The 226,929-nt window shown below is 72.0% G+C and carries 210 protein-coding genes, 5 tRNA genes, 3 pseudogenes and 1 riboswitch (2 of these 219 cut by a window edge); of the genes and pseudogenes, 120 read left to right on the top strand and 98 right to left on the bottom strand.

What is annotated here, in order from left to right; all coding sequences use genetic code 11:
• From ACH4XV_RS15375 to ACH4XV_RS15365, 3 genes are all read left to right on the top strand, one after another.
• Positions 1-1,528, top strand: partial view of a DEAD/DEAH box helicase gene (locus ACH4XV_RS15375; RefSeq protein WP_380035823.1) — the 3' portion only. The gene continues 254 nt to the left of window position 1, outside the view; the window shows 1,528 of its 1,782 coding nt (coding positions 255-1,782); its start codon lies beyond the left edge, outside the window; its stop codon occupies positions 1,526-1,528.
• Between the two features lie 835 nt (positions 1,529-2,363).
• Entirely contained in the window at positions 2,364-3,035 is a 672-nt protein-coding gene (locus ACH4XV_RS15370) for an IclR family transcriptional regulator (RefSeq protein ID WP_078979460.1), read from the top strand.
• Positions 3,036-3,163: 128 nt separating this feature from the next.
• Positions 3,164-3,934, top strand: a complete 771-nt coding sequence (locus tag ACH4XV_RS15365) for a PDZ domain-containing protein (protein ID WP_380002713.1) — start codon at positions 3,164-3,166, stop codon at positions 3,932-3,934.
• A 166-nt stretch (positions 3,935-4,100) separates the two neighbouring features.
• Here ACH4XV_RS15365 and ACH4XV_RS15360 read toward each other — a convergent pair whose 3' ends face one another.
• The 5 genes and pseudogenes from ACH4XV_RS15360 to ACH4XV_RS15340 form a co-directional block, all read right to left on the bottom strand.
• The gene (locus tag ACH4XV_RS15360; RefSeq protein WP_395789877.1) at positions 4,101-4,337 is read right to left on the bottom strand and encodes a glycine betaine ABC transporter substrate-binding protein; all 237 of its coding nucleotides are present in this window, start codon (positions 4,335-4,337) and stop codon (positions 4,101-4,103) included.
• On the bottom strand, positions 4,334-4,693 hold the full coding sequence (locus tag ACH4XV_RS15355) for a hypothetical protein (RefSeq protein WP_395789875.1): 360 nt from the start codon (positions 4,691-4,693) through the stop codon (positions 4,334-4,336). Before ACH4XV_RS15355 ends, ACH4XV_RS15360 begins: the two co-directional genes overlap by 4 nt.
• Before the next feature lie 102 nt (positions 4,694-4,795).
• Positions 4,796-5,584: a hypothetical protein gene (locus tag ACH4XV_RS15350; protein ID WP_395789873.1), complete on the bottom strand. Its 789-nt coding sequence runs from the start codon at positions 5,582-5,584 to the stop codon at positions 4,796-4,798.
• Positions 5,581-6,227 (bottom strand): annotated as a pseudogene (locus ACH4XV_RS15345) (ABC transporter permease). Before ACH4XV_RS15345 ends, ACH4XV_RS15350 begins: the two are co-directional and overlap by 4 nt.
• A 137-nt stretch (positions 6,228-6,364) precedes the next feature.
• Entirely contained in the window at positions 6,365-6,835 is a 471-nt protein-coding gene (locus ACH4XV_RS15340; RefSeq protein WP_395789871.1) for an Lrp/AsnC family transcriptional regulator, read from the bottom strand.
• Between the two features lie 72 nt (positions 6,836-6,907).
• On the opposite strand from ACH4XV_RS15340, the gene ACH4XV_RS15335 reads away from it, so the two are divergent.
• Complete coding sequence (locus ACH4XV_RS15335; RefSeq protein WP_395789869.1) at positions 6,908-8,275, top strand: FAD-binding oxidoreductase; 1,368 nt, start codon at positions 6,908-6,910, stop codon at positions 8,273-8,275.
• A 406-nt stretch (positions 8,276-8,681) separates the two neighbouring features.
• Here ACH4XV_RS15335 and ACH4XV_RS15330 read toward each other — a convergent pair whose 3' ends face one another.
• A complete protein-coding gene (locus ACH4XV_RS15330; RefSeq protein ID WP_395789867.1) occupies positions 8,682-9,563 on the bottom strand; it encodes an NAD-dependent epimerase/dehydratase family protein in 882 nt (293 codons plus the stop codon).
• Positions 9,564-9,760: 197 nt separating this feature from the next.
• Here ACH4XV_RS15330 and ACH4XV_RS15325 point away from each other — a divergent pair, with 197 nt between their 5' ends.
• A complete protein-coding gene (locus tag ACH4XV_RS15325) occupies positions 9,761-10,618 on the top strand; it encodes a helix-turn-helix domain-containing protein (protein WP_395789865.1) in 858 nt (285 codons plus the stop codon).
• Between the two features lie 373 nt (positions 10,619-10,991).
• Here the strand turns inward: ACH4XV_RS15325 and alaS are convergent, their stop codons facing one another.
• A complete protein-coding gene (gene alaS / locus ACH4XV_RS15320; RefSeq protein ID WP_395789863.1) occupies positions 10,992-12,302 on the bottom strand; it encodes an alanine--tRNA ligase in 1,311 nt (436 codons plus the stop codon).
• Positions 12,303-12,589: 287 nt separating this feature from the next.
• Here alaS and ACH4XV_RS15315 point away from each other — a divergent pair, with 287 nt between their 5' ends.
• From ACH4XV_RS15315 to ACH4XV_RS15300, 4 genes are all read left to right on the top strand, one after another.
• Positions 12,590-12,952, top strand: coding sequence for a hypothetical protein (locus ACH4XV_RS15315; protein ID WP_395789861.1), 363 nt, complete (start codon positions 12,590-12,592; stop codon positions 12,950-12,952).
• Between the two features lie 94 nt (positions 12,953-13,046).
• The gene (locus ACH4XV_RS15310; RefSeq protein ID WP_395789859.1) at positions 13,047-13,853 is read left to right on the top strand and encodes an SDR family NAD(P)-dependent oxidoreductase; all 807 of its coding nucleotides are present in this window, start codon (positions 13,047-13,049) and stop codon (positions 13,851-13,853) included.
• 109 nt (positions 13,854-13,962) lie between these two features.
• The gene (locus ACH4XV_RS15305; RefSeq protein ID WP_395789857.1) at positions 13,963-15,267 is read left to right on the top strand and encodes a nicotinate phosphoribosyltransferase; all 1,305 of its coding nucleotides are present in this window, start codon (positions 13,963-13,965) and stop codon (positions 15,265-15,267) included.
• Positions 15,268-15,320: 53 nt separating this feature from the next.
• Positions 15,321-15,944, top strand: a complete 624-nt coding sequence (locus tag ACH4XV_RS15300) for an isochorismatase family protein (RefSeq protein WP_395789855.1) — start codon at positions 15,321-15,323, stop codon at positions 15,942-15,944.
• Between the two features lie 340 nt (positions 15,945-16,284).
• Here the strand turns inward: ACH4XV_RS15300 and ACH4XV_RS15295 are convergent, their stop codons facing one another.
• Complete coding sequence (locus tag ACH4XV_RS15295; protein ID WP_395789853.1) at positions 16,285-18,081, bottom strand: immune inhibitor A domain-containing protein; 1,797 nt, start codon at positions 18,079-18,081, stop codon at positions 16,285-16,287.
• Between the two features lie 182 nt (positions 18,082-18,263).
• Here ACH4XV_RS15295 and ACH4XV_RS15290 point away from each other — a divergent pair, with 182 nt between their 5' ends.
• On the top strand, positions 18,264-18,467 hold the full coding sequence (locus tag ACH4XV_RS15290) for a hypothetical protein (RefSeq protein WP_395789851.1): 204 nt from the start codon (positions 18,264-18,266) through the stop codon (positions 18,465-18,467).
• Here ACH4XV_RS15290 and ACH4XV_RS15285 read toward each other — a convergent pair.
• Together ACH4XV_RS15285 and ACH4XV_RS15280 are read right to left on the bottom strand one after the other, a co-directional pair.
• On the bottom strand, positions 18,451-19,164 hold the full coding sequence (locus ACH4XV_RS15285) for an RDD family protein (protein WP_395789849.1): 714 nt from the start codon (positions 19,162-19,164) through the stop codon (positions 18,451-18,453). The two genes, ACH4XV_RS15290 and ACH4XV_RS15285, sit on opposite strands and share 17 nt — an antisense overlap.
• 195 nt (positions 19,165-19,359) lie before the next feature.
• Entirely contained in the window at positions 19,360-20,316 is a 957-nt protein-coding gene (locus tag ACH4XV_RS15280) for an RDD family protein (protein ID WP_395789847.1), read from the bottom strand.
• A gap of 115 nt (positions 20,317-20,431) precedes the next feature.
• On the opposite strand from ACH4XV_RS15280, the gene clpS reads away from it, so the two are divergent.
• The 7 genes from clpS to ACH4XV_RS15245 all read left to right on the top strand — a co-directional run bounded on the left by clpS (position 20,432) and on the right by ACH4XV_RS15245 (position 25,083).
• Positions 20,432-20,722 carry an ATP-dependent Clp protease adapter ClpS gene (gene clpS / locus ACH4XV_RS15275; RefSeq protein ID WP_174861535.1) on the top strand — a complete coding sequence of 97 codons (291 nt, stop codon included), beginning with the start codon at positions 20,432-20,434 and terminating at the stop codon, positions 20,720-20,722.
• 88 nt (positions 20,723-20,810) lie between these two features.
• Positions 20,811-21,407, top strand: coding sequence for a DUF2017 domain-containing protein (locus tag ACH4XV_RS15270; RefSeq protein WP_395789845.1), 597 nt, complete (start codon positions 20,811-20,813; stop codon positions 21,405-21,407).
• 130 nt (positions 21,408-21,537) lie between these two features.
• Positions 21,538-22,947: an amino acid permease gene (locus tag ACH4XV_RS15265; protein WP_395789843.1), complete on the top strand. Its 1,410-nt coding sequence runs from the start codon at positions 21,538-21,540 to the stop codon at positions 22,945-22,947.
• Between the two features lie 69 nt (positions 22,948-23,016).
• Positions 23,017-23,430, top strand: coding sequence for a Mov34/MPN/PAD-1 family protein (locus ACH4XV_RS15260; RefSeq protein WP_395789841.1), 414 nt, complete (start codon positions 23,017-23,019; stop codon positions 23,428-23,430).
• A 153-nt stretch (positions 23,431-23,583) separates the two neighbouring features.
• A complete protein-coding gene (locus ACH4XV_RS15255) occupies positions 23,584-23,682 on the top strand; it encodes a putative leader peptide (RefSeq protein ID WP_360307782.1) in 99 nt (32 codons plus the stop codon).
• A 169-nt stretch (positions 23,683-23,851) separates the two neighbouring features.
• The gene (locus ACH4XV_RS15250; protein ID WP_078977063.1) at positions 23,852-24,133 is read left to right on the top strand and encodes a MoaD/ThiS family protein; all 282 of its coding nucleotides are present in this window, start codon (positions 23,852-23,854) and stop codon (positions 24,131-24,133) included.
• The gene (locus tag ACH4XV_RS15245; RefSeq protein ID WP_380035772.1) at positions 24,133-25,083 is read left to right on the top strand and encodes a PLP-dependent cysteine synthase family protein; all 951 of its coding nucleotides are present in this window, start codon (positions 24,133-24,135) and stop codon (positions 25,081-25,083) included. Before ACH4XV_RS15250 ends, ACH4XV_RS15245 begins: the two co-directional genes overlap by 1 nt.
• A gap of 112 nt (positions 25,084-25,195) precedes the next feature.
• On the opposite strand, the gene ACH4XV_RS15240 is transcribed toward ACH4XV_RS15245, so the two are convergent.
• Entirely contained in the window at positions 25,196-25,813 is a 618-nt protein-coding gene (locus ACH4XV_RS15240) for a TetR/AcrR family transcriptional regulator (protein WP_395789839.1), read from the bottom strand.
• A 143-nt stretch (positions 25,814-25,956) separates the two neighbouring features.
• Between ACH4XV_RS15240 and ACH4XV_RS15235 the strand changes: the two genes are divergently transcribed.
• The 11 genes from ACH4XV_RS15235 to ACH4XV_RS15185 all read left to right on the top strand — a co-directional run bounded on the left by ACH4XV_RS15235 (position 25,957) and on the right by ACH4XV_RS15185 (position 39,808).
• On the top strand, positions 25,957-26,931 hold the full coding sequence (locus ACH4XV_RS15235; protein ID WP_395789837.1) for a zinc-binding alcohol dehydrogenase family protein: 975 nt from the start codon (positions 25,957-25,959) through the stop codon (positions 26,929-26,931).
• Between the two features lie 131 nt (positions 26,932-27,062).
• Positions 27,063-27,227 (top strand): hypothetical protein, encoded by a 165-nt coding sequence (locus tag ACH4XV_RS15230; RefSeq protein WP_395789835.1) that lies wholly within the window; start codon positions 27,063-27,065, stop codon positions 27,225-27,227.
• Positions 27,224-27,979, top strand: a complete 756-nt coding sequence (locus ACH4XV_RS15225) for an MBL fold metallo-hydrolase (RefSeq protein ID WP_395789833.1) — start codon at positions 27,224-27,226, stop codon at positions 27,977-27,979. The genes ACH4XV_RS15230 and ACH4XV_RS15225 overlap by 4 nt, the downstream gene beginning before the upstream one ends.
• Before the next feature lie 52 nt (positions 27,980-28,031).
• Positions 28,032-28,757: a ribonuclease PH gene (rph, locus tag ACH4XV_RS15220; protein ID WP_395789831.1), complete on the top strand. Its 726-nt coding sequence runs from the start codon at positions 28,032-28,034 to the stop codon at positions 28,755-28,757.
• A gap of 471 nt (positions 28,758-29,228) precedes the next feature.
• Positions 29,229-29,627, top strand: a complete 399-nt coding sequence (locus ACH4XV_RS15215) for a hypothetical protein (RefSeq protein WP_395789829.1) — start codon at positions 29,229-29,231, stop codon at positions 29,625-29,627.
• A 79-nt stretch (positions 29,628-29,706) separates the two neighbouring features.
• Positions 29,707-30,057 carry a cupin domain-containing protein gene (locus tag ACH4XV_RS15210; protein WP_395789827.1) on the top strand — a complete coding sequence of 117 codons (351 nt, stop codon included), beginning with the start codon at positions 29,707-29,709 and terminating at the stop codon, positions 30,055-30,057.
• 103 nt (positions 30,058-30,160) lie between these two features.
• A complete protein-coding gene (gene rdgB / locus ACH4XV_RS15205) occupies positions 30,161-30,763 on the top strand; it encodes an RdgB/HAM1 family non-canonical purine NTP pyrophosphatase (protein WP_395789825.1) in 603 nt (200 codons plus the stop codon).
• A 123-nt stretch (positions 30,764-30,886) separates the two neighbouring features.
• Positions 30,887-31,996, top strand: coding sequence for a PucR family transcriptional regulator (locus ACH4XV_RS15200; RefSeq protein ID WP_395789823.1), 1,110 nt, complete (start codon positions 30,887-30,889; stop codon positions 31,994-31,996).
• Between the two features lie 126 nt (positions 31,997-32,122).
• A complete protein-coding gene (locus tag ACH4XV_RS15195) occupies positions 32,123-32,767 on the top strand; it encodes a hypothetical protein (RefSeq protein WP_395789821.1) in 645 nt (214 codons plus the stop codon).
• A gap of 134 nt (positions 32,768-32,901) precedes the next feature.
• A complete protein-coding gene (locus ACH4XV_RS15190) occupies positions 32,902-34,932 on the top strand; it encodes a flotillin family protein (protein WP_395789819.1) in 2,031 nt (676 codons plus the stop codon).
• Positions 34,933-34,978: 46 nt separating this feature from the next.
• Positions 34,979-39,808 carry a DNA repair ATPase gene (locus tag ACH4XV_RS15185; protein ID WP_395789817.1) on the top strand — a complete coding sequence of 1,610 codons (4,830 nt, stop codon included), beginning with the start codon at positions 34,979-34,981 and terminating at the stop codon, positions 39,806-39,808.
• Here ACH4XV_RS15185 and ACH4XV_RS15180 read toward each other — a convergent pair.
• The gene (locus ACH4XV_RS15180; protein WP_395789815.1) at positions 39,787-40,500 is read right to left on the bottom strand and encodes a GNAT family N-acetyltransferase; all 714 of its coding nucleotides are present in this window, start codon (positions 40,498-40,500) and stop codon (positions 39,787-39,789) included. The two genes, ACH4XV_RS15185 and ACH4XV_RS15180, sit on opposite strands and share 22 nt — an antisense overlap.
• 188 nt (positions 40,501-40,688) lie before the next feature.
• Between ACH4XV_RS15180 and ACH4XV_RS15175 the strand changes: the two genes are divergently transcribed.
• Positions 40,689-42,251, top strand: a complete 1,563-nt coding sequence (locus ACH4XV_RS15175) for a molybdopterin-dependent oxidoreductase (RefSeq protein WP_395789813.1) — start codon at positions 40,689-40,691, stop codon at positions 42,249-42,251.
• Positions 42,252-42,362: 111 nt separating this feature from the next.
• Here the strand turns inward: ACH4XV_RS15175 and ACH4XV_RS15170 are convergent, their stop codons facing one another.
• Positions 42,363-43,412: an LLM class flavin-dependent oxidoreductase gene (locus ACH4XV_RS15170; protein ID WP_395789811.1), complete on the bottom strand. Its 1,050-nt coding sequence runs from the start codon at positions 43,410-43,412 to the stop codon at positions 42,363-42,365.
• Between the two features lie 238 nt (positions 43,413-43,650).
• On the opposite strand from ACH4XV_RS15170, the gene ACH4XV_RS15165 reads away from it, so the two are divergent.
• Positions 43,651-45,102, top strand: a complete 1,452-nt coding sequence (locus ACH4XV_RS15165; RefSeq protein ID WP_395789809.1) for a catalase — start codon at positions 43,651-43,653, stop codon at positions 45,100-45,102.
• 31 nt (positions 45,103-45,133) lie between these two features.
• Here ACH4XV_RS15165 and ACH4XV_RS15160 read toward each other — a convergent pair whose 3' ends face one another.
• The 6 genes and pseudogenes from ACH4XV_RS15160 to ACH4XV_RS15135 form a co-directional block, all read right to left on the bottom strand.
• A complete protein-coding gene (locus ACH4XV_RS15160) occupies positions 45,134-45,796 on the bottom strand; it encodes an RICIN domain-containing protein (RefSeq protein ID WP_395789807.1) in 663 nt (220 codons plus the stop codon).
• 177 nt (positions 45,797-45,973) lie between these two features.
• Positions 45,974-46,276 (bottom strand): co-chaperone GroES, encoded by a 303-nt coding sequence (locus ACH4XV_RS15155; protein ID WP_052173837.1) that lies wholly within the window; start codon positions 46,274-46,276, stop codon positions 45,974-45,976.
• Positions 46,277-46,527: 251 nt separating this feature from the next.
• Positions 46,528-46,902: a DUF3618 domain-containing protein gene (locus tag ACH4XV_RS15150; RefSeq protein WP_395789805.1), complete on the bottom strand. Its 375-nt coding sequence runs from the start codon at positions 46,900-46,902 to the stop codon at positions 46,528-46,530.
• Positions 46,903-47,119: 217 nt separating this feature from the next.
• Positions 47,120-47,875: an energy-coupling factor ABC transporter ATP-binding protein gene (locus ACH4XV_RS15145; protein WP_395789803.1), complete on the bottom strand. Its 756-nt coding sequence runs from the start codon at positions 47,873-47,875 to the stop codon at positions 47,120-47,122.
• A 66-nt stretch (positions 47,876-47,941) separates the two neighbouring features.
• Positions 47,942-48,703, bottom strand: coding sequence for a cobalt ECF transporter T component CbiQ (cbiQ, locus tag ACH4XV_RS15140; RefSeq protein ID WP_395789801.1), 762 nt, complete (start codon positions 48,701-48,703; stop codon positions 47,942-47,944).
• A 1-nt stretch (position 48,704) separates the two neighbouring features.
• Positions 48,705-49,744: pseudogene (locus ACH4XV_RS15135) on the bottom strand (energy-coupling factor ABC transporter permease).
• A gap of 252 nt (positions 49,745-49,996) precedes the next feature.
• On the opposite strand from ACH4XV_RS15135, the gene bcp reads away from it, so the two are divergent.
• Entirely contained in the window at positions 49,997-50,473 is a 477-nt protein-coding gene (gene bcp / locus ACH4XV_RS15130; protein WP_395789799.1) for a thioredoxin-dependent thiol peroxidase, read from the top strand.
• A 518-nt stretch (positions 50,474-50,991) separates the two neighbouring features.
• Here the strand turns inward: bcp and ACH4XV_RS15125 are convergent.
• Together ACH4XV_RS15125 and ACH4XV_RS15120 are read right to left on the bottom strand one after the other, a co-directional pair.
• Positions 50,992-52,635, bottom strand: a complete 1,644-nt coding sequence (locus ACH4XV_RS15125) for an amidohydrolase (RefSeq protein ID WP_395789797.1) — start codon at positions 52,633-52,635, stop codon at positions 50,992-50,994.
• A 42-nt stretch (positions 52,636-52,677) separates the two neighbouring features.
• Positions 52,678-54,144 carry a purine-cytosine permease family protein gene (locus tag ACH4XV_RS15120; protein ID WP_395789795.1) on the bottom strand — a complete coding sequence of 489 codons (1,467 nt, stop codon included), beginning with the start codon at positions 54,142-54,144 and terminating at the stop codon, positions 52,678-52,680.
• 237 nt (positions 54,145-54,381) lie between these two features.
• On the opposite strand from ACH4XV_RS15120, the gene ACH4XV_RS15115 reads away from it, so the two are divergent.
• From ACH4XV_RS15115 to ACH4XV_RS15105, 3 genes are all read left to right on the top strand, one after another.
• Positions 54,382-54,975, top strand: coding sequence for a TetR/AcrR family transcriptional regulator (locus ACH4XV_RS15115; protein ID WP_395789793.1), 594 nt, complete (start codon positions 54,382-54,384; stop codon positions 54,973-54,975).
• A 181-nt stretch (positions 54,976-55,156) separates the two neighbouring features.
• Positions 55,157-55,240: transfer RNA gene (locus tag ACH4XV_RS15110), tRNA-Leu, on the top strand.
• Positions 55,241-55,437: 197 nt separating this feature from the next.
• A complete protein-coding gene (locus ACH4XV_RS15105; protein WP_395789791.1) occupies positions 55,438-55,995 on the top strand; it encodes a hypothetical protein in 558 nt (185 codons plus the stop codon).
• A 52-nt stretch (positions 55,996-56,047) separates the two neighbouring features.
• Here ACH4XV_RS15105 and gndA read toward each other — a convergent pair whose 3' ends face one another.
• Complete coding sequence (gene gndA / locus ACH4XV_RS15100) at positions 56,048-57,484, bottom strand: NADP-dependent phosphogluconate dehydrogenase (RefSeq protein WP_395789789.1); 1,437 nt, start codon at positions 57,482-57,484, stop codon at positions 56,048-56,050.
• Between the two features lie 180 nt (positions 57,485-57,664).
• Here gndA and ACH4XV_RS15095 point away from each other — a divergent pair, with 180 nt between their 5' ends.
• On the top strand, positions 57,665-58,864 hold the full coding sequence (locus ACH4XV_RS15095) for an MFS transporter (protein ID WP_395789787.1): 1,200 nt from the start codon (positions 57,665-57,667) through the stop codon (positions 58,862-58,864).
• A 55-nt stretch (positions 58,865-58,919) separates the two neighbouring features.
• On the top strand, positions 58,920-59,573 hold the full coding sequence (locus ACH4XV_RS15090) for a hypothetical protein (protein ID WP_395789785.1): 654 nt from the start codon (positions 58,920-58,922) through the stop codon (positions 59,571-59,573).
• 15 nt (positions 59,574-59,588) lie between these two features.
• Here the strand turns inward: ACH4XV_RS15090 and ACH4XV_RS15085 are convergent, their stop codons facing one another.
• Both ACH4XV_RS15085 and ACH4XV_RS15080 read right to left on the bottom strand, forming a co-directional pair.
• Positions 59,589-59,795, bottom strand: coding sequence for a DUF397 domain-containing protein (locus tag ACH4XV_RS15085; RefSeq protein WP_380002758.1), 207 nt, complete (start codon positions 59,793-59,795; stop codon positions 59,589-59,591).
• A complete protein-coding gene (locus tag ACH4XV_RS15080; RefSeq protein ID WP_395789783.1) occupies positions 59,792-60,637 on the bottom strand; it encodes a helix-turn-helix domain-containing protein in 846 nt (281 codons plus the stop codon). Before ACH4XV_RS15080 ends, ACH4XV_RS15085 begins: the two co-directional genes overlap by 4 nt.
• A gap of 139 nt (positions 60,638-60,776) precedes the next feature.
• Between ACH4XV_RS15080 and ACH4XV_RS15075 the strand changes: the two genes are divergently transcribed.
• From ACH4XV_RS15075 to ACH4XV_RS15065, 3 genes are read left to right on the top strand one after another with little or no spacing between them, the layout of a single operon-like run.
• The gene (locus ACH4XV_RS15075; protein WP_395789781.1) at positions 60,777-60,998 is read left to right on the top strand and encodes a hypothetical protein; all 222 of its coding nucleotides are present in this window, start codon (positions 60,777-60,779) and stop codon (positions 60,996-60,998) included.
• On the top strand, positions 60,995-61,246 hold the full coding sequence (locus tag ACH4XV_RS15070) for a hypothetical protein (protein ID WP_395789779.1): 252 nt from the start codon (positions 60,995-60,997) through the stop codon (positions 61,244-61,246). The genes ACH4XV_RS15075 and ACH4XV_RS15070 overlap by 4 nt, the downstream gene beginning before the upstream one ends.
• A 15-nt stretch (positions 61,247-61,261) precedes the next feature.
• Positions 61,262-61,630 (top strand): hypothetical protein, encoded by a 369-nt coding sequence (locus tag ACH4XV_RS15065; protein ID WP_395789777.1) that lies wholly within the window; start codon positions 61,262-61,264, stop codon positions 61,628-61,630.
• A 111-nt stretch (positions 61,631-61,741) separates the two neighbouring features.
• On the opposite strand, the gene ACH4XV_RS15060 is transcribed toward ACH4XV_RS15065, so the two are convergent.
• From ACH4XV_RS15060 to ACH4XV_RS15050, 3 genes are all read right to left on the bottom strand, one after another.
• On the bottom strand, positions 61,742-62,467 hold the full coding sequence (locus tag ACH4XV_RS15060) for a HEAT repeat domain-containing protein (RefSeq protein ID WP_395789775.1): 726 nt from the start codon (positions 62,465-62,467) through the stop codon (positions 61,742-61,744).
• Between the two features lie 82 nt (positions 62,468-62,549).
• Positions 62,550-62,993: a PPOX class F420-dependent oxidoreductase gene (locus tag ACH4XV_RS15055; protein ID WP_395789773.1), complete on the bottom strand. Its 444-nt coding sequence runs from the start codon at positions 62,991-62,993 to the stop codon at positions 62,550-62,552.
• Between the two features lie 36 nt (positions 62,994-63,029).
• Entirely contained in the window at positions 63,030-63,623 is a 594-nt protein-coding gene (locus ACH4XV_RS15050; RefSeq protein ID WP_395789771.1) for a TetR/AcrR family transcriptional regulator, read from the bottom strand.
• Between the two features lie 88 nt (positions 63,624-63,711).
• Here ACH4XV_RS15050 and ACH4XV_RS15045 point away from each other — a divergent pair, with 88 nt between their 5' ends.
• A complete protein-coding gene (locus tag ACH4XV_RS15045) occupies positions 63,712-64,038 on the top strand; it encodes a rhodanese-like domain-containing protein (RefSeq protein ID WP_395789769.1) in 327 nt (108 codons plus the stop codon).
• Between the two features lie 74 nt (positions 64,039-64,112).
• On the opposite strand, the gene ACH4XV_RS15040 is transcribed toward ACH4XV_RS15045, so the two are convergent.
• From ACH4XV_RS15040 to ACH4XV_RS15025, 4 genes are all read right to left on the bottom strand, one after another.
• The gene (locus tag ACH4XV_RS15040) at positions 64,113-64,580 is read right to left on the bottom strand and encodes a hypothetical protein (protein WP_395789767.1); all 468 of its coding nucleotides are present in this window, start codon (positions 64,578-64,580) and stop codon (positions 64,113-64,115) included.
• A gap of 127 nt (positions 64,581-64,707) precedes the next feature.
• Complete coding sequence (locus ACH4XV_RS15035) at positions 64,708-65,148, bottom strand: DUF6325 family protein (RefSeq protein ID WP_380002766.1); 441 nt, start codon at positions 65,146-65,148, stop codon at positions 64,708-64,710.
• A 378-nt stretch (positions 65,149-65,526) separates the two neighbouring features.
• Positions 65,527-65,994, bottom strand: a complete 468-nt coding sequence (locus tag ACH4XV_RS15030; RefSeq protein ID WP_395789765.1) for a hypothetical protein — start codon at positions 65,992-65,994, stop codon at positions 65,527-65,529.
• Positions 65,995-66,058: 64 nt separating this feature from the next.
• The gene (locus tag ACH4XV_RS15025; protein WP_395789763.1) at positions 66,059-66,805 is read right to left on the bottom strand and encodes a hypothetical protein; all 747 of its coding nucleotides are present in this window, start codon (positions 66,803-66,805) and stop codon (positions 66,059-66,061) included.
• A gap of 368 nt (positions 66,806-67,173) precedes the next feature.
• On the opposite strand from ACH4XV_RS15025, the gene ACH4XV_RS15020 reads away from it, so the two are divergent.
• A complete protein-coding gene (locus tag ACH4XV_RS15020) occupies positions 67,174-67,704 on the top strand; it encodes a cell division protein SepF (RefSeq protein ID WP_380002769.1) in 531 nt (176 codons plus the stop codon).
• 123 nt (positions 67,705-67,827) lie between these two features.
• Here ACH4XV_RS15020 and ACH4XV_RS15015 read toward each other — a convergent pair whose 3' ends face one another.
• The 4 genes from ACH4XV_RS15015 to ACH4XV_RS15000 are packed head-to-tail and all read right to left on the bottom strand — an operon-like array spanning position 67,828 to position 70,953.
• The gene (locus ACH4XV_RS15015; RefSeq protein ID WP_395789761.1) at positions 67,828-68,436 is read right to left on the bottom strand and encodes an NTP transferase domain-containing protein; all 609 of its coding nucleotides are present in this window, start codon (positions 68,434-68,436) and stop codon (positions 67,828-67,830) included.
• 47 nt (positions 68,437-68,483) lie between these two features.
• Complete coding sequence (locus ACH4XV_RS15010) at positions 68,484-69,698, bottom strand: sensor histidine kinase (protein ID WP_395789759.1); 1,215 nt, start codon at positions 69,696-69,698, stop codon at positions 68,484-68,486.
• Positions 69,695-70,384: a two-component system response regulator CseB gene (gene cseB / locus ACH4XV_RS15005; RefSeq protein ID WP_078977097.1), complete on the bottom strand. Its 690-nt coding sequence runs from the start codon at positions 70,382-70,384 to the stop codon at positions 69,695-69,697. Before cseB ends, ACH4XV_RS15010 begins: the two co-directional genes overlap by 4 nt.
• Entirely contained in the window at positions 70,381-70,953 is a 573-nt protein-coding gene (locus ACH4XV_RS15000; RefSeq protein WP_395789757.1) for a hypothetical protein, read from the bottom strand. Before ACH4XV_RS15000 ends, cseB begins: the two co-directional genes overlap by 4 nt.
• 110 nt (positions 70,954-71,063) lie before the next feature.
• Between ACH4XV_RS15000 and ACH4XV_RS14995 the strand changes: the two genes are divergently transcribed.
• Positions 71,064-71,921, top strand: coding sequence for a polysaccharide deacetylase family protein (locus ACH4XV_RS14995; protein WP_395789755.1), 858 nt, complete (start codon positions 71,064-71,066; stop codon positions 71,919-71,921).
• A gap of 140 nt (positions 71,922-72,061) precedes the next feature.
• On the opposite strand, the gene ACH4XV_RS14990 is transcribed toward ACH4XV_RS14995, so the two are convergent.
• A tRNA-Lys gene (locus tag ACH4XV_RS14990) sits at positions 72,062-72,135 on the bottom strand.
• A 218-nt stretch (positions 72,136-72,353) separates the two neighbouring features.
• Between ACH4XV_RS14990 and ACH4XV_RS14985 the strand changes: the two genes are divergently transcribed.
• From ACH4XV_RS14985 to ACH4XV_RS14955, 7 genes are all read left to right on the top strand, one after another.
• The gene (locus ACH4XV_RS14985; RefSeq protein ID WP_395789753.1) at positions 72,354-73,733 is read left to right on the top strand and encodes a hypothetical protein; all 1,380 of its coding nucleotides are present in this window, start codon (positions 72,354-72,356) and stop codon (positions 73,731-73,733) included.
• Positions 73,734-73,778: 45 nt separating this feature from the next.
• Positions 73,779-75,767, top strand: a complete 1,989-nt coding sequence (locus ACH4XV_RS14980; RefSeq protein WP_395789751.1) for an AAA family ATPase — start codon at positions 73,779-73,781, stop codon at positions 75,765-75,767.
• Positions 75,760-77,034, top strand: coding sequence for a hypothetical protein (locus tag ACH4XV_RS14975; protein WP_395789749.1), 1,275 nt, complete (start codon positions 75,760-75,762; stop codon positions 77,032-77,034). The genes ACH4XV_RS14980 and ACH4XV_RS14975 overlap by 8 nt, the downstream gene beginning before the upstream one ends.
• A 6-nt stretch (positions 77,035-77,040) precedes the next feature.
• Complete coding sequence (locus ACH4XV_RS14970) at positions 77,041-77,502, top strand: hypothetical protein (protein WP_395789747.1); 462 nt, start codon at positions 77,041-77,043, stop codon at positions 77,500-77,502.
• Positions 77,503-77,693: 191 nt separating this feature from the next.
• On the top strand, positions 77,694-78,269 hold the full coding sequence (locus ACH4XV_RS14965) for a hypothetical protein (protein WP_395789745.1): 576 nt from the start codon (positions 77,694-77,696) through the stop codon (positions 78,267-78,269).
• A complete protein-coding gene (locus tag ACH4XV_RS14960; protein WP_395789743.1) occupies positions 78,266-80,833 on the top strand; it encodes an Hsp70 family protein in 2,568 nt (855 codons plus the stop codon). The genes ACH4XV_RS14965 and ACH4XV_RS14960 overlap by 4 nt, the downstream gene beginning before the upstream one ends.
• Position 80,834: 1 nt before the next feature.
• Positions 80,835-81,245 carry a hypothetical protein gene (locus ACH4XV_RS14955; RefSeq protein ID WP_395789741.1) on the top strand — a complete coding sequence of 137 codons (411 nt, stop codon included), beginning with the start codon at positions 80,835-80,837 and terminating at the stop codon, positions 81,243-81,245.
• A 208-nt stretch (positions 81,246-81,453) separates the two neighbouring features.
• Here ACH4XV_RS14955 and ACH4XV_RS14950 read toward each other — a convergent pair whose 3' ends face one another.
• A complete protein-coding gene (locus ACH4XV_RS14950; protein WP_395789739.1) occupies positions 81,454-82,332 on the bottom strand; it encodes a TauD/TfdA dioxygenase family protein in 879 nt (292 codons plus the stop codon).
• A 372-nt stretch (positions 82,333-82,704) separates the two neighbouring features.
• Between ACH4XV_RS14950 and ACH4XV_RS14945 the strand changes: the two genes are divergently transcribed.
• The gene (locus ACH4XV_RS14945; RefSeq protein WP_395789737.1) at positions 82,705-83,268 is read left to right on the top strand and encodes a Uma2 family endonuclease; all 564 of its coding nucleotides are present in this window, start codon (positions 82,705-82,707) and stop codon (positions 83,266-83,268) included.
• Here ACH4XV_RS14945 and ACH4XV_RS14940 read toward each other — a convergent pair.
• The 3 genes from ACH4XV_RS14940 to ACH4XV_RS14930 all read right to left on the bottom strand — a co-directional run bounded on the left by ACH4XV_RS14940 (position 83,265) and on the right by ACH4XV_RS14930 (position 84,997).
• Positions 83,265-83,648 (bottom strand): BlaI/MecI/CopY family transcriptional regulator, encoded by a 384-nt coding sequence (locus tag ACH4XV_RS14940; RefSeq protein ID WP_201260864.1) that lies wholly within the window; start codon positions 83,646-83,648, stop codon positions 83,265-83,267. The two genes, ACH4XV_RS14945 and ACH4XV_RS14940, sit on opposite strands and share 4 nt — an antisense overlap.
• A gap of 92 nt (positions 83,649-83,740) precedes the next feature.
• Positions 83,741-84,244, bottom strand: coding sequence for a hypothetical protein (locus ACH4XV_RS14935; RefSeq protein ID WP_395789735.1), 504 nt, complete (start codon positions 84,242-84,244; stop codon positions 83,741-83,743).
• A 135-nt stretch (positions 84,245-84,379) separates the two neighbouring features.
• On the bottom strand, positions 84,380-84,997 hold the full coding sequence (locus ACH4XV_RS14930) for a hypothetical protein (protein ID WP_395789733.1): 618 nt from the start codon (positions 84,995-84,997) through the stop codon (positions 84,380-84,382).
• Between the two features lie 115 nt (positions 84,998-85,112).
• Between ACH4XV_RS14930 and nfi the strand changes: the two genes are divergently transcribed.
• Positions 85,113-85,823: a deoxyribonuclease V gene (gene nfi / locus ACH4XV_RS14925; protein WP_395789731.1), complete on the top strand. Its 711-nt coding sequence runs from the start codon at positions 85,113-85,115 to the stop codon at positions 85,821-85,823.
• A gap of 133 nt (positions 85,824-85,956) precedes the next feature.
• On the opposite strand, the gene ACH4XV_RS14920 is transcribed toward nfi, so the two are convergent.
• The 3 genes from ACH4XV_RS14920 to ACH4XV_RS14910 all read right to left on the bottom strand — a co-directional run bounded on the left by ACH4XV_RS14920 (position 85,957) and on the right by ACH4XV_RS14910 (position 90,626).
• A complete protein-coding gene (locus tag ACH4XV_RS14920; RefSeq protein WP_395789729.1) occupies positions 85,957-88,521 on the bottom strand; it encodes an ABC transporter permease in 2,565 nt (854 codons plus the stop codon).
• Positions 88,522-88,543: 22 nt separating this feature from the next.
• On the bottom strand, positions 88,544-89,302 hold the full coding sequence (locus tag ACH4XV_RS14915; protein ID WP_395790004.1) for an ABC transporter ATP-binding protein: 759 nt from the start codon (positions 89,300-89,302) through the stop codon (positions 88,544-88,546).
• Positions 89,303-89,633: 331 nt separating this feature from the next.
• Positions 89,634-90,626: a helix-turn-helix transcriptional regulator gene (locus ACH4XV_RS14910; RefSeq protein WP_395789727.1), complete on the bottom strand. Its 993-nt coding sequence runs from the start codon at positions 90,624-90,626 to the stop codon at positions 89,634-89,636.
• 64 nt (positions 90,627-90,690) lie between these two features.
• Here ACH4XV_RS14910 and ACH4XV_RS14905 point away from each other — a divergent pair, with 64 nt between their 5' ends.
• A complete protein-coding gene (locus tag ACH4XV_RS14905) occupies positions 90,691-91,188 on the top strand; it encodes a pyridoxamine 5'-phosphate oxidase family protein (RefSeq protein ID WP_395789725.1) in 498 nt (165 codons plus the stop codon).
• Positions 91,189-91,221: 33 nt separating this feature from the next.
• On the opposite strand, the gene ACH4XV_RS14900 is transcribed toward ACH4XV_RS14905, so the two are convergent.
• Positions 91,222-92,889, bottom strand: coding sequence for an ABC-F family ATP-binding cassette domain-containing protein (locus ACH4XV_RS14900; RefSeq protein ID WP_395789723.1), 1,668 nt, complete (start codon positions 92,887-92,889; stop codon positions 91,222-91,224).
• Positions 92,890-93,147: 258 nt separating this feature from the next.
• Positions 93,148-93,888, bottom strand: coding sequence for a YoaK family protein (locus tag ACH4XV_RS14895; protein WP_395789721.1), 741 nt, complete (start codon positions 93,886-93,888; stop codon positions 93,148-93,150).
• A gap of 295 nt (positions 93,889-94,183) precedes the next feature.
• Here ACH4XV_RS14895 and ACH4XV_RS14890 point away from each other — a divergent pair, with 295 nt between their 5' ends.
• Positions 94,184-95,455, top strand: coding sequence for a hypothetical protein (locus ACH4XV_RS14890; RefSeq protein WP_395789719.1), 1,272 nt, complete (start codon positions 94,184-94,186; stop codon positions 95,453-95,455).
• A 66-nt stretch (positions 95,456-95,521) separates the two neighbouring features.
• Here ACH4XV_RS14890 and soxR read toward each other — a convergent pair whose 3' ends face one another.
• The gene (gene soxR / locus ACH4XV_RS14885; RefSeq protein WP_395789717.1) at positions 95,522-95,998 is read right to left on the bottom strand and encodes a redox-sensitive transcriptional activator SoxR; all 477 of its coding nucleotides are present in this window, start codon (positions 95,996-95,998) and stop codon (positions 95,522-95,524) included.
• 134 nt (positions 95,999-96,132) lie between these two features.
• On the opposite strand from soxR, the gene ACH4XV_RS14880 reads away from it, so the two are divergent.
• Positions 96,133-96,840, top strand: coding sequence for an SDR family NAD(P)-dependent oxidoreductase (locus tag ACH4XV_RS14880; RefSeq protein ID WP_395789715.1), 708 nt, complete (start codon positions 96,133-96,135; stop codon positions 96,838-96,840).
• Positions 96,837-97,853 (top strand): S-adenosylmethionine:tRNA ribosyltransferase-isomerase, encoded by a 1,017-nt coding sequence (locus tag ACH4XV_RS14875; RefSeq protein ID WP_395789713.1) that lies wholly within the window; start codon positions 96,837-96,839, stop codon positions 97,851-97,853. The genes ACH4XV_RS14880 and ACH4XV_RS14875 overlap by 4 nt, the downstream gene beginning before the upstream one ends.
• A 36-nt stretch (positions 97,854-97,889) precedes the next feature.
• On the opposite strand, the gene ACH4XV_RS14870 is transcribed toward ACH4XV_RS14875, so the two are convergent.
• From ACH4XV_RS14870 to ACH4XV_RS14860, 3 genes are all read right to left on the bottom strand, one after another.
• Complete coding sequence (locus ACH4XV_RS14870) at positions 97,890-98,585, bottom strand: DUF6629 family protein (RefSeq protein ID WP_395789711.1); 696 nt, start codon at positions 98,583-98,585, stop codon at positions 97,890-97,892.
• 250 nt (positions 98,586-98,835) lie between these two features.
• Positions 98,836-100,020 carry an Ig-like domain-containing protein gene (locus ACH4XV_RS14865; RefSeq protein WP_395789709.1) on the bottom strand — a complete coding sequence of 395 codons (1,185 nt, stop codon included), beginning with the start codon at positions 100,018-100,020 and terminating at the stop codon, positions 98,836-98,838.
• Positions 100,021-100,152: 132 nt separating this feature from the next.
• On the bottom strand, positions 100,153-101,409 hold the full coding sequence (locus tag ACH4XV_RS14860; RefSeq protein ID WP_395789707.1) for an Ig-like domain-containing protein: 1,257 nt from the start codon (positions 101,407-101,409) through the stop codon (positions 100,153-100,155).
• 824 nt (positions 101,410-102,233) lie between these two features.
• Here ACH4XV_RS14860 and ACH4XV_RS14855 point away from each other — a divergent pair.
• The 5 genes from ACH4XV_RS14855 to ACH4XV_RS14835 all read left to right on the top strand — a co-directional run bounded on the left by ACH4XV_RS14855 (position 102,234) and on the right by ACH4XV_RS14835 (position 106,488).
• The gene (locus ACH4XV_RS14855; RefSeq protein WP_395789705.1) at positions 102,234-103,688 is read left to right on the top strand and encodes an ATP-binding protein; all 1,455 of its coding nucleotides are present in this window, start codon (positions 102,234-102,236) and stop codon (positions 103,686-103,688) included.
• An 80-nt stretch (positions 103,689-103,768) separates the two neighbouring features.
• Entirely contained in the window at positions 103,769-104,233 is a 465-nt protein-coding gene (locus ACH4XV_RS14850; protein ID WP_395789703.1) for a roadblock/LC7 domain-containing protein, read from the top strand.
• On the top strand, positions 104,230-104,589 hold the full coding sequence (locus ACH4XV_RS14845; RefSeq protein WP_078977125.1) for a DUF742 domain-containing protein: 360 nt from the start codon (positions 104,230-104,232) through the stop codon (positions 104,587-104,589). Before ACH4XV_RS14850 ends, ACH4XV_RS14845 begins: the two co-directional genes overlap by 4 nt.
• Positions 104,570-105,193 (top strand): GTP-binding protein, encoded by a 624-nt coding sequence (locus ACH4XV_RS14840; protein WP_395789701.1) that lies wholly within the window; start codon positions 104,570-104,572, stop codon positions 105,191-105,193. The genes ACH4XV_RS14845 and ACH4XV_RS14840 overlap by 20 nt, the downstream gene beginning before the upstream one ends.
• On the top strand, positions 105,190-106,488 hold the full coding sequence (locus tag ACH4XV_RS14835; RefSeq protein ID WP_380002802.1) for a cytochrome P450: 1,299 nt from the start codon (positions 105,190-105,192) through the stop codon (positions 106,486-106,488). Before ACH4XV_RS14840 ends, ACH4XV_RS14835 begins: the two co-directional genes overlap by 4 nt.
• Positions 106,489-106,566: 78 nt before the next feature.
• Here ACH4XV_RS14835 and ACH4XV_RS14830 read toward each other — a convergent pair whose 3' ends face one another.
• From ACH4XV_RS14830 to ACH4XV_RS14820, 3 genes are all read right to left on the bottom strand, one after another.
• Entirely contained in the window at positions 106,567-107,781 is a 1,215-nt protein-coding gene (locus ACH4XV_RS14830; RefSeq protein WP_395789699.1) for a cytochrome P450, read from the bottom strand.
• Positions 107,782-107,886: 105 nt separating this feature from the next.
• Positions 107,887-110,364, bottom strand: a complete 2,478-nt coding sequence (locus ACH4XV_RS14825) for a helicase-associated domain-containing protein (RefSeq protein WP_395789697.1) — start codon at positions 110,362-110,364, stop codon at positions 107,887-107,889.
• Between the two features lie 99 nt (positions 110,365-110,463).
• Positions 110,464-111,471 (bottom strand): transcriptional regulator, encoded by a 1,008-nt coding sequence (locus ACH4XV_RS14820; RefSeq protein WP_395789695.1) that lies wholly within the window; start codon positions 111,469-111,471, stop codon positions 110,464-110,466.
• A 344-nt stretch (positions 111,472-111,815) separates the two neighbouring features.
• Here ACH4XV_RS14820 and ACH4XV_RS14815 point away from each other — a divergent pair, with 344 nt between their 5' ends.
• Both ACH4XV_RS14815 and ACH4XV_RS14810 read left to right on the top strand, forming a co-directional pair.
• A complete protein-coding gene (locus tag ACH4XV_RS14815; RefSeq protein ID WP_395789693.1) occupies positions 111,816-112,265 on the top strand; it encodes a hypothetical protein in 450 nt (149 codons plus the stop codon).
• 613 nt (positions 112,266-112,878) lie between these two features.
• Entirely contained in the window at positions 112,879-113,214 is a 336-nt protein-coding gene (locus ACH4XV_RS14810; protein ID WP_395789691.1) for a hypothetical protein, read from the top strand.
• Positions 113,215-113,302: 88 nt separating this feature from the next.
• Here the strand turns inward: ACH4XV_RS14810 and ACH4XV_RS14805 are convergent, their stop codons facing one another.
• From ACH4XV_RS14805 to ACH4XV_RS14790, 4 genes are all read right to left on the bottom strand, one after another.
• Complete coding sequence (locus ACH4XV_RS14805; RefSeq protein WP_395789689.1) at positions 113,303-114,646, bottom strand: helicase; 1,344 nt, start codon at positions 114,644-114,646, stop codon at positions 113,303-113,305.
• Positions 114,643-116,187: a hypothetical protein gene (locus tag ACH4XV_RS14800; protein WP_395789687.1), complete on the bottom strand. Its 1,545-nt coding sequence runs from the start codon at positions 116,185-116,187 to the stop codon at positions 114,643-114,645. Before ACH4XV_RS14800 ends, ACH4XV_RS14805 begins: the two co-directional genes overlap by 4 nt.
• Positions 116,184-117,317: a hypothetical protein gene (locus tag ACH4XV_RS14795; RefSeq protein ID WP_395789685.1), complete on the bottom strand. Its 1,134-nt coding sequence runs from the start codon at positions 117,315-117,317 to the stop codon at positions 116,184-116,186. Before ACH4XV_RS14795 ends, ACH4XV_RS14800 begins: the two co-directional genes overlap by 4 nt.
• A 101-nt stretch (positions 117,318-117,418) precedes the next feature.
• A complete protein-coding gene (locus tag ACH4XV_RS14790) occupies positions 117,419-119,344 on the bottom strand; it encodes a hypothetical protein (protein WP_395789683.1) in 1,926 nt (641 codons plus the stop codon).
• Positions 119,345-119,600: 256 nt separating this feature from the next.
• Between ACH4XV_RS14790 and ACH4XV_RS14785 the strand changes: the two genes are divergently transcribed.
• A tRNA-Lys gene (locus ACH4XV_RS14785) sits at positions 119,601-119,674 on the top strand.
• A 613-nt stretch (positions 119,675-120,287) separates the two neighbouring features.
• On the opposite strand, the gene ACH4XV_RS14780 is transcribed toward ACH4XV_RS14785, so the two are convergent.
• Positions 120,288-120,644, bottom strand: a complete 357-nt coding sequence (locus ACH4XV_RS14780; protein WP_395789681.1) for a hypothetical protein — start codon at positions 120,642-120,644, stop codon at positions 120,288-120,290.
• A gap of 120 nt (positions 120,645-120,764) precedes the next feature.
• Here ACH4XV_RS14780 and ACH4XV_RS14775 point away from each other — a divergent pair, with 120 nt between their 5' ends.
• Together ACH4XV_RS14775 and ACH4XV_RS14770 are read left to right on the top strand one after the other, a co-directional pair.
• The gene (locus ACH4XV_RS14775) at positions 120,765-121,184 is read left to right on the top strand and encodes a helix-turn-helix domain-containing protein (RefSeq protein ID WP_395789679.1); all 420 of its coding nucleotides are present in this window, start codon (positions 120,765-120,767) and stop codon (positions 121,182-121,184) included.
• Positions 121,109-121,651: a DUF5753 domain-containing protein gene (locus tag ACH4XV_RS14770; RefSeq protein ID WP_395789677.1), complete on the top strand. Its 543-nt coding sequence runs from the start codon at positions 121,109-121,111 to the stop codon at positions 121,649-121,651. The genes ACH4XV_RS14775 and ACH4XV_RS14770 overlap by 76 nt, the downstream gene beginning before the upstream one ends.
• On the opposite strand, the gene ACH4XV_RS14765 is transcribed toward ACH4XV_RS14770, so the two are convergent.
• Together ACH4XV_RS14765 and ACH4XV_RS14760 are read right to left on the bottom strand one after the other, a co-directional pair.
• Entirely contained in the window at positions 121,629-122,294 is a 666-nt protein-coding gene (locus tag ACH4XV_RS14765; RefSeq protein WP_395789675.1) for an HAD family hydrolase, read from the bottom strand. The two genes, ACH4XV_RS14770 and ACH4XV_RS14765, sit on opposite strands and share 23 nt — an antisense overlap.
• A gap of 286 nt (positions 122,295-122,580) precedes the next feature.
• Positions 122,581-123,393 carry a phosphatase PAP2 family protein gene (locus ACH4XV_RS14760; protein ID WP_395789673.1) on the bottom strand — a complete coding sequence of 271 codons (813 nt, stop codon included), beginning with the start codon at positions 123,391-123,393 and terminating at the stop codon, positions 122,581-122,583.
• Positions 123,394-123,691: 298 nt separating this feature from the next.
• Between ACH4XV_RS14760 and ACH4XV_RS14755 the strand changes: the two genes are divergently transcribed.
• A complete protein-coding gene (locus ACH4XV_RS14755) occupies positions 123,692-124,828 on the top strand; it encodes a phosphotransferase family protein (RefSeq protein WP_395789671.1) in 1,137 nt (378 codons plus the stop codon).
• Between the two features lie 243 nt (positions 124,829-125,071).
• Entirely contained in the window at positions 125,072-127,342 is a 2,271-nt protein-coding gene (locus ACH4XV_RS14750) for a RelA/SpoT family protein (protein WP_395789669.1), read from the top strand.
• Here the strand turns inward: ACH4XV_RS14750 and ACH4XV_RS14745 are convergent.
• Positions 127,339-127,872 (bottom strand): MarR family winged helix-turn-helix transcriptional regulator, encoded by a 534-nt coding sequence (locus ACH4XV_RS14745; protein WP_395789667.1) that lies wholly within the window; start codon positions 127,870-127,872, stop codon positions 127,339-127,341. The genes ACH4XV_RS14750 and ACH4XV_RS14745 overlap by 4 nt on opposite strands.
• Positions 127,873-129,018: 1,146 nt before the next feature.
• On the opposite strand from ACH4XV_RS14745, the gene ACH4XV_RS14740 reads away from it, so the two are divergent.
• Positions 129,019-130,734, top strand: coding sequence for a class I adenylate-forming enzyme family protein (locus ACH4XV_RS14740; RefSeq protein WP_395789665.1), 1,716 nt, complete (start codon positions 129,019-129,021; stop codon positions 130,732-130,734).
• A gap of 61 nt (positions 130,735-130,795) precedes the next feature.
• Here the strand turns inward: ACH4XV_RS14740 and ACH4XV_RS14735 are convergent, their stop codons facing one another.
• Positions 130,796-132,505: a protein kinase gene (locus ACH4XV_RS14735; RefSeq protein WP_395789663.1), complete on the bottom strand. Its 1,710-nt coding sequence runs from the start codon at positions 132,503-132,505 to the stop codon at positions 130,796-130,798.
• A gap of 189 nt (positions 132,506-132,694) precedes the next feature.
• On the opposite strand from ACH4XV_RS14735, the gene ACH4XV_RS14730 reads away from it, so the two are divergent.
• Positions 132,695-133,855 (top strand): nucleoside 2-deoxyribosyltransferase domain-containing protein, encoded by a 1,161-nt coding sequence (locus tag ACH4XV_RS14730; protein WP_395789661.1) that lies wholly within the window; start codon positions 132,695-132,697, stop codon positions 133,853-133,855.
• Here the strand turns inward: ACH4XV_RS14730 and ACH4XV_RS14725 are convergent.
• Positions 133,846-134,052 carry a hypothetical protein gene (locus tag ACH4XV_RS14725; RefSeq protein WP_126642557.1) on the bottom strand — a complete coding sequence of 69 codons (207 nt, stop codon included), beginning with the start codon at positions 134,050-134,052 and terminating at the stop codon, positions 133,846-133,848. The genes ACH4XV_RS14730 and ACH4XV_RS14725 overlap by 10 nt on opposite strands.
• Positions 134,053-134,184: 132 nt before the next feature.
• On the opposite strand from ACH4XV_RS14725, the gene ACH4XV_RS14720 reads away from it, so the two are divergent.
• Positions 134,185-134,409, top strand: coding sequence for a hypothetical protein (locus tag ACH4XV_RS14720; protein ID WP_395789659.1), 225 nt, complete (start codon positions 134,185-134,187; stop codon positions 134,407-134,409).
• A 33-nt stretch (positions 134,410-134,442) separates the two neighbouring features.
• Here ACH4XV_RS14720 and ACH4XV_RS14715 read toward each other — a convergent pair whose 3' ends face one another.
• Positions 134,443-134,991, bottom strand: coding sequence for a hypothetical protein (locus ACH4XV_RS14715; RefSeq protein ID WP_380028952.1), 549 nt, complete (start codon positions 134,989-134,991; stop codon positions 134,443-134,445).
• Positions 134,992-135,272: 281 nt separating this feature from the next.
• On the opposite strand from ACH4XV_RS14715, the gene ACH4XV_RS14710 reads away from it, so the two are divergent.
• The gene (locus ACH4XV_RS14710) at positions 135,273-135,749 is read left to right on the top strand and encodes a hypothetical protein (RefSeq protein WP_395789657.1); all 477 of its coding nucleotides are present in this window, start codon (positions 135,273-135,275) and stop codon (positions 135,747-135,749) included.
• A gap of 54 nt (positions 135,750-135,803) precedes the next feature.
• On the opposite strand, the gene hemC is transcribed toward ACH4XV_RS14710, so the two are convergent.
• Complete coding sequence (hemC, locus tag ACH4XV_RS14705; protein WP_395789655.1) at positions 135,804-136,703, bottom strand: hydroxymethylbilane synthase; 900 nt, start codon at positions 136,701-136,703, stop codon at positions 135,804-135,806.
• Between the two features lie 366 nt (positions 136,704-137,069).
• On the opposite strand from hemC, the gene ACH4XV_RS14700 reads away from it, so the two are divergent.
• A complete protein-coding gene (locus ACH4XV_RS14700; protein ID WP_380002839.1) occupies positions 137,070-137,273 on the top strand; it encodes a hypothetical protein in 204 nt (67 codons plus the stop codon).
• 78 nt (positions 137,274-137,351) lie between these two features.
• Here ACH4XV_RS14700 and ACH4XV_RS14695 read toward each other — a convergent pair whose 3' ends face one another.
• Positions 137,352-139,808: a beta-glucosidase gene (locus ACH4XV_RS14695; RefSeq protein ID WP_395789653.1), complete on the bottom strand. Its 2,457-nt coding sequence runs from the start codon at positions 139,806-139,808 to the stop codon at positions 137,352-137,354.
• A gap of 167 nt (positions 139,809-139,975) precedes the next feature.
• On the opposite strand from ACH4XV_RS14695, the gene ACH4XV_RS14690 reads away from it, so the two are divergent.
• On the top strand, positions 139,976-140,635 hold the full coding sequence (locus ACH4XV_RS14690) for a TetR/AcrR family transcriptional regulator (RefSeq protein WP_395789651.1): 660 nt from the start codon (positions 139,976-139,978) through the stop codon (positions 140,633-140,635).
• A gap of 9 nt (positions 140,636-140,644) precedes the next feature.
• Here the strand turns inward: ACH4XV_RS14690 and ACH4XV_RS14685 are convergent, their stop codons facing one another.
• From ACH4XV_RS14685 to ACH4XV_RS14675, 3 genes are all read right to left on the bottom strand, one after another.
• The gene (locus tag ACH4XV_RS14685) at positions 140,645-141,847 is read right to left on the bottom strand and encodes a MerR family transcriptional regulator (RefSeq protein WP_395789649.1); all 1,203 of its coding nucleotides are present in this window, start codon (positions 141,845-141,847) and stop codon (positions 140,645-140,647) included.
• A gap of 167 nt (positions 141,848-142,014) precedes the next feature.
• Positions 142,015-142,512: a universal stress protein gene (locus ACH4XV_RS14680; protein WP_126642565.1), complete on the bottom strand. Its 498-nt coding sequence runs from the start codon at positions 142,510-142,512 to the stop codon at positions 142,015-142,017.
• A gap of 591 nt (positions 142,513-143,103) precedes the next feature.
• On the bottom strand, positions 143,104-144,216 hold the full coding sequence (locus tag ACH4XV_RS14675; RefSeq protein ID WP_395789647.1) for a YeiH family protein: 1,113 nt from the start codon (positions 144,214-144,216) through the stop codon (positions 143,104-143,106).
• Between the two features lie 11 nt (positions 144,217-144,227).
• On the opposite strand from ACH4XV_RS14675, the gene ACH4XV_RS14670 reads away from it, so the two are divergent.
• From ACH4XV_RS14670 to ppgK, 12 genes are all read left to right on the top strand, one after another.
• A complete protein-coding gene (locus ACH4XV_RS14670) occupies positions 144,228-145,154 on the top strand; it encodes a LysR substrate-binding domain-containing protein (protein ID WP_395789645.1) in 927 nt (308 codons plus the stop codon).
• A 237-nt stretch (positions 145,155-145,391) separates the two neighbouring features.
• Entirely contained in the window at positions 145,392-146,705 is a 1,314-nt protein-coding gene (locus tag ACH4XV_RS14665; RefSeq protein ID WP_380002846.1) for a GlxA family transcriptional regulator, read from the top strand.
• A gap of 4 nt (positions 146,706-146,709) precedes the next feature.
• A complete protein-coding gene (gene orn / locus ACH4XV_RS14660) occupies positions 146,710-147,321 on the top strand; it encodes an oligoribonuclease (protein WP_395789643.1) in 612 nt (203 codons plus the stop codon).
• 151 nt (positions 147,322-147,472) lie between these two features.
• Positions 147,473-147,545 (top strand) — tRNA-His (locus ACH4XV_RS14655).
• Positions 147,546-147,711: 166 nt separating this feature from the next.
• Complete coding sequence (locus ACH4XV_RS14650) at positions 147,712-148,014, top strand: DUF397 domain-containing protein (protein WP_126642569.1); 303 nt, start codon at positions 147,712-147,714, stop codon at positions 148,012-148,014.
• A gap of 117 nt (positions 148,015-148,131) precedes the next feature.
• Complete coding sequence (locus ACH4XV_RS14645; RefSeq protein ID WP_395789641.1) at positions 148,132-148,791, top strand: ATP-binding cassette domain-containing protein; 660 nt, start codon at positions 148,132-148,134, stop codon at positions 148,789-148,791.
• Positions 148,791-150,152, top strand: coding sequence for a YhgE/Pip domain-containing protein (locus ACH4XV_RS14640; RefSeq protein WP_395789639.1), 1,362 nt, complete (start codon positions 148,791-148,793; stop codon positions 150,150-150,152). The genes ACH4XV_RS14645 and ACH4XV_RS14640 overlap by 1 nt, the downstream gene beginning before the upstream one ends.
• Positions 150,153-150,297: 145 nt before the next feature.
• Positions 150,298-151,824 (top strand): hypothetical protein, encoded by a 1,527-nt coding sequence (locus ACH4XV_RS14635; protein ID WP_395789637.1) that lies wholly within the window; start codon positions 150,298-150,300, stop codon positions 151,822-151,824.
• 158 nt (positions 151,825-151,982) lie between these two features.
• Positions 151,983-152,651, top strand: coding sequence for an ACT domain-containing protein (locus ACH4XV_RS14630; RefSeq protein WP_395789635.1), 669 nt, complete (start codon positions 151,983-151,985; stop codon positions 152,649-152,651).
• Positions 152,652-152,859: 208 nt separating this feature from the next.
• Positions 152,860-154,140: an LCP family protein gene (locus ACH4XV_RS14625; RefSeq protein WP_395789633.1), complete on the top strand. Its 1,281-nt coding sequence runs from the start codon at positions 152,860-152,862 to the stop codon at positions 154,138-154,140.
• A 170-nt stretch (positions 154,141-154,310) separates the two neighbouring features.
• Positions 154,311-156,959, top strand: coding sequence for a right-handed parallel beta-helix repeat-containing protein (locus ACH4XV_RS14620; RefSeq protein ID WP_395789631.1), 2,649 nt, complete (start codon positions 154,311-154,313; stop codon positions 156,957-156,959).
• A gap of 124 nt (positions 156,960-157,083) precedes the next feature.
• Positions 157,084-157,812: a polyphosphate--glucose phosphotransferase gene (gene ppgK / locus ACH4XV_RS14615; protein ID WP_395790002.1), complete on the top strand. Its 729-nt coding sequence runs from the start codon at positions 157,084-157,086 to the stop codon at positions 157,810-157,812.
• 42 nt (positions 157,813-157,854) lie between these two features.
• Here the strand turns inward: ppgK and ACH4XV_RS14610 are convergent, their stop codons facing one another.
• Positions 157,855-158,463, bottom strand: coding sequence for an exonuclease domain-containing protein (locus tag ACH4XV_RS14610; protein WP_395789629.1), 609 nt, complete (start codon positions 158,461-158,463; stop codon positions 157,855-157,857).
• 99 nt (positions 158,464-158,562) lie between these two features.
• Between ACH4XV_RS14610 and ACH4XV_RS14605 the strand changes: the two genes are divergently transcribed.
• From ACH4XV_RS14605 to ACH4XV_RS14595, 3 genes are all read left to right on the top strand, one after another.
• Positions 158,563-159,330, top strand: coding sequence for an SDR family NAD(P)-dependent oxidoreductase (locus ACH4XV_RS14605; protein ID WP_395789627.1), 768 nt, complete (start codon positions 158,563-158,565; stop codon positions 159,328-159,330).
• 101 nt (positions 159,331-159,431) lie between these two features.
• Positions 159,432-159,605, top strand: a complete 174-nt coding sequence (locus ACH4XV_RS14600) for a hypothetical protein (RefSeq protein ID WP_395789625.1) — start codon at positions 159,432-159,434, stop codon at positions 159,603-159,605.
• A 73-nt stretch (positions 159,606-159,678) separates the two neighbouring features.
• Positions 159,679-160,032, top strand: coding sequence for a Uma2 family endonuclease (locus ACH4XV_RS14595; RefSeq protein WP_395789623.1), 354 nt, complete (start codon positions 159,679-159,681; stop codon positions 160,030-160,032).
• Between the two features lie 12 nt (positions 160,033-160,044).
• Here ACH4XV_RS14595 and ACH4XV_RS14590 read toward each other — a convergent pair whose 3' ends face one another.
• Complete coding sequence (locus ACH4XV_RS14590; RefSeq protein ID WP_395789621.1) at positions 160,045-161,310, bottom strand: metallophosphoesterase; 1,266 nt, start codon at positions 161,308-161,310, stop codon at positions 160,045-160,047.
• Between the two features lie 233 nt (positions 161,311-161,543).
• Between ACH4XV_RS14590 and ACH4XV_RS14585 the strand changes: the two genes are divergently transcribed.
• From ACH4XV_RS14585 to ACH4XV_RS14575, 3 genes are all read left to right on the top strand, one after another.
• The gene (locus ACH4XV_RS14585; protein ID WP_395789619.1) at positions 161,544-163,007 is read left to right on the top strand and encodes a carboxylesterase/lipase family protein; all 1,464 of its coding nucleotides are present in this window, start codon (positions 161,544-161,546) and stop codon (positions 163,005-163,007) included.
• Positions 162,989-164,161 carry a type ISP restriction/modification enzyme gene (locus ACH4XV_RS14580; protein WP_395789617.1) on the top strand — a complete coding sequence of 391 codons (1,173 nt, stop codon included), beginning with the start codon at positions 162,989-162,991 and terminating at the stop codon, positions 164,159-164,161. The genes ACH4XV_RS14585 and ACH4XV_RS14580 overlap by 19 nt, the downstream gene beginning before the upstream one ends.
• 124 nt (positions 164,162-164,285) lie before the next feature.
• Positions 164,286-165,128, top strand: coding sequence for a hypothetical protein (locus tag ACH4XV_RS14575; protein ID WP_395789615.1), 843 nt, complete (start codon positions 164,286-164,288; stop codon positions 165,126-165,128).
• Between the two features lie 13 nt (positions 165,129-165,141).
• Here ACH4XV_RS14575 and ACH4XV_RS14570 read toward each other — a convergent pair whose 3' ends face one another.
• Both ACH4XV_RS14570 and ACH4XV_RS14565 read right to left on the bottom strand, forming a co-directional pair.
• Entirely contained in the window at positions 165,142-166,278 is a 1,137-nt protein-coding gene (locus ACH4XV_RS14570; RefSeq protein WP_395789613.1) for a serine hydrolase domain-containing protein, read from the bottom strand.
• 70 nt (positions 166,279-166,348) lie between these two features.
• Positions 166,349-166,951 carry a TetR/AcrR family transcriptional regulator gene (locus ACH4XV_RS14565; protein ID WP_395789611.1) on the bottom strand — a complete coding sequence of 201 codons (603 nt, stop codon included), beginning with the start codon at positions 166,949-166,951 and terminating at the stop codon, positions 166,349-166,351.
• 961 nt (positions 166,952-167,912) lie between these two features.
• Between ACH4XV_RS14565 and ACH4XV_RS14560 the strand changes: the two genes are divergently transcribed.
• Positions 167,913-168,893, top strand: a complete 981-nt coding sequence (locus ACH4XV_RS14560; protein WP_395789609.1) for an ATP-binding cassette domain-containing protein — start codon at positions 167,913-167,915, stop codon at positions 168,891-168,893.
• A 212-nt stretch (positions 168,894-169,105) separates the two neighbouring features.
• Here the strand turns inward: ACH4XV_RS14560 and ACH4XV_RS14555 are convergent, their stop codons facing one another.
• Entirely contained in the window at positions 169,106-169,456 is a 351-nt protein-coding gene (locus tag ACH4XV_RS14555) for a nucleotide pyrophosphohydrolase (RefSeq protein ID WP_395789607.1), read from the bottom strand.
• Positions 169,457-169,589: 133 nt separating this feature from the next.
• Between ACH4XV_RS14555 and ACH4XV_RS14550 the strand changes: the two genes are divergently transcribed.
• A complete protein-coding gene (locus ACH4XV_RS14550) occupies positions 169,590-170,381 on the top strand; it encodes an exodeoxyribonuclease III (protein ID WP_395789605.1) in 792 nt (263 codons plus the stop codon).
• Between the two features lie 104 nt (positions 170,382-170,485).
• Here the strand turns inward: ACH4XV_RS14550 and ACH4XV_RS14545 are convergent, their stop codons facing one another.
• Positions 170,486-171,643, bottom strand: a complete 1,158-nt coding sequence (locus ACH4XV_RS14545; RefSeq protein ID WP_395790000.1) for a DUF5925 domain-containing protein — start codon at positions 171,641-171,643, stop codon at positions 170,486-170,488.
• 119 nt (positions 171,644-171,762) lie between these two features.
• A complete protein-coding gene (locus ACH4XV_RS14540) occupies positions 171,763-172,131 on the bottom strand; it encodes a GntR family transcriptional regulator (protein WP_395789603.1) in 369 nt (122 codons plus the stop codon).
• 244 nt (positions 172,132-172,375) lie between these two features.
• Between ACH4XV_RS14540 and ACH4XV_RS14535 the strand changes: the two genes are divergently transcribed.
• From ACH4XV_RS14535 to ACH4XV_RS14525, 3 genes are read left to right on the top strand one after another with little or no spacing between them, the layout of a single operon-like run.
• On the top strand, positions 172,376-172,537 hold the full coding sequence (locus ACH4XV_RS14535) for a hypothetical protein (RefSeq protein ID WP_395789601.1): 162 nt from the start codon (positions 172,376-172,378) through the stop codon (positions 172,535-172,537).
• A gap of 1 nt (position 172,538) precedes the next feature.
• Entirely contained in the window at positions 172,539-174,650 is a 2,112-nt protein-coding gene (locus ACH4XV_RS14530; RefSeq protein WP_395789599.1) for a hypothetical protein, read from the top strand.
• Positions 174,647-175,627, top strand: coding sequence for a hypothetical protein (locus tag ACH4XV_RS14525; protein WP_395789597.1), 981 nt, complete (start codon positions 174,647-174,649; stop codon positions 175,625-175,627). Before ACH4XV_RS14530 ends, ACH4XV_RS14525 begins: the two co-directional genes overlap by 4 nt.
• 99 nt (positions 175,628-175,726) lie before the next feature.
• On the opposite strand, the gene rpmG is transcribed toward ACH4XV_RS14525, so the two are convergent.
• On the bottom strand, positions 175,727-175,891 hold the full coding sequence (rpmG, locus tag ACH4XV_RS14520) for a 50S ribosomal protein L33 (protein ID WP_078977190.1): 165 nt from the start codon (positions 175,889-175,891) through the stop codon (positions 175,727-175,729).
• Positions 175,892-176,110: 219 nt separating this feature from the next.
• On the opposite strand from rpmG, the gene ACH4XV_RS14515 reads away from it, so the two are divergent.
• The gene (locus ACH4XV_RS14515; RefSeq protein ID WP_395789595.1) at positions 176,111-176,848 is read left to right on the top strand and encodes a Mut7-C RNAse domain-containing protein; all 738 of its coding nucleotides are present in this window, start codon (positions 176,111-176,113) and stop codon (positions 176,846-176,848) included.
• Positions 176,849-176,946: 98 nt separating this feature from the next.
• Here ACH4XV_RS14515 and ACH4XV_RS14510 read toward each other — a convergent pair whose 3' ends face one another.
• Complete coding sequence (locus ACH4XV_RS14510) at positions 176,947-177,912, bottom strand: pirin family protein (protein ID WP_395789593.1); 966 nt, start codon at positions 177,910-177,912, stop codon at positions 176,947-176,949.
• A 75-nt stretch (positions 177,913-177,987) separates the two neighbouring features.
• On the opposite strand from ACH4XV_RS14510, the gene ACH4XV_RS14505 reads away from it, so the two are divergent.
• Entirely contained in the window at positions 177,988-178,152 is a 165-nt protein-coding gene (locus ACH4XV_RS14505) for a hypothetical protein (protein WP_395789591.1), read from the top strand.
• Positions 178,153-178,307: 155 nt separating this feature from the next.
• Here the strand turns inward: ACH4XV_RS14505 and ACH4XV_RS14500 are convergent, their stop codons facing one another.
• The 6 genes from ACH4XV_RS14500 to ACH4XV_RS14475 form a co-directional block, all read right to left on the bottom strand.
• The gene (locus ACH4XV_RS14500; RefSeq protein ID WP_395789589.1) at positions 178,308-178,604 is read right to left on the bottom strand and encodes a hypothetical protein; all 297 of its coding nucleotides are present in this window, start codon (positions 178,602-178,604) and stop codon (positions 178,308-178,310) included.
• The gene (locus ACH4XV_RS14495) at positions 178,597-179,172 is read right to left on the bottom strand and encodes a hypothetical protein (protein ID WP_380002875.1); all 576 of its coding nucleotides are present in this window, start codon (positions 179,170-179,172) and stop codon (positions 178,597-178,599) included. The genes ACH4XV_RS14500 and ACH4XV_RS14495 overlap by 8 nt, the downstream gene beginning before the upstream one ends.
• Before the next feature lie 99 nt (positions 179,173-179,271).
• Positions 179,272-179,469: a hypothetical protein gene (locus tag ACH4XV_RS14490; protein ID WP_380002876.1), complete on the bottom strand. Its 198-nt coding sequence runs from the start codon at positions 179,467-179,469 to the stop codon at positions 179,272-179,274.
• 106 nt (positions 179,470-179,575) lie between these two features.
• Positions 179,576-180,778, bottom strand: coding sequence for a helix-turn-helix domain-containing protein (locus ACH4XV_RS14485; RefSeq protein ID WP_395789586.1), 1,203 nt, complete (start codon positions 180,776-180,778; stop codon positions 179,576-179,578).
• 270 nt (positions 180,779-181,048) lie between these two features.
• Positions 181,049-181,402: a hypothetical protein gene (locus ACH4XV_RS14480; protein WP_395789584.1), complete on the bottom strand. Its 354-nt coding sequence runs from the start codon at positions 181,400-181,402 to the stop codon at positions 181,049-181,051.
• 157 nt (positions 181,403-181,559) lie between these two features.
• Positions 181,560-182,363, bottom strand: coding sequence for a DeoR/GlpR family DNA-binding transcription regulator (locus ACH4XV_RS14475; protein ID WP_380002879.1), 804 nt, complete (start codon positions 182,361-182,363; stop codon positions 181,560-181,562).
• 135 nt (positions 182,364-182,498) lie between these two features.
• Here ACH4XV_RS14475 and galT point away from each other — a divergent pair, with 135 nt between their 5' ends.
• From galT to galK, 3 genes are read left to right on the top strand one after another with little or no spacing between them, the layout of a single operon-like run.
• Positions 182,499-183,593, top strand: a complete 1,095-nt coding sequence (gene galT, locus ACH4XV_RS14470) for a galactose-1-phosphate uridylyltransferase (protein WP_380029021.1) — start codon at positions 182,499-182,501, stop codon at positions 183,591-183,593.
• Between the two features lie 5 nt (positions 183,594-183,598).
• Positions 183,599-184,564 (top strand): UDP-glucose 4-epimerase GalE, encoded by a 966-nt coding sequence (gene galE / locus ACH4XV_RS14465; RefSeq protein WP_395789998.1) that lies wholly within the window; start codon positions 183,599-183,601, stop codon positions 184,562-184,564.
• Entirely contained in the window at positions 184,561-185,670 is a 1,110-nt protein-coding gene (gene galK, locus ACH4XV_RS14460; RefSeq protein WP_395789581.1) for a galactokinase, read from the top strand. The genes galE and galK overlap by 4 nt, the downstream gene beginning before the upstream one ends.
• A 497-nt stretch (positions 185,671-186,167) precedes the next feature.
• On the opposite strand, the gene ACH4XV_RS14455 is transcribed toward galK, so the two are convergent.
• Positions 186,168-186,240: transfer RNA gene (locus ACH4XV_RS14455), tRNA-Arg, on the bottom strand.
• Positions 186,241-186,400: 160 nt separating this feature from the next.
• Between ACH4XV_RS14455 and ACH4XV_RS14450 the strand changes: the two genes are divergently transcribed.
• The 8 genes from ACH4XV_RS14450 (at position 186,401) to ACH4XV_RS14415 (ending at position 196,996) form a co-directional block, all read left to right on the top strand.
• On the top strand, positions 186,401-187,465 hold the full coding sequence (locus ACH4XV_RS14450) for a Gfo/Idh/MocA family oxidoreductase (RefSeq protein WP_395789579.1): 1,065 nt from the start codon (positions 186,401-186,403) through the stop codon (positions 187,463-187,465).
• Between the two features lie 255 nt (positions 187,466-187,720).
• Entirely contained in the window at positions 187,721-189,100 is a 1,380-nt protein-coding gene (locus ACH4XV_RS14445) for a GTPase (RefSeq protein ID WP_395789577.1), read from the top strand.
• A gap of 88 nt (positions 189,101-189,188) precedes the next feature.
• Positions 189,189-190,853 (top strand): GTPase, encoded by a 1,665-nt coding sequence (locus ACH4XV_RS14440; protein WP_395789575.1) that lies wholly within the window; start codon positions 189,189-189,191, stop codon positions 190,851-190,853.
• A 131-nt stretch (positions 190,854-190,984) separates the two neighbouring features.
• Positions 190,985-191,455 (top strand): single-stranded DNA-binding protein, encoded by a 471-nt coding sequence (gene ssb / locus ACH4XV_RS14435; RefSeq protein WP_395789573.1) that lies wholly within the window; start codon positions 190,985-190,987, stop codon positions 191,453-191,455.
• Positions 191,456-192,000: 545 nt separating this feature from the next.
• The gene (locus ACH4XV_RS14430) at positions 192,001-193,410 is read left to right on the top strand and encodes a Cys-Gln thioester bond-forming surface protein (RefSeq protein ID WP_395789571.1); all 1,410 of its coding nucleotides are present in this window, start codon (positions 192,001-192,003) and stop codon (positions 193,408-193,410) included.
• A 721-nt stretch (positions 193,411-194,131) separates the two neighbouring features.
• Positions 194,132-195,796 (top strand): energy-dependent translational throttle protein EttA, encoded by a 1,665-nt coding sequence (gene ettA, locus ACH4XV_RS14425; protein ID WP_126642605.1) that lies wholly within the window; start codon positions 194,132-194,134, stop codon positions 195,794-195,796.
• A 115-nt stretch (positions 195,797-195,911) separates the two neighbouring features.
• The gene (locus tag ACH4XV_RS14420; protein WP_395789569.1) at positions 195,912-196,352 is read left to right on the top strand and encodes an acyl-CoA thioesterase; all 441 of its coding nucleotides are present in this window, start codon (positions 195,912-195,914) and stop codon (positions 196,350-196,352) included.
• The gene (locus ACH4XV_RS14415) at positions 196,349-196,996 is read left to right on the top strand and encodes a hypothetical protein (protein ID WP_395789567.1); all 648 of its coding nucleotides are present in this window, start codon (positions 196,349-196,351) and stop codon (positions 196,994-196,996) included. Before ACH4XV_RS14420 ends, ACH4XV_RS14415 begins: the two co-directional genes overlap by 4 nt.
• 64 nt (positions 196,997-197,060) lie before the next feature.
• Here ACH4XV_RS14415 and ACH4XV_RS14410 read toward each other — a convergent pair.
• The 5 genes and pseudogenes from ACH4XV_RS14410 to ACH4XV_RS14390 all read right to left on the bottom strand — a co-directional run bounded on the left by ACH4XV_RS14410 (position 197,061) and on the right by ACH4XV_RS14390 (position 204,723).
• Positions 197,061-198,699 (bottom strand): annotated as a pseudogene (locus ACH4XV_RS14410) (alpha-amylase family glycosyl hydrolase).
• Positions 198,700-198,766: 67 nt separating this feature from the next.
• Positions 198,767-199,153, bottom strand: coding sequence for a globin (locus tag ACH4XV_RS14405; protein ID WP_078979477.1), 387 nt, complete (start codon positions 199,151-199,153; stop codon positions 198,767-198,769).
• A 54-nt stretch (positions 199,154-199,207) separates the two neighbouring features.
• Positions 199,208-200,680 (bottom strand): SDR family oxidoreductase, encoded by a 1,473-nt coding sequence (locus tag ACH4XV_RS14400; RefSeq protein ID WP_395789565.1) that lies wholly within the window; start codon positions 200,678-200,680, stop codon positions 199,208-199,210.
• Between the two features lie 629 nt (positions 200,681-201,309).
• Positions 201,310-202,338, bottom strand: coding sequence for a mechanosensitive ion channel family protein (locus ACH4XV_RS14395; RefSeq protein WP_395789563.1), 1,029 nt, complete (start codon positions 202,336-202,338; stop codon positions 201,310-201,312).
• 135 nt (positions 202,339-202,473) lie between these two features.
• Positions 202,474-204,723 carry a prolyl oligopeptidase family protein gene (locus tag ACH4XV_RS14390; RefSeq protein WP_395789561.1) on the bottom strand — a complete coding sequence of 750 codons (2,250 nt, stop codon included), beginning with the start codon at positions 204,721-204,723 and terminating at the stop codon, positions 202,474-202,476.
• A gap of 202 nt (positions 204,724-204,925) precedes the next feature.
• Here ACH4XV_RS14390 and ACH4XV_RS14385 point away from each other — a divergent pair, with 202 nt between their 5' ends.
• Both ACH4XV_RS14385 and malQ read left to right on the top strand, forming a co-directional pair.
• Positions 204,926-205,468, top strand: coding sequence for an HNH endonuclease (locus ACH4XV_RS14385; RefSeq protein ID WP_380002897.1), 543 nt, complete (start codon positions 204,926-204,928; stop codon positions 205,466-205,468).
• A gap of 199 nt (positions 205,469-205,667) precedes the next feature.
• Positions 205,668-207,842 (top strand): 4-alpha-glucanotransferase, encoded by a 2,175-nt coding sequence (malQ, locus tag ACH4XV_RS14380; protein ID WP_395789559.1) that lies wholly within the window; start codon positions 205,668-205,670, stop codon positions 207,840-207,842.
• 91 nt (positions 207,843-207,933) lie between these two features.
• Here malQ and ACH4XV_RS14375 read toward each other — a convergent pair whose 3' ends face one another.
• From ACH4XV_RS14375 to pepN (ACH4XV_RS14365), 3 genes are all read right to left on the bottom strand, one after another.
• Complete coding sequence (locus ACH4XV_RS14375; RefSeq protein ID WP_395789557.1) at positions 207,934-208,161, bottom strand: hypothetical protein; 228 nt, start codon at positions 208,159-208,161, stop codon at positions 207,934-207,936.
• A 313-nt stretch (positions 208,162-208,474) separates the two neighbouring features.
• Positions 208,475-211,021 (bottom strand): aminopeptidase N, encoded by a 2,547-nt coding sequence (gene pepN, locus ACH4XV_RS14370; RefSeq protein WP_395789555.1) that lies wholly within the window; start codon positions 211,019-211,021, stop codon positions 208,475-208,477.
• Positions 211,022-211,110: 89 nt separating this feature from the next.
• Positions 211,111-213,654, bottom strand: a complete 2,544-nt coding sequence (pepN, locus tag ACH4XV_RS14365) for an aminopeptidase N (RefSeq protein ID WP_395789553.1) — start codon at positions 213,652-213,654, stop codon at positions 211,111-211,113.
• A 267-nt stretch (positions 213,655-213,921) separates the two neighbouring features.
• Here pepN (ACH4XV_RS14365) and ACH4XV_RS14360 point away from each other — a divergent pair, with 267 nt between their 5' ends.
• From ACH4XV_RS14360 to ACH4XV_RS14325, 8 genes are all read left to right on the top strand, one after another.
• Positions 213,922-214,551 carry a disulfide bond formation protein DsbA gene (locus ACH4XV_RS14360; RefSeq protein ID WP_380029062.1) on the top strand — a complete coding sequence of 210 codons (630 nt, stop codon included), beginning with the start codon at positions 213,922-213,924 and terminating at the stop codon, positions 214,549-214,551.
• A gap of 125 nt (positions 214,552-214,676) precedes the next feature.
• Entirely contained in the window at positions 214,677-215,363 is a 687-nt protein-coding gene (locus tag ACH4XV_RS14355) for a hypothetical protein (RefSeq protein ID WP_395789551.1), read from the top strand.
• A gap of 131 nt (positions 215,364-215,494) precedes the next feature.
• A complete protein-coding gene (locus ACH4XV_RS14350) occupies positions 215,495-216,892 on the top strand; it encodes an aldehyde dehydrogenase family protein (RefSeq protein WP_395789549.1) in 1,398 nt (465 codons plus the stop codon).
• A 171-nt stretch (positions 216,893-217,063) separates the two neighbouring features.
• A complete protein-coding gene (locus tag ACH4XV_RS14345; RefSeq protein WP_380002908.1) occupies positions 217,064-217,660 on the top strand; it encodes a biotin transporter BioY in 597 nt (198 codons plus the stop codon).
• 119 nt (positions 217,661-217,779) lie between these two features.
• Entirely contained in the window at positions 217,780-218,526 is a 747-nt protein-coding gene (locus tag ACH4XV_RS14340; RefSeq protein WP_395789547.1) for a hypothetical protein, read from the top strand.
• Positions 218,527-218,563: 37 nt separating this feature from the next.
• Positions 218,564-219,031, top strand: coding sequence for a ribose-5-phosphate isomerase (locus ACH4XV_RS14335; RefSeq protein ID WP_126642621.1), 468 nt, complete (start codon positions 218,564-218,566; stop codon positions 219,029-219,031).
• Between the two features lie 138 nt (positions 219,032-219,169).
• On the top strand, positions 219,170-219,997 hold the full coding sequence (locus ACH4XV_RS14330) for an Fpg/Nei family DNA glycosylase (protein WP_395789545.1): 828 nt from the start codon (positions 219,170-219,172) through the stop codon (positions 219,995-219,997).
• A 55-nt stretch (positions 219,998-220,052) separates the two neighbouring features.
• Positions 220,053-221,162: a PP2C family protein-serine/threonine phosphatase gene (locus tag ACH4XV_RS14325; protein WP_395789543.1), complete on the top strand. Its 1,110-nt coding sequence runs from the start codon at positions 220,053-220,055 to the stop codon at positions 221,160-221,162.
• 12 nt (positions 221,163-221,174) lie between these two features.
• Here the strand turns inward: ACH4XV_RS14325 and ACH4XV_RS14320 are convergent, their stop codons facing one another.
• From ACH4XV_RS14320 to ACH4XV_RS14295, 6 genes are all read right to left on the bottom strand, one after another.
• Positions 221,175-222,014, bottom strand: coding sequence for an energy-coupling factor ABC transporter ATP-binding protein (locus tag ACH4XV_RS14320; protein WP_395789541.1), 840 nt, complete (start codon positions 222,012-222,014; stop codon positions 221,175-221,177).
• Positions 222,011-222,754 carry a cobalt ECF transporter T component CbiQ gene (gene cbiQ / locus ACH4XV_RS14315; protein WP_395789540.1) on the bottom strand — a complete coding sequence of 248 codons (744 nt, stop codon included), beginning with the start codon at positions 222,752-222,754 and terminating at the stop codon, positions 222,011-222,013. The genes ACH4XV_RS14320 and cbiQ (ACH4XV_RS14315) overlap by 4 nt, the downstream gene beginning before the upstream one ends.
• Before the next feature lie 3 nt (positions 222,755-222,757).
• Complete coding sequence (locus tag ACH4XV_RS14310) at positions 222,758-223,138, bottom strand: energy-coupling factor ABC transporter substrate-binding protein (RefSeq protein WP_395789538.1); 381 nt, start codon at positions 223,136-223,138, stop codon at positions 222,758-222,760.
• Positions 223,135-223,848 (bottom strand): energy-coupling factor ABC transporter permease, encoded by a 714-nt coding sequence (locus ACH4XV_RS14305; RefSeq protein ID WP_395789536.1) that lies wholly within the window; start codon positions 223,846-223,848, stop codon positions 223,135-223,137. The genes ACH4XV_RS14310 and ACH4XV_RS14305 overlap by 4 nt, the downstream gene beginning before the upstream one ends.
• 27 nt (positions 223,849-223,875) lie before the next feature.
• A riboswitch (cobalamin riboswitch) is annotated at positions 223,876-224,085 on the bottom strand.
• A 187-nt stretch (positions 224,086-224,272) separates the two neighbouring features.
• Entirely contained in the window at positions 224,273-224,818 is a 546-nt protein-coding gene (locus tag ACH4XV_RS14300) for an RDD family protein (protein ID WP_395789534.1), read from the bottom strand.
• Positions 224,819-224,956: 138 nt separating this feature from the next.
• On the bottom strand, positions 224,957-225,817 hold the full coding sequence (locus tag ACH4XV_RS14295) for a class II aldolase/adducin family protein (protein ID WP_395789532.1): 861 nt from the start codon (positions 225,815-225,817) through the stop codon (positions 224,957-224,959).
• Positions 225,818-226,597: 780 nt separating this feature from the next.
• On the opposite strand from ACH4XV_RS14295, the gene ACH4XV_RS14290 reads away from it, so the two are divergent.
• Positions 226,598-226,929, top strand: the 5' portion of a protein-coding gene (locus ACH4XV_RS14290; protein WP_395789530.1) for a hypothetical protein. Its footprint extends 40 nt past the window's final position; only the first 332 of its 372 coding nucleotides appear in the window; the start codon lies at positions 226,598-226,600; its stop codon lies off the right edge, out of view.

Genomic DNA, 226,929 nt, shown 5'->3' with positions numbered 1-226,929 from the left:
GCAGTGGGCCGAGGCCGCCGCGCGGATAGGGCTGCGGATCGATCCGAATTATTCGAGTTCGTCGGGGCCGGTCTCGCGGGAGTATCACGGCATCGCGGTCACCTACGCGGGTGTCGGTGTGCATCCGATGTTGCATCGGCGGCGGGTGGAGAACCGCAAGACGCTGGTGATCCTCGACGAGATCCACCACGCGGGCGACAGCAAGTCGTGGGGCGAGGCGTGCATGGAGGCGTTCGAGCCGGCCACCCGGCGGCTCGCGTTGACCGGTACGCCGTTTCGGTCGGACATCAACCCGATTCCGTTCGTGGCGTACGAGGAGGGCAAGGACGGCATTCGGCGCTCGTCAGCCGACTACACCTACGGGTACGGCCACGCGCTGTCGGACGGCGTGGTGCGGCCGGTGATATTCCTGTCCTACTCCGGCGACCTGCGCTGGCGGACCAAGGCCGGGGACGAGATCGCGGCGTCGCTCGGCGAGCCGATGACCAAGGACGCGATCAGTCAGGCATGGCGTACCGCGCTGGATCCGCAGGGGTCGTGGATGCCGCAGGTGTTGCGGGCCGCCGACAAGCGGTTGGGCGAGGTGCGCAAGGCCATTCCGGACGCGGGTGGTCTGGTGATCGCCACCGACCACGAGTCGGCTCGGGCGTACGCGCGGATGATTCGCGAGATCACCGGTCAGGGCGCGACGCTGGTGCTCTCCGACGACGCCGGCGCGTCGAAGAAGATCGAGGACTTCTCCGCCTCCGAGGAGCGCTGGATGGTCGCGGTGCGGATGGTGTCCGAGGGGGTGGACGTGCCTCGGCTGTCGGTGGGTGTGTTCGCGACGACGATCTCGACGCCGCTGTTCTTCGCGCAGGCCGTGGGGCGTTTCGTTCGGGCCCGCCGGCGTGGTGAGACCGCGTCGGTGTTCCTGCCCTCCGTGCCGACGCTGCTCCAGCATGCGAACGAGATGGAGATCGAGCGCGACCACGTGCTGGACCGCCCGAAGAAGGAGGGCGGGATGTACGACGAGGAGGACGCCCTCCTCGCCCAGGCCAACGCGCAGAAGGACGAGCCGGGACAGCAGGAGGAGTTCGCGTTCGAGGCGCTGGAGAGCGAGGCCCGGTTCGACCGGGTGTTGTTCGACGGTGCGGAGTTCGGGCTTCAGGCGCACGTGGGCAGCGAGGAGGAACAGGAATACCTCGGGTTGCCCGGGCTGCTCGAACCCGACCAGGTGCAGATGTTGTTGCAGTCGCGGCAGGCCAAGCAGGTGGCCAAGAGCCGACGCCGGCCGGACCACGAGGCCGACCTGTCGGAGAAACCGGCCGACCAGCGCCCGGTGGTGACGCATCGTCAGATGACCGCGATGCGCAAGGAGCTCAACACGATGGTGGCCGCGTGGCACCACCGCACCGGGCAGACGCACGGGCAGATCCACAACGAGCTGCGGCGGGTGTGCGGCGGGCCGGCGGTGGCCCAGGCCTCGGCGGGGCAGTTGGAGGCGCGGATCGGGAAGATCCGGGAGTGGGCCACGTCGGGGCGGTGAGTGCGGGGGCGCGGCGGCTCGCCGAGGAGGGTGGTGAGCCCGAGCCCTTGGCCGGGCCGGAGTCGGCCCCTCGCTCGGGCCCCAGGCCCGGCCCTTGCCCCAGCCGGAGTCGGCCCGTGCCCGAGGGCCCGTGCCCGAGCTTCAGCCCGAGTTGCCTGAGCCCTCGCCCGGCCTCCGGGCCCGACCCCAGCCCCTGCTCGGGTTCCAGGCCCAGCCTTCGCTTGGGTTCCAGCCCCAGCTCCCGAGCGGGCTCCAGGCCCGGCCCCCGCTCGGGTTCCAGCCCCGGCCCCCGCTCGGGCTCCAGCGCGGGTTGTCCGAGCCTGAGTTGAGGTTGGTGGATGGGTGGGCGATCCGGGTGGGGCTGTGAATTCGGGTCGATGAGGGCGGTTGGGGGCGTCTTGATTTGGGGGATGGGGCGCGCTCGGGGTCGGGGCGCCGGACTGCTTTGGTCTCAGGGGTTGGGACGCGGTGTCCGGCTGGTGAGTACGGGGCTGCCCGGATACCGCCCTGTGCGCAACGTGGCGAGGATCGCATGTTGTGGATTGGTTTGTTTGTGTCTTATGTCCTGATTCATCTGATATTTTAGCTGTCCGTATCTCGGATATCCGGTGCCAAAGCTTCCCCCTCTGGTTAGCGTGATCCTCTGACGCCTCGCACAGGAGAAACCGTCCTGCGTGGGCGTGGGAATCCGTTCGGCCTGCCCGCCGAATGGTGACGAGTACGTGTCCTGGCCCCATGACCTGGCGCCGCACAGCCTCGCGAATGTGGCGTTCCGTTCGGGGATCGAACGCCGCCGCTGGACGTAATGCAACGTCACGCGAAGGGAGGGGGGCCGGTGGTCGCCGAGACGTCACAGACCCTGGACCGAGGACTCAAGGTTCTCGAACTGCTCGCCGATGCCTCGGACGGTTTGTCGGTGTACGACATCACCGCCGCACTGGGCGTCAACCGCACCGTCGTCTACCGCATTCTCGCCACCCTGGAGCAACACGGCCTGGTCCGCCGCGACGAGAGCGGACGTACGAAGCTCGGCCTCGGTGCGCTGCAACTGGCCCGTCGGGCCCATCCGCTGGTCCGCGACGCGGCGGTGCCGTGTCTGCGTCGGCTCGCCGAGGAGACCGGGGCCACCGCGCACCTGACCATCGTCGACGGCATGGAGGCCCTCGTGGTCGCCGTGGCCGAACCCACCTGGACCGACTATCACGTGGCCTATCGGGTCGGCTCGCGGCACGCGCTGGACGCGGGTGCGGCGGGGTTGGCGATCCTGGCCGCGCGTCGGGTGATGGCCGGGCTGGACGGGCCCAGGTCCTATGTGTACGCCCCGGGCGACGGCCGGAACACGGTGCCGGGGATCGCCGCGGCGGTGCCGGATCTGGCGGCGGTGGAATCGAGCGTCGGGATCGTCTCGCTCGGCAACCTGGACACCGAACGCCTGGGGCGCCGGGTGGCCGAGGCGGCGGCCGAACTGTCCAACGAACTGGGCGGCGTGCGGGTGTCCGCAGCGTAGGGTCGGGGTCGGGGCGGTGCCTGTGGGGCGGCTGCGGGCCGGCTGTGGGACGCCTGGGGCGCGCCTGCGGGGGCGGTGAGGTGAGTCCGGTACGGCGTGGGCTGTCGCGCCGTGTTTAATTGCCAAGCGTGGCCCGAACCAAGCTCACCCTGCCGGTGTCTCTGCTCCTCGTCGCGTGCCTTTTCGGCTTCGCGTTTTTGGTGCCGATGCCGTACGTCCTGATCACGCCGGGCTCGGTCGCCGACACGCTCGGGGACGACGGGGGGCGGCCGGTGGTCGAGATCTCGGGGCCGGCCCCCGTGTACCCGACGACCGGGCACCTGTTGCTGACCACGATCCACGCGAGCGGGCGGAACGAGAAGCATCGGCTCGGGTCGCTGCTTTCCGCGTGGTGGGACGAGGACGAGTCGGTGGTGCCTCGGAAGTCGATCTACCCGGACGGCAAATCGGTCGAGCAGGTCGTCGAGACCAACGTCAAGGACATGGTCAAGTCGCAGGACAGTGCGACGGTCGCGGCGCTTCGGTATCTGGGCAAGTCGCCGGAGGACGTCAAGGTCACGTTGCACCTGTCCGATGTCGGCGGGCCCAGTGCCGGGCTGTTCTTCGCGCTGGGCATCGTGGACAAGATGACCGAGGGGCCGTTGACCGGTGGGCGGACGATTGCCGGTACGGGGGCGATCGATACGAACGGCAAGGTCGGCGAGATCGGTGGGTTGCCGATGAAGCTGTTGGCGGCGAAGCGGGCGGGGGCGACGGTGTTCATCCTGCCGAAGGGTGAATGTGGCGAGGCCGGGCGGGTGGGGGATTCGGGGTTGAAGCTGATTCCGGTGGAGACGCTCTCGGGGGCGGTCGATGCGTTGAACGCGCTGAACGCCGGGGGCAAGGTTCCGTCGTGCTGATGCCTTTGGCCTCAGGCGCGGGGTGGGCCGGCGTGTCGTTTGGCTGACGTCGGGGGTGGGTTGGCTTTGTTGGCCTCAAGCGCCGGCCGGGCTGGAATGTCGTTCGGCCGGCCCCGGGCGTTGGTTGGCTTTCTTGGGCTCATGCGCCGGCCGGGCTGGGTGGGTGTCAGGTGATGAAGCCTTCTTGTTTTAGCCAGGACTTGGCTACGTCTCTTGGTTCTCGGTCCGCTACGTCCACCTCTGCGTTGAGGGTGCGCATGACGTCTGTGGTGAGTTTGGTGGTGATCGGGGTCAGGACGTCTCGGATGGCCGGGTATTTTTTGTAGGCTTTCGCGTTGATCGTTACTGCGGCGTTGCAGTTGGGGAAGAAGTGTTTATCGTCGGTGAGTACCGACAGGTTCATCGCGGCGATGCGGCCGTCGGTGGGGAATACCTCGCCGAGTAGGCACGTACCGCCCCCAGCCACTGGGTGAGCAGTACGAGCAGCCCGATCGCCGGGGTGGCCTGGCCGATGTTGGCCGGCGCGAGGGCGAACGGCACCAGCCGGCGAGCCTGCCGCCGGGTCAGCGCCACGCCCAGCGGGATCGCGTTGGCCGGCACCGACACCGTCGACAGCACGGTCAGTCGGATGTGCTCGACGCTCCGGCGCCGGACGTTGGACCAGGCCGGCGTGATGCGTTCGATCGGGTCCAGGTCCTGGTGTGAGATCCACAACCACAGCGCCGGCAGGACCAGCGCGAGGATGACGGGCATCACCACGAAGTCGGTCCACCGGAACCGCGACGGCAGCGCGACGGGCGTGCCGCGCGCGTCTCGGCCTCCTCGACGGGGGAGGCCGCCCCGCCCCGCCCCGCAGTCCGCTCATCGCGGGTCGCTCTCGGCCGGGTGCGCGCCGTCCTCGTGCCCGGTGCGCCGCTCGTCCTCGAAACGCTGCACCTCGCGCTGCGTCTCCAACTCCTCCAGGTGCTCGCGCGCGGCCTCCTGATCGGCTTCGAGCATCTCCTGGATCGAGGTCATCAACGTCTCGATCGAGACCACCCCGACGTACTCGCCGCGCGCCCCCGTGACCGCGACCTTGCCGCCGCCCTCGGTCAGGATCGCGTCCAGCGCGTCCCGCAGCGTCGCGTCGCGGGTGACCGTGTCGCCCACCTCGTGCGCCGTCACCGCCGACCCCGGGCCGCCGCGCCGGACCTCCTCGCGCCGCAACCAGCGGGTGGGCCACCGCCGTTCGTCGAGCAGCAGCACCCCGTCGGTGCCGTACTCGCGCGCCGAACGCCGAATCGTGGCGATGTCGTCCCGCAACCCCGCCGTGGCGAACGGCACCACCTCCACATCGCGCACCAGCGACAGGGTCAGCCGCTTCAGCGCCGCCCCCGCCCCGACGAACCCGGCCGCGAACTCGTCCGCCGGGTTGGTCAGGATCGCCTCGGGCGTGTCGTACTGCGCGATGTGCGACTGCTCGCGCAACACCACGATCCGGTCGCCGAGCTTGACCGCCTCGTCGAAGTCGTGCGTGACGAACACGATCGTCTTGTGCAACTGGTACTGGATCCGGATCAGTTCGTCCTGGAGGTGGCCGCGCGTGATCGGGTCCACCGCGCCGAACGGCTCGTCCATCAGTCGAATCGTCGCGCCGGTGACGTCAGTCACGGATCCCCCCTGGGAACGGTCAGCCGGCCGAGGAGTACATAGGCCGCGTCGAAGAGCAGGGCCGGCACGACCACGCCGAGGGTGCCCGCGCAGGCCGCGTTGATCGCGTTCCTGCGGCCCAGCCGGGCCAGACCGGTGAAGATCTCGTTGCCCAGGCCGGGGCCGGACACGTAGGCGGCGATCGCCGCGATGCCCATGATCGTCTGGGTGGGCACCCGGATCCCGGTGTGAGCAGCGCCGGCCAGGCCGGCGGCAGCTCGATCCGGAGCAGGAACATCACCCGGTTCATGCCGATCCCGCGCGCGGCGTCCACAAGCTGTGGATCGACCCCCGCCGGCCCGACGATCGCGTTGCGCACGATCGGGAGCAGCGCGTACAACACCAGCGCGACCACGGTCGGCGCGACGCCCAGGCCGAGCAGCGGGATCAGCAGGCCGAGCAGCGCGAACGAGGGGATGGTCAAGATGGTGGCGGTGATACCGATCGCCAGGCGCGAGGCGAACGCGCTGCGATAGGTCGCCACCGCGATGAGCACGCCGATCGCGGTGGCGATCACCATGCACTGGAACACGGCGCCGGCGTGCATCCAGGTTTCGATCCAGAGCTGCTCGCGGCGGCTGGAGACGTAGTCCCAGAAGCTCAAGGCGGCCCTTCCGCGATCGTGGTGCCGACCGCCGGCAGTTACCGCCGCCCGCCGGCCGGGAAACGCCGATAGGCCGAGCGGGCACGATCGTCACCCGAACCGGTGCCCCGTCACCCGCCCGCCACGAGCGCGTGCGCTCACCCCTCCGTCACCGCGCACTCGACCAGCGGCAACACCCGATACGGCACCGGATTCTCCGTCGCGATCGTCGTGGAGGCGCGGACCACCGCGTCCAGCTCGACGATCGCCTCGATCACCTGCTGCAGATGCGCGTTGGAGCGGGCCACGATCCGGCACAGCAGGTCGCCCCGACCGGTGATCGTGTGCACCTCCAGCACCTGCGGCACACACTCCAGGTGTTTGCGCACGTCACGCCCCTGCCCCTGGCGGATCTCCAGGGTCATGAACGCGGTCACCGGGAAGCCGAGCGTGGCCGGGTCCACGTCCGGCCCGAAGCCCCTGATCACACCGCCCTCGCGCAGCCGGTCCAGGCGGGCCTGTACCGTCCCGCGCGCCACGGCGAGCCGGCGCGAACACTCCACGACACCGATCCGCGGCGTGTCCACCAACAACCTGATCAGCGCGGCATCCAACCGGTCGATCTGCACGGTGCCCTCCCTCGGGGTACTCGGTTCCCGGTGCCTACCCTGGGGCCATTCACGGCCACACCGGGAGGCAGCATGACGACCGACCTGATCGCGGCGCTGCGGGAGGATCTACCCGCGCACGTCCTGGTGACGGACGCGGACATCGCCGCATCGTACGCGCGTGACATGGCCGGCCTGTGTGCGGCCGGTAACCCTGCGGTGGTGGTCCTCGCCGAGACCACCGAACAGGTGCGGCACGTGATGCGGGTGGCCACCCGGCTGCGGGTGCCGGTGGTCCCGCAGGGCGCCCGGACCGGGCTTTCGGGCGGGGCCAACGCGGTCGACGGCTGCATCGTGCTGTCACTCGTACGGATGAACCGGATCCTGCGCATCGACCCCGTCGACCGGATCGCCGTAGTCGAGCCCGGTGTGGTCAACGCCGACCTGTCCAAGGCCACCGCCGAATTCGGCCTGGTGTACCCGCCGGACCCCTCCAGCTGGGAGACCTGCACGATCGGCGGCAACATCGGCACCGGCGCGGGCGGGCTGTGCTGCGTCAAGTACGGCGTCACCGCCGAGTACGTGCTCGGCCTGGAGGTCGTCCTGGCCGACGGGCGAGTCCTGCACACCGGGCGGCAGACCGCCAAGGGCGTCGCGGGCTACGACCTGACCCGCCTGTTCGTCGGCGCCGAGGGCACGCTCGGCGTGGTCACCCGGGCCACCCTGGCGTTGCGCCCCACCCCGCCGCCCGCGCTGGTGACGGTGGCCCAGTTCGCCGACACCGCCTCGGCGGCCCGCGCGGTCTCCGCGATCATGGCGGCCGGGCACACGCCCTCGCTGATGGAGCTGATGGACGGCACCACGCTGCGGGCGGTGAACGCGCTGGCCGCCATGGGCCTGCCCGAGCACAGCGCGGCGCTGCTCCTGATCGCCGTGGACACCCCGGAGCCGGCCGCCGAACTGGCCGCGATCGAGGCGATCTGTACCGAGGCGGGCGCGTTCGAGGCGTTCACCGCGGAGGACGCCGAGGACTCGGCGATGTTCATGCAGGCCCGCCGGCTCGCGCTGCCGGCCCTGGAGCGGCTGGGCACGAGCATGATCGACGACGTCGCGGTGCCGCGTTCGCGACTGGGCGACATGCTCGACGGGGTGGCCGCGATCGCCGAGCGGCACGACACGGTGATCGGGGTGTGCGCGCACGCGGGCGACGGGAACACCCACCCGATCGTGATCTTCGACGCGACCGACCCGGCCGCGGTCGAGCGGGCCGGTCTCGCGTTCGACGCGATCATGCGACTCGGCCTGGACCTCGGCGGCACGATCACCGGCGAACACGGCGTGGGCACGCTCAAGCGGGAGTGGCTGGCGGAGGAACTGGGGCCGGTGGGTGTCGAGGTGCAGCGCGGCATCAAGGCCGTGTTCGACCCGCTGGGCATCCTCAACCCGGGCAAGGTGGTCTGAACGAACGCCGACCGGGGGCGCGTCGGAGCAGCCGCTGCTCCCTCGGAGGTCCTGTCGACTGCTCCCGGGGTGGCATGCCCCGGGGGTACGTCGGGGGTCGGGTCGTCCTCGGGTAGTAGGCGTGATCGGCACTCCCGGCCGACGCCCGAATGGGGGTACGACACCTAGGTTTGGATACGTCGCCCCTGCTGGGGCGCACGGTGTCGCCCTCTCGGGGCGGACCGGGGTGCGTTCGGAGGTGGCGGTCGTGGAGAAGCGGGACAGTCGAGAGGTACGAGTCGCGGCGATCGCGCTGCGCCGCCGTCGACAGGCACGCGCGCAGGCCACCGCCCGGCTCGTCACCGCGATCCGCCGAGCCGCCTGACCGGCTCCCCTTGCGATGTACGACCCCGCCGCCGAGGCGGGGTCACAGCGCGCCGGCCTCGGCCGCGGCGCGCACCGTCGGGTGCAGCGGGCGGTAGCCGAGTTCGCGGCGCGCCAGGCCCGTGTCCGGCAGCGCCTCCCAGGGATCCCCGGCGGCGCCGTCCACGCCGCCGGCGGCCGGGCGGTCCAAGCCGTGCAGCGCGGCCAACTCGTGCACGGTGAGCGGCACGTCGTCGCCGACGTTGTACACCGGAGACTGCCCGGGTCCGCCGCGCCCGTCCCGCCCGTCCCCTCCGCCGCGCACCACGCGCACCAGGGCCTGGGCGACGTCCGCGTGATGCACCGTCGGCAGCCGTCGATGCGGCGCCCAACCGGCGATGCGGGGCAGGAAATCGCGCATGTGCGTGTCGCCGTCGCCGTACACGAACGCCAACCGCAGGATCACCACGTCGAGCCCGAGCGCCTCGCGCAGCGCGAGCAGTTCGGCGTCGGCGGCGGCCTTGATCTCCGGGTAGGTCCCGAACCCGCCGCTGGGCTCGGTCGGATCGCCTTCCAGGGCCGGCCGGCCGAGCCCAGCGCCGTAGACCAGGTTCGTACTCGTGTGCACGAAGCGCCGCACACCCGCCGCCGACGCCTCCCGGGCCAGGGCCGTGGCCGCCTCCAGGTTGACCGCGCGGGCGGTCTGGTCCGGGACGCCCCGAAACGCGGCGGCGAGGTTGATCACGACGTCGACGCCCGCGAGTGCCGTCGCCCGGTCGGCGGGGGCGAGCAGGTCGCCGACCACGACCTGGGTACCGGTCGGCGCGCGGTGCGGGTCGCGGACCAGGACGCGTACGGTGTCGCGGGGGTCGAGCGCGGCCCGCAGGCGGGGAACGAAGCGGGTGCCGACCTTGCCGGTGGCGCCGGTGACCAGGATCGTGCGCATGGTGGTGCTCCCGAGTGGGGTGGGGGCCGCATCCGGTGTTCCGGACGCGGTGCACCCAGCCTGGTGGGGTGGGTCCGGTCGCGGGAGAGACCCGTTCGACCGCGGACTCGTCGACCTCGGACGGGTTGTCCGGGCACTGCGGATCCAGGGACACGTGGTCCCTGGATACCGCTCCGGCCAGGGCCGATGCTGGGGGCATGAGCGATCGACGCGAACTTGCCGGCTTCCTGACGCGCAGCCGGGAGCGGTTGTCCCCGGCCGACGTGGGGCTGCCCGACGGCTCCCGGCGGCGGACCGCGGGGCTGCGGCGCGAGGAGGTCGCGCGGCTGGCCGGGATGTCGGTCGACTACTACGCGCGGCTGGAGCAGAACCGGGGCCCCAACCCGTCGTCGCAACTGCTCGCCGCGCTGGCCCGCGCGCTGCGGTTGGACCGGGACGGTCGCGATCACCTCTTCCACCTGGCCGGGCAGGTACCGCCGGGGCGCTCGTCGGGCCGCGACGCGCACGTGCCGCCGGCGATGCTGCTGGTGCTCGATCGGCTGCACGACGTGCCGGCGCAGGTGATCTCGGATCTGGGCGACGTGCTCGCGCAGAACACGATGGCGGTCGCGTTGATGGGGCCGGGGGTCGGACGCAACATCCTGGTGCGGTGGTTCACCGAGCCGGACTCGCGGTCGCGCTTTCGGGCGGAGGACGCCGCCGCCGTGTCCCGGACCCACGTGGCCGATCTGCGGGCCACGGTCGGGCGGCGGGGCGGTGATCCCCGGGCGGCGGCGCTGGTGGCGCAACTGTCGGCGGGGTCGGCGGAGTTCGCGGAGTTGTGGGCCGCGCACGATGTGGCGGTGCGGCGGTCGATGGACAAGACGTTCCGGCATCCGTCGATCGGCGACATCACGGTGCGGTGCCAGGTGCTGGTGGCGGCCGAGGCGGATCAGCGGCTGATCGTGTACACGGCCGAGCCGGGGAGCCGGGCGGCGGAGCAGCTGGCGCTGCTTCGGGTGGTGGGCGTGCAGACCATGACGGCCTCGGCGGAGGCGGGCATGGGGCGGGATTGAGCGGGGCGGGGGCGGGGCGGGGCGGCGTGTTTCGGGGCGGGCCGGCCTCCGGCCCGGGTGTCCTCAAACGCCGGACGGGCTGGGTGGGCTGAGTGGGCTCGGGTTGACCGGCTGCGCTGTGGGTTTCGGGCTGGGGTGGTGCGCGTGCGGTGTGGGCCGGCGTCGGTGTCGGCCGGCCTCCGGCCTGGTTGTCCTCAAACGCCGGACGGGCTGGGTGGGCTGAGTGGGCTCGGGTTGACCGGTTGCGCTCTGGGCTTCGGGTGGGGGTGGCGCGCGTGTGGTGGGCTTGTGGTTCAGTCCGTCCGGCGTTTGAGGACACCCGGGCCGGAGGCCGGCCGCGGGTGGAGTTGCTTTGCTTCGGGGCCGGGGTTCGTTATTGGCCGGGTGGGTTTGGGGGGAGGGTTGGTAGGAGGGTGCGTAGGTGGGGGTGGTCTACCGTCAGGCCGGATTCGCGGGCTGCCTCGATGGCCAGGTCCGGTGGGTAGCCGTGGGAGTCGTAGAGGGTGAAGACGATTTCCGCCGGCAGGTCGGATTCACCTGTTGCCAGGCGGCGGCGGATGGCGCGGTCGACCAGGCGCGTGCCGCGGGTGAGGACTCGGTCGAAGGACTCCTCCTCCCGCGCGGTCACCTCCTCGATCAGGGGCGCCGCGAGGGTGAGTTCGGGCCAGGACGGGCCCAGGTTGCGTACCACGCTCGCGGTGATCGGCGGCAGGATCGCGCCTTCGATGCCGAGCCGGCGGCCGTGCCGGATCGCGCGTCGCATCAGCCGGCGCAGGACGTACCCCGTGCCCTCCTTGTCCGGCCGGATGCCGTCCGCGAGCAGGAACGCGATCGCCCGCGCGTGGTCGGTGACCACCTCGAACGAGACCCGGTCGGGGTCCTCGCGGTCGACGGGGGAGTAGCCCCGACCCGCCGACTCCTCGACCACCGCGAGCGTGGGCCGCAGCAGATCGGTCTCGACCGCGCCGCCCACGTCCTGGAGGATCGCCGCGAGCCGGTCCAGCCCGAGCCCCGTGTCGACGCCGGTGCGCGGCAGTTCACCGAGGACGGGAAAGCTCCCGTCGGGCCCGCTCTCGCCGCGCACGCTGCGCATGAAGACCAGGCTCCACAACTCGACGAAGCGCTCCGAGTCCGCCGCCGGTCCGCCGTCCGGACCGAACGACGCGCCCCGGTCGTAGGTGACGTCCGAGCACGGCCCGCACGGCCCCGGCACGCCCATCGACCAGAAGTTGTCCGCCGCGCCCATCCGTTGGATCCGCGACGACGGCACGCCGACCGCGCGCCAGATCCGCTCCGACTCGTCGTCGTCCTCGTACACGGTGATCCACAACCGGTCGCGGGACAGGCCGAAGTGTTCGGTGAGCAGTTCGTACGCGAACGCGATGGTCTCCGGCTTGAAGTAGTCGCCGAAGGAGAAGTTGCCGAGCATCTCGAAGAAGGTCGAGTGCCGACGGGTGTACCCGATGTTGTCGACGTCGACGGTGCGGACGCACTTCTGGACCGAGGTCGCACGGGGGAACTCGGGCTCGACGTCGCCCAGGAACCAGGGTTTGAACTGGTTCATCCCCGCGTTCGCCACCAGCAGGCTCGGATCGGGTGGCATCAGTGAACCGGACGGTACCGGGTGGTGTCCGTGCGCGGTGAAGAAGTCGAGAAAGGTGGAGCGGATGTGTGGAGAGAGCATGGCGCATCGGCCTTCGCGAGAGCAGCGGGCAGCGGACGGTGCGGGTACACACCGGGGGCACACACGCCGAGCCGGGCCGAGGCGCGCTATCGCGCCCGGTTCGCCGGCCCGACGCCGGTAGCTCGCTGCTCGTGGATCTCCATGTCCCCGACGATAACGGGACGCTTCGCCGGGGTCGACGGGATATCCGGGGCTCGGGCCCCGCGAACCGGTCTCGGGCCCCAAATCCGATGCGGGCCCGGCGAACCGGCTTCTCGCGCCGGTCGGCATGCCCTACCGTGCCGATCATGAGCGAGCAGCCACGCAGCGAGGCCCCGGCCGGCGACGGCGGCGACCTGCGCCCGGACATGGCCGATCGACTGCGCTCCTACTGGGGCTTCTCCGCGCAGCGCGAACGCCAGGCCGCGATCGGCCGCGCCGCGCCGCGCAAGCGGCGGCACGTCGAGGTGCAGTGCGGCAAGTGCGGCTCGACCAAGGTGAGTACGGACATCGTCGGCGACTACGTCTGCGGCTCGTGCGCCGCGCGCTGGCGACCGCCGACCGCCGCGGACGGGCCGACCTGTCCCGAGTGCGGCTCGGGCAAGGTGTCCTCGATGCCGTACGGCGACCGCAAGTGTCGGGACTGCGATCATCAGTGGCGACCCAGCTGACCTGCGGTTTCGCCGGTACGCCCTTGCTTTGTCGCGCGGTTGCCGATACCCACCGAACCCACGAGAGCACAACGATCCACGTGGGAGGCAGCGCATGACAGGACGTCTTTTGGACCACGTCGCGGTGATCACCGGCTCGGGCGCCGGCATCGGGCGCGGGATCGCCCGGCGGCTCGCGGCCGAGGGATGTCGGGTCCTGGTCAACGACATCCGCGCTGAGGCGGCGGAGCGGGTGGCCGCCGAGATCACCGACACGTTCGGCGTCGAGACGCTCGCGGTGGTCGCCGACGTCACGATCAAGGCCGAGGCGGTCGGGCTGGTCGAGGCCGCGCTGTCCCGGTGGGGACGCCTCGACACGCTGGTCAACAACGCGTGGGGCGGCGGCCGGATCAACCGGATCGAGAACAAGACCGACGAACAGTTCCGGCACGGCCTGGACATGGCGATGTGGGCCGGGTGGTGGACGATGCGCGCGGCGTTCGAGCCGATGCGGGACGCGGGCGGCGGCAGCGTGATCAACATCGCCAGCCTGAACGGGGTCAACGCGCACCGCTTCACGGCCGAGTACAACGTCGGCAAGGAGGCGCTGCGCGCGCTGACCCGCTCGGCCGCGCGCGAGTGGGCGCCGCACCAGATTCGGGCCAACGTGATCTGCCCCGGGGCCAGGACCGAGGCGTTCGAGGCGTACGCGAGGGCGAACCCGGAGGCCGCCGCGGCCGCCGAGGCGCTGAATCCGATGGGGCGGATGGGCGACCCGGAGACCGACATCGGCGGCGTCGCGCTGTTCCTGGCGAGCGAGGATTCGCGCTACGTGACCGGCAACACCCTGTTCGTGGGCGGCGGGACGCACATCAACGGGTCGATGTGGGCGCCTACACCGGAGGAGGATCGAATCGAGTAAATGTCATAAATAATGGATGAATATGGGTGGTTGTGACTGAATTTCCATGATGCGCGCCACTCTTGCGAGTAATCGTCAATCTGACGCGTAATCGTGTTATGCTGACGACATGGACACCGCAACCACGGCATTGCTGACGGATCACTACGAGCTGACGATGCTCGAAGCCGCACTGCGCAGCGGTGCGGCGCACCGTCGTACGGTGTTCGAGGCCTTCGCCCGCCGGCTGCCGGACGGGCGCCGCTACGGTGTGACCGCCGGCACCGGGCGACTGCTCGACGCCATCGAGAACTTCCGCTTCGACGACGAGGCGTTGAGCTTCCTCGACGAGGCCGGCGTGGTCGGCCGGGCGACGCTGGACTGGTTGGCCGGCTACCGCTTCACCGGCAATGTGTGGGGCTACGCCGAGGGCGAGTGCTGGTTCCCGGGCTCGCCGCTGGTGGTGGTCGAGGGCACCTTCGCCGAGGCGGTGGTGCTGGAGACGCTGATCCTGTCGATCCTCAACCACGACGCCGCGGTCGCCGCCGCCGCGTCGCGGATGACCTCGGCGGCGGCCGGGCGGCCGTGCATCGAGATGGGCTCGCGCCGCACCCACGAGGAGGCCGCGGTCGCCGCGGCGCGCGCCGCGTACATCAGCGGCTTCGCGAGCACATCCAACCTGCGGGCGGGGCAGCGGTACGGGATTCCGACCCGGGGCACCAGCGCGCACGCCTTCACGCTGCTGCACGACGACGAGCACGAGGCGTTCGCGGCGCAGGTGGCCGCGTTGGGGGCGGACACCACGCTCCTGGTGGACACCTACGACGTGGCGACCGCGGTACGGACGGCGGTCGAGGTGGCCGGGCACGAACTCGGCGCGGTCCGGCTCGACTCGGGCGACCTGCTCCTGCTCGCCCACCGGGTGCGGGCGCAGCTCGACGAACTCGGCGCGGCCAAGACCCGGATCGTGGTCACCAGCGACCTCGACGAATACGCGATCGCCTCGCTGCGGGCGGCCCCGGTGGACGCCTACGGCGTGGGCACGCAGCTGGTCACCGGCTCGGGACACCCGACCGCGTCGCTGGTGTACAAGCTGGTCGCGCGCGCGATGAGCGACGAGCCGGACGCACCGCTGGTGCCGGTGGCCAAGAAGTCGCCGGGCAAGCCCAGCCACGGCGGCCGCAAGAGCGCGGTGCGGCGCTACGACGCGGACGGGGTGGCCGAGGCCGAGGTGCTGCGGCCGTTCCGGGCGGACGCGGAACCGGTGCCGGGGGAGCGGGAACTGCTGGTCCCGCTGGTGCTGGGCGGGGAGATCGTCGGGCGCGAGCCGCTGTCGGCGGCGCGGGCGCGGCACGAGCGTTCGCGTGAGGAACTGCCGCTTTCGGCTACGCAGCTCTCGCGTGGGGAACCGGTACTTCCGACGATTTACGAGTAGGCGCGAGCGGGTTCGTCGGTGGCGGCGGGCCGGTCACGAGGAGGCAGGTGGCGATGACCCGGGCATTGATCGTGGTGGACGTACAGAACGACTTCTGCGAGGGCGGAAGCCTCGCCGTCGCGGGCGGCGCGGCGGTGGCCGAGGCGATCCGCCACCACGTGGCGGCCAACGCGGCCGAGCAGCCGCCGGACCCGGTACACGCGGAGACGCCGGCGTATGCGCACATCGTGGCCACGCGGGACCACCACGTGGACCCCGGGGAGCACTTCTCGGCGACGCCGGACTACGCGCGGTCCTGGCCGGTGCACTGCGTCGCCGGGACGGAAGGGGCGCTCTTCCACCCGGCGTTCGCGTCGGCGGTCGAGTCGGGGCGGGTGGAGGAGGTCTTCTCGAAGGGCGCCCACGCCGCCGCCTACAGCGGCTTCGAGGGCGCAGCCCCCGACGGAACATCCCTCGCCGCGTGGTTGCGGGAGCGGGGGGTCACCCAGGTGGACGTGGTGGGCATCGCCACGGACCACTGCGTCCGGGCCACGGCCCTCGACGCGGTAGGCGAGGGCTTCGCCACACGGGTACTCCTGAGCCTCACGGCGGGGGTGGGCCCGTCGAGCACGGCGACGGCGCTGGCGCAGCTGCGGGGGGCGGGCGTGGAACTGGTGGGCGAGCCGGTCGCGGGGTGAGGGCGGCGGCGGGGCGGGGCGGCCTCAAACGCCGGCCGGGCTGAGTGGCTTGGCTTTGCGGGGTGAGGCGGGGCTTGTGCGTCGGTCGGGCCGGGGGCGGCCGGGCCGGATCAAGCGAATCGGGTCGCGGCGTGGGCCACCGTCGGCGTGCGTGGCTCCGAGACGGGGGTTTTCGCCGACCAACACACCCGCCTCGCCGGAAGCCCGGGTCTTGGAGCCACGCACGCCGGCGGCGGCCCATCACCGACTCTGGCCGGCCCCGGACCGGCCGGCCGCAACCACAAGCGCAACGCAGGCCGCCAACGGCCGACCCACTCGGAAGGCTCCCCCACGGGAGGTGTCATGGCGTGGACTTGGTGATGGTGACTCTTGTGGCGCCGCCCGTCCTGGTGAGGCCTTCCGTGTGGATTTGTACGCCGGTGTGGGGGACCTTTACGCCTGTTGTGGGGGAGGCTGCGGACCAGTACGTGGCTGTGTCGGTGAAGGTTGGGGTGCCTGGGCGGGATGGGAAGGTGCCCAGTCGGCCGAGGGTGATTGCGGAGGTCTGTTCGGATTCTGCGGTCAGGGCCGCGTCGGCGGTTTGGAAGCGGGTGGGCAGGGGTTTGCCGGTGGGGTCGCGGAGGGGGTCCGGGTGGATGTCGATCGGGAGGATCAGGCCTTCGCCCGGGTGGCGGGAGACGTCGTTGTCGGCGAACGCGGTGTCCCACAGCCAGATCAGGACGCCCTCGCCGTAGGGGAAGTGGGTGGCCACACGTTTGCCGGCGGTGAGTTGGTAAGGGCCGTCGACCAGGGCGGTGTCGGCGCCCACGTATTGGCGGTTTTCGACGATGTACCAGCGTTTTGCGCCGTTGGGGCGTGGGGGGAGTGGGATCAGCAGGGCCTGTGGGTCGCCCGTGGACTGGTTGGGGGCCAGTTGCACCACGGTTTTTTGGGTCGGGTCGACGACTCGGACATCCAGCCAGCCGAGTTGGAGCTTGTCCCACGCGGACAGGGCACCCGGCAGGGAGCCCGCGCCGTCCTCGTCGCCGAGGTAGGCGCCGAGGGCCATCAGTGACCAGAAGCCGGGTGGGCCGTCGGTGGAGTCGCCCTGGTCGTACAGGTCCGGCAGGCCCAGATTGTGGCCGAACTCGTGTGCGATCACGCCCAGTCCGCCGTTCTCCGGCTGCATCGTGTAGTCGCCCACCCACATCCCCGAGTCCCCGATCGGCACCCCGCCCGCCCGGTTGTCGGCCGGGCCGGTGCGGCCCACCTGGTCGGCCTCGGCGTACCAGCGGTGCGACCAGATCGCGCCGCGGCCCTGTTCGCCGCCGCCCTGGGCCTTGTCCACGCCGGCGTGCACGATCTCCACGTTGTCGAGGTAGCCGTCGGGCTCGTCGAAGTTGCCGTCGCCGTCGAAGTCGTCCCGGTCCCACCGGTCGAACGAGGCGAGCCGCTCGCGGATCTGCGCGGCGCTCAGCCCCTCCGCGGCCCGCCCGTCGTACCAGACCTTCAGCGCGTCGCGGACCAGCGCCCAGACGTCCCGGCACACGTTCCTGCCGCACGCGTCGTTGCCGTAGCGCGCCTCGTTGTACGGCACCCGCACCCAGTCGGCGACCTCGCCGTCGATCGAGTAGCGCCCCGCCGACTGCCGCAGGTAGTACGACGCCAGGGACGGCGCGACCGTGCCCGGGCCGAAGAACAGGTCCTGGTAGTGGTCGCGTTCGTAAGTCGGCCGCCACATCGTGGTGGTGTCCTGGGCCCGGTCCGGCGCGGGGATCGTGTTGTGCCGGGGGCCGGGGCGCGAGCTGTAGCGCTGCCCGTTCGGTCCGTCGAGGCGATCGCCGAACTCGACCAGGATCACGAACACCCGCGACTCGGCGGGCGGTCGGGTCTCGGCGCTGCCCGCCTCCCCCGCCGGCACGGTGCGCGACGTCAGCCCCGGGTCCTCGGTCATCGCCCGCACCGCCGCGTCGCGCCGCTGTCGGCGCCGCTCGCTGAACGGGTGCGACAGGTCGTGGTCGCGTTCGGCGAAGGCCCCGGAGTCGGCTCCCGCGGCCGGGTCGTCGGGCCTCGGCGCCGCGGGGGTGGGCACGGCGGCGAGGATCAGCAGCGCGGACAGCACGGTGACGAGGGCGGGAGTGACGCGCCTGGGAATCACGAGGAGGCTCCGGGGCTCGGGTGGTCCGAGATCGAGGATCACCACCCCGACCGGTCGCGGGAGGGTGCCCGGGGTCGGGAGCGATAAATCCCGATCGCCATCGAATGCTTACATTGCGCGTCGCGCGCAGTAGCGTGAAACAGGGGGGCGTGCACAAAGGGGTGCAGGGGAGGTGGTGCGTCGTGGCAAGAGGAGATTTCTTCCGACTCGGCTACGGCGTATTCGTCACGATCGTCTTGACGGTCTCACTACTCGCGGCATGGGAACCGCGCACCGTGGCGGGGGCTGCCGTCGCCATGGGCATCGGGGTCGCGCTCGGCACGACGACGGCAGTACTCGGGATCCGCGCCCGGCATCACTCGGCTCGGATCACGTCCCGCGGATGACCGTGGTGCGCGCGGCCTTGTCGTGCAGGCACTGGTGCCAGGGCTGATCCCAGAACTGCCACAGGACGTTGACCAGCCAGAACAACGTGCCCAGACAGGGCACGATGAGCGGAAGGCTGTACACGCCGGCGCGGGTCCACGCCATCGACCCCGCGATGGGCCCGCCGTCGGCCACCCGAACCACCCGGATGCCCATCACCCGCTTGCCGAGGGTGCGGCCGAACCGGTCGAGTTGGAAGCCGTCGTAGAGGAAATAGAGCAGCGAGAAGATCAGTCCCGAGGCGAACTGCGCGCCGAACGACACGTCGTTGTAGTCGTAGTCGCTGCCGGCGATGGGCCAGGAGATCAGGCCGGCGACCACGCCGACGATCAGGCTGTCGATGATCCGCGCGACCAGTCGGCGCAGCGGCCCGCCGAGCGTCGGCCCGCCGCCGTACCCGCCGCCGCCCGCCCCCGCGCCGTAGCTCGGGTCCTGGCCGTACGGCCCGCCCTGGCCGTAGGGGTACTGGCCCGTGGGGTCCTGACCGTACGGCGGCTGCTCGGACGGATCCCGCCCGTAGGGCGGCTGTTGCCCGGTCGGATCCTGTCCGTAGGGAGGCTGGTTGCCGGCCGGCGGTTGTTGTCCGTACGGATTCCCGCGCATCGGGTCGTTGCCGGACGGGTCGGAAGGCGGCGGGGGTGGTGGGCTTCCTGTCATAAAACCGAGTAAAGCGGACAAAAGCCGACGTGAGCGTGACGCCTTCGACCTACCCTGGCGTGTCGCGTCTGTACGGGTGACGTGTGACGGGGGACGGGTGACAGGGGCGGGCGAGTCGGGCGAGTCGGGTGAGTCGGGTGAGTGGGCACATCGGGCCGACCCGCCCGGCCCCCCGCTCGACCCCCGCCCGCCGGGTCAGTCCCGGGCGACGAACGTGCGGGCCGCCTTGTCGTGCAGCCCCTGGCGCCACGGGCGGTCGAACAGCCCCCACAGCGCGCCGAGCACGCCGACCACGAATACGCCCGGGACGTACAGGACCAGCCAGCGCCGTACCGACTGCCACAGCGTGGGGGTGTCGTGGCTGTCCAGGTCGGCCACCCGCAGGCCGAACAGGGTCTTGCCCAGCGAGCGGCCCCACTTCCAGGTGGGCAGCGCCTCGTACAGCAGCGCCGCCGCGAGCACCGTGCCGAGCACGATCGCGAGCGTGGTGCCGGTGGTGCCGTCGAGCAGCCACACCGTGGTGTCGCGACCCTCGTACCGGGCCCGGTCGATCTTGTCCCGGATGTGGTCGACCGCGTCCGGCACGGTCGGGATGGCCACAGCGATGCCGGCCGCGAGCGGCACCAGCGCGTCGGCGATCCGGGCGAGCAGGCGCCGGCCCAGGTGCGCCGGCCGCCGCTCGTTGCTGCCGAACAGATCGGCCTGTACCGGCCGCCACGGCCCCGGCTCCCCGTCGGCGCGCGGCGGCGGCACGGTCTCCCCCGGCGGCGTCGCCCCCCTCGCCCCACCGGTCGGCGCGGTCGGCCCCGAACGCGGCACACCCGCCCCGCCCGGTCCCGGCTCGGCGCTCGGCGGCGCGTACATCCCGGTCGACGACATGTCGTACGGCGCGCCCGTGCTGGTGGACAACACCTCGCCGCGGATCACCCGGCCGCCCTGCCCGATCGCCTCCGGCGCGTTGGCCCGGATCGCGGAGCCACCAGCCGCGCCACCGCCCGCCCCGCCCGCGTCGGCGGTCGAGCCGTCGGCGGGCCGGCCGGGTTCCTCGGCCGGCCGGCTGCTGTCCGGCACCCAGGCACCGCCGTCCCAGTAACGGATGTGGCCGGTGATCTCCGGGTCCGGGTACCAACCCGGTGCGGGCGCAGAGGACATGCGCGGGATTTTGCCGTACCCGAGGGGGGACGGGTACGCCCCGGGTCACATCCGGGCACGCCGGCCCCGTCGAGCCGGTTCGCCCGGGCCCTGGGCTGATGGCAGCATGGGACCCATGAGTGTCGCACCCATCGAGGTCGAGAAGCATCAGCCCGACGAGGATGTCCGGGCCGAGACCCCGTGGGTGTGCATCGTCTGGAACGACCCGATCAACCTGATGTCGTACGTCACCTACGTCTTCCAGTCCTACTTCGGCTATCCGAAGCGCAAGGCCGAGAAGCTGATGCACGACGTGCACAACAAGGGTCGGGCCGTGGTGTCGTCGGGGACGCGCGAGGAGATGGAGCGCGACACCACGGCGATGCACGGGTTCGGGCTGTGGGCGACCATCCAGCACGACAAGTGACGCCCGCGCGGTTCGCACGACCCGGCCGGGCCCTCGGGCGCCCGCCGCACCCTCTCCTCGCCCATATTCTCCGGGAGTTGCACAGCCTGTGAACGGCCTCTTCATGCGCGGACGCTCGGGACGGCCCGAGATCGTCCTGGAAGACATGCACGTGCGAGTGCTGGCCGATCTGTGCGGTCAACTGGTCGAGATGGTCTCGCCCGACGACGAGGCGGTCGATCCGCTGGCCGCCGAACTGGGCCTGACCGGACTCGGCTCGACCGAGGTGCCGGCCACTCCGGACGATCCGGCGCTGGCCCGCCTGTTGCCGGACGCCTACGCCGACGACGTGGAGGCGGCGGCCGAGTTCCGCCGCTACACCGAGACCGACCTGCGGCTGCGCAAGCGGGACAACGCGCGGATCGTGCTCGCCGACCTGGCCGAACTGGTCGACCTGACCGAACCGGCCGAGGACGACAAGGTGATGAGCGGCCGCGAGCACCGGGTGGTGCTGGACGCGGCGGGTGTGCAGGCCTGGCTCGGCACGCTCAACGACCTGCGCCTGGTGATCGGTACACGACTGGAAGTCACCGAGGACATGGAGGAGTTCGAGGCCAAGCTGGCCGACGACGACCCGCGCCGGTGGTTGTTCGCGGTGTTCCACTGGCTGGGCGGCCTCCAGGACTCGCTGCTCGGAGCGTTGTAGGCGCGTACCGGGCGTATACACAGCGAACCTGCCATTCCTGACTAAATGGACACGCCGGAACAATCGGAATACCGGTTTCCGCTCCCCATCGTTGGTAATACGGCCTCCGTACCGACGAACGGGAGCGATCATGACGGAGACCGAATCCGGATCGACCGCCTCGGCGGCCGGGCCCGGTGCGGACGCCGAGGGCTACGAGCGGGGGCTGAACGGCCGGCAGATCCAGATGATCGCCATTGGCGGGGCGATCGGCACCGGGCTGTTCCTCGGTGCGGGCGGGGCGATCGAGAAGGCCGGGCCGTCGTTGATCGCCGCCTACGCGGTGGCCGGCGTAATGATCTTCTTCGTCATGCGCGCGCTGGGCGAGTTGTTGATGTACCGCCCCGTGGCGGGCAGTTTCGCGGAATACGCGCGGGAGTTCTTCGGTCCGTTCGCCGGGTTCGTCACCGGGTGGACGTACTGGATCATGTGGGTGGTCACCGGGATGGCGGAGATCACCGCAGCGGGTGTCTACGTGCAGTACTGGTGGCCGGCGGTGCCGCAGTGGGTGACCGCGCTCGTGGTGCTGCTCGTGTTGTTCGCGGCCAACCTGATCTCGGTCAAGCTGTTCGGCGAGTTCGAATTCTGGTTCTCGATGATCAAGGTGACCGCGATCATCGGGATGATCCTGGTCGGCATCGGGGTGCTGATCTTCGGCTTCGGCGAGGCCGGCGACCAGGCGTCCGTCTCGCACATGTGGTCCGACGGCGGGTTCGCGCCCAACGGTGTCGGACAGACCCTGCTGGTGCTCCAGATCGTGATGTTCGCGTTCCTGGGCGTCGAACTGGTCGGGGTGACCGCGGGCGAGGCGCAGAACCCGGAGAAGGTGCTGCCGCGCGCGATCAACACCATCCCGTTCCGGATCGGGCTGTTCTACATCGGCGCCCTGGTGATCATCCTCTCGCTGGCGCCGTGGACCGACTTCCACGCCAAGGAGAGCCCGTTCGTACTGGTCTTCGACCGGGTGGGCATTCCCGCCGCGGCGGCGATCATCAACTTCGTGGTGCTCACCGCGGCGCTGTCCTCGTGCAACTCGGGGCTGTACTCGACCGGTCGCATGTTGCGCACGCTCGCGGTGGAGGGGCAGGCGCCGCCGCGGGTGAGCGGGCTCAGCTCGCACCGGGTGCCGGCCATGGCGATCACCGTCTCGGCGACCGTGATGGGCCTGGGGGTGCTGGTCAACGCCCTGGTCCCGGACCGGGCGTTCATGTACATCACCTCGGTGGCCACCGTCGGCGCGCTGTGGACGTGGGGCATGATCGTCGGCTGCCAGATGCGCTACCGGCGCGCGGTGGACCGGGGACGGCTGGCCGGGCACGGCTTCCGGATGCCGGGCGCGCCGTACACGGGCTGGGCGGTGATGGCGTTCCTGGCGATGGTGGTGGTCCTGCTCGGCTTCTCGGCGGACACCCGGATCGCGCTGTATGTGGTGCCCATCTGGGTGGTGTTCCTGGTGGTGGCGTACATCCCGGTGCGGCGCGGGCACGGGGCACGGGCCTGAGCGCGGGGGCGGAGCCGGCGCCGGTCGCGCGGGCACACGGGTCGCGCGGGTGCTCAGTACGCTCGGGGCATGCTCACCATCACCGCAGCCCTGCGCGATCGCATCGTCGCCCACGCCCGTGCCGACCACCCCGACGAGGCGTGTGGCGTCGTCGCCGGGCCCGAGGGCAGCGACCGCCCCGAGCGGTTCATCCCGATGCTCAACGCCGCGCGCTCGCCCACGTTCTACGAGTTCGACTCGGCCGACCTGTTCAAGCTCTACCGGGAGATGGACGACCGGGACGAGGAGCCGGTGATCGTCTACCACTCGCACACCGCGACCGAGGCGTACCCGTCGCGCACGGACGTGTCGTACGCGTCCGAGCCGAACGCGCACTACGTGCTCGTGTCCACGCGCGAGGAGGACACCTACGAGTTCCGGTCGTACCGGATCGTCGACGGCGTGATCACCGAGGAGGAGGTCAACGTGGTGGACGCCTACTGACCGGGGAACGGCGGGGGTGTCCCCGCTCTCGTCCCGCCGTCGTCTCACCTGTCGATATGGGATGTTCCGGCATACGAGATCACATCGGAGCGCCCCGGGGGGAATGGCTAGCATGACCATATGCGTTATGCGGGCGTGAATACGACGGAAGCGGTGCCGGGTGGAGCCCCGGGTGCCTTCCTTGTCGCACGCCTGCACGTCGATCTGTGCCGACTCTCCAGCGCCCTCTGTCGCGCTGCGCGCGTGGGCTGATCCCGAGGTCGGATCGGCCCACCAGGCACCCAGGCAGCAGGCACGTCCCGCAGCACCGGCGCATATGAACGACCCCCCCCGCCCCACCGCCTCCGATGGAGCGTCGGGGGTGCGGCCCGCGTCCGGACTGCGTTCTCTCCGTTCGCGTCACAACCAGAGGAGCGCATCCATGGCCATCGAGGTCCGCATCCCGACCATCCTCCGTACCTACACCGACGGCGCCAAGGCCGTGCCCGGCAGCGGCGCCACGCTCGCCGACCTGCTGGTCGACCTGGAGGTCCGGCATCCGGGCGTGCGCGCCCGACTCGTCGAGGAGAACGGCGAACTGCGCCGCTTCGTCAACGTCTACCTCAACGACGAGGACGTGCGCTTCACCGGCGGCCTGACCACCAAGCTGGACGACGGCGACACCGTGACGATTCTTCCGGCGGTCGCCGGCGGCTCGATCTGATGCGTTACGAATCGTTGCTCGATTCGGTGGGCCGGACCCCGCTGGTCGGCCTGCCGACGTTGTCGCCGTCGCCGACCGTGCGGGTGTGGGCCAAGCTGGAGGACCGCAACCCGACCGGTTCGATCAAGGACCGCCCGGCCCTGCACATGATCGAGGCCGCCGAGCGTGACGGGCTGCTCACGCCGGGGTGCACGATCCTGGAGCCGACCTCGGGCAACACCGGCATCGCGCTGGCGATGGCGGCCAAGCTCAAGGGCTACGAGATCGTCTGCGTGATGCCGGAGAACACCTCCGAGGAGCGCCGCGAGCTGCTTCGCATGTGGGGCGCGCGGATCATCGCCTCGCCTGCGGCGGGCGGGTCGAACACCGCGGTGCGGGTGGCCAAGGAGCTGGCGGCCGAGCATCCCGACTGGGTGATGCTGTACCAGTACGGGAACCCGGCCAACCCGGACGCGCACTACGCGACGACCGGCCCCGAACTGCTTGAGGATCTGCCGACTATCACCCACTTCGTGGCGGGTCTGGGTACCACCGGCACGCTGATGGGCGTCGGGCGCTACCTGCGCGAGAAGGTCCCGGGCGTGACGATCGTGGCGGCCGAGCCGCGCTACGACGACGTGGTGTACGGGCTGCGCAACCTCGACGAGGGCTTCGTGCCGGAGCTGTACGACGGCGACGTGCTGACCACGCGCTACTCGGTGGGCTCCGCCGAGGCGGTCGGGCGCACTCGCGAACTGCTGGAGAAGGAAGGCATCTTCGCGGGCATCTCGACCGGCGCGGTGCTGCACGCCGCGCTGGGCATCGCGCGCAAGGCGGTCAAGGCGGGGGAGTCCGCCGACATCGCGTTCGTGATCGCGGACGGCGGGTGGAAGTACCTGTCGACCGGGATCTACACGGCCGAGTCGACCGAGGCCGCGGTGGAGGGGCTGCACGGGCAACTCTGGGCCTGAGGCTCCTGTTCGCTCTTTGTTCTTGTTCTCTGTTCTCGTATCGAGGCCGCTTCCCGCCTCCCGGTTCGCGCCGGGGTGTGGAGGCGGCCTCGACGCGTTGGGGGGTGGGTGTTCAGGCGGCGGTGAGCAGCGCTTCGGCCAGGGTGCGTAGGGCGGCGGCGACCCGTTCGCCCTCGCCCTGTTCGAGCAGGCGCAACACCGATCGGCTCTGCAAACCGGCGAGCAGGAGGTGGGCCTGCGTCTCGGCGTCGAGGTCGGGGCGGCGGGCGGCGAGCAGGTCGGCGATGTGTTCGTGCCAGAACCCGTAGACCGGGTGTGCGGTGCGCGGGTCCTCGGCGGGGTCGGCGGCCGGTTTCGGGGTGGTGCTCGCGGCATGGCCGAGCGCGGCCATCAGGCCCTTGTTGCGGGCGACCACGTCGACGATGGCGTCGAGGAAGGCGAGCAGGCGCTCCCCGGGCGGGGCGTCGGGGCCGAGCGGCGGCGGACCGGTGGTGACCGCCTCGGTCAGGGCGAGTGCGCGCTCCGCCATCAGGGCCTCCATCAGGCCCATCCGGCTGCCGAAGCGGTGGAACACCGTGCCCTTGCCGACGCCCGCCGCCGCGGCGACCTGCTCCATCGAGATCTGCTCCGGGCGGTGCCGGGCCAGCAGCTCCTCGGTGGCGCGCAGGATCGCGCGCCGGTTGCGGGCCGCGTCGGCACGTTCGGGGCGGTCGGTGGGGGCTTCGGGCATCGCGTTCCTCATCACTGGTCGAGGCTGGAGATCGATGGACAACTTGACCGGCGGTCCAGTACGTTCGGAGTCAACTTGACCGGCGGTCCAGTTTGGTGTCGGGTCGGGTATCCACCATGTTCTCCTGTCGCCCGGAGGGTCGAATGCGACGAGTCCGCTATCACGAGTACGGCGATCCGGAAGTCCTCACCGTGGAGGAGGCCGACGTGCCGACGCCCGGACCGGGACAGGTGCTGATCCGGAGCGAGGCGATCGGCGCCAACTTCGTCGACACCCGGTTCCGGCGCGGGCCCGCCGCCGGTCCGCTGTTCCGGCGGCCGTTGCCGGGGGTGCTCACCGGTGACGTGGTGGGCCGGGTCGAAGCGCTCGGCCCGGGGGTGGGCGGGCCGCCGGTCGGCGCGCGGGTGGCCGCGTTGGCGGAGGACGCGTTCGCCGACTTCGTGCTCGCCGACGCCGAGTGGGTGGTGGCGGTGCCCGACGGGCTCGACGCCGGCGCGGCGAGCGCGCTGCCGCTGGCCGCGCCGGTGGCGTTGCGGGCGTTGCGGACCGGGCGACTGACCCCGGGCGAGACGGTGTTGGTGCACGCCGCCGCCGGGGGGATCGGCCACCTCGTCGTGCAACTGGCCAAACTGCTCGGCGCCGGTACGGTCGTCGCCGCCGTCGGGTCGGCCGCCAAGTTCGACTTCGTCCGGGCGTACGGCGCCGACTTCGCCGTCGACTACTCCGCCGCCGACTGGCCGGAGCGGGTGCGGGAGGTCGTGCCCGGCGGCGTGGACGTCGTGCTGGACTCCGTGGGCGGGGACATCCTGCGCCGCGGCTTCGACGTGGTGGCGCCGTTCGGTCGGGTCGTGGTCTACGGCGCCGCGAGCGGCGACGTGTCCGGCATCGCGCTCACCGACCTGTTCGCCCTGCGGTCCGTGGCCGGTTTCTCCCTCCTGGCCTGGCGCGCCGCCGCCCCCGAACGGGCCCGCGAGGAAGTGGCCGAACTCGCCGAACACCTGGCGTCGGGCCGGCTGCGCGTGGCGGTCCACACGACCCTCCCGCTGACCGAGGCGGTACAGGCCCACCGACTGCTGGAAGAACGCGCCCAACTCGGGCGGATCCTGCTCGTCCCCTGACGCTGCCGAAGCGGACGGTCGTCGGCTTTCCCGCCGTCCGTCGATGCGCGGGTGGGGCGGGCGGTATGACGTCGGTTACTCCGGGGGCGTTGTGTGGGGGCGCGTGGGGGGTCTCTGCGTACTCTCGGGGGGTGGTGTTCGTATCCAGCGGCGCGCCGAGCGGGATCGTCGATTCCGGGGTCGGTGGCCCTCCCGTGGCCCGGACCGGGTTCGAGCGGTCGCCGCATGTGGCCGGTCGGCCGCTGCGGGATGTGCTCGGGGTCGCCGGCGTCGAGGTGTTCGGAGCGCTCGCGTGAAACTTACCGTCGTCGGGTGTTCCGGCAGCTTTCCCGGACCGGACAGCCCCTGCTCGTGCTACCTCCTGGAGGCCGACGGGGTGCGGATCCTGGTCGATCTCGGCAACGGCGCGCTCGGCGCCCTCCAGCGCCATGCCACGCTCGGCTCGATCGACGCCGTACTGCTCAGCCACCTGCACGCCGACCACTGCCTCGACCTCGCCTGCTACTTCGTGGCTCGCAAGTACTGCCCGGCGGGGGAGTTGCCCCGGCTGGCGGTCTACGGGCCGGCCGACACGCACGAGCGGATCGCGCGCGCCTACGACGTCGAGGGCGCGATCGACAACGGGCGCATGGCCGAGGTGTTCGACTTCCGCACGGTGGTCACCGGCACCTTCGACGTGGGCCCCTTCCGGATCACCGCCGACCGCATGCCGCACCCCGTCGAGTCCTACGCGTTCCGGATCGAGGCGGGCGGGCGATCGTTGGTCTACTCCGGCGACACCGGGGTCAGCGACGACCTGGTGCGCATCTCGCGCGGCGCCGACCTGCTGCTGTGCGAGGCGTCGTTCGAGCACGGCCGAGAAGACCTGCCGCACGTGCACCTGAACGGCCGGCAGGCCGGCGAGCATGCCGAACGGGCGGGCGTGGGGCGGCTGTTGCTCACCCACATCCCGCCGTGGACCAGTCGCGAGCGCAATCTCGACGACGCCCGCAAGACCTTCAGCGGCGCCGTCGACCTGGCCCTGCCGGATGCCTCGCACACGGTCTGAACCCGGCGCCGGGCGGTCCGGACCGGCACCTGCCACGGCTTAGGCTGGAGGCATGTCACGAGTAGACGGCCGTACCCCCGAGCAGCTCCGCCCGATCGGCTTCCAGCGCAAGTGGCTCGACCACGCCGAGGGCTCGGTCCTCGTCGAGTTCGGCCGTACCCGCGTCCTGGTCGCCGCCAGCGTCACCGAGGGTGTGCCGCGCTGGCGCAAGGGCAGCGGCGAGGGCTGGGTGACCGCCGAATACTCGATGTTGCCGCGCGCCACCCACACCCGCGGCGACCGCGAGTCGGTCAAGGGCCGGATCGGCGGGCGTACCCACGAGATCTCGCGGCTGATCGGCCGCTCGCTGCGTGCGGTGATCGACACCAAGGCGCTCGGCGAGACCACCATCCACCTGGACTGCGACGTGCTCCAGGCGGACGGCGGCACCCGGACCGCGGCGATCACCGGGGCCTATGTCGCGCTCGCCGACGCGGTGGCCTGGGCGCGCGAGCACAAGCTCACCCGCAAGGGCGCCAACCCGCTGATCGGGTCGGTGGCGGCGGTCAGCGTCGGGATCATCGACGGGGTGCCGATGCTCGACCTCCCATACGAGGAGGACGTGCGTGCCGAGACCGACATGAACATCGTCTGCACGGGGGACGGGCGCTTCGTCGAGGTGCAGGGCACCGCGGAGAAGGAGCCTTTCGATCGGGCGCTGCTCAACAATCTGCTGGACCTGGGCGCCCGAGGCTGCGCGGAACTGACGGGGCTTCAGCAGCGCGCCCTGGAGGGCTGAGCGACCGAGCGGCGGAGCCCCCGGGGCCGCTGGGCCCTGTCCGGCGGATCTTGGCGGGTCCGCGCCGCCCGGCATCCGCCCTTCGGGCTCCTCGCTGCGCTCGCCTCGCCGCACCGGAGAAACAGCCGAAGAGAACCACTATGCGGCTGCTTCTCCGGCACGCCGAGGCACGGCGCCGGACGACGCGGCCCGATCCACCAAAATCCGCCGGACAGGACCTGGGCCCAGACCTCGGGTCCCGGGGCCTGCGGGGAGGCAACGGCGGTGCCCCGAGAGGGTGTTCCCGGCATACCGTGGCAAAAGGTGGTCACGCGCCGGTTGCGAGTGTCACGTACACGCAACCGACACGCACCGGGTGTGCGACCGTCGGCCCGGCGCGGCCCCGGACACCAGTACGGTCATGGCACCTGGTCATCCCGATCAGCGGCAGCCACAACCGGGCCCGACGGCCCGTCCCTGACGAGGAGCACCATGTTCCGCGCCACGTACCGTCCGCGCCGGGTCCTGCGCGTTACGATCGCCGCCACCGTCATGGCGGGCGCGTTGTTCGCCACCGCCGCGTGCAGCGAGGCGCAGAAGGCGATCTCGTGCGCCGAACTGGCCATGAACCTCACCAACGATGTCTCCGATCTCGGCAAGGTGCTGAACGACCCGCCCGCCGCCCGCAAGGCGCTCGACAACCTCCAGAAGACCTTGAACGACAAGACCAAGGACCTGGACTCCGACGACGCGAAGAACGCCGCGAACGGCCTGGGCGACGTGATCACCCAGCTCAGCACCAAGGCGGCCAACGGCGGCAACCTCAGCGCGAGCGACGTGCAGCCGCTGATCAACGGCGCGAAGAACCTGACCACGATCTGCGTCAAGTAGCCCGCGCGGCGGCGCGCTCGCGATCGTCCGCGCGGAGGCGCAGGATGGAAGTGGTGACCTCCGAAGGAGATGATCCACCATGCTCGCTGTGCGATCGATCAACGAAGCCGACGAGAGCCGCGACATACCGCACGGTCACCTGGACGTGGTCAGTCTGGAAGGTGTCGATTTCGGCGTTGCCCGATTCGAGCCGGGCTGGCGATGGTCGCAGGACGTCGGGCCCATCGCGGGGACCGACACTTGCCAGTTCCACCACAACGGTTACGTCGCCCAGGGACACATGCACATCCGCATGGACGACGGTGAGGAGAAGGACCTGAAGGCGGGCGACGTCTTCGTCTGCGACCCCGGCCACGACGCGTGGGTCGTCGGCGACGAGACCGCGCTGGTCTTCGACTTCGCCGGCAATATCCACGACTACGCCAAGTAGTCGCGCTCACCGACGAAGCGGCGATCCGGGCGCGCGCGCCCGGACGGGGTGACCCGCACGCCCGGTTCGGCCGGTGGCGAGCGGCGACCCTAGGCTTTGCGCCATGAGCCGTCTCGTACTCGCCACGCGCAATGCCAACAAGGTCGTCGAACTCCGGCAGGTCCTCGCGGACGTCGGACTCGACGTCGAACTCGTCGGGATGGACGCCTACCCCGACGTGCCCGACGTGCCCGAGACGGGGCTCACCTTCGCGGCCAACGCGCTGCTCAAGGCGCACGCCATCGCGCGGGCCACCGGGCTCCCGGCGATCGCCGACGACTCGGGCCTGTGCGTGGCCGCGCTCAACGGGATGCCAGGGATCTTCTCCGCCCGCTGGGCCGGTACGCACGGCGACGACTCGGCCAACCTGCGGCTGCTGCTCGCCCAACTGTCCGACATCGCCGACGAACACCGCGAGGCGTGGTTCGCGTGCGCGGCGGCGCTCGCGCTGCCCGACGGCACCGAGCGGGTGGTCGAGGGCCGGTTCGAGGGCACGCTGACCCGCGAGCCGCGCGGCACCGGCGGCTTCGGCTACGACCCGATCCTTCGGGTGGCCGGTGACACCCGCACCGCCGCCGAGTTGACCGCCGCCGAGAAGAACGCGATCAGCCACCGGGGCAAGGCGTTTCGCGCACTGGCCCCGATCGTGGCCGAGCTGATCGGCTGACCACCGCACCCGGCTGCCCGTGCCCGCATCCGCCCGTCCCTGCCGGGATTCGGCAAGGTTGGTAGCGTCTTCGTGCCGGATTTCCGGCAGCGAAGCGGGGCTACGGGGTACGGGGGAAAAGGCGTGAAGAGCGAAGACGCGATACCCGCCGAGTTCCTGCACGACTGGGCCGAACTGCTCGGCGAGATCTCGACCACCGGGCGGTTGTTGCGGCGCGCCGAGTTGGACGTGCTGGCCGACCTCGGCGAGCGGGCGGCGGAGGCCGGACACCACTGGCGGGCGCTGGTCGACCTGTACCTGCGCGAGACCCGCCGGGTGTGGGCCACGCTGCCGGGCGTCGCCCGCGCGGGCAGCGTGGGCGAGGCGGCCCGGGCGGGCGAGGCGGTACTGACCGCCTCGGAGGCGGCGATCACCGCGCTGGGCGCCGGCCACGAGCGGGCCCAGCGGTTGGCGGTCCGCCAAGAGGAGGCCGCCCGCCGCGAGTTCATCGACGACCTGCTGTACGGCCGCAGCGATCCGGGCCGACTCGCCGAGCGCGCCGAGCGGTTCGGGCTGCGGCTGGCCCGCGCGCACGCGGTCGCGGTGGCGGTGGGCGAGGTGGCGTACGACGAGGCGCACCCGCTGGTCCGCCGGGTCGAGCGCGAGCTGATCGGTCGATTCGGCGAACGCGACGTGCTGCTGACCACCAAGGGCGGCCGACTGGTGTGCATCGCGCCGGACGACGAACGGCCGGTGCTCGCCGCCTTCGCCAAGCACGCGACCTGGTCGGGCGGTGGCCGGGAGAGCGCCGACCGGGTCGCCCTGGGCCGCTCGCACCCGGGCGCGGGCGGGGTCGTGCTGTCCTACGAGGAAGCGCTGGGCGCGCTGGACCTGGCCGAGCGGCTGGACCTGCCGGGCCCGGTGCTCGACGCCGCCGATCTGCTGGTCTTCCCGGTATTGCTGCGCGACCGGGCGGCGATGGCCGATCTGGTGCGCTCCGCGCTCGGCCCGCTGGTGCACGCGCGCGGCGGCGCGGCCCCGCTCCTGGAGACGATCACGGCCTGCGCGGCGGCGGGCTACGTCAACGCCGAGGCCGCCCGCCGGCTGCGGATCAGCGTACGCACGCTCTCCTATCGGCTGGAGCGGATCCGGACGCTGACCGGATACGACCCGGGCGACGCGTTGCAGCGCTACACCCTGGAGACCGCCGCGCTCGGCGCCCGCGTTCTGGGCTGGCCGGGTACCCCCCTTTGACCGGGCTTTCCCCGGGTCGCGGATCGGATGTCAAGGAGCCGTCAACACTGCCGGCTTCCGGCAATGCGCGCGGGTCCGCGGCGGTGCCACCATGACGGCGCACGACAGGCCGAGGGGGGTGGGACGGTGGGGGATTTCGTGCGGGCGGCACTGGCGTTTCCCGCCGTCCTGTTCAGCTTCGCGCTCGTCGTGGTGGCGGCCTACTGGCTGCTGGTGTTGATCGGCGGTGTCGCCGTGGGCCATGGCGGCCCCGGGGGTGGTCATCATGGCGGGCACTGGGCCCACGGGGGTCATGACGGTCACGGGGGCCATGGGGACCACGGCCCGGGCGACACCGCCGGTGTCCCGGTCACGGTGACGATCTCGTTCGCGATCGCCGTGACCTGGTTCTGCTGCCTGGTCGGTACCGCGTTGACCGAGCGGTGGTGGCTGCGCGCCGCGGCGCTCCCCGCGGCGCTCGGTGCCGGATGGTTGGCCGCGCGCCTCGCGCGGGCCCTGGGCCGCCGCTTCCTGAAGCCCGAACGGCCCTCCCTGCGGGCCGACTTCGTCGGTCGTACCTGTCTGATCCGGACCGGTCGGGTGGGCCACGACTTCGGTCAGGCCGAGGTCCGGGCCGAGGACGGCTCGACCGCGCTCCTCCAGGTCCGCACCGACGAGAGTGGGCTGGTCTCCGGCAACACCGCGTTGATCTTCGACTACGACGTCGCCGGCGAGTTCTTCCGGGTCACCCGCTTCGACAGCGCGCTGGACCCGGACCGCGTCACCGGCTGATCCCCTCCGTGTTCCCGTCCGGCCCGAGCCGGTCCACGGGCACGCGCCCGCCCGCCTTCCACTCCGCCCGCCCTCCGCCGCGCGCCTTTGCCCGCGCGGTCACCAACGTCCCGTTCGACCAGGGGATTTCACTGATGGATGCCATCACCGTGGGCATCGGCGTGCTCGTCGCCGTCGTCCTGCTCGTCGTGCTCGTCGTCTTCCTCGCCGTGACCCGGCTCTACCGCAAGGTCTCGCAGGGCCAGGCCCTGATCATCTCCAAGGCCAACACGGTCGACGTCACCTTCACCGGCGCCGTGGTGCTGCCGGTGCTGCATCGGGCCGAGACCATGGACATCTCGGTGAAGACGATCGAGATCCGCCGGACCGGGCGCGAGGGGCTGATCTGTCGGGACAACATTCGGGCGGACATCCACATCTATTTCTTCGTCCGGGTCAACAAGACCGTCGAGGACGTGATCAAGGTGGCCCAGGCGATCGGTGCGGACCGGGCCAGCGACCGGGCGGCGATCCAGGACTTCTTCGCGGCCAAGTTCGCCGAGGCACTCAAGACGGTCGGCAAACAACTCGACTTCGTCGACCTGTACACCAAGCGCGAGGAGTTCCGGGACCGGATCCTCGCGGTGATCGGCACCGACCTCAACGGCTACCACCTCGACGACGCCGCGATCGACTTCCTCGAACAGACCCCGATGAGCCAACTCGACGCCGCGAACATCCTGGACGCCCAGGGCATTCGCAAGATCACCGAGCTGACCACCATCGAGCACGTGCGCACCAACGAGTACCAGCGCACCGAGGAGAAGGAGATGACCCGGCAAAACGTCGAGGCCCGCGAGACGGTGCTCGAACTGGAGCGCCGCCAGGCCGACGCGGAGATCAAGCAGCGCCGCGAGATCGAGATCAGCCGCGCCCGCGAGGAGGCGGAGACCTCCCGGGTGCAGGCCGAGGAGCGGCTGCGCGCGCAGTCGGCGCACATGAAGACCGAGGAAGCGCTCGGGATCCAGAACGAGAACCGCGAGCGCGAGGTCGCCGTCGCGCAGAAGAACCGCGAGCGGGTGATCGCGGTGGAGAACGAGCGGATCGAGAAGGACCGCCTCCTGGAGGTGATCGCCCGCGAGCGGGAGACCCAGCTGCGCCGGATCGCCGGCGACAAGGAAGTCGAGGCGGAGAAGCGCGACATCGCCGAGGTGATCCGCGAGCGGATCGCGGTCGAGCGCACGGTGGCCGCGCAGGAGGAGGAGATCAAGAAGCTGCGGATGGTCGAGGAGGCCGAACGCGAGCGGCAGGCGCAGATCATCCACGCCGAGGCCGAGGCCCAGGGACGGCTGGTCAAGGACATCAAGGCGGCCGAGGCCGCCGAGCAGTCGGCCGGGCACCGCGCGGCCGAGCAGCTCACCATGGCCGAGGCCCGGCGCAAGTCTGCCGAACTGGACACCCAGGCCGCGATCCGCGCCGCCGAGGGCAAGCGGGCCGAGGCCGCCGCGGTGGGCCTGGCCGAGGCCGAGGTGACCGAGCGGATGGCCGAGGCGGTGTCCAAGCGGGGCCATGCCGAGGCCGCGGTGACCCGAGAGAAGGCGCTGGCGAGTGCCGACGGGCTGCGCGAGCGGCTGAAGGGCGAGGCCGAGGGCCTGACCGAGAAGGCCGCCGCGATGGCCGCGCTCGACGAGTCCAGTCGGGTGCACGAGGAGTACCGACTGCGCCTGGAGGCGGAGAAGGAGATCCGGCTCGCCGGTCTGGAGGTGAACCGGCAGATCGCCGAGGCGCAGGCCACCGTGCTGGCCACCGGCCTGGAGAACGCCAAGATCGACATCGTCGGCGGGGACAGCATGTTCTTCGACCGGATCATGGGCGCGATGGCCGCCGGGAAGAGCGTGGACGCCTTCGTCGACCGCTCCGACACCGTGCGCACGATGGCCGCCTCCTGGCTGGACCCGAACGGCTCGACGTTCGTCGACGACCTCGGCGCGCTGGCCGCGGGCCTGGGCTCGGGCGGCGTGCGCGACCTGACCCTCGCGGGCGCGCTCGGCGCGCTGATCGCCGGCGGCGGACCGCAGTCGGCCACCCTCCAGGGCCTGCTGGACGCGGTCCGTGCCGGCGGACTGGGCGAGACCCGGCTCGCCGACCTGACCGCCCCGGCCCGGCTCAACGGCCTGGCCAAGTAGCGGGGGCTGCGCGATCACCGTGCCGGACAGAGGAGTTGACCCGAACGTGAGCGGCCAGGCGGGCGGCCCGGAGGCCGAGCCCGGGACCCATGAGGTGCCGGGCGCCTCGGAGGCCGAGCCCGGGACCTACGAGGTGCTGCGCGACCGACTGCTCGCCGCCGCCCGCGAACTGGGCGCGCGGGCAGATGAGTTGAACGAGCGCCGGGTGCGCACCTACGGCGGCGGCGCGCCGGCGCTGACCGGCACCCACCGACTGCACACCGAACGGGCCGTGGTGGCCCGGGACATCGTCCAGGTCGGCGGTCTGCTCCTGGCCGGTTGGAACACCGACGGCGGGTCGGGCGAGGAGGTGGCGCCCGCCGACGTGTTCGCGCTGTATCGGCGCACCTCGGAGGGCTTCGTGCCCGCCCCGACCGACGCCGTCCCGGGCCTGCTCGACGACGCCCGTTTCCGGCAGGACTTCACCGAGTTGTACCGCTACTTCCGGGACACCCGGCTGCTGCAACTGCGCGACACCGGGACCCACCTGCTCGCGGTCTTCCGGGTCGGCGAACGCCTCACCGACATACGGGTGTTGCGCTGGCGACTGGCCCCCGACGGCACCCCCGCCTACCTCGACGCGCAGGGCGAGCGCGAGCACGTCTTCCCGGACGCGTACGACTTCGCCTGGACCGAGAGCACCCGCGCCGACCACGTCCCGGGCCGGCACCCGCACATCGCGATCGCCGACACGCTGTACCTGGCCACGTCGGGCGGGCGGCTCGTGGTCAAGGTCGAGAACGACACCGAGACCGCCGAGGGCGTCTACGCGGAACCCGTCGACGACCCGCTCCAGTCGTTGGCCGACGCCGAGGTCGCGCACGCCCGGGTCGGACCGCTGCTCCTGGTCCGGGTGCGCCCGTACAACGAGAGCGACCCGCGTCACCTGGTGTACAACACGCGCACCGCCGAGGTGCGCCGCCTCGACGGCATCGCGGCGGCCTGCCGGCGCCTGCCCGACGACCAGGGCATCGTCTTCCCCGGCGGCTATCACCCGAGCACGGGCGGCGCGCGCACCTTCGACATCGACACCACCGACGCCGAGTTCGAGGCGACGGTGCGCTCGCCCAACGGCGAGGACGTGCTGTACGTGTTCCACGCCCGCGCCGAGGGCCGGGTCACGCTGCTGTCCTACAACGTGATCCGCGAGGAGGCCGCCGCGCCGATCGTCGGGCACGGCCGGGCGTTCTTCGCGGACGGCACGATGGCGATCCTGCGGGTCCTCGACCCCGAACCCACCCGCACCCACACCGTCCAGGTGTGGGACACCCCGTACACCTCGGACGCGTACGCGGCGGCGCGCCCGCCGGGCACCGGCCCACTGGCCCGGATCGGCAACCCGGAACTGGTCCGCGGCATCGCCGCCTGCCTCGGGATCGCCGCGATGGCCGAGGAGACGGCGCCCACGACCGCCGTCTTCACCGCGATCACCGCCGCCGCGGCCCGGGTCGAGGACACCCACCACTGGCTCGGCGACCCCGAACTCGGCTCCCTCGCCGCGCCGTTGGCCACCGTTCGTGGTGCCGCGGCGGAGGTCGTCGAGGAGTTCCGCCGGATCCTGGACCTGCGCCGGATCGCCGCCGACACGCTGGCCGAGGCGGTCGCGAGCACCACCGCGCTGACCCGGCGGGTGCGCGGCGAGGTGCCGGACAGCGCCGGCGCCTGTGTCCGGCAGCTCGGCGAACTGCGGCATGCGCAGGGCCGGTTGGCAAGCCTGCGGGACATCCGCTACCTGGACGCGGGCGCGCTCGCCGAGGCGGATGCCGCGCTGGTCGCGGCACTGGCCGAGGCGGGCCGGCGGGCGGTGGCGTTCCTGGCCGACGACGACGCCTTCGTGGCCACCCACCGGACCGTCGACGAGCTGACCGCCGAGGCCGCCGCGCTGACCACCGTGGCCGAGGCCGCCGCGCTGACCGCCCGGATCGAGGAACAGGCCGACGGGCTGCGCGTGGTCACCGAGGTGATCGGCACCCTCGACGGCACCGACGCCGGCGTGCGCACCACGATCCTGACCCGGATCGGCGAGGTCCTGGGCGGGGTCAACCGGGCCCGCGCGACCCTGGACGCACGCCGCCGCGACCTGCTCGACGCCGAGCAGCGCGCCGAGTTCGCCGCCGAGATGGCGCTGTTGGAGCAGACCGTGGTCGGCGCGCTGGCCGCCGCCGAGACGCCCGAGGAGTGCGACGAACACCTGGCCCGGCTGCTGGCCCGGATCGAGGACCTGGAGGCCGGATTCGGCGCGCTCGACGAGCACCTGGCCCGGATCGGCGCCGAACGCGAGCGCATCCACGACGCGTTCACCGCCCGCAAGCAGGCCCGACTCGACGAGCGGGCCCGGCACGGCAGCCGCCTCGCCGACTCCGCACAGCGCGTCCTGACCACCATCGCCCGCCGGATCACCACCCTCGCGAGCATCGACGAGATCAACACCTGGTTCGCCTCCGACGCCCTGGTCGGCAAGGTCCGCTCGACCGCCGGCGAACTGCGCCGCCTCGGCGACCCGGTCCGCGCCGGCGAGTTGGAGGGCCGGCTCACCGCGGCCCGCCAGGAGGCCGTCCGGTCCCTGCGCGACCGGGCCGAGCTGTACGACGCGGCGGGCACCGTACGGCTCGGCCGGCACCGGTTCGCTGTGCACGACCGCCCGATCGAGTTGACCCTGGTCCCGCACGGGGACACCCTCGCGTTCGCGATCACCGGCACCGACTACCGCGAGGTGGTGCGCGAGCCGCTGCCCGCCGCCCATCGGGTCTTCCACGACCAGCCGCTGGGCTCCGAGTCGCCGCAGCTCTACCGGGCCGAATACCTCGCGGCGGTGGTGCTCGCGGAGACCGAGGGCCGCCCGATCGACGCGCTGCCGGCCGACGAACTGCTCGCCGAGGTGCGCCGGATCGCGCTGTCCCGCCCCGGCGAGGGCTACGACCGGGGGGTGCACGACCGGGACGCCGCCGCGCTGCTCGCGGCCGTACTGCGCCTGCGCGCCGGGGCCGGGCTGCTGCGGTTCGCGCCGGAGGTACGGGCCGCGGCCCAGCTGTACTGGGCGCACGGCGTCGCCGCCGACGCCCGGCAACCCTGGATGATTCGGGCCCAGTCGCTCGGCCGGGCCAGGGACACCTTCGGCCCGATCCCCGCCGTCGCCGACCTGGCCGCCGAACTCGGCGAGCGGGCAACCGGGTTCCTGGCCGAGGCGCTGGCCCCGCCCACCGCGCCCGGCACCACGATCGGCGCCTACCTGTTCGAGGAACTCGCCGCCGGCGGCCCGCGCTTCGCCACCGGCGCGGTCGCCCGCACGCTCCTGGCCGGCTTCCGCGCCTCGCTCGGGGGCGACGACGCCCCGGCGGCCAAGGACTTCGCCGAGGACCTGCGCGCCCTCGACGGCGACCTGGCCGCCCGACACCAACTCGTCGGCGCCTGGCTCGGCGCCTACGCCGCCCGCCTCGACACCGACCCGCCCCCGGAGTTGGCCGAGGCGATCGCGGTCGAGGTGTGCGGGGCGGCGCTGGAGCGACACCACGTCGACGCCCCGATCTCCGCCACCGTCACCGGCCTGCTCGGCGCCCACCCGCGGGTGGCGAGCGGCGGCACGCTGGACCTGCGGCTGGACGAATTCCTGGTGCGCACCGACGCGTTCCGCCGCACCCGGGTGCCCGCTTACCGGGCGTACCAGCGTCGGCGCGCCGAACTGCTGGCCGCCGCCCGCGAGCGGCTGCGGCTCGACGCGCACACCCCCCGGGTGATGTCGGCGTTCGTCCGCAACCGGCTGATCGACGAGGTCTACCTGCCGCTGATCGGCGACAACCTGGCCAAACAGCTGGGCGCCGCGGGGCCGGACCGGCGCACGGACAGTCAGGGGCTGCTGCTCCTGCTGTCCCCGCCCGGCTACGGCAAGACCACGCTGATGGAGTACGTCGCCGCCCGACTGGGCCTGCTCTTCGTCCGGATCGACGGTCCCGCGCTCGGCGCGCGCACCACGTCCCTGGACCCGGCCGCCGCACCGGACGCCGCCGCGCGGCGCGAGGTGGAGAAGATCGGGTTCGCCCTGGAACTGGGCGCCAACGTGCTGCTGCACGTGGACGACATCCAGCACGTCTCGCCTGAACTGCTGCAGAAATTCGTCTCGTTGTGCGACGCGCAGCGGCGGATCGAGGGCGTGCGCGACGGCGGGTCGCGCAGCTACGACCTGCGCGGGAAACGTTTCGCGGTGTGCATGGCCGGCAACCCGTACACCGAGTCCGGCGCGCGTTTTCGGATCCCGGACATGCTGGCCAACCGGGCCGACGTGTGGAACCTGGGCGAAGTACTCGGCGGGCGCGAGGAGTTGTTCGCGCTCAGCCACGTCGAGAACGCGCTGACCGCCAACCCGGTCCTGGCCCCGATCGCCGGGCGTGACCGGGCCGATCTGGACCTGCTGATCCGGTTGGCCCGCGGCGATGGCACCGCGCGCCCGGATCGACTCGCGCACCCGTACGACGCGACCGAACTGGACCGCATCCTGGCCGTGTTGCGCCGACTGCTGCATGTGGTGGAGACGGTGCTCGCGGCGAACCGGGCCTACATCGCCTCGGCCGCGCAGTCCGAGGCGGCGCGCACCGAACCGCCGTTCCGGTTGCAGGGCTCGTATCGGGACACCAACAAGCTGGCCGAGCGCATCCTGCCGGTCCTGGACGAGGCGGAGGTGGAACGGCTGTTGGACGACCACTACGCGGCGGAGGCGCAGACGCTGACCACCGACGCGGAGGCCAACCTGCTCAAGCTCGCCGAACTGCGCGGCCGGTCGACCCCCGAGCAGCGGGCGCGGTGGGCGGAGGTGAAGCGGGCCTACCTGGCGGGGCGCGGCTGAGCGGAGGCGGCCTCCGGCGCGGCCTCGGCGGCCTGCGTCGGCTGCTCCGGGATCCACGCGGCGGTGAGCACGCCGTGTTGGGTCCACCCCAACGTGCGGTACAGCTCCCGCCCGGCGGCGGTGGCGACCAGGACGCCGGTCCGGGCGCCGCGCGCGGCGGCGGCGTCGGCGAGCACGGTCATCACCACGCTGCCCAGGCCGCGCCTGCGGTGCGCGGGGTCGGTGTGGATCTGGTCGGCCACCGCTGTGTCCCCGGTGACCCCGATCCGCCCGTGGGCCGCGACCGCGCCGTCGGCGGCGAGCAGCCGGCCGAAGGTGGTTTCGTCCCGGGTCTCGACCTCGATCGTGTAGCCGGCCGGCGCCGCCACCGGTTGCCGGCGCAGCGGTCCGGTCATCGGGTACTCCGGCTCGCCCACGGTCCACGCGGAGGTGAGCGCGGGCCGTACCCGCTCGACGGGCGCGAGGGTCTTGATCCAGGTGCCGGGCTCGGTCCGGGCCCGGACCACCTCGGCGGGACGCTCCGGGTCGAAGAACACGTAGCGCACCCGATGCCCCGGCAGTCCGACGTCGAGCCGGTACCCGCCGTCCACCGCGACCGGCGCCGGCACCGCCCGAGCCACCGCCCACCCACCGACCCAGGCCCGGATCAGCTCTGCGTCGGACATGACCCGTTCCCGATCGGCGGTGCTCACGACAACTCCCCATACGGCGGCGACACGAACCGATCAAGCTTATTGCAATGTGTTTGCAACAAGCCTCGGGTTTCCCGCCGCCGGGTCGCTGACGCTTCGTCACACAACGGTAAGCAGGCGATTCGTCCGCCGGCCGGGTCGGAGCGTCAGGATGAGGGAAGGCGGATTTCGAGCGTGAGGTGGGCGTGGTGCGGCGTGCCGGCGGGATCAGGGCCGCGGTGGTCGGCGTGGTGTCGGCCGCGGTCGCGGTGGGGGTGGCCGAGGCGGTTGCGGCGTTCGTCCGGCCGGAGGCCACGCCGTTCGTGACGATCAGCGGGGCGATCACCGACCGGGCGCCGACCGGGCCGCGCGAGTGGGCGATCCGTACCTTCGGGACCGGCGACAAGGCGTTCCTGCTGACCGTGATCGCCGTGCTGCTCGCGCTGTTCGCGGCCGGCCTCGGGGTGCTCGCCGCCCGTCGGCTCCGCTACGGCGTCGCCGGGGTCCTGGCGCTCGGCGGCTTCGCCGTGTGGACCGCCGCCGACCGTCCCTCGTACCGCGCCGCCGATCTGGCGCCGACGCTGGTCGGCACGCTGTTCGGGGTGCTCGCGCTGGTCCTGCTCACCCGCCCCGACCTGGTCGACCGCCGCCCGCTCGCCCGCCCGCTTCCGGTCGCGCCCGAGGACGACGCGGCCGAACCCGCCCCGGACACCGCGCGCCGCACCGTACTCGTGGTCGGCGCCGCCGCCGCGGCCGCGCTGGCCGGGTTCGGCGGCCGGATGCTCCAGCACGCCCGCTTCAACGCGGAGAAGTCCCGGGCCGGCGTCGCGGGCACGCTGCCCCGGCCGATCAGCGCGGCGGCCCCGGCGGGCCCCGGCTTCGTCGCCCCGGGGCTGACCCCGTACCTGACCCCGAACGCGGACTTCTACCGGATCGACACCGCGTTCACCGTGCCGCAACTGCGCGCCGAGGACTGGGAACTGCGCATCCACGGCATGGTCGACCGGGAGATCCGGCTGAGCTACGAACAACTGCGGGCCCGCTTCCCGATCGAGCGGGACATCACCCTCGCGTGCGTGTCCAACGACGTCGGCGGCGACCTGATCGGCAACGCCCGGTGGCTGGGCACCCCGCTGGCCGACCTGCTGCGCGAGGCGGGCGTGCGGCCCGGCGCCGACCAGATCGTCTCGCGTTCGCCGGACGGGATGACCATCGGCACCCCGCTGCGCGAGGTGATGGACGGGCGCGACGCGATGCTGGCGTACGCGATGAACGGCGAGCCGCTGCCGATCAAGCACGGCTTCCCGGTCCGGATGGTGGTGCCGGGCCTGTACGGGTACGTGTCCGCGTGCAAGTGGATCGTGGACATCGAGGTGACCCGGTTCGCCGCGTTCAGCGCCTACTGGGTCCGGCTCGGCTGGGCCCGCGAGGCCCCGATCAAGACCCAGTCGCGGCTGGACACCCCCCGCGACGCGGCGGTCCTGCGCGCCGGCCCCGTCCCGGTCGCCGGCGTCGCCTGGGCCCAGCACCGGGGCATCACCGCGGTGGAGATCCGGGTCGACGACGGCCCCTGGCAAGCCGCCGAACTCGCCCCGCAGACCACCACCGACACGTGGCGCCAGTACCGGTGGACGTGGGACGCCACTCCGGGCCGGCACACCCTGCGGGTACGCGCCACGGACGGCACCGGCGCGGTCCAGACCGACAAGTCGGCCGACGTGATCCCCGACGGCGCCACCGGCCACCACCACATCGAGGTCACGGTCCGCTGAGCGGTGGACCGAGCCGAGGGCGGGCCGAGCCTCGGGCTCACCGACCCGAGGGCCCGCCGAGCCGAGGCGCACGCCCGGCCCGGCGGCCCCCACCGCCGGGCGGCGCGCCCCTCACTCCTCGATCAGCCCCCAAGCCTTCGCGATCAACTCGTACGACCGGATTCGCGCGTCGTGCCCGTACACGTTGCTGATCACCATCAACTCGTCCACCTGCGTGCGCTCGCGCAACTCCCGCATGCCCGCGCGCACGTCGGCCAGGTCCCCGCTGATGTGCTGCCGCTGGTAGCTCTCCACGAACTCGCGCTCGGCCGGCGTCCACGGGTACGCCTCGGCCTCCTCCGGCGACGGGATGCGCCCGGGGTTGCCGCTGCGCAGCTTCAGCATCGACAACGCCTGGGACAACGCGAGCCGCTTGGCCTGCTCCCGGGTGTCGGCCGCGATCACCCCGGCCGCGATCATGGCGTACGGCTCCTTGAGCGACGCCGACGGCTGGAACGACTCGCGGTACAGCTCCAGCGCGGGCAGCGTGTGCTGTCCGCTGAAGTGGTGCGCGAAGGCGAACGGCAGACCCAGGATCCCGGCCAGCTGCGCGCTGTAACCGCTCGACCCGAGCAGCCACACCGGCGCCTCCGCGGTGGCGAACTCGCCGCCCGCCTCGATTCCGGACGCGGGACCCGGCACCGCGTGCATCCGCGCGTACGGGTGCTCCTCGGCGAAGCGTCCGGTGACGAAGCCGATCAGCTCGCCGAGCGCCTGCGGGAACTCGTCCACCGACTCGGCGCCGCCGCCGCGCCGCAGGGCGCGCATGGTGACCTGGTCGGTGCCCGGGGCCCGGCCGATGCCGATGTCGATCCGGCCCGGGTGCAGCGCCTGGAGGGTGCCGAACTGCTCGGCCACCACGAGCGGCGCGTGGTTGGGCAACATCACCCCGCCCGAACCCAGGCGCAGCGTGGTGGTGTGCGCGGCCAGGTGCGCGAGCAGCACCGGCGGGGACGAACTGGCGATGCCGGGCATGTTGTGGTGTTCCGCCACCCAGAACCGATGGAAGCCCCACTGTTCGGTCCGCTTCGCCAATTCGGTACTCGTCCGTAGCGCCTCGGTCGCCGAATATCCCGTCCCGACCGGTGCCAGGTCCAATACCGACAGCTTTACCGCGTCCACTCCGCGTCCCTCTCTCCGGCCCGCTCTCGGCCGTCACTCGGCCTGTTTCCCGGCCGCATTCCGGCCCGTGTCCCGCTCCGCCCGCCGCTCCGCACGCAGGCGTACTCGTGCTTTGAGGTGCAACCGCCCCACACCCCGTGCTGTTCCGCCGGCCAGGCGTGCCGGGGAGCACATCGGGCATAAGGAGCAATCGGACCCAACCCACGCGCGACCCGAAACCACGAAAGGGATATCGGCGATGACCGAACGCCCCACGACCACGACCGACGCGGGCATCCCCGCCCCGAGCGACGAGTTCTCGCTCTCCGTCGGACCCAACGGTCCGCTGCTGCTCCAGGACCACTACGTCATCCAGAAGATGGCCCAGTTCAATCGAGAGCGGGTGCCGGAGCGGGTGGTGCACGCCAAGGGCGGCGGTGCCCACGGCGTGTTCCGGGTCACCCAGGACGTGAGCCGGTTCACCAAGGCGGATCTGTTCCAGCCGGGTCGCGAGACCCCGATGTTCATCCGCTTCTCCACGGTCGCCGGCGAACTCGGCTTCCCGGACACCGTGCGCGACCCGCGCGGATTCGCGATCAAGTTCTACACCCGGCACGGGAACTACGACCTGGTCGGCAACAACACGCCGATCTTCTTCATCCGGGACCCGAGCAAGTTCTCCGACTTCATCCACTCACAGAAGCGCCGTTCGGACACCCACCTGCACGATCACGACATGCAGTGGGACTTCTGGACGCTCTCACCGGAGTCGGCGCACCAGGTGATGTTCCTGATGTCCGACCGGGGCACCCCCAAGACGTGGCGCAATATGCACGGCTTCGGCAGCCACACCTTCATGTGGGTGAACGCGGGCGGGGAGAAGTTCTGGATCAAGTACCACTTCCTGACCGACCAGGGCATCGAGAACTTCACCGACGCCGAGGCCGCCGCCATGGCCGGCGAGGACCGCGATTTCCACCTGCGCGACCTGCGCGAGGCGATCGCCCGCGGCGACCACCCGTCGTGGACGCTGCACGTGCAGGTGATGCCGTTCGAGGCGGCGGCCGACTACCGCTTCAACCCGTTCGACCTGACCAAGGTGTGGCCGCACGGCGACTACCCGCTGATCGAGGTCGGCCGGATGACGTTGAACCGCAACCCGGCGGACTACTTCGCCGAGGTCGAGCAGGCCTCGTTCGAACCGGCCAACCTGGTCCCGGGCATCGGCGCCAGCCCGGACAAGATGCTCCAGGGCCGGTTGTTCAGCTACCCGGACACGCACCGCTACCGGATCGGGCCGAACTACCTCCAGCTGCCGATCAACCGGCCGATCGTGCCCGTGCACTCCTACAACAAGGACGGCGCGATGCGGTACGAGAACTACGGCGACCCGGTGTACGCGCCGAACAGCCGCGGCGGACCGGTCGCCGACCCGGCGCCGTACGAGGACGAGAACTACGAGGTCGCCGGCGAGATCGTGCGCTCGGCCTACCGGCCGCACGCCGAGGACGACGACTTCGGCCAGCCGGGCACGCTGTACCGCAAGGTGATGTCCGAGACCGACCGGGAGCACCTGGTCGGCAACATCGTCGGTCACATGAAGAGCGACGGTCCGGTGACGGCCGAGGTGTTGCCCCGGGTGATCGAATACTGGACGAAGGTCGACCCGGACCTGGGCGCGCGCGTCGCGAAGAAGTACAACGGCGGTTGACGCACGCCATCGACGGCCCGGCGGCTGCCGCTCAGGCGCCGCTGGGCCGCCACACCGATCCGGAGCCGACCGGGACCAGGCCCAGGCCCTGCTGGCCGCCGACCTGGTCGCCAAGCCCGAGGGCGGCCCCGTTGCGGGCCACCAAGACCACGCCGGAGCCGCTGGGCTGCGGCTTCCACATCTGGTTCTCGGCCCGCCCGCAGTCGTCCTGGTAGGCGCGCGGCTCCCGGCCGCCGGACACCTCCAGGCACTTGCGCGAGAGCGCCGACTCGAGCCGGACGAAGCCGCCGCCCGCGTCGCGGACCACCCACTGCTGGTTGGCCTTGCCCGGTCCCACCGGGTACGCGATCACCGCGGCCCGATCCCGGTCGCTGGCGCCCATCACGTCCATCGCCCGACCGTCCGGCAGCAGCAGCACGTAGCGCCCGCCCGCGGCCAGCGGCGGTTTGGCGGACGCGGTCTTGGACGGCGTCGGCGACGCCGAGGTGGGCGCGGCGGTGGTCGGCGGCGCGGAGCTGATCTGCCCGGCGGTCACCGCCGTCGGCGAGCGCGAGGCGGTCGGCCCCGGCGAGGTCGCCGCGGCATGCGAGGAGCCCCCGTCGCCACCGTCGAACACGCCGACCAGGCCGCCGGCCAGGAAGCCCGCCAAGGCGACCGCGCACAGCGCCGCTATCCAGATCCGACGTCGCGGCATCTGTCCCTCTCCTCGTGGCCGGTCTTCCCGCGGATCGGGACATCCTGGCAGAAGAGTTCACCCCAAGGGGTGAATCGGCCGGTGTGGGCCGCCGGATGGTGAACGGTCTCACCATCCGGCGTGCGGAGGACGCCGTGGTCGATCCGCCGGATCGGTCGGCGTCGGGGCGGACAGGGCCTAGAGGTACAGGCCGGTGGCCTCGCCGGAGACCTCGATGCGTTCGGCGGCGACCGCGTGCAGGTCGCGTTCGCGCAGCAGTACGTACGGGACCCCGCGCACCTCGACCTCGGCGCGCTCCTCGGGGTCGTACAGGACACGATCGCCCGGCTCGACGGTGCGGACGTTCTGGCCGACCGCGACCACCTCGGCCCACGCCAGCCGCTTGCCGACCTGCGCGGTCGCGGGGATCAGGATGCCGCCGCCGGAGCGGCGCTCACCCTCCGCCGCGTCCTGGCGGACCAGGACACGGTCGTGCAGCATGCGGATGGGCAGCTTCTCGCCGAGGTCGTGGGCGGTGTTGTTGCTCGAAGACTGGGACCTGTCGGAACTCACGCTTCGACAAGCTACCCGTCCGAGGCCGAACGTGCGTCACCGGGAGGTGTGATGTCCCGATCCGCTTCGGCCCGGAATCGGTCCCGGAACGGTTTCGACCCGGAAACGGCCCCGAATCGGCCTCGGCCGAGCCGCACGCGGTCGGGCCGGGCGTCGGCCCGACCGGCGTGCCGCGGCGGTCAACGCTTCTTGGCGGCCTTGGCCTTCTTCGCCGCGGCCTTGTCGCGGCCCCGGCTCTTGACCAGGACGACCAGCAGGATGAGCCCGGCCACGCCGCCCGCGAGCGGCACGATGTGCTCCATGCGCGGTGCGCCGGTGTCGCTGTCGATGAACTGCGCCCGTACCTTGTCCTTCGCGCGGGCCGCGACGTTGGCCGGCTTCACCCGGTCGACGATCTCGTCCAGGGTCACCGCCAGGTTGGCCCGGGCCGCCTCGATGTCCCGTTCGATCTGCTGCGGCGTACGCCGGTCGGGGGCACCGTTCACATCGTGGCCGGCGGACTTGCCGTCCCCGTGCCCGGCGTTCGAAACGTCAGCCTTGTGTGCACCGTTCACCGACTCCACCCGACTCCGTTCAGCGTGTGCCGTCACCGGACGGCCCAATGCCGCCCGGCCTTGCCGCTCCAACTCCGCCGGAGACAGTTCCCGCCCGTGGTCGCTCACAACCCGTCCTCCCCGGCTCCTGCGCTCGTATGTCGCCCAAGTCTGTCAGTTACCTCCCCGGCCCCGGGTCAACCGGGTCCCGTGGCGTGCGTCGGCGCGCTGCGGACGGCTACGCCGGGACCGAGGACGGGTCGAAACCGTAGGGCAGTTCGAGTCGGTGGGCGGCCATCAGGTCGCGGTCCAGGAGCAGGTCGCGGGTGTCCCCGTCGGCGACCACCACGCCGCCCGCGAGCACCGCCGAACGTGGACACAGCTCCAACGCGTAGGGCAGGTCGTGGGTCACCATCAGCACCGTGACGTCGAGCGAACGGAGCACGTCGGCCAATTCGCGTCGGCTCGCCGGGTCCAGATTCGACGACGGCTCGTCCAAGACCAGGATCTCCGGCTCCATCGCCAGCACCGTGGCCACCGCGACCCGGCGGCGCTGGCCGTAGCTGAGGTGGTGCGGCGGCCGGTCGACGAAGTCGGCCATGCCCACGCGGTCGAGCGCGTGCCGCACCCGCCCCTCCAGCGCGGCGCCGCGCAGGCCGAGGTTGGCCGGGCCGAACGCGACGTCCTCCCGGACGGTGGGCATGAACAGCTGGTCGTCCGGGTCCTGGAAGACGATGCCGACCCGGCGGCGGATCTCGCGCAGGTGCTCCTTGGCCACGGGCAGTCCGGCCACCTCGACGGTGCCGGCGCCGGCGGTCAGGATTCCGTTCAGGTGCAGGACGAGGGTGGTCTTGCCGGCGCCGTTGGGGCCGAGCAGGGCGACCCGTTCGCCGCGGGCGATGGTCAGGTCGACGCCGAACAGGGCCTGGTGGCCGTCCGGGTAGGCGTAGGCGAGGCCGCGGACGGCGAGGGAGGGGGGCGGGGACTCACTCACGTGGGGTACTCCGTTCTCGGGTCGCGCGGGGTCGCGGATCCCGCGATTGTCCGATCACGCGCGAGGTCACCGGAGCAGCGCCCCCGCCCACACCGCGAACGCCGCCGCGGGCAGCGTCGCGGCGGCGGCCCACTGGGCGGCGCCGGCGCGGGTGTCCACGAGGATCGGCATGGTCCCGGTGTACCCGCGGCTGAGCATCGCCAGGTGCACCCGCTCGCCGCGCTCGTAGGAGCGGATGAACAGCGCGCCGGCCGACTTGGCCACCGTCGGGGTCTGGCGCAGGTCACGCGCGACGAACCCGCGCGATTCGCGGGCGATCCGCATCCGGCCCATCTCGGCGGTGATCACCGCGCCGTAGCGCAGCATGAACGACATGATCTGCACGAGCAGCGCCGGCATGCGCAACTTCTGGAGGCCGAGCAGCAGGGCGCGCAGTTCGGTGGTGGCGGCGAGCAGCACGCCGGCGACGACCCCGAGGGTGCCCTTGGCGAGCACGTTCCAGGCGCCGAGCAGGCCGTCGTGGCTGACCGTCAGGCCCAGCACCTCGACCGTCGGGCCGTCGGCCACGAAGGGCAGGAGCAGCGCGAAGAGCACGAACGGGGTCTCCACCAGCATGCGGCGCAGCACGAAGCCGGCCGGGACGCGGGCGAGGGCGGCGACGACCGCGAGCAGCGCCGCGTACGCGCCGAAGGCCCAGTAGGCCTCGCGCGGGGTGGACACCGTCGCCAGGACGAAGCCGATCAGCGCGAGCAGCTTGCAGTGCGGCGGCAGTCGATGCACGGGGGAGTCGCCCGGGCGGAAGAGCCGGTGTTCGGGTCCGCCGGCCATGTCAGCCGCCGCTGCCCGAACCGACGCCGTCGCGGGCGGGCCTCGCCGGGACGGTGTCGACCGGACGGCGCCGAACCAGCCAGAACACGCCGGTGCCGACGGCGAGGGTGGCCGCGACGCCGATCACCCCGGCCAGGCCGCCGGACAGGCGTTCGTTGTGCACACCCTTGACGTTGTAGTCGGCCAGCGGGCCGTCCTTGAGCTGGTGGTCCTGCTCCTTGGCGTCGATGCCCTTGTCGGCGGACACCTTCTCCAGGCCGTCGGGGCTTTGGCTGGCGTAGTAGCTGACGAATCCGGCCAGGACCAGGGCGAGCACGGCCCCGGCGATCAGCAGGGTGCGGGTACGGACGCGGGTCATCGGGTCTCCCCAGCCGAGCGCAGTTCGAGGGGACGCGCCAGGCCGCGCGCGCCGTGGACGAGGTCGGGCCGCACCGCCAGCACGCTGGAGACGGTGGCGGCGGTGATGATCGCCTCGCCGATGCCGATCAGCACGTGCACGCCGATCATCGCGCCGGCCACCTTGCCGATCGATACGTCGGTGGTGCCGCCGATCGCGTAGAAGAGGGTGAACACGCAGGCGGCGGCGGGCACCGAGACCAGCGCGCCGACGAACGCGGCGATCGGCACGGACGAGTGCCGGGCGGGCAGCAGGCCGAGGGTGAGGCGGTACAGGCCGTAGCCGACCACGACCGTCACGACGCCCATGATGGTGATGTTCAGGCCGAGCGCGGTCAGTCCGCCGTCGGCGAAGAACAGGCCCTGCATCAGCAGTACGACCGCCACGCACAACACGCCGGTGTAGGGGCCGACCAGGATCGCGGCGAGCGTGCCGCCGAGCAGATGGCCGCTGGTGCCGCCCGCGACGGGGAAGTTGAGCATCTGGACGGCGAAGACGAAGGCCGCGACCAGGCCGGCGAGCGGCGCGGTGCGCTCGTCCAGCTCGCGGCGTGCGCCGCGCAGGCCGACGGCGACGCCGGCGACCGCGATCACGCCGGCGCCCGCGGATACGGGGCCGTCGATGAAGCCGTTGGGTATGTGCATGTGGCCCCTCCCGAAATGCCGGATTCGGCGGAGGGATCCTATGACGTCCCGACCCACCTGCAAAAGGCTTGCAATTGGGTGATGGTGGCAACAAGGGCGCTCGCGCGTCGGTTTTTGCCCTGCTTTGACGAAGAACGCGCCCCGGGGACGCGCGGCCGGCCGGGGGTGCGCGGCCGGGATCGGTCCGACCGCGGCGCTAGCGTTGCGGCGTACGTTTTGCGTTGCCGAGCGATTCGATTCGAGGAGTTCTTCGTGAGCGACCGCCTCCAGGCGGGCGACACCGCCCCCGCCTTCACCCTGTCCGACGCCGACGGTGCGTCCGTCTCGCTGTCCGACTACGCGGGCCGCAAGGTCATCGTGTACTTCTACCCGGCCGCGCTGACCCCGGGCTGCACCAAGCAGGCGTGCGACTTCACCGACAACCTCGACCTGCTGGCCGGGGCCGGCTACGACGTGCTGGGCATCTCGCCGGACAAGCCGGAGAAGCTGGTCAAGTTCCGGGAGAAGGAGAACCTGCGGGTGACGCTGCTGGCCGACCCGGACAAGGCCACGCTGGAGGCGTACGGGGCCTTCGGCGAGAAGACGATGTACGGAAAGACGGTCAAGGGCGTGATCCGCTCCACGTTCATCGTCGACGAGACCGGCAAGGTGGAACGCGCCCTGTACAACGTCCGCGCGACGGGCCACGTGGCCAAGCTCCTCAAGGACCTGAAGCTCGCCACCACCTGAGGCCCGGCCTCCCGCCCGAGGTCGGGCCGGCCGGGCCTCAGACGCCGGCCGGGCTGCCGGGTGGTCGGCCCGAAGCCCGGGCAGGCGGCCTCAAACGCCGGCCGGGCTGTGTTGGGTCGGCCCGATGCCCGGTCGGCCGGCCTCAAACGCCGGCCGGGCTGAAGTGGGCTTGGCCTGAAGTCGAGTGGCGGCCTCGGTGCCGGGTGGGCGGCCTCAAGCGCCGGCCGGGCTGAGGTGGGCTTGGCCTGAAGTCGGGTGGTGGTTTCGGTGCCGGGTGGGCGGCCTCAAGCGCCGGCCGGGCTGAGGTGGGCTTGGCCTGAAGTCGGGTGGTGGTCTCGGTGCCGGCCGGGCTGAGCAAAATCCAGCCCGGCCGGCGTTTGAGGCCACCTCGGCCGGAGGCCGGGTAAGTCAGCCCGGCCGGCGTTTGAGGCCGGCCGACCGGACACGGGCCGAGCCCACCTCAGCCCGGCCGGCGTTTGAGGCCGCCGCCGGCCGGCCGATCCCTGCCCGCCCGGCCGTCAGGCCCTGTGGACGACCTCGCCGCCGACCGCGACGACCTCGCAGATCGTGCCCGGAATCTCCGCAGGCGCGACCCGCAGGATGTCGCGGGAGAGTACGACGAAGTCGGCGAGTTTGCCGACCGTGAGCGAACCGCGTTCGTGTTCCAGGAAGTTCGCGTAGGCCGAGCCCATCGTGTAGCCGTGGATCGTGGCCTCCACGTCGAGCGTCTCCTCCGGGACCCACGCCGCCCCGCCGGCCAGCGGCGCGCGGGTGAGCGCCGTGTACACGCCGACCATCGGGTCCATCTCGGCCACGTTCCAGTCGCTGGACAGCGCCAGGACCGCCCCGGCGGCCCGCAGGCTCCGCATCGGCCACGCCTTGTGCCAGCGCTCCTCGCCGACGTTCTCCGCCCAGTCCTGCCCCGGCCCGGCGATCTCCGGCGCGCAGTGCCTGGGCTGCATGCACGCCACCACGCCCAGTTCGGCGAAGCGGGGCACGTCCGCCGGATCCAGGCACTCCACGTGCACCACCTGGTGCCGCGCGTCCCGCTCGCCGTTGACCGCCCGGGCGTGCTCGACCGCGTCCAGGACCGTGCGGATGCCCCGGTCCCCGGTCGCGTGCACGAAACACTGGAAGCCCCGACCGTCCAGCCGCGCGAGCAGATCGGCGAACTCCGACGCGGGGTAGAACGTCTCGCCCCGATGACGGGCGCACCCGTGATACGGCTCCAGGAGCGCGGCGGTGCGCGGCTCGACCACGTCGTCGATGTACAGCTTCAGCGGCCCCACCCGCAGCCGATCGTCGGCGAACTCCTCTGCCGCCGCCGCGAATTCGTCCAGGTCGGCGTCGGTCGTGCCCCTCGGGTGGAACAGCGCCGCGACGATCCGCGAGCGCAGCCGACCCTCGTGCCGCGCCCGGGTGTACAGGGCCAGGTCGTCGAGCGAGTTCTGCGGCTCGACCACGGTGGTGATGCCGAACCGGATCGCGTCGTCCAGGCTCTTGGCCAGCCGCCCGTACTGCCGGTCGGCCGAGGCCCACGGCACGCCCAGCTCCCGCAGCGCCCGATGCCCGTCACGGGAGAGCCCGCGCACCGCGAAGTCCTTGACGAAGCCCGTCGGTTCGCCCGTCTCCGGGTCCTTGTCCACCCGACCGAAGGGCAGCACGTCGCTGTCCCGGGTGATGCCGAGCCGCTTGATCGCGGCGCTGTTGAGCCACGCCGTGTGTACGTCGTAGCTGAGTACGAAGGCCGGCACGTCGCCGGTGACCGGGTCGAGGTCGCTCGCGCGCGGCATGCGCCCGTCGGGAATCGCCGAGTAGTCGAACGCCTCCGCCTCGATCCACTCGGCGTCCGGGTTGGCCGCCAGCCAGGCGCCGATCCGTGCGTGGATGTCGGCCAACGTGCGCGCCCCCGCGAGCTGTACGCAGGCGTCGTCCGAGCCGAGCCGGACGTGGTTGTGCGCGTCGATGAAGCCGGGCAGCACCCGCCGCCCGGCGCCGTCGAGCACGGTGGTCTCCGGACCGATCCAGGCCGCCGCGTCGGCGTCCGCGCCCACCCAGGCGATCCGCCCGTCCCGGACGGCCAGCGCCTCGGCCTCGGGCACATCGGGATCGACGGTGTGGATGAGCGCGTTGCGCAGGACCAGGTCGGCGGTGCGGGACACGGTGACAACTCCAGAGGGTGATGGGGGTCGGGTGCGGGTGGATCAGTGCTTGGCGAACTGTGGTTCGCGGCGGGCGAGGGCCCAGTAGAGAAGTCCGGAGACGACCGCGCCGAGCAGCGTGAAGTCGCCGTCGAAGGTCTCCACGAGCGCGCCGGTCCACAGCGCGGACTCGGCGGTCAGCGCGGCGAAGACGATGCCGGCGCCGAGCGCGATCATCCCGGCGGGATGGAAGCCGCGGATGTACCAGTAGGCGCCGCCGCGCATGTCGTGCAGGCCGTCGGCGTCGTAGCGGCAGCGGCGCATCAGCGTGTCGGCGATGAACACGCCGCCCCACGGCGCGAAGACCACCACGAGCACGGACAGGAAGCTGGTCAGGTTGTCGGTGAAGTTGCCGTTGAACAGCGCCCACAACGAGCCGACCAGGATGAACGCGGTGCTGACCAGGATGCCCCTGGAGCGCGACCACGGGATGCCGAGGACCTGGAGGTTCAGGCTGGAGGAGTACAGGGTCAGGATCGAGTTGGTGATCGAGCCGCCCACCACGAGCAGCAGGAACGGCGCCTCGAACCAGCCGGGCACCAGGTCGGCCACGCCCGCCACCGGGTCGCTCATGTCCGCCTGGGTGGCGGCGGCCACGCCGAGTACGCCGAGCAGCACCGACGAGAGCATCCCGCCGGCCGCGCCCCACAGGGTGATCGAGCGCAGCGAGGTGTCCCGGGGCAGGTAGCGGGTGTAGTCCGAGGGCATCGGCAGGTAGGAGATCGGGCCGGCGACCATGACCAGCACGGCGAGCGAGATCGCGTGGAACGTGTTCGAGGTCTCGGGCGCGTCGCCGGTCTTCAGGCCGGGGACCACGAACAGGATCAGCAGGCCGAAGCCGATGCCCAGGACGTAGGCCATCCAGCGCTCCGCGGCCTGCACGGTGGCGTGCCCCCACATCGCCACCGCGAAGGTGAGCGAGAGGGTGATCGCCAGCGCGACCACCCGGGCGAGGTCGCCGCCGGCCCAGCCGAGCTTGGCGAACAGCCCTTCGAGGGCGAAGGTGCCGACCACGGTGTTGAGGATGGTGTAGCCGATCCCGACGACCCAGTTGAGCAGGCCGGCGGGGAAGTTGCCGTGTACGCCGAACGCGGCGCGCGAGATCACCAGGGTCGCGGTGCCGGTGCGGACGCCGGCGAGGCCTAGGGCGCCGACCGCGAAGAAGGACAGGCCGGTGACGACGACTACGGCGATCGCCGCCCAGAACGACAACCCGAACATCACCGCGAGGGTGCCGTTGATCACGAAGGTGAAGGAGAGGTTCGAGCCGAACCAGAGCCAGAAGACGTCCCTGGCGCTGCCGTGGCGCTCGTGGTCCGGGATCGGGTCGATCCCGTGTGTCTCCACCTGGAACAGCTCGTCGGAGGCGACGCCGGTGCCGGACGGGGTGGTGTGCGGAGCGTCGCGGGGGAGGGCGCTTCGGGCGGCGCTTCCGGCGGCGTTCGCGGAGTCCGTGTGGGGCAGGGACACCGGACCTCCTCTTCGTGGTGTGCGGCTCGGTCGTTCGTGGTGCGCGGCCGGCCGAAAGCTTGAATGGCATTCAAGAACTTTGAACGTCACTCAAGGTGCGCCGAGGTGGGGGAGGGTGTCAAGAGTTCGTGCCGAAGAGGGGGAGAATTTGACCGTCGTTCAAGGTTCGCGGCCTCGGGGGAGTAGGGTCGAGCCCTTGCGCGGGCGGGGTGGTCGCGCGGTCGAGAGGCGGTATCGGTGGTGGCCACGAGGCGGCGCGACGGTCGGATCGCGCAGGACCGGATGCTGGAGGAGGCCGTCGCGGCGATCGCCGAGAACGGCCTGGCCGCGCTGACCATGTCCGGTCTGGCCGAGCGCCTGGGCACCAGCGGCGGGCACATCCTGTACTACTTCGGCAGCAAGGATCAGCTGCTCCTGGCGGCGCTGCGCTGGAGCGAGGACCGGCTGACCGAGGAGCGCACCCGGCTGCTCGCCCGCCGGGTCGCCGCCGATCGTAAGTTGGACCTGTTCCTGGACCTGTACCTGCCGGTCGGCCCGCGCGATCCGCGCTGGATGCTCTGGGTGGAGCTGTGGGCCCGGACGGCGGGCAACGCGGAACTCCTGGCCGCGCAGGACGAGATCGACCTCGGGTGGCAGCGCGACCTGGCCACGGTGCTGGCCCGGGGGGCGGCCAAGGGGGTCCTCGTCGTGGATGATCCGGCGATGGCGGCGTCCGAGTTGCTGGCGCTGCTCGAGGGGCTGAGTACGCGAACCGTCCTGGGGCTGGGCGGGACCACGCGCGAGGGGGCGCTGGTGTTGGCGCGGCGGGCGACGGGGCGGCTGGTCGGCTGAGCTCGGCCGGGGCTTGAAGACACGCGCCAAGGTGCCGGATGGTTGGTTTCGGGGTGGGTGGTGTGTTCCGAGTGCCGGCCGGACGGTTGGTCGCGGCCGATATGTGCCGGCCGGCCGCAGCTCGGGGCACTAACATGAGCCCTGGCCGGCCTCGGGGCATCGTCGCGAAGGCCGGTCGCACGCGGCCGTGGCGCAATTGGTTGACGCAGCAGGTTTAGGTCCTGCCGTCCGAGAGGATATGAGGGTTCGAGTCCCTTCGGCCGCACAACGGTGTTTTTCCTCGGTGTCCCGTCCCCGGTGATTGCCCCCGGCGTTGTTCGCGGCGTCTCTGCCCGGTGTGTGCTTCCGGTGTGTACCCGGTGTTCGTTCCGGTGGGTTTCCGCCGGGTTTCGGCCGGTCTTGTGCTGGTGGCGTCGGCCCCGCCCACGCTAGCTTTCGGCATGTCGTCTTTGGGGAGGCGCCATGCACTGCGAGTACTGTCCGAAGGTTGCCGGCGGCCGCGCGCAGATGCCGCCCGCGGACATGATCGTGCCGAAGATCGCCGGCGAGTGGGTCGGATGGGTGCGGACCGCCGCCGAGCGGGTCGAGTCGTCCGGGCGGGGGCTGCCGGCGCGGGGCGAGGCCGACTGCGTGATGAGCTTCGGTCGGCGGGTCTTCGAGGGCTCGGCCAAGCGTGGACTACACGCCGAGATGGACTGCCTGCATCAGGCCCGGATGCTCGGACTGCCGCTGGAGACGGGCGAGTTCAAGGACGCCGCCCACGCGTGTTGTCTGATCTGCGCATCGGCGCTCGCGGCGGTGGGCATCCGGCACGTGCCGGCCGTGGACCCCGATCCGGACGCGTGCATGAGCTGGCACGCCCCGGGGTTCCTGTTCGAGGATCCGCTGCTGTGCGTGGGGTTGATGGGCGATCGGGCGGCGCACCTGTGGCTGCGCCATCTGACGCCGGCGGTGCGGCGGCAGTTGCGCGGGTCGTTGACGGGCGCGATGACGCGGTTGTTGGCGGGGCGTTGGGAGTGAGGGCTTCCGGCGGGGACGGGGTGGGCGCCCCCGCCGGGTTCGCCGACCCCGGTCAGACCGCGTGTTCCGTGCGGTCGCGGGACCACTCGGTGTGGAAGGAGCCGTCGCGGTCCACCCGGCGGTAGGTGTGCGCGCCGAAGAAGTCGCGCTGAGCCTGGATCAGCGCGGCGGGCAGGCGCGGCGAGCGCAGGCCGTCGTAGTAGGCGAGGGCGGCGGCGAACCCCGGTGCGGGGATGCCCAGTTCGGCGGATGTGGCGACCACGCGGCGCCACGCGTCCTGGGCACCGGCGAGCGCGTCGCGGAAGTAGTCGGCGCTCAGCAGCGAGTCGGGCCGCTGCGGGGAGTCGTACGCCTCGCGGATCCGGTCCAGGAAGCGGGCCCGGATGATGCAGCCGCCGCGCCAGATCTCGGCGACCTTGCCCGGGTCGATCGCCCAGTCGTACTCGGTGCTGCCCGCCTCGATCTGGTGGATGCCCTGGGCATACGCCACGATCTTGGACGCGTACAGCGCCTGCTCGACATCGTCGGCGAAGCGTGCCGCGGCCTGTGCGTCGAGCGTGGTGGGCGTCGGTCCGGGCAGGCCCCGGCCCGCCGCGCGGATGTCGGTGTGGCCGGACAGCGAGCGGGCGAACACCGCCTCGGCGATGCCGCTGACCGGAACCCCCAGGTCCAGCGCGGTCTGTACGGTCCAGCGCCCGGTGCCCTTCTGCTCGGCGCGGTCCTGGACCACGTCGACGAACGGCCGGCCGGTGTCCGCGTCGGTGTGGGCGAGTACGTCGGCGGTGATCTCGATCAGGTACGACTCCAGGCGGCCGGAGTTCCAGCCCTTGAACACCTCGGCGATCTCGGTCGGCCGCAACCCGGCGGCGCGGCCGAGCAGGTCGTACGCCTCGGCGATCAGCTGCATGTCGGCGTACTCGATGCCGTTGTGCACCATCTTGACGAAGTGACCGGCGCCGTCCGGGCCGATGTGCGTGCAACACGGGACCCCGTCGACCTTCGCGGCGATGTCCTCCAGAATGGGGCCGAGCGCCGCGTAGGACTCGGGGGAGCCGCCCGGCATGATGCTCGGGCCGAGCAGTGCGCCCTCCTCGCCACCGGAGATGCCGGTGCCGACGAAGTGGATCCCGCGCTCGCGCAGCGCGGCCTCGCGGCGGCGGGTGTCCGCGAAGTGCGCGTTGCCGCCGTCGACGATCATGTCGCCGGGTTCGAGGAGCGCGGCGAACTCGTCGATCACCGCGTCGGTGGGGGCGCCGGCCTTGACCATGATCACCAGGCGGCGGGGCGGTTCGAGGAGGGCGACGAACTCCTCGGCGGTGTCGGCGGGTAGGAAGTCGCCCTCGTGGCCGAACTCGTCGACCAGGGCCCGGGTCTTGGCCGAGGTCCGGTTGTGCACGGCGACGGTGTGCCCGTGTCGGGCGAAGTTGCGGGCCAGGTTGCGGCCCATCACGGCCAGTCCGGTGACACCGATGTGTGCGCGCTCCGCCATGTCGTCAGCTCCTGTCGGCGATGGTGATGATCATCCGTGATCACTCGGACAACATCGTGTGCGGGAGGGGTTAATCCCTTCCGGCCGCAACACGCCGGCGTGCGGGTGGGCGGTGTCGGTGTCGGTGGCCGCAGGCGCGCGGGTGGTGCGCGAGTCGGTGGGGGCCGGCAACATCCGTGGATGCGCCGGAATCGCGAAGTCGTGCTGTCGGTGGTGGCCGCGACCTATGGGTTGTCGGCGATGGGGGATCAGATGGCGATGGTCGTGCTGGTCCTGCGATTACACGATCAAGGCCGATCGGGCGCGGCGATCTCGGCCCTGGTGGTGGCGAGTGTGTTGCCGATCGTGGTGGTGGGGCCGTTGGCCGCGCCGCTGGTGGACCGGGTGGAGAGCGGCCGGTTGGTGGTCGTGGCGACCGGGCTTCAGGCGGTGGTGGCGCTGGGGTTGGTGGTCACCACGAATCTGGTGGGTGTCATCGTGCTGCTGGCGTTGCTCGGGGCCGGGTTGGCAGTGGTTTCACCGACATTGCAACTGCTCGTGCCGGAGATCGTGGGGGACGAGGGCGCGGCGCGGGGTTACGCGCGGATGGAGACGTTTCGCTCGGTCGGCAATGTGGCGGGTCCGGCGGCGGCCGGCCTTGCGGTCGCCGGGGTCGATGATCGGGTGGTCCTGCTCGGGAACGTGGTGTCCTACGCCGTGATGTCGGCGGCGTTCGTGGCGCTGCGGATTCGGCGCGAGCCGGTGTCGGGCGGGCGGGCCCGGCCGGGGTGGCCGGCGCAGGTGCGTGAGGGGATCGGTGTGCTCGGCGGTGATCGGGTGTTGCGGGTGGCGATCCCGACCCTTGCGGTGGCGGTCGTGTTCACCGCGATCCTGAATGTGGCGCGGGTGTTCTTCGTGCGGGACGACCTGGGCGCCGACGACACGGGCTACGGCTGGTTGGTCAGCGCGCACATGGTCGGGATGTTGCTGGCTGCGGCGTTGTTGGCCGGGCGAATCCCGGTGGGGCGACAGCCGGCGGTGCTGATCGGTGCCGGGATGTTGTCCGGCGGGTGCCTGCTGATCAGCGCCACGGCGGCGGTGTTCGCGGTCGCCGTGGCCATGTTCGTCCTGATGGGCGTGGCCAACGTGCTTGCCAACCTGGCCATTCGCAACCTGATCCACGCCCGCGTCCCACCCGAGACCCGGGGCCGAGCCTTCGCCACGTCCAGTGCCGGCCTGAACGCCGCCAACCTGACGGGCGCCGCGTTGGGCGGTCCTGCGGCGACCGCCCTGGGTGGTACGGGAGCCCTGCAACTGGCGGGCGCCGGGACCCTGACGGTGTCCCTGGCGGCGATCCCCCTTCTCTCCCACCACCTCGCCGCCGAGTCGCCGCCGGAGTGATCCGGCGGCGAAATCCGGTTGTTCGAGGGTCGGGGGCGGCGGTACCCATGGGGCCATGAAGCCATCGATCCGACGTACCCGACACGCCCTGCCGCGCGGCGAAGCCGAGGTCTGGGCACCGGCCTCCGCGCGCTACGGGATATCGCCCTACGCCTGCAAGTACCTCCACACCGCCGGTGTCCTGCGCGAATTCGTGTCGGCGGCGGGGTCGTTGGTGGCGCAGGCCCAGTACCTCGCCGCCGCACACCTGGCCCTCAACGGCGCCGAACTCGTCGGCCGCTGCGTCTCGGAGCGCACGGAGCAGGGGGTCACCCAGCGGCTGCGCAACGGCCTGGCCTACCTGGAGGCCCTCGAACCCCCGGAGGAGGGCCGCTTCGTCCCGGAGCCCGACGCCCTGGTCAAACTCCGCGGCTTCACCGCCCACCCCACGCTCGAACCGCCGGCGGGCTCGGAACTCCAGTTCTCCCACGCGACGTTCGAGTACGTCCTCACCCGCCTGGCCCTGGCCACGGACCGCCTGTGGACCGACGCCGACGCAAGCACGATCCGCAAATTCGCCGCAGCGAAGATCGCCCCGATGCGCACGGACGGCCAAAGCCACTACATCGAATCCGTCCTGACCCACATCGAAGCCGGCCACACCCCAGGCACGGAAATCCCCCACGAGCAAGCCTGGCAAGCGGCTCCTTCCGTCATGGCCATTCGCTGAGTTCCGCTGCCCGCGTCAGCGTCGGATCCCGGCGACGAGCGCCGCCCAGGCGCCGTGGTCCGCGCGGACGATACCCGCTGCGCGGTCCTTGCTGTCTCTGACCGCCGCTCCACTCACCGTGGGAGCGACCTCGACGCACTCACCATTGCCCTGGCTGTGGCTGGAGGTTCGCCAGGCATCCAGACCCTTTGCCGATGCTCTGTGGTGCCGCTGCGCGCTCATAGTTCCCTCGATAGTTTCCGGATCAGGTCCTGCGTCTTCGCAACGCTCAACGTGGCAGCCCTCAGATGGTCGAACATCACTCTGTAGTGCTCAACCTCGCCAGTGCGGTCCGGGTAGGGATCTCCGGTGTTCCCTTCGACGTAGACGATGTCGGGGTCGGAGGGGTGCGAGTAGCTCAAGATGACGAACGGCCCGACCAGTGTCCCAAAGTGGGCGCCCGCTGAGAACGGGATGACCTGCATGATGACGTTCTCCAGGTCGGCGACGTCCAGCAATCGCCGAAGCTGCTCCCGCATCACGTCACGGCCGCCCACCTCGCGGCGGATCGCGGCTTCGTCCAAGACGGCGCGAACCTCGAGCGGTGCCGGTCGTGTCAGGATCTGCTGGCGGGTCAGCCGCACTTCGAGCCGCTGCTCAAGCATCTCCTCGGTCAACCCGATCGTGGTGGCGCGGTTGATCGCCTTGGCATAGTGCTCGGTTTGGAAGAGGCCCGGGATTACGTGCTGATACGTATGCATCTGCGCGGCCTCGGCTTCCAAGCCGATGTAGGTCGAGTAGGGCACCTCGCTGTAGAGCTGCCACCACCCCTTCTTTCGGGCTTCGCGGGTGAGCACCGCCAGCTCTTCGCGCCGGGCGGTGTCCGTGACGTCGTAGAGGTCGAGCAGCTTCGTCACATCTGCCGCCGTCGGCGTGGTCCGCCCCGTCTCGATGCGGGACAGCTTGGAGTTCGACCAGGTCAGACGCTTCGCTGCTTCCTCGCCCTTGAGGCCGACGGACTCACGGATAGCGCGCAGTTCGAGTCCGAGGCGTCGGCGGCGGACCACAGGGCTTGATGTCTTCACGGCGCAAGTGTCGCGACAGGGTCACTGTCTGTCGAGCGGGGATGCAATTGCATTCTGTGAGTAGATTGCATCTGACCGTGACGAAGGTGCACACTCGTGCAACCAGGGTGTATCTGGTGCGGAAGGGATGTAGACAGGCATGTCCGAAACGCGATTCACCACTGTCAAAGCCGGCTGTCGGCCGGTGCGGGACCAGGGGAGTGGCCTGATCACGGTGCCGCTGGAGCTGCGGGAGGAGCCTCGGGGCGAGGCCGTCGGGGAGACCGCTTTGCGGCTTGACGGGGTCGGGGCGGAACTGTTGCACGCCTATCTGACTCGGGCCCTGGACGGGGTCGACGGCTCTGCGGAGCGGCGGCGATGAGCGAGATTGCCATTGCCAAGCCCGTGCCGGTCGCGCCGGAATCGGCTCGCGAGGTGCGGGCGACCGTCGGGCGGGTGAGCGACGAGCTTCGGCTGCTCGACGAATCGCGGGAGAGCCTGGTCCTCATGGCCTCCGAGTTGGTCGCGGACGCCGCGCTGCGCTCGGAGGCGGAGTGGCTGATCGTCGGGATCAAAGCCCAGTTGGTGCAAATCGACGGCGGGGAGTGGGAGTTCGCCCCTGTCGTGTAGATCGGCATCCGCGAGGTGGTGCCGCGTCCGACCTGGACCCCGTACGGCTACGGCCCCCAACCCGCCCCGCCTCGCCGCTTCGACCACGGCCGGGGCCTCGGCCTGGTCGCCGAACTGGTCCACCACGACTGGGTATCCGGCTGCTGCGGCTGGTCCCCGGGCACCGCAGGCCCCACCTCGTGGTTCCTGGCCACCGACCTGGACCCCCAGCACGTCACCGGCTCGATCGGCAGCACGATGGCGGTCGCCCGAGGCATCCACGACGAATGCGTCCTGACCCCGGAAATGCTGCTCCCCCAGTCGGACGAGCCGGCCCCCACTCCCGCGCCGCCCTCGACGCTCGTCGTCGAGGAAGTCCCGGCAGAGTTCGCGTATGACCCGTGACGACCTCCTCGCCATGCTCTGGGACAGCCTCGTCCGGGCCGACCGGCACACGCATGTCTATCGGGGGCGGCCACACGAGACGGACTGAGGCAGGCTCGGGTGCGCGGACGATCACAGATCGGAGGCGTCGATCCAGGAGATCGTTGCCACGAGGTCTCGGGCTGTGCTGGTGGCTTCGGTTGCGAGTAGGGACCACTCTCGGCATTCGGCGACGATTTGCGGCCAGGGCTTGTTGCGGTCGATGGGCCAGTCGATGTCGGGTCCGTGGCCTGCATACGCTCCGCCGTCTGCGTTGATGTGCCAGAGCTGGAAGGACAGCACCGCCTGGCCGTGGTCGGCGAGATCGGCGATGGCTTCGGCGAGATGGGCTGTCGGCCATGCGGGGCCCAACCCCTGGATCGAATGGCACAGCGCGGCGGCTCGGGGCGGGAGAACGACGTCGCGGGCACCGAGTTCGGTGAGCGCCCAACGCAGCGCTGTGCCTTCATGGTCGTCGGGGTTCTCCCCCCGCCGTCGGTAGGCTTCGTAGGTCTGGGACAGATGCGGCACGGCATGGTGGATTCCGAGTTCGGCCAGGGCTTCGGCGGCCCACTGCCGGACTACACCGTCATCGCTGCCCAGCAGGTACACGAGGGCGTCTCCGGGGCGCCGATCTCCCAGCGCGGTGAAGACCTCGATGGCGCACAGTTGTCCAAATGAAGCCAACTCCGGTACTGCTGCGATCAATTGGTCCAGTACCTGCGGTCCCAGGGCGATCAGCGCGGCCTGCGCGTCCTCGGCCACCTCACCCGAATCCGCATCCAACTCGCCGACCCGCCGGGCGATCACATCCTCCATGGCGGCGAGTCTGACCTGCGGGCATTCGGCACGCCGGCGGATATCTCGGCTCGACCACCATCGGTGGGAGTCGGTTACGGGCCTATGGGGTGGTCGAGCCCGGGGTTCCCTTGGGGAAGGGTTCCACTCCGACTACGCGGCGGACTTTGGTGGGTTCGATCAGGATGATTACTCGTTGTTCGCCGGGGACCCGCCATTCGTAGTGGTCGGTGCCCACGTAGGCGTGAGCCAGCCTGTCCATGTTGTGGTCTGCCTCGGGGCCCTGGATGAAGTGCGCGGCGTGGCCGCGGATTTGTACTCGGTCGTAGGGGTTCGCCGGGTCGGCCAGGGACAGGCATATGCGCGGGTCGCGGCGCAGGTTTTGTTCCTTGATGCGGCCGATCGCGGTGTTGATCAGGGGCAGGTTGCCGTCGAGGCCCAGCCACATCGGGCTGACGTGGGGGGATCCGTCCTTGTTGATCGTTGCCACGTACCAGATGTGTGGCGTTTCGATCATTCGGCGGGTGTGCGCGGGTAGTTCCACCATGAGGCGATTCCTGCCCGGGGGCGGGTCTTCGGACACTCAGTGGCTCGGGGTTCGGGTTGTTGATTCGGCCAGGTGGAGGATGCCCTCTCGGATGCGGGTCGGGCCGAGTTCCGGGAGTAGGGCCGTTACGTGTTCGGCGGACAGCGGGGCCAGTAGGGCGTGGGACGTGTAGGTCGGGTCCGGGGTTTGTGGCGGGAGCAGGATTGCTACGTGGCGGTGCCAGAACCTGTAGGCGCCGATTCGGTAGCGGGCACCTGGGGTCGAGGTCTCCGACATGCGGATCAGGTCGAGGTGTTCCAGGAGGTAGTCCAGGTAGGCGTCGAGGAATGCCGTGAGGCGTTGCTCCGCCGGGGCTCCTGGGCCGAGTGGCGGCGGGCCGCTGAGGATGGCCTCTTGCAGAGCGCGTTCCCTTGCGTCCAGGAGGGCCGTGGCCAGTCCCGACTTGTCGCCGAAGCGGCGGAACAGGGTGCCCTTGCCGACGCCGGCCGCCGTGGCGATCTGGTCCATCGAGACCGCGGCCACGCCGTGTTCGGCGAAGAGCTTCGCGGCGGCTTCCAGGATGGCGGCACGGTTGCGGGCCGCGTCGGCGCGTTCCTTGGGGGGTGGGGTGCGGAGGAGGTCCAGGCTCACCGGGATTGCAGAAGCGGACTGCGGTCCGTTAATGTCTCGAGGCATAAGCGGACTCTAGTCCGATTCCTTGTGAGGTGGAGGCACCGCCATGACCGCACTCATCACCCGGGACGAACTGCGCGCGGAGATCGCCGGTGGCGGCGTGACCGTCGTCGACGCGCTCGGTGGGGACTACTGGGCCAAGCAGCACCTGCCGGGGGCCGTTGCCCTGGTTCGGGGCGACGTGGACACGCTGGCGCCGACGCTGCTGCCGGACCGGGACGCCGCGATCGTCACCTACTGCTCGAACCCGGCCTGCCCGAACAGCGGCCAGGTGGCCGATCGGCTGACGCACCTCGGGTACACGAACGTGCGCAAGTACGCCGAGGGCATCGAGGACTGGGTCGGCGCCGGGCTGCCCACCGAGTCCGCCTGATCCTCCCCGGGATCGGGCGGGAAAAGGGGGAGGGCCGAGACCCCGCCTCGGCCCTCCCCTCGTGTTCGAACCGGCTACTGCGGTGGATCCGTCAGGTCCGAGATGCGGCTGCCGTCGAGCGGGACCTGATACCAGACGTCGATGGTCGAGCCGTCGCCGAAGTGCTCGGTGACGATGACCGTCGCGTGGCCGGCGCCGCTGCCCTCGTAGCGGACGTCGCGGCTCTCGGGGGTGTTCTGGGCGCGGAAGACCGGGTCGGCCATGTTCTGCTCGGCCCAGGCGTCCAGGCGGGCGTTGAGTTCGGGAGTGAGGAATTCGTTGCGGACCTCGGTCGGGTCCATGTTGGGATTGGTGCCGTTGATCGCGTCCAGGTACTGGTCGTAGAAGGCGGTCACCTTCTCCACGACGCCGATCCGGCGGGCCGCCTGATGGCTGCCGGGCGGCGATGCCTCCGCGGCGAGTGCCGGGGCTGCGAGGCCGCCGGTGAGCAGGAGTCCTGCGGTCACCGCGACGACGGCGGTACGGCCGATGCTGGTGGTCATGTCGACCTCCACGTGCTTGGGGATGTGCCCTTGCATCGGCTGAGACGTCCAACCGGTGGGGCGGGTTGCAGGATTTTGCCCTGCTTTACCCTCCGGAGATCGATTCGTTTCCGCCGGCCCGCCGGGCTCAGCCGCCGTCGGTGCTGCTCGCCAGGGTCTCCTCCGCGTCGTCCAGGACGGACTGCGGCAGACGGGTGTACGAGAGCAATCGGCCGCCCGAATCGCGGATCCGGGTCGCCACCTCGCGGGCCCAGATGTTCTCCACGAACAGCACCACGACCAGCGAATCCGGCGGCATCACCTGCCCGATCTGCTCGGCGTCCTCGGCGCCGGCCAGGCCCAGCAGCTCGCGCGCGGCCAGCTCCGCCGCCATGTCGCGCAGCCCTTCGAATTCGCTGACCTCGTGGCTGCTCACCACCCCCGCGACGTCCTTGACCACGATCAGCGCGTCGATCAACCGGACGTCGCCGCGCTCCTCGACCGACTCGAACGCGTCGAGTACGGCCGAGGTCAGCCGCTGACCAGGAAAACCCAACACGATCGCGTCGACGGGTCCCAACTCGGCCATGCTTCCTCGTCTCGGGGAGTAGGGGTGTGTGTCGCGAAACCCCGGGCACCCGATACGGAGCAGCCGACGCCCACGACCTGCGGCCACCGGAAGCCGGGGACCGGAGGCGAGAGTCGGCGGCCGAACGGCCGACCGGATACCGCAACCGGCCTTCCCGTTCCCGTTGCGCGCCCATTCATGTGTCCGCGCACACGCGCACGCGCCTGCCGGCGATGGAGGATTCGCGCGCGAGCCGCCTTCGGCAGACCGGGGTGTCCGCTGGGTCGGGCGTGCGCCGATCGGGCTGCCGAACCCGGGCGGTGGCGGTGGCGTGTCGGCCCCGCCCGGCGCTGCCCCGACCCGGCTTGTATCGAGTCGCGATCCGGGTCTGGCTTGGAGTTACTGCTCGTATGCGGTTACCGAGGTGTTTGGGTTGCCCTCGTCCGGGCGGAGCCGTTGGGCGATGTATACGTTGCCCTTTGCCGCGACCGGGCGGGATGAGGTCGGGGAGGGGAGGGGGGCCTTCCAGGCGATCCTGCCCGTCTTCGTGTGCAGGGCCGGCAACTGGGCCGCGTTGCCGCTTGAGGCGTCCGGCTTGGTGGCGTCCATTGCTACGTAGACCTTGTCGCCCGCGACGACGGGGGCGCTCCAGGCGCTGTCCACCCGCCGCGCCAGGTCTATCTCGCGCCGGAACCGGTCCCGGAAGCCGTGGTCCATCGCGAACTCCGGACGTACGGTCTTGACCGCCACCCGGACGCCGCTCGGGGACGTGCCGAGGAAGACCTCGCCCATCCCGCCCTCACCCAACCGGCCGCGCAGCCGATACGGCCCCAGCCGCGTCGGATCCCCGTCGCGCAGTGCTTCCATGACTACCGTGTCCCCGTTCCGGTCGTGTCGGCCGGACACTTCAGCCGAAGGCCCCCAACCGGATTCAGCCGATTCCCCCTCGGAAATATCGCTGCCAGGTCTGGGTCTGCCGGGTTTCCGGGTGATCCGGGCCCAACACCCGGGCGAAGTCGGCGACCAGTGGGTCGTACAGGGCCAGTGCCTCGCCGCGGTGGCCGGCCAGGCCGCGGTTGACGGCGTGGCCCGCCCGGGCGACCAGCGACTCCAGGCAGTCGGCGCCCAGGATCCGGATCGAGTCGATCGCGAGCGCGCCGTACATCTCCGCCGCGCGCAGCGGAGCGCCGCACTCCCCGGTGAAGCGGGCCAGGTAGCTGCGCGCGGTCAGCGTGCTCTCCGCCTCGGCGCCCAGCGCGCGGGTCATGTCCGCGACCAACTGGGTGAACAACGTCGTCGCGCGAGGTGGCTCGCCGCCCTCGCCGATGAACCGGGCGTGGCACAGCCGCATGTCGAGGGTGACCCAGTCGCCGGGGCCGAGCGCCTGTCCCGCCACCGGGATCAGCCCGGCCAACAACTGGGCGGCGCGCCGCGGATCGCCGTCGATCCCGACGAAGTGCGCGTATGCGCGGCGGACGTTGAGCGTGTCCCGATCGGTGCCGCCGAGCACCCGGGCGGCGACGTCGCCGAGTTGGTGGTAGAGCCGGACGGCCGCGGCGGGATCCTCACGCATCCCCCATTCCCAGACGGCGCCGACCTGTTCGTTGATCCGGGCACGGGAGGGATACGGCTCTTCGAGCGGACGAGGGGGCCGCACGATGCGGAAAGGCGAATCCATGCTCACCTCCGAAGATGTCGCATCCGAGTCTGCGACCTGCCCCCGGTCCACCGGTAGAGGTATCCGCCTGTGGGCCGTTCGGGTTCATTCGGCGGGCATATTCCGTTATTCGCACACCAGTTCGAGATATCGTGTTCGAACGGATCGGGTGCACTTTCGATGCGGTTGGCTTCGGAATACGCGGATAAAGATCTCAAATAGCGTCAGAAGCCGCACTGAGTACGCCCGTTCGAGGTCGGTTGGATGATCTGTCCGTTTATAGGCGCGTCGTTCGACGCGCCGGACCCGGCACTCGCATACAGTTCGGTCGAGTGGAGGATGACGAGATAACCCGGACGGGGCCGGGACGACCGGACGCGGAGGTGCCCATGGGCGCATTGCGCAAGGCCGGCTCGTGGCTCGGGATCGGTTCGGGGGACGTGGACGACGACCTTTACCGCACCGGCGCGGGTGCCTACGAGACCGGGACATACGACGCGGACGACGACGACACGGGGTCGCGCTGGGTCTACGACGACGAGCCCGAGGAGTCGCGTTCGCGCGCGCTGGAGGGCAGCGTGGTGCCGGCGTCCGAGGTGTTCGCCGCGCGCGCGGCCGCTTCGGAGGCACCGGCGCAGCCGAGCACCCGGATCGCCGTCGTGCACCCGAAGAGCTACCACGAGGCAAGGGCGATAGGCGAGTACTTCCGGCAGGACATCCCGGTCGTGATCGACCTGACCGCGATGGACGAGTCCGACGCCAAGCGTGTCGTCGACTTCGCGTCGGGGTTGACCTTCGGCCGCCGCGGTGCGATCGAGCGGTTGGCGAAGCGGGTCTTCCTGCTGATGCCGGCCGACGCGCGGCTGCTCACGGGCGACCCGACGCAGCAGAACCAGGACGGGTTCTTCAACCAGGCGTAACCGGCGTGGTCGGGAGCGATCCCGGGGGTCGGTGGTTACGGGAATCCCGCCGGACAGGACCCAAGGGCACGCGAGCACGCGAGGACCCGAGCCCCGGCGGCTCGGGTCCTTCGTCGATCGGGGTCAGGGGTCGAGCCGGTCCAGGTCGGCGGGCGTGTCGATGTCGAACGGGTCGGCGATGTCGGCGCACTCGATCAGCCGAACCCGATCCCGTTGCTCGGCGAGCAGCGCCCGGGCACCGGCGTCCCCCTCGGCCCCGGCCGCCAACTCGGCCCACCAGGCGCGCCCGAACAGGACCGGATGGCCGCGCCGACCCGCGTAGGCCGCCGCGATCAGGTCCTCCGGCGCGGCGTGCGCGGCGATCAACCGGGCCACCGCCGCCGCGCCCACGCCGGGCATGTCCACGAGGGTGACCACGACGGCGTCGGCGTCGCCGGGCAGCGCGGCGACCCCGGCGGCGAGCGAGGAGCCCATCCCGCTCGCCCAGTCGTCGTTGCGCACCACGACACAGCCGGTCAACTCGGCCTCGGCGAGCACCGCGTCGGCCTCCGCGCCGAGTACCACCACGACCCGGTCGCACCCGCCGCGGCGCGACTCGGCGACCGCGAACTCCACCAGCGGGCGCCCCCGATGCACCAGGCGGGCCTTCGCCCGCCCCCCGAGCCGCCGCCCACCCCCGGCCGCCAACACCAATCCGACCACATCACCCACGAGGCACACCCCTTTCTTCATCGACCGGGCCGGCCCGGCCCGGCGCAGGCCGAACCGGAACCCACCACTCACCCCGCCGCCGACGCCCCCGAAGGCAGCCTGAGTTCGGCCATCGCGCCGCCCGCCTCCGGATTGCTCAGCGTCAGGGACGCACCCAACACCGCCGCCTGGCCCATCGCGATGGTCAGGCCCAGACCGTGCCCGCCGGCCGCCCGGTCGTCGGTGCCCTTCCGGAAGCGGCTGGGTCCCTCCCGCAGCAGCGTCGCCGGAAAACCCGGTCCCGCGTCCACGACCCGGATCCGCGGCCCGTCCACCTCCACCACCACCGGCGCGAGCCCGTGCTTGGTCGCGTTGGTCAGCAGGTTGGCCAGGATCCGCTCCAGCCGCCTCGGGTCGGTGACCACCACCTCGTCCCCGATCACCCGCAACTCGGCGGCGGGCGCGAGCGCGGCCACCCGCCGGGCGGCGAACGCGCCCAGGGGTACCTCGGTCAGGTCGGCCCGCTGGGTCGCGGTGTCCAGCCGGGCCACCTCCAGTACGTCCTCCACCAGCGAACGCAGCGCCCGGACCCGGTCGCGGACCAGCTCGCCCGGCCGATCCGCCGGCAACAGATCTGCGGCGGCGCTCAGTCCGGTCAGCGGTGTGCGCAACTCGTGCGCGATGTCGGCGGTGACCCGGCGCTCCGCGTCGAGCCGCGCCTGCAACGCGTCGGCCATGGCGTCCACCGCCGTGGCCAACTCCGCCGCCTCGTCCCGACCGCTGCCGCCGATCGCCGCCCGTACCCGGATCGACCGCTCGCCCGCGGTGACCCGCCGAGCCGCGTCGGCGGCCCGCCGCAGCCGACGCGACAGCCGCGCCCCGATCAGCACACCCACTCCGGCCCCGCACACCACCACGCCGGCCGCGCCGATGATCAGCACCCGGTCGAGCGAGGCCAGGTCGCTGGTCCGGTCCCGATAGCTGGAGCGCAGCGACAGGATGTGCCCGTCCACCCCGACCGCCGCCCAGATCCGGCCACCGGACAACTCGGTGGCCCGGTCGCCGTCGCGCACCGCCTGGCGCAGCGCCGCCGGCACCCGCGGGTCGTCCAACCGGCTGCCGAAGGTCGGCTGTCCGGTCCGGACGAACTCGCGCAGGGCCAGGTCGATCCGGTCGATCTGGAGTTTGCGCGCCTCGTCCGCCTGCTTGTAGGCGAAGGCGAAGTGCACGGTCAGACTCAGCGCGACGGCGACCGCCACGCTGACCACCGTGACCACCGCCGAGATCCGCCAGCGCAGACTCACCCGACGGGTCCGGGACGCAGCTTGTAGCCGAAGCCGCGAACCGTCTCGATCCGACCCGGGCCCACCTTGTTGCGCAGCCGCTGGACGTGCACGTCCACGACCCGGGTGTCACCGCCCCAGGCGTACTCCCAGACCCCTTCGAGCAGGGTGTCCCGGCTGAGCACCGTGCCGGGCGATTCGGCGAAGCGCAGCAGCAGCTTCATCTCGGTCGGGGTCAGCGCGAGCAACTCGCCGGATCGGCGCACCTGCACACCGTCCGGGTCGATCTCCAGGTCGCCGAAGCGCAGCGGCCCCGGCTCCTCGCCCGGACCGGCGGTGCGCTGCGCGCGGCGCAGCAGCGCCCGGATGCGGGCGAGCAGCACCACGGTGTCGAACGGCTTGGTCACGTAGTCGTCGGCGCCCGCCTCCAGACCGACCACGATGTCGATCGGGTCGTCGCGCGCGGACACCATGATCACCGGGATCAGGCTCTCCGCCCGAATCCGCCGGCACAGGCTGATCCCGTTCATCAGCGGCAACATCACGTCGAGCAGCGCCACGTCCGGCCGCTCGGCGCGAAACGCGGCGAGCCCGGCCTCGCCGTCGGCGGCGGTGCTCACCCGGAACCCGTCCCGTTCCAGGTTGAGTTGCGTCGCCTCGCGGATGACCTCGTCGTCCTCCACGACGAGCACGTGCGGTTTGCTCACGACACACCCTTTCCGACCTCGTTCTCGACGAACTGCGCACCATCCCACCGCAATCCGACCCCGTGCTCGCCGAAGGGGCAGATCGCCGGCTCGTTGGCCCGGTACGCCGGCAGTTGGAGGACCAACATCTGCTTTGCGACCTCGATCCGACTCCCCGGCTCCTCCGAGGCGAACACCCGCTCGGTGTGCCCGTCCTCGAAGAGCCGGTACACGTACGCGGCGACGTCCCGGCGCATCGTGCAGGTCTCGGGCCCGCAGTGGAACACCGACACCACCGCGATGGGCAGGGGCGTCCCGGGCACTCCCGGCGCGTTCAGATACTGCGCGTTCACCGGGTAGGACGTGCCGCAGGACGGAGTGAGCACCGCCTTGATCTTGACGCCGATCCCCGCGTCCTCCCGCAGCACCCGGACCGGATCGATGCTCAGGCCCGCCCCGGAGGGCGGCGGTGCGAGCGGGATCCCAACCGGTTCCGGCTTGCCCGCGACGCGCACACCGGAGTCCACCGCGCACCCCATGATCAGGGCAAACAGCAACAGAATCAGTGGAAAGCCACGTTTCACCGACATCCGACCGATCCTACCCGTCGAGGGTTGTTACATGATCTACGGACGACCGACGGTCGGCCGCAACGACGACGCGATCAACCGGATGGGCGTCGCCGCATACCGTCCCTGACATGACCTTCGCCAACGATCCCGGCAGTCCGGGTGCTCCGGGCACTCCGGACAACCACGATGCCTTCGGCCGGCTCGGACCCCTCGACACCCCCGAGAGCCGGCGCAACCGCGCCCTGCGGCGGAGTGCGTTCCTGGCCGTGCCGCTGCTCGTCGCGATGGTCGTGACCACCTTCGTCGTCACCGAGGCGGACCCGCTGACCCAGAAGTCGCCGCAGGCCGCCAAGGTCGCGCCGCCGACTGCCCAGATCGCCGCCAAGCCGATCCCCGCGCACGAATCGGTGCCGACCAAGCCGCTGTACCGGGTCCCGACACAGGACAGGGTCGCCTTCCTGACCATCGACGACGGCGCGTACAAGGACCCGGAGATGATCCGGCTGCTGCGCGAGGCGGGCATCAAACCGACGTTGTTCCTGACCGACGAGTATGTGAAGCAGGACCCGGGCTTCTTCCGGAAACTGCGCGACGAGACGGGCGGCGTGATCGAGAACCACACCCTCGACCACCCCGACCTCAAGGGCAAGCCGTACGACGTGCAGAAGAACCAGATCTGCGCGACGTCCGACGACTACGCCCGCGAATTCGGCCGCCGGCCCACGCTGTTGCGTCCGCCGTACGGAAACCACGACGAGAACACCATGCGGGCGGCGGGGGATTGCGGCATCGGGCGGGTCGTGCACTGGAGCGCGGAAATCCGCAACGGCGACATGCGATTCGCCGTCGGCGACGAACTCCGTCCAGGCGACATCGTGTTGATGCACTTCCGCAAGGAATTCCGGGCCGACATCCGGTCGTTCGTCGACGAGACGCGCGCGGCGGGGCTGACCCCGGCGCTGCTGGAGGACTACCTGGGGCGGTGATGGGTCGAGCGCCGACGCGGCCGGCCGGCTCGGGGCGCCGAGCCGAGTTGCCGGGCGTTGATCCGATCCTGGGTGCCGGGATCGGCACATGCGAGAAGGACCCACCGGAAACCGGTGGGTCCTTCTCGATGTTGCCGCTGTGCGCCGCCAGGGACTCGAACCCCGGACCCGCTGATTAAGAGTCAGCTGCTCTAACCAACTGAGCTAGCGGCGCTTGCTGCGAGAGAAATACTACCCGATGTTCGGGGTCGCTCTCACCCGGGTTTGGCTCGCCCGCGGTCTCACCGTCGGTGACGATCACGTTACGAGGACGGGTTCGCCCGGTGTCCTCCCTGGGCCGGTGCGGCCGGGTACCGTGCTGCTTGTACGTCGGCTGCTTGTACGTCGTCACGACCGGCGCAGTCGGGTGGTCGTGTTCGCGGGGGAGACGCCATGTCGGATGCCGGGGCGGTGCGGGCGTTCCGGATGGCCACGCATCGGGAGGGCGAGGTGGAGCCTCGACTCGTCGCGATGCGGGACTTCCTGGCCAACGCCTCCGACGCCGAGGTGGTCCGCAATCGGGGACTGATCGAGAGCCAGATCCAGGCCGTGGCCACCCAGCAGCCGGAGACCGCCGCGCGCATGCTCGCCGACGTGCTCGGGCGCGACCCCCGGGGCCACTACGCCCGCGCGGTCGACGCGGTGCTGCGCTGGTGGGTGGTCCAGCCCGGCAGCGACTTCGCGGAGACCTGGACCACGCTGGAGAAGGCGCTGGAGGCCGGACCGCGCCCGCTGGAGCGCGCGCTGCTCGACGTGCTCGGCGGCCTGGACCCGCGCGCGCCCGTCCGGCGCTGGCGGGTCGCCGCCACCACCCGGGTCCTGGACTGCCTGGAGGAGCGCTTCGAGCAGCCGGCCCGGCACCCCGACCACGACCTGTGGCGGCTGCTGCCGGTGGTCGCGCCGCCCGGTGCGCCGGGTACGCGGGCCGAATGGGTGTGCGTGATCGGCGACCGGGCCGCGGCGCGCGGGGCCGAGGCCGCGGCGCGCACCTGCTACCGGCTCGCCTTCGAGCAGGGCTGCTCCGCCGCCGCGCCGCGCCTGGCCCATCGGCTCGCCGTCGAGGGGCATCGGGAGCTGACCGGCGGCGACCCGGAACGGGCGGTCCGGTATCTGTACGAGGCCGCGATGCTCGATCCGGACCACGCCGAGTATCGCGAGCTGCACCGGGCCGCGGTCGCGGCGCGGGACGGCGGGGCGGCGGCCGGGGTACGGCCCGGGACGGCGGCGGCCCTGGTGGTCGCGGCGGCGGAGCTGTTGGAGCGCGGCGACGACGCGGGCGCGGTGCGGCTGCTGCGGCGGGGGCTGCCGGGCGCGGGCGGGGCGCCGGGGCCCGGTGGGACTTCGGGCGGCGACGCGACGGGCGGTGCCGGCCCCGACGACGCCGGGCACGAGCCGCACGTGGTCGACGAGCCCTACGCCGACACCTGGCCCGCGCGGCTGCTGCTCGGCACGCTGGAGGGCGACGACTCGATGGTGTGCGGCGCCGCGCGCGACCTGCTCCGGCGCTACGGCGCGGGCTGGGTCCGCCGTACGCCGCTGGGCCCGGGCCTGGTGCTGCACCGGGTCACCCGCGCCGACCCGGAACTGGCCGCCGCGCTGCTCGAGGCGTCGCCGGCCGAACTGCGCGAGGGACGACTCGGCCGGGCGATCGCGACGACCGCCGCGTACCGAATACTGGCCTTGGGCGTACGGGACCTGGGCGCGGGACGGCCCGAGGCGGCCCGAACCCGGGCGGACCTGGCCGAGCGGCTGCTCGCCGGCGACGAGGCGTGATCCGACCGGGTGCGATCGAAACGGCGAGGCGGGGGAGAAGGCGACGTGGACACGGACATCCTCGGGGTGCCGGAGCAGGTGTTCGACAGCGGGCTGCTGGTGGCCACCCGCCGGTTCGAGACCGCCTCGGCGGTGGCCCGCGAACTCGGCGCGCACACGATCGAGGTCGCCCACACGCTGATCGCCCTGGCCCGGATCGACGGCGGGCGCGCCTGCGGCCTGTTCGCCCGCCAGGGCATCCCGCCGGACGTGCTCGCGGCCGGCCTGCTCGGCGGCGGCGGACCGGCCGCCGGGGCGGGCGGCAACGGCCGGGGCGGCGCCGGCGCGCTCGGCGGCCTGCCGGTCACCGCCGACCTGCGGGCCGGCTTCGCCGCCGCGGCGGACACCGGCTACGTCGACGAACGCGCGCTGCTCGCGGAGTTGTTGCCCCGCCTGGAGCCGGGCGCGGTGGACCTGCTCGTCGGCTACGGCCGGGTGGACCTCGACGCCTGGCGGGCCGAGGTGGCCGCGGCGCGCCCGGCGGCGGAGGTGTGCCGGGCCGACGGGTCGATCGACGAGGCCGCGTTCGCCCAGGGCGCCCGGCGGGTGCTGGCGATGATGGTCGCCGAGGCGAGCGGACTCGGCCGGCGGCAATGCGGCATCGCGATGCTGCTGCACGCGCTGGCCACCACCCCGGGCGGACTCCTGGAGCAGGCCTTCCTGTTCCTGCGCCGGGATGTACGGGCGCTGCGCGAACAGACCATCGCGCTGACCGGCGCCCGGGTCCGCGGCCCGGCGGGCACCGGCCCCATCACCCCCGACGAGCCGCTGCGGCAGACCCTGCGCCGCGCGGCGACGTTCGCCGCGAGCGGCCCCGACCCGGACCCGGACACCGGTGCCCGGATCACCGAACGCGACCTGCTCGCCGCACTCCTGGACACCCCCAGCGGCCTGGCGGCCGGATTCTTCCGCGACATCGGCCTGGATCTGGACCGGCTGCGCCGCTTCGCGGACACCTATTACCGCGAGCCCGCCGAGCCCGAACCGGACCGGGCCGCCACCCCGATGTCCCCCGAGGAGGCGGTACGCCGGCTGCGCGCGGGCCTGATCGGCCAGGAGAGCGTGGTCGAGCGGCTCGCCTTCCACGTCGAACTCATCAAACGTTCGCTCACCCGCGGCTTCCGCCCGGACGACCGGCCGCGCGCGGCACTGCTCCTGTGCGGCCCCAGCGGCTCGGGCAAGACGATGACCGCCCGGCTGCTCGCCGAGGTCGTCTACGGGTCCGAGGACGACGTCCTGGTCTTCGAGATGGGCCAGTTCAGCGCGCGCGAGTCGATCAACAACTTCATCGGCGCCCCGCCCGGCTACGTCGGCTTCGGCGAGGGCAAGCTCACCAACGGCCTGCGCGACAATCCGCGCCGGGTGTTCCTGTTCGACGAGGTGGAAAAGGCCGACGCGCGGGTGCTCGACGCGCTCCTTCGCCTGCTCGACGAGGGCCGGATCGGCGATCCGGCGGGCCCGGTGCGCGAGGCGCACGACGCGGTGGTGATCCTGACCACCAACCTCGGCGCGACCCACTCCGCGGCCGAGGCCGTCGAGGACGACGTGGACAGCGTGGACAACCTGATCGGCTCGATCCTGGCCGAGGGCTCCACCGGGCACACCGCCGCGAGCGCCCGGCTGCGCCGCACGATGGAGGGGTTCTTCCGGCCCGAATTCCTCAACCGGGTCGACGAGGTGATCCTCTACTCGCCGTTCGGCCCCACCGAACTGCGCGGGATCGCGGACAACGGCCTGACCCGACTCGCCGCGCGGCTGCGCGACCAAATCGGCGTCGCGCTGACCTGGACCGACGAGGCCGCCGACCACATCGCCACCGTCGCCTGGCGCGGCCGGCCGGAGGAGGCGGCACGCGGCGTCAACCGCTGCGTGACCGCCGTGGTGCCGGGCGTGCTGCGCCTGCTCGACGAGGCCGACGCGGCCGGCCGGCCGATCGGCGCGGTCCGGGTGCGGGTGGTGGCCGGTGCGCTCGTGGTGGGGGGCGCCGATGACTGACCGCGCACAACTGCGCGCGTTCGCCGCCCGGCTGCGCGAACACGGCGCCGGCGACGGGCCGTTGGACGGCGAGGCGTACGCGAGCCTGGGCACCGGCGCCGACGCGCAGCCGTGGAGCGCGCGGGCCGAGGAGTTGTGGACCACCGGCGGCGGGCCGTGGCGCACCCATCACCTCGCGGTCGCGCTGCACGCGCGCGCCTACGACCTGGAGCTGGCGGGCGAGAGCGAGGCGGCCCATCCGTACTGGAAACGGGCGTTGGCGCACTGGGCCGAGCTGTACCACGACAGCGCCTTCTGGGACCGGATGCACGAGCACCTGGAGGCGGTCGCCGGAAGCCCGGTGCCAGCGGCGACCGTCCAGGAGGTCCGCGAGCGGCTGCCGCGTGACCTGCTCGCCCCGCACCTGACCCTGGCCGCCGATCGGCGCCTGCGCGACCCGCTGTCCGCGCGCGAACACCTCGACCTGGTGCGCGAGTCCGGCTTCCCGCCGTCGGTGATCGCCAACGCCCGGGCCGACCTGGTCCGCGAGGCGCTGGCCCAGGCGTCGCGCGACGTCGAGGAGGGCCGCTACGACGACGTGGTCGAACTGCTCGCCTCCTGGCTCACGGTGGACCCCGGCAACTCGGCGGCGGCCCGGGCCCTGCTGTACGCGACCCGGCGCCACATCGAGATCGTGGTGGCCGCGCCCGGGTGGGCGCACAAGATCGAGCCGCTGGTCGAGCGGGTGGCCCGGCTCGTGCTGCCCGCATGGGACGAAGTGGGCACACCCGAGGGCTCGTTCGCGGTCGAGCTGGCCCGGCACGAATACTGGCGCGGCATCGTGGTGCGCGAGTTGGAGTCGGGCCCGGCCACCGAACCCGCCGTACTGGAGCAGGCCACGCTGCGCTCGGGCCGACACCTGCTGCGCGCCCTCGAACTCGACCGCGATCTGGCGCTCAAGAGCATGTACCGCGACGTCGAGCAACTGGCCGCCGAGGAATGGGCGTTGGCCGCCACCGCCCGACAACGCCAGGGGCTGCCCGACGGACATGTGCGGGACGCGTTGCGCCGGGCGCTGGCGATGTCCGCGCCCGGGCCGTGGGGGCGGCTGTTCATGGCCCGCGTACTGATCAACCTGCACGCGCCGCAGCCGGAGGACCTGGCCACCGCCCGCCGGCTCGCCGACGAGGTGGCCGCCGACCCGGACGCGGACAAACCCGAGATCGTCAACGCGCTGCGCGGCGTCGTGTTGTCCCTGGCCACGGGGCACGGCCCCGCATGGAGTTGAGTGCCGATGGAACCCACCGCGAGCGAGGGCGCCCGGGAGAACCCCTGGGCCTGGCAGGCCGGCCGCAACCCCTACCGGGGCACCGCCTTCCACATCCTGGACCTGGATCCGGACCTGACCGGCCGAGCTGCGATCAAGGCACAGGTGCGCAAGCGCCGACAGCGGATCACCCGCAGCGCGGACCGGTTCCCGGTGCACGGCCGGGTGCTCGCCCCGGCCGAGGTGAACGCGGCCGAGGAGAGCCTGACCGACCCGGCCGGGCGGCTGGCGGCCGAACTGCTCACCCACCGACCCGAGCGGCCCGGCCCCGATCCGGCCGAGCTGGCCGAGGAGTTCGCCGAGACCGAACCCCCGGAGTCGGCCGGGCCGCCGAGGATCGGGATCGACCGACGTGTGCTCGCGGGCCTGGTGCCGCCGCCCGCGCCACGCGAGTTCGTACCGTTGTGGACGGAAGAAGGGGCGCACTGATGGCAGCGACACCCGAGCGGGGCCCCCTCGGGGCGGACCCACCGGCGGATGCGACGGGTTCGCCCGATCGGGGCGGCTCGCCCGCGTCGAAGGCGTCGACCGGATCGACCCCATCGACCACATCGACCCCATCGACCGGTCCCGTCGATCCGGCCGAGTCGGCCGCCTCCGCCGCGGACCAGGCGGACCCGATGGCGATCACCGAGAGCGAGCGCGCGGTGCCGGAGCACGCGCTCGACCCGCCGTTCGCGCTGGTCTACGACGTGGTGCGGCGAACCGCGCGCGAACGCGAGGCCGGGCGCGAGGAGATGCGCAAACGCCTGGAGTCCACCCACGAGCGGTACACCGGTCTGGCCGCCGACGCCGCGGTCGCGCTGCACGAGTTGCGCGGCTGCCTGGACGGCGAGCCCGCGCCGGCCGTACTGGCCTCGATCGCCCGGCGGTTCGCCACGGCGCTCGACCGCGCGGGCGTACGCTTCGACGATCCCGTGGGCGAGGCGTACGCCGCGGTCGGCCGCCGGGTGGACGTCGCGCACGCCCCCGACAGCGGTGACGAGGCGGCGATGATCGTGGCCAGGACGCTGCGGCCCGGAGTACTCCTCGACGACGGCGAGGTGATCCGCCGCGCACAGGTCGTGCTCGGCTTCGTACCCACCCCGGCCGAACGCGAGGCCGCGCCCGGGCGGACCGACGACCGGGAAACCCCCGCGGCACCACGCCCCGAACCCTCGAACGAGCCGAACTCCGAAGGCGGTAGCACCAGATGAGCATCGTGGTCGGTATCGACCTCGGCACGACCAACTCGTGCATCGCGATCCCCGCCGACGCCGAGGTGCCCGACAAGGAGGCGCTGATCGCCGCCCGTCGGCTGCGCCCGGTCGGCGACTCGCTGATCGTGGCCAACCCCGACCGCTCGCCGACCACCCCGTCGGCGGTGTGGATCGATCCGATCGGCACCCCGATCGTCGGACAACTGGCCAAGAACAAGGCCCGGTTGCCCGGCGCGCCGCCCGCGATGTTCTTCAAGCGCAACATGGGCACCGACCAGCTGGTCACCGCCGGACACGCGCGGCTGACCCCGCTGGAGGCGTCCACGCACATCCTGCGCCACCTCAAGCAGGTGGCCGAGGAAGTGCTGGGCGTGCCGGTGGAGCGGGCCGTGGTGACCGTCCCGGCGTTCTTCGAGACCCGGGCCAAGAACGAGACCACGCGCGCGGGCCAGGCGGCGGGCCTGGAGGTGGTCGAGACGCTGATCGAGCCGGTGGCCGCGGCGCTGGCGTACACGCACGAGCGGGCCCGCGAGCTGACCGAGCCGCAGACGTTCCTGGTCTACGACCTCGGCGGCGGCACCTTCGACACCTCCGTGGTCACCTGGGATCCCGAAGTCGGCTTCGAGAACCGCTCGTTCAGCGGAGACCGCTACCTGGGCGGATTCGACTTCGACCGGCGGATCGTGTCCTGGATCGCGGCCCAACTGCCCGAGTACGATCTGGCGATCGACTCGGAGAACCCCGCCGACGGCAAGGTGGAGGCGCAGTTGCTCTCGGTCGCCGAGGGCGCCAAACACGACCTGTCGCGTTATCCCGAGACCGAGATCGTCAGCCAGTACTGCGAGGACCGGCGCGGCACCCCGATGAACATCGGACTGCCCATGCGCCGCGACGAGTTCGAGGAGATGATCGCGGATCGTATCCGCGGCACCCTGGACGACTGCGACCGCGCGCTGGCCCGCGCCGGGATGACCGCCGCCGACCTGGACGAGATCGTCATGGTCGGCGGCTCGTCCCGGATCCCGCTGGTGGCCTCGATGCTCACCGAACACTTCGGGCGCGGCCCCCGGCTGCTCAACCCGGACCTGTGTGTCGCGCTGGGCGCCGCGCTCAAGGCGGCGAACGTGCCCAGTCGCAGCGGCCATCTGGAACTGGACCGCCCCGAGGCGCTGCCGCCGGAGACGGACATCGGCGGCCGGGTCCTGGCCGGCCCCGACCTCGGCTCGCCGGCCGCCGCGCAGTTGGTGCTGACCTCGGACGACGGCCTGGTGTACCTGACCGAGACGGCCGACGGGGAGGGCCGATTCCTGTTCGCCGACGTGCCGTTGCGCGAGGGCGAGAACGGCTTCACCGTGCAGGTTTCGGTGCACGGCCGGGAGATCGAGAGCCGGCGTCTGGAGGTGACCACCGACGACAAGCCGCGCTCGGACGCGACCGGCGACGTGCTCGCGCACGACTTCTCGGTCGAGCTGGTGGACGGCCTGCACGCGGTGGTGCGGGCCGGGACGATGGTGCCGTACCGCACCGATTTCCGCCTGGAGACCGCGTCCCACGGGTCCAGCCTGCGGGTCGGCCTGGTCGAGGGCCTGGTGCCGATCGGCGAGGTCTCGATCCGGGACCTGCCGACCGATGTGCCGGTGGGCTCGACCGTCGAGGTGACGCTGGAGTTCGAGACCGGCTGGACGATCCGGGCCGAGGCGCGGCTGCCACAGGTGGGCGCGGAGGGCAGCGCGGTGATCGACATCCCGCAGAGGACCGTGCCGGGGTGGCCGGAGCTGACCGAGCGGCACCGGCAGGTGGTGACCGGATGGGCGGAGAAGCGCGACGCGATCCCGCCCGCCGACGCCATCCGGGTCGGCCCGGCGCTGGATCGCCTCCTCGCCGAACTCGCGGAGCTGGTCCGGGAGCGGATCGACCCGAGCAAGACCCACCACAAGCTCCTGGAGGCGGAGACGCTGGTCCAGGGCCTGCGGGTGGCCACCACGGCGGGCAGCGCGCTGAACCCGGTGATCGGCGAGTTCGAGGACAACCTGGCCTTCCTGGCCCGGCTCGCCGACCGGCTGGTGGACCACGACGCGGTCGAGGCGGAGCGTTTCCGAAGCGCGATCCCGGGCCTGCGCGCCACCGGCCGGGCGGCCTACGCGGCGGGCAACAAGATGGACTGGCACCTGGCCAACGAGGCGGTAAGGGACCGGATCAACGCGGCCGAGCGCATGCTGCACGGCGGACGCGCCCCGCAGCAGTTCACCGCCGCCGAGTTCCAGGTCGCGGTGCTTCAGGAGGTGGAGTACCTGCGCCGCTCGATCCAGGAGATGGACCAGGCGTCCGGCGGCCTGCACCGGCTCGACGCGGACGCGTTCCTGCGCGAATTGGACACGATCGCCGAGGACGCGGCGGAGGTGGACGTGCGGGACGAGGCGGCGGGCAACCGGCGGCTCGTGGAGATCTATCGGGGTCGGATCATGCCGCTGCGGGCCCGGGCGGACCGCTGGATGGAACAGATCCGGGAGGGCTCCCCGCACATCGGGTTGCGGCTCCCGAAGAACTCCCTGGAGAAGTGACATGGCGTTCGCGATCACCTGCCCCCTGTGCCGGCGCCGGATCGCCGACCTGACCGGCCGCTGCCCGGCCTGCGGCGGCGACCTCGGCGCGCTCGCCGGCCTCGTCGAACTGGCCGACCGCCACTTCAACGACGCGGTACGGGCGGCCCGACGCGCCCGCTGGAACACCGCCGCCGAACACCTGGCGGTGACCCTCGCCCTCAACCCGGCCGACGCGGAGGCCCGCCAACTCCTCACCAAGGTCCGCTACCACCAGGACCCCAAAACCCTCCCCGACCGCCTGTGGCGCAAGGTCCGAACCCACATCCCCTACGGCGACCGCCTCCCACGAACCCTCCCGAACCAAGCCACGGTTCACCACCTCCTGGAACAGGCCACCCGCCGCTGGTCGACAACCCGAAAGTCGCCCTGACCACCACGGCACACGGAGCCGACGGGGCACATCCACCCACGCGGGAGTCCGAAGCCACCTCCGCAACGTCGGTCGAAACGCCGGCCGGGCAAAACTCCAGCCCGGCCGGCGTTTGAGGCCATCTCGGCTGAAGGCCGGGCCATCAAGCCCGTCCGGCGTTTGAGGACGGCAAGCCGACCGGGGCCAACCGTCGACCACCGCCCGCCGATCAAGCCACCGATTCGCCGACAGGCCGGCTGCGCCGACCGTCCACCCCCACCGGAACGTCCCCGTCGATCGTCACCCGGTGCAACAACCGCCGCGCCCCGTCGAAGTCGGTGATCACCCGATGCTGGGTCGCCCGGTTGTCCCAGATCGCCACGTCACCCGCCCGCCACCGCCACCGCACGGTGTTCTCGGGCCGAGTGACGTGCTTCCCGAGCAGCGCGAGCAACGCCGCCGAGTCCTCGGCGTCGAAGCCCACCAGCCGCTGCGCGAACGCCCCCAGAACCAGCGTGCGTTCACCCGTGACCGGATGAACCCGCACGACCGGGTGCTCCGTCTCGTACACGGTCGACTCGAACAACTCCCGATAGTCCTTCCGCGCCTGGCTGAGCCCAGCCGTGTCCGAAGCCACGTAGTCGTACCGGTTGCTGTGCACCGCCCGCAGCGAATCGGCCAACGCCGCAAGCGGGGCGGGCAGTTCCGCGTAGGCGCTCGCGGTATCGGCCCACAACGTGTCCCCGCCCACGTCCGGCAGCCGTACCGCGCGCAGGATGGAGGCGAGCGGATAGGCGGGAACGAACGTGACATCGGTGTGCCAACGGTCGGCGACCACCCCGTGATCGTTGTCGATCGGCACGATCAACTCGCCCTCGGCGGACGCGGTCGGGTGCCCGATCGGATCGCCGAGCAGCCGGGCGAAGGCGAGTTGGCCCGCGTCGTCCAAGTGGTGCTGGTCGCGGAAGAAGATCACCCTGTGCCGATGCAACGCGTCCCGGACGGTGTCCACCGTGATCGAGTCCAGTTCGCCGCCCAGGCGAACTCCCTCGACCACGGCCCCGATTCGGGCGGCGACGGGTGATACGGAAACGGTGACAGCGGTCATGAGCGTGGTGTCCCTTTCGGCCTTCGCATGGAGAAAAACGTCATCCGAAGCGGGCGCACGCGGGCGCGGGACGCCGAATCCCGCGTATCCACGAGAGAGACATGACGACCCATCAACAAACCGAAGCCGGCGCGCGCCCTACCGACAGCGCATACCGGGCGGGACAGGAAGATGCGCGATCCGATGCCGCCGCATCACAGACGCGACAACACGCCCGCCCGCGCCGCCGGCGCGTGCCATCCTCGTGATCCCCACACCGAAATTCTCCGGGTGGCCCGCATAGGGGTCAACCTCGCACGCGTCCATTCCCGTCCGGGTGACCATCCCGCCACGCAACGCGATGTCGAAATCGTACGACCTACCATGGGGAGCATGGACCGCGAGGAATTCGACCGACTGACCGCCATCGCCGAGAGCATGCACGCGCCGTCCAATTACAAGGTCGAGATCAGCGATGGCACGCTCGTCATGATGACCGGCCCATCCGGCATCCACGAGTTCATCGTGCGTCGCCTGCGCATGCGTATCGAGCAGGGGATCGCCGGGCGTCCCGAGTGGGCCGGGATGGCGGTCCACGGTGGGATCGACGTGTTGGACGATACCAACCTGATAAGGCGCAACCCCGACGTCTGCGTCTTCCCGGAAGACGATCTCATCACCATCGAGAACCACATTCCCGCCGCCGACCTTCGACTCGTCGTCGAGGTCGTGTCACGGTCGAACCCCGAGAACGACTGGGAGGCCAAGCTGCGCGACTATCCGCGCATGCGTATCCCGGTCTACCTGATCGTCGACCCGCGCCAGGGTACGATCGTGGTCAATTCCGAGCCCAAGAGCGGCAGGTATACGGCTCGCGCGGCCTACGCGTTCGGTGAGGACGTGCCGTTGCCCGGCTTCGGGTTCGCGGTGACGACGGCTGACTTCCCGACCTACTAGGAGCCGCCCTCCTCCAGCAGTCGGCGCAGCAGTGCCTCGTCGTCGGTGGACAGGTCGGAGACGAATCGGGCGAGCACCGCCTGCCGGTCGCCCTCCTTGTCCAGCACCTGGCGCATCCGCCGCGCGGCGAGCCCGGCCTCGTCGTACACCGGCGCGTACACGTAGGACCGGCCCGACCTGGTGCGCTGGAGCACACCCTTGTCGTGCAGGCGGGACAGGATCGTCACCACCGTCGTGTACGCCAGCTCGCCGGAGACGCGGGCCTGCACCGCGGCCGCGCCCATCGCCGTGGGCGACGTCCACAGCAGGGACAGGATCTCGGACTCCAACTCGCCGGGGCCACGTCGCGCGGGCGCTCCGCCTGCTCTGCTCTCGGTCACTTCGGCCTCCGGTCAATGGGCACAACGCCCCGGAAGCCTAGTCGCGCGCCGAATACGGTCAACAGGGTCGCCGATTTCGGCCAGACCCGCCGTCAGGCGGCGGTGACCAGCGGGTCGCGCACCGGCAGGGGAGGCGCGGGGGCCTCGGCCCGGGCCACGAGCACGGCGCAACCCTCCGCGCGCAGCGCCTCGACCAAGGTGTCGTGTCGCCGGCCGCGCACCCGGGCCGGATCGGCGGCGGCCGGCACCAACACGGCCACCCGGCGCTCCGGCAGACCCCGGACGAACGTCGCCAGCGCCTCGACGAGCCGGTCCCGCTCGTCGAAGACCACGCTCAGCGGCACGTCCACCCCGGCCGCGTCCCACGCGTCCACCAGCGCGTCGCGAACGGCCCGTTCGCCGGGGCGCGTCACATGCACCGCGATCGCCCGTCCACCCAGGTCCCGCGCGGCGCCGAGCGCGGCGAGCGCGGCGGCGTCCATGCGTACGATCGGCACCACCACGGCCCGCGGAGCGCCCTCGGCGCCCCGGCCACCGGTCCGGCGGAGCGCGACGGTACGACGAATCCCGGTGACCCGACGCAGCACGGTGAACATGGCGGCCTCCTCTCGACCGCCTTCAGCCTCGCCCCGAATCGGCCCGCCGGCGCCCGCGTTGACGCGCTCTTGGCGTTGCCCATGCCGATCCGAGCGCCTTCCTTACCCTCGGCGTCACCGGACCGGGCGCGGACCTCACCCCAGGGGCAGCAGGTTGGCGCGGACGAAGCCGGCCAGCCGGGACTGGTCCAGACCGCCCTTGTCGGCGCGCACGACGAGGGTCGGATGATTGCGCGAACGCGGGTTGCCCAGGGTCACGATCGCGACCGGCTCACGCCAACGCCGCACCGAGTTGGTCGCCTCGTAGTACTCCTGGGTGAACAGCACCGCCTCGCCCAGCGGAGTCTGCACCGTCTGGGTCACCGCGCCGGGCGGAACGTCGGCCGCCGTGCGGTACAGGCCGTGCCACCCGTTGCCGGGCGGGCCTCCCGGCGCCTTGCAGGTCACTTCGTTGGACTCGATCGTGACGTCGTCGAGCGCGAGCAGGACCCGATCGCACGGGGTGCTCACGGTCCGCGCGCCCGCATCGGTGCCCCCGGCGGCGCGGACCTCGAAGGCGACCGTGCCGGTGTCCACCCTGGTCGCGTGCACCCGCACCGGCGGCGCCGTGGACGGGGGCGCCGTGGACGGGGGCGCCGTCGACGAGGGCGCCGACACCACGAACGGATCATCCCCGGACCCACCACACCCCGACACCCCGAGCATCACCCCGGCCGCGACCACCGCCCCCACACTCCACCGCCGCACCGTCATCGCCCTGCCCCCTCGTCGTCGGTCGCACGCACCCGCGCAGTCGTACGCGCCCGCAGAGTGGACGCGACAGCCCACCGAGGGGTTCCACCCGCGAAGCCGGCGGTACGTTCTCGGGATGAGCACTTCTTCCGCGATCGCATCGGCCGAGGAGTGGCCGCGGACCGCCGCCGAGGCGCTGGCCGTGCAGGATCGGCTGCGGCCGACGGTGGACACGGTCGGGCCGGGGCCGCAACCGGGCGAGGTGCGGCGGGTGGCCGGCCTCGACGTGGCCTACGCCGAGGACTCGGACGAACTGGCCGCCGCCGTCGTGGTGTTGGATCCCCGCACGCACGCCGTCCTGGAGCACTCCGTGGTGCACGGCGTGGCGACCTTCCCCTACGTCCCGGGCCTGTTCGCCTTCCGGGAGGTCCCGGCGCTGCTGGCCGCGCTCGAACGCCTCGACGCCGCACCGGACCTGCTGCTCTGCGACGGCCAGGGACTGGCCCATCCGCGCCGCTTCGGCCTGGCCTGCCACCTCGGCGTGCTCACCGGCATCCCGGCCATCGGGGTCGGCAAGACGCAGTTCGTCGGGACGTACGAGCCGCTCGGGCAGACCCGCGGCGAGGCCGCCGACCTGGTGGACGAGGGCGATGTGGTCGGGCGCGCGCTGCGCACCCGCGACGCGGTCAAGCCGGTCTTCGTGTCGATCGGCCACGGCGTCGACCTGGACACGGCCTGCGCGCACGTCCTGGCCCTGACCCCGCGCTACCGCCTCCCGGAGACCACCCGCCAGGCCGACCAAGTCTGCCGCCGGGCCCTGAAGTCCCACCCCGGCGCCCGCTCCTGACCCCCGCACCGCGGACGCGAAAGAGCCCCGCGCACCGCCTGCGCAAGGCGGTGCGGGGGGCTCTTCGGTCACCGGCTCCCCAAGGGGGGAGGATGGGGAGCCGGCTGCCTGTCGGGAGGGTCGCCCCTCCGGGTCAGTCCGTCGCGATGGCGCGCAGGACGTTCATCCGTGCCGCCCGGAAGGCCGGCATCACCGCGGCCAGCAGGCCGACGATCGCCGCGGCGATCACGATGCCGACGACCGTGCCCCACGGGACCTTGAGCACGTCCAGGCCCTGGTTGGCCAGCAGGCGCTGGGCGCCGATGCCCCACGCCATGCCGAGCGCGAGCCCGACCAGGGCGCCGAACACCGCGATCACCATGGACTCCAGGCGGATCATCCGGCGAATCTGCCGACGCGAGGCGCCGATCGCCCGCATCAGACCGATCTCCCTGGTGCGCTCGACCACCGACAGCGCCAGCGTGTTGATCACACCCAGGATCGAGATGATGATCGCCAGGCCGAGCAGACCGTAGATCAGGTACAGGAACGTGTCGATCTGCTTGCCGATCAGTTCCTTGTAGTCGCTCTGGTCACGCGCCTTGACCTGCGGGAAGGGTTCGAGCGCCGTCTTGAGCGCGGCGCCGACCTTCGTCGCGTCCTGACCACCGGCCGCGTTGATGCTGACGCTCTGGTACTGCACGTCCGGGACGAACTTCTTCATGATCGCGTTCGGGATCACGATCGTCTCGCCCAGGCCGATGACGTCGTCGGACTTCTTGCGGATCGCGCCGACCTCGACCGTGGTCTTCTGCCCGTTCGCGAAGGCGAGTTCGATCTTGCCGCCCAGGCCCAGGTGATGGTCCTTGGCGAAGTCCTCGCCGATCGCCGCCTTGCCCGCCGACATGGCCGCGTCGCCGGTGCCCTGGAGATAGGTGGTCTTGACCGTGCCGTCGATGCCCGGGTCCGAGCCGAGGACGAAGTCCTTCTTGGACTTGCCGTCCGCGGTGATGGTTGCGTTGGCCAGGGACGAGGCGACCACGTCGCCGACGCCGGGGGTCTTGCGGGCCGCGTCGACGATGGTCTCGGGGAACGTCCCGGTCAGCGACTGGACGGTGTAGTCGGAGCCCAGCGACTTGTCGATCTGCTTGTCGAAGGAGGCCGACATCGACGAGGCCGCGACCGCCATACCGCTGACGAGGGCGACACCGATCATGATGGCCGACGCGGTGGCGCCGGTACGCCGCGGGTTGCGCAGCGCGTTCTCCCGGCTGAGCCGGCCCATCGAGCCGAACAGCTTCGGGTACCAGGCGGCCAGCGCCGGGACCACGGTGCGGGCCAGGAACGGCGCCAGCACGATGAAGCCGAGCAGCGTGAACAGCACGCCCAGGCCCACGAATCCGCCACCCTGGCCACCGCTGGACGAGGTGGCTCCGGCGACCAGCGCGAGTGCGCCCAGGCCGAACAGGACCGCGCCGATCACCGAGCGGGTCTTGATCGACTTCTGCGGCGGCGCGCCGGCTTCGCGCAGGGCCGCCATCGGGGCGACCTTGCCCGCGCGGCGGGCCGGGACGTACGCGGCGATCACGGTGACGATCACGCCGACCAGGTAGGCCACGATCGGGGTGGCGGTCTTGATCACCAGGGACGTGCCCTTGAGGTTGATCCCGACCGCGCTGATCAGCGCCTTGAGGCCGACGGCCAGACCGAGGCCCGCCGCCAGACCGAGCGTCGAGCCGACCACGCCCAGCAGGACCGCCTCCAGGAGCACCGAGCGGTTCACGTCCGCCCGACTGGCCCCGATCGCCCGCATCAGACCCAGCTCACGGGTGCGCTGGGCGACCAGCATGGAGAAGGTGTTGAAGATCAGGAAGATGCCGACGAGGACGGCGACACCGGCGAAGCCGAGCATCGCGTACTTCATCACGTTCAGGAAGCCGCCGAGCTGGTCGTTGGACTCCTTGGCCGTCTCCGCGGCCGTCTTGACCTCGAAGTTCTCCGGGTCGTTGAGCAGTTGCTCGACCCGCTGCTTGAGGACCTTGTCGTCGACCCCGTTGGCGGCGGACACCGACACCGAGGTGACGAGGTTCGGGTCGCGGAGCAGTCGCTCCGACGCGGTCGCGTCGTCGAAGGAGAGCAGCGCGGCACCGGGGTTGGTGGCGGTGAAGGTCAAGATGCCGCTGATCTTGAACGCGAAATCGCCGTTCTTCCCGCTCGCGTGCAGCTCGTCACCGATCTTGACGTGCTTCTTCTTCGCGGTGTCGGCGTCGATGACGGCCTCGGCCGGGCCCTTGGGCAGCGCGCCGCTGGTGAGCTTGACCGACATGTGATCGGTCTCGAACCAGTTCGTGACGATCGTCGGCGCACCGGAGGACGGTCCCACCGACTTGTTGTGCTTGTCGACGATCGTGAACGACTCGACGTGGATGCTGCCGTGTGCCTCCTTGACGCCCTCGACCTTCTTGACCTTGTCGATCAGCGACCGCGAGAGGGTGGGTGTCTCACCGGTGAGCGCGAGGTCGTCCTTGCTGAACTCGGACTTGGGCTTGACCGAGACGTCCGACGCGGTGGACTTGAACAGCTCGTCGAAGGTCTTGGTGATCGTGTCGGTGAAGACCAGGGTGCCGGAGACGAACGCGACCGACAGCAGCACTGCCAGGGCGGACAGCACCATTCGGCCCTTGTGGGCCAGGAAGCTGCGGAACGTGGCTTTCAACATGGTGGGGGACTCTCCGCCTGTTTCAGCTGGTCCGGGCACCGTCGAAGCGCTTCATGCGCTCCAACACGGCGTCGGACGTGGGACGCAGCATCTCGTCGACGATTCGACCGTCTGCCAGGAACAGGACCCGGTCCGCGTAGGACGCCGCGTTGGGGTCGTGGGTGACCATCACGATGGTCTGACCGAGTTCGTTGACGCTGCGCCGCAGGAAGGCCAGCACCTCGGCGCCGGAGCGCGAGTCCAGGTTGCCGGTCGGCTCGTCACCGAAGATGATCTCGGGCCGGCTGGCCAGCGCCCGGGCGCAGGCGACACGCTGCTGCTGACCGCCGGACAGCTCGGTCGGCCGGTGCTTGAGCCGGTCGCGCAGGCCGACGGTCTCGATCACGTTGTCCAGCCAGGCCCGGTCGGGCTTGCGGCCGGCGATGTCCATCGGCAGCGTGATGTTCTCCAGCGCGGTCAGCGTCGGAAGCAGGTTGAACGCCTGGAAGATGAAGCCGATGTTGTCGCGGCGGAGCTTGGTGAGCGCCTTGTCCTTCAGGCTCGTGATCTCCGTGTCGCCGATCCAGCTCTTGCCGCTGGTCGCGGTGTCGAGGCCGGCGAGGCAGTGCATCAGGGTCGACTTGCCGGAGCCCGAGGGGCCCATGATCGCGGTGAACTGGCCGCGACCGATCTGGACGTCCACGCTGTCGAGAGCGACGACTCGGGTCTCGCCTTCGCCGTACGCCTTGGTGAGCTGCTGCGCGCGGGCGGCGATGGTGCCCCTGGAGTCCGCGTCGGTCATGGCAGCCGTGGCCGTGGTCACGAGTCTGTCCCCCATGTTGAGGTGAAGGGTGGCGCGCTCCGCTCTTGCAGTGCACTCGATCACCGTAGGGGGGAGGGCGGCGCGGCGAATCCTCTCCAAGGACAGACCTGCCGGTCCTACGCAGGGAGGACCCGGGGTCCGCCAAGCGACCCTTGCCCCTAGGGGAGCCCCGTACCGGTGGGGTAGTCACCGTACGTGTGTACGCGCGTGATCACGTTGCGTCGATTCTCGTGGCGTCGGCTATCCGCATACGGTATGGAGTTCCCCAAATGTCCCATTCATCGCGACGCGCGCCCGCAGACGGGGCGCGTCAACCTTTCGGGGGACCCGTGGGTAGGCCGTGGCGCGTGGCGATGCTCGCGCCCACGGCGGCCACCGCGCGGCGCAGACTCGGCGGCGACACCGCCTCCATCTCGGCTCCCAGCATGATCAGTTGACCGGTCGCGACCTCCTCGGACTCGGCCCACAGGCGCAGCTCGCGCCACCCCTGCGGGTCGGGCGGCCCGGCCGTGGCGAACGCGTCCGCGGCGACGGCCGGGCCGAACACCCGGGACAGCTGCGCGGAGCCGAACGGCGACACCCGGATCACGCAGGCGAACCGCATCAGCGAGCGGGCGAAGTCGTCGTTGTGGTGCGTCCACCACGTGCTCAGATCGAAGTCGTCGGGCCGCTCGAAGCGTTCCGGCCGGGTGCTCGCGGCCACCACGCGCGAGACCCGATAGCTGCGGATGTCGACGCGGTGCCGGGCGACCAGATACCAGACACCGGCCTTGAGCACGAGGCCGAGCGGGTCGAGCCGGCGGGCCACCGCGCGGTCGCGGCGGGCGTAGCGCAGGTCGATCCGTCGGCCGGTCCACACCGCGCCCGCGATCTCGGTCAGGTGCGGGACGTCCTCGTCCCGGGCGAACCACCCCGGCGCGTCCAGGTGGAACCGCTGCCGCACCCGGCCCGCCCGGGTGCGCAGGTCGGCGGGCAGGGTGGCCATCACCTTGGTCTGGGCCGCCACCAGGACCGTGTCCAGGCCCAGCGCGTCGGCGGCGTGCGGCGCGCCGGACAGGAACAGCGCGGCGGCCTCGTCGCCGGTGAGCCCGTCCAGCCGGGTCCGCCAGCCCTCGACCAGCCGGATTCCGCCGTGCGGACCGGTCTCGGTCCACAGCGGCACGCCGGACGACTGCAGCGCGGCGACGTCGCGGTAGACGGTGCGTACCGACACCTCCAGCTCGGCCGCCAGCTCGGCGGCGGTCGCCCCGCCGGGTCGGTTCTGCAGGTGCAGCAGCAGCGCCACCAGTCGACCGGATCGCATGACCCGGAAACTACCCGGAATCCCTGCCAACGGTTGTCAGGGATGGGGCGGCACGATGGGTGTCATGACGAGTTGGGCGGAGTTCGAGAAGGCCGAACCGGAGTTCGCGGCGACGGTGCGCGAGCGGTTCGGGATGTACAAACACCACGTGCTGGGCACGCTGCGTCGGGACGGCTCGCCGCGGCTGACCGGTCTGGAGGCCGACTTCCGGTTCGAGCAGATGTGGCTCGGCATGATGCCCGGCTCGCTCAAGGCGCGCGATCTGCTGCGCGACCCGAGGTTCGCGCTGTTCGCCAACCCGGGGGAGGGGGCCGAGATGACGCACGGCGACGTCCGGGTGAGCGGGCGCGCGATCGAGGAGACCGGTGACGAGTTGAAGGGGCGATACGTCGGGGAGACCAACGCGCCCACCCCGTTCCACCTGTTCCGGGTCGAACTCGACGAGGTGAGCGCGGTCGGGCTCGACGGGCAGGAGATCGTGGTCCGGACCTGGCGGCCGGGCGCGCCGGTGCGCGTGCTCCGGCGGGGCAACGATGAGGACTCGGCGCGCGCGGAGGGGTGAGCGGTGGGCCCCGGCCGCGCGCGCCGGCCGGGGCTACTCCACCGGCTCGACCTCCGGGGCCTCGGCGTCGGCCTCCGAGGCGGGGACGGCGAAGCCCTCGCCGCGGCGCAGGGTCAGCTCCCGGGTGATCCCGATCCCGTCCAGGAACGGGCGGTCGTGGCTGACCACGACCAGTGCGCCGCGGTAGGCGCCCAGGGCCTGTTCGAGTTGGCGCACCGACGCCAGGTCCAGGTTGTTCGTCGGCTCGTCGAGGATCAGCAGGTGCGGGGGCGGGTCGGCGGACAGCAGGGCGGCCAGGACGGCCCGGAACCGTTCGCCGCCGGACAGCGTGCCCACCCGCTGCTCGGGGCGGTTGCCCCGAAAGAGGAAGCGGGCCAGCCGGCCGCGCAGTTCCGCGTCGGTCGCCTCGGGCGCGAAGCGGCGTACATTGGCCAGGACGGTGGCGTCGTCGTCGAGGATGTCCAGCCGCTGGGGCAGGTGGCGCACCCCCTCGACGTTGATCCGGACCGTGCCCCGGGCCGGTTGCTCCGCGCCGGTGAGCAGGCGGAGCAGGGTGGTCTTGCCCGAACCGTTGTCGCCGACCAGGGCGATGCGTTCCGGGCCGCGCACGATCAGGTCCACGCCGTGCGGGCCGTAGAGCGCGTCAGCGGTGTTCAGGCCCTCGGCGGTGAGCACCGTGCGGCCGGCCGGCACCTCGGTCTCGGGCAGTTCGATCCGGATCTCCTTGTCCTCGCGGACCGCGTCCCTGGCCTCGGACAACCGGCTCCTGGCGTCGTCGAGGCGGCCCTCGTGGGTGCCCCTGAGCTTGCCGGCGGAGACCTCCGCGCCGCGTTTGAGGTTGCCGGCCACGATCTTGGGGATGCCGCCCTCCAGTTGGGCCTTGCGGCCGGTGCGCTGTCGGCGGGCCAGCCGGATCTGGGCCTCGGCCAACTCGCGCTTTTGCTTGCGCACGTCGGTCTGGGCGACCCGGACCAGCCGCTCGGCGGTCTCCCGCTCCTGCTCCAGGATGTCCAGGTAGGAGCTGAGGTTGCCGCTGTGGGTACGGGCCCGGTCCGGCAACACCTCGACGATCCGGTCGACCAGGTCGAGCAGCACCCGGTCGTGGCTGACCACGACGAGCACCCCCGGGTACCGGCTCACCGCGTCGTACAGCCGCTCGCGCGCGGACGCGTCGAGGTTGTTGGTCGGCTCGTCCAGGAGCAGGATCTCCGGTCGGCGCAGCAGCAGCGCGGCCAGCCCGAGCAGCACCGACTCGCCGCCGGACAGGGTGCCGACGGTGCGGTCGAGGTCGACGTGCGGCAGGCCGAGCCGGTCGAGTTGGGCCCGCGCGCGTTCCTCGACGTCCCAGTCGTCGCCGATGGTGTCGAAGTGCCGGACGTCGGCGTCGCCGGCCTCGATCGCGTGCAGCGCGGCCCGCGTGTCGGCGATGCCGAGCACGTCGTCGACGCGCCGGTCGGCGTCCAGCGGAAGGTGCTGCGGCAGGTAGCCGAGGTCGCCGGCGAGGGCGATCGATCCGGCGGTGGGGCGCAGTTCGCCCGCGATCAGCTTGAGCAGGGTGGATTTGCCCGCGCCGTTGACGCCGACCAGGCCGGTGCGCCCGCCGCCGATGGACAGATCCAGGTCGGTACACACGGGGGTGCCGTCGGGCCAGGTGAAGGACAGGGCGGAGCAGACGATCGCGGGTGCGGTCGGAATGGACATGCGGATTCTCCCGGGACGCGGTGATGTACGGATCGCGTGGGACACCGCGCGGCGGGATCGGGAAGCACCGGGAACGAGATGGTCGACAACGAGAGAGTCGACGAAGAAGTCGTCCGGGACGGCCACACCGAGGTCGAGAACGCGACCGCGAGCACGACGGGCTCAAGCGGCGCGATGTCCTGACCTCAGATGCGCAACGGACCATCCAGACGGACGACAATGTGACCCGGCAAGGCTACCTCGGGCACGTCGCGGACCTCAAACGATTTCGTCGGCTTTTCGGTCGCGCCGTTCCCGCAGGTCGAACCGGTAGGCGACGGCGGCGGTGCCGATCAGCAGGGCGAGCGGCGCGGCGAACGCGATCAGTACGTGCACGCGCAGGACGAGTATCGCGCCGGTGAACGCGCCCAGTGCCATCGCGATCGCGGAGAGCAGCCGGCGGCCGGCCCGGGACCCGGTGCCGCCGAGCCGGCGGATGTCGGCGGCCAGGCCGGTCAGCGTCTGGGACAACACGGTGGTGGTCAGGTCCGGGACGGCCAGCCGGCGGGCCACCGCGTTCTGCAGGCCCATGGCCAGGCCGAGCAGCAGGATCAGGGTGTAGCGCTCGCCGGTGCCCAGGCCGTGCACCGCGGCGGCGACGATCAGGGCCGCGGCGAGCAGGGCGGCCTGTACCGAGGCGCCCACCCACAGCAGGCGCACGCGGCGCGCGCCGAAGACCACGCCGAGTCGGCCGCCGCCGGCCGCGCCGACCAGGAACGCGCCGAGCGCGGCGAGCGAGGCGGCCACCGACAGGCCGGGGGCGCCGGCCAGGGCGAAGCCGGTGAAGACCACGTTGCCGGTCATGTTCGCGACGAACACCCGGCCCAGTTCGAGATAGCTGAGCGCGTCCACCAGGCCGGTGACCACGGTGAGCACGATCAGCAGCGGCGGCAGCGGGGCGTGCGGGTCGTCGTGCGGCGGCAGCAGTGTGTGTTTGGCGTCCCGAAGCGTCTCGCGCATCGATGTCCCCTCCGGGATGGGCCGGTTCTCGGTTCGGGCCCGACGACCGGGCCCCGTGCCGAGGCGAACCACCGGCTCGGGGCTATCCATTGCCACTCCGGGACCCGTGACACCTTCGACGGCCGTGCGGCCGCTCACACTGCGGCCGAGTGGCGGTACCCGTTCATCCCATGTGGTGGTGCCGGCCGGCCGCCCGGCGGGGCGGGTCGACGCACCGGTCGGCGGCCGATCTAGCCTGCTGTCGATTTCCCTATATTTCCAATCATTTGGGGCATTCGTGCGATCATCCCGCACCATGGCCGTCCTCGTCCTTGTCGTCGCGGTGGTCGCCGCCATCGGCTTCGTCGTCTTCGCCCGCGACCACGGGAGTGATCCCGAACAGAAGGCCGCCGCACCCGCCAAACCTCCCCAGGGGCAGGCCGCCCAGGCCCCGCCGACCCTGATCGGCGACGGCTCGACCTCGAACACCGGCGAGCAGCCCAACCGGCCCAGGCCGGAGAAGCTGGCCCCCGGCGCGACCCCGCCGCAGTTCGTGGTCTTCTCCTGGGACGGCGCCGGCGAGGACGACAAGAAGTTGTTCTCCCGCTTCCGCCAGGTGGCCAAGGAGAGCAACGCCAGGATGACGCTGTTCCTGTCCGGGGTGTACGTGCTGCCCGAGGCCAGAAAGGCCAGGTATCAACCGCCGCACAAGCCGATCGGCGCCTCCGACATCGGCTACCTCGACGACGCCCACCTGCGGATGACGCTGGAGCAACTCGGCGCCGCGTGGCAGGAGGGCCACGAGATCGGCACCCACTTCAACGGACACTTCTGCGGTCCCACCGGCGGCGGTTCGTGGTCGGCCGAGGACTGGCGCGCCGAGACGGAGCAGTCGCGCGCGTTCGTGAAGAACTGGAAGACCAACACCGGCTGGACCGACCTGCCGGCGCTGCCGTTCGACTACGACAAGGAACTCATCGGCGGCCGGGCGCCGTGCCTGGAGGGACAGAAGGCGTTGCTCGCGGCGGCGCCCTCGCTCGGCTTCCGCTACGACGCCAGTTCGCCCGGCGGGCGGCAGGTGTGGCCGGCCAAGGTGAACGGGGTGTGGGACCTGCCGCTCCAGCAGATCCCGCTGCCGGGGCGGGGGTTCGAGGTCCTGTCGATGGACTACAACGTGATGTTCAACCAGTCGCGCACGGTCAAGGGCGACCCGGCGAAGTTCGGCGAGTGGGAGGACCAGGCGTACGCGAGCTACATGGCGGGCTTCGACCGCGCGTACACCGGCAACCGGGCGCCGCTGCTGATCGGCAACCACTTCGAGGGGTGGAACGGCGGCATCTACATGAAGGCCGTCGAACGCGCGATGCGCACGGCCTGTACCCGCCCGGAGACCAGGTGCGTGAGCTTCCACGACCTGGTGGACTGGCTCGACGCGCAGGATCCGGCGGTGCTGGCGAAGTTGCGCACCTTCGACGTCGGCGCCAAGCCGGACTGGGCGGCGCTCGGGGCGCCCCCGGTGCCCGCGGCCCCCGCCGCGCCGGGTGCGCCCGGCGCGCGACAGGCCGCGGTGGTGCGCGACCGCTACTGACGACCGACCGACCGACTGAACGACCGACCGTTGGCCGGGCCTGGGCGCCGTCCCGCCCGGTCGGCGTCAGCCGTGGGGGTGGCGCCGGTCCTCGCGCAGCAGCTCCGGCAGCGTCACCGCGCCGGAGCCGTAGCGGGCGGCCTGGTCGTCGGGGTTGGAGATCCGGCAGCGCTTCATCGACAGGCACCCGCAGCCGATGCACTGCTCCAGGCCGTCGCGCAGCCGTACCAGGGCCTCGATCTCCTCCTCCAGACGACCGCGCCAGGCCCGGCTGATCCTGGCCCAGTCGGCGGGGGTGGGGGTGCGGCCCTCCGGGAGGTTGCTCAGCGCCGACCGGATCTCCTCCAGCGACAGGCCGATGTTCTGCGCCGCCCGAATGAACGCCAGCCGGCGCAGGATGTGCCGCTCGTACCGGCGTTGCCCGCCCGTCGTGCGGCTCGCGGTGATCAGGCCCTCGGCCTCGTAGTAGCGCAGCGCGGATGCCGCGAATCCGCTGCGCGCGGTCATCTGCCCGACCGTCAACAGGTCCGTTCCGGTGAGCACACCGTCTCCCAGGTCTCGTCCGAAGTTTCCGTGCGACGCGCCTCCCGGTCGCTTGACCTGAAGTGCACTTGAACTTGCAGTGTAGAGGGGCAGCCCATCACCGGGTGGGGTGTGGAATTCCCCTGGAGAACACCATGCCTGTCGCACTCGTCACCGGCGCTTCGCGCGGCCTCGGCCTGGCCCTGGCCCGCGCGCTCGCCATCCGCTCCTGGACGCTGGTCCTGGACGCCCGCGGGCCCGCCGACCTGGACCGGGCCGCCCGCGAACTGCGCGCCCTGGGCGACGCCGACGTGATCGCCGTCGCCGGCGACGTGACCGATCCCGCGCACCGTCGCGAACTGCGCGACCTGGTCCGCGAGTCCGGTCGACTCGACCTGCTCGTCAACAACGCGAGCGCGCTCGGGCCCAGCCCGCTGCCGCCGCTCGCCGCCCACCCCCCGGCCGACCTGGTCCGGGTGTACGAGGTGAACGTGTTCGCGCCACTGGCGCTGACCCGACTCGCTCTGCCCTTCCTGCTCGACGGCGACCGCGGCGCCGTGGTGAACATCAGCTCGGACGCCGCCGTCAACGCCTACCCCGGCTGGGGCGGCTACGGCTCGGCCAAGGCCGCGCTCGACCATGTCGGCGCGACGCTGGCCGCCGAGAACCCGGACCTGGACGTATATGCGTTCGACCCCGGGGACATGAACACCGACCTGCATCAACAGGCGTTCCCCGGCGAGGACCTCTCGGATCGCCCGAACCCCGAGACCGTGGCGCCGGCCCTGCTGCGCTTGCTCGACGAGCGTCCCGCGAGCGGGCGGTACACGGTCGCCGAATTCGCCCCGGCGGTGGCCTCGTGACCACCGCGACGATGCATGAGGCCACCGAGCCCGCCGAGGCGCGGGGGCTCGCGCGGGACGGGGTCCGGCTGCTCGTGCACACGGGGGAGCACGTCGAGCACACCGTCTTCCGCGACCTCGGACGGCACCTGGGACCCGGCGACCTGCTCGTGGTGAACACCTCCGCGACGCTGCCCGCCGCGGTGGACGGCTACCGCGCCGACGGCTCGCCGGTCACCGTGCACTTCGCCACCCGGCTCGACGAGGAGACCTGGATCGTCGAACTGCGGCACACCGACGGCACACCCGGGCCGGTGGCGGGGGTGCGCCGCTTCGAGGCGGTGCGCTTCCCCGGCACCCGGTGCGGCATGGCGCTGCTCCTGGACCCGTATCCGCACGAGCACACCCCCCAGCGGTTGTGGAAGGCCCGGATCACCGTGCCGCACGCCCGGGTGGAGACCTTCCTGGCCGACCGCGGCCGGCCGATCAGCTACGCCCACGTGCGCGAGCGCTGGCCGCTGACGGCGTATCAGACGATCTTCGCCCGGGACGAGGGCAGCGCCGAGATGCCCAGCGCCGGGCGGCCGTTCACCCACGAGCTGGTGGTCGACCTGATCACCCGCGGGATCACCGTCGCGCCGATCGTGCTGCACACCGGGGTGTCCTCCCAGGAGGTCGGCGAGCCGCCGCTGCGCGAGTGGTTCGCCGTGCCGGAGAGCACCGCGAACCTGGTACGTCGGGCCCGCCGGGTGATCGCGGTGGGCACCACGGTGACCCGGGCCCTGGAGTCGGCGGTGGGCCCCGACGGCGAGATCGCCGCCGCGAGCGGCTGGACCGACCTGATGCTCGGCCCGGACCGGCCGGCCCGGGTGGTCGACGGCGTGATCAGCGGCCTGCACGCGCCCGAGGCCACCCACCTGCTGCTCCTGGAGGCGGTGGTGGGCCGGATGGTGGTGCGCAGGGCCTACGACGCGGCGATGGCCGAGGACTACCTGTGGCACGAGTTCGGGGACAGCTCGCTGCTGCTGCCCTGAGCCGCGGCGGCCCGGAGTCCCCTCCGGGCCGCCGGCTCACCGCACCAGCTCGGACACGGGCCCGTGCGAGGAGCCCGCGTTCCCCGGTGGGGCGGGGCGCCGGGAGCGTACCCACCACAACACGATCACGCTCGCCGCCGCCGCGACCGCGCACCACGTAGACGCGAACGCGTGGAACCACAGACGCATCGTGACCGCCGCGCCGACGGCGCAGACCAGGCCCAGGAACCGCAACAGCCGGTCCCGGGCCAACAACAACGAGCCCAGGGTGGCGACCAGATAGCCGGCGATCACCCACGGGGCGGCGGGAATGCCCACCGAATAGCGCACGGTGTTCCCGCAGATCTCGGCGTTCACCGGCCGCGAGACGAGCGCGTGCCCGAGGGCGCCCGCGACCACCAGGCCGAGCACGATGAAGAACGTGGCCCGCACCCGCTCCCGACCTCGGGCGAGCGGCCACTGGGCGGCCAGCACCGCGAACGGGACGAAGGCGGGCAACAGCGGGAAGGCGATCACCGCCCAGGCCTCGCGCGCGATCTCGGCGGTACCCGCCGACACGTCACCCGTCTCGCCCTGCCACACCACCGCCTCGACGAGCTGATGGGCGCCCAGGATGACCGGCAACAGCGCCATCGGCAGATCGTTGATCCGTCGCACGGAGGCGACGCTCGCTATGCCGACCGCCGTGATGGCACTGCCCATCACGAGGTCCGCACCGGCGCTCCAACACACGGCTGCCTCGATTCACGGGGAGGGGTGGGGGTGGTCCCGTGGCAGGCGTACCCACATGGTTGGTGTGTTCAACAGTTCATACGCTCATTCGGCCCCGGGAATCGACGTGGGATGGGTCACGCCCGGGTGTAGGGCACACGTACCGCCGACCGTCCGGCATGGTTGGCGCGGACACGGTCGACGCCGGCGACGCGGGTGCGATGGGGCCTGGCGTGGCCGGACCCGGTGTCGGGTCCGGCCACACCGCGCGTCAGTTGCCGGCCGTCCACTGCTCCCAGGTCAGGTTCCACGCGCCGTAGCCGTTGTCGGCCGCCACCGGCTTCTCCTCGTTGCCCTTGACCTGCACGATGTCCCCGCGGATCGAACGCTCGTACATCCACTTGGCGTTCTCCAGCGTCATCGAGACGCAGCCGTGGCTGGTGTTGGCGTTGCCGAACGGGTTGACCGTGGTCCACGTGTTGGCGTGCAGGAACGTGCCCGACTCGGTGATCCGCATCGCGTACGGCACGGCCTTTTGGTCGTACTCGTTGCCCAGGCCGACGGTCTGCGAGTTCATGTCGAGCGTGGGGTAGCGCTCCTCCATCACCATGATCCCGTTCCACGTCGTGTACTTGGGGTCCTCGCCCGCGGTGATCGGGATCGTCTTGACCACCTGGTCGTTCTCGGAGACGGTCATCGTGTGCGCGTTGGCGTCCACCACGGCGATGCGCTTGGTGTCCGCGATCTTGAAGCCGAAGCTCTTGAACTGCTTGGACATCACCCCGCCGCCGAGGTCCACGCCGCGCAGGTTCAGGTCCACCTTCACCTGGGTGCCGGTCGGCCAGTACTCCTTCGGCCGCCAGTCCACCCGCGAGTTGCCGAACCAGTGCCAGGCGCCCTCGACGGCGGGCGTGGCGGTGACCTTGATCGCCTCCTGTACCGCCTTGCGGTTCTTCACCGGCTGGTCGAAGGTGATCGACACCGGCTGGCCCACGCCGACCGTGGCGTCCGCGTCCGGCATGAAGGTGGCGGTGGCCGCCTGCGTCGGATTGAGCACGGTGAACGCCGCGTTGGCGGTGGTCGGCTTGTTCTCCGCGTTGACGGCGGTGGCGGTGACCGTGTACTTGCCGCCGTACATGAACGGCACCTTCGGCTTCCAGGAGTCGCCGTTCAGCGCGCCGTCGACCGCCTCACCGCTCGCGTTGGTCACCTTGACCTCGGACACCTTGCCGCCGCCGACCGCGATCTTCACCGGGGCGCCCGGGTCGACGCCGGTGGCCTTGTCCACGGGGGTCAGGGTGACCACGGCGGGCTCGGCCGGGCCGGCGCGGTTCTCACCGGCCACCTTCGCCGGGTCCGCCGACTTCTTCGCGTCGTCCTTGCTACAGGCTCCGGTCAACAACAGGGTCGCCGCGACGAACGCCGCGACCCCGACACGCTGGGTGATACCGGTCATGAAAAGGGCCCCCCGGGCTAAGCCGTCCGATCAGGTGGATTCACCTGAGGGACGCTGCCGGCCGCGTGGCCGTTGCACGAGGGGCCCTGTGATCGAGGTCTCACTGGTCGCCGGGTGCGTCGCGCCCGGGGACTACTCCTTGGTTGCGCTGCCGGCCAACCACTGGGACCAGGTCAGGTTCCACGCGCCGTAGCCGTTGTCGGCCGCGACCGCGCGCTCCTTGGAGTTGACCACCTTGACCACGTCGCCGCGATCGGCGTGGTCGTAGAACCACTTGGCGTCCTCGGGCGTCATGCTCACGCAGCCGTGGCTGGTGTTGGCCCGGCCGAACGGCGGATTGGCCTTGTCGTACCAGTAGTTGCCGTGCACGAACGTACCCGACGTGGTGATCCGGACCGCCCACGGGACGTCCGCGATGTCGTACTCCTTGCCCAGGCCCACGGTCGCCGAGTTCATCCGGGTCTTCTCGTACTTCTCCATCACCACCATCACGCCGCCCCAGGTGTCGTACTTGGGCGACTCGCCGGTGGTGACCTTGGTGGTCTTGACCACCTTGCCGTTCTCGGTGGTGGTCATCGTCTTGCTCGCCACATCGACCGTGGAGATCCGCGCGACGTTGCTGATCGCGAAGTTGAAGCTCTTGTACTGCTTGGAGCCCGCTCCGCCGCCGAGGTCGGCGCCGCGCAGGTTCAGGTCGACCTTCACCTTGGTGCCGGCCTTCCAATAGTCCTTGGGCCGCCACTCCACCCGGGTGTTGCCGAACCAGTGCCACGCGCCGGACACCGCGGGCGTCGCGGTGACCTTCATCGCCTTCTCCGCCTCGGCCTTGTTGGTGATCGGCCGGTCGAAGCGCACCGAGACGGGCTGACCGACGCCGACGGTCCCACCGTCGGGGAAGATCGAGGCGGTCACCTCCTTGCCCAGCGTCTGGGTGGTGAACCTGGTGGAGATCGTGGTCGGCTGGTTGTCCGTGTTGGTGGCGGTGGTGCTCACCGTGTACTGGCCGCCGGGGGTGAACGGGACCTTCGGCTTCCAGGACTTGCCGTCGGGCGACAGGGTGCCGTCGACCTGTTCGCCCCTCGCGTTGGTCACCTTGACCGCGGAGACCTTGCCGCCCTCGATCGCGAAGGTCAGCGGATCGGCGAGGTCGACGCCGGTGGCGCCGTCCTCGGGCGTCATGGTCACCTGCGGCGCGGCCCCCTTGGCCGGCTCGGGGGGTTTGCCGGACTCGGTGCCCGGGGTGCCGCCGGCCGAGCCGGGCGCGACCGTGGATTCGCTGCCCGCGTTGCTCGTCTTGTCGCCCTTGTCGTCGCCGCCCAGCAGCCCGCAGGCCCCCGTGAACAGGATCGCGCCGGCGATCAGAACGGCCGGAACGGTGCGCCGTCGCATCGCTTTACCTGCCACGTTTCGGGATTCCCTTCACAACGGGTCGAAAAGACGGAGGCCGCGCGATGCGAGTCTCCGCATCATTGACTTCCGGAGGGGGTCTCAGGTTGCTCTCCAAGGGATGTGATGTACGTCTCGTTTCGATGGGCGGGTCGTCGATGGGTCCTCGGCTCGACGGTCCGCGCGGCCCGGTGGCGGTCCGGCGCCGGTGACGGTGGTGCGTCGGTTGTGCGGTGGATCGCGGGCCGACGCGTCGGCGGATCGCGCGGCGTCGGGATGCTCGTGGCGACCGTGCGTGCGACGCGGCCGACATGGAGGCCGCGCTTCGCGTACTTGCGTGGGCGCGGTCGGGGAGGGTATAGGCGTCGCGCCGCGATCGGCTCCGCCGTGTTTCCCCTATATACGGGTGACGCTCGAGGTCGGCCACGCGTGCTCGCGGGTCGTGCGGGGGCCGGTTGCGCGGCCCATTTTCGGGGCTTCGTACGTGAGACTGATCACCGCCGCGGGGGCCTCGCGCGGTGTCGCGGGGCGCCGGGCGCGGGTGGGCGGGGGCCGGTGGGCGCGGGCGCCAAATCCGGTCGGACGTGGCCGGATTCGCTCTCGGCAGGGGTTTGCGCCGGCTCGATCGGCCGCCGGGGAGATGGGTAACTCACGGACATATCAGCCCAGTTGGCGACACGTCAGGCTACGCATGCGTCCGGAAGGTCGGTGTTGGGCACGTCCGGATCCGGCCCGGTAGGCTCACGCCCGACCAGCCCCCGGCAACGAGGATCCGCTTGATGTCAGCAGTAGACATGCCCCCTCGCGTCCGGTCCGAACGACCCCCGATGGGGCGGCCACTGCTCGCCTTCGCGGTCGTGTCGATCTGTACCGCAGGCGCGGTCGTGTGGGCGGTGTCGGCCGTCGGCTCGAAGCATCGCACCACCGTCGCGGTGGGCGGCGTGGCGGTCGCGTTGGCGTTGGCCATCGCGGTCGCGGCCACCGTCTACGCGATCGGCACCGCGGACCTGTTGCGCGCCAGGGTCGCCACGTTGGAGGGTGACGCGGCCCGCTGGAACGACGCCAACCGGGACCGGATGTCCGCGTTCCAGGCCGAGGCGGCCCGGGTCGCCGACCAGACGTTGCCCGCGCTGGTGGCGCTGCTGCGCGACGGCGCGTCGGTGGAGACCGCCCTGGCCGGTGTACCCACGCCGCAACACGAGGCGCTGGAGCGGATGTTGACCACCGTGGCCCGTGAGGTGGGCCAGGGCGAACGGATGCGTGCCGCCGCGATGTCGGCGTGCGCGAACGCCGCCGGCCGAGTGCAGGCGTTGTCCACCAGCATGCTCGCCGACCTGCGCGAGATGGAGGGCCGGCACGGCGAGGAGGTCTTCGGCGACCTGCTCCGGCTCGACCACAGCACCGCCCAGGCGGGCCGGCTCGCGGACAGCATCGCGGTGCTCACCGGCGCGCGTTCGGGGCGGCGCTGGACCAAGCCGATCGTGATGGAGAGCATCCTGCGCGGCGCGGTCGGCCGGATCAGCGCCTATCAGCGGGTGCGGGTGCACTCCACCAGCGAGGCGGCGGTGGCCGGCTACGCGGCCGAGGGCGTGATGCACGCGCTGGCCGAACTGATGGACAACGCGACCAAGTTCTCGCCGCCGTCCGAGCAGGTGCACGTCTACGTCGAGGACGTGCCGGCGGGCGTCGTGGTCACGGTGGAGGACGGTGGCCTGGTGATGGGCGAGTTCGCCCTGCGGCGCGCCGAACAGGCGGTCTCGGCCGACGCGTTGGACCTGACCACGCTGTCCGGGACGCGGTTGGGGCTGGCCGTGGTGGGTTGTCTGGCCCGCAAGCACGGGCTGACCGTGTCCTTCCGGCCGTCCTCGCGTGGCGGTACGGGCGTCGTGGTGATGATTCCGCGGCAGTTGGTCGGCGAGATCCGGCCCGAGCCGCGCAAGCGGGCCGCGCACGAGGTGCGTTCGGGGCGGGCGCATCCCGTGGAGGCGGCGCCCGTGACCCGGGCGATCGCGCAGGCGCCCGTGACTCCCGTGGCTCCCGCGGCGCCCTCGGTGGCCGAGCCGGCGCCCGCACCCACGCTCTCCGGGTTGGCCAAGCGCCGCCCCGGACAGACCCTGGCCGCCGCGGCCAAGGCGGCCGAGCGGGCCGAGTCGCGCTCGGACGCCGGTACCGAGAGCAAACCGCGCCCCGCGCCCGGGGCCCGCTTCGGCGCGTTCCGCCAGGCGGTACAGGGCGAACGACCGGGTCGGGACGTGACGGCGTCCCCCGACGACAAGTCCTGATCGCCCCTTCGCCGGGTGGTACGCAACGAGAGAACGGAGGCGGGGGCGGGCATCCGAACGATGTCCACCCCGGAAGCCCTATGAGCGCAACAGCACACGGCACCGAAGCGCAGCGGACCGATTCGCAACGGCGGTCCGAGCGTGACCTCGACTGGCTCCTGGAGAACCTGATCGAGCGCACCCCGGGCACGCGGCACTCGCTCGTGTTGTCCAAGGACGGCCTGAAGTTGTGCCGTACCGGCGGGCTGACGATCGACCAGGCCGACCAGCTCGCCGCCATCGCGTCCGGCATCCAGAGCCTGTCGCACGGCGCGTCGATCGAGTTCGGCGACGGCAGCGGCGGTGTGCGCCAGTCGATGACCGAGTTCCACGGCGGGATCCTGTTCATCGTCGAGGCCGGCGAGGGCGCCCACCTCGCGGTGATCGCGGACGACGACGCGGACGCCGGGGTGGTGGGACACAACATGAACGAATTGGTCGAGCAGATCGGCGAGTATCTGAGCACACCGGCTCGGAACTTCGACGAAGGCGGCCGATCGGCATGATCCGGCGGCCAGTCGACAGCGGCGATCCGGACCGGCTGTACACGGTCACCAACGGTCGAACGCGCGCCGACGAGGACGCGTTCGACCTGGTCACCCTGATCGTCAGTGAGTGCGAACCCACGCCGGGCATGCAGTCCGAGCACGTGCGGATCCTGCGGATGTGCGATCGACCGACCGCTGTGGTGGAGATCGCCGCCGAACTGGGCCTGCCCGTGGGCGTGGTGAAGATCCTGCTCTGCGACCTGCTCGACACGGGGCGAATCACCGCGCGGCACCCGCGCCTGTCCCCGCGCCGGGCGCAACTACCCGATACCGAGATCCTGAAGCAGGTGCTCGTTGGACTCCACAACCTCTGAGCTCGCCACGTCCGAGCCGGCCGTGCGTACCCCCCTGGCGAGCACCGCGAGCGACGGGCTCAAGATCGCCATCGTGGGCGGCTTCGGCGTCGGCAAGACGACGATGGTGCGCTCGGTGAGCGAGATACGTCCGCTCAACACCGAGGAGACGATGACCCGGGCGGGTGTGGGCATCGACGAGGCGCGTGCCGCGGACGGCAAGACCACCACCACGGTCGCCTTCGACTTCGGTCGGATCTCGCTCAACGACGAGATGGTGCTGTACCTGTTCGGCGCTCCCGGGCAGGAGCGCTTCTGGTTCCTGTGGGACCGGCTGTTCTCGGGCACGCTCGGCGCGGTCGTGCTGGTCGACCCCAGGCGGCTCGAGGACTCGTGGTACGCGATCGACCGGCTGGAGCACCACGGCATGCCGTTCGTCCTGGCCCGCAACAACTTCGGGCCGCCCGAGCACACGCTGGAGGAGGTGCGCGACGCGCTGTCCCTGCCCGCGGAGATCCCGATGGTCGACTGCGACGCGCGCAGCCGGGAGTCCAGCAAGGCCGTGCTGATCGCGCTGGTGAACCACCTCTACACGTTGTCCTTCGCCCGGGAGCACGCCCTGTGACCACGCCTTCGGACCTCAACGACCCGAACGCCCCCGCGCCGCCGCAGGGTTGCCCCGCGCACGCGGGCGGCGGGCCGGCCCTCGACCCCTCGCACGAGGGCGCCGCGCGGTTGTCCGGCCCGGGGTTGTGGCAGGACCCGCACGGGATGTATCGCAAACTGCGCCAGGAGCACGGCTCGGTCGCGCCGATCCTGCTCGACGGAGACATCCCCGCGTGGTTCGTGCTCGGCTACCGCGAGGTGCACCATGTCACGGCGAACGACCAGATGTTCGCCCGCGACTCGCGGCGCTGGCACGCGTGGGACCGGATCGCGCCGGACTGGCCGCTGATGCCGTTCGTCGGCTACCAGCCGTCGGTGATGTTCACCGAAGGGCCCGAGCACCGGCGCCGGGCCGGGGCGATCAGCGACGCGCTCTCGGCGGTGGACCAGTTCGAACTGCGCGCCCAGGCCGAGCGGATAGCGGACCGGCTGGTCGACGAGTTCGCCGGGGTGGGCGAGGCCGAGTTGATGGCGGACTACGCGCACCGGCTGCCCTCGCTGGTGGTGGCCCGGCTGTTCGGGCTGCCGGAGGAGGAGACCCCGGATCTGGTCCGGGACCTGGCCGGTTCGTTGGACGGCGGCGAGGGCGCGGTGGACGCGCACCTGCGGGTACGGGCCACGATGGCCCGGTTGTTGGAGCGCAAGCGCGAACGCCCCGGCGCCGACGTGCCGTCGCGGCTGCTGGTGCACCCGGCCGAGCTGGCCGAGGAGGAACTGATCCAGGACATGCTCGTGGTGATGGCCGCCGCCCAGCAGCCCACCGCGAACTGGATCGGCAACACGCTGCGGCTGATGCTGACCGACGACCGTTTCGCGCTGACCCTGTCCGGCGGCCGGCGCAGCGTCGGGCAGGCGCTGAACGAGGTGTTGTGGGAGGACACCCCGACGCAGAACTTCATCGGCCGCTGGGCGGTGCGCTCGACGGTGCTCGGCGGGCAGAAGATCAAGGCGGGCGATCTGCTGGTGCTTGGGCTGTCCGCGGCCAACACCGACCCGCAGGTGCGGCCCGACTCGCACGCCGGCGCGGCGGGGAACAGCGCGCACATGTCGTTCAGCCACGGCGAGCACCGCTGCCCGTACCCGGCGCCGGAGTTGGCCGAGGTGATCGCGCGGGCGGCGATCGAGGTGCTGCTCGACCGGCTGCCCGATGTCAACCTGTCCGTGCCCACCCGGGAGCTGGTCTGGCGCGACTCGGTGTGGATGCGCGGTCTGGAGAACCTTCCGGTCGAGTTCACCCCGGCGTACGTGGGGTGATCCCGGGTCGGCGCGGGGACGGGCGCGTGGCCCGTCCCCGGATGGGGCGTCCGATTTTCGGCGCGCGGGAGGGCGCGGTCAGGCCGTGGGGGTGAACGTGACCGGCAGCGCGACCGGGCCGCGGGTGAACACGCCCTTCTCGACGGGTGCGAAGCCCGGGGCGAAGGCCAGGTCGGGCATGGCGTCCAGGAGGTGGTTGGTGCCCACCTCGACCTCGGCCACCGCGAGCAGCGCGCCGACGCAGAAGTGTCGGCCGAGCGCGAAGGACAGGTGGTCGGCCGCCGCGGAGAACGCGGTCTTGGCGGTCAGGTCCTCGCGGAAGATGTCGAACCGGTCGGGGTGCGCGTAGCGCCGATCGTCCCGGTTCGCCGCGCCGATCAGGCAGGTGAGCGTGCTGCCCGCGGGCACCACACCGCCGGCGAGTTCGACGTCCTCGGCGGGTTGGCGCATGATCATGTGCACCGGCGGCGAGTAGCGCAGCGTCTCGGCGAACGCCCGTGGGATCAGCGAGCGGTCGGCGCGTACCGCGGCGAGTTGGTCGGGGTGTTCGAGCAGGTTCTTGAACAAACTCGCGATCGCCTTGTCCGTCGTCTCGCCGCCGGCGGCGAGCAGCAGGCTGCAGAAGGCCTTGATGTCCTCGTCGCTCATCCGGGTGCCGTCGATCTCGGCCAGGCACAGCGTGGACAGCAGGTCCTCGCCCGGGTTCGCGCGCCGCTCGGCGATCAGCGGCAACATGTACGCGGCGAACTCGTCCCGGGTGCGCAGCCCGGCGGCGGCCACACCGGGGTCCTGGCTCAGGTTGCCCAGGAACGCGATGACCGAGGTGTACCAGCCCTGGAACCGCTCGTGGTCGGCCTGGTCCAGGCCGAGCATGTCGGCGATCACGTTGACCGGGAAGCGCTGGGCGAACTCCGGTACCAGGTCCACCGATCCGCGCGCGCGGAAGGTATCCACCAGCTGCCGGGCGTTGCGCTCGATCACCGGCATGAACGTTTCCTGAAGGGTGTTTCCGCGAAACGCCGGTGCCACCAGCGCGCGCCGGACCGCGTGTTCGCGCCCGCTCATCTGCAGGATGGTCCGCCCGTGCACGGGCTCCAGCTGCCAGTCGTAGTTGTCGGTGGTGAACACCGGCTCTTTGAAGGCCCGTTCGAGGTCCGCGTAGCGCGAGATGACCCAACTCTGCATGCCCTCGTGCCACAGCAGCGGGTGTTCGTCCCGCATGCTCCGGTAGAGGGGATACGGATCGGCCGCGAACTCGGGCGAAAGTATGTCGGGCACGTCCAGAGCGGTCATCGAATCGAATCCCCTTGTCCCGCAACGCGATCGAAGATCATCAACCAACCGCCCCAGGCTATGGACCCAACCACCCCGGGGTCCACCCCGCCCGCGGGGCCGGCCTCAGTCTCCCGCGGTCAGTCGTTCCGCGAGTTCGCGGGCGTCGGCCGGCATTCCGGGGATGGGTGGGGCGTGCCGCGCCAGGGGCTGGTCCACCGCGAGGAGGTGGTTCGGGGCGCGTTGCGCGGGTGCACGCTCCAGGACCGTGGTGCCGGTCTCGGCCTCCAGGGCCGGTGCGTAGCCCGCACCGCGCAGCGCGGCCAGCGTCTCCTCGGGCGGCGCGGTCGAGATCAACACGGTCGGGGCGATGCGGCGCAGGCCCAGTTTGGCCAGGGCGCGGGCGCCGGCGACCTCGGCGATCAGCGCCGGGTCGTCACAGCGGATGCAGCAGGCCGAGCGGACCACCCTCAGCCGCCCGTGGGTTCGCGCGGCGTCCTTGATCGTGTACGCCAGTGGCTGGGGTAGGGGGAGCCCGTTCGCGGAGGCTGCGGAAAGGCGTTCGGCGACTTCGTCCGCGCTGTGGCCCGCGTCGTAGGCGCGCCGCAGGGACGCCGGGCCGATCCGCCAGACCACGGCGTGGCCCTCGGATTCGATGTCGCCGACGGCGGAGAGCAGTTCGGCGAGTTCGGGCGCCGGGGCGCCGGTCACGGTGGCGGTCAGGTCGGATTGGAACCGGGCGGTGGTGCTCGGCGCGGGCAGCGTCGTGCGCAACGTGTCGCGCAACGCCGCGACGGCGCGCGCGAGTACGGGGCGTCGGGTGACGTCGATGCCGAGACCGTCGAGTCCGGATGCCTCCGGATCGGCGTCGGCGCCGGGGACGGCGGGGAAGTGGTCGGCGGCGCGCGCGTCGAGGAACGCGCCGACCGCGCGGCCGATCCCGGTGAGCGCGCCGCCGGCCACCAGTCCGAGCAGTTCCGCCTCGGCCAGTGTCGCGGCAAGTCGTCCGTCGAACTGCGCGTGCTCCTCGGATGCTTCGGAGACATCGCCCAGGAGGGAGGTGCCGAGGGCGGGTTGGAACCACGCGGCACGCTCGAACAGTTCGGCCCTCGCCTCGGGCCCCTGCGCGAGAGAACGCCCTTCGGGGAGGGTCGCGAGGGCGCGCAACACGCCATGGCGCAGCGGCACCGCGAAACCGTCCTGCGGACTGACCAGGGCCACGGGCGTCTCGCCCGCGTCCTCGGGCCAACATGTGAACACCTCCGGCACCACCGCCCATGTGGCGATCAGCGGCAACAACTTGCCCGCGGGCGAGGCGACCACCCAGTCGTCGTAGCGCTCCGTGGGCAGCAGTCGCGCCGCCGGGGGTGGCGTCGAGGCCGCCCGTTTGCCCGGCCGTTTGCCCTGCTTGGGCTCCGGCGCGTCCACGTGCGGTGCGGCCAGGCCGGCGTTCACCGCCAAGTCCAGCCACAGGCGGGTGTGTTCCTCGCTTGCGCCGGCGGCCTTGGCCAGTCGACGGGTGTCGCGCACCGCGATGCCGCCGGCCTTGCGCACGGCGAGCGGGCGGGCGGCCAACTCCCGCAGGACCAGCTCGGCGCGCCAGGCGGCGGCAGCGGCCGCCCCGGCGCCGTGTTCGTCGGTGCCGCGCGGGAGCGGCGTGGTCCGGGTCAACGGCTCGGGAGTCAAGGCGATCGGCACGGCCGCGTCGTCGGTGCGCAGGGCACGCGCCACCTCGTACGGCATCTCGACCAGGTCCTGATCGACGGGGACGAGCATGCCCCGGGCGGCCAGCCAGTCGGTACCCGGATCGCCGGAACCACCCTCGCGGAACGTGTACTTGGCGCCGGCGCCGTAATACCGGCCGCCGATCGGCACGAAACAGTGCGTGCGCAACAGCGGCGGCCCCGGCACCAGGTGCTCCAACAGGTCCAAGGCGTCCCGCGGCGCGTCGGCGACCATGGCGCGTACCCGTTCGGGATCGGAGAGCACCGCCACGATCCCACGCTGCGCGTCCGCGCGGGTCCGCACGTCGCCGAGGCCGAGCCCCGAGGCGACGCGCCTGACCTCGGACGCGTTGAACGCGGTGGTCAACAGCCGTTCGGCGGGCGCCCCGAATCCGGCCAGGTCCGCCGCGAGCGTGTGCAACAGCGACGGCACCGCCAGCCGGCCGCTCGGCGCGGGAAACAGCAGCGCCCGCTCGCGCAACCCGTCCATGGTCTCGGCCACGTGCTCTCGCGGTATGCCGGCAGCCGCCAGTCGGTCCAGCAACTCGGGTTCGGACACGAGGCGGTCGTACGGCTCGACCGATGGGGGCACCGCCGCCGCCGACCACGCGGGCACGGGCGGGCGCTCGTCCGGTACCGGGCCGTACTCCTCCAACGCCCGCAACGCCACCGCCGCCAACAGCGCGATGTCGCCGGCGGTCACGCGCGACAGCCCCAGCATCACGGACTCGTCCGCCACCAGGAACCGCGCCAAGTCGCCGAAGCCGGCCACCCGCGTGTATCCGGCCGAGCGCGGCAACGCCCGCTCCTCCAACAGGGCCGTCAACCGCTCGACCGACAACCCCGCAAGCCACCGCTCCACCGAAGCAACACAATCCACGCAACGAGCGTAGGCCACACGAGGCCGGCCGCCGCCGGAACTCAACGTCGGTCCGACCGACGCCGCGCCCAAGCAGCCCCGGCCCAGGACGCGGCGGGCCTATCCCGGCTGTACCCCGCCGCCCGTGCGTAGGCGGTCGTCGACGTCGCGGACGAAGGGTTCGCGGGACCACGGGGCCAGGGATGCCCGTACCGTGCGGACGCGGTCCACCGCCGTCGCGTATCCCTGTACGCCGACCAGGTCGAGGGCCTCCTCCAGCAGCCGGCACGCGTCCTGTGGCTCGCGGGCGCCGACCGCCGTCGCGGCCAGTTCGGCCAGCGTCATCGCGCGCTGCTTGTGGCTGTGCGGCGGCAGCCCCGCCAGGGTGCGTTCCAGCGTTGCCCGCGCCTCCGCCGAGCGCCCGGCGGCCACCTCCGCGGCGCCCCGGAAACCCTCCAGGCGGGCCGCCGAGAACCAGTCCAGCCAGGCCGGCGGGCCGTCCGCCGTCCACGACCCGGGCGTGTCCGGCGGCGCGAACGTCTCGGCGGCCCGGTCCAGCAGCGGAAAGGCCGCGTCGGGCGTACCCAGCCGCACCTCCGCCTCCGCCGCGATCGCGTCCAACCACGCCCGCAGCGTCGGACCCGCGTCGCCGCTCGTGGTCCGCTCCCGCGCCGCGGCCAGCGTGTCCCGGGCCTCGGTGCCGCGCCCCGTCCAGGCCGGCGCGAAGGCCATGTGCCCGAGCACGGCCGCGGCCAGCGAGCCGTCTCGACCCCGGTCCGCCGCCTCCAGCGCGAGGTCCTGCCAGCGCCGCACGTGCGGCCCGCGCAGACTCAGGTCGAAGAAGGCGATCCGGGACGCGAGCAGCGCGGTTTCCGCGATCGCGGAGTAGTGCGGGCCCTCGGGTCCCTCGGCCAACAGCCGGGCGCCGTGGCGGGCGTGTTCGGCCACCACCGGGAGCAGCCGCCCCGGTTCCTCGATCCAGTAGCGGGACCGCAGGCGGGCGGTGGTGGCCACATAGGCGGCGGGGTCGGGGAGGGCGGGTGCCGGCGCCGAGGAGGCGTACGCGGCGGATGTCTTCGCCGTGAGGCCGGCGACGGCGGCGCCGGCCAGAAAGGTACGTCGTTGCACCGCGTCCTCCATACGCGTCGGTTGACGGACATGACTGGAGGACCCGCTCACGCAATACACCGGGTCCGATAGATCCGTGCTGGATCTCGATCGTGACCCCGTCCCACCTGCGGCGTCATGCCTCTAGCCCGTTAGGGCGGCAAGAGTCCTCAGCGCGTCCTTCAGGAGTCCCACCGCGGGCCTCGTCACACCGTGTGCCGGCCTGGTTGCATCTAAGGGCAGGGCGGACGACGCACAACTCGGACGTCTCTGGCACGTGCAGGACACAGAGGACGCTTCGAGGACCTCCCCGGCCCCCGAGGACGATTCCGTTTCCACGACGAAACGAGAGGACCGCCTCACCGATGGACGCCGACGCGAACCGAACGACGCTGGCAGCGCTGCCGCAGGACGCGCTTCGGAACCCGTACGCACCTCGCCTGGTCGCCGCCGGCGAGACGTTCGACGTGATCGAGGTGGAGGACCGGCTCGGTCGGGCGGCCCTGGAGACGCTGCACGCACACCGCGTGCCGGTCGGACCGGTCATCTTCGACCGCCGCTACCGCCGGATCGGATTCCTCGTACCGCCGACCGCCGTGATGCCGATGCGCCCGCGCGAGCGCCGGCTCGGCCCGCGCCACCACGGGCGCGGCGCGTGGATCACCTTCCCGCCGCCGCCGGAGCAGAACGACGGCCCGCTGGTGTGGCTGGTGCCGCCCACGCCCGACAACCGCCTGACCACGCTGCGGCACGTGCGCGCGGCGATCGCGGAGGCGGCCCGCGCGCTCGCCGAGCGCCAGCAGCAGGCGATCTGAGGTCGCCCAGGACGTACCGGTCGGAGACCTGACATCACGAGCGGCTCCCCCAATACCTGCTCGACCCGACCGGTATCGGCAAGACGCGACGCGCCCCTCGGCCTCTCGGCCGGGGGGCGCGTCCGTGCGTGGGGGCCTCTCGGCCGGGGCGGGTCCGTGCGTCGGCCCGGATCGGGGCCGGCCCGGGGCGGTCCGCCGCCGGTCCGCGGCCGATCCGACGCCGCGCACAAGCCGCGCCACAGCCGGTCCGAAGCCGGTCCGCAGGCGCGCCCAAGCCGCGCCCAAGCCGCGCCACAGCCCCGCCACAGCCGGTCCACAGGCGCGCCGAAGCCGGACCGCAGCCCGACACAGCCCGACACAGGCCGGACCCAACCCCGGTCGAACCCGGGCCAACCCCCGAAATCGGCCCCCGGCCCCGCCCGATTCGGGGTTTATCCGAGCGCCGCCCGGACAGGCGTCCCTCTTTCGGGCAAGGGTCTTTCGCATGGCGCCCGGTTGGCGACAATGGCAAGGGCACGGGATCTTGCCGATCTTCTCGGATCGGCCGATTTCCGCTGCTTCCCCCGTCCGTTTTCGTCGTCAGCACGTCTGCCCTGTCGGAAGGAATCCGCGCATGCCGTCCGAGTCGCGCAAGCCCCGCATGCGGCCTGTGCCGCTGTTGTTCGAGCCCTCGGTCCCCGAGCCGCCCGACGAACGCTTCTTCGACCTGGACGATCTGACCGATCCCCAGGAGGTGCTGACCCGCTCGACCGACCTGGCCGAGGCGTTCCGGGCGGCGGCCGACCGGGCGGTGGACTACCAGGCGATGGCCGCGGCGCGGATGGCCGACCCGAATCGGTTCGACCATCTGACGACGACTCAGGTCGCGGCGCGCGCGGGATGGGGCGAGGAGTACACGGCGAAGATGATCGAGCACGGCCGACAGCTGCTGCTGGAGCGCGGCGAGTAGCGGACGGTCGGGAACGCCGGCCGGAGGGGGCGGCCGGCGCTCGCGCGGGAGGACACCGAGCCGCGCGCCGCGGGAGCCGTACCCGTGCTCAGGGGGTCAGCGGCACCCGATGCCTGCCGAGTTCGGCCAGCACCGCCTGGTTCGCCTCCCAGCCGTCCGGGAAGGACACCGGCACGCCGAGGTGCACCGGGTTCGCGGTCGGATGCGCGTCGAGCAGTTCGGGGATACCCGCCCGGGCCACCACCAGGCACGCGTGCCGATGCCGGGAGGCCAGTACGCACAGCCGACCCGTCTCCAGGTGGAACTCGGTCGCGTCGCGCCGCCCGGACAGCGGATGCAGCACCACGGTCACGTCGAACTCGCGGCCCTGGAGCCGGTTCGCGGTGTCCACCACGATCTCCGTCGCGCCGAGGTCGCGCAGCGCCGACTCGACCCGGGCCCGCTGCTCGCGATGGCTGACCCCGATCGCGATCCGCGACGCGTCCAGCGGCACCCCGTCGGGAGTACGCTCGCCGACCGCCGTCCCGCCGCGCGCGAGCAGCCGGGCGGCCAGCGTGGCCACCGCCCGTACCGCCTCCTCGTCGGCCGCCCCCGTGAACCGCGCGGGCAACTCCAGCAAACCCCACCCGGACCCGGCCGCGACATCGACCACCGTGTCGTACGCGTCGTGCTCCCGCGCCGCCTCGAAGCGCAGCGAACGCTCGCCGGGGCCGGTCCCGGAGCGGAACGGGGTGAACGGATAGAACGCGTCCGACACCAGCGGCGCCGCACTCGCGGGCAGTCGCCAGGACACCGGCAGCCGGTGCACCGGCAGATCCGGGTTGTGCCGGCGGAGCACTACCACCGCGCTCTGCGACGGGTCGTAGCTCAGGCTGTGCCAGCGCGAGGTGTCCACGGTGGCGAACGGGTCGAGCTGGCCGGGATCACCCACGAACAACGCCCGGTCGAACAGTCGCGCGACCAGGAGCAGCGCGTCGGAGCGCATCTGGTACGCCTCGTCCACGATCGCCCACGGCCAGCGCCGGTCCTGGACCAGCGCCCACTTGGCGGCCGTGGCCACCACCACCGCGCAGGCGTCCAGTGCCTCGGCCTTCTCCGCGTTCGACACCGAGGTGCCCACCAGGGCGGGCGGCAGCCGGTAGCCGGTGGCGGACAACCGGCCCACGGCCAGCCGCGGGTGCTCCTCGGCGAGCCGGACCAGCAGGTCGTCGACCTGGTTGTTGGTCTGCGCGACGATCATCAACCGCTCGCCGGACGCGGCCAGTTCGCCGGCGGCGCGCACCACCAGGGTGGACTTGCCGGCGCCGGGCGGCGAGTCGACCACGACGCCGCGATGCGCCCCCGAGCCGAGGTCGGCGAGCACCGCGGCGGTCGCGGCGGCGGCGAGCGCGGCCGGGTCGCCCTGCGGGGCGCGGGCGTGCGCGGTCGTCACGACCACTCCTCCAACGCGTCGTCGTCCGGCTCGGATCCGGTCGCGGTTTCCGAGCCCGGCTCCGATTCCGGCTCGGGCGGCGGGCCGCCGTGCGTCCAGGGGGTGTCCTCGACGGCGGGCCAGTCGGGGCTGCGCCGGAACTCGGCGATCAGCGACGTCCAGCACAACACCTCGCCCCGCTCGGGCACGCTCCCCGGCTTGGGCGCCTTGCCGCCGCCCATCCCGCCGAACAACTCCAGCTCCATCCGGCCGGGTTCGTTGACCAGCACCCGGGCCTTCGCGTCGGGGCGCTCCACGCAGGCGAGTTCGGTACCGGGTCCGGACAGCGGCTCGTCCTCGGTACGAAAGACGAGCAACGGCCGGGGACGGGCGGTCTTCTTGCCCGGTTCGGTGACCATGCGCTCCGCGTCCACCGCGATCAGCTCGCCCCGGAATGCCTCGCCTGCCAGCCGCACGGCGGCCATCAACAGCGGGTCGTCGCGCACCTGTTCGGCGTCGAGCCGGGCCTGGGCCCGTTCCCGGCCCGCGAGTTGCGCGGCGGCCGAGATCGCGCCGGGCACCCTGGGCTGCGGACGCGACTCGGGGTCGGCCAGGTCGGCGGCAAAGAAGCTGTACGAGGCCCGGTCGGCCTCCCAGCGCCCGGCCACCGAGGCGCCCGCCGGCAGGGCGGCGAGCAGGTCCACGCCGCGCCACATGCGATCCCAGGTGGGCATCAACTCGGCGGCCAGCGCGTCCCGGATCGCCTGCTCGGCCCGCCGCTCGCGATCGGCGGCGTCCTCGTCCTCGTCCGACTCGCGCTCGGCGGCCACCGCCTCGTCGAACGCGGTGATCAGCGGCACGAGTCGTTCGTCGAACGCCGGATCGGTCGCCGGGCCCGCCGTCGGACCACCCTCCGCCTCCCGCGCCGCCTCGTCCCCGCGTCGACCGGCGGGCGGGTCGATCCAGGCCAGCAGCGAGGCCAGGTCGCCGTCCTCCATCGCGCTCTGCCCGGTCGCCCACGCCTGGGTGAGCAGGTCGGTCATCGCGAGCAGCACGCTCGATCCGGGTACACCGGCCCGATCCGCGAGCCAGGTACTCCACCGGCCGAGCAGCGGCACCCCGGCCGGCACCGCGAACTCGCCGTCGGTGCGCCGGAACCGGGTGGATCGGCCGAGCAGGCGCAGATACTCGATCCCGCCTGCGGTGGGCACCAGCACCTGCGGTGCGTCCAGGCTGCGCTCGTAGGGATCGTCGCCGCGGCGCTCGATCGTCTCGGTCTCGGCGGCGAACGCGTCCAGATAGGGCAGCAGTTGCCCGGCAAGCTCCGCCGCGTGCGCGAACCGGCGGTCGCGGTCGCGCGGTTGCGGTACGGCGAGCAGGTGCGGCCGGTCGCGATCGGTGCCGACCAGCGCGGCGAGCGGCGCGAACGCCTCACCCGCGAGCACATACGGCACCAGCACCACCGGACGCGCGGACAGGTGCCGGTGGCGCACCGTCGCCGCCGGCTGCGCGTGTCCGGTCGCGGCGGCGCGCAACCGGCCGAGCGCGGCGATCGTGCTCACCCGACACCGCCCAGTGCCTCGTGCCGCAGCGCCTGGGCGCGACGGAGCAGCCGGGCCACGTCCTCCTGGCCGGGCTCGGGAGCGCGAGTGCCGTCGGCGAGCGCCAGCGCGGTGCCGATGTCGTCGATGCCGCCGAGCGCGCCGCGTACCGAGGTGCCCAGCGTGCCCACGCCGCCGCCGGTGCCGCAACCACGGGCCTCGTCCCGGCAGAACAGCGCGAGTTCGCAGGCGGACAGGCAGTCGGGCAGGTAGGCGGCGGGCACCCGGGCGACGGCCGCGCCGACCCGCTCCTCGGCGACGTCGAAGGTCAGCCCCTCGGGGAGTTCGGCGAACAGTTCCTCGACCCCGGACAGCCGGGCCAACCGCCGCCGGGTGGTGGCCAGTTCGCGGCGTACGTCGAGTACCACGGCGATCGGGCGGTTGGCGAAGTCCTGGGCGCACACCAGCACGATGTCGGTGGACACCGACTCGGGGTCCAGGCCCAGTTCCTCGGCGAGCCCGCGCAGGGCGTGCACGTACACCGCCGCCTGTCGGGTGGCGGAGGCCAGCTTGCCCGGGTCGGCGGAGCCGTCGATGATCGCGAAGGACTTGATCTCCACCACGTGCAGTCGGCCGGCCACCCGGCAGGCCATCGCGTCGGGCTCCAGGTAGGCGCGCCGGCCGGCCACGTCGAGCGGGAGCAGCGGGTGGTCCAGGATCGCGCAGGCGTCCGGGTCGCCGCTCGCCGCGCGCAGGAGCGCCTCGCGGGTGCGGGCGACCCGCTCCTCGCGGCCGGGTCGGTCGCGTCGGCCGGTGGGACCCGTGGGGGCGTCCTCGTCGCGATCCACGTCCACCAGCGCGCCGGCGTCGGGGTCGGCGCCCAGGACCTCGGCGAGGAGGCGGCGCAGCTCCCGCCCGTCGTCGGCCTTGACCCGGGCTTCGAACACGTTGCCGCGCCCGATCGCGAACGGGGAGCGGCCGTAGCGGGCGGGGAAGCCGAGGCGTTCGGCCAGTACGGTCTTCTCGATGCCGGCCGCGTCCAGCACGCCGCGGCGGGCGCAGCCCGGGTTGGCCGCGAGGGCGGCCACCGTGCGGGCGTTGTGATTGCGGGTGGGCAGTTCGCCGCGCAACTGCTCCAGCCTGCCGGCCATCGCGCCGGTCGTACCCGTCGTGCGCATGTCTCGTGTACGGCTTTCGTCGTCGAACCGTCCGGTCCCGGGTCAGTGTGGACCATGCGACCGACAGGCGGAACTCAGCGCCGATCGCCGCGCCGCTCGACGCGCTGTTCCTCGGCCGAGGGCAGGGCCACGAAGCCGGTCTCGTCGGTGGGCGCGAGTTCGGAGAACGACGCCAGCGCCTCGTCGAGTTGCCGCACCGCGACCGAACTCTTGTACGGCTCCAGCTGTTTGCGGGTTTCCCGGACCCGGTCCATGCCCATCGAGTACCAGTGCATTCGCAACATGTCGATGGACTGGAACAGCCGGCCGCACGCCTCGTCCACGTCGCCCGCCTGGAAGGCCGCCTCGGCGAGGTCGGCGTACATCACCGCGCGCTGCTTGTCGCCGTTGGGCGGCAGGTTCTGCAGCGCGTCGTTGAGCGAGCCCTGGGCCTGGTCCATCCGGCGCGCGGTGAGCTCGGCCTTGCCGCGAAAGCCCCACAGCCGGGAGGCGTCGAAGAAGTCGAGCCAGGGCGGGGTGGGGGTGTTGTCGGGGTGGCACAGCAGGTCCTCGGCCCGGTCGAGGAGGTGCAGCCCGCGCTCGGGGGTGCCGCGCAGCGACTCGAACTCGGACTGCACCGCGTCGAACCAGGCGCGCATGACCGTCGGCGCATCGCGCGTAGCCGTCTTGCGGGCGAAGTCGAGGATGTCCGCCGCGGCCGTGGGGGCGGCGTCGAAGGCGGGGATGAAGGCGGTGTGCGCGAGTACGGCGGCGGCGAGCAGGGTGTCGTCCGCCTCGTTGGCGGCCCGGTAGGCGACCAGGTAGTGGTCCTGCGCGTCGTGCGGGCGGTTCAGGTCGAAGAAGGCCATCCGGCCGGCCAGCATCGCGGTCTCGGCGAGCGATGCGCCCAGGATCCGCCGGGCCCGGGCCGGGCCGGGGGCGGCGAGCAATTGGGTGCCCAGGCGCACGTGGGCGATCACCGAGGGGTAGGCGATGGCGGCGGGGGCGACCCAGTACATCTGCCGGTAGGTCCGGGTGAGCATCGCGTACTGGTCGGCGCCGACCACGGTCAGCTGGCCGGCCCGCGAGTGCAGCGGCACGGCCAGCGGGCCCGGGTCGGGGGTGTCGCGCAGGAGCTGGCGCAGCACGGCGGGGGTGGCGATCTCCAGGGACCGGGGCGGCTGCTCGACGGAGCGGGGGCCGATCACGCGCAGCGGTGGGCGGACCGGCAGGTCGCGGGGCCGGTCGCCCTCCAGCCGGCGGCCGTCGACGACGGTGGGGCCGTCCTCGAACGGCGGCGCCTGGGCCGGGACGGGCGCGAGGCCGGGCGGCGGCGCGATACCGGGCAGGGGCACCGGGCCGGGTGGGGGCGCGAGGCCGGGGGGCGGTACGGGCCCCGGCGGCGGCACCGGACCGGATCGCGGGGGCGGCACGTGGCGACCGGTCGGGGGCGGCGGGGTGCGGCCGGGGATGGCCGGCGGCGCGGTGCGACCGGGCGGCGCCGGGGGCGCGGTGCGGGCGGGCAGCGCCATCGCCCCCCCGAGCGGGCCGCCGCCGGGGGGAGGCGGTTGTCGGCGCACCCGGGCCTCGCCGTAGCCGGTCGGCTCCGAAAGCTCCGACGCCCACCCGGCCTCGCGGGCGGGCGCGGGCAGGCTCGGCGGCGCCGGTTGCTCGAGCACGGGCTGCGCCTCGGGGTAGCGGTCGGCATGCCCCTCGGCATAGCCCTCGCCGTACTCCGCCGTCAGCTCCGCCTGCCACGGCGGGGTGAACCCGAGATCGGTCAGCGGCCGCTCGAACAAAGCCTGCAGGACCTGCTGATAATCGGGGGTCGGCCAGGGCGGGTCGGCGCTTTCCCACCGGCGCACCTGCCGCACACTGACCCCGAGGCGGAGGCCGCACTCGAGCGCCTTCTTCTCGAACGCGTCGGCCAATTGTTGCTGGGAAACCCAGCCATGCGAGTGCCGCAGGGCCTTGAGCCGGACATTCCCGGACGAAGGACCGGCCCCCTGCCGCATGGCCATCGGCCCTCCCGGTTCACGCGTGCGGTGTGCTGTGCAGGCTGTGATGCCGACGGTACCCGCCGTGAGACCGGCCGGGGGACCTCTTTGCGGATGTCCGGAAAGCGGCGTCCTCCCCGTGTCCTCAAAGAAGTCCTTCGAGGGACCTTGCGCGCCCTCGATACGCTCCCTGCGCGCCCCCGGACCCGGTCGAGCCCGGTCCCCGGGTGTCGATTTTCGATCACCGCCGACCCCTGCTAATGTTTCCCACGCAACGCAAGCGCCGCTAGCTCAGTTGGTTAGAGCAGCTGACTCTTAATCAGCGGGTCCGGGGTTCGAGTCCCTGGCGGCGCACCGGAAGGTAGTTGTAGGGCAAGGGCGTTCTTCCCACGGGAAGGGCGCCCTTCGCCGTTCCCACCACCCGACGCCTCGGCCGACTGCCGACCCACCGCCTCCGCCGCCCTCTCGGGCCCGGTCGCGACTCCGGCCCCCGGCGAAGGCCGCCACCATCTCCGCGCCCTGCCGGTGCATTCGACGCGGACTCGATTATGGTCGTAACAAATCCCGGAATTCACCCGCCGCCCTTTGTGGGCGCCGCGTGTTCGGTGTCCGGCGCGATCGGAGTCTGCTCAGTCCTTCGAGGAGTTCGCACAGGAGAGCGACGTCGGCCTCGGGGAAGTCGATGGTCGTGCGCTTCCCGGCGGCGCTCTGTGGGAGTCGCTTGGCTATGTCGGTCAAGGAAAGATCGGCATAGACCACTTTGCTACCCGTTTTCGGAAAGAAGTGGCCGACCCGTTTGGCGAATTCGCCAACAAGGATGAGACCACGGCCACCCACCGCATCCACGGCTGCGCCCGTGCTCGACATGACGGGCGGGTTGAGCGAGGCATCCAGAGGCGGGAGCAGGTGACGGCGGTCGGGACGGCGGCAAGCCAGATATTGGCGACGTACTGAGGGCGCGTCCTGATCATGAGGTGACGGGCCGCCGTCCGGCCGTTTTGCGGGCGCCGGTCGCCTCGTTCGCCGACCACACGCGGCCGCCGATGATCTCCTGGATGAGTTCGCGCAGGATCGGTACGGGGTGGGGCTCGTGGAAGAGTTCGGCCACCTCCAGGACCACGACGTCCCGCACGCCGTCTTCAAGGCAGTGCGACGCCAGGGCGGTCCAGGTATTCGAGCTCGACGTCCCTCTTTCGAGGAAGACCTGTCCCAACTCGAAGCCTTCATCGTGCGCCAAGGTGGCCAGTTGCCTGCCGGCGTCGGTCACGGACCGGTTGTCCATGTCGGGGCAAACGCGCAGGTAGCCGTACATCAGGGGCTTCACAGTGCTCCCTTCTCAAGGTCGAGACAGCCCGAACGACGGTCGAATTCACGTCATGGGATGCCCCTGGTTGCGCGGCAGTGTCCGAAAAGCCACGCCACGTAACCGAGTGAATGTAGGAGGGTGGCAGGCGTGTCGGAGGGAACAACAGGGTCGACGGTCCCGCGCAGGCAACTCGGTCGGCATCTGCGTGAACTGCGCGGCCGGGCACGGCTGACAGTGCGGGCAGCGGCGGCGAAGTTGGAGTGGTCGGAACCGAAGATCCGGCGGATCGAGACTGGTCAGACCTCGCTGCGCAGCCTCGATGTCGAAGCCATGTGCAAGGTGTACGGCGCATCGGAGGAACCGACCGAAGGCTTGATGGGACTTGCCAAGGAGACGAAGGGGCGTGGCTGTGGCTGGTGGCACGCGTACGGCGACGTGATCCCCGAGTCCTTCGATCTGTACATCGGGCTGGAAGAAGCGCGGTGTCGTCGCTCGACTGGTACGAGTCGGATCTCGTCCCCGGGCTCTTCCAAACTGCCGACTACGCCAAGACGCTGATCAAGGAGAGCAACCCCGAACGCGACGAGGCCGAGGTCGAACGACGTGCTCATGTGTGCATCGAACGTCAGACGTTGCTCACCCGCGTAACGGCGGCACCCATGGTGGATGTCGTGCTGAGTGAGTCCGTCCTGCGGCGACCGGTGGGCGGCACGACGATCATGCGGGCGCAGTTGGAACGACTCGTCGAACTGGCGGAGTTGGACAACGTCGGGATCCGTATCGTGGCGTTTGGCGCGGGCCTGCACCACGGCGTCATGAGCGGCAGAGCGGCCCCACCCTTCTCTTCACCGGCGACGAGTGGCGCGCGTTCATCGAGGGCGCCAAGCACGGCGGGTTCGACGCGTCCTGACGATGGCATTCGGCGAACCGAGCAGCCCCGACTCGCGCCGGGTCGGGACTGCTCGCCGTCCACGAGCGCTCCGCGTTCGGCCCCGGGCCCGGCTATCGCTCTGTTGTGTTGTTGATTCGGGCTATGGCTGTGGGGAGTTCGTCGAGGGATTGCAGGCGTAGGTCGGCTACCGCGACCAGTTCCGGGTCGTCGGCGATCAGGTAGCCCCAGGGGCCTCGGCGGATGTGGGCGGTGCGTAGGCCCGCCTGGTGGGCCGGGCGGACGTCGTTGTCGAGGCGGTCGCCGACGTACAGGATTTCCTCGGCCGGGCACGGGCACTCGGCGACCAGGCGTTCGAAGAAGGCCGGCTCGGGTTTGCTGATGCCCCAGTCGTCGGAGGTGGCGAGCAGGTCCACGCCCAGTTCCAGGTCGCGCAGGATGATGCCGGCGTTCACCGTCTGGTTGCCGACCACGCCCAGCCACAGGCGCTGGTCGCGCAGTGCCTTGAGGCAGGGGCGGGTGTCGTTGTAGAGGTCTTCCTCGCCGAACCACTCGGGAAAGCCCGCCTCGGCGCGCGCGGCTCGCTCGACGGTCAGGTCGAAGCCGGGCCGAAAGCGCTGGAACACCTCGCGATAGTCGAGGCCCTGCGCGATCACCGCCCCGAAGGTGGCCGCGAAGGTGTGTCGGGGCACCCCGAGCCAGTCGGCCCACGTGCCGTATTCGCGCGATTCGTCGACCAGGGTCTCGCCCACGTCGAACACCACGGCGCTGATCCGCATTACCGCTCCCGCTGTCGTCGCCTGCCGGCCCCGTGTCCTGTGCCCGTGCGTCGAACCCCTTCGTCCGCCAGGCGAGAAATGGGCCTGTCAGGCCGAGCCCGATCGGATTCGTCCGCCGTTGTGACGACTTGTCCGATCGGCGTGCGCCCGATGGCGGAATCCTTGCCGCGCGCTTGGGCGTGGGGCCATCCAGAAGGTACCGCCTGCCCGCAGGTCCGGCGTCGTTCCGAGGTTGGATCCGGTGGATCTCGACCGAAATCGTTTTGTCCGTTACCTGACGATGGCGTCAGGCGACTTCTTTGTGGCCGGAATCGATCACCGCGACAGCGGAATCCGACCCGGGCCGGCGCATCGCCACCCCGCCCCGCAACCCGTCGAGCCCGCGCACCACCCACGGCGAGGCCAGCGCGCCCAGGCCCATCACGGCCAGGCCCGCGACCACGTCGGCGAGGTAGTGGTTCCCGGTACCGAGCACCACCACGATCACGAACAAGGGGTAGAGCACCGCCAGCCCGCGTACCACCCGGCCGCGCCCGTGCCGCCACACCTGCCACCCGCACCACGCCGCCCAGCCCACGTGCAGCGACGGCATCGCCGCGTACTCGTTGGTCATGTGCTCCATCCCGCGCGGCGCACTGGCCCCGCCGCCCCACCAGCCCCAGGACGCGAAGTGCGCCATGGTGTCGGTGAAGCCCTCGATCATCCGGGGCGGCGCGGTCGGGAAGAGCATGAAACCGGCCAGCGAGACCACCGTCGCCACGGCCAGCGTGGTGCGCGCGCCCCGGTACCGCTCGGGGCGACTGCGCCAGAGCCAGAGCAGGACCAGCGGCGTCACCACGTAGTGCAGCGTCGCGTACGCGTAGTCGCAGACCACGCCGATGAACACGTGGTTCGAGACGACCTGGTTGAGCATGCGCTCGGGGTCCAGGTGGCTCAGCGACTCCACGTGCAGTATTCGCTCGGCGTTGCGCACCGCGGCGTCGGCGTCGCCGCGGACCACGAGCCGGCTCAGCGAGTACACCTCGTACAGCACCGCGATCAGCAGCAACTCGGTCCACCAGCGCGGACGCAGGCGGACCTTGGCGGGGATTGACGACATCCACCCAGTTTGCAACACGCTCCGGTGCGGTACGGCACCGCGTCGGCGCAGCCGGCCGGCGCTCGCGGACGGGGGCCGACGACCGCCGCGCCGCGGCCCCGCCGGCCGCCGCGCCACAGGCCCAGCACCGCCCTGTCACCCGCTGGATCGGCACGCGCGGCCATTGATGACACGTGTCACACATGATAGAACGTGTTTCACTTTTCGGCGGACGCCGCCGACAGGGCGGGGACCGGGCGTCGGCAGGGACGTCCGGCGCCGCCGGTCGCAGTTCGCGACGTGGATACCGGAGGTTGTCGTGGCCGACTCCGACGAGGTCACCCGTCCGCAGACCAGCACGCGGGACCTGGCGACGGTGCACGATCAACTGCTGGTCTGGCTGGCCGGCCGACTGCCGGAGGGGGCCGAACCGGAGATCTCCGAGCTGCGCGCCCCGTCGGGCAACGGCATGTCGAGCGAGACACTGCTGTTCGACGCGACGTGGACCGAGGACGGCGAGCGCCGCACCGAACGCTGCGTGGTGCGGATGCGGCCCGCGATGGACGCCAAGCCGGTTTTCCCCAGCTACGACATGGACAAGCAGTTCGCGGTGATGACGCTGGTCGCCGAACGCTGCTCGATCCCGGTGCCCGCGCTGCTGTGGAACGAGCCGGACGAGGGACCGCTCGGCGCCCCGTTCTTCGTGATGCGCCGGGCCGAGGGCGTCGCGCCGCCCGACGTGATGCCGTACACGATCGACGGCTGGATGCTCGCGGCCACGCCCGAGCAGCGCCGCCGGCTCCAGGAGGAGTCGGTGGCCGTGGTGGCCGCGATCCACGGGATCGAGACCACGCCCGAGGAGATCGCCTTCCTCCAATACGACGGCGCCGGCGAGATCGCGCTGCGCAGGCACCTGGACGACCTGCGCGCGTTCTACGAGTGGGGCATCGAGGGACAGCGGGTGCCGCTCCTGGATCGCGCCTTCCAATGGCTGGAGGACAACTTCCCGGCCGAGGTCGGCCCGGACGTGATCAGCTGGGGCGATGCCCGGATCGGCAACATCCTCTACGTGGACTTCGTGCCGACCGCGGTCCTGGACTGGGAGATGGCCGCGGTGGGCCCGCGCGAGCTGGACCTGGCCTGGATGATCTTCATCCACGCGTTCTTCCAGGACATCGCCACCCGCTACGGGCTGCCCGGCCTTCCCGACTTCATGCGCACCGAGGACGTGTGCGCGCAGTACGAGAAGCTGACCGGCCACACGCCGCGTGACATGCGCTACTTCGAGATGTACGCGGCGGTGCGGCACGGCGCGGTGATGGCCCGCATCGCGCACCGCCAGTGGCACTTCGGCGAGCGCGAGCAGCCCGCCGACCTCGACGAGACGGTGCTGCACCGGGGGTTGATCGAGGCGATGCTGGCCGGCACGTACTGGGAGCGCGCGGCAGATAACTGACGCCCCATCACCACCACCCGCGCGCCCGTATCGCGGCAGGCGCGCTCCCCGGGCCCGGCGGGTGTGCGCTCCGACAAGATCCCGAGGGGTTAGGCTGGACTCTTCACATCATCCGCGACGGGCACATCTGACCCGTGCGGGTGATCGTGTGTGACGGGCGACATCACGCGGACACCGTCCGTGTTGTTGTCGGTAGCATGAATCACCGGGGGCGACTCCGGGGGTAGCTGCCGGAGGTGCCGCATGACGATCGGGGGACTCGACCCGCCGGCCGGGGCCGGTGTGCCCAAGGGTGCGCCGCGAGCCGAGGGTGACGTTCCGAGCCGGAGCATGTCCGACCGCGTCGGACGACTGTCCCGCCGGCCTGTCCAACAACCCATCCAACGACTGGGTCTGGCCGCGGTCACGTTCCTCACCGGAAGCCGTCGACGCACTCCGGACGCGGTCGAACCGCTGCTCCAGGTGCATCGTGTGCACCATCCGAAGGCCGATGTGACGGCCATTCAGGAGGCGTACGCGGTCGCCGAGTTGTCCCACCGCGGGCAGATGCGCAAGAGCGGCGAGCCGTACATCACGCACCCCCTCGCGGTGGCCACGATCCTGGCCGAGCTGGGCGCCGACACCACCACGCTGGTGGCCGCGCTGCTGCACGACACGGTCGAGGACACCGACCTGACCCTCGAAGAGGTGCGCGCGGCGTTCGGCGACGACGTCACCCATCTGGTCGACGGGGTGACCAAGCTGGAGCGGGTCGACCTGGGCGACCGGGCCGAGGCCGAGACGATGCGCAAGATCATCGTGGCCACCGGTCGGGACCTGCGGGTGACCGTGATCAAGCTGGCCGACCGGCTGCACAACATGCGCACGATCCGATATCGCCGCCGGGCCAGCCAGATCCGCACCGCCGAGGCCACGCAGGAGGTGTTCATCCCGCTCGCCGAGCGGTTGGGCATCCACGTGCTCAAGTCGGAGCTGGAGGACATCGTCTTCGCCACGCTCCGACCCGAGGAGCACGCCGCCACGGCCCGCACCGTCAGCGCCAGCCAGGCGGTCACCGACGAGGCCGTGTCGAAACTGTGTACGACGGTCAAACGCGCGCTGCGCGACGCCGGGATCGAGGCGGAGGTATCGCCGCGCGCGCGGCACCACGTATCCGTGCGCCGCGTACAAAAGCGGCGCGGACGCGAGGACCTGAGCCCGTTCGACCTCTCCCGGCTGATGATCGTGGTCGACGCCGACACCGACTGTTACGGCGCGCTCGGCGTACTGCACACCTGCTGGTCGCCGATCGCGGGCGAGTTCAAGGACTACATCGCGACCCCCAAGTTCAACCTGTACCAATCGCTGCACACCGCGATCACGCTGCCCGAGGGCGACAAGGTCGAGGTACTGATCCGCACCCGTCGTATGCATCGCCTGGCCGAGTTCGGCGTCGTGGCACACACCGGCAAAGCCGAGGCCGGGCCGGACGCCCCCGAGCAGCTCGCGTGGCTGCACCGGCTGCTCGCCTGGCAGGGCGGCATCCCCGACGCACACGTCTTCTGGAGCTCGCTGACCGCCGACCTGTCGGCGGACCGCGAGCTCCTGGTCTTCACCACCGGGGGACGCCCGCTCACCCTGCCGGCGGGCTCCACGTGTGTGGACGCGGCCTACGCGATCGACGAGCAGACCGGCCACCGATGTATCGGCGCGCAGATCAACGGCCGCCTGGTGGCGCTGAGTTCGGTCCTGGCGGACGGCGAGACGGTGTCCATCATCACCGCTCCGCCCGGCGCGGCGGCACCGTCGAAGGAATGGCTCTCGTTCGTCCGCAGCCCGCTGGCCCGGGTGGCGATCGAAGCCTGGCTGGCCAAGTATCCGAACGGCATCGAGGGCCGGATGGATCCGCTGCTCGCCCCGCCGCTCGGCAACCTGGCCGCCGCGGGCGAGGCCGCGCCGACCCTCCCGGCGAGCCGCCCGGAGTCGGCCGGCGTGCCCGACGAGGCCGCCGCCCAGGCCCCCGCCCGAACCCGACGGGCCCCCTCCGACCCCGGCGAGGCCGTGGTCAGCGTGCCGGGCTCGCCCGGAGCGCCGGTCCGCCTGGCCCGCTGCTGCACCCCGGTCCCACCGGACGAGCTCGCGGGCTTCGTGATCCGCGGCGGCACGGTCGCGGTACACCGGGCCGACTGCACCAACGTCCAGCAGATGCGCCGCGCCGGCCGCGACGTGGTCGCCGCGTCCTGGCTGCCGCACCAGGCCGACCAGGGCTACCGGGTCACCCTGCAACTGGAGGCCCTGGACCGCCCCCGCCTCCTCGCCGACGTCACCGCCGCGATCGACGCGGAGGGCGCCGACATCACCTCGGCCTCGATCGCGCCGCCGCAGCAGATGCGCGTCCGGCAGACCTACACGATCCGCCTGGCCGACCTGGCCACCCTCCCGAAGCTGCTCCGGGCACTGCGCCGGGTGCAGGGCGTCTACGACGTCTACCGGGCGAGGCCGCGCGTACACCCGAGGGTGGCGGACCGACCCTAGGGTCGGTCCGATCCGCCGGGCAGGTCCTGGGACCGGTCCGATCCGCCGGGCAGGTCCTGGCTCGGCCGGTTGCGTTCGGGCTCGGCGCCGGGCTCCGCCACGTCGCCGCGCAGGACGTCGTTGAAGCGGGCCAAGTGGTCCGCGAGCGCGCCCAGTTCCTCCTTGGGCCAGGAGGCGAACCGTTCCGCCATCACCGCGAGGCTGCGCCGGCGCGCGTCGGCGAGCCGCAACCGGCCGGCCTCGGTGACGGTGATCAGGTGCGATCGGCGATTGGTCGGGTCGGTGGCCCTGGCGATCAGCAGGGCCTCCTCCAGGGAGGTCAACTGCCGACTGATCGTGGTCTTGTCCAGGCTCAACAGGCAGGCCAGTTCCTTGCCGGTCGAGGTGCCGCGCTCCTCCAGGAGGGCGAGCAGATGAAACTCCGCCTGGGTGATCCCCGCGGCCTGGAGCGGAGGAGCCATCAACAGCCGAATCAACCGGGTCGCGGCACCGACCTCACGGACCACTCGCCGCTCAACGCTGTCCGACATCGCCTTGCTCCTCATCACCGCGCACCCTGAATGTGCGCCAAGCGTGCCGGAAACGGTTGCAAAACACAACAAGCTGCGCCGGGTGGGGGATGGGGGCCTAGGACGGGGCGCGGAGCGGGTCGGGGGTCCCGGGGTGGGAGTGGGGCGTGAGGTGGGCGAGACGGGGTGCCGGGATGGCGAGGTGGGCGGGGGTGTTGCTGGGGCGTGGGGTGGGCGGAGTGGTGCTGGGGGCGTTGGGTGGGTGAGGTGCGGTGCCGGGGTCGTGGGGTGGGCGAGACGGGTAGCCGGAGTCGTGTCGGCGGCGGTGCTTTTTGTTGGGCGCTTCGCGCCGGCTCGCGAGGGGCCGCTTTTCTGCTCCCCCGCTTCGCTCCTCCGCAGAAAAGCGGCCCCTCGCTCGGGGCTGTGCGCCCCTCCGCTTCGCTCCGGGTCACCCAGCCCGAACTTCGCGGCTCCGCCGCTCTCCGCGCTGCGCGCGTCGATCCCGGGGACGGCCCGGGTCGTGGACGCTGACGCGCCACGGGGGTGGCGGTCGGGACGCCCGGCCCCCGACACGACGCGGACCACTCCCGAGTCGGCCACGGCCGCGACACGGTCCCTCCCCGGCGACCCGAGCCGTCGGCGCAACCCCGTCGGCGCGTTAGCGCCCCCGACCCGGGCCGCCCGCGTGATCGACGCGCGCAGCGCGGAGAGCGGCGGAGCCGCAGAGTTTGGGCCGGATGGCCCGGAGCGAAGCGGAGGGACAGCCGGCCCCGAGCGAGGGACCGCCTTTTTCTCGGAGGAGCGAAGCGGGGGAGAGAAAAAAGTGGTCCCTCGCGAGCCGGCGCGAAGCGCCCAATAAGAAGTACCGCCGCCGACACGACCCCGCGCACCCGCCCGCCACGGCCGCGACCCACGCTTCGCGAGCCGGCGCGGAGCGCCCAACAAGAAGCATCACCCCCGTCGCGCCGTCACCCCCGTCGCGCCACCGCCGCGACTCCGCCCCACCCGCCCCCCACAACCCACCCCCCGCGCAAGCGCGCGGAGCGCCCAGTAAAGGTGATCATGTCGATTGCCAGGGTTCCCGCGATGCGATCTCCGCATTAGCGTTGATGCGCTCCCAACCCCCGGTACCAGTCGCTCGCAGTGTGCAGGAGGTGGACCCACCGGATGCTGGATCGGACACAGGCCCTGGCCGAACTGACCGGACCCGAATCGGCCTACGCGATCGAGGAGGTCGTCCACGACGGCATTCCCTGGCGGGTGCTGAGCAAGGCCCCGCCGACGCTGCGCGCGGTCTTCGAGGGCCTGATCGGCCACGGCGACCGGGACGCGCTGGTCTACCAGAGCGAGCGGATCTCCTACGCCGAACAACACCGCCTCGTCGCCCACCTGGCCCGACATCTGGCCGACGAGTACGGCGTGCGGCGGGGCGACCGGGTGGCCGTCGCGATGCGCAACCGGATCGAATGGCCGCTCGCGTTCTGGGCGATCCAGGTGCTCGGCGCGATCGCGGTGCCGCTGAACGCGTGGTGGACCGTCGACGAACTCCGCTTCGCCCTGGAGGACTCCGGCACCACGGTCCTGATCTGCGACGACGAGCGGGCCGAGCTGATCCGGGGGCGGCCGAACGGCCCGCTGCCCACCCTAGTGGCCGGCCTCGACGGGCCGCCGGCGGCCGGCGAGGCGGACCTGGCGGCGCTACTGCGCGGGTTCACCGGCGAGTGCGCGCTGCCGGACGGCGGCCCGGAGCCGTTCGACGACGCGACCGTCATCTACACCTCCGGCACCACCGGACGCCCCAAGGGCGCGGTCGCCACCCACCACAATCACACCACCAACCTGCACACGATGGAGCTGACCAGGGCCGTCGCTCTGGCCCGGGCCGGCCTGCCCACGGCCGAGTTGGCCAAGGGCCCGGCCGCGCCCGACGGGTCCCCGGCCGGCCCGGCCGCGCCGGGCAGCCTGCAGGTCTACCCGTTCTTCCACATCGCCGGCCTGTCCGGCCTGTACATCGGCGCCGCCCAAGGCGCCAAGTTGTGCCTGATGCACCACTGGGACACCGCCACCGCGCTCGAACTGATCGAGACCGAGCGGCTGTCGACCGCCAACATGGTGCCCACGCTGCTGCGCCGGCTGGTCGAGTCGCCGCTGCGCGCCGGGCGCGACCTGTCCAGTCTGACCAGCCTGGGCATGGGCGGCTCGCCGGTGCCGCCGGACCTGGTCGGCCTGGTGGGCGGCATGTCCGGCAACACGATCGTCCCGCTGAACGCCTACGGGATGACCGAGACGACCTGCGTGGTGGTGGTCAACTCGGGCGACGACTACTACGAACACCCGGACAGCGTCGGGCATCCGGTACCGGTCGCGGATCTGCGGGTGGCCGACCCGCTGACCGGGGAGGAACTGCCGATCGGCCGCACGGGCGAGATCCGGGTGCGCGGCCCGCACGTGGTCCGGGGTTATTGGAATCGGCCCCGGGAGAGCGAGGAGGCATTCCCCGATGGGTGGTTCCGCACCGGCGACCTCGGCTACGTCGACACCGACGGGCGGCTGTACGTGGTCGACCGGCTCAAGGACGTGATCATCCGAGGCGGCGAGAACGTCTACTCGGCCGAGGTCGAGGCGATCCTGTTCGAGCACCCGGCGATCTCCGAGGTGGCCGTGGTCGGGGTGCCGCACCACGACCTGGGCGAGGAGGTCGCCGCGGTGGTGAGGCTGCACGTGCCCGGCGCGGCGAGCGCCGCCGAACTGCGCGGGCACGTGGCGCGCCGGCTCGCCGCGTTCAAGGTGCCCACGGTGGTCCGCTTCACCGAACGGGCGCTGCCGCGCAACGCGGTCGGGAAGGTGCTGAAGCGCGAACTGCGGGACATGCTGGCGCTGTGACGGACGACGGCCGCGGGCGACTCCGGGAAGGCCCGCGCCCGCCCCGGCCTCCGCCGTCCGGTCAGGACCCGTCGCGGGCCAGGGCCGCGCCCTGGTCGCCGTGGCCGTCGAGCCGGTGCTCCCAGAAGGTGAGTTCGTCCCACAACTCGATCACCAGCTGGTGCTCGGCGCCCAGCACCCGGATCACGTCGGAGATCAGCGTGCGCAGCTGATGCACCGCGGTCATGAAGTTGCCCGCCTCACCCTCGCGGCGGGCCCGTTCGTGCCGGATCTGCAGGGTCTCGATGTGGTCGGTGCCCATCACCCGCACCTGGTCCGGCAGCAGGTTCCGGAGCAGCTTGGCAGCCTCCGCCGGCCGACCCGCAGCCGCCGTCCAGTGCGCCCGCCGCCGCCGCGCCCGCAGCGTGCGCGGGTCGAGCGCGCCGCGCAGCGGGCCGCTGTCCGAGATCACCTCGCGCAGCAGCCGCATCGCCGCCGTCGGATCGCCGTCCCGGCCGAGCCGGTCCGCCAACTGCTCGCGCATCCGCAGGGTCTCCGGGTGGTCGTGGCCGAACGCCCGGACCTGCCGCCCGATCTCGTCCCGCAGCGCCTGGATCGAATCGTTCGCCCGCACCGGCCTCGGCCCGGTCGGCGGCGGCGGCACCAGTCGCACCGGCTGGTCCACGGTCGGCTGCGGGTCGATCGTCGTGACCGACTCCGGCGCCGGCACCCCCCACGGCTGCGGCGCGAGGTTGCGCGGCGGCTTGACGGACAGGTCGTCCAGCCGATCCCGCACCTCCGCCGCGTTCGCCGGCCGATTCTCCGGCCGCTTGCTGAGCAGTGCCAGGACCAGGGCGGCCAGGTCCTCGGGCACCTCCAGCCGGGAGTTGCGCACCGACTCGGGTGGCTTCTCCAGGTGGGCGTGCATCGTCGAGTGCGGGTGGTCCAGACCGAACGGCGGCGTGCCGGTGAGCATTTCGTGCAGCACACAGCCCACGCCGTACAGGTCGGTGCGGCCGTCGACCGTTTCGCCGCGGATCTGCTCGGGCGCCATGTACGCCGGGGTGCCGATCATGCTGCCGGGCAGGGTGATGCCCGCGCGTGAGGATTCCTTCTGCATGTAGCGTGCTATGCCGAAGTCGAGCACCTTGACCACCCCGCGCGAGGTGACCATGACGTTCGCGGGCTTGATGTCGCGGTGCAGTACGTCGCCCGAGTGGGCGACGTCGAGCGCGTCGCACAGCTGGATCGCCCAGCCGATCACGTGGCCGATCGGCAACCACGCGCCGTCCGCGACGAGTTGGGCCAGGGTGCGGCCGGTGATCAGCTCCATCGCCAGGTACATGACCTTGCCGTCGGTCTCCCGCATGTCGGCGGATGCGGCGCCGAGCGCGGAGGTCACCTGCGCGTCGTGCAGCGTCTCGGCGTCGTGGTCGAACACCCGCGTCGCGACGTCGCCCGGCCGCTGCGCGATCGTCGGCGCGGCGTTCTCCGGGCCGACGGGGGGCGGCTTCCTGGGGTGGGTGCGGTTCGGTTCGCCGGGGTGCCGGATCACCTGCTTGAGGCCGCGGTCGTGCACCACGATGATGTTGGGCGAGGAGAGCCGGCCGAGGATCAGCGCCTCCTGGCCGAAGCGGTCCATGCTGTTGGATCCGCCGAAGGACTCCTTGAGCACCTTGACCGCGACGAAGCGCTGCATCTTGCGATCCCAGGCCCGCCATACGGTTGCGTTGCCGCCCGAGCCGAGCTTTTCGTCCAGCCGATACCGGCTGCCGAGCCACAACCGAGCCACCGCAAACGCCTCCCCGTACGCGCCCTGTGGATGTGATTGTTTCGTAGCAGCGTCCGTGGGGGGAACCGTATGCGACATCGCCTCGGGGACGGGGCCCGGGTCCCGCCGGGTTCCGCGCGGTCGTCGCCGGTCGGCGTGGGGCGCGGACGAGCCCGCCTTCGATCGTACGGGCCCACTACCGTCGGCGGCATGACCGAGATCGTTGTCGTGAACTCGCCCGACGAGGCCCCGCGGGAGTGGGACGCGAGCGTCTTTCTGGCCGGACCCACGCCGCGCGCCGCGCACGTCGCCTCCTGGCGCCCGGCCGCGTTGAAGCTGATCCGCGAGCGGTGGCGTGGGCCGGGCCGGCTCGTGGTGTTCGTGCCCGAACCCGCCGACGGGCACTCGTGGCCCTCGCACCGGGTGCAGCGGGACTGGGAGTTGCGCAACCTCGACCGCAGCGACCGGGTGCTGTTCTGGATCCCGCGCGATCTGCGCGACCTGCCGGGGCTCACCACCAACGACGAGTGGGGCTGGCTCAAGGACTCGGGCCGCGCGGTCCTGGGCACCCCGCCCGACGCGCCGCAGGTGCGCTACCAGCGGGCCTACGCGCTCGGCCACGACGTGCCGCTCCGGGACACCCTGGCGGCGACGATCGACACCGTGCTCGACGCGCTCGGCGCCGGTGCGGCGCGGGCGGACGGCGAACTGGACATCCCGTTGGACGTGTGGCGGACCCGGGCCTTCGCCGACTGGTACGCGGCCCAGCGGGCGGCCGGCAACACGCTGCTGGGCGGCCGGATCGTGTGGGTGTGGCGGCACGGCGCCGAGACGTGGTTGTGGGCGGCGCACGTACGGGTCGCGATCGCCGCCGAGGCGGACCGGGTCAAGGACAACGAGGTCGTGCTCGGTCGCCCGGACGTGGCGGCGGTGGTGCTGTACCGGCGGGCCGAGCCGGTCGCGGCGAGCACCGTGGTGCTGGTGCGCGAATTCCGCTCGGCGGCGCGCACCGGGGACGGTTTTGTCCACGAGGTGCCCGGCGGCAGCGGGTACACGGCCGAGGACGGCCGCGCCGAGGTCGGCCAGGAAACCGGTCTGGTACTGGCGCCCGAGCGGTTGCGCCCGCACGGCTCGCGGCAACTCGCCGCGACGCTGGCCGCGCATCACGCGCACGTGTGGTCGGCCGAGCTGACCGAGGCCGAACTGGCCCGGCTGCGCGACGTCCCCGGTCCACATGGTGTGGCCGGGGACGGGGAGCGCACCGAGGTCGAGATCACGACGTACGGCGAACTGCTGCGTGACGGGCGCGTCGACTGGTCGACGCTGGGGATGCTGGCGGCCGTGCTGGCCGCCGCCGAGGATCAGCGGTAGTTGCCGAGACCCGTGCAGGGGGCGTGTCGCTCGACGAGGCAAACAGTGTCGTCGATCGTCATCAACCGGCCGCCGACGATCTCCGGGGTGCGGAAAACCGGAGTCTGCAGGGTGACGAGCGAGCGCGGGCTGAGCGCCGCGACATACGGCTCGCCACAACGGGTGCACATCGCGGGGGCGGTGAGGGTCTTCAGCATGGTGCTTCCTCCGTGACTGGTGACGTTAACCTTCCGTTCACCTTCGGTTCGGCCTCCAGTTTCCTTCTTGGATCCGTAAATGTCAACTGTGTTGGCCTACGGAGGTGGCCGTACATATGGCATCCTGACGATGTGGATCACAAGGATGTCGACGGCACGGACCCCGAAGCCGCCGAAGAGGGCCTGGTCAGGGCCGCGAAGGCCTACCGAAGGACCGAGAAGGCGCACGAGGAGGCGCGTCAAGAACTCAAGCGGGCGGCGATCCGGGCGATAGTCGCGGGGGTCAAGCAGTCCGAGGTGGCCAAGGTCACCGGCTGGACACGTGAATACCTGCGACGGCTGAAGAAGGACCGCTAGGGACCGCGCTCAGGCGACCGCCGGGACCTGCGCTCAGGCGTTGTCGAGGTCGGCCGGGTTCTCGAAGCCGGGCAGGCCGGCCGGGTCGGTCGCGCCGCCGAACGCGCACAATACGTGGCGCTCGACGATGTACGTGGTGCCCGACGCGTTGAACACCTGCCCCGACACGGGGGCGTCGATCCGGGAGAGGTAGCGCCGCTGGGTGGGGATCAGCTGGGCGATGTACGGCTCGTTGCAGCGGGTGCAGGTGGCCGGCGTCGCGGTCGGCGAGGCCGAGGCGTAGCGGTCCAGGGCGATGACGAGCCGGTCGGCCAGGTGCGCGGCGGTGCGCTGGGTGGTGGCGACCCGCTCCGGATCGCCCGCCTCGCGGGACTCGGCGCAGGCCCGGAGAGCGTCGCCGATCCGGCGCAGCGCCACCTTGTGGAACGGCGGTGCCTGCGCGGACAGCGCGTCCGCGCGGTCGGCGATCGAACCGGCGGAACCGGCGAACGCGGGGTGCCGCTGGGCACCCTCGGCGCCGAGGGCCGAGACATCGGCGGCGAGGCCGCGCAGAGCGGCCACGTGCTCGGGCGTCAGGCTCATGGTGTGCCGTTCCTTTCTGCCGTCCGACTGGGAGGCAACTCCGTTCGATGGGAGGCAACCCGTCCATAGTGGACAGACTCGACCGGCAAACGCCATGGAATGTGATGATCAGCACGTTGTTGCCCGGTTTGTCAGAGTTTGCCGAGCGGTAAACCCGGCCGGCGCCGGCGTGCGCTGTGGCGATCCGAAGACGAAACCGTTATGCAATGGCTGGAAAGAACCCCTTGTTGGCGGTCGAGCGAGGGGAGGAGAGTCACGATCACGTCGTTCTAGGGGGATGTATGCGCACTGTGAAAGTCGGACTGCTCGTGGTGATGCTGACGTGCGCCGTCGGCGCCTGTGGGAGCGGGGACGACGGTTTCGGCGGCCTGGGGGTGAACAAGACGCAGAGCGCGAGCGGCCCGAGCCCGTCGGGGGAGGAGAGCTCCACCGCGCGCGCCACGGACGACACCTCGCCGACGCCCACCGCCGGCCGACCCACCACGACGCGTCCGCGCACCACCGCGCCGGGCACCCCGACGTCGGGCACCTCCGCGGGCAGCGGCGGTGACTGGTCGTCGTCGTATTCGACCAGTTTCCTCAACGGTTGCCTCAGCACCTCGAACAACAACACCCGCTACTGCCAGTGCACGCTGACCGAGCTGCAGGGCAAGTACAGCCAGGCGCAGATGAGCGCGTTCGACCAGGAGTACGCGCGCACCAACAAACTGCCCGACGAGTTGCAGAGCACCGTGCAGAAGTGCCTGAACACCGGGTGACGGAGTCGGCCGGACGCGTCACCGCCGCCCCGTCGGGCGGCGGTGACGGTCTCGTCAGTGTGGGATCTCGTCGATGAGGGTCCGGGCGCCCATGGCGAGCAGTTCGCCGGCGACCGCGGCGCCGAGCTTGTCCGGCTCCGAGCCGTGGTCGGTGGCCTCCAGGAGATCCGCGCCGTCGGTGGAATACACCGCGGCGTGCAGGGTCAGGCCGGTGTCGGAGTCGGTGCAGTGGGCCGCGATCGGGCTGTGGCAGTGGCCGCGCAGCTCGCGCAGCAGGGCCCGCTCGGCGGTGACGCAGGCCCGGGTGCACGCGTCGTCCAGGGTCCGCGCGGCGGCCACGGTCGCCGCGTCGTCGACTCGGCACTGCAGCGCCAGCACCCCCGCGCCGATCGCCGGCAACATCTGAGTGGTGGTCAGGACCTGGGCCACGCGCCGCTGTTCGCCGATCCGCTCCAGGCCCGCGACGGCCAGGATCAGCGCGTCGAACTCGCCCGCGTCCAGCTTGGCCAGCCGACTGTTGGCCGAGCCGCGGATCGGCACCGGGGTCAGCCCCGGGTGGCGGCGCCGCAGTTGCGCCGCGCGGCGCACCGAGCTGGTGCCCACCCGGGCGCCGGACGGCAGGTCGGCCAGGCGCGCGCCGACCACGCAGTCGTGTACGTCGTCGCGGGGCAGGTAGGCGGCGATGGTCAGCCCGTCGGGCAGCGGCACGTCGCCCGGGATGTCCTTGAGGCAGTGCACGACCAGGTCCACCTCCCCGTCGAGCTGCGCGCGGTCGAGTTCCTTGACGAACGCGCCCTTGCCGCCGAGCCGGGCCAGGCTCCCGCCCCAGCGGTCGCCGCTGGTGGACAGCGGCACGATCGTGGGTTCGTGCGGTTGTCCGGACAGCAGGGCGGCGACGAGCCGGGCCTGCGCGAGGGCCATGGGGGAGGACCGGGTTCCGATGCGGAGCTGCATACGCGACACGCTAGCGCGTGTCTTCAAACCCCCGTCGGGCTCCGCGGCGTTCGGTGCCGTGCATCGGCGTGCCGGAGAAGCAGGTGCATAGTGGTTCTATTCGCCTGCTTCTCCGGGGCGGCGAGGTGCGGTGCCGGGCGTCGTGGAGCTCGGCGGGGGTTCGAAGACACGCGCTAGGGCCGTGGCGGCCGGGCGGTCGAATTTCGGCGAAGTCCGGTACCTCGCAGGGGGGATGTGCGACTGCGGGGGTCGGCCCGCCAGTCGTTCGGACCAGTCGCCGTGTCCTTCGGGTGTGGTGCGGCGTTGGGCAGGCACGGCTCGTCGGCGTTCGACGGACACCGGACCTGGAGACAAGGAAACCGCCCCATGCAGCGCATCGTTCGCGGCCTTCTGGTCAGTACGGCCGTCATCGCGGCCCCCGTCGTCGGCGCGACCGTGGCGGTGGCCGTGCCGGCCGGTGCCGAGACGCACACGGTTCGGGCCGACACGATCGAGACGGTGAGCGGGCTCTGTGGCAACGAGGCCGGCGCGCTCGCGTTCATCAACCCGACCTTCGGCCAGCGCTGCTGAGGCGGGACCCGACCGCGCGGCGCCGGCGGTGTCCCGATCCGACCCGGTGGGCGGATCGGGACACCGCCGTGCGCTGCGTCAGAGGGCGATGTCGGTGCTCAGGCGCAGGTCGCCGAGGGAGCGGCCGACGCGCAGGGTGTAGGTGCCTGGGGCGGTGGCCCAGGCCGCCTCCGCCTCGTTCCAGCGGGCCAGGGTGCGGGCGTCGATGTCGATCGTGGTGGTCGTCCGCGCGCCGGGCTCGACGTCCAGGGCGGCGAAGCCGACCAGGCGGATCGGCTCCGGGCGCCCCCACAGCGTGCCGTCGGCGGTCTCCAGGTACACCTGCACCACCTCGCGGCCGGCGCGCTCGCCGGTGTTGGCGACGGTGACCTCGACGCTGACGCCGGCCGCGTCGCCCTTGGCCGCGACCGACTCGTAGGCCCAGCTCGTGAAGCCCAGGCCGTGGCCGAACGGGTAGGCGGGGGCGGCCTCGCCCAGGGCCCAGGCGCGATAGCCGATGTTGCTGGACCGCTCCGCGTAGTGGTGCTCGCCGTCGATCCGGGCGGTGGAGTACACCGGGACGTCGGTGGCGGCGGCCGGGTGGGTCGTGGGCAGCCGCCCGCCCGGCTCGGCCGCGCCGGTCAGCACGTCGCCGAGGGCCGCGCCGCCCTCCTGGCCGGGCAGCCAGGCCCACACCACGGCGGCGACCTCGTCGCGCCAGGGCATCAGCACCGGTGAGCCCGCGTTGACCACCACGACGGTCCTCGGGTTGGCCGCGGCGACCCGGCGCACCAGTTCGTCGGAGCGCCCCGGGAGGGCCAGGTCCGCACGGTCGAAGCCCTCCGACTCGATGTCGTCGGTGGTGCCGACCACGACCACGGCCACGTCCGCCGCCCGGGCGGCCTCGACCGCGGCGGTCAGTTCGTCCTCCTCGGAGCGGCGCGGGTTCGCCCAGCCCAGGCCGAGCGCGGCCATGAAGAACCGCTCGCCCTGGCTGAAGTCGACCCGGATCGCCACCTCCGTGCCGGCCGTCGCCTCGATCTCGATGCGGGTGGCCTCCGGGCGCATGATCGTCTCGATCACGTCGGTGCCCTCGGGGGCGGTCATGTCGATCGTTCGGGTCGTGCCGTCGATGTCCACCTCGAACCGGCCCGCGCCGCGGACGTCCAGGATGTTCGTGCCGGACACGGTCGGGGTCACGTTCACCCGCAGTCGGATCACGACCGCTCCGGCCGGAATGTTGTCCGGCCAGAACATCAGGCTGGAGCCCAGGCGGTGTTCGGAGGAGAGCAGGTTGCCGTCGGCGTCCAGGAACTCCGCGCGCAGTCCCGGCTCGCCGGTCTCCGGGTCCACGGCCGCGTCCAGGGACAGGTCGGCCAGCGCGCGGTGGGTGAACGCGCCCTCGGTGAGCGTCAGTTCGACGCCGTCGCCGAGCGCGGCGCGCAGGCCCTCGGGGATCGAGACCACGTGCGCGGGGTTCACATGCGCGCTGCCGCCGCCCTGGGCGGACAGGCGCAGGGCGTTCGGGCCGATCAGCGCGACGCGCGAGAGCGCGCCGGGGTCGAGCGGGAGGGTTCCGTCGTTGGCGAGCAGCACCATGGCCCGGGCGGCGATCTCGCGCAGCGTGGCGATCGCGTCGTCGGGGGTGGTGGTCGTGGCCGGGGTGCGGTCGCCGAGCACCCCGACGCGGGCGGCCAGGCGCAGGACCCGGACCACCCGCTCGTCGATCAGCGACTCGGCGACCCGGCCCTCGCGCACGGCGGCGAGCAGCGGTTCGCCCCATACCTCGGACGGGCCGGGCATCGCGACGTCGGTGCCGCCCGCGGCCGCGGCCTCGGTGGAGCGCACCGCCATCCAGTCCGAGACCACCACGCCGTCGAAGCCCCACTCGTCCTTGAGGACGTCGTTCACCAGGCGCGAGTTCTCGGTCATCGTCTCGCCGTTGACCCGGTTGTACGCACTCATCACCAGCCACACCCGGCCGGTGCGCACGGCCTCCTCGAACGGCAGCAGGTAGACCTCGCGCAGCGAGCGCTCGTCGATCCGCGAGTCGTAGGACATGCGCTCGTCCTCGGTCTCGTTGCCGACGAAGTGCTTGATCGTGGCCCCGACCCCGGCGGACTGCACACCCTCGATGAAGGCGGTCGCGATCCGCGCGGTGAGCAGCGGGTCCTCGGAGTAGCACTCGAAGTGCCGGCCGCCGAGCGGGCTGCGGTGCAGGTTCACGGTCGGCGCGAGCAGGACGTGGATGTCCTTGTCGCGGGTCTGCGCGCCCATCACGAAACCGGCCCGGCGGGTGACCTCCGGGTCCCACGCGGCGGCGAGCGCGGTGGGGCTGGGGAACAGCAGCGAGGTGTCCCGCTCGTCCCAGGTGACGCCGCGGACGCCGACCGGGCCGTCGGAGACGCGCAGCTTGCGCAGGCCGATGCGCGGGATCTCGGGAAGCGACCAGAAGTCCTCGCCGACGATCAGGGACAACTTCTCCTCGAGAGTGAGCCGGGCCACCAGCGCGCGCAGCTCGTCGTCCGTGGCTTCGGTGGGGGTGGGATCGGACATCGTCGTCTGCCTTCCGCTCGCGTTCCCGATCGATCCGGATCGCGCCGGACGGGTCGGTGGGGGACCTCCCCGTACCGTAATCGGAAAACTTTGCGGTCGGTAGTTTTGTTATCCCAGCGTGATCTACACCTCGACGGGCCTCCGTCGGGACACGGCAGGATGGGGCCATGGACGTACGACCCGACGATCTCTCCGACGCCCCACCGCCCCGGGCCGGGCGGGCCAGACCGCGTGGGCGGGGGTACGCGTCGGGGGACGCGCGGCGTACGCGCATCCTCAACATCGCGCTTCAGGAATTCGCCGAGAACGGCTACCGGGGCACCTCGCTCGCGCGCATCGCCGAGCGCGCCGAACTCACCCAGGCCGGGCTGCTGCACCACTTCCGCAGCAAGCAGGAACTGCTCGTCGCGGTGCTCGACCTGCGCGACCGCATGGACATGGCACACCTGGACCTGGCCGAACTCCCGCTCGGCGGCGCGGCGGTGCTGGCCAAGTTCACCGAACTCGCCGAGCACAACCAGGCCATCCCCGGCCTGGTCCAGCTCTTCACCGTGCTCACCGGCGAGGCGGTCACCACCGATCACCCCGCGCACGGGTGGGCCCGGGACCGCTACGCGCTCCTGCGCGCGAGCGTCACCGCGTCCCTGGAGGCCGGCGTGGCCTCGGGCGAACTGCGCGCGGACGTGGACCCGGCCGCGGTGGCCGCGCAGGTCTTCGCGATGATGGACGGGCTCCAGCTGCAATGGCTGCTCGACCCCGAACACGTGGACATGGCGACGCTGTTCGCCGACTACGTGGAGCACCTGCTGCGCCGCATCCGGGCCTGACCCCGGGCCCTACCCCTTGTCCGGCGCGCCCTCGCCCGCGGTCAGCTCGCGCAGCACCGCGCCCAGGTCCCAGTTGGACAATCCCGCCAGCGCCTCGCGGAAGACGGTGAGCCCGAACAGGTCGCCCCGGGCGGTCATCCGGCCGGCGGCCAGCGCCTCGCGCGGCGCGTGCCGGTCGTTGAGCAGGATCACCCGGCGGGCGGTGTCGTAGTCCATGTGCACGATCAGGTCCGGCCCCGGCAGCAGGCCCGGACGGACCAGGACGCGGCCCTGGAAGACGTCCAGATGCAGTTCGGCCGGGTCCTCGCGGCCCGGGACGTCGCTGACCACGATGTCCACGATCGCCGGATGCGGCGTGCGCTTCTCCGGATCCGGGGTGATCAATCGGCTCAGCCGGGACACCGCCGCGATCCACGCGTCGGACATGAACGCGTGCCGATCCAGGGCGGGCTCCGCGGCGTCGGCCGGCACCGGCTCGGTCCGGGTGCGCTCGGGCTCCTCGCGCAGCACCTTGCCCAGCTCCTCGCCGAGCCGGCGGGCGGCCGTACGGCGCATCGCCCGGGCGAGTTCGGCCTCCACCGCGCGCAGCGCCAGCGGACGCATGCGACGGATCATCTCCGCCGTCTCGTCCGCGTCGCCGTCGGCCGGCAGCAGGTGCGTCTCCATCAACCGCCCGAAGCCCTCGGCCACGTGCTCCATCGCCGCGCGCAACATCCGCAGCTGCTCGGTGACCGCGCCCACCGGGACGCCGGCCGCGTGCAGCTCGGCGCCGACCGCCAGCTCGCGCGGACTGGGCACCCGGAACACGGTCAGCGAGTCGTCCTCGGGCTCCAGGAGGCCCAGGCGCACCGCCCCCGCGAGCGCGACCGGATCGGACAGTCCGCCGAACATCGCGATCAGCTCGGCGCGGGTCATCCGCTCCGGGGTCTCCTCGCTCCACGGACCGCTCGCCTCGGCAACCAGGCCGAGCACGCCGCCGAGGCTGCGTCCACCGTCCCAGGCGTCGAGCAGCTCCTTGATGCTGACCAGGCTGTAGCCGCGCTCCAGGAGTTGGCCGATCAGGCGCAGCCGGCCCAGATGGGCGTCCTCGTACAGCGACACCCGGCCCTGGCGCCTGGGCCGCGGCAACAGTCCGCGATCCTGGTATGCCCGTACGTTGCGTACGGTGGTGCCCCCCTCGCGGGCGAGGTCTTCGATCCGATAATCCGCCAACCTCGTGCCTCGCGATCCTCGTGCCCCGTGTCCGCGGCCAACGTAATGCAGATACGTTCGAGGTTCGATCACGCGGTGATCGCAATGGGCGCGGGAACGCTCCCGGAGCACGGGTCCGGAACACGGGTCCGGCGGATCCCGGAACCGGGAAAGCGCGGGCGCGAGGCTCAGGGGATGACCACGACCGGGCGTTTGGCGTGTTTGACCAGACGGCACGCGACCGATCCGAAGATGCGACTGGCCAGCCCGGTGGATCCGCCGACCACGATCGCGTCGGCGGTGAATTCGCGCGCGACGTCCTCGATCTCGTGGCAGATGTCACCCCCGCGCTCGACCAGGATCCACGGCACGTCGCTGAGGTGGTCCGCGCAGGCCAGTTCCAGGCCCAGGGCCTCGGAACGACTGTCCGGCACGTCGATGAAGACCGGCGGCTCGCAGCCGGCCCACACGGTGGCCGGAATCCGGTTGGCCACATGCACGATCACCAGCCCGCCGCCGAGTCTGCGCGCCATGCCCGACGCGTACGCGAGGGCTCGCTCGCTGGACTCGGACCCGTCGAAACCGACCACGACGGGATGCTGGAACGCGGGATCGCGCTGATGGGGGGAATCGGGACGGAGCAACGGAGTGCCGTCCGGGAAGTCACTGAACTCGAAAGCAGCCATGGGAATCGGGCGTCTTTGCTGTGGAGGGGCGCCTCGGGGCTTTCTGTACCAGATTACTGCGCCGACCCGCACATTCGACAGTGTCGGTCGGGGTTCTCCCGGACAAAAAAGACACTGGGCCGTGTACCGGTCTGGGCATGGTGCGGTCCGCCGGACCACGCGCGGGGATGGATCCCCCGGGCAAAGCCTCGGCGAGACACGCACATTAGCCGGACAAGGCCGTGAATGGGGAGACCCGGGCGGCCGTGTGGGTGATTGCGTTCCGGGCGCGGCCGTCTCGGGCCCGGTCGCCGGGGCGCCACACGGGCCGGTTCGAGCCGGCCCCGGGGGGACCGTTCGGGGGTGCGGACCGACGCCGCAGGGGGAACGGGCGTTACCCCGGACCCCGCCCGAGCGTTGGTCAGGGCGACACCGTGCGTCCGGGCGACCGCGTAGTCACGGGCGGCGATCCGCTGGTCGGACGCCGACCCACCCGCACGCCCACCCGCGTCGCGGCGCCGACGTCGAACCTGTCCGACGGCCCGACACGCGCGGGGCCGTCGGCGGGTTCGACGCTTCCTTGGACCCGGCCGGCGTCGGTCCCGCGCGGGCTCACATCGTGAGCAGCACCCCGCCGTAGGCCGCGCCGGCGATCAACACCCAGGAGGCGAAGCCGAGCAGCAGCGCCCGCCACCCGGTGCGGATCAGCCGACCGAGCCGGACCATGCTGCCCAGCCCGAACAGCGCGGCGGCGAGCAGCAGATCCTGCACGGTGCCGGCCGCCTCCAGCACGCCGACGGACAACAAGCCGGCGCTGCGGACGGCGACCATGGCCAGGAAGCCGAGCACGAACAGCGGGATCAGCGGCGGTCGTCGGGACCCGGCCCGCCCGGTGTCGCCGGCCCGCGCGGCCCGACGGCGCAGCGCGTACGCGGTGCCCGCCACGATCGGCGCGAGCAGCAGCACCCGCATCAGCTTGACCACCACCGCGGTGTGCAGCGCGACCGGCCCGGCCACCCCGCCCGCCGCGACCACCTGGCCGACGTCGTGCACGCTCGCGCCGACCCAGCCTCCGTAGTGCGTCGGGTCCAGGCCGAGCGGCACCCGCAGCAGCGGCAGCACACCGATCGCCAGGCTCCCGCACAGGGTGACCAGCGCGACCGAGGTGACCACGTCCTCCTCGTCGCTGTCGCTGACCCCGTTCATCGCGGCGACGGCGGAGGCGCCGCAGATGGAGAAGCCGGTCGCGATCAGCAGCGGCTGGTCGCCGGGCAGCCCCATGCGCCGGCCGAGCCACCGGGTGGCGAAGAAGGTGAGCATCACCACCACGATCACCATCGCCACGGTCGGCAGCCCGAGTCCGACGATGTCGCCGAGCGCGAGCTTGAGCCCGAGCAGCACCACGCCGGCGCGCATCAGCCGCCGCCCCGCGAAGCCGAGCCCCGGCGCGGTGGCGGCGGGCAGCACCCGCACGTTGGCGGCGAGCACGCCCAGCGCCACCGCGACCGTGAGCATCGGTACGTGCGGCCAGATCCGGTGCGCGCCCCAGCTCGCGGCCACCGCGAGCGTCGCCGCGAGCAGCCCCGGCCACAGTCGGGCCCTCGCCGTCCCGGCGGAAGCCGTGGACTGCCGGTGATGGGCGCGCTGCGCGGTCGTCAGGGTCATGATCACCACCCTCGGCCCGCCGTCCCCGCGCGGGTAGCGGTCGATTGCCTGGTAGGTCATAGGGTTTGGCTATGACCTCGAACGCGCGCCCGGCGGACCGGTTGCCGGACCTGTACACGCTGGAGCTGCTCGTGGCGGTGACCGAGAACGGCAGCCTGGGCGCCGCCGCCCGCCGGTTCGGGATCAGCCAGCCCTCGGCCAGCGCGCGGATGCGCACCCTGGAGCGGCGGCTCGGCGTACGGCTCCTGGAGCGCAGCACCACCGGTTCGGTGCCCACGGCGGCGGGCCTGGTGATCACCGACTGGGCGCGCGGGGTGCTCGACCAGGCGCACGCGCTGGTGGAGGGCGCCGCCGCGCTCAAGGCCCGGCAGGAGGACCGGCTGCGGGTGGCGGCGAGCCTGACCGTGGCCGAGCACCTGGTGCCCGGCTGGCTGACCGCGCTGCGCGAGGCGGTGCCCGGGCTGCACGTCGGCCTCCAGGTGACCAACAGCCTGCACGTGATCGAGGCGCTGCGGGCGGGCGAGGCCGACATCGGCTTCGTCGAGGGGCCCTGGGTCCCGCGCGACCTGCAGTCGGCGGCGGTGGGCCGGGACCGGCTCGTGGTGGTCGTCGCGCCGACCCACCCGTGGGCCCGGCGGCGGCGCCCGATCGCGGCGGCCGAGTTGGCGAACACGCCGCTGCTGCTGCGCGAGGCGGGCTCGGGCACCCGGGAGACGCTGGAGCGGGCGCTGGCGGCCTACGACGGAGTGGCCGTGCCCGCCCTGGAGTTGGGCGCGACGGCGCCGCTGCGCTCGGCCGCGATCGCCGGATCCGCGCCCGCCGTGCTGTCCGATCTGGCGGTGCGCGAGGACCTGGCCGAGGGGCGTCTGGTGGCCGTTCCGGTGGCCGATCTGCCCGCCCTGGATCGTGTCCTGCGCGCGGTGTGGCCGCGCGGCCGGGAGCTGCCGGAGGGCGCCCTGCACCTGCTGCACGCCGCCCGGCGGCGCCCCGGGGCCTGACAGCTCGCGCAATTGTCGATAAGTTCCGCGATGTGACCACCGTCACAAACACGCATATCTACATAACGTCACGTAGAGAACACCATGCATAGACAAGGTAAGAGAGAGTAAGTTCCGATCTTGGGTTACGCGAGTGACGCCTGTGAACTACTGGGGCGGGACAGCCTGCGCGATCCGGACCGCCGGCACGACCGGGGCCGTGCAGGTCACAGAGGGGTGAAGGGGGCGATCGGGGCCATGAGCAGGATCGACAGCCGCAAGGACCGGCGACGGGGCCGAGCACGCGTGGTCGATGCCGATCACCCGGCCGAGTCCGGCGCGATCGACGCGACGGGCGCGACGGGCGCGATCGACGTCGGTTCGGGCGGCGACGAGGACGCGGCGGTGATCGTCGCGGCGTCCACCGTGCTCTCCGAGGCTCCGCCCGAACACGACTCGGTCGACGACGACGGCGAGTACGCCGACGACATCGACCTCGACGGCGAGTACGACCCCGACGGCGAGGGTGTCCTGGCCCCGGGGCGGGAGCGCCCGCTGCTCGGCCGGCGGCGGCCGGACACCATCGCGGTGCTGCTGTTCGCCAACTCGCCGATCCTGGAGAGTTCGATCCCGATATCGGTGTTCGGGGTCGATCGACGCGACGCCGGCGTGCCGAACTACCGATTACTGGTATGTGCGGCCGAACCCGGACCGCTCCGCACCACCGGCGGCGTCGAACTGATAGCGCCGTACGGCCTCGACGCGCTGGCTCGGGCCGGCACGGTCATCGTGCCCGCGTGGCACTCGCCGTCGCGGATGCCGCCGCCGCCCGTCCTGGAGGCGCTGCGTCGGGCGCACCGTGAGGGGGCCCGGATCGTCGGCCTGTGCGGCGGCGCCTTCGTGCTGGCCGCGGCCGGTCTGCTCGACGACCGTCCGGCGACCACGCACTGGATGTACGCACCCGCCCTGGCCAAGCGTTATCCGAAGGTCCGGGTGGACCCGCGCGAGTTGTACGTGGACGACGGCGACATCCTCACCAGCGCCGGCACCGCGGCCGGGATCGACCTGTGCCTGCACCTGGTCCGGCTCGACCACGGTCCGGACGCGGCCAACGCGCTCGCCCGGCGCCTGGTCGTGCCCGCGCATCGGATCGGCGGCCAGGCCCAGTACATGGACCTGACCCTGCCCGAGGAGATCAGCGGCGACCCGCTGGCCACCGTGATCTCGTGGGCGCTGGAGAACCTCGCCGAGCGCTTCGACATCGAGCAGTTGGCGACCCGCGCGTACATGAGTCGGCGCACCTTCGACCGGCGTTTTCGCACGCTCACCGGCAGCGCTCCGCTTCAGTGGCTGCTGACCCAGCGGGTGCTTCAGGCGCAGCGGCTCCTGGAGACCACCGATCTCCAGGTCGAGGAGATCGCCCGGCGCTGCGGATTCCGCTCGCCGGTGGCGCTGCGCGGGCACTTCCGCAAACAACTGGGCGTGCCGCCGGCCTCGTACCGCGAGACGTTCCGCACCCGCGGCCCGGAGGAGACCGGGGACGAGGAGGTGTGTGCACGGGCCGTAGGGTGACCCCATGAACGACCGCTTGGTCTGGATCGACTGTGAGATGACGGGACTCGACCTGTCCCGGGACGCGTTGGTGGAGGTGGCGGCGCTCGTCACCGACTCCGAGCTCAACATTCTGGGCGACGGGGTCGATGTCGTGATCCGCCCGCCCGCCGAGGCGCTCGCCGGCATGCCCGATGTGGTGCGCAAGATGCACACCGCTTCAGGTCTGCTGGACGAGCTGGAGGCGGGCGTGAGCCTGGCCGAGGCCGAGGCCGAGGTGCTGCGCTACATCAAGGCGCACGTGCCCGACGGCCGCAAGGCGCCGCTGTGCGGGAACTCGATCGGCACCGACCGGGGCTTCCTGGCGCGGGACATGCTCGACCTCGACGCCTACCTGCACTACCGGGTGATCGACGTCTCCTCGATCAAGGAGTTGGCCCGCCGCTGGTATCCGAGGGTCTACTTCCAGAGCCCCCCGAAGGCCGGCAACCACCGCGCGCTGACCGACATCCACGAGAGCATCGAGGAACTGCGCTACTACCGCGAGGCGATCTTCGTCCCGGAGCCGGGACCGGACAGCGACGCCGCCAAGGCGATCGCCGCCCGGTACGGCCACAAGCCGGCCGAACGCGCCTGAGATCGGGCTCGCGCCCGCTTCGCGTCAGGCTCGCGCGTCCCGTGAAACCACCACGCGCACCCCTTGAAACCACCACGCGGAAACCCTGCGGCGAGCAGCCTCCGGGAGCCTGTACACTTTTCCTCGCCGGGACGGAAACGCCACGGCGATGGTGGGTGTAGCTCAGCTGGTAGAGCACCTGGTTGTGGTCCAGGAAGTCGCGGGTTCAAGTCCCGTCACTCACCCCGAGAAGGCCCCGAGACACGCGAGTGTCTCGGGGCCTCGTGCGTTTTCGGGTGATTGCCGCCGGATCGCGCCCGATGTCGGCGTTCGCGTTGTGTGCGGCGGCGCGCGCGGCGTAGCGTGCCGTCACCTGAGGGTTACATACGTGTCATCGGGAGGGTTTCGATCATGAGCATCGGCGAGTCGGGGCAGCCTTCGCGGCAACAGCTCGACGACGAGAAGGCCGCGCTGTACGCCATGGACATCAGTGGTGTCACGTGGATCGGCTACGGCGAGGACACCACCGGCGAGGGGATCGTGGAGACCGCCGAACTGCCCGGCGGGGGCATGGCGATGCGCAACTCGATCCACCCGGAGGGGCCGATCCTGCGATTCACCGAGGGTGAGTGGACCGCGTTCGTACTCGGCGTGCGCGACGGCGAGTTCGACCTGGACCGGCTGGCCGAGCCGCTGCCGGAGCAGCACGGCTGACACCGCGTCGGATGGACCGGTCGGCTCGATTCGACGGGTCAATCATCCATTTCGCCCGTTTGGCGAATCGTGTACCGGTTACTCCTCGGTGGACGTGCCACCGAGGGAGGGAAATCCGTGTCCACAGCCACCTCCGGGGTGGAGATCAGCGCGGTCGGCCTGGCGGCGGAGGGCCCGGACGGCGTCATCTTTCGCGACGTGCGCGTGACCGCGCCCGCGGCCGGCCTGACCGTGCTCGTCGGACCCGCCGGCGCCGGCCGGACTTCGTTGCTCCTCGCGCTCGGCGGCCGATTCCGGACCGTCGCCGGCACCGTGACCGTGGCCGGCAGCGGTCGCGCCGCCGACGCCCGCGCCCACACCGCGCTGGCCCGGGCCCGCCCCGGCCTGGACCTGGAACCGCACCTGTTCGTCACCGAGACGGTCGCCGAACGACAGGCCGTCGGCGGCGGCCGGCCCAGCGGGACAGCGCTCGCGCGGATGTACGACCTGCTGCGGATCGACCCGCCGGGCCACGTCCTGGTCGAGCACCTGTCCGCGGTCGAACACCTGCTCTTCGCGGTCGCGCTGGCCGCCGCCGACCGACCCGGCGCGGTCCTGGTCGACGACGTGGACAGCGGCATCGCGGGCGCCGACCTCTCCCGCGCCTGGCAGGCGTTGCGCGACCTGGCCGACACCGGCACCACCGTGGTGGCCACCGCGACCGCCGCGCCGCGCGGCGCCGACGTGGTGGTCGATCTGCCCGGACACCACCTGTACCCGAGAGGCGGTACCGCCTGATGGGTGTGCTGCGCCTGGCCTGGTTCGAACTGCGGCGCTTCCGAGGCCCGTTGCCTCGGCTGGTCCCGGTCATGCTGATGCTGGTGCCGACCCTGTACGGGGCCCTGTACCTGTGGTCCAACTGGGACCCGTACGGCCGACTGCACCAGGTGCCGGTCGCGTTCGTGAACGAGGACCGGCCGGTGGACGCGCGCGGGCAGCACATCGACGCGGGTGGTCGGCTGACCGAGGTGATCCGCCACGACCGGAACTTCGCATGGACGGTCACCGACGCCAAGGCCGCCCGCGACGGTCTGGACGACGGCGACTACCACTTCGTGGTCACCGTGCCGCCCGACTTCAGCGCCACGCTGGCCACCACCGCGTCCGCCGAGCCGCGTCAGGCCAGGCTGCTGATGACGCTCGACGACGCCAACGGCTTCATCATCGGCAAGATGGCCGAGATCGCCAAGACGCAGCTCCAGCAGCAGATCTCGGCGACCACGCAGAGCACGCTGGTGCAGCAGTTGTACGGGGAGACCGGCACGCTCAAGGCGCAATTGGCCCAGTCGGCCGACGGCGCGCGGCAACTCGCGGCGAACGCGGGCGGCGTGCCCCCCGAGCAGACCCGTCAGGGGGCCGCGCAACTGGCCGACGGGCTGGCGAAACTGGACGCGGCGGTACCGGCGCCGCCGCCGGCGCAGGCCGCCGGGGCGGACGCGCGGGTGCTCGGCGCGCCGGTGGTGATCGAGGTGCACAACCTGCATCCGGCGGTGCTGTACGGGCGCGGACTCGCGCCGTTCTTCTTCGGGATCGCGCTGTGGGTGTTCGGCCTGGTCGGCTACCTGCTGCTGCGGCCGTACAACCCGCGCGCGCTCGCCGGGCGGGCCGGCGCGGTCAAGGTGGCCCTCGCGGGGTGGTTGCCCGCCGCCGCGCTCGGCGTGCTGGGCGCGTTCGTCCTGTACGCGGTGGTGCAACTGGGTCTGAGCCTGGACGCCGACGATCCGGGCCTGAGTCTGCTGCTGATCGCGCTGGCGGCGGTGACCTTCGTGGCCATCGCGCAGTTCCTGCGGGCCGCGCTCGGCGCGGTGGGCGACGTGCTGATCCTGGTCCTGCTGATGCTCCAGCTCACCTCGTGCGGCGGGCTGTATCCGGTCACCACCACCCCCGAGCCGTTCCAGGCGCTGCATCCGGTGTTGCCGATGACCTACCTGGTGAACGGGTTGCGCATCACCCTCACGGGTGGTCAGGGCGAGCGTTTGGGGGTCGCCTTCGCGGTGCTCGGCGCGTACCTCGTGGTGGCCCTGATCGCGACCGTTTTCGTGGTCCGGCACAAGCGGATGTGGACCATGGCCGGGCTGAAACCGTCCGTGGAGTTGTGATCACCCGGATTTCCATGGGGCCGACCCGCTCCCCCGTACGGTTGTACTCGGGGGAGCGCAACCACGCCCGCTCCGGACACGTCGCCCACAATCAGGGGGTACCGCGGGTTTGCCACCTGTGGTGGAGGAGGGAGAATCAGCGGCGATGAACGAGCAGGAGATACAGAAACTGAGGGCCGAGGCCGAGACCCGGATGCGGGAACTCGGGCCCGATCACCCCGGTTCGCTCGACGCGCGCGCCGCGTGGGCCCGGGTCGTCGGCGACGAGGGCCGACCCGCGGAGGCCGCCCGGATGTTCGGGGAGCTGGCGGGCGACTACGCGCGCGTGCTCGGCCCGCAACATCCCGACACGCTCCTGGCCCGGCACAACCACGCCTACTGCCTGGGGCTGTCCGGCAACGCGGTCACCGCCGAGTCGCTGGCGCGCGACGTCGCGGCCGACTGTGTCCTGGTGCTCGGTCAGGACGACCCCGAGACGTTGAACGTGCGTGCCGGGTGGGCTCGTTGGATCGGCGAGGCGGGTGACGCCGCGGGCGCGGCCCGGATGTTGCGACCGATCGTCGAGGAGGCGACCGACGCGCTGGGGCCGGTACACCCCGACACGCTGACCATCCGACACCAGCACGCGCACTGGGTGGGCCGCTCGGGCGAGACGATCCAGGCGGCCCGGTTGATGGCGGCCATCGCGGACGAGCGCGCCGAGGTGCACGAGCCGGACGACCCCGCGGCGCTGACCGCCCGGCACGACCGCGCGATGTGGGCGGGCGAGGCGGGCGACGTCTCGGTGGCCCGCGACGCGATGATGCGGCTGGTGGAGGACGCCACGCGCGTGCTCGGCCCGGACCACCACGACACGCTGGTGATCCGGCACAACCACGCGCACTGGACCGGCGAATCCGGTGATCCGCTGGGCGCGCGCACGCTGCTCACCCAGCTGGTCGCGGACTGCTCGCGGGTGCTCGGCGAGCAGCACCCGGACACCGAGAACGCCCGACGCGGGCTGATGTGGTGGACGTACGGGCCCAAGGCCACCGGCCCGGCACCGGTGTTCGCCACCCCGGTGGGGAACAGCTCGGTCGAGGCGGGGAAGCCGGCGAAGGATCCGAAGCCGGCCAAGCCCGCGCGGGTGAAGCAGCCGAAGCCGCCGAAGCCGCCCCGGGAGTCGCGGAAGGCGGCGGCGTCGGTCGCGGCGGAGGCGGGTGCCTCGCCGGCTGCCTCGGCCGGCGCTGCGGCGGGTGCGTCGGCGGCGCCCACGGAGGTGGTGTCGGTCGGCGCCTCCGACCCGTTGTCGCGGTCGGTCGGGCCGGACGAGGAGGTCACCGCGTTCGCCCCGGTCGCCGGGCTCACGCCCGACACCGAGGAGAACGCGGCGGTGTCGGCCGCGCCGACGGCACGGGTCGGCCTGGGCAAGGAGCCGGAGCCGGCCGCCGAGCCCGAGGTCGCCGCCGTACCCGACCGGGACGAGGCACCGGAGGATCTGGCGACCCGGGTGACGAGCGTGGCGCCCGACGACGAGCCGACCCACGTGAGCGTGCCGCCGCGCCCGGCCGTACCGCCGGCGAAGGGCAAGCCGAAGGGGAAGGCGGAGGACGTGGAACCGGCCGACGACTTTGACCCTGTCGATGTATCGGACGCGCCGGACGCGTCCGATACATCGGACACGAAGAAGTAGGCACACCACGAGCGGGGCGTCGTCGGGCATCCGATGGCGCCCCGCTCACGCGTTCGGGGCCCGGCGGCGCCTGATCATGTGGTGTCGTCATATGTACGCAACATGCTCGAAACGGGAAAGGTTCAGGATTCAAGACAGGTCGATGGAGGAGGTGTCGCGTGTTGTACCGACTGAGGGTGTCGCTGCCCGATCGACCGGGGTCGCTCGCGCGGGTCACGCAGCTGCTCGGCGCGGCGGGGGCCGATGTGATGCAGATGACCGTGCTCGAACAGCTCGGCGGCCGGGCGGTGGACGAGTTCACCGTCTCCTGGGCGGGCGAGCGGGACGTCGCCGGCCTGGTCGCCGCCCTGGAGCGGTCGGCCGGCGTCCGGATCGAGGGGTGCTGGGCGGCCGGTGAGGTGCCCGGTTCCGCGCCCGAGCTGGACGTGCTGGGCCAGGTGGCGCGCGACCCCGGCCGGGCGGTGGCCACGTTGATCGACGCGGCGCCGACGCTCTTCCACGCCGACTGGGCGGTGGCCACGCGCGGCGGGCGTGGTCGACAGCGGGTGTACGCGAGCTGGCGCGCCCCGCAGACGCCGGTGTTGCCCGCGCTCACCCCGATGCGGCCGCTGGGTTTCGCCTACGAGGGCGAGGCCACCGGCCACGGCGCGGCGGCGCCGATCGGGGCGTCCTGGCTGACGATGTACGTGGTCAGGCACGAGGGCCCCGCGTTCCACCGCACCGAACTGGACCGCCTGGGCCGCATCGTCGACGTGGCGCTCGGCGTCCTGGGCGAGCGCGGCGCGGCCAAGGCGACAGGCGCCGGCGCGAGCCCGGGGCCGGCCTGATCGGGGCTTCGGCGTCGGCCGGATGTGCCGATTCGCCCGATCCGCGATTTTTCCCTGCCTCGATTCGGCTGCGACCGAGACGGGAACCATTTACCGCTATTCGGCGTGTAACGATCGGAACAACGTATGATTGTGTAATTGTGCGCGCACTTCGGGCCGTGAGCCGGGCGCACATCGAGCGCGGGGGCCCGACGAAGGCGACGACGACGTGCAGGACAGGGATGAGACGTCCCCGGGGGCCGCGGCCGTTCCGGGGGCGTCGGCCGAGGAGCCGGGGTCGGAGAGCCCCAGCCGCATAGAACGGCGTGCCCACGACCGCCGGCGCCGCCGGCGCCGCATCCTCACGTGGATCGGTGGCGGCCTCGTCGCCGTCCTGCTCGCCGCGGGCGGCTTCGGCTGGTGGCTGTACGACCGCCTGAACGGCAACATCCGCACCCAGGACTTCGCCGACCAGCTGACCGATCGCCCGGCGCCCACGGGCGCGCTGAACGTGCTGTTGGTGGGGTCCGACTCGCGGGCCGGCGACAACTCCGAGTACGGCCGCGACGACGGCGGCAGCCAGCGCTCGGACACCACGATCCTGCTGCACGTGCCCCAGGGTCGAAAGAGCGCGACCGCGGTCAGCTTCCCGCGTGACCTGATGGTCGATGTGCCGTCGTGCCGGACCACTTCCGGCGGCACCCAGCGGGCCTACTTCGGCCAGTTCAACAGCGCGATGGAGGTCGGCGGCGTGCCGTGTGTGGCGGCCACCGTGGAGCGGCTGACCGGTGCCCGGATCGACCACCAGATCACCATCGACTTCGTCGGCTTCAAGAAGGTCGTGGACGCGCTCGGCGGTGTGCCGATGCACATCGCCCAGCCGATCGACGACAAGGCCGCGCACCTGCAACTGCCCGCCGGCGACATCACCCTGAACGGCGAGCAGGCGCTCGGCTTCGTCCGGGTGCGCAAGAGCCTGGGCGACGGCAGCGACATACAGCGCATCGAACGGCAGCAGGAATTCCTCAGGGCGCTGATCAAGAAGGTGCAGGGGGAGAACCTGCTGACCAATCCGGCGAAGGCGTACAACGTGATGGACGCCGCGACCAAGGCGATCACCACCGACTCCGGGATCAACACCCTGGTCAGCCTGTACGACTTCGCGAGCGGCCTGCGCGGGATTCCGCTGGAGAAGATCGACTTCGTCACCACGCCGCTGACCGACTACGCCCCCGACCCGAACCGGGTGGCGCTCAAGCAGCCCGACGCGGCGCAACTGTTCACCGCGCTGCGCGACGGGGCGCCGGCGCCCACGCCGACCGGGACGGCCCGCCCGACCGACGGCACCGGGGGCGCCGACGCCTCGGGCGGGAACGGCACGGGATCCGGGACGAGCGGCACGGGATCGACCGGAACCGGTCGCTCCGGCGCGGGTTCGACCGGATCCGGCCGAAGCGGGTCGACCGGCGGTACGGGCGCGGGCACGAATCAGGGCACTGCGGGACGTTAACCGTCGCCGGTCCGTGACCCGTGGTCGTTGAACTGTACGGTGCAGGGGTTCGCCGACGACGCGGCCGATCGCCCCCGGGGGCAGACCCGGTCATGGGGCCGCCCGCGACGCTTTACGGTGGACTCGCGAGGGTGCTGGGTGCGGACCGAGGGGCTGGTGGCAGGGGCGCCATGACGGGTCGGGTTCTTCAGGTGGTGCAGGGCACTCGTTGGCGACGCCGCGCGGGCGAATACGCCTCGATCGGGGCCGCGGTGGGCGCGGCGGCGGCGGGCGATTCGATCCTGGTCGCGGCGGGGACGTACCGCGAGGATGTGGCGATCTCCGTGCCGGTGACGGTGGTCGGCTCGGACGGGCCGGGGACGGTGATCCTGAGCGCGGCCGACGGGGTCGCGCTCACCATCACCGCCGACGCGGCGGTACACGGCCTGGTCGTCGACGGCGGCGCGGGTGTGTTGTCGCCGGCCATCGTGATCGAGGGCTGCGCGCCGATACTGGAGGAGTGTGTGGTCCGGGCCGCCTCGGTGGTCGCGGTCGAACTGCGCGCGGGCGCCGACCCGATGGTGCGCCGCTGCCGGGTGGGCAACCCGAAGGGCGTGGGCGTCGGGGTGACCGGACGCTCGCGCGGCACGTTCGAGGACTGCGAGATCGGCGACACCGGGCGCGAGGGTTTCGACGTGCGCGAGGGCAGCGCGCCGATCCTGCGCCGGAGCCGGGTGCGCGACGCCTCCGGACACGGGCTGCGCTTCACCGGACCCGGTACCACCGGCAGTGTCCAGGAGTGCGAGATCCAGGACGGCTCGGACGCGGAACCCGCAGTGTTCGTCGGCGACCAGGCCTCGCCGCATCTGACCGGTCTGCACATCCACGACGTGGGCGGCGGCGGGATCTGCGTCGCGGGCGGCGCCGCGCCGATCATCGCCGACTCGCGGATCGAACGGGTCGGCTGGGCGGGCATCTCGGTCGGCGGTCAGGGCAGCGCCGGGTCGTTGTCGCGGACCGAGATCAGCGCGGTCAAGGGCACCGGCGTCCAGGCCGACGACCTGGCCACGTTCTCCCTCGACGACTGCACGATCCGCGACGCCGAGGGCAACGGCGTCTCGGTCGACCGGGGCGCCAACCTGACCCTGGTCGGCTGCCGACTGCGCGACATGGGCCGCAACGGCGTCGACGTGCACGGCCACTCCGAGGTCACCCTCAGCGGTTGTACGATCCGCAGCTTCGGTCGCAATGGGCTCGCGCTGGCCGACCACGGGGCCCGCGCGTCCGCGATCGACTGCGAATTCCACGACTCCACCGGCGGCAAGCCGGCCGTGTGGGTGGCCGACGGCGCGGACGCCGCGCTCGGCGAATGCCGCATCCACGACGTGCTCGACGGGGTCAAGGTGGCCGGCTCCGGTACCGGCCTGTCGATGCACGACTGCGAGATCCACGACGTGGACGAGACCGGCATCGGCGTGGGTGCGGGCGCGGTGGTCTCGGTCAAGTCCTGCAAGGTGCGCAATGCCACCACCGGCGTGTGGTTCATGGAGTCGGACTGCGGCGGCATCATCGCCGACTGCACGATCGAGGACACCACCGACGGTGTCTCGGTCACCGGCGCGGCCGGGCCCACGGTGCGCCGGGTCCGGGTGGACCGGGCCACCGGCGAGGGCATCCGGATCGCCGGCGGCGGGCGTGGCGACTTCGAGGACTGCGAGGTGCTCGGCGGGCGCGGCTACGGGGTGCACGTGCGCGAGGGCTGCCATCCGGTGTTCACCCGCTGCACCACGCGCGACAACGCCAAGGGCGGCTTCGAGTTCGCCGGTCCGGGGCCGGTCGCGGTCGAGTGCACCTCGCAGGGCGACGGGACGAGCGGCACGGAGCCGGCGGTGGGCGGGATCCTGGGTACGCCGAGCCCGATCGCGGCGGCCGGCGCACAGCCCCAGGGGGTGGCCCGGCTGACCGCCACGCTGCCGATCCCCGGCGCGCGCGACGGTGCGGCCGTGGACGAGGCGGCGGCCACGTCCGGGCGCGGAGTGGACGAACTGCTGGCCGAGTTGGACGGTCTGGTCGGCCTCGCCGGAGTCAAGGCCGAGGTGCGCAACCTGATCGACCTGATCTCGGTGGGCCGCCGGCGCGAGGAGGCCGGGCTCAAGGCGCCCACGCTGCGCCGTCACCTGGTCTTCACGGGCTCCCCGGGCACCGGCAAGACCACCGTGGCCCGGCTGTACGGCGAGATCGCCCAGGCGCTCGGCGTGTTGCGGGTGGGGCACCTGGTCGAGGTCTCCCGGGTCGACCTGGTCGGCGAGCACATCGGCTCCACCGCGCCGCGCACCAAGGAGGTCTTCGACCGGGCCCGGGGCGGGGTGCTGTTCATCGACGAGGCGTACAGCCTGGCCCCGCCGGACCCCTCGCGCGACTTCGGCCGCGAGGCGATCGACACGCTGGTGAAGATGATGGAGGACCACCGCGACGACGTGGTGGTGATCGTGGCCGGCTACACCGACGAGATGGAGCGCTTCCTCGGCGCGAACCCCGGCTTCGGATCCCGGTTCTCCCGCACCATCACCTTCCAGGACTACTCGGCCGACGACCTGGTCGAGATCACCCTGATGCAGGTGCGCGAACACGAGTACGTGCTCACCGACGAGGCGTGCGAGGCGCTGCTCGGCTACTTCCGCCGACTGCCGCGCGGCGCGGCGTTCGGCAACGCGCGCGAGGCGCGGCGCACCTTCGAGGCGATGATCGAGCGGCACGCGACCCGGTTGGCCCAGCTGCCGGGGGCGGGCATGGAGGAGTTGCGGACGCTGCATCCGGAGGATCTGCCCGACCTGCGGTGAATCGGTCCGCGCCGGCGGGGTAACGGCCGGGGGACGCGGGCCGCCTTTTGCCGGGCGCCGGCCGGGTGGCGCGCGGGTTGGTTCGAGGGCGAATTCGAGGGCTAAGGAGCCGTACGTGCCGGTCATGGGCATCGACATCGGCGGGACCGGGATCAAGGGCGCGCCGGTGGACACCGACGCCGGGCGGCTGACCCGGGAGCGGGTCCGGCTGCTCACTCCCGAACCGTCCGAACCGCAGGCGGTGATCGGCGTGGTCCGCGACGTGCTCGCGGAGTTCGCGGACACCGAGGGGCCGGTGGGGATCACCTTCCCCGGCGTGGTCCGCGACGGCATCGTGCGCACCGCCGCGAACGTGGACAAGTCCTGGATCGACCTGGACGCCGACGCGCTGTTCACCGCGACGCTCGGCCGGCCGGTGACGATGGTCAACGACGCGGACGCGGCGGGTGTGGCCGAGATGCGCTTCGGCGCGGGCGCCGGGCAGCGCGGCACGGTGCTGATGTTGACGTTCGGTACAGGCATCGGCAGCGCGCTGTTCGTGGACGGCCGGCTGGTGCCGAACACCGAACTGGGTCACCTGGAACTGGACGGGCACGAGGTCGAGCGGCGGGCCTCGGCGGTGGCGCGCGAGACGCACGACCTGTCCTGGGAGAAGTGGGCCGTGCGGGTGCAGGACTACCTGCGGCACGTGGAGATGTTGTTCTCGCCGTCGCTGATCATCATCGGGGGCGGGATCAGCAAGAAGCCGGAGAAGTTCCTGCCGTTCATCAAGATCCGGGCCGATCTGGTGCCGGCGAAGCTGCACAACGACGCGGGGATCGTGGGCGCGGCGATGCTGGTGACGGGCGACTGAGGGGTCTGCGGGGCGCGGCGCGGCGCGCGGCGTTTGGCCTGCTCAGGCCGGTGAGGCGTCGGCGGTGTGTGGGGTGGGCGGCCGGCTCGGGTCGCCTCGACGCGATGCGCGCAGGACGCCGCCGAGGAGGGCGGCGATGTTCCACGCGTCGTCGACGCCCCGGTGATGGGTGCCGTCGAGGGGGAGGCCGGCGTGGGTGAGGGCGCCGGCCATGCCGAGTTCGCGGTCCAGGCCGTGGGCGAGCGAGTACAGCGTCTTGGCGTTGAGGTGGCGGGTGCCGAACGGGTAGGGCACACCCTCGGCCGCGCACTGCCGCTCGAACGCCTGCCGGTCGTATTCGCCCCAGCTCGCCCACACCCGCTGGTGCGCCTTGAACTCGGTGCGCAGCAGCGCGCAGGCGTCGGCGAAGGTGTGGCCGGTGTCGACGTCGGCCTGGGTGAGCGTGGTCAGTTCGGTGCAGAACGCGCTCACCGTGGAGTGGGCGGGGCGGACCAGGAGGCCGTGTCGGTCGACGCGCTCGCCGGTGGTGACGTCGAGTGTGGCGATGCCGATCTCGATGATCTCCGAGCGTTGGCCGTCGGGGATCGGACCGTTCCAGCAGGTCGCCTCGACGTCGATGACCAGGAGCAGGTCCAGGAGTCGTTTCGCCATGCCGGTGAGTAGACCACCGAGGCCGGCGTGCTACCACTGGTTTTGTTCTTCTGACGGTACGTCAGATGCTTGGTCCACCCGTCCACGGAGGAGTACGAAATGGGTACGCACAAGACATCACCCGGCACCGGCGTCGTGATCACCGGCGGCGCCTCCGGGATCGGTCGGGCGACCGCGCGGGCGCTGGCCGCGACGGGTCGGCCGGTCGCGCTGTGGGACATCGCGGCGGGCCCGGTGGAGGAGGCCGCGAAGGAGATCGCCGCCGAACACGGCGTGCCGGCGCTCGGGCTGGCCCTGGACGTGACCGACACCGAGGCGTATCCGGACACGATCCACGCCTCGGTCGAGGCACTGGGCACGATCGGCGGCTTCGTGCACGCGGCGGGCGTGGTCGACTCGACCCCGATCACCGAGGTCACGGCGGAGAACTGGGACCGGGTCCTGGACGTCAACCTGCGCTCGTTCGCACTCCTGGTCCAGGCGCTGACCCCGCACCTGCGCGAACACGCCGGCTCCGCGATCGTGGGCATCGCCTCGCTGAACGCGATCGTCGGCAACGCGCTCAACCCGTCCTACTGCGCGTCGAAGTCGGGCATGCTCGGGCTCAACCGCTCGATCGCCGCCAAGCTCGCCGAACACGGCATCCGCAGCAACGTGGTCTGCCCCGGCTACATCGAAACCCCGATGCTGGCCGCCTCCTTCGCCCGCCCGGGCACCCGGGAACGCATGGAGAACAGCTCCCCGCTGCGCAGGCTCGGCCGCCCGGAGGAGATCGCCTCCGCGATCCGCTTCCTCCTCAGCGACGACGCCTCCTTCGTCACGGGCACACACTTGATGGTGGACGGCGGCATGACGGAGACGGTCTGACCCACCCCACGCGGTTGCGGCCCGGATCCGGAGCCGGCCCGCAACCGCGCAACGCCTGCGGTGATGCCCGCAACGCCGGCACAATCACGGCAAGTCCGGACGTGGCCGACATCCCCTGGAGTACCCGCATGCAGGCCGGCTTCGATCGCGAATGGACCGCCGGCGATGTGCTCGCCGCCCAGGAGACCTCGCTGTTCAGGGTCGAACTCCTAGACGGCATCCCGCTGGTGTCACCGCTGCCGACCTTGCGCCACCAACATGTGTCCGGCGTGTAGGCCGACATCCTGCGCCGGGCGGTAGACGACTTTGGCGTCGGCGCCGTGCCGTTCAAGAGCGTGAACGTGCGTCGTGGACACCGGGACGTCCGGCGCCCGGACATCGCGGTGGTCACGTCGACGGCGGCGATCGGCGCACTGGAATCGGACGCCGTCGCCTTCGCCCCCCGAAGACGTGCTCCTGGCGGCCGAGATCCTGTCCCCCGGCCACGAGGGCGCCGACCGCATCGACAAACCCGCCCGCTACGCCGAGTGGAAGATCGTGTCCTACTGGATCGTCGACCCGACGACCCTCACCATCGAGACCTACACCCTCGACGGCGACGTGTATGTGGCCTCCGGCTCCGCCGCGCCGGGTGCCGTCGCCACGTTGCCCGCGCTGACTCCGATCACCCTCGACCCTGGCACGTTGCTGCGACTGTGGTGACGGGCTGGGGCGTTACTTCGGGTGGAGTTCGACGATGGTGACCTCCGGGGGTGCGCCTACTCGGACCGGTGGGCCCCAGAAGCCGGCGCCTCTGGTGATGTAGAGCATGGTGTCGTCGACCTTGTGGAGGCCGGCTACCGCCGGTTGGTCGAGTTTGACCAGGAGTTGGACCGGGAACATCTGGCCGCCGTGGGTGTGGCCGGAGAGTTGTACGTCCACGTCGTAGCGGGAGGCGTCCTTCACCTGGACCGGTTGGTGGGCCAGGAGCACGACCGGGCGGGACGGGTCGCGGTTGCCGAGGGCCTTGGCGAAGTCGGGGCCGTCGTGGTGGGACTTGCCGGTGACGTCGTTGACGCCCGCCAGGTCGAAGGCGGCGCCGCCCCGGGTGATTTCGAGGCGGTCGTTGGCCAGGGTGCGGATGTTGAACTCGGCCAATTCGGCGATCCAGTCGGTCGCGCCCGACATGTAGTCGTGGTTGCCGGTGACGAAGAACGCGCCGTGGCGGGCGGACAGCCGGCGCAACGGGGCCGCGTCGCCGCCGAGTTGGGCCGCCGTGCCGTCCGCGAGGTCGCCGACGATGGCGACCAGGTCGGGGTTGGTGCGGTTGATCGTCTCCACGACCCGCGTGGTGTGCGCGTGGCCGAGCAGCGGGCCGAGGTGGATGTCGCCCACCACCGCGATCCGAAAACCCGCCAGACGCGGGTCGAGCCGGGCCACTGGTATCCGCACCCGCACCGTGCGCGGCGCGCCCAGGGCCTGGCTCATCCCGTAGCCGACGGTGCCCAGCGAGGTGCCGGCCGCAAGCAGCGCGACCGAGCGGGTCAGCACAAGCCGCCGATCCGGGCCGAGCGGCGTGCCGGAGGGGCCGGCCGCCGGCTCCGGATCGGGCTCGATCGTCTCCGTCGCCTCTGCCCCCACGGCCACCGGCACCGGCGCGACCGTGGGCGACACCTCGCCCCCGCGCCGGCGCAGCGCCCGCAACGCGAACAGGCGCGGCAACTCCAACACTCCGAGCGCGAGCACCACATACAGCAGCAGGGCCATCCACACGAAGCCCGGCCACGCGATCCACTCCGTGCCGCGCGGGCCGAACACCTTCGGCACCACCAGCGCGCCCACCATCGACACCCCGAGCGCGACCACCACCCCCGCGCCGACCCGCCGCACCACCCCCGGCCGCGTGGTGTCGCGCACCAGCCGCCGCCACACGTAAAGGTGCACGCCGACCAGCAGCGCGAGCACGACGACGGCCACGACGATCCCCAGGACAACGGTCAAGGCGGGGCTCCCGGACGGAGGAATGTTTCACGGGAAGCGTGTCATGCCCGCCTCGGCCCCGGCATCCGGCTCGCGGAGTATCCGAGCCTGCTCCCGGCGGCGACACCGGCCGATCCCCGGCGCATCCCCCGGCAGTACCCACCGCGACGACACCCCCGCCGGGCCCTGTGCGGTACCTCCCACCGCGACGATGCCCCGGCCGGGCCGCCGACCGGCCCCATATGCTCGATGCCATGGTGCGTGTACGGACGTCGCTGGGTGAGCTGATCGGTGCGGAGTCGGACGGGGTGCGGGTCTTCCGAGGCGTACCCTTCGCCGCGCCGCCCGTGGGCCCCGCGCGGTTTTGCCCGGCCCGCCCCGCGTCCGCCTGGCACGGGGCGCGCGACGCCCGCGAGTTCGCCCGGGCCGCGCCGCAGCCGATCGGGCAGTACGGCGCCGCGCCGGTGGAGATCGACGAGGACTGCCTGTACCTGAACGTCTTCGCCCCCGCCGAGCCCGGCCCGCACCCGGTGCTGGTCTGGGTGCACGGCGGCGGCTACACGAGCGGCGCGTCGTTCGAGGCGGTCTACGACGGCTCCGAACTGGCCCGGCACGGCGTGGTCGTGGTCACCGTCGCCTACCGGCTCGGCGTCCTCGGACTGCTGCACCTGCGGCACCTGCTCGGCGACTCCTACGCCGACTCCTCGGCCAACTCCCTCCTGGACGTGGTGCGGGCGCTGCACTGGGTGCGCGAGCACATCGCCGCGTTCGACGGCGATCCCGGCCGGGTCACCCTCGGCGGGGTCTCGGCGGGCGGCAAGGTCACCGCGAACCTGCTCGCGCTGCCCGCCGCCCGCGGCCTCTTCCACCGCGCGATCGTGCAGAGCGGCGGGGCGCAGACCGTGCGCACGATGCCCGAGGCCGAGGAGGCGACCGGCCACGTGCTGGCCGCGCTCGGTCTGGGACCGGACCGGGCCGCGGAACTGGTCGACGTGCCCGTGCCCGACCTGCTCGCCGCACAGGCCGAGGCGATCGGGCGTGGTACCGCGAGGTTCGTGTTCCGGCCGGTGGTCGACCCCGACGGACCGCTGCCGGCGGTGCCGCTGCACACGATTCGGGGCGACGTACCGCTCCTGCTCGGGTCGAATCAGGACGAGGAGGAGATGTTCGTCGTGACCGAGCGGTCGGGCGGGCGCGAACCCGTGGCCGCCGACCTGGCCAACCTGCGCCGACCGGACCGACTGGCCGAGCTGGTGCGCGGATACGCGGAGCTGTACCCCGAACTGAACGGACGCTCGCGGCGGATCCGGCTGCTCACCGCCGAGTCGTACGGGATACCGACGGTGCGGCTCGCCGAGGCGCAGCACGCGGCCGACGGGCAGGCGTACATGTACCGCTTCCGCTGGGCGCCCAAGGCGCATCCGCAGCGCCTGGGTTCGCCGCACGCGATCGACATCCCGTTCGTGTTCGGCACCCTGGACACCCCGCTCGGCCGCTGGCTGACCGGCGGCGTGCCGGCCGAGGCGCGGGCGTTGTCCGCCCGGATCCGGCAGGCGTGGGCGGCGTTCGTCGCGGGCGGGCCGCCGGTCGCCGACGGGCTGCCCGACTGGCCCTTGTACGACCCGACCGAGCGGCGCACGATGCTGCTCGACGTGCCGGCGACGGTGGTCGGCGACCCGGACCGGGAGGAGCGGCGGGTGTGGGACCACGCGATGTGAGCCGGGGCGGGCCGGTCGCGCTGACCGACCTGATGCCGTGGGCCACGGCCGGGATCGCCACCGGGCGGAGCTGGGTGTACGCACCCGAGCGGGAGACGCTGCGTCGGCGGTGGGCCCGGCTGGCCGAGGCGGAGGATCGCGACGCCCTGCTGCGGCCCACCCGTTCCCGGACGGCGATGTCGTTTCCCGCGCCGCTGCCCGGATGTGACGCCCCGTCCGGTCCGCTGGCGCGCGAGGTGGGGCCGACGCCCCGGCTGGTGCGGATCGCACGGCACCCGTTCGATCGGCAGTGGCTGCTCGCGGACCACCGGGTGCTGGACGCCGCCCGGCCCGAGTTGTGGCGGGTGCGCGGAGACCGGCAGGTATACCTGTCGATCCGTCAGACGGGGGATCCCCGGCCCCTGTTGTGCAGCGCGCTGATCCCGGACGGGACGCACCACGGTGGGCGCGGCGGGCGGGTAGCGCCGCTGTACCGGGACCCGGCGGGCCTGGATCCGAACCTGGCGCCGGGCCTGGTCGACCTGCTCGCGGACCGGCTCGGCGTCCCGGTCGACGCGGAGGACCTGTTCGCCTGGATCGTCGCGGTGACGGTGGACCCCGAGCGGGTGCCGCTCACCGCCGACCCGGACGTCTGGGCGACGGGCGTCGACCTCGGCCGCCGGCTGGTCGGGCTGCACACGTTCGGCGCGCGGTTCGGCCGGCCCGGCGACGGCAAGCCCCGACTGCCGGGCGGGCGCCGCCCGTTCGTCCGTGAGCCGGTGCCGGCGCGGCCGGCGGACGCGCACTACGACGACGAGTCCCGATCACTCCTGCTCGGCTCCGGCCGGATCGGTCCGGTGGCGCGCGAGGCGTGGGAGTCGGGCGTCCTCGAACCGTGGATCGCGGCCCGCGTCGAACCCCCGGGCGAGGGCCTGGAACGGATCCGCGAACGCACCTGGTCCACCGACCTGACCAGCGAACTGATCGACCTGCTCCACGTCCTGGGCCTGCTTGCCGATCTGGCCGAACCCCGCGCCAAGCTGCACGCGCGCACCGCCGAGGCCCCCGTGCTCGACCCGACGCCGGTCCTGCCCCCGCCCCCGTCCAGTCGGCGCCCGCCGACGGTCCTCGACATCACCGAGGAGGGCCCGGGCGGCCAGGCCGTGCTGCTCTGAGTGCGGGCCGCAAGAAGAGGGACTCGATCGCGGCGGATCGGGCCGGTCGATGACGTTGGGCCGAACGAGCGAATGGTATGCGCGGTGACGCCGGAGTAACCATCCGGTGACTTAGCGTGGCCTGGTGCGCAGAGGCGGAAGCGGTCGGGTGAGGCGGGCGGCGGTTGTCGTCGGCGCGGTCGTGCTCGGCTCGGCCGTCGTTCCGAGCGCCGCCGCGACGCCGCGGGTCGGGTCGGGATCCGGGTCCGGCGGCGCTTGGGCCGGGGCCGTACATCTGCCGCTCGCCGCCGTGCGCCACCCGCTTTCGCCGCTGCCGAGCCCTCCCGTCGGCTCCGCTCCGCGCCCCGGCGTCCGCCCCCCGGGCGCCGGGGCCCCCGCCGTGGATCCGTGTCCGGACCAGACGCCGCGAGCGGTCGGCGCCACCACCTCGCATCCGACGCGCGACGCCGCGGTCTGCTGCCGGGATCACCTCCGGGGCCGTGCGCCCGGTGTCGACCCGGCCCACTTCGACTGCCGGGGGCTCCTCGGCCCCGGCCGGCGGCACGAGCCCGCCCCCGGCGCGCGTACCGGATCGGCCGCGGCCCCGTCGGCCCCGGCTCCGGTTTCGGCGGGGCCCGAGGCCGACCCGATCGGCGACCTCCCGCCCGGGCGCCCCGCGTCGCGTCGGGGCGCCGCGCGCCAGGTCGCGCCCCCGCGTCGGGCCAAGACCCCGCGCGCCCGGGAGGGCGATGACAAGGATCGCGGTGACGCCGCCAAGCGGGCCGTGCACGACGGTCCGGCCGTACTGGCCCGCCGGGCCATCACCGACCACGTGGCGGGCACCGGATCCGGGGCAGTGCTCCCGCTGGGCCTGGCCGCCGGCGCGCTGCTCCTGGTCGGCGGCGCACTCGTCGCCGGTTCCCGCCGCCGCGGCAACCGTCCGCCCCGTCCGCCCCGTTCGACCGGAGCCCGCCGCCCGGCCGGCTGACCCCCACCGCGCCCTACCGCCCCAGGCAACCCCGGACCGCCTCGATCAGGCCGAGGGCCCGGACGTCCGTGTTCAGCGGGGACTGACCGTTCGTCACATACGCGAAGGCGAGGCCCGTGGCCGGGTCGGCGAAGGCCAGGGGGCCGCCGCTGCCCGGGTGGCCGAACGCGGCGGGGTCGGCGGAGACCCCGAAGAACGTGGTCTCCGGCTTCATGAAGCCGAGGCTGAACGCGGTGTGGTCGCCGAGGATCCGGTCCGGCCCCGCGACCACCGTCGAGGTCACGCCGGCGACCGTTTCGGGGGAGAGCAGGCGCACCCCGTCGAGCGTGCCGCCCGCGCCGAGCATCGCGTACACCCGGGCCAGCGCACGCGCGTTGGTGACGCCCAGGCCCGAGGGCACCTCCCAGGTGAGCACGCTCGGGTCGTGATCCGCGCCGGGCGCGGCCAGTTCGGGCAGCGCCAGCATCGTGCGGCCCAGTTCGGAGCCGAGGTCGAGCAGGGCGGGATCGCTCGGGGCGATCGTGGTCAGATGCGCGAGCCGGGGCAACTCCGCGGCGGGCAGCCCGATATGCGCGTCCAGGCCCAGCGGCCCGGCCACCTCCTCGGCCAGGAACGCGCCGACGGTGCGTCCGTCCACCCGCCGGATCAGCTCGCTCGCGTAGAAGCCCCAGGTCACCGCGTGATAGCCGTGCGCCGTCCCCGGCTCCCAGACGGGACGCTGTGCGGCGAGCGCGTCGGCCAGAGCGTCGGGCACGGCCACCTGGTCGAGCGTGATCGGCTCGTCGAGGAAGGGCAACCCGGCCTGATGGGAGAGCAGTTGGGCCACCGTCACGGTCTGCTTGCCGGCCGCCGCGAACTCGGGCCAGTAGCGACACACCGGCAGCGCGGGGTCGAGCCGGTCCCGGTCGATCAGGATCGCCAGACAGGTCGCGACGAGGCCCTTGGTGACCGACCAGACCACCTGTACGGTGTCGTGCTCCCAGCTTCGGCCCGCGTTCGGTTCGGCCAGTCCGCCCCACAGGTCCACCACGGGCGCGCCGCGCAGTCGTACCGCGAGCGCCGCGCCGACCTCGCCGTGAATCGCGAAGTTCTCCTCGAACGCGGCCTGTACGGGCGCGAATCCGGGCGCGATGAAACCGTCGACGTGCATGGTGTGGTCCTTTCGCGAACGCTCGGGACACCTCACCGGCGCCGGCGCGGTCGGTGACCGGGACGCTTCGTCAGTTCCTCGGGGTGACGCCTTCGAGTACCAGCGCCGTGAATTGGGTTTCCAGTTCGGACACGGTCCGGTCGACCGTCGACTTCCACCCGGCCGTGAGCCACAGCGGGTAGGCGAGGTAGCGGTAGACCAGGTCCGGGTCCAGGTCCGCGCGGAACTCCCCGGAATCGATGCCTTCCTGAAGGGTGTTCAGCCACAGATCGCGAACCCGCATACCGTCCGCGGCCAGGTGTGCGAAGCGCGGCAGCGTGGCCAGGTAGGCGTAGTCGCGGACGTAGATCATGGCCGCGTCGGGGTGGTGCTCGATGGTCCGGAACGCGGCGTGCACGAGTCCGCGCAGCCGGTCGGACGAGGTGCGCGCGTCGGCGAACGCCTCGTCGTACCACGTCGCGAGATCGCGCATCGCGGCGGTGAGGATCTCGTCGATCAAGTCCTCTTTCGAACCGAACCAGTGGTAGATGCTGCCCGCGAGAATGCCCGACGCGTCGGCTATCTCACGAACCGTTGACGCGACGACGCCCTTGCGGGCGAACAGTGCGGCGGCCTCGGACAGGATCACCTCCCGGCGCGGAAGTGCTTCGGGTTCCGTCTTCCTGCGTGCCATGAGCGCCCGTTCTCGGTCCGGCGGGTTGACTGCTGCCGCGTACTGCCAGGTGCCGTGCAGCCTAACCGCAGGTGGAGCGGTTGCCGTTGATTCAGTGGGGGATGCCTTCAGGGAGATCCGAACTACCTATCTAACATTTGTTAGATTGTGCTGAACCTTCTACGCCAGTTCCCGATTCCCTGTCAAGGGCCTTGCGGGGCACGGGGGTTGCGGTCTAGCTTGTGCCGCATCCGGGAGTCCGTGGGGGATGGCCGGGCGGGGAGACGACGCGAAAGGCGTTGGCTCCCATGGCTCGTACGACGGCACCGCACAGAGCACACATCGCAACCCATGTCGCACCACCGGCCCGCGTGACAGACTCGACGCGAGCGGTGGCACCACGTCCGGGTCCGGCCGGGGGATCGTCCTCGGCGGACGGCGGCGGCGTACCCGCGCACACCGAGCTGGTGGCCACCGGGTGGGCCGGTTGGATCGGCGACTCCAGTCCCGTTCGCACACCCCGCACGGGTGCGTCCTGACCATGGGCACCTCAGTCGCGCCGTCCCGCGCCGGCGAGTCCGGTCGAACGGCCGTGTCCGTGGCCGAGTTCGGCGATGCCGCGGGTGCGGCACCCGGCCGCGTCGCCGCGTGGGTGAATCAACTCCCGTTCGATGAGCACCGGTTACCGAGGCAAGTGGGCGTGATCCCTTACCCCACACGGCTGTCGGCGATCGTGCCGCGCCCGGGCGGGGTGCCGAGAGCCGGTAGGTATGAAACCGGCACCGAATACGTGTCGTGGCCGGGAGGTGACGCCGGGTCAGGAGGGGAGTCGGCGTCCCCCGGCCGGGGCGCGGGAGTCGTTCCGGGTGTCCTCGGGTCGGGGCCGGACGGGGCGGGGGAGCCCTGTTCGACCGTCGACCCGAGCCCGGGTGCGGCTCCCGATACGGGTGGCGCGCGGGTGGGGGGTGACGCCGTGTCAGGTATGGCGTTCGATCCCGCGCGCCGCCCGTGGCGAGGGTCCGATGCCGAGGCGCGTAGACCGACGCGCCTCGGCTCGGACCCGGGATGTGCTCGGCGGGCGCGTTCGGCCCGGGGCCGGGTCCGGGCGCTGCGCTCGCCGGCCGACGGTGAGATCCCGGAACCCGTACCGCTGTTCGCCTCGGGACCGGAACCGATTCCGGCGATCGGTATCGACCCGGTCCGGCGCCCCGTGTTGCGGGCCCGGGACCTGCGGGTGGAGTTCGCCGGGGTGCCCGCCGTGGACGGGGTGTCCATGTGGGTCGAGCGCGGCGAGGTGGTCGGCGTGGTCGGCCCCGCGGGCAGCGGCAAGACCACGCTGCTGAACGCGCTCACCGGGGTGGTGCCGGCCACCGGCGCGCTGTTCGTGGAGGGCCTGCCGGTGCGGCTGGGCAGCCCCGAACGCTCGCGCCGCGCCGGTCTGGTCCGGATGTTCCAGACCCCGCAACCGGTGCGCGCGCTGTCCGGCGCGGACAACTTCGTGCTCACCCGCTCCGACACCCGGCACCGGGGTCTGCTCGCCGCGTGGTTGTTGCACCCGCTGCTGGCGCGGGTGGACCTGGAACGGGGCATCGGGACGGACCGGGCCGGGCCGGGGGGACGGCCGCACCGGGGCGCGGACGTGCTGACGTACGGGGAACGTCGGCTGCTCGACATCGCCCGGGGCATCGCGGCGGTGCCCCGGGTGCTGATGCTGGACGAGCCGAGCGCGGGGCTGAACGCCCGCGAGACGGACGCGCTGCTGGTACTGCTGCGGGGGGTCGCGGCGGACGGCGTGGGCCTGATCGTGGTGGATCGAAGGATCGACTTCGTCGAGGCGCTGTGCGATCGCGTCACCGTCATGGACACCGGCCGCGTGGTTGCGGAGGGCACGCCGGCCGAGATCCGACGCAATCGTCGCGCGATGGACGCCTGCCTGGGGGCGAGGGCCGGGTACGACGCCTGAGCCTCGGCGTCGACGGTCCACCGGTCCCGGGGCGGGGTCGGCGGGCGCGTTCGGGGGCGCCCGACCCGGGGTCACCGGCCCGTCCGGCGACCCCGGCGACCCGCCCACCACGATCCCCCGCCGGCCCGAAACGCTCCCCGGGCCGGCGGTTCCACCGCCTCGCGAGCGCAGGTCGCCCGGGGCTCGATCCACCCGGACCCGCCCGGTGGGGCCTACAGGCCCGGCGCGCCCGGCGGGTACTTGATCGCGTTCTTCACCATCTTGTCGCGCAGGGCCTGGGCCGGGTCGATGCCGAGTCGGTGCGCCAGGCTCAGCAGATAGGACAGGACGTCGGCGATCTCCTCGCGGACGTGTTCGCCCCGGTCCGGATCCGACATCACGTCGTCGGCCTGTTCGGGGGTCAGCCACTGGAAGATCTCCACCAGCTCCGAGGCCTCCACGCTGAGCGCCATCACCAGGTTCTTCGGGGTGTGGAAGGGCTGCCAGTGCCGCTCGGCGGAGAACGCGGCGATCGCGGCGGTCAGTTCGGCGATGTCGGAGCCGGCCGGGGGAGTGGTGTCCATACCCCCATGCCTACCGCACCCGCCGCGCCGTGAGCCGCCGGGCCCTGTCACCCCGGCGAGGGACAATGACGGAGGGCAGGCCCGGACTCGTCCGGGCGGCCCCGATCGCCGTCGTCCGCCCTGGAAGGTTCACATGAGGGTCGCCACCTGGAACATCAACTCGATCGGGGCCCGGCTGCCCAAGCTGCTCGAGTGGCTGGAGCGGGCCGCACCCGACGCGGTGTGCCTGCAGGAGCTGAAGTCCACGCCCGAGGCGTATCCGCTGAAGGAGCTGGAGGAGGCCGGCTACACCTCGGCCGTCAACGCGGGCGGGCGCTGGAACGGCGTCGCGATCCTGTCCAAGGTCGGCCTCGACGACGTCACCGTCGGCCTGACGCCCGGCCCCGGTTTCCCCGAGGCCGACGGCCCGCACGAGGCTCGGGCGATCTCCGCGACGTGCGGCGGCGTGCGGCTCTGGTCGGTGTACGTGCCCAACGGCCGCGAGGTGGACAACCCGCACTACGCCTACAAGCTGGAATGGCTGGGCGCGCTGCGTGCCGCGGTCGCCGCCGACGCGGCCGGCCCGCTGCCGTTCGCCGTGCTCGGCGACTTCAACGTCGCGCCCACGGACAAGGACGTCTGGGACATCTCGCTGTTCGGCGAGAACTCGACGCACGTCACGCAGGCCGAGCGGGACGCGGTCACCGCGCTGGAGGGGGTGGGGCTGCGCGAGGTGATGCCCCGGGCGCTCAAGTACGACGTGCCGTTCACCTACTGGGACTACCGCGAACTGGGCTTCCCGAAGAACAAGGGCATGCGGATCGACCTCGTCTACGGCAACGCGCCGTTCGCCGCCGCGGTCACCGACTCCTACGTCGACCGCGAGGCCCGCAAGGGCAAGGGCACCAGCGACCACGCACCGGTCGTGGTGGACCTCGACGTGTAGCCGGTCGCTGCCGCGCGGGCCTGCGGGTCGGCGCTCCGCGCACGGACTCCCCGCACGGCCCCCGAGCCGACCGATCGGCTCGGGGGCCGTGTGCGGCGTCGGCGCTACAGATACAACCCTTCGCCCCCGTGCCGGGGCCGTTCGATCTCCACCGGCGCCGCCCCGTTGCGCAGCGCGTACAACTCGGCGAGCGTCGCGTGTGTACCGATGCCGTCGGCGGTGCCCAGCCACTCGCGCGCCTCCGCGAATTCCAGCGGGCCGACGTCGATCTGGGCCAGACAACGACCGGGGCGCACCACCGCCGGGTGCAGCCGGCCCAGGCTCTCGTTGGTGGTGATCGCGACCATCACGTTGCGCCCCTGGCCGAGCAGGCCGTCGGTGAGGTTGAGCAGCCGGGACAGCGCCTGACCCGCCGAGCGTTTGGCCTCGCCGCGGATCAACTCGTCGCAGTCCTCCAGGACCAGCAGCCGCCACTTCTGCTTCTTCGACTTGTCGTGCGACTCCTCGTCCTCGTCGCCGCGCCCGATCGCGACGTCCATCAGGTAGCCGGTGTCGCCGAACAGCGCCTCGGGGTCCAGGACGCAGTCCATCCGACACCAGTCCTGCCACGCGCGGGCCAGCGCGCGCAGCGCCGTGGTCTTGCCGGTGCCGGGCGGTCCGTGCAGCAGGATCAACCGGCCCGACACGTCGTCGGGGGTGACCTTCATCAGTCGGTCGAACGCGCCGGCGGTCGGCCCGGTGTAGTTGCGGCGGATGTCCTCCCAGGGCGCGGCGGTGATCGCCCGGGTGGTGCGGTACGGGCCGCGCCGGGCGGAGAAGTACCAAAAGCCCATCGCCACGGCCTCGTCCTTGGGCGGCGGGTCGGCCGCCGCGCCCTTGACCGCCTTCTTCAACACCGCGCGGCCGACCTTCTCGTCGACGGCGGTCACGGTCACCTCGCCGCCGCCGCTGCGCCAGCGCACCGACCGCAGGGTCCAGCCGTCACCGACGGCGAGTTGGGAGGAACGATCGTCCTCCTCCACGGCGCGGACCACTCTGGCGCCGCGCGGGACGAGTCGGGCGCCGGGCTTGACCCGGTCCAGTCGGGTGGTCCTGGCCCACGGCTGGGCGCCGGTCAGGAAGGCGGCGAGGGCGAGTCCGTCCACGGCGTCGTACGGGGTGTCCGCGTCGTCGAGTCCGAACACGAAGGGCAACAGCGTTGATGGGTCGTCACCGGCTGAATTCGGCGCCCCATCCGATGGGCGGGGCGTCTGGCGAGGCATCGACATGATTTCGATGATCCGGTGCCCCGGGCCGTCCGTACAGGGGTTTACCCATAGCGGTGCGGTTTCCGGGCCGGACGAGGGCTCGGGGAGCCTCGGCGGGGGAGCGAGGACACGCCCTAGCTTGGATAGGCCGCCTCGACCGCGGCCAGTGCGGTGCTGATCGCCTCGTCGCGGGTCAGGCCGAGTCGGTGTGCGCGGTGGGCGTATTCGAGCGCGGCCTCGCTCGCCGCCCGGTGCGCGGTGTCCCCGACCGCGGCGACGAAGCTGCCCGAGCGGCCCCGGGTCTCGATCACGCCGTCCGCCTCCAGCTCGCGGTAGGCCCGCGCGACCGTGTTGGGCGCCAGGCCGAGTTCGCCGGCCAAGCCGCGTACGGTCGGCAGTCTGGTGCCGGCGGGCAGCGTGCCGGCCCGGGCCTGATCGGCGAGTTGCCCCCGAATCTGCTCGAACGGTGCGACGGACGAGGCCGGATCGATGGTGATCACCATACGAGCGAGCCTAGACCCGCCCGGGTCGCGGGCTCGGCAACCGGGTGCGATTCGGCGGTGGCCGGCGGTGACGGGCCACGCTCCCGCGCCGGTGGCGATTCGTCAGCGAAGATGGCGAATTGCTCGGCTGTGATGTCACGAACCGTCGTCCCGAATTCGAACGGAGCCCGCAAGAACGCCACGGCTGCGGCACGGTGGACCCGACGAACCCAGCGTGGTCACACACTCACCGAAGGGGGAATCCGTGTCCGACCTCCCGCCGATCCGCTCGTCGTCCGCCGTGGACGCCGAGCCGCTCGACCACCACCGGCGCGCGACCGCGCCCGTAGGGGCCCCGCGTTCGGCCCGCGACGACCGGGACCCGGACGACGATCCGCACGTCGCCGCCCCGGGCCGGGGTGTCTGAGATGACCCACCGCGAGGAGCGACCGCTCGACCCGGTCGACTCGCTCGATCCGTTCGACTCGCCTGGTCCGTTCGCCCCCGAGGGCGTCGACGCACCGGGCGGACCCGGCGGCGGGGCCCGCAGGCCGGCGTCGGCGGCCGACCCCGGGGCGGTCGGCGGGGCGTGGCCCGACGAGGCTTGGCCCGACGAGGAGTTCGGGCCCGCCGAGTCGGCCGCGACGGTGATCGTCACCCCCGACGGGACCGGCCGGCACCACTTCGGCGCGGGCTCGCCCCCCGCCGCGCCGCACCGGCCGCGCCAGGCCCGCGAGGGACCGATCTGGGCGGAGGAGAGCGACCTGGTCCGGCGTACGTTCGTGCCGCCCAAGGGCTATCTGCGCGCCCAGGGCATGATGTCCCGGCAGCTGATCCTGCTCACCGGCGAGGCCCGGTCCGGAAAACGCACACTGGCCCTGCACCTGATGCAGGATCAGCACGTGGAGAGCGTGATCGCCCTCGACCCCGAGGAAGACCTGACCACCCGTCGGATCCAGCGCGGCCGGGGCTATGTGGTCGACTCCATCGGCGCCGACGCGCTCGCCGGCTACACCCGCGACGACCTGGAACTGCTGCGCCGCCGCCTGGTCGAACGCGGCAGCGTCCTGGTCGCCACGGCGGTCGTCGGCGCACCGATGCTCGGCGTCTGGGCGCCCTGGCACGTACCGTGTGCCCGACCCGATCCGGTCCAGGTGCTGCACAGCCACCTCACCGACCGCCTGGGGCCGGGCTGGGAGCGCCGGCATCTGGACCTGGTGGACGAGGACATCGCCGAACTGGTGCGCGCCGACGGCGGCCGGCCCGCCCGGGCCGCGAGGATCGCCGCCGAACTGGCCGGTTTCACCGACGGCAGGTTCACCAGGACCCAGGTGCTGAACGCGCTGCGCGATCGTGAGCACGTGGCGGTGGCCGCCTGGTTGCGGGCCCATCCGGCCTGTGCCGACTGGGCGTTGATGATCGCCGCCGCGGTGTTCGAGGGGTACGACTACGGCATCGTCGCCGAGCGGGCCGCGGCGCTGCGCGCGATGCTGGCCGAGCATCTGCCGACCTCGGCCGCCGCGTCGGCCGACGGGTGGCCGCCGCAGGCCCGGTCCGCGCGCCTGGACCTGATCGACGCGACCGCGGTCGCCGCCGACGCCACCCGGGACGGAGCCCGCTACCGGCTGGACGTGGTGCGCTTCAACCGGCCGCGCTGGGCGGCGTCGGTCCGCGAGCACGTCTGGGACGCCTACCCCGACCTGCGCGACCCGCTGGTCGAGTGGTTGGCCGCCACCCCCCGGCAGCCGGCCGACGTCCACCGGGTCGCGGCGCGGGCCGCGGGCGCGTTCATGGCCGGGGGTCGGGGGCATCGGCCGCTGGCTCCGATCCACCGCTGGGCCCGAACCGGCGCCCGGCGCACGATGGCGGTGTCCGCCCTGAAGGCGGCGGCCCAGGACGCGGTGGTGGCGACCCAGGTACGGCACCTGGTGGAGACGTGGAGCCGGGACACCACCCACCCGGGGCTGCGCCTGATGGCAGCCCGCGCCTACCCCGGCCTCGCCTCCGTCTATCCCGGCCCGACCCTGACCGGTCTGCTGCGCCTGGCCCGGACCGGGGACCGTGCGGTGGCCGAGGCGGCCCGGGACGGCATCGCGGCGCTGTGTCGGGAGGGCATCCGCGCCGAATCGGTCCTGGAGCGGGTGGAGGACTGGGAAGAGGCCGCCGCCGCGGCCGAGTTGGCCGCGCACCTCGTACTCGACGAGGGGGCGGGCGGGTCGCCGGCCGACGACCGGTTCCTGGCGGTGGTCCGGAACGCGGTCACGGATCGGGACGGATATGCCGTCGTGGCCCGGTTGTTCACCCGACTGGTCGGGGCGGGGGCGGGTGATCCGACCCGAGCCTCGGCGCTGCGGGAGGGCCTGACGCGGCTGTTCGGTCCGGGGCGCGACCACGGGCTGGAACGACTCGCCTTCGACCTGACCCGGCTCGCCTATGAGGGGTTGCCGAACGGCGAGGTGATCGACATCGGGGTGCTCGAACCGGCGATCCGGGCGTTCGAGGAGCCGATCCTCGGGCCGAACGGGGGTACGGGCGCATGATCGACGAACCGGTGTCCCCGGTCCGCCCTGTCGGCGGATCGCGCCTGAGCGCCTACCTCCGGTATCGCCTGGGCCGGCGGGGGCGGCGGGTGCTCGCGGTGCCGGCGAGCGCGGGGGCGGCGCCGACCTTCGCGGAGATACGCGGGGCGGCGGAGCTCTGGTGGGTCACCGTCCGCGAGTTCGCCGAGGTGCGTACGTTCGAGGTGCGGGTCGGCGCGGCGGGGGAACGGGCCGGCCGGGTCGAGGTACAGCTGCGCTGGTGGGTGCACGACCCGAGGGCGGTCGTCCGGCACCGGGCGGTGGATGCCGGGGCGTTCGTGTATCGCGATGTGGAAAACCGGATTCGCGGGGCGCTTGCGGGTGGGGGCGGTGCGGATGGCGCGGATGGTGCGGCCGATGTGGATGAGGCGCGATTGCAGGACGCGCTCGATGTGGCGTTGTCGGACACGATCGTGCTCGCGGAATACGGGCTCGGCTATCGATCGGTGGGGGCGTTCCTGCGGGCGGAGCCGATATCGGCCGATGTTCGCGGGGAGTTGGAGCGGGCGCGGGCGGCGATTTCGCTGGAAAAGGAGCGGCAGCGGCTGACCCTGATGCGGATGGAGTTTCACCGGGGGCTGATTCGGGAGGGGCCGGAGGCGTTGATCGCCTACTGGTTGACTCGATTTCCCGACCAGATCAAGGCCGTGGTGGACCACCTGGACGATCGGGGAATGGTGTGGGGCGCCGACGGTACGCCTGGTGTGTGCGATACATCTGGTGCGCCTGGTACGCCTGCCGGTTCGACCGCGCCCCGCACGCCGGCCGGCGAACTGCTCGCGCTGCTGGGGGACGCCGACGATTTCGAGCGGAATCAGCTGCGCAAGGCGCTCGTATCCGGCCTCGCCGCGTCCGGGCCGCGTGGGATGGCGGTGCTGCGCGAACTCGGCTGGTGGCACGACCTGGTGGGGGACGACGCGGACGAGTTGCCGGCGTAGGGGCGGTCGAATGGGGGTGATCGAATGGGAGCGATCGAAAGGGCCACCCGCTCGATACGAGCGGGTGGCCCTTTCGATTTCGGCCCGAAATCCGGGAGCTTATCGCTCTTCGCGGAACAGCACGTGCTTTCCGGCGGCCGGGTCGTACTTGCGCAGCGTCATCCGGTCCGGATCGTTGCGCCGGTTCTTTCGGGTCACGTAGGTGAATCCGGTCCCGGCTGTGGACCGAAGCTTCACGATCGGACGAAGCTCACTGCGAGCCATGGACGCCTCCCGGAGTTTTCGAAGTCTGTCCCGACGGGTGCTTCAATGCGGATGGGCACCCGGTTATTCCACGACCCGATGCCCGCTCGGCCCAATGCGGGTGACCTCGGTATTCCCCGGCGCTCGTCGGGGGTGGCGGGAGTGGTGGGAGTGGTGGGGGTCGCGGGGGTGCTCGGAAACCACGGGCGCGGTGGGTGTCGGCGGTGCGATGCTTGGCCGGTGAACCGATCGGACGTGCTGCTTCAGATCCCCGCCGAATTGCAACAGTTCCTGCCGCCGCGCCTGCGCGGACTGCCGGTGACCGCCCCCGCCGACGGGGATTCGACGCTCGGACACCTGGTCGAATCGGTCGGCCCGCCGCTGCCCGAGGTGGGCGGACTGCTCGTGGACGGCCGCGAGGTGGCGTGGGGATATCGACCGGTGGGCGGCGAGGTGGTCGACGTGCTGCCGATCCGGCGCCCGCAGGCGATTCCGGAATTCGCCGACGAGGCACCGCGCTTCCTGCTCGACGTGCACCTGGGCGCGCTGGCCCGCCGGATGCGGCTGGTCGGGATCGACACCGCGTACCACAACGACTGCGACGACCCGACCCTGGTGATCCAGGCCAACGCCGAACGCCGAGTGCTGCTCACCCAGGACCGCGGGCTGCTGCGGCGCAAGAACCTGTGGTTCGGGGCGTACGTGTACGGGATCCGCGCCGACGCCCAACTCGACGACCTGCTCCGCCGGTTCGCGCTGCCGCTCGCGCCCTGGACCCGCTGTACGGCGTGCAACGGCGAGCTGCGTGCGGCCACCCGCGAGGAGGTCGAGTCCGAGGTCGAGGCGGGCACTCTGGACAAGGTGGACGCGTTCGCCCGGTGCCGGGCCTGCGACCGGGTGTACTGGCACGGGGCGCACGGCGGCCACCTGGACGAGATCGTGGAGGCGGCGCGGCGGACGGCGGCGGGTATTCGCTGAGTGGCGCCGTTGCCGACCGGGCCGAGAGCCGGCCCGGTCGGCGTACGGCCGGCCCTCGGTGCGGTGCACCGTGGGCGGGCCGGTCGTGATCGATACCGCTAGCGCACGCGTCCCCGGGCCCGCAGCGGTACGGACGGCAGCTCCGGTGCGTGCATCCGGGGCGCCGCGTAGCCGGTGACGGTGCCGAAGTCCGAGCCGTTCTCCCAGGCGGTGCGCGCCGTCGCGATCTCCTCGCCGGTGCGCGCCACGAAGTTCCACCACATTACGATCTCCTCGGCGAACGGCTCGCCGCCGAGCAGCATCAGGTCCGCGCCGTTCGTGGAGCGGATGGCCAACGAGGTGCGCCCGCAGCCGAGGTACAGCAGCCCACCGGGCGTCAGCGGCACGCCGTCCACCTCGGCCTCGCCCGACATCGACATCACCGCGTACTCGAAGTCCGGCTCCAGCGGCGGCCGTACGTCCGTGCCCGGCGCCAGCGTCAGATCCGCGCCGACCAGCGGGGTGTAGGCGGTGCCCGGCGAGGTCGCGCCGTCCAGCGTGCCCATGATCACCGTGGCGGTCAGGCCGCCGCCGGTGGCCTGCGGGAGTTCGGTGTGGTGCTCGAAGCTCGGGTCCACGTGGCGGTGCGCGTCCGGCAGAGCGACCCACAGCTGGGCCCCGTGGAGCAGCCGGGCGTGCTCCCTCGGCGACTCCTCGGAGTGCGAGATGGCCCGCCCGGACGTCATCAGCCCCAATTCGCCGGGCCGTACGGTGGCCAGACTGCCCAGGCTGTCCCGGTGCAGCACGGTGCCCTCGCGCAGCCAGCTCACCGTCTGCAGGCCCAGGTGCGGGTGCGGCGGGACCTGCATGCCGGGCTGGTCGGCGATGTCGTCGGGCCCGTAGTGGTCCACGAAGCACCAGGCGCCGATCATCCGCCGACCCAGGCTCGGCAGCAGGCGACGGACCATGTGGCTCTCGCCCAGCAGTACATCGCGCGACTTCAACAGCTCGCGCACGGGTTCGCCCGACACGTCGGCCCGGCCACCGCACGTGGTCAGAGTCGGTCGGGTATCGAGGTTGCTCATGCCGTCAAGGTACGCGGCGGAGAAAGAGAACGGGCCGCACGGGCAACCGTTCGGTCCGCCCCCGGCGGAAAACGGATGATCCAGCGCCTCGCACAGGCGGTCGCGGCGGCCACGACGGTGCACCCGCTCCGGCTCGCCGGGGAAGCCGCCGCACCGGGCACGCTCGGCGGCGGCCCGCTCGAGCTTGCCCTCGGCCCGTGCTCCGTCCGGCACACCCTCGACGCCGCCGGCATCGGGTAGGGCCGGCTCCCCGCCGATTTCACGCCGGCCGACTACGTGGCAATCGGCAACATGTATACCGGTACCCCGCACACCGCGGCCCGAGCCCGCCCATGCGCCGCACAGCTGGGAATCTCGGCCCCTGCTCGCGGCCCGACGAAGCCGCCGATGTGTCGTCACCGCCCGGCGTCCGGGCGGCCTGGCGTTGGGTCGGTCCTGAGCAGGCGGCGCACACTGCGGGTCGATACGCCCAGGAGGTGGGCGAGTTCGACGTCGGTGACGCCGGCTTGCCATGCGGTGTGGAGGGCGTGGGTTACGCGGGTGTCGGCTTCCTCGTATATCTCCCGGGCGAGGGCGTGTGCGGCGGTGCGGGGTTCGAGGCGGTCCTGAATGCCGCGATGGGCGGCGCGGATGCGGAGCGCGCGGGTCAGGCGGTCGCGGGCGCGCCTGTCCGGTTCGGGGTTGTCATTCATGCGGTCGGCCGTCGGTCGTGAGGGCAAAGACGCGGCGGCGGACGAGGCGGTCCGCGAAGGCTGCGCGGATTCCTTCGCTGTCGAGCCATCGGCCGATGCGTTCGTGCAGTCGGGTGGCCTGATCGAGGGTGAGTCCGGTGTCCGGGAGGGGGTCGAGGCACAGGCGCGGCTCGGGCGGTGTCGTGGTCGGGATCAGATCGGGCCGCGTCCGCGCGATGTCGTCCAGCAGTCCGACGCGGTGATGCTCCTGGACATGCGCGATCAGCCCGGCCTCGTCCCGGACCGGCGCGACCAGCAACCGCAGCAACAACCCGAACCCGTCCCGCACCAGCCGAGCCCGCCCCCGAGCCGGCTCCTCCGCATGCGGCGGCCGCAGCAAGGTCACGGCGAGAGCGGACACGTCGGCATCCGCGAGGTGACAGACCGCCCGATCCGGCCACCCGTCGGAAGCGTGGTAGCCGGAGGCAAACACATCGAGCCGCCAGGGCCCGGACCCACCGACCCGTTCGAGGGTGACCGACCAGGCGGGAAGAGTGACGACCACAGCGGCCGGCTCGACTTCGGACACAAGACGCTCCGTGAGATAGGTGGACAGAGGTGGGGTCGGTGCGGAACGAGAACGACGCCGCCGTCGGGACACCACACCGGGGGATGGAACGCGACGGAGTTACGTCGATGCGCCGCTCGCGTCGGACGCCGCCTCCAGCAGGTCCAGCAGGTTGGCGGTGTCGTCGATCAACTGCTGCGCCTCGGTGCGGGTGAGCCTGATGACCGGGGTCGCCTGGTCGATCGGCCGCAACAGGACGGGCCGAGGCGACCCGGGTTCGCAGTCGACGATCAGGGCCGTGCGCTCGCGGTGAAGCACCACAATTCCTCCCGTGATCCGGGTGCTGTCGGCAGTACTCAGCGTGGCGCACGAAACGAGGGGCAATGCACACAAAATGTGCGCATTGCCCCTCGCCGAGGATGGATCAGATGGCTACGCCCGCCCAGCGGGCGAACCCCAAACGACTTTCGTCGTCGGCCCGTTCCAGACGGAGCAGGGTGCCGACGGTGTCCCGGGTGCGCGGGTGCTTGCGCGTGTGCAGCGGTGCGATCCGGCGAGCGGTACGGAGCGATTCCCAGGCGCCGCCTCGGTCGCCCGCCACCAGTCGGGCATGCGCCTGGTCGATGTGGTGATGCGACGACCGCTCGGCGGGCATGTCGTCGGGCAGCACGAGCGCGCCGCCGTCGCGAACCGCCGTGTCGTAATCGCCGATCTCGATCGCCGCCGCAGCCCGGTAGATGCCAACCTGAGCTGTCCCGAACGCCGTCTCGTAGAACACCGCGTCCCCACCGCCGAGCCGGGCGGCAACCTCGGCGGCTTGGTCCAGGTCGGACCTCATCGCCGAGACGTCGCCGCTGCGGGCCTGGACCATGACCCGCTTCAGCAGCACCGCGCCGAAGAGGCCCCGAGCGTCCCGGCTCTCGATGTCGACCAAGTCGCGCTCCAGTTGTTCGAGCACTCGCCGTGCCGGAGCGTACGCGCCTTCGCGAAGCATCGCGCCCGCGAGCAAGTAGCGTGCGGTGGCCACCAGTAGCGGGTCGTCGGAGAGACGAGCGGCCCACTCGACGCGTTCGAGGGCAGCCGTCGAGAGGTCGAGATACCCGAGCTTGTGGGCAAGCGAGTTCACGCCTCGATACACCTGAGCCAGCAGCCCGTACGCCTCGCGCGACGCCAACGATCCCGGCGTTTCCGCCAGGGCGAGCGCCCCGAGTTCGGTCAGGAGCCCCGGGAGCGCCGGTGCGACCCGGGCGTAACTCGCGGCCCGCCGATGGCGATTGACCTCTTCCACCGCGACATACAGCTCTTCGAACTCGCGCGCAGGCAGCAGCGGCGACGGCGATGGATCCCGGTAGCAGAGCATCACCCGTCGCAGTTCGGGAATGACCCCGTGCACCAGTTGATCTTCGGGCCCCGGGTCGGTGTCGTAGGGCTGGCCGGTCAGCCGGGAGACCTCGACACGCATCGTGCGGGCGAGCTTGACGAGCACGGAGTGCGATGTCGGCCGGGAGCCGGTCTCCAACTTCTGGAGGTAACTCCGCGAGATCCCCGCCTTGTCGGCGAGTTCCTGCTGCGTCAGACGCCGCACACGGCGAGCGGTGATGATGCGCTGACCGACGCTGTCGTCCATGTGCCTGCTCCCCGGATCGTCGTCCTCCGCAGAGTACGTCCGGAACGTGTCCACGAGGCACACAATCTGTGCACATCGCCGCTTCGCCAACGCTCCGACGGCACCCGAAGCTCCCCTCAAAGCCCGCGAACCCCCGCCTAACGCGCAGCTTTTGCCCGCCCATGCCCGATCGGGTACACCCCGTACCAAGAGCCACGACCGCAGCCTTGCCGCTCGTCTCGCCCTGATCCCGTCGAGGCCGGCGGGTGGGCCGGGTCGGTCCGGGGATCGTCAGGCGGCCGGGCCGTTTTGGCATAGGAGGAAGCCGGTGGCCTGGAGGGTGATGGTCAGCAGGGCTACCGGAACTCCCACCGCGTAGCGGCGGCGGGGGTGGGGTGGGAGGACCAGGGCGAGGAAGGCGACGATGAAGGACAGTACGAACATGCCGAAGACCCAGGGCAGCCTGGTGTCGTACCAGTCGCGGCAGGCCTGGTCGCCGCAGGATTCGGTGCCGCCGCCCAGTCCGAGCAGCACGAACAGGTCGGTCATCGCGACCACGACGAACACGAACAGGCCGCCGACGAAGGTGATCGCGCGAGCGAATCCGTGCTCGCCACCGTCGGGGGTGGGAGGCATGTAGGTCATGCGGCTCACGCTAGGTGGCGGGGCCGGGCCGAACATCCGTACAGATACTCACTTCGGCGACGGCCGCACGGACGACACATCGGCCGCGCGGGGGACGACCAAGCGCGAAGTCGGGCGTGGCCACGCGGAGTTCCCCTGGCGACGGCTGCACCGCCCCCTACTCCGCCACCAGGATCTCCAGCCCCGCATCCCGCAACGCGTCGAGCGCGTCCGGGTCCGCCGGCCCGCTCGTGATCAGCAGGTCGATGTCCGCCAGCGGGCACACCTCGGCGAGTTCGGTCCGGCCCAGCTTCGAGCCGTCGGCCACCACGACCCGCCGCCCCGCCGCCCGCAACATCGCGCGTTTCGCCTCGGCCTCGGGCAGGTTCACATTGGTGATGCCGCCCGTCGGGTGCACGCCGTTGCAGCCGAGGAAGACCGTGTCGGCGTGGATCCGCTCCAGGATGTGGTCGCCGAGCGGGTTGATCAGCGAGTGCTGGAGCGGTCGCAGCGTGCCGCCGGTGACCACGACGGAGAATCGTGGGATCGCCCGCTCCAACTCCAGCGCGATGGTCAGCCCGTTGGTGAAGACGACCAGGTCGCGCAGGTCCTCGCGGTCCACCAGGGCGCGCGCCACGAAGGTGGTGGTGGTGCCGACGTCCAGGACCACACTCTCCGACGGGGACACCAGCGCCGCCGCGGCCCGTCCGATCAGCGTCTTGGCGGGCGAGGCCGAGGTCAGCGCCTCCTCGAAGGACGGCTCGACGCGCGGATCGCGACCGGTGAACATCGCCCCGCCGCGCACCCGGCGTACCCGACCCTGGCGCTCCAGTACCTCCAGGTCGGCCCGGACCGTGACGCGCGAGATGCCGAACGCCTCGGCCAGGTCGGTGACCTTGGCGAAGCCGCGATCCGCGATCGTGGCGGCCATCCGGGCGCGGCGGCCTTCGGCGGGCAGACCGTCGGTGTCGTCGTCAGGCATGGGCAGCATCTTGCGGACACCTTCCGAAACTTGTCAAACCGCAGGTGAGGACGGGTTCGGCCAGCCATCGGCAAGCATCAAGCCTGCCAAAGCTTTCTAATTGACAAGATTTGGAAAGCTTCGCAAAATGAAGGCATGAAGAAGACGCAGGCCGTCCTGGCCGACGGTCGCGAGATCGTCTACTACGACACGCGGGACGAGGGGGTGCGCGCCGCCGTCGACACGCGCGACCTCGCCCCCGTGGTCAGCGGCTCCGAGATGCGCTACGACCGACTCCTCGACGAGTGGGTCGTAGTCGCCTCGCACCGGCAGACCCGGACCCACCTGCCCGCCGCCGACGCGTGCCCGCTGTGTCCGTCCACGCCCGAGCGGGCCACCGAGGTGCCCGAGGCCGACTACGAGGTCGTGGTCTTCGAGAACCGCTTCCCGTCGATGTCCGGCGGCGGCGCCGAGCGCGAACCGCTCGCGCCGGGGTGGGCCGACGACCCGTTCCCGCGCCGGCCGTCGGGCGGGCGCTGCGAGGTGATGTGCTTCACCCCCGAGCACGACGCCTCGTTCAAGGACCTCACCCCCGAGCGGGCCCGCCTGGTGCTCGACGCGTGGACCGACCGCACCGCCGAGTTGTCCGCGCTGCCCGGTGTGGAGCAGGTGTACTGCTTCGAGAACCGGGGCCGGGAGATCGGCGTCACGCTGCCGCACTCGCACGGACAGATCTACGCCTACCCCTTCGTCACCCCGCGTACGGCCGCCATGATCGCCTCCACCGCCGCGCACCGGCACCGCACCGGCCGCAACCTGTTCGAGGACGTGGTCGCCGCCGAGCGCGCCGACGGGGCCCGGATCGTCGCGGAGAACGCGCACTGGACGGCGTTCGTCCCGGCCGCCGCGCGCTGGCCGTACGAGGTGCACCTGTACCCGAACCGGCGCGTGCCCGACCTGCTCGCCCTGGACGAGGACGCGCGCGCCGCGTTCGGCGGGATGTACCTGGACCTGCTGCGCCGCTTCGACCGCCTCTTCGACGGCGAGCCCGCGCCGTACATCGCCGCGTGGCAGCAGGCGCCGGTGCGCTCCGGGCGGGTCGACTTCGCGCTGCACCTGGAGCTTTTCTCGATCCGCCGGGCACCGGGCAAGCTGAAGTACCTTGCCGGAAGCGAATCGGGGATGGGCGTGTTCATCAGCGACGTACCGCCGGAGACGGCGGCGGCACGACTGCGGGAGGTCGGCGAATGAGGCTCATGGTCACCGGTGGCGCGGGCTACGTGGGCAGTGTGGTCGCCGCCCACCTGGTCGAGGCCGGGCACGACGTGGTGGTGCTCGACGACCTGTCCACGGGGCATCGCGACGCGGTGCCGGAGAAGGCGGAGTTCGTCCGGGGCCGGGTCCAGGACGCCGCCGGGCACCTCGACGCCTCCTTCGACGCGGTGCTGCACTTCGCCGCGTCGTCCCTGGTCGGCGAGTCGGTCACGCACCCGGGGAAGTACTGGCACAACAACGTCGGCGGCTCGCTCGCGCTGCTCGACGCGCTGCGCACGCACGGGGTCGACCGCTTCGTGTTCTCCTCCACCGCGGCGGTCTACGGCGCCCCGGAGGTGTCGCCGATCCCCGAGGACGCGCCGAGTGCGCCGACGAACCCCTACGGCGCCTCGAAGGCGGCGGTGGATCAGCTGATCGCGTCCTATTGCGCCGCCTACGGCCTGCGCGCGGTGAGCCTGCGCTACTTCAACGTGGCGGGCGCGTACGGGCGTTACGGGGAGCGGCACACGACCGAGACCCACCTGATCCCGCTGGCGCTCCAGGTACCGCACGGCACCCGCGGCTCGGTCGCGCTGTTCGGCACCGACTACCCCACGCCCGACGGGACGTGCGTGCGCGACTACATCCACGTCGCCGACCTGGCCGGCGCGCACCTGCTCGCGCTTGACGCCACCGCCGAGGGCGGCGCGGCGAGCGGACACCTGGTGTGCAACCTCGGGAACGGGACCGGCTTCTCGGTCCGCGACGTGGTGGACGCGGTACGGGTGGTCACCGGCTGCGCGGTGCCCACGCACGAGGCGCCGCGCCGGGCGGGCGATCCGCCGGTACTGGTCGCCTCGGCCGACCGGGCGCGCGAACTGCTCGGCTGGCGGCCCACGCGCACCTCCCTGGAGGACATCGTGGCGGACGCGTGGTCCTTCCTGCGCGAGGGTGAGGCCGGTCGGTGAGCGAGTTCGTCGCCGAGGGGGTCTGGGCGGCCCCGGGCCGGGTCAATGTGATCGGCGAACACACCGACTACAACAACGGGTTCGTGCTGCCGATCGCGATCCCGCACACCGCGCGCGCGTTTGTCGGCCGGCGTGCCGACGGCCGGCTGCGGCTCGCGTCCACGCACGCCGGGAGCGAATCGGTCGACCTCGCGGTCGCCGACCTGGCGCCCGGCGCGCTGTCCGGGTGGACGGCGTATCCGGCGGGCGTGGTGTGGGCGATGCGGGCGGCCGGGTACGACATCGGCGGCGCGGACATCCGGATCGACAGCGACGTGCCGGTGGGCGCGGGCCTGTCCTCGTCGGCGGCGCTGTCCTGCGCGGTCGCGCTCGCCTTCGACGACCTGTACGAACTCGGCTTGGACCGGGTCGAGTTGGCCCGGATCGCGCAGCGCGTGGAGACCGACTTCGTCGGCGTACCGGTCGGCATGCTGGACCAGATGGCCTCGCTCGGCTGCGTCGAGGGCCACGCGTACTTCCTGGACTGCCGCGACCTGACGGGCACTCACGTCCCGTTCGACTGCGCGGGCGCGGGCCTGCGCCTGCTCGTCGTCGACACCCGGGCCCGGCACGCGCTGGTGGACGGCGGGTACGCGGAACGCCGCGCCTCGTGCGAGGAGGCGGCGGCGCTGCTCGGCGTGCCGTCGCTGCGCGAGGTGACCGACCCGGACGCGGCCCTCGCCGCACTGCCCGACGGCCCGCTGCGCCGCCGGGTGCGCCACGTACTCACCGAGAACGAGCGCGTACTGCGTGTGGTCGATGCCCTGCGCAACGGCGATGTCCGGGCGATCGGCCCGGAGTTGACCGCGTCGCACGCGTCCATGCGCGACGACTACACGATCTCGTGCCCCGAGCTGGACACGGCGGTCGACACCGCGCTCGCCGAAGGCGCCCTCGGCGCCAGGCTGGTCGGCGGCGGCTTCGGCGGCTCGGCGATCGCCCTGGTCGACGAGACCCGCTGCGCCGAGGTGACAACGGCGATCGAGAAGGCCTTCGCGGCCCGCTCCTTCACGCCCCCACGCTTCTTCCAGGCAGTCCCCTCGGCGGGGGCCCGCCGAGAACGCTGAGCCACGGACACACGGCGCGGGCGGCTACCCGACTTCGATCGAGTAGCCGCCGGCCGCTCGTCGCGAGGGCGATCATGGGCTGGGCGACTCCCCCGGAGGACGCGCGGCCTTCGCCGACCGCCTCCTCCGCCGACGCGTCTTTGCCCTCCTCGGCGTGCCGACGCGGAGTGTGCGCCGCCTGCTCGGGACCCACCCGGCGCCAGGCCACCCGTACGCCGGGCGGTGACGGCCGATCGACGGTGTGGGAGAACCTGCGTGAGGCCGCGAATACTTTCGGCCACCCGAGGGCGTGCTCCGAGGACGCGAAGTGGCTCCTCGGCTGCCCACGCGAAACGCTGTCGTCCAGTCGGCGGCTGCCGTGCGTGGATGGGTGGTGACCGTCGGGTGCCGGCGGGTGGTTCGAGGGTGGGCCGGAATTGCAGTGTGGTCGTGCTCGACGTGCTGTGACCTGCGCGGACGCCGCCCGGGGGTGCGGGCGGCGGACGGCGGCGTGGCTGTGCCCCCGGCAGGACTCGAACCTGCGACCAAGTGCTTAGAAGGCACCTGCTCTGTCCACTGAGCTACGAGGGCTGGGCGAATCAGGATCTTGCACCGGATCCGGTCGCGGCACAACAGAATAGGGCCGTGTGCATGCCTCACCGGCGTTCCGGAGGCCACCGTTACCTGATCAGACGCAGTTGGCGGCCAGAATGTGATCAGGGAAGGGCCGAAACGGACAGCGGGAGGCGCAGTGGGTCCCATCAGGACTGTACTTGTCGGATACGGCGTGGGGGGTTCGGCCTTCCACGCGCCGGTTCTGGCGGCCGTCGAGGGGCTGGAACTCGCCGCCGTGGTGACCGGGAATCCGGCTCGGCAGGACGAGGTGCGGGCGCGGTATCCGCGGGCCGAGGTGATCGGGACGACCGACGAGATGTTCGCTCGCGCGGGTGACTTCGACCTCGTGGTGATCACCGTGCCGAACCGGTTCCATGTGCCGCTGGCCACCCGGGCGCTGGAGGCCGGGTTGCACGTGGTCGTCGACAAGCCGTTCGCGGGCACCTTCGCGGAGGGGCGGGCGCTGTGCGAGACGGCGGTGCGGTGCGAGCGGCGGCTCGGGGTGTACCAGAACCGGCGGTTCGACGGTGATTTCCGGACCGTGCGGCGCCTCGTCGAGGAGGGGCGGCTCGGCGAGGTGTACCGGTTCGAGTCGCGGTTCGAGCGGTGGCGGCCGCAGGTGCGCAGCTCGGGCTGGAAGGAGCAGGCCGACCCGGCGGCGCTCGGCGGGATCCTGTACGACCTCGGCACCCACCTGATCGACCAGGCGGTGTCGCTGTTCGGGCGGCCCACGCACGTGTACGCCGAGCTGGACACGCGGCGGGACGGGGCGCTCGTGGACGACGACAGCTTCGTGGCGCTCACCCACGAGGGCGGGGTGCGCTCGCACCTGTGGATGAGCGCGGCGGCGGCCGATCTCGGGCCGCGTTTTCGGGTGCTCGGGTCGAAGGCGTCGTATGTGAAGTTCGGGATGGATCCGCAGGAGGAGCTGCTGCGGGGCGGGAGTGCGGCGGTGGGTACGCCCGGGTGGGGGACCGAGCCGGAGAGTGCGTGGGGCAGGCTCGGTACGCCCGGCGACACCGTGCCGGTGGAGACCGAACCGGGGGCGTACCAGGACTACTACGCCATCTTCGCGGCGGCGGTGCGCGAGGAGAGCGGGCTGCCGGTGCCGCTGTCCGAGGCGCTGACCGTGATCGAGGTGATCGAGGCGGCGCAGCGGTCCTCCGCCGACGGGGCGACCGTGGTGTTGCCGGCCGGGTGAGCGGCGTGCCGCCGACTGGGTGGCCGGCCGGTGTGGTGCCGGCGGAGGACCGGCGTGATGCCGACCGCGTGGCCGGTGTGATGTCGACGGGCCGCCGGCGTGACGCCGGCGGACGGCCCGCGTGATGCCGACTGCGTGGGCGGCGTGACTCCCGGCGGATGGCCCGCGTGATGCCGACCGGGTGACCCCTGTGAGGTAGTGCCGGCCGCACGTTGAGAATGTGGACAATTCGGGCATTGGTCGCCCGTGGTGATCATGGGAAGCGACACCCTGTCCGCAGCCCTCGCCGACCTGCGCGATCGGGTCGAGGCGACGTGCTTCCCACTCGACCTGCCCGGCGCCGTGCAGGCGCGGCTGGCCCGTCGCGAGTTGATCGAACAGTTCGACGACTACGTGCTGCCGCGCCTCGCGGTGCCGCGTGCGCCGTTGCTCGCGGTGGTCGGCGGCTCCACCGGGGTGGGCCGGTCCACGCTGGTGAACGCGTTGGTCGGGCGGGCGCTCACGGCGGTCGGTTCGGTACGGCCGACCACGCGCGTGCCGGTCCTGGTCTGCCGATCCCGGGACCGGCACTGGTTCGCCGCGGACACCGCCATCGAACTGCGCCTGGACGAGCGGGTGCCGCCCGGGTTGGCGCTGCTCGACGTGCCCGACATCGACTCGGTATCCGCCGACAACCGCCGGGTCGCGGTGCGTCTGCTCGGCGCCGCCGACCTGTGGGTGTTCGTCACGTCCGCGGCGCGGTACGCGGACGCCGCGCCGTGGCATCTGCTCCGGCTCGCCCGGGATCGGAACACGCGGCTTGCGATCGTGCTGAACCGGGTGCCGGCGGAGCCGGCGGACCTGGTCCGGGCCGACTTCGTGCGGTTGTTGCGGCAGGCGGGGCTCGGCGATGTACCGCTGTACCCGGTCGTCGAGGTCAAGCCGGGGGCCGGGCTGCCCGAGCGCAATGTGGTGCCGATTCGTACCTGGCTCGCCGAGCGCGGTGCCGATCCGGACGCGCGGGCCGCGGTGGTGCGGCGCACGCTCGGCGGGCTGTTGCACAGCCTGGACCGGCGGGTGCCGCCGTTGGCGCAGGCGGTGGAGCGGCAGTACGAGGCGGCGGGGCGTACGCGCGACTGTGTGGATCGGGCCTATGCGGCGACGGCGCGGTGGGCGTTGCGGGCGCTGGACGACGGCTCGTTGTTGCGCGGGGCGGCGGGCGTTCGGTGGCATGAGGGGGACGCGGACGGGGCGGCGGGAGCGGTTCGGGAGGGCCTGGACGCGCTGCTGGCGGACGCGTTCGCGCGGGGAGCGGAGCGTTCCTCGGGGTGTGTGCCGTACGGCGCGCCGCCTCGGCTTCGGCCCGGCCCCGTGGTCTGGCCCGATGCGGGCGAACAGCTCGCGCTGATCGCGGCGGTGGGCGGTCCGGGGATGGAGCCGGGCATCGGGCGCGACGCGGCGGGGCTGCTCGGGACCCGGATCGGCGCCGAGTCGGCGGCGCGGTTGATCCTGGACGTCCGTCGGGGTCTGTGCGCCGAGCTCGCGGCGGAGCTGGACGCGGAACGGGGCCGGCGCGTGGCGGCGGTTGCGATGGTGCCGGGGCGGGCCGACGTCGGGTTGATCGAGGCGCTGGATCTGGTGCGGAGGAGCGCGTGAGGGGCGGCGCCGGGGCGCCGAGCGGGCCGCCGGTCGGGGCGGGTGGGCGCCGGGTCGGGCGCGCCGCCGGCGTGGTTCGGCGGGGCCGATGACAGCGCGCGGGGAGTACCTCGATCGGTTCGCCGTGCGCCGGGCCCGGCACGTGAGCGAGACGGAGGAATCGGCGCGACTGACGGCGCGGTCGGCCGCGTTGGATCGGGCCGTGCGGCTGGCCCGGGATCGGCTTCCCGGCGCCGAACTCGCCGCCGCCGAGGACCTGCTCGGGCATGTCGAGACGCGGCTCGCCACGGCCGGGCGGCACACCGTGGTGGCGCTCGCGGGGGCCACCGGTGGGGGGAAGTCGTCGTTGTTCAATGTGCTTACGGGGTTGCGCCTCGCGGATACCGGGGTGCGTCGGCCGACCACGCGGACCACGCTCGCGTGCGCGTGGGATCCCGACGGGGCGGCGCCGTTGCTCGATCTGCTCGGGATCGAGCCGGGGTGTCGGGTGGCGCGGCACGGGGTTTTGGACGCGTGGCATGGTGGTGGGGCGGAGCCCTCGCACGGCCGCCACGGCTCGCAGGGCGCTCGGCGCGGTGGCGGGATGCCCGCCGGGTTGATTCTGCTCGACCTGCCGGACCACGACTCGATCGACCTCGCGCACCGGGCGGAGGTGGACGCGTTGGTGGCGGTCGCGGATTACCTCGTGTGGGTGCTCGATCCGCAGAAGTACGCCGACGCGCTCGTGCACGACCGCTATCTCCGGGTGTTCCGGCACCACGCGCACTGCATGACGGTCGTGCTCAACCACGCGGACCGGCTGCCCGTCGGGGATCTCGCGGCGTGTCTGACCGATGTACGGGCGTTGCTCGCGGCCGACGGGCTCGCCGAGGTGCGGGTGTTGGCGACCTCGCCGCAGACCGGCCTCGGGATCGCCGAGCTGCGCCGGGTGGTGGCCGGGGTGTCCGGGAGCGGCGAGGCGTCGGTGGCGCGGCTGAGCGCGGATCTGGACGCGTTGGTCGAGCGGCTGGAGCCGTACTTCGCCGGTGTGGTGCCGGGCGTGGAGGTGTTCGCCGCGGCGGATCGGGACGCGCTGGTGGGCGAGTTGTGCGATGCGGCCGGGGTCGGCGTGGTGGCGGCGGCCGAGGGGGAGCGGGTACGGACCGCGCGGGCGTCGTGGTGGCGTCGGGCGCGGCGGCCGGTGGTGCGGGTCGAGCCGGTGCAGGTACATCGGGCCGAGCAGGCGATCCGGCGGGCCGGGGCGACGCTGAGTCGGGGGATGCCGGCGGTGTGGGTGGGCGGGGTGCATCGGGTGTTGGCCGAGGGGTTGCGGGTGTTGCCGGACGAGGTGGACGCGGCGCTGGTCGGGGCCGTGCCACAGGCGCCGCCGCCGACTCGGGGGGCGCGGGTGGCGGCGGGTGCGCGGTGGGTCGGGACGGTCGCGGTGATCGCCGGGCTGCTCGGGATCGGATTGGCGGCGACGGGGGTGCCGGTGGCGCGGTGGCTCGGGCTGCCGGTCGCGGCGTGGGTGGCGTTCGTGGGGCTGGTGGTCGGGGCCTCGGGGGCGTGGTGTGGGTGGCGGGCGGCGGTGGGTGCGGCGGGGCGGCGGGTGGTGGCGGTGGAGGCCGCGTTGCGGGCGCGGGTGGCCGATGTGGCGGATCGGGTGGTGGTGGGGCCGGGGGAGGCGGAGGTGGCGCGGTATCGGGAGGCGTGTGCGGAGTTCGTGGTTGCGCGGGAGGGGGTCGGGTGGGTGGGTGGTCACCCACGTGAGTGACGCGTCGTTGTCCACAGGCGCCGAGTTGTCCACACCTCGCCCCGGTCCCCGGCCTCCCCACCGCCGCATGCCGCATCGTCGAGTGCGGACGGCGATGTCGCGGTGCACGCCGGTGACACAGGGAGGCAAGCGTGGACACGTACGTGACGGTGGTCGGCAATGCCGCGAGCGAGGTCCGGGTCCAGATGACCCAGGCCGGTGTGCCGCTCGCGCGGTTTCGGATGGCGGTGTCGCCGCGGCGCTTCGACCGGGACAGCGGCCAGTGGGTGTCGGGGGACGCGTCCTTCTACACGATCGCGTGCTTTCGGGCGCTGGCCGAGAACGTGACGAGTTCGATCGACAAGGGCGACCCGCTCGTGGTCACCGGGCGGCTGCGGGTGCGCGAGTGGGAGCGGGAGGGACGGTGGTTGACGGTCACCGAGATCGACGCCTCCTCGGTGGGACACGACCTCGCCCGAGGGGTCGCCGAGTTCCGCCGGGTGGCCCGACCGGCGCGACTGGCGCTCGTGGCGGACGACGTCGCCGCCGGAGCGACGGTCGACCAGGGCGTCCTCGCGATCGGGACGGGGAGCAGTCCCGAACGCGAAGAGGAGGCGGCATGAATTGATGCACGGCATGGCCGCATGTTCGGGAAAGCCATTCATTGGCGATAGCCGAGATAATTCCGGTCGGTTTTCGGGACGAATCTGAAACAGAATTGTGACGACCGCGCCGTCGGTACGATGCGTGTCGAAACGGGCCAATCCCCGTAATCAAGGCAACCGACACGGCGGTGAGGTCGGAAAGCGTCGGAACGTGGGGGTGAATGCGCCCGAGGCAAGGTATTGATCACCAAAAGACCGTTTCGCACGGTTGTGCACCTTGAAAAATCAATAGTGAGCCAGATCGCCCTGATCACCGGCTATGCGGCTTGCCGACCGCAATGGGCCGCTATTCCCGTCGAGGACTTGTCGACTCGGCGATATTCGAATTACCTTCCTCGAGTCGGATCTTCTCCCGAGGTAAAGAACGTGAAACAAATTGCTACCCCGGGTCGCGGGGGGTGGCCCGCCGGCTCATACCATTCAACAGTTCTTTACTCGCGCCGTGCTCGGGGGAACGATGCGCCGCGCGAGATTCGGCATACATTTTTCGAGGGGACCACCACATGTTCCGTACACCGGGACGGACGGCCACCCGCCTGTCGGCCATGGTCGTGGCGACGGGCCTGGCGGCGGCCGGCGTGATCGGTTTCGCGGGTGCGGCCAACGCGGAGGGCGCCAAGGGCGTCTATCAGGGCGGCGATGTCGGTGCGGACATCTTCCTGAAGGGCAAGGATGGCGCCCAGCGAGCGTCGATCCTGAAGCTCCAGGTGGACGGAAAGATCCTCCGCACCTACTGCATCGACTTCCACACCAAGGTGTACGACGGCGCGAAGTACGACGAGTCGAACTGGAAGGAGACGTCCTTCGGGACCAAGGCCGACAAGGCCAAGGTCAAGTGGGTCCTGCTCAACTCCTTCCCGACCGTCGACCTGGCCAACGTTCGTACGACGATCAAGAGCCCGGAGCTGACCGAGGGTGAGGCCGCGGCTGCCACGCAGGCCGCCATCTGGCACTTCACCGACGGCCAGAACCTGGACGAGGGCAACAAGAAGAACGACGCCGACGTCGTCAAGCTGTACAAGTACCTGGTCGGCGACGCCAACAAGGGCGACGTCACCGAACCGCCCGTCTCGCTCTCGCTCAACCCGGGCGAGAAGACCGGCAAGATCACCGACAAGCCCGGCATCGGCCCGTTCGAGGTCAAGACCAACGCCGAGGGCAAGTCGATCAACGCGAAGCTCACCGCGGGCGACAGCGACGGCAAGCCCGTACTGGTGGACGCCGACGGCAAGCCGGTCACCAAGGTCGGCAACGGCGACAAGCTCTACGTGAACCCCGCGGGCGCCACCAAGGAAGGCAGCCAGACCTTCGAGGTCTCCGGCGAGTCGACCGTGCAGGCCGGTCGGGTCTTCCAGGGCGTCAACACCAACGGGACGACCAGCCAGCTGCTGATCGTCGCGGACAAGCAGAAGGTGCAGGCCTCGGACCACGCGGTCGCCAAGTGGGGCAAGCCCGGCAAGGGCCCGCTCCCGGAGATCAACGCCACCAAGGACTGCGTGGCGGGCGGCGTGAAGGTCACCGTGAAGAACAACGGTGACGAGTCGTACAAGTTCAAGCTCGACGGCAAGGAAACCACCGTCGAGGCGGGCAAGTCGTACGACCAGGTCGTGAAGGTCCAGGAGGACCAGGCGTACAAGATCACGATCGTGGGCCCCGACGGCAAGACCGCCAAGGAGTTCACCGGCACCCTCGACTGCGAGACCGCCGGCACCACGGGCGGCGGCACCACCGGTGGCACCACCGGCGGAACCCCGGCCCCGGTGAACCCGAAGGGCCCGGACCTCGCCGAGACCGGTAGCGACGGCAGCAACACCCCCGCGATCCTGGGCGGCGCCGGTGCGCTCGTCCTCGCGGGTGGCGGCCTCGTCTTCTTCATGCGTCGCCGCAAGGGCTCGACCGGCGCCACCGCCTGACAGTAGAACCGCCACACAAAGCACCAGTTCCAAGGACCGGGCCCCGCCGCACCCAACCGCGCCGGGGCCCGCTCCCTTGCCACAACCCAACCGCCGGCCCGCATACAAGCCCAGCCCAGGCCGCCAGGGCCGGCCGCAGCGGGGCGGGGCCGAGAGTCGGCCCGGCCGGGATCGGGCGCGGAATTCGGTCGGCCCTGAGCGCCGAGTCGGTCGCGGCCGAGTGGGGTCGGGTCGAGCCGACCGACGAGCCGATCGTTGTCGGGCGGGGGCGAGCCGAGGCCGAGAGTCGGGCGGGTGGGGGTCGGGTTCGGAGGTGCCGAGCCCAGTCTTGATCCGACGCCCGACGAGGTCGAACCGTGCGCTCGGCCGAGTGGAAGCCGACAGCGACCCAAGCACCGCCGCACCGAGCCGCTACAAGCCCGGTTGATCCACCGCACATGCCGGCACCCGAACCAAGCAATTCCGGCCCGTCCGGCGCTTGAGGACGAGCGGGCCGCGGGCCGGCAAGCCTGCGCCTCGGGCACGGATGGGCTTGAGGACGAGCGGGCCGCAGGCCGGCCGGCCCTCGTGGGGCCGAGTTCGCCCGGCAAGCCTGCGCCGGGGGTGTCTCGGTCCCGTGCCCGCCGGGCATGGGTGTGGGGCGCTTGGCTCGGGGTTCGTATCCCGCGCCCACCGGGCACCCATGCACGGGCACTGTCCGCCAGACCATAGGCTTGGACGCATGGCTGAGTACATCTACACCATGCGCAAGGCGCGTAAAGCGCACGGCGACAAGGTGATCCTCGACGACGTGACGCTCAGCTTCCTGCCGGGAGCCAAGATCGGCGTCGTCGGCCCGAACGGCGCGGGTAAGTCGACCGTTCTGAAGATCATGGCCGGGCTGGAACAGCCCTCCAACGGCGACGCGTTTCTGTCCCCCGGCTACACCGTCGGAATCCTGCTCCAAGAGCCTCCGCTCGACGAGACCAAGACCGTTCTGGAGAACGTCCAGGACGGCGTCAAGGAGATCAAGGGCAAGCTGGACCGGTTCAACGCCATCGCCGAGGAGATGGCCACGAACTACACCGACGAGCTGATGGCGGAGATGGGCGAGCTGCAGGACCAGCTCGACCACGCGAACGCCTGGGAACTCGACTCGCAGCTCGAACAGGCCATGGACGCGCTGGGCTGCCCGCCCGGCGACTGGCCGATCGTGAACCTCTCCGGTGGCGAGAAGCGCCGCGTGGCGCTGTGCAAGCTGCTCCTCGAAGCCCCCGACCTGCTGCTCCTCGACGAGCCGACCAACCACCTCGACGCGGAGAGCGTCCAGTGGCTGGAACAGCACCTGGAGAAGTACGCGGGCACCGTCGTCGCGGTCACCCACGACCGGTACTTCCTGAACAACGTCGCCCAGTGGATCTGCGAGGTCGACCGCGGTCGCCTGCACCCCTACGAGGGCAACTACTCCACCTACCTGGACACCAAGGCCACCCGCCTGAAGGTCGAAGGGCAGAAGGACGCCAAGCGGCAGAAGCGGCTCAAGGACGAACTCGAGTGGGTCCGCTCCAACGCGAAGGGCCGGCAGGCCAAGAGCAAGGCGCGACTGGCCCGCTACGAGGAGATGGCCGCCGAGGCGGACAAGATGCGGAAGCTGGACTTCGAGGAGATCCAGATCCCGCCGGGTCCGCGCCTGGGCAGCGTCGTGATCGAGGTCGAGCACCTCAGCAAGGCGTTCGACGACAAGCTGCTGATGGACGACCTGTCCTTCACGCTGCCGCGCAACGGCATCGTCGGCATCATCGGTCCGAACGGCGCGGGCAAGACCACGCTGTTCAAGATGCTGATCGACGCCGAGACGCCCGACACCGGCAACATCAAGGTCGGCGAGACCGTCAAGGTCTCCTACGTCGACCAGTCGCGCGGCGGCCTGGACCCGAAGAAGAACCTGTGGGAGGTCGTCTCCGACGGCCTGGATTACATCAAGGTCGGCAACGTCGAGGTCCCGTCCCGGGCCTACGTCAGCGCCTTCGGCTTCAAGGGCCCGGACCAGCAGAAGCCCACCGGGGTGCTCTCCGGCGGTGAGCGCAACCGGCTCAACCTGGCGCTGACGCTCAAGCAGGGCGGCAACCTGCTGCTGCTCGACGAACCGACCAACGACCTCGACGTCGAGACCCTGTCCAGCCTGGAGAACGCGCTCCTGGAGTTCCCGGGCTGCGCCGTGGTCGTCTCGCACGACCGCTGGTTCCTGGACCGGGTCGCCACGCACATCCTCGCCTACGAGGGTGACTCGAAGTGGTTCTGGTTCGAGGGCAACTTCGAGTCGTACGAGAAGAACAAGGTCGAGCGCCTGGGCGCCGACGCGGCCCGGCCGCATCGCGCGACCTACAAGAAGCTCAAGCGCAACTGATCCACCCGATCGGTTCGGCGCGGCCGACGGCCTGTCGCATGTCCCCATGCGGCAGGCCGTCGGCGACACCGGGCCGGGCCGGTCGGTCGGCAATCACAGAGAAGAGGCTGGACACGTGGCCAGGCACATCTATCACGCGGCGGTTCGGTGGTCCGACATGGACGCCTACCGGCACGTCAACAATGTGCAATACCTCCGCTATCTGGAGGAGGCGCGCGTGGACATGATGTTCACCCTCGGGCAGCGCGAGGGAGCCAAGACGCTCTCCGAGGGCGTGGTGATCGCCCGCCACGAGATCGACTACAAGCGCCCGCTGGTGTGGCGCGCCGAACCGGTGCGGGTGGAGACCTGGGTGACCCGGATCGGGGCCGCCCGGTTCACCCTGGCCTACGAGATCAGGGACGACGAGCAGGTGTACGCCACGGCGCTGTCCGTGCTCGTGCCCTATTCGCTGGTCGAACAGCGTCCCCGGCGGCTGACCGAGGAGGAGCGGGCCTACCTGGACCGCTTCCTCGAACCGCAGGGCGAGTCGGCGGGGCGGTCGGCCCGCGCATGACCGTGCTGCGACTCGCCGACCCGGCCGCCGCCGCGGACCTGGGCGGCTACCTGAGCCGACTGCTGCGCTACGACCGCGGCGCGGCGGTGCGGATACGGGCCGAGGGGATGGTGCTCGGTACGTTCGGGCATCCGCCGTTCGGTGCCTCCTCCTCGGGCGTGATCACGTTGCGGGCGAGCGAGTTGGCCGAACCCGCGATGGTGGACGCGACCGTGTCCGCCGGACAACTCCTCGACGCGATCGCCGACGACGCGAGCGTGCCGCTCCCGCCGTCGGTGACCGGTCCGGGGTGGGCCGGCCTGCTGCCCCCGCGCACCGGGTGGGAACACGTCGCCGACCTCGCGGTGCCCGACCTGACCCGCGAAGTGGCCGCCGGTGTCGCCGAGTTCCGGGCCAGGACCGAGCCGGGCATGCCGCGTGCCGAGTTCGAGCGGGTCGCGGCCGGGATCTGGACCCGACCGATGGCCGGCCGACTGCCGCTGCGGGCCGCGCATGCCGCGCAGTCCTTCGGCTTCCTGGGCCCGCCGGACGCCGATGCCTGGGCCGAGGTGTTGCGCACCGGCGCCTGGCTGCGCTTGGAGGCCCGCTACGGGTCGGTATCAGTCCGGCGCGAGGACGCCCCGGGCCTGCTGTTCGCCCGCTGACCGCCCCGAAAAACGCCGCCCGCGTCGAGCCGCCGAGGTCGGCTCGTCGGGGGCGAGGTGGTGGTCAGGGGATGGTCGACCACCACGCCGCGGTGTTCGGCGGGAGGGTCAGGTCGCCGGTCTCGGTGTGCTCCACCGGTCCCGAGGCCGGCAGCAGCGGGCCGGCCCCGGGGACGCGGGCCGGGGCCTCGCCCATGTTCACCGCGCAGCCGAAGCCCGGGGCACGGGTGAAGGCCAGTATGTCCGGCGGGAGTTCGTCCCCGGCCCAGGTCAGGCCGCGGCCGGCCGCGCGGGCGCCGAGGGCCGGATGGTCCGGCGGATGCGCAGCGCGGTGCGGCACAGCGCGAGGGTGGAGTCCGGGTCGTGCCGCTGGGCCGCGACCGTCAGCTCCGCCCAGGACGCGGGCTGGGGCAACCAGGCGGCGGCCTCCCCCGAGGTGAAGTCGAACGGCGCCGCCTCGCCCGCCCACGGGAGCGGCACGCGTCCCGGCCGGGCACCCGACCCTCCGAGTGCGCGAACACCGGGTCCCGGCGCAGTTCGTCGGGCAGGTCCTCGACCTCGGGCAGGCCCAACTCGTCGCCCTGGTACAGGTAGGCCGCGCCGGGCAGGGCGAGTTCGAGCAGCAGCGCCGCCCGGGCCCGGGCGAGGCCGAGGGCTCCGCCGCCGAACCGGGTCACCGGGCGCACCACGTCGTGCTTGGCCGGCACCCACGCCGGCGCCGCGTCCACCGCGGCGGTGGCGGCCAGGGCGTCGTCGATCGCCGCGCGCAGCCGGACCGGATCCCAACCGGCGAGCAGGAAGGGGAAGTCGAACGCCTGGTGCAGCTCGTCGGGACGCAGGTAGGCGGTCGACCGCTCGGCCCGGTCCAGCCACACCTCGGCCACCGCGATCCGCCCGCGCCGCCCGCCGCCGGTGTCCACGTCGGCGTACGAGTCGAGCAGCCGACGCCACGTGCGGTAGATGTCGTGCACCTCGGGCTGGTCCCAGTACGGCAGCCGGTGCCGCAGCCGACCCTCCCACCCCTGCGGCACGCCCGGCGGCACGTCCGGCAGGCCGAGCGCCTTGACCAGACCGTGCGCGACATCGATCCGGAAGCCGTCCACGCCGCGGTCCAGCCAAAAGCGCAGGATCGACAGATACTCGCAACGCACCTCGAGGTTGCGCCCGTTCAGGTCGGGCTGCGCCGGTGAGTACAGGTGCAGGTACCACTGGCCGGGACGGCCGTCGGCCTCGGTGATCCGGGTCCACGCGGGGCCGCCGAACTGGGATCGCCAGTTGTTCGGCGGCTCGTCCCTGCCCGTGCCCCGGCCGTCGCGGAAGAGGTAGCGGGAGCGTTCGACCGAGCCCGGGGGCGAGGCGAGCGCGGCGGCGAACCACGCGCTGTCCCGCGAGGTGTGGTTCGGGACCACGTCCACCAGGACCGCCAGGCCGAGTTCGTGTGCCCGCGCGAACACCCGGTCCGCGTCGGCGAGGGTGCCGAACAGGGGGTCCACGTCGCGCGGGTCGGCGACGTCGTAGCCGGCGTCGACCATCGGCGAGCGATAGAAGGGGCTCAGCCGGATCGCGTCGACGCCCAGGTCGCGGAGGTACGGCAGGCGCGCGAAGAGCCCGGGCAGATCGCCGACCCCGTCCCCGTCGCCGTCCGCGAAGCTGCGCGGATAGACCTGGTAGAAGACCGCGTCGTGCCACCACCCGCGTACCATCGGCCGCCTCCGTCGGATCGCTCCCGGTGTGGCTGTCGCCCCGTCCCGCCCGCCGTCGGTCGCCGCGTCAGTCGAGCCGGTTGACCATCGACTGCGCGGCGTAGACCAGGTATTCCCAGAGGGTGTTCTCCTGCTCGGCCGGCAGCGCGATCTCGTCGACCGCCGCCCGCATGTGCCGCAACCACGCGTCGCGCGCCTCCTCGGTCACGGCGAACGGCGCGTGCCGCATCCGCAGCCGCGGGTGGCCGCGTTGTTCGCTGTAGGTGCGCGGGCCGCCCCAGTATTGGACGAGGAACATCCGCAGCCGGTCCTCGGCTCCGTCCAGGTCCTCCTCCGGATACATCGGACGCAGCAGGGGGTCCTCGCGCACACCCTGATAGAAGCGGTGCACGAGTTTGGCGAACGTCTCCTCGCCGCCCACGGCTTCGTAGAGACTCGGTTCCGGCGCCGGCATCTGGGTCACCGTTCCATCCTCTCAGATGGGCCCGCGACCCGGGGGCCCCCGGTATCAGCGTTCCGCGGCGCGGGCGATGCCCCGGCGCATGCCGCCGAAGACGATGCCGTGGAAGGGGAACACGGCCCACCAGTACGCGTGCCCGAACAGTCCCCGGGGATGGAACAGCGCACGCTGGCGGTAGTGCGTGGTGCCGTCGCGGTCGGTGACGCTGAACTCCAGCCAGGCCAGGCCCGGCAGGCGCATCTCGGCGCGCAGGCGGAGCAGCCGGCCGGGCACCACCTCCTCCACCCGCCAGAAGTCGAGCGAGTCGCCGACCCGGAGCCGGTGCGGATCACGGCGTCCCCGGCGCAGTCCGACCCCGCCCACGATCCGGTCCAGGGCGCCGCGCACCGACCAGGCGAGCGGCCACGAGTACCAGCCGTTGCCGCCGCCGATGCCCTCGATCACCCGCCACACCGCCGCCGGGGACGCGGCCGGCTCCGCCTCGCGGACATCCTCGTACAGCGTGCCGCCCGACCAGTCCGGGTCGGTGGGCAGCGGATCGCTGGGCGCCCCGGCGGTGGCCGCCGAGGACCAGCGGGTGGCCACGTCGGCGTCGCGAATCCGGGTCAGCGCCAGTTCGAGGGCCCGGTCGAAGCCGATCAGGCCCTCCGGCGGGTCGGGGACGTAGCGGGCGATGTCGTGCTCGTGGCAGACCACCTCGCTGCGCAGCGACTCCACCAGCGGTCGGGCCAGGGCACCGGGTACCGGGGTGATCAGGCCCACCCAATGGCTGGACAACCAGGGCGAGAGCATCGGCACCGGCAACACCCGGCGGCGGCGCAGTCCGGCCACGGCCGCGTAGCGCTGCATCATCTGCTCGTAGGTGAGCACGTCCGGGCCACCGATGTCGAAGGCGCGGTTCACGTCCGGGGGCAGCGTGGCGCAGCCGACCAGGTAGCGCAGTACGTCGCGAACGGCGATCGGCTGGATCCGGGAGGTGACCCAGCGCGGGGTGACCATCACCGGCAGCCGCTCGGTCAGGTAGCGCAACATCTCGAAGGACGCCGAGCCCGAGCCGATGATCACCGCCGCGCGCAGCACGGCGGTGGGCACCGCGCCGGCGAGCAGGATCTCGCCCACCTCGGCGCGCGAACGCAGGTGCGGGGAGGAGTCGCGGGCCGAGGAACCGGCGGCCGGGCCCAGGCCGCCGAGGTAGACGAGCCGGCCCACGCCCGCGTCCTCGGCCGCCTCGGCGAACACGCGCGCGGTCTCGCGGTCGGTGTCGGCGAAGCGCGGTCCGCTGCCGAGCGCGTGGATCAGGTAGTAGGCCACGTCGACGCCGTCGAGGGCGTGGCGTACCGCGGCCGGATCGAGCGCGTCGGCGCGCACGATCTCCACTTGGTCCGCCCACGGGTGGTCGCGCAGCTTGGCCGGGGTCCGGGCCATGCAGCGCACCCGATGGCCGGCGGCGAGCAGCTCGGTCACCAGCCGGCCGCCCAGATAGCCGGTGGATCCGGTGACCAGGCACAGGGGAGCGTTCACCCACCCAGTCTCGGCGACGCGGCATCCACAACAACGGAGACGCGCCACGAGTAGCCCGAATGGTCCCGCGCCCCGCACCCCGCGAGCCGCGAGCCGCGAGCCGCAGACGGCCGGCCCGCCCCCACCTCCGCCGGCGCGGGCGGCAAGCGCTCCGGCGACGCCCGGCATGAGAACGCGCGGCCCCGATCCGAGGCAACCCAGGACCAAGCGGCGTCGCCGGCACGGGCGGCGGGGGTCCGCCCAGCACACGGGTGGGGTCGGCCACGCGGAGTCGGGATCAGGACGCCCCAGGCGCCTGCGGCGTCGGCGGCACGGGCGGCCGGGTTCACCCACACCGGGGGCCAGGGCACGCCGCGCCGGGATCAGGGCCCCCGGGGCCTGCGGCGTCGCCGGCACGGGTGGCGGTCCCACCCACAACCTGGGCGGGCCCCGGGCAGCGGGGCCAGGTCAGGGCCCGGGGGCCTGCGGCGTCGCCGGCACGGGGGCGGGTTCACCCGCGACACGGGCGGGCCCCGGGCAGGCGGGGGCCGGGATCGGGGGCGCCCCGGGCCAAGCGGCATCGGCGGCAAGGGCGGCCGGGTTCACCCGCGACCCGGGTGGGTGGGGGACCCCTCCCGGCGGGGTCGGGATCAGGGTGCCCCCGGGGCCTGCGGGGTGGGGGGTGTAGGCGGCGGGTTGACCGGGACCGGGGCCGGTTCGGCCTGGGGGGTCGGGGCGCCCGGGTCCTCGGTGGGGGGTGTGGCGCTGGCGATCGGTTCGCTGATGCGGATGCCCGCGTCGTCGAACGCGCGCTTGACCCGACCCCGCAACTCGCGCGCGACCGGCAGTTCCTGGCCCGGCATGGTCTTGACCTGCACCTGGAGCACCACCGCGTCGGCCGTCACCGCCTCCATCCCGACCACCGTCGCCGAGCCCCAGACCCGCTCGTTCCACGGCTCCACGTCGGCCAGTGCCTCGGCGGTGGAGGTGATCACCGCACGGACCTTGTCCACGTCCTCGTGGTAGCCGACCTGCACGTCCACCTTGGCGGTGCCCCAGCCCTGGCTCTTGTTGCCGATCCGCTTGATCTCGCCGTTGCGGATGTACCAGACGGTGCCGTCCACGTCGCGCAGCTTGGTGATCCGCAGGCCCACCTCGACCACGGTGCCGGTGGCCGGACCGGCGTCGACCAGGTCGCCCACGCCGTACTGGTCCTCCAGGATCATGAACATCCCGGACAGGAAGTCGGTCACCAGGTTGCGCGCGCCGAAGCCGAGCGCGATGCCGGCGATGCCCGCGCTGGCGAGGAGCGGCGCGAGGTTGACCTTGAACTCGCCGAGCACCATCAGCCCGGCGATGCCCAGGATCACGAACGACGCGGTGCTGCGCAGCACCGAGCCCACCGTCTCGGCGCGCTGGCGGCGGCGCTCGGCGTTGAGCAGGAAGCCGGTGACCGGCCGCCCGCTGCTGTCCGTGCCGCTGTTGGCCATCCGGCCGACCAGCTGGGTGATCAGCTTTCGGGTCACCGCCCGCAGGATCAGCGCGACCAGGATGATCACGAGGATCCGGATCGGCGTCACCACGAGGGACTCGCCGTGCCGATCGAACCACGACGACACCTTGCCGTTGCCTGCGGCGGCGTCGAGGGACAACTGGACTCCGGGGACGAGCGCGGACACGTACGAGACCTTTCGGACGACGAGCGGGGGACGATCTCCCCGCGACCGGGGACCCGCGTCCCACAGTAGTCACGAGGCCGAGGGCACTCGTGCGTTACCTCTCCTTCACGCCTTTCGTCGTTTATCACCGTTATGTCACCGATCCCCACCTTCGTCGATCTTGTAGCCGAGGCTCTGCCCGAGCCCGAGCCCGAGCCCGAGCCCGAGCCCGAGCCCGAGCCCGAGCCCGAGCCCGGACCCGGCGGCCGCGGACCCGGGCCCGTCCGGGTCGAGCCCGGTGTGCGCGGCCAGGAAGGAGAGTGTGTCCGCGGTCAGTTCGACCGTGCGGGTGACCGAGCGGGCCGCGTGACCCACCTCTGCCTCGGCCCGCAGCAGCACCGGGCGCCCGCTCGTGGTCGCGTGTTGCAGGGCCGCGCACATCTTGCGCGCGTGCAGCGGATCCACCCGGCTGTCCCCGTCGAACACGGTGAACAGCACCGCCGGATACGCCACGCCCGGGCGCACGTGGTGATAGGGCGAGTAGCCCAGCAGCCAGTGCAGTTCCTCCGCCACCTCGGCGGTGCCGTACTCGTCGGACCACAACCGCCCCAGGCCGAAGCGCTCGTAGCGGACCATGTCGAGCAGCGGCATCGAGCAGGCCACGGCCGCGTACAACTCGGGCCGCTGGGTGAGCGCGGCGCCGACGAGCAGTCCGCCGTTGGAGCCGCCGGACGCGGCGAGCCGGTCGGGTGTGGTCCACCCGCGGGCGACCAGGTGCTCCGCGGCGGCGTGGAAGTCGTCGAACACGTGTTGCTTGTGCCCCCGCATGCCCGCCCGATGCCACTGCTCGCCCTCCTCGCCGCCGCCGCGCAGGTTGGCGATCGCGTACACCCCGCCGGCCTCCACCCAGGCGAGCACACCCGCCGAGTAGGCGGGGCCGAGTGAGATGCCGAAGCCGCCGTACCCGTAGAGCACGGTGGGCCGGGGGCGGTCCGGTTCGGCGGTCGGCGCGATCACGAACACGCGCACGGTGGTGCCGTCGGCCGAGCGGTACGTCTCCTGGCGCACGTGTACGTCGGGCAGCGTCGCGGTCCCGGGAGCGGTGGCCCAGGTGTCGATCGCCCCCGTACGCGCGTCGTAGCGCAACACGGCCGACGGGGCGGTGTAGTCCGACCAGCCGAACCACGCCTCGTGTCCGCCCTCGGGGTGTTCGGCGAGGCCGCCGATGGATCCGGGCGAGCCGCCGGGCGTGCTCGGCCGGGCCAGCAACCGCCCGTCGGCCAGGTCGTACGCGGCCAGTTCGCCCACCGCGTGCCGGGTCCGAGCGACCAGCAGGGTCGGTCGGGGCGCCTGCGGTCCGTCCAGGATCGCGAAGCCCGTCAGCACCGCGTCCGGCTCCTCGGCGACCAGATCGCGCCAGCCTTCGGGCCCGGGCGAGGCCGGATCGGCCACGCACAGCCGGCCGCGCGGCGCGTCCAGGTCGGTGAACACGTACAGCCGCCCGTCGCGGCCCACCCGCACCCCGGTGAGCGCGTCCAGTCCCACGGTCACCGGTCGCAGTACCGGCCGCTCCGGCGGACCCGCGTGCAGATCGGCCAGCCACAGGTCGTTGCGCGGCGCGGTGCCCGAGGAGGAGGACACGTTCAGCCAGCGGCCGTCCCGACTGACCCCGACGCCGAAGTAGGTGCCCGGATCGGTGCCCGCGCCGAACACCTCGACGTCCTCGGCCGGATCCGTGCCGATCCGGTGCAGGTACACCCGGCGGTGGTGCTGCTCCTCACCCTCGGGCACCGCCTCCGGCGGCAGTCGGCGGACCAGGTAACACGCCTCGCCGCCGGGGAGCCAGGCGATCGAGGTGTCCCGCATCCGGTCGATCGGGCCCTCGATCCGGGTGCCGTCGGCGACGTCGAGCACGTACAGGCGCGACTCCTCGTCCCCACCGGTGGAGAGCAGATACGCCAGCCGGTCGCCCTCGTCGGAGGGCATCCACTGGTCGAGCGTGGTGGTGCCGCCGGGGTCGATCGCGATCGGATCCACCAACTCCCGCTCGCTCCCGTCCGGCTCGACCACGAACAACACGCCGTGCTCGCGCCCCGGGTCGCGGCGGACCAGGAAGTGCCGCCCGCCGCGCCAACAGGGCAGCCCCATCGACCCGGTGGCGAGCAGTTCGTCCAGGCGCGCCCGCAGCCGATCGCGTCCGGCCAGATGGTCCACATGGGCGTGGAACCACTCGTCCTGCGCGGCGGACCAGGCGCGGGTGGCCGGCGCGTCCGGGTCCTCCAGGGCACGATAGGGATCCGGTACGGGGCGCCCGAACAGCACGTCGACCGTGTCGCCACGGGCGGCGGCGGGGGCGCGGGGGGTCTCGAGGGGGGCGTGTTCCGCGGGCTGCACAGAGCGCGTCATGGGCGCACCCTAGACGCCCGCGTCCGTCGCGCGTTCGGGCGATGCGGACGGTCACCGATCCACCACGCGCGGCCACTCGTGCAGGTGAACGCTATGTGACCTTGTCGATTCCTGGTAGCGCGTGGGGTATCCCGCCATGGACACTGGAGGCCGATCGTCCCCGGCGCGAGCCACGCGCTGTCGGCGTCACAGGGAGGCATACGTGCCGCATTCGCTGGTCCTCAACGCGTCGTACGAGCCCCTGTGCGTGGTGCCCGTTCGCCGCGCACTGATCCTCGTGCTGAACGACAAGGCAATGTGCCTGGAAGAGACAGGCACCATCCTGCACAGCGCCACCACCGAGATTCCCGTACCCAGTGTCATCAGACTGACCCGTTTCGTCCGAATCCCCTTTCGGGGCCAGGTCCCGCTCACCCGCCGCGCGCTGTTCGCCCGCGACGGAGGGCGTTGTGTCTATTGCGGAAGCGCCGCCACCAGCGTCGACCACGTCGTCCCCCGCAGCCGCGGCGGCCGGCACACGTGGGACAACGTGGTCTCGGCGTGTCGTCGCTGCAATCACGTCAAGAGTGACCGCTACATCGCCGAACTGGGCTGGCGAATGCCGCGCCCACCGGCCCAACCCACCGGCCTGGCGTGGCGGATCCTCGGTACCGGGTTCCGCGATCCACGCTGGGAGCCCTACCTGGCGCCGTACGGTGCGCAGGAAGCGGGCTTCGACCATTTCGACCAGGTCGCGAGCGCCTAGACGGCGGCGGATTTCCTCAGGGGAGCCCGTCGCCGTTTGCGTTGGGGTGGGGCGCCGCGTTTCGCGGCGGCGCTGCGCTGCGACGGGTTCCCGCCGCATTTCGACGTGTGCCCGCGTCGCGGTCGGGTCCCGACACACCCGCTCGCGTCCGCGGCGAACACGCCGACAGCCGGGCCGTTCGGGTGCGATGCTCGCGGGCATGGAGGAACCACGCGTATCGCAGTTGTCTCCCGAATTGGTCCGGCTCGCCTCCGCGTTCGGGGTGGCCACGGAGTACGAGGGGTGGCGCGGCGAGGCGGTGCACGCCGCGCCCGAGACGGTGATAGCGGTGCTCGGCGCACTCGGGGTGGACGCGTCGACGCCCGAGGCGGCTCGGGCCGCGCTGGCGGCGCAGGACGAGTCGCGCCGGACCCGGCTGCTGCCTCCGGTGCTGGTGCTGCGCGCGGGCCGCGCGGCCGGCTTCACGGTCAACGTGCCGGCGGGGCACGGGGTCGAGTTGTGGATCGAACTGGAGGACGGTGGGATCCGGCGCGACATCGGTCCCGGCCCGGGGTCCGGCCCGCAGGGTGACCCGATCGGGGCCCACCGCGTCCCCGCCGACCTGCCGCTGGGCTGGCACACCCTGCACGCGCGCTGCTCGCCCGAGCCGGAGGAGTCGCTGGGCTCGGGCGGCGTGCCGAGCGCGAACGGCGAGGGGGTGTACGCGTCGTGCGCGATCGCGATCACCCCGACCGTGCTGCCCGTGCCGGCGGAGCGGGCGTGGGGCTACATGGTCCAGCTCTATTCGCTGCCCTCGCGCCGCTCGTGGGGCATCGGCGACCTGGCCGACCTGGCAGATCTGGCCACGTGGTCGGCGCGGGCGCAGGGGGCCGGGTTCGTACTGGTCAATCCGCTGCACGCGGCCTCGCCGGTGCCGCCGGTGGAGGCATCGCCATATCTGCCGGTGAGCCGTCGTTTTCCGGATCCGATGTACGTCCGGGTCGAGGCGGTGCCCGAGTTCGCGTATCTGAGCGCGGTCGAGCGGGCGGTCGCCGAGGAGTTGCGGGCCTCGGCGGGCGACGGGTCGGACGGTGCGGATCGGCTGGACCGGGACGCGGTCCGCACGGCCAAGCGGGCCGCGCTCGCGCTGGTGCACAAGGTGCCGCGGAGCCTGGGGCGCGACGCCGACTACCGGGCGTTCATCGCGCGTGAGGGCCAGTGGCTGACCGATTTCGCCACCTGGTGTGCGCTGGTCGAGGAGTACGGCCCGACCTGGCGCGACTGGCCCGAGGAACTGCACGACCCGGACTCGGCCGAGGTCGCCGCGGCGCGCGAACGGCTGGCCGGGACGGTCGACTTCCACCGCTGGACCCAGTGGGTGCTGGCCGATCAGCTGCGCGCCGCGCAGGAGGCCGCGACCCGGGCGGGCATGCCGGTGGGCGTGGTGCACGACCTCGCGGTGGGCGTGCACCCCGACGGGGCGGACGCGTGGGTGCTCGGCTCGGCCCGGGGCGGTGGGGTGCTGGCGCTCGGGGCGACGGGCGGGGCGCCGCCGGACGCGATGAACCAGATCGGGCAGGACTGGAACCAGCCGCCGTGGCATCCGCAGCGGTTGGCCGAGGCGGGCTATGCGCCGTACCGGGAACTGCTGCGCGCGGTCTTTCGGCACGCGGGCGCGGTGCGGGTGGACCACGTGCTCGGGCTGTTCCGGTTCTGGTGGGTGCCGAAGGGCAACAGCCCCGCCGAGGGCGCCTATGTGCGCTACGACCACGAGGCGATGGTCGGCATCCTGGCCCTGGAGGCGCATCGGGCGGGCGCGGTGGTGATCGGCGAGGACCTGGGCACGGTGGAGCCGTGGGTGCGTACGTACCTCGCCGAGCGCGGGATCCTGGGCACCTCGGTGTTGTGGTTCGAGCGCGACGACAAGGGCCGGCCGCTGCCGCCCGAGCAGTGGCGGGCGAGTTCGCTGGCCACGGTGACCACGCACGATCTGCCGCCCACCGCGGCCCGGCTCGCGGGGGAGCACATCGACCTGTGGGAGCGGCTGCACCTGCTGGTGCGGGACGTGGAGGTGGAGCGGGCCGAGGACGTGGCCGACCGTGAGCAGTGGCTCGAACTGTTGCGCCGGCGCGGGTATCTGCGGCCGGGCGCGGGCGAGCGGGAGACGGTTGAGGCGCTGCATCGGCTGCTCGCGGCCACGCCGTGCCGGCTGCTGGGGGTGTGGCTGCCGGACGGGGTGGGCGATCGCCGGCCGCAGAACCTGCCGGGCACCTCGAACGAGTATCCGAACTGGCTGCTGCCGGTTGCCGACGGCGAGGGGCGGCGGGTCTGTCTGGAGGACCTGCCGGTGGATCCCCGCGCGGTGTCGCTGGCGCGGGCGTTGCGGGGGCGCTAGGCGCTGTTCGGGCGGGCGGGGGATGGGCCGCCGCCGTACGTGCGGAAGCCGCCGAGTGGGCGTGGGCCCGGTCGGCGGCTTCGGCGGAGGGTCAGCGCTTCTTTTTGATGATGTCCGGAAGCATCACGAGGCCCGCGATGACCACGAACGCCAGGATCGGGATGCCGACGAAGACGGCCAGCGTCGTGCCGAGGCCCATGCTTGCGCCGGGCTCGTCGCCGTCGTCGCGGATGTTCGCGAAGGCGGGCGTCGAGATCAGCGACATGAGCGTGACTACGGCCGATACGGCCCCGGCGCGAAGTGCGTTCCTGTTCACCACGGGGGTTACGGTACCGGGTCGGTGCGGTGGGGTGCGCACCGGGTTGACCCTTTCGGGGTGGGCCGACCTCCGGTCCGGTGGCCTCAAGCGCCGGCCGGGCTGTGTGGCCTCAAGCGCCGGCCGGGCTGTGTGGCCTCAAGCGCCGGCCGGGCTGAGTGGCCTCAAGCGCCGGCCGGGCTGTTTGTGACTGGTGGGCTGGTTTTCGGCCCGGCCGGTGTTTGAGGGTGGCGGGTTGCAGGGCGGTCTGCCCTGGCTGGTGGGGTCTGGGGCGGTCCGTCCCGTGTCGGCGGGGTGCTGGGGTGTCTGCTTTTTGTCAGTTGGTGTCTCGGGCTTGGGCTCGGAGGCTTCGGGCTACGCCGTCCCGGCTTTCGAGGACCAGGCGGCGGAGGCCGGCCGGGTGGTCTGCGGAGGCCAGCCAGGCGTCTGTGCGGTTGAGGGTGTCTTCGGTGACCTGGAGGGTCGGGTAGAGGCCGATGACGATCTGTTGGGCGATTTCGTTGGTGCGAGTGGCCCAGACGTTGGCGATCGCGTCGAAGTAGCGTTCCGTGTAGTCGGCGAGCAGGTCTCGTTGGGCGGGTTGGACGAAGCCGCCGATCACCGCCGCCTGGGTGGCGTTGGGGAGGGTGTCGGATTCGACCACCGCCGCCCATGCCGCGTCCTTGGCCTCGGTGGTCGGGCGGGCCGCGCGGGCCGCTTCCGCGTAGCGCCGGCCGGCCGCGGTGGAGTCGCGCTCCAATTCGGCCAGTACGTCGGCCTCGCTCGCCCCGCCCGTCGCGGACAGCCGCAGCAGCAGCGTCCAGCGCAGGTCCGGGTCGATCGCCAGGCCCTCGATCGTCTCGGTGCCGTCGAGCAGGCCGCGCAGGATCGCCAGGTGGTCCGGTCGTGCGGCCACCGTCGCCAGGCAGCGGGTCCAGGCCAGCTGGTGGTCGCTGCCCGGCTCGGCCGCCCGCAGGAACCGCTCCGCCGCGACCGCGAGTTCGGCCAGCGAGCGCTCGCGGTGCGCCGGGTCGACGTACAGCTCCAACGCGCTGGTGACCTGGCGCTGGAGCGACTGGACGATGTTGATGTCCCGCTCGCCGCCCGCGCCGGCCAGGACCAGCCTGAGGTAGTCGCTCGCCGCCATCTCCGCGTCGCGCGTCATGTCCCACGCCGCGGCCCAGCACAACGCGCGCGGCAGCGGCTCGACGAACTCGCCGATCGCCTCGGTGACGCAGGCCAGCGACTGCTCGTCGAGCCGGATCTTGGTGTACGTCAGGTCGTCGTCGTTGAGCAGCACCACGTCCGGCCGGGCGCGCCCGACCAGTTCCGCGACCTCGGTGCGCGCGCCGGCGATGTCCAGCTCCAGCCGGTGGGTGCGCACCAGGCCCGCGTCGGTGCGGTCGTAGAAGCCGATCGCGATGCGGTGCGAGCGCAGCGTCGGCCACGCCTCCGGGGCCTCCTGGAGCACCGCGAAGGAGGTGATCACACCGTCCGGGCCGAGCGAGATCTCGGGCCGCAGCGTGTTCACGCCCGCGGTCTCCAGCCACTCGCGCGACCACGCCTTCAGGTCCCGGCCGGAGGTCTGCTCCAGCGCGCCGAGCAGGTCGGCCAGCCGGCTGTTGCCCCACGCGTGCTTCTTGAAGTAGGCCCGCACACCGGCGAAGAAGTTCTCGCTGCCGACGTAGGCGACCAACTGCTTGAGCACCGAGGCGCCCTTGGCGTAGGTGATGCCGTCGAAGTTGACCTCGACGTCCTCCAGATCCCGGATGTCGGCGAAGATCGGGTGGGTGGACGGCAATTGGTCCTGCCGGTAGGCCCACGTCTTCATCTTGTTGCCGAACGTGGCCCACGCGTGCGACCAGCGGGTCACCTCGGCCTGGCAGCGTACCGACGCGTAGGTGGCGAACGACTCGTTCAGCCACAGGTCGTCCCACCACTGCATGGTGACCAGGTCGCCGAACCACATGTGCGCCAGCTCGTGCAGGATGGTCTCGGCCCGCGTCTCGTAGGACGCGTCGGTGACCTTGGAGCGGAAGACGTAGTCCTCCAGGATCGTCACGCAGCCCGCGTTCTCCATCGCGCCCGCGTTGTACTCCGGCACGAAGAGCTGGTCGTACTTCCCGAACGGGTACGGGAAGTCGAACTGGCCCAGGAAGTAGTCGAAGCCCTGCTTGGTGACGTCGAAGATGGCGTCCGCGTCCAGGTGCGGCGCGAGCGAGGAGCGGCAGTACACGCCGAGCGGCACCACGGTGCCGTCGGCGGCGGTGTAGCTGTCGTGGGCCGCGTGGTAGTGGCCCGCGACCAGCGCGGTGATGTAGGTGGAGATCCGCGGGGTCGGCTCGAACGCCCACACCGAGGCGCCGTCGGTGCCCGCCGTCGGCTCGGGGGTGGGCGAGCAGGAGACCACCCGCCACTCGCTCGGCGCGGTGATGGTGAACGCGAACGTGGCCTTGAGGTCGGGCTGTTCGAAGTTGGCGAACACCCGGCGGGCGTCGGCCACCTCGAACTGGGTGTAGAGGTAGGTCTTGCCGTCGACCGGGTCGACGAAGCGGTGCAGGCCCTCGCCGGTGTTCATGTAGGCGCAGGACGCCACCACGCGCAGCTCGTTGCTCTCGGCCAGGTCGGCGAGCGCGATCCGGCTGTCCGCGAACACCGCGTCGACGTCGAGCGCCTTGCCGTTGAGGGTGATCTCGTGCACCTCGGGGGCGATCAGATCGACGAAGGTCGCCGCGCCGGGCTCGGTACACCCGAACCGCACCACGGTCGTGGACGGGAACGTCGCCCCGGTGCCGGTCAGGTCGAGGGTGACGTCGTACGAGTCGACGGTGAGGATCCGGGCCCGCTCGCGGGCCTCGTCACGCGTCAGGTTGGTACCGGGCACGCTGCGCTCCTTGTGGGATGGGCGCCGCCGGGATCGGCGGCCGACGGATCGGACCCCGCCGCGGTCGGCGGCGGGGTCCGGGAGGGACTTCAGTTGCGCCGGTCGCGCCCGCGCGCTCGGAGGGCGCGGGCCACGTCGTCGCGGCATTCCAGGACCAGGCGGCGCAGGGCCGGCACCGGTTCGGCGGCGGCCAGCCAGTCGTCGGTGCGGCGCAACGTGTCGGGGTCGATCCGGCCCGACGGGTACAGGCCGACCACGATGCGCCGCGCGATCTCGATCGAGCGGTCCTGCCAGACCGGCGCCAGGGCGGCGAAGTAGCGGTCGACGTACGGCTCGGTCAGCTCCTCCTGGCCGGCGGTGGCGAAGCCGGCGATCACCGCGCCGAGTGTGGCGTTGGGCAATTCGTCGGTCTCCACCGCCAGGCGCCACGCCTCGGCCTTGGCCTCGGCGGTGGGCCGTGCGGCGCGGCACTCGATCGCGTGCCGCCGGCCGGCGGCGGTGCCGTCGCGGTCGAGTTCGGCGGCGATCTCGGGCTCGTCGGCGGCGCCGCCCGCGCACAGCGCGCGCAACATCGCCCAGCGCAGCTCGGTGTCCATGGCCAGCCCGGGGATCTCCTGTGCGCCGGACAGCAGCTCGCGCAGGAAGGCGAGTTCGTCGGGCGTCGCGGACGCCGAGGCCAGGCAGCGGGCCCAGGCCAGCTGGTGGTCGCCGCCGGCAGGCGCGGCCCGCAGCTCGTCGGCGGCGCCGCTCGCGAGCCGGTGCAGCGCCTCGGCCCGGAACTCCGGGTCGGTGTAGTGGTCCAGGCCGGTCTTGACCTGGGTGTGCAGCTTCTGCACCACGCCCACGTCGCTCTCCCGACCCGCGTGCCGCAGCACCAGGTCCAGGTAGTCGCGGGCGGACAGCTCGCCGTCGCGGGTCATGTCCCACGCCGCGCCCCAGCACAGGGCGCGGGCCAGCGAGGATTCGATCGTGCCGAGCGAGTCGAGCAGCGCCCGCCACGACTCGGGGTCGAAGCGCACCTTCGCGTAGGTGAGGTCGTCGTCGTTGAGCAGGATCAGCGGGGTGCGGACACGGCCGACCAGTGCCGGTACCTCGGTGCGCTCGCCGACCACGTCCACCTCGACCCGGGCGACGCGCTCGGCGCCGTTGTACAGGCCGATCGCGATCCGGTGCGGGCGCAGTGTCGGGAAGCCCGGCGCGGCCTCCTGGAGCACGGCGAAGGAGGTGATCACCCCGGCGGCGTCGGTCTCGATCTCCGGCCGCAGCGTATTGACGCCGGAGGTCTCCAGCCAGTCCGCCGACCACGACTTCAGGTCCCGGCCGGAGGTCTCCTCCAGGGCGGTGAGGAAGTCGGCGAGGGTGGTGTTGCCCCAGGCGTGCGTGCGGAAGTAGGACCGGGCGCCCGCGAAGAACTCGTCCTCGCCGACGTAGGCGACCAGCTGCTTGAGCACCGAGGCGCCCTTGGCGTAGGTGATCCCGTCGAAGTTGAGCTTGGCGTCCTCCAGGTCGTTGATCACCGCCACGATCGGGTGGGTGGTGGGCAACTGGTCCTGGCGATACGCCCAGTCCTTGCGGCGGGCGGCGAAGCTGGTCCAGGCGTCGGTCCAGCGGGTCGCCGCGCCCTGCGAGTAGGAGCCCATGAAGTCCGCGAAGGACTCCTTCAGCCACAGGTCGTCCCACCAGCGCGGGGTGACCAGGTCGCCGAACCACATGTGCGCCATCTCGTGCAGGAGCACGTTGGCGCGGCCCTCGTACGCGGAGTCGGTGACCTTGGAGCGGAAGACGTATTCCTCGGTGAAGGTGACCGCGCCCGGATTCTCCATCGCGCCGAGGTTGTACTCGGGCACGAAGAGCTGGTCGTACTTCCCGAACGGGTAGGGGAAGTCGAACCGGTCGTGGAACAGGTCCAGGCCCTGCTTGGTGACCGCGAAGATCTCCTCGTGGTCGAACGACTCGGCCAGCGAAGCGCGGCAGAAGCCGCCGAGCGGGACGACCAGGCCGGCGTCGCTCGTGTAGGTGTCGAAGACCGCGTGGTACGGACCGGCGACTATCGCGGTCAGGTAGGTGGAGATCCGCGGCGTCGGGGCGAAGTCCCAGCGAGCGACCCCCTCGCGGACCGGCTCCGGCTCCGGGGTGGTCGAGTTCGACACCACCCGCCAGTCGGCCGGCGCGGTGATCGAGAACCGGAACGAGGCCTTGAGGTCGGGCTGCTCGAAGTTGGCGAACACCCGGCGCGAGTCGGCCGGTTCGTACTGGGTGTAGAGGTAGATCCGATCGTCGACCGGGTCGACGAAGCGGTGCAGACCCTCGCCGGTGCGGCTGTAGGCGCAGGAGGCGAGTACGCGCAGTTCGTTGGCGCCCTCGACGAGATCGGTCAGCAGCACGCGAGTGCCGTCGAAGACCTCGGCGGGATCGAGTACACGGCCGTTGAGCACGACCTCGTGTACCTCCGGGGCGAGCAGGTCCACGAACGTGGCCGCACCCGCCTCTCGGCATCCGAAACGGAGCACCGTCTCGGAGTGGAACGTCTCCGTGCTGTCGGTGCTGACGTCGAGCCTGACGTCGTAGTCCTCGACGCTCAGGATCCGGGCCCGCTCGCGGGCCTCCTCGCGGGTCAGGTTCCTGCCGGGCACTGGATCACTCCCTGGTTGGCTGCGGTCCCGGCGATCCTTTCACGGCGCGGGGGCGCCTGTCGGCCCGGTTGTTCGGGAATGGCGCACCGCGGTCGCCCGTTGCACAGTCGACGCCGGCCGTGCGGACGCCGGTATGTCCGCACGGCGCTTCGTCGTCGGCCGGGCGTACCGCATCGCGAACCAGGCGGCATCAGGCGGTACCAGGCAGCACCTTGCACGACCAGAGACTGTGCACGACCAGAGATCAGGACCGAGAGGAACCCCGCAGTGACCACCAAGGACAACGGCTCCGCCCGCGACGTCGCGCACTTCTGGTTCGACCCGCTGTGTCCGTGGGCGTGGATGACCTCGCGCTGGATGCTCGAGGTGGAGAAGATCCGCCCCGTGGACGTGCAGTGGCACGTGATGAGCCTGTCGGTGCTCAACAGCGGTCGGGACGACATACCCGAGGCATACAAGGAGATGCTGGAGCGCGGCTGGGGCCCGGTGCGGGTGTGCATCGCCGCCGAGCAGCGATTCGGCAACGAGGTACTGCTGCCGCTGTACACGGCGCTGGGCACCCGTCGGCACCCGGGCGGCGAGGAGTTCTCGCGCGAGATGATCGAGGCGGCGCTGACCGAGGCCGGGCTGCCCACCGATCTCGCCGACGCGGCCGACTCGACCGAGTACGACGAGGCGCTGATCAAGTCGCACCACGACGGCATGGACCGGGTGGGCATGGACGTCGGCACCCCGGTGATCAGCGTCAACGGCGTGTCCTTCTTCGGCCCGGTGGTGACCCCGGCGCCCAAGGGCGAGGACGCGGGCCGGCTGTGGGACGGTGTGGTGCTGGTCGCGGGCACTCCCGGCTTCTTCGAGATCAAGCGCACTCGGGACCAGGGGCCGATCTTCGACTGACGATCCGGCCGGGCCGGGATCGGCGGTTCGCACCGCCGCCGGCGGTTTCGACTGACCGGATGAAACCTGTCGATTCCGGCTCGCCATCGACTACAAAGTAAAACAAAGCTAATTAATCTGGATAAATGACGGCTCCGGAACGCCAGAGCAGTGTGATCCACACCTCCCGAACCGGGCGGCCGGATCCGCGCACACCCAACGGCAACGCCCCCTACGCGTCGCGCATGCCCCGGTGGCGCGATCGCGTCCTGGCCGTGGGGCTGCGCGCGCTGGTCCCGCTGTGGCGGTTGGTGGGGCTGCGGACCGGCGCCGCCTCGCTGCGGCACTACCTGGTCGGCCGCGGCGCGCCGTTCGTGATCGACCCGGCCCTGCCGCTGCGGGCCAAGCCGTTTCGCCGCGCGGCGCTCACCCACTTCGAGGAGTGGTGGGCGCTCGCGGCGATCCGCTGGCACGACAGCGAGGGCACGGAGAGCGTCTTCGAGACCACCACGCACTGGCACGGGGTGCTCATCCGCCGCGCGGACGACATCGACTGGTGGCTGGCGATGCGCGGTCTGCAGTACCGGATCACCGGCCGGATCGAGGTGTTGCCCGGGACGACCGCGCTCCCGGGCTCGCCGGTGTTGCCCGACGTGCGGCTGGTGTACCGGGTGGAGGTGTACAAGGACTGGGGTTTCGACAAGGACAAGGACGAGTACGGGATGTCGTTCACCCCGCTCGCCCGCCTGCACGAGGTGGGCCTGGCCCGGGAGTTCCCGGTGACCGGACACAGCGGCGAACTGGTGTGGACCTCGAACGGTCCGACGGGCTGACCGGCGCGGCCGGCGGCGCGGGACCGCTCGGGCCGGTCGCGGGGGCGCTCGGGTCGGCGCTGGGGATCGTATCCGTGTCGCCGTACGCTCGGGGGAGGTCACCAGCGGCGAACGGCGAGGAGTCCGGCGGCATGAGCAAGGCTTACGACACGATCTACATCGACGGCGCGTGGACGGCGCCCTCGTCCACCGAGACCATCGACGTCGTCGACCCGGGCACCGAACAGGTCGTGGCGACGGTGCCGCAGTGCACACCCGCCGACGTGGACCTGGCCGTGGCCGCGGCCAGGCGCGCCTTCCCCGGCTGGGCCGCCACCGCCCCGGCCGAGCGGGCCGCGCTGCTGACCAAGGCCCGGGACCTGCTCGCGGAGCGCACGGACGCGATGGCCGAGGTGATCACCGAGGACATGGGCGCGCCGGCGTGGCTGGCCTCGCGGGTGCAGGTCGGCCTGCCGCTGACGGTGCTCGCGAGCTACATCGCGCTCGCCGAGGAGTTTCCGTGGGAGGAGCAGGCCGGGACCTCGCTGGTGGTGCGCGAACCGGTCGGCGTGGTCGGCGCGATCACCCCGTGGAACTACCCGCTGCACCAGATCACCAACAAGCTCGCCCCGGCGCTGATCGCGGGCTGCACCGTGGTGGTCAAGGCCAGCGAGGTGGCGCCGCAGGCCGCGCACCTGTTCTTCGAGATCCTGCACGACGCGGGTTTCCCGCCGGGTGTGGTGAACCTGGTCTCCGGCACCGGTCCGGTGGTGGGCGAGGCGATCGCGTCCCACCCGGACGTGGACATGGTCTCGTTCACCGGCTCGACCCGGGCCGGCACCCGGGTGTCGGAGCTGGCGTCGGCGACGATCAAGCGGGTCGCGCTCGAACTCGGCGGCAAGTCCGCCAATGTGATCCTGCCGGGCACCGACCTGGACAAGGCGGTTCGGGCGGGCGTCGACGGCGCGTTTCGCAACAGCGGTCAGACGTGCAGCGCGCTGACCCGGATGCTGGTGCACCGCGACGACCTGCCGCGCGCGGTCGAGCTGGCCACCGCCGCCGCCGAGGCGTCGGCACAGCGGCTCGGCCCGCTGGTCAACGCGACCCAGTTCGAGCGGGTGCGCGGCTACATCGCCAAGGGGCTGGCCGAGGGGGCGACGCTGGCCACGGGCGGTGCGGAGCTGCCCGAGGGGGTCGAGGTCGGCTACCACGTGCGGCCCACCGTGTTCACCGACGTCACCCCCGAGATGACCATCGCGCGCGAGGAGATCTTCGGGCCGGTGTTGTCGATCATGGCCTACGACACCGAGGAGGAGGCCGAGCGGATCGCCAACGACACCCCGTACGGCCTGTCCGGCGCGGTGTGGGCGCCGACCCAGGAGGCGGCGGTGGCGTTCGCGCGCCGGCTGCGTACCGGGCAGGTGGAGATCAACGGCGGCGCGTTCAACCCGATCGCGCCGTTCGGGGGGTACAAGCAGTCGGGCAACGGGCGCGAACTGGGGCGCCACGGCCTGGAGGAGTACCTGGAGGTCAAAGCGCTGCAGTTCTGAGGCGCCGCGCTTGCGAAGCGCCGGAATTCCCGGGCGTTGCGGTAGCGGTGGGTCGTTTCGGTGGTGTTCGACAAAGTGCGGATCCGTACGTTGTCGGGCACCACTGTGACCGCTCGATGTCCGATTGGTTAAGTTCACAGGGTCCCGCAACACAAGAGTGTGGAGTCCGCTGTGAGCACTGCCCTTCTCGATGCGCGCCGCCCCGTTCTGGCCGACCTCGTCCCGGCCCGCGTCTTTCGCGGCGCGGCCGTTCGTGACGCCGCGCTGATCGTCGGCGCGTCCGCGTTCGTCGGCCTCGCCGCCCAGATCTCCGTCCCGGTGCCCGGCTCGCCGGTGCCGGTGACCGGCCAGACCTTCGCCGTCCTGCTCGCCGGCAGCGCGCTCGGCGCCTGGCGCGGGCTCGCCGCGATGGTGCTCTACCTGGGCCTGGGCGCGGCCGGGATGCCCTGGTTCGCGGAGGGCACCTCCGGGACCGGATTCCCGACCCTGGGCTACGTGTTCGGCATGGTGCTCGCGGCGGCCGTGGCCGGCTTCCTGGCCCAGCGCGGCACCGACCGCAGCCCGCTGCGCACCGCCGGCACGATGCTCCTCGGCAACGCGGTGATCTACGCGGCGGGCCTCACCTACCTCGCGCACGACCTGGGCATCTCGATGTCGCAGGCGTACGAGATCGGCATGCGCAACTACCTCTTCGGCGACGCGGTCAAGATCGCGCTGGCGATGGCGCTGCTGCCCAGCGCCTGGAAGCTGGTCGGCCGGCGCGGCTGACGCCTCGTCACGCGTTTCGGACGCCGGAAGTCGAAAGCCCGGGCCCCGTTTCCCACACATGGGAATCGGGGTCCGGTTTTCTTTGGCGAAGCACGCCCGGGGACGCCTAACCTCGTGTCATGAGACCGGGGGCAAGCAAGCGCATCGCCGTCAGCGGGACCGTCGTCGCCTTCCTCCTCGTGGCCGGCCTGGGCAACCAGTGGGTCTTCAAGGAGGCGTGGAAGGAGAGCAGCGATCGCGACAAGTGGTACACCACGCTGCTGCGCATCGTCGGCTATCCGCTGTGGATCGTGGATCGGGACGAACTGGGCGACGAGTTCGGCGAGACCTTCACCACCCGCTACGTCACCGCCGGATTCGTCGGCTTCGCGCTGCTGCTCGTGGCGGTCGCCGCGGTGCTCGCGCTCGGTGCGCGGGGTCTGGGCGAACGGTCCGGCGGGTTCACCGCGTTCGTCGTCGGCTGGTTCTCGCTGGTGTTCGGCGGCGCCGTGAACGGACTGACCGTGGTCGCCATCGCCAACGACGAGGAGGTGACCATCTCCGAGGGCTCCGGCTTCGACCGGGTCATGGCCAACGCGCAGGCCGGGGCCTACTTCGGCGTCGTCCTCGGTTGGCTGGTCGGTCTGGCGGCGGTGGCCGCCTACCGGTCGGCGGCGAGCTTCGGGCCGCCCGCCTCGCCGCTGTCACCGGGTGGATACGGCCCGCCCTTCGGCTACGGCGCCCCGCCCGCCTCCGGCCACCCCGGCTACGGCGCGCAGTCGCCCTACGACGCGCCGACCACCATCCGTCCGGCCGGGCCGCCGCCCACCGCGCCGCCGCGGCCGACCGGTGCGCCGGACACGCCACCCGGTGGATACCGGCCCTGAGGGGACGTTCGGGACCGGGCCTGAGAGACTGCGCCCCATGCGCGTTTACCTCGGCTCCGACCATGCCGGCTACGACCTCAAGCAGCACCTCATCGCGTGGCTCGACGCCAACGGCCACGAGGCCGTCGACTGCGGCCCGGCCGTGCAGGCCGACTCCTACGACTACCCCGTGTACTGTCTGCGCGCCGGCGAGCGCGTCGCGGCCGACCCCGGCAGCCTGGGCGTTGTCCTCGGCGGCTCCGGCAACGGCGAGGCGATCGCGGCGAACAAGGTCAAGGGGGTGCGCTGCGCCCTGGTGTGGAGCGAGGAGACCGCGTCGCTGGCCCGCGAGCACAACAACGCGAACGTGATCTCGATGGGCGCGCGCATGCACACTCTCGACGACGCGACCAAGTTCCTCGAGGTCTTCGTGAACACCCCGTACAGCGAGGCCGAGCGGCACACCCGGCGGATCTCCATGCTGACCAAGTACGAGAACACCGGCGAGCTGCCGGCCCTGCCGTAGCCCGCGCCCCGTACCCCGCACCTCCCGCCGCCCCCGATCGGTCCGTCCGGTCGGGGGCGGCCGCGTGTCGGTGCGGGTCGGTAGCGTGGAGGGCGACACACCGCCCGTGTCCCCATCCGTCGCAGCGCTGGAGGCCGCGTGCCCGAGGGCCACACCATTCACCGTCTCGCCGCCGAGCACCGGGAGCGTTTCGCCGACGTGCCGCTGCGGCTGAGCAGTCCGCAGGGGCGCTTCGCGGAGAGCGCCGCGCTGCTCGACGGGGAGCGTCTGGTGGATACCGACGCGCACGGGAAGCACCTGTTCCTGGAGTTCCCCGGCGAGCGTTTCGTGCATGTGCACCTGGGCCTTTACGGACAGTTCTCCTTCGGCGAGGGCGAGAAATTGCCGGAGCCGGTCGGCCAGGTCCGGCTGCGGATGGCCGCGAAGGTGCCCGGCGGGGCGAGCTGGGCCGATCTGCGCGGACCGACCGCGTGCCGGCTCCTGGAGCGGGCCGAGAAGGACGCGGTGCACGCCCGGCTCGGCCCCGATCCGCTGCGCGAGGACGCCGACCCGGCCGCGGCCTGGCGGCGCATCGAGCGCAGCGCGAAGCCGATCGGCGCGCTGCTGATGGAGCAGGACGTCCTCGCCGGTGTGGGCAACGTCTACCGCGCCGAGGTGCTGTTCCGCTTCGGAGTGGACCCCAAGCTGCCGGGCAAACGGCTGGCGCGGGCCACCTGGGACGCGATGTGGGCCGACCTGGTGCTGCTGATGCACGAGGGGGTGCGGCTGGGCCGGATCGACACGGTGCGGCCCGAGCACACCCCCGAGGCGATGGGTCGCGAGCCGCGCAAGGACGACCACGGCGGCGAGGTGTACGTCTACCGGCGCACCGACGCGCCCTGCCTGATCTGTGAAACCCCGGTGCGGACCGCCGAGTTGGTCGGGCGGAATCTGTTCTGGTGCCCCACCTGCCAGCCGTCGGCGTAACCTCCGGTTGGTTCCCGTTCGGTAGTGTCGCGGGGTGGCCGCGCCGACGAGCAGGATGAACCGGGCAAGCCGGACGGGGAGGCGGGCGGCGCTGGCTCGCCGGGGCCGGCGGATCGTGGCCTGGCTGCGGCATCGGGTGTTGCCCTCCGACCGCTTCGCGCTGGCCGTTCTGCTGGTCGCGGTCACCGCGTGCGGGCTGCTCTCCGATCTGAACGGCGACTGGTTCCCGGCGACCGCACCCGTGCTGCCGATCCTGGTCGGCGGCCTGGTGCTGCGCATGCCCAGCCTGCTGCTGCTCTACGCGGCGACCGCCGGGGTGCTGGTCGCGGAGGACCGGGTGCACGACCCCGACGAGGTCACCGCCGGCTCCGTCCTGGTGGTCGCGGCGGTCGCCGGCATCGTGTTGCTGATGGCCCGGATGCGGACCCGCCTTGGCGTGCAGTGGACGCGCGGCGAGTCGATGTTGTTCGATCTGCGCGACCGGTTGCGGGCACAGGGCGAGATGCCGGTGTTGCCGCCGCAGTGGCACACCGAGGTGGTGTTGCGGCCGGCCGGCGGGCAGTCGTTCTCCGGCGACTTCCTCGTCGCCGCCCGCAGTGCGACCGGTGGGCGGGTGCTCGAAGTGGTGCTCGTCGACGTCTCCGGCAAGGGGCTGGCGGCGGGGACGCGGGCACTGATGCTCTCCGGCGCGTTCGGCGGGCTGCTCGGGTCGCTGCCGCCGCACGGATTCCTGCCGGCCGCCAACGACTACCTGCTCCGCCAGGAATGGGCCGAGGGCTTCGCGACGGCGGTGCACGTGGTGCTCGACCTGGAGTCGGGCGAGTACGAGTTGTTGTCGGCGGGCCACCCGCCGGGCGTGCACTGGATCGCCGGGACCGGGCGGTGGCGGGTGGTCGAGGCGGTCGGCCCGCTTCTGGGCGTGCTCGACGACGCCACGTTCGAGGGGGTGCGCGGCCGACTGGACCACGGCGACGCGCTGCTGTTGTTCACCGACGGCATGGTGGAACTGCCCGGCGAGGACATCGCCACCGGCATCGACCGGTTCCTGGGCGAGGCGGAGCGGCTGGTCCGGGACGACTTCCACGACGCGGCGCGGCGGATCGTGGCGGCGGCCGGGCGCAACGTGGGCGACGACCGCGCGGTGGTGCTGCTGCGCCGCCGCTGAGCCCGGCCGCGGTCAGTGCGTACGCGGCCGGGCGGGCAGCGCCAGGGCGGTCAGTTCGGCCGGGGTCCGGGGCAGCGTGCCGGGCGGGGCCACCCCGTGCGCGATCAATACCGCGGCCACCGCGTGCGCCCAGGTCGGCCGCAGGCTCGCGGCGGCCAGCAGCGCGGTGTCCGCGAGCAGGTCCGCGGCCGGCCCGGTGTGCAGCCGCCCGTCGGCGAGCACGGCCGCGTCGTCGGCCCAGCGCAGCGCCAGGTCCACGTCGTGGGTGGCCATCACCACCGTCGTCCCGGCGGCACGCAGCTCGGCGAGCGTGTCGAGCAGCGCCTCCTGACCGGCCGGATCCAGGCCCGCCGTCGGCTCGTCCAGGACCAGCACCTGCGGCCGCATGGCGATCGCGCCGGCGATCGCGACCCGCTTGCGCTGCCCGAAGGACAGCAGGTGCACCGGCCGCTCGGCCAGGTCGGCGATGCCCAGCGCGGCCAACGCCTCGGCCACCCGTGAGCGCACCTCGTCCGGCGCGAGCCCGAGGTTCAGCGGCCCGAACGAGACGTCCTGGGCCACCGACGCGGAGAACAGCTGGTCGTCGGGATCCTGCACGACCAGCTGCACCACCCGGCGCAGTTCGGCAAGTCCCTTGCGGTCGTGCCGAATCGGCGTGCCGTGCAGCTCCACCCGACCCGAGCCCGGCACCAGGCCACCGGTCAACAGCCGCAGCAGCGTGGTCTTGCCGCTGCCGTTCGGCCCGAGCAGGGCCAGCGCCCGGCCCGCCGGGACGGCCAGGGACAACCCGCTCAGCACCGGCGGCCCGTCCTCGTAGGCGTAGCCGACCTCTCGTACCCGCAGCGGAATCACGGCATCACCGATCCCAGAAGAAGAGTCGCGACGACGACCGCCGCCACGAGGAACACGGACCGGGCCATGAAGCCGCGTGAGACGGGCACCTCGTCCACGAGCACCCGCAACCGCCCGTCGTAGCCGCGCCCGGCCAGCCCTTCCTCCAGCCGCCGGGCCCGCGCGAAGGCGTGCACGAACACCGCCGACCCGAGCCCGGCCACCGAGCGCCACCGGGCCCGCCGGGTGCGATGCCCGAGCCGCCCGGCCTGGGCCTGGTTGATCCGGGTGGTGGTGTCGTAGAGCAGGAACAACATCCGGTACATCACCGCCGCCACGTCCACCACGGCCGCCGGCACACCCACCCGGGTCAGCCGGGGCAGGACGTCCGACAGCGGCGTGGTGAACGCGAACAACAACATCGCCAAACCGGCCGCGCCGGAGCGGGCCACCAACTCGCCCGCGTGGCGCGGCCCGTCCGGCGCCCAGCCGACGCCGTCCGCGCGGATCGACACGAGCAGGGTCAGCGCGCCGGTCACCGCGAATCCCAGCGGCGCGCGGGCCGCCCGCCACAGTCGTCGGGCGGGCACCTCGGCGAAGCCGAGCGCGATGGTCAGCACGGCGACCGCGACCAGCACCGCGCCGGGCCACGGCGGCAGCGCCACCGCGCACCCGAGCAGCCCGAAGGAGAGCACGGCCTTGTCGGCCGGATGGCGGCGGCGCCAGGCACTGGCATGCGCCGCCGCGTCGATCGGCAGCACGGGTCAGCGACCCGGAACCGATACCGGGTCCTGCGCGGCGGCCGGATCGGGCCCCGGGCCCGACCCGTCGGGGGTGTCGCTCGCCTCGGGCGCGAGCTTTCGGCGGGTGCGCTTGACGCCGAACATGTACCCGACGACACCCGCGCCGAGCGCGGCCTGGAGCGCGAACAGGCCGGACTCGATCTCGCCGGACGGCGGCTCGTACAGCGGGCTGAACCACGGCTTGTAGTCCGGGTCGTTCTCGGTGATCGCGGTCTCGGCCCGGGTGTCGGAACCCGTGAACGGCTCGTCCTTGTCGTCGCCCATGCCGAACACCACGGGCAGCGCCGCGAGCAGCACCACGGCCAGCACGAGCAGCAGGTTGATCTTCGTCGAGCGCTTCACTTGCTCTTCTCCTCCTCGCGCACGGGCCGGGCGTCGCTCAGCACGCCGAGGCGGATCAGGTCACCGCGACTGGATTGGCGCAGCAGGCGCACCACCAGGACGGTCAGCAGGCCCTCGCTGATCGCCAGCGGGATCTGGGTGAGCGAGAAGATGCCGCCGAACTTGGCCAGCGCGCCCGGGAATCCGCTGTCCGGGTCGGGGAAGGCGAGGGCGAGCTGCACGCTGGTGACGCAGTAGGTGCTCAGGTCCGCGACGAACGCGCCGGCGAACACCGCGACGTCCAGCGGCATGGTGCCGCCGCGCCGGTCCAGGAGCGAGCGGGCGAGCCGGTACGCGCCGTAGCCGGCCCAGGGGCCGACGATCGCCATCGAGAACACGTTCGCGCCGAGCGTGGTCAACCCGCCGTGGGCGAGCAACAACGCCTGGAAGAGCAGGGTGATCGTGCCGAGCACCGCCATGATCGGTGGCCGGAACAGGATGGCGCCCAGGCCGGTGCCGGTGGGATGCGAGCAACTGCCGGTGACGGATGGGATCTTCAGCGCGGACAACACGAACGAGAAGGCGCCGGACGCGCCGAGCAGCAGGGTGTTCTCGGGCCGATCGCGCACCTCGCGGGTGAGCGCGCGGGCACCGTGGACGACGAACGGGGTCGACGCGACGCCCCAGGCGGCGGCGTGTTCCCAGGGCAGATAGCCCTCGGCGATATGCATGAGGAAGGGTCCCTCTCCAACACCTCGTGGACGGACGATCGCCGTGGCCGGTCTCCTGGCTGACGGGTCGTGCGTTCACGTCTCCGCCTTCCCGGGTCCGCGACAGCGGTCCCAGTGGCTTCCCGAGGCGACGAATCAACGTTCCCGCGGGGGTGGAGGAGAACTTCCCGATCACAGTGGCGAGGGCCGCGCCGGCATCGAACCGGCTTCCCGAGCACCACGGCGAGCCGACACTAGTGGTCGAGTGGACATGGCGACAAGGTGGCATCTGCAAACCGTGCGCAAGACCACAAGGCGGACGGAGCGGCGGAGCAATAGCCGCATTCCGGGGCGGCGCACGACGGCCCGTCCGGGCGGGAGCGCGGAGCGAGGCACGCTCGCGATCGTGGGACCAGCCGCCCCTGCTGGAGGGAGAAGCGGGCCCTCAGCACAGTCCGGGGCCGCGTCCTCGGACCACCAGGGTGCCCGCGACCCGGTCGCCGATCCGCTGGCCCCGCTCGCTGGTGAGCACCGCGACCAACCCGATCACACCGAGCGCGAACGCGTCGACGCACAGCAGCACCCAACGGATCGCCAGTTGGCGCCGCCCGGCCCGACCACCGGACACGTCGACCACACGAATCCCGAACGCCTGCATGCCCCAGGTACGCCCGTCGTGCTCGGCGGGCCGCAGCACCCAGTACCAGAACAGGATCGCCACCGCGACCACGAGCACACCGGCGGTGATCGTCGCGGTGAGCGGACCGCTGCGGATCGAACCGTCGGGGTGGGTGGGCAGTAGCACGAACAGGAACATCGCGGCGCCGGGCAGCAGCGCGGAGGCGATCACGTCCACCGCGAACTGGCCGATCCGCCGGTACAGCAACGACGGACCGACCCGATGTTCGATCGTCGGCAGCCACACCCGGGCGCGTGGCCCGACGGGATGGGCCGAGCGCGCGAAGCGCTGCGGAAGGCTCCGTTCGTACATGGTGTTGTACTTTCCGCAACCGGGCGGGTTGACTCCCGGCACGGCCGATCTCGCGGAGATTGCGCCCGGTCGGCGGACAATCCGCCCGATCGGGCGGCGGCGAAATGATCATCGATCGGCGGGATCGACCGAAAACGATCAGATCGTCATCGGGCCGTCGACCCCGAACAGGTCCGGCTCGGAGCGGCTGATCACGTCGTACAGCGGCTTGTAGTTGATCCACGCCACCGTGTCGTTGCCGAGCTGCTCCCGGGTCAGCCGCGCGTTCTCCGGCGAGATCGGCCGCAGTTCGCCGGCCGCCTGGGCCAACAGCTGGACCTGGCAGGAGCGCTCCATGGTGATGAACCACCACGCCGCCGCGTCCACCGACTGTCCGACGGTGAGCAGACCGTGGTTGCGCAGGATCAGCGCCTTGCGCGAGCCGAGCGTCTTGGCGATCCGCCGCCCCTCCTCGGCGTCGAGCACCACGCCCGCGTAGTCGTCGAAGAGTTCGTGGTCCTCGTAGAACGGACAAACGTCCTGGGTGATCGGCTCCAGCCGGATCCCGAGCGCGGACAACGCGCGCCCGTGCGTGGAGTGGCTGTGCGCCGCGGCGACCACGTCGGGGCGGGCCGCGTGGATCTGCGAGTGGATCGCGAACGCGGCCTGGTTGACGTGGAATCGGCCCTCGACGACCTGCCCCTCGTGGTTGACCAGGATCAGGTCGTCCACGGTGATGTGCTTGAACGACATCCCGAACGGGTTGACCCAGAAGTGGTCGACGAACCCGGGGTCGCGCGCGGTGATGTGCCCGGCCACCCCCTCCTCGAAGCCGAACCGGCCGAACAGCCGCAGTGCCGCGGTCAGTCGCTCCTTGCGGTGCCGGCGCTCCTGCTCCACGGTTTCGAACGTGGGCGGCAGCGCGAAGCTCAGATCGGTGGGCGAGACCGGTCGCGGCGGCGCCGACCGCCCCGTGCTCGGCGGGCCGTCCTGGGGGCGGGGCGCATCGGTGGCGGACATGTCCATCTCCTCGGACTCGGGGCGCGCACGGGTGCCGCCGACGCTACCCGCGAGTCACATCCGAGGACAGCCTTGCGCGGGCGCCGGATCGCACGGGGGCGCGCGGCCCGGGATTCTAGCGTCCGAACGCCGTGCGGATCGGGTTTCCGGCAATTAATCGAATATTGCCCACGACTGCCTTCGGGCCGCTCCTACGCTGCCGTTCAGCGAGTCCGGGAGGTCGAGTCCGAAGCAGTCGAACTCGAATTCCCGGACCCGCTCGAAGGCGACGGGAAAAGTACGCGCGGACGTATACAGGGGGAAGGGGCGCGTGAGGTGAGCGGCGGGGGAGTGCATTCCACGGAGGTCGCGAATATCGGCGCACGGCCGGCCGCGGGGGCGCCCGGGTCCGGCCGGGGCGACGGGGCGGGGTCGCGGGCCAGGACCGAGGCGGGCCGCCGGGGCACGCCCACGCGAGCGCCCGCGTCCAGGAGCCCGATCGCGAGGAGTTGGGCGGAGATGGCACCACCCCCACGCCGATCCAGACCGTCCCGGCGCAGATCAGCCGACCCGCCGACCGGATCCGATCCCGGGCGGGCCCCATCGATCGAGGTGGATGTCATCGAAGCAGTCGAGGCCGATCCCCCCGCGCCGACCGAGGTCGAACCGATCGCAGCGATCGAGGCGACCGCGGTCGGCGGGCCGCTCCCGAGCGATCCGGACCCGGGACCGCCCGCGTCCGGCGACGAGCCCGTCGGAGCCCACCGGAAAGCCGCACCGCCGATCGCCCCGGAGGCAATCATGGCCAATATGGAAACGGCCCTCAAGGAAGCAATGACGATCGAGGGCGCCGTGGGAGTTGCCCTGGTCGACTACACCAGCGGAATGGCGCTCGGAATTCTCGGCGGCAGCAAGGAACTCGATCTCAATGTGGCCGCCGCCGGGAATACCGACGTGATGCGCGCGAAGCTGCGCACGATGGAGATGTTGCACCTCGGCGACCAGATCGAGGACATCCTGATCACGACCGGCAAGCAATACCACCTGATCCGACCGCTGTCCGGTCGGGCCGGGAAGGGGCTGTTCCTGTACCTCGTGCTGGTGAAGGACCGCGCCAACCTCGCGCTGGCCCG

Source organism: Embleya sp. NPDC020630, from assembly GCF_044334985.1.
In the GTDB taxonomy this organism is placed as follows: Bacteria; Actinomycetota; Actinomycetes; order Streptomycetales; family Streptomycetaceae; genus Embleya.
Note: the sequence above shows the minus strand (reverse complement) of the source record. Positions and strands in the feature narration are given on the sequence as shown.

Excerpts from the sequence above, each read along its gene's own strand:
- ACH4XV_RS14890 (WP_395789719.1), top strand. The coding sequence starts at position 94,184 with ATGGCCGTCCTCGTCCTTGTCGTCGCGGTGGTCGCCGCCATCGGCTTC.
- ACH4XV_RS14390 (WP_395789561.1), bottom strand. The coding sequence starts at position 204,723 with ATGACGCGCTCTGTGCAGCCCGCGGAACACGCCCCCCTCGAGACCCCC.
- ACH4XV_RS14745 (WP_395789667.1), bottom strand. The coding sequence starts at position 127,872 with ATGTCGGACAGCGTTGAGCGGCGAGTGGTCCGTGAGGTCGGTGCCGCG.
- ACH4XV_RS15095 (WP_395789787.1), top strand. The coding sequence starts at position 57,665 with ATGCGCCGGAATCGCGAAGTCGTGCTGTCGGTGGTGGCCGCGACCTAT.
- ACH4XV_RS14880 (WP_395789715.1), top strand. The coding sequence starts at position 96,133 with ATGCCTGTCGCACTCGTCACCGGCGCTTCGCGCGGCCTCGGCCTGGCC.
- ACH4XV_RS15055 (WP_395789773.1), bottom strand. The coding sequence starts at position 62,993 with ATGGTGGAACTACCCGCGCACACCCGCCGAATGATCGAAACGCCACAC.
- ACH4XV_RS15035 (WP_380002766.1), bottom strand. The coding sequence starts at position 65,148 with ATGGCCGAGTTGGGACCCGTCGACGCGATCGTGTTGGGTTTTCCTGGT.
- ACH4XV_RS15210 (WP_395789827.1), top strand. The coding sequence starts at position 29,707 with ATGCTCGCTGTGCGATCGATCAACGAAGCCGACGAGAGCCGCGACATA.
- ACH4XV_RS15045 (WP_395789769.1), top strand. The coding sequence starts at position 63,712 with ATGACCGCACTCATCACCCGGGACGAACTGCGCGCGGAGATCGCCGGT.
- ACH4XV_RS14930 (WP_395789733.1), bottom strand. The coding sequence starts at position 84,997 with ATGACGGTGCGGCGGTGGAGTGTGGGGGCGGTGGTCGCGGCCGGGGTG.
- ACH4XV_RS15315 (WP_395789861.1), top strand. The coding sequence starts at position 12,590 with ATGAGCGAGCAGCCACGCAGCGAGGCCCCGGCCGGCGACGGCGGCGAC.
- ACH4XV_RS14760 (WP_395789673.1), bottom strand. The coding sequence starts at position 123,393 with ATGTCGTCAATCCCCGCCAAGGTCCGCCTGCGTCCGCGCTGGTGGACC.
- ACH4XV_RS14340 (WP_395789547.1), top strand. The coding sequence starts at position 217,780 with ATGAGACCGGGGGCAAGCAAGCGCATCGCCGTCAGCGGGACCGTCGTC.
- ACH4XV_RS14440 (WP_395789575.1), top strand. The coding sequence starts at position 189,189 with ATGACAGCGCGCGGGGAGTACCTCGATCGGTTCGCCGTGCGCCGGGCC.
- ACH4XV_RS14635 (WP_395789637.1), top strand. The coding sequence starts at position 150,298 with ATGAACGAGCAGGAGATACAGAAACTGAGGGCCGAGGCCGAGACCCGG.
- ACH4XV_RS15285 (WP_395789849.1), bottom strand. The coding sequence starts at position 19,164 with ATGACAGGAAGCCCACCACCCCCGCCGCCTTCCGACCCGTCCGGCAAC.
- galT (WP_380029021.1), top strand. The coding sequence starts at position 182,499 with ATGAAGAAGACGCAGGCCGTCCTGGCCGACGGTCGCGAGATCGTCTAC.
- ACH4XV_RS14905 (WP_395789725.1), top strand. The coding sequence starts at position 90,691 with ATGACGAGTTGGGCGGAGTTCGAGAAGGCCGAACCGGAGTTCGCGGCG.
- hemC (WP_395789655.1), bottom strand. The coding sequence starts at position 136,703 with ATGCAGCTCCGCATCGGAACCCGGTCCTCCCCCATGGCCCTCGCGCAG.
- ACH4XV_RS14480 (WP_395789584.1), bottom strand. The coding sequence starts at position 181,402 with ATGACCTACATGCCTCCCACCCCCGACGGTGGCGAGCACGGATTCGCT.
- ACH4XV_RS14565 (WP_395789611.1), bottom strand. The coding sequence starts at position 166,951 with ATGGCACGCAGGAAGACGGAACCCGAAGCACTTCCGCGCCGGGAGGTG.
- ACH4XV_RS14950 (WP_395789739.1), bottom strand. The coding sequence starts at position 82,332 with ATGACCGCTGTCACCGTTTCCGTATCACCCGTCGCCGCCCGAATCGGG.
- ACH4XV_RS14640 (WP_395789639.1), top strand. The coding sequence starts at position 148,791 with ATGGGTGTGCTGCGCCTGGCCTGGTTCGAACTGCGGCGCTTCCGAGGC.
- ACH4XV_RS14325 (WP_395789543.1), top strand. The coding sequence starts at position 220,053 with ATGAACCGGGCAAGCCGGACGGGGAGGCGGGCGGCGCTGGCTCGCCGG.
- ACH4XV_RS14815 (WP_395789693.1), top strand. The coding sequence starts at position 111,816 with ATGGACGCCGACGCGAACCGAACGACGCTGGCAGCGCTGCCGCAGGAC.
- ACH4XV_RS14610 (WP_395789629.1), bottom strand. The coding sequence starts at position 158,463 with ATGGCGAAACGACTCCTGGACCTGCTCCTGGTCATCGACGTCGAGGCG.
- ACH4XV_RS15025 (WP_395789763.1), bottom strand. The coding sequence starts at position 66,805 with ATGGATTCGCCTTTCCGCATCGTGCGGCCCCCTCGTCCGCTCGAAGAG.
- ACH4XV_RS14975 (WP_395789749.1), top strand. The coding sequence starts at position 75,760 with ATGACTGACCGCGCACAACTGCGCGCGTTCGCCGCCCGGCTGCGCGAA.
- ACH4XV_RS14795 (WP_395789685.1), bottom strand. The coding sequence starts at position 117,317 with ATGGCCGGCAGGCTGGAGCAGTTGCGCGGCGAACTGCCCACCCGCAAT.
- ACH4XV_RS15360 (WP_395789877.1), bottom strand. The coding sequence starts at position 4,337 with ATGAACCTGTCGGTACTCACCGACGATAAACACTTCTTCCCCAACTGC.
- rpmG (WP_078977190.1), bottom strand. The coding sequence starts at position 175,891 with ATGGCTCGCAGTGAGCTTCGTCCGATCGTGAAGCTTCGGTCCACAGCC.
- ACH4XV_RS14750 (WP_395789669.1), top strand. The coding sequence starts at position 125,072 with ATGACGATCGGGGGACTCGACCCGCCGGCCGGGGCCGGTGTGCCCAAG.
- ACH4XV_RS14650 (WP_126642569.1), top strand. The coding sequence starts at position 147,712 with ATGAGCATCGGCGAGTCGGGGCAGCCTTCGCGGCAACAGCTCGACGAC.
- ACH4XV_RS14305 (WP_395789536.1), bottom strand. The coding sequence starts at position 223,848 with ATGCATATCGCCGAGGGCTATCTGCCCTGGGAACACGCCGCCGCCTGG.
- ACH4XV_RS15030 (WP_395789765.1), bottom strand. The coding sequence starts at position 65,994 with ATGGAAGCACTGCGCGACGGGGATCCGACGCGGCTGGGGCCGTATCGG.
- ACH4XV_RS15310 (WP_395789859.1), top strand. The coding sequence starts at position 13,047 with ATGACAGGACGTCTTTTGGACCACGTCGCGGTGATCACCGGCTCGGGC.
- ACH4XV_RS15090 (WP_395789785.1), top strand. The coding sequence starts at position 58,920 with ATGAAGCCATCGATCCGACGTACCCGACACGCCCTGCCGCGCGGCGAA.
- ACH4XV_RS14445 (WP_395789577.1), top strand. The coding sequence starts at position 187,721 with ATGGGAAGCGACACCCTGTCCGCAGCCCTCGCCGACCTGCGCGATCGG.
- ACH4XV_RS14960 (WP_395789743.1), top strand. The coding sequence starts at position 78,266 with ATGAGCATCGTGGTCGGTATCGACCTCGGCACGACCAACTCGTGCATC.
- ACH4XV_RS14860 (WP_395789707.1), bottom strand. The coding sequence starts at position 101,409 with ATGCGACGGCGCACCGTTCCGGCCGTTCTGATCGCCGGCGCGATCCTG.
- malQ (WP_395789559.1), top strand. The coding sequence starts at position 205,668 with ATGGAGGAACCACGCGTATCGCAGTTGTCTCCCGAATTGGTCCGGCTC.
- ACH4XV_RS14850 (WP_395789703.1), top strand. The coding sequence starts at position 103,769 with ATGAGCGCAACAGCACACGGCACCGAAGCGCAGCGGACCGATTCGCAA.
- ACH4XV_RS14335 (WP_126642621.1), top strand. The coding sequence starts at position 218,564 with ATGCGCGTTTACCTCGGCTCCGACCATGCCGGCTACGACCTCAAGCAG.
- ACH4XV_RS14605 (WP_395789627.1), top strand. The coding sequence starts at position 158,563 with ATGGGTACGCACAAGACATCACCCGGCACCGGCGTCGTGATCACCGGC.
- ACH4XV_RS15215 (WP_395789829.1), top strand. The coding sequence starts at position 29,229 with ATGTTCCGCGCCACGTACCGTCCGCGCCGGGTCCTGCGCGTTACGATC.
- ACH4XV_RS14935 (WP_395789735.1), bottom strand. The coding sequence starts at position 84,244 with ATGTTCACCGTGCTGCGTCGGGTCACCGGGATTCGTCGTACCGTCGCG.
- ACH4XV_RS14585 (WP_395789619.1), top strand. The coding sequence starts at position 161,544 with ATGGTGCGTGTACGGACGTCGCTGGGTGAGCTGATCGGTGCGGAGTCG.
- ppgK (WP_395790002.1), top strand. The coding sequence starts at position 157,084 with ATGGGCATCGACATCGGCGGGACCGGGATCAAGGGCGCGCCGGTGGAC.
- ACH4XV_RS14560 (WP_395789609.1), top strand. The coding sequence starts at position 167,913 with ATGGCGTTCGATCCCGCGCGCCGCCCGTGGCGAGGGTCCGATGCCGAG.
- ACH4XV_RS15335 (WP_395789869.1), top strand. The coding sequence starts at position 6,908 with ATGACGACCGACCTGATCGCGGCGCTGCGGGAGGATCTACCCGCGCAC.
- ACH4XV_RS14545 (WP_395790000.1), bottom strand. The coding sequence starts at position 171,643 with ATGCCTCGCCAGACGCCCCGCCCATCGGATGGGGCGCCGAATTCAGCC.
- ettA (WP_126642605.1), top strand. The coding sequence starts at position 194,132 with ATGGCTGAGTACATCTACACCATGCGCAAGGCGCGTAAAGCGCACGGC.
- ACH4XV_RS14695 (WP_395789653.1), bottom strand. The coding sequence starts at position 139,808 with ATGTCCGATCCCACCCCCACCGAAGCCACGGACGACGAGCTGCGCGCG.
- ACH4XV_RS14670 (WP_395789645.1), top strand. The coding sequence starts at position 144,228 with ATGACCTCGAACGCGCGCCCGGCGGACCGGTTGCCGGACCTGTACACG.
- ACH4XV_RS15330 (WP_395789867.1), bottom strand. The coding sequence starts at position 9,563 with ATGCGCACGATCCTGGTCACCGGCGCCACCGGCAAGGTCGGCACCCGC.
- alaS (WP_395789863.1), bottom strand. The coding sequence starts at position 12,302 with ATGCTCTCTCCACACATCCGCTCCACCTTTCTCGACTTCTTCACCGCG.
- ACH4XV_RS15000 (WP_395789757.1), bottom strand. The coding sequence starts at position 70,953 with ATGTCGGTGAAACGTGGCTTTCCACTGATTCTGTTGCTGTTTGCCCTG.
- rph (WP_395789831.1), top strand. The coding sequence starts at position 28,032 with ATGTCACGAGTAGACGGCCGTACCCCCGAGCAGCTCCGCCCGATCGGC.
- ACH4XV_RS14725 (WP_126642557.1), bottom strand. The coding sequence starts at position 134,052 with ATGCTGAAGACCCTCACCGCCCCCGCGATGTGCACCCGTTGTGGCGAG.
- galE (WP_395789998.1), top strand. The coding sequence starts at position 183,599 with ATGGTCACCGGTGGCGCGGGCTACGTGGGCAGTGTGGTCGCCGCCCAC.
- ACH4XV_RS15260 (WP_395789841.1), top strand. The coding sequence starts at position 23,017 with ATGCTCACCATCACCGCAGCCCTGCGCGATCGCATCGTCGCCCACGCC.
- ACH4XV_RS14415 (WP_395789567.1), top strand. The coding sequence starts at position 196,349 with ATGACCGTGCTGCGACTCGCCGACCCGGCCGCCGCCGCGGACCTGGGC.
- ACH4XV_RS14500 (WP_395789589.1), bottom strand. The coding sequence starts at position 178,604 with ATGAATGACAACCCCGAACCGGACAGGCGCGCCCGCGACCGCCTGACC.
- ACH4XV_RS14920 (WP_395789729.1), bottom strand. The coding sequence starts at position 88,521 with ATGTTGAAAGCCACGTTCCGCAGCTTCCTGGCCCACAAGGGCCGAATG.
- ACH4XV_RS15060 (WP_395789775.1), bottom strand. The coding sequence starts at position 62,467 with ATGGAGGATGTGATCGCCCGGCGGGTCGGCGAGTTGGATGCGGATTCG.
- ACH4XV_RS14570 (WP_395789613.1), bottom strand. The coding sequence starts at position 166,278 with ATGCACGTCGACGGTTTCATCGCGCCCGGATTCGCGCCCGTACAGGCC.
- ACH4XV_RS14540 (WP_395789603.1), bottom strand. The coding sequence starts at position 172,131 with ATGGTGATCACCATCGATCCGGCCTCGTCCGTCGCACCGTTCGAGCAG.
- ACH4XV_RS14485 (WP_395789586.1), bottom strand. The coding sequence starts at position 180,778 with ATGGACGACAGCGTCGGTCAGCGCATCATCACCGCTCGCCGTGTGCGG.
- ACH4XV_RS14350 (WP_395789549.1), top strand. The coding sequence starts at position 215,495 with ATGAGCAAGGCTTACGACACGATCTACATCGACGGCGCGTGGACGGCG.
- ACH4XV_RS14530 (WP_395789599.1), top strand. The coding sequence starts at position 172,539 with ATGACCCACCGCGAGGAGCGACCGCTCGACCCGGTCGACTCGCTCGAT.
- ACH4XV_RS14915 (WP_395790004.1), bottom strand. The coding sequence starts at position 89,302 with ATGACCGACGCGGACTCCAGGGGCACCATCGCCGCCCGCGCGCAGCAG.
- ACH4XV_RS14865 (WP_395789709.1), bottom strand. The coding sequence starts at position 100,020 with ATGACCGGTATCACCCAGCGTGTCGGGGTCGCGGCGTTCGTCGCGGCG.
- ACH4XV_RS14730 (WP_395789661.1), top strand. The coding sequence starts at position 132,695 with ATGACCGAGATCGTTGTCGTGAACTCGCCCGACGAGGCCCCGCGGGAG.
- clpS (WP_174861535.1), top strand. The coding sequence starts at position 20,432 with ATGAGTGTCGCACCCATCGAGGTCGAGAAGCATCAGCCCGACGAGGAT.
- ACH4XV_RS15235 (WP_395789837.1), top strand. The coding sequence starts at position 25,957 with ATGCGACGAGTCCGCTATCACGAGTACGGCGATCCGGAAGTCCTCACC.
- ACH4XV_RS14355 (WP_395789551.1), top strand. The coding sequence starts at position 214,677 with ATGACGGCTCCGGAACGCCAGAGCAGTGTGATCCACACCTCCCGAACC.
- ACH4XV_RS14690 (WP_395789651.1), top strand. The coding sequence starts at position 139,976 with ATGGACGTACGACCCGACGATCTCTCCGACGCCCCACCGCCCCGGGCC.
- ACH4XV_RS14970 (WP_395789747.1), top strand. The coding sequence starts at position 77,041 with ATGGAACCCACCGCGAGCGAGGGCGCCCGGGAGAACCCCTGGGCCTGG.
- ACH4XV_RS14955 (WP_395789741.1), top strand. The coding sequence starts at position 80,835 with ATGGCGTTCGCGATCACCTGCCCCCTGTGCCGGCGCCGGATCGCCGAC.
- ACH4XV_RS15015 (WP_395789761.1), bottom strand. The coding sequence starts at position 68,436 with ATGAAGAAAGGGGTGTGCCTCGTGGGTGATGTGGTCGGATTGGTGTTG.
- ACH4XV_RS14765 (WP_395789675.1), bottom strand. The coding sequence starts at position 122,294 with ATGCGGATCAGCGCCGTGGTGTTCGACGTGGGCGAGACCCTGGTCGAC.
- ACH4XV_RS15305 (WP_395789857.1), top strand. The coding sequence starts at position 13,963 with ATGGACACCGCAACCACGGCATTGCTGACGGATCACTACGAGCTGACG.
- ACH4XV_RS15155 (WP_052173837.1), bottom strand. The coding sequence starts at position 46,276 with ATGCTGCACGACCGTGTCCTGGTCCGCCAGGACGCGGCGGAGGGTGAG.
- ACH4XV_RS15245 (WP_380035772.1), top strand. The coding sequence starts at position 24,133 with ATGCGTTACGAATCGTTGCTCGATTCGGTGGGCCGGACCCCGCTGGTC.
- ACH4XV_RS14675 (WP_395789647.1), bottom strand. The coding sequence starts at position 144,216 with ATGACCTACCAGGCAATCGACCGCTACCCGCGCGGGGACGGCGGGCCG.
- gndA (WP_395789789.1), bottom strand. The coding sequence starts at position 57,484 with ATGGCGGAGCGCGCACACATCGGTGTCACCGGACTGGCCGTGATGGGC.
- ACH4XV_RS14985 (WP_395789753.1), top strand. The coding sequence starts at position 72,354 with ATGTCGGATGCCGGGGCGGTGCGGGCGTTCCGGATGGCCACGCATCGG.
- ACH4XV_RS15190 (WP_395789819.1), top strand. The coding sequence starts at position 32,902 with ATGGATGCCATCACCGTGGGCATCGGCGTGCTCGTCGCCGTCGTCCTG.
- ACH4XV_RS14665 (WP_380002846.1), top strand. The coding sequence starts at position 145,392 with ATGAGCAGGATCGACAGCCGCAAGGACCGGCGACGGGGCCGAGCACGC.
- ACH4XV_RS14620 (WP_395789631.1), top strand. The coding sequence starts at position 154,311 with ATGACGGGTCGGGTTCTTCAGGTGGTGCAGGGCACTCGTTGGCGACGC.
- ACH4XV_RS15040 (WP_395789767.1), bottom strand. The coding sequence starts at position 64,580 with ATGACCACCAGCATCGGCCGTACCGCCGTCGTCGCGGTGACCGCAGGA.
- ACH4XV_RS15280 (WP_395789847.1), bottom strand. The coding sequence starts at position 20,316 with ATGTCCTCTGCGCCCGCACCGGGTTGGTACCCGGACCCGGAGATCACC.
- ACH4XV_RS14295 (WP_395789532.1), bottom strand. The coding sequence starts at position 225,817 with ATGTCCGCCACCGATGCGCCCCGCCCCCAGGACGGCCCGCCGAGCACG.
- ACH4XV_RS14550 (WP_395789605.1), top strand. The coding sequence starts at position 169,590 with ATGAGGGTCGCCACCTGGAACATCAACTCGATCGGGGCCCGGCTGCCC.
- ACH4XV_RS14965 (WP_395789745.1), top strand. The coding sequence starts at position 77,694 with ATGGCGATCACCGAGAGCGAGCGCGCGGTGCCGGAGCACGCGCTCGAC.
- ACH4XV_RS14900 (WP_395789723.1), bottom strand. The coding sequence starts at position 92,889 with ATGTCCATTCCGACCGCACCCGCGATCGTCTGCTCCGCCCTGTCCTTC.
- ACH4XV_RS15265 (WP_395789843.1), top strand. The coding sequence starts at position 21,538 with ATGACGGAGACCGAATCCGGATCGACCGCCTCGGCGGCCGGGCCCGGT.
- cbiQ (WP_395789801.1), bottom strand. The coding sequence starts at position 48,703 with ATGGCCGGCGGACCCGAACACCGGCTCTTCCGCCCGGGCGACTCCCCC.
- ACH4XV_RS14555 (WP_395789607.1), bottom strand. The coding sequence starts at position 169,456 with ATGGACACCACTCCCCCGGCCGGCTCCGACATCGCCGAACTGACCGCC.
- ACH4XV_RS15160 (WP_395789807.1), bottom strand. The coding sequence starts at position 45,796 with ATGCCGCGACGTCGGATCTGGATAGCGGCGCTGTGCGCGGTCGCCTTG.
- ACH4XV_RS14855 (WP_395789705.1), top strand. The coding sequence starts at position 102,234 with ATGGGGCGGCCACTGCTCGCCTTCGCGGTCGTGTCGATCTGTACCGCA.
- ACH4XV_RS14790 (WP_395789683.1), bottom strand. The coding sequence starts at position 119,344 with ATGGCCATGCGGCAGGGGGCCGGTCCTTCGTCCGGGAATGTCCGGCTC.
- ACH4XV_RS14715 (WP_380028952.1), bottom strand. The coding sequence starts at position 134,991 with ATGAGCCTGACGCCCGAGCACGTGGCCGCTCTGCGCGGCCTCGCCGCC.
- ACH4XV_RS14525 (WP_395789597.1), top strand. The coding sequence starts at position 174,647 with ATGATCGACGAACCGGTGTCCCCGGTCCGCCCTGTCGGCGGATCGCGC.
- ACH4XV_RS14680 (WP_126642565.1), bottom strand. The coding sequence starts at position 142,512 with ATGGCTGCTTTCGAGTTCAGTGACTTCCCGGACGGCACTCCGTTGCTC.
- ACH4XV_RS15300 (WP_395789855.1), top strand. The coding sequence starts at position 15,321 with ATGACCCGGGCATTGATCGTGGTGGACGTACAGAACGACTTCTGCGAG.
- ACH4XV_RS15085 (WP_380002758.1), bottom strand. The coding sequence starts at position 59,795 with ATGAGCGCGCAGCGGCACCACAGAGCATCGGCAAAGGGTCTGGATGCC.
- ACH4XV_RS15075 (WP_395789781.1), top strand. The coding sequence starts at position 60,777 with ATGTCCGAAACGCGATTCACCACTGTCAAAGCCGGCTGTCGGCCGGTG.
- ACH4XV_RS14910 (WP_395789727.1), bottom strand. The coding sequence starts at position 90,626 with ATGCGATCCGGTCGACTGGTGGCGCTGCTGCTGCACCTGCAGAACCGA.
- ACH4XV_RS14505 (WP_395789591.1), top strand. The coding sequence starts at position 177,988 with ATGATCCAGCGCCTCGCACAGGCGGTCGCGGCGGCCACGACGGTGCAC.
- ACH4XV_RS14710 (WP_395789657.1), top strand. The coding sequence starts at position 135,273 with ATGCGCACTGTGAAAGTCGGACTGCTCGTGGTGATGCTGACGTGCGCC.
- rdgB (WP_395789825.1), top strand. The coding sequence starts at position 30,161 with ATGAGCCGTCTCGTACTCGCCACGCGCAATGCCAACAAGGTCGTCGAA.
- ACH4XV_RS14810 (WP_395789691.1), top strand. The coding sequence starts at position 112,879 with ATGCCGTCCGAGTCGCGCAAGCCCCGCATGCGGCCTGTGCCGCTGTTG.
- ACH4XV_RS14300 (WP_395789534.1), bottom strand. The coding sequence starts at position 224,818 with ATGTACGAACGGAGCCTTCCGCAGCGCTTCGCGCGCTCGGCCCATCCC.
- ACH4XV_RS14475 (WP_380002879.1), bottom strand. The coding sequence starts at position 182,363 with ATGCCTGACGACGACACCGACGGTCTGCCCGCCGAAGGCCGCCGCGCC.
- ACH4XV_RS15165 (WP_395789809.1), top strand. The coding sequence starts at position 43,651 with ATGACCGAACGCCCCACGACCACGACCGACGCGGGCATCCCCGCCCCG.
- ACH4XV_RS14740 (WP_395789665.1), top strand. The coding sequence starts at position 129,019 with ATGCTGGATCGGACACAGGCCCTGGCCGAACTGACCGGACCCGAATCG.
- ACH4XV_RS15020 (WP_380002769.1), top strand. The coding sequence starts at position 67,174 with ATGGGCGCATTGCGCAAGGCCGGCTCGTGGCTCGGGATCGGTTCGGGG.
- ACH4XV_RS14995 (WP_395789755.1), top strand. The coding sequence starts at position 71,064 with ATGACCTTCGCCAACGATCCCGGCAGTCCGGGTGCTCCGGGCACTCCG.
- ACH4XV_RS15250 (WP_078977063.1), top strand. The coding sequence starts at position 23,852 with ATGGCCATCGAGGTCCGCATCCCGACCATCCTCCGTACCTACACCGAC.
- ACH4XV_RS14845 (WP_078977125.1), top strand. The coding sequence starts at position 104,230 with ATGATCCGGCGGCCAGTCGACAGCGGCGATCCGGACCGGCTGTACACG.
- ACH4XV_RS15240 (WP_395789839.1), bottom strand. The coding sequence starts at position 25,813 with ATGCCCGAAGCCCCCACCGACCGCCCCGAACGTGCCGACGCGGCCCGC.
- ACH4XV_RS14430 (WP_395789571.1), top strand. The coding sequence starts at position 192,001 with ATGTTCCGTACACCGGGACGGACGGCCACCCGCCTGTCGGCCATGGTC.
- orn (WP_395789643.1), top strand. The coding sequence starts at position 146,710 with ATGAACGACCGCTTGGTCTGGATCGACTGTGAGATGACGGGACTCGAC.
- ACH4XV_RS15070 (WP_395789779.1), top strand. The coding sequence starts at position 60,995 with ATGAGCGAGATTGCCATTGCCAAGCCCGTGCCGGTCGCGCCGGAATCG.
- ACH4XV_RS15325 (WP_395789865.1), top strand. The coding sequence starts at position 9,761 with ATGAGCGATCGACGCGAACTTGCCGGCTTCCTGACGCGCAGCCGGGAG.
- ACH4XV_RS14510 (WP_395789593.1), bottom strand. The coding sequence starts at position 177,912 with ATGAGCAACCTCGATACCCGACCGACTCTGACCACGTGCGGTGGCCGG.
- ACH4XV_RS14830 (WP_395789699.1), bottom strand. The coding sequence starts at position 107,781 with ATGACCGCTCTGGACGTGCCCGACATACTTTCGCCCGAGTTCGCGGCC.
- ACH4XV_RS14405 (WP_078979477.1), bottom strand. The coding sequence starts at position 199,153 with ATGCCGGCGCCGGAACCGAGTCTCTACGAAGCCGTGGGCGGCGAGGAG.
- ACH4XV_RS14700 (WP_380002839.1), top strand. The coding sequence starts at position 137,070 with ATGCAGCGCATCGTTCGCGGCCTTCTGGTCAGTACGGCCGTCATCGCG.
- ACH4XV_RS14895 (WP_395789721.1), bottom strand. The coding sequence starts at position 93,888 with ATGCGCGAGACGCTTCGGGACGCCAAACACACACTGCTGCCGCCGCAC.
- ACH4XV_RS15105 (WP_395789791.1), top strand. The coding sequence starts at position 55,438 with ATGCACTGCGAGTACTGTCCGAAGGTTGCCGGCGGCCGCGCGCAGATG.
- ACH4XV_RS14945 (WP_395789737.1), top strand. The coding sequence starts at position 82,705 with ATGGACCGCGAGGAATTCGACCGACTGACCGCCATCGCCGAGAGCATG.
- nfi (WP_395789731.1), top strand. The coding sequence starts at position 85,113 with ATGAGCACTTCTTCCGCGATCGCATCGGCCGAGGAGTGGCCGCGGACC.